This window comes from Salegentibacter mishustinae, from assembly GCF_002900095.1.
Taxonomy (GTDB): domain Bacteria; phylum Bacteroidota; class Bacteroidia; order Flavobacteriales; family Flavobacteriaceae; genus Salegentibacter; species Salegentibacter mishustinae.
In genome coordinates, this window is sequence record NZ_LLKN01000002.1 from 1 (window position 1) to 230,686 (window position 230,686).

The 230,686-nt window shown below is 37.7% G+C and carries 205 protein-coding genes, 1 tRNA gene and 5 pseudogenes (1 of these 211 cut by a window edge); 73 read left to right on the forward strand and 138 right to left on the reverse strand.

Translation table 11 applies throughout. The features are described 5' to 3' along the window. The 5 genes from mobB to APB85_RS02910 form a co-directional block, all read right to left on the reverse strand. A partial coding sequence (gene mobB, locus APB85_RS02885) for a MobB family relaxase (protein WP_103294409.1) occupies positions 1 to 899 on the reverse strand: 899 nt, incomplete at its 3' end. A gap of 11 nt (positions 900 to 910) precedes the next feature. Continuing rightward, positions 911 to 1,312 carry a BfmA/BtgA family mobilization protein gene (locus tag APB85_RS02890; RefSeq protein ID WP_013073397.1) on the reverse strand — a complete coding sequence of 134 codons (402 nt, stop codon included), beginning with the start codon at positions 1,310 to 1,312 and terminating at the stop codon, positions 911 to 913. Positions 1,313 to 2,124: 812 nt separating this feature from the next. Further along, positions 2,125 to 2,574, reverse strand: a complete 450-nt coding sequence (locus APB85_RS02900; RefSeq protein ID WP_013073400.1) for a JAB domain-containing protein — start codon at positions 2,572 to 2,574, stop codon at positions 2,125 to 2,127. A 75-nt stretch (positions 2,575 to 2,649) separates the two neighbouring features. Next, complete coding sequence (locus APB85_RS02905; RefSeq protein ID WP_013073401.1) at positions 2,650 to 3,000, reverse strand: single-stranded DNA-binding protein; 351 nt, start codon at positions 2,998 to 3,000, stop codon at positions 2,650 to 2,652. Positions 3,001 to 3,037: 37 nt separating this feature from the next. Then, the gene (locus tag APB85_RS02910) at positions 3,038 to 3,304 is read right to left on the reverse strand and encodes a hypothetical protein (protein WP_013073402.1); all 267 of its coding nucleotides are present in this window, start codon (positions 3,302 to 3,304) and stop codon (positions 3,038 to 3,040) included. 53 nt (positions 3,305 to 3,357) lie between these two features. On the opposite strand from APB85_RS02910, the gene APB85_RS17195 reads away from it, so the two are divergent. Then, complete coding sequence (locus APB85_RS17195; RefSeq protein ID WP_013073403.1) at positions 3,358 to 3,588, forward strand: hypothetical protein; 231 nt, start codon at positions 3,358 to 3,360, stop codon at positions 3,586 to 3,588. A 67-nt stretch (positions 3,589 to 3,655) separates the two neighbouring features. Here the strand turns inward: APB85_RS17195 and APB85_RS17715 are convergent. Further along, positions 3,656 to 3,793, reverse strand: a pseudogene (locus APB85_RS17715) (IS110 family transposase); the annotation flags it as partial. A gap of 194 nt (positions 3,794 to 3,987) precedes the next feature. Between APB85_RS17715 and APB85_RS02920 the strand changes: the two are divergent. From APB85_RS02920 to APB85_RS03025, 20 genes are all read left to right on the forward strand, one after another. Further along, a complete protein-coding gene (locus tag APB85_RS02920) occupies positions 3,988 to 4,503 on the forward strand; it encodes a DUF1440 domain-containing protein (protein WP_013073404.1) in 516 nt (171 codons plus the stop codon). 162 nt (positions 4,504 to 4,665) lie between these two features. Then, positions 4,666 to 5,037 (forward strand): ArsR/SmtB family transcription factor, encoded by a 372-nt coding sequence (locus APB85_RS02925; RefSeq protein ID WP_037314308.1) that lies wholly within the window; start codon positions 4,666 to 4,668, stop codon positions 5,035 to 5,037. A gap of 42 nt (positions 5,038 to 5,079) precedes the next feature. Beyond that, entirely contained in the window at positions 5,080 to 5,703 is a 624-nt protein-coding gene (merTP, locus tag APB85_RS02930) for a mercuric transport protein MerTP (protein WP_037314311.1), read from the forward strand. Between the two features lie 16 nt (positions 5,704 to 5,719). After that, positions 5,720 to 6,082, forward strand: a complete 363-nt coding sequence (locus tag APB85_RS02935; protein ID WP_229792233.1) for a heavy-metal-associated domain-containing protein — start codon at positions 5,720 to 5,722, stop codon at positions 6,080 to 6,082. Between the two features lie 221 nt (positions 6,083 to 6,303). Beyond that, positions 6,304 to 7,026 (forward strand): hypothetical protein, encoded by a 723-nt coding sequence (locus APB85_RS02940; RefSeq protein WP_013073410.1) that lies wholly within the window; start codon positions 6,304 to 6,306, stop codon positions 7,024 to 7,026. 50 nt (positions 7,027 to 7,076) lie between these two features. Continuing rightward, positions 7,077 to 8,720, forward strand: coding sequence for a mercury(II) reductase (merA, locus tag APB85_RS02945; RefSeq protein WP_013073411.1), 1,644 nt, complete (start codon positions 7,077 to 7,079; stop codon positions 8,718 to 8,720). Continuing rightward, positions 8,710 to 9,327, forward strand: coding sequence for a DUF2652 domain-containing protein (locus tag APB85_RS02950; protein WP_075325754.1), 618 nt, complete (start codon positions 8,710 to 8,712; stop codon positions 9,325 to 9,327). The genes merA and APB85_RS02950 overlap by 11 nt, the downstream gene beginning before the upstream one ends. Positions 9,328 to 9,346: 19 nt before the next feature. Further along, positions 9,347 to 9,958, forward strand: a complete 612-nt coding sequence (gene merB, locus APB85_RS02955) for an organomercurial lyase (protein WP_013073413.1) — start codon at positions 9,347 to 9,349, stop codon at positions 9,956 to 9,958. Positions 9,959 to 10,064: 106 nt separating this feature from the next. Then, entirely contained in the window at positions 10,065 to 11,411 is a 1,347-nt protein-coding gene (locus tag APB85_RS02960) for a dihydrolipoyl dehydrogenase family protein (protein WP_013073414.1), read from the forward strand. A gap of 13 nt (positions 11,412 to 11,424) precedes the next feature. Then, on the forward strand, positions 11,425 to 11,631 hold the full coding sequence (locus APB85_RS17460) for a GDCCVxC domain-containing (seleno)protein (protein ID WP_075325753.1): 207 nt from the start codon (positions 11,425 to 11,427) through the stop codon (positions 11,629 to 11,631). A 62-nt stretch (positions 11,632 to 11,693) separates the two neighbouring features. Then, a complete protein-coding gene (locus APB85_RS02970) occupies positions 11,694 to 12,068 on the forward strand; it encodes a metal-sensitive transcriptional regulator (RefSeq protein WP_011709211.1) in 375 nt (124 codons plus the stop codon). A gap of 158 nt (positions 12,069 to 12,226) precedes the next feature. Continuing rightward, entirely contained in the window at positions 12,227 to 12,499 is a 273-nt protein-coding gene (locus APB85_RS02975; protein WP_013073416.1) for a thioredoxin family protein, read from the forward strand. Positions 12,500 to 12,846: 347 nt separating this feature from the next. After that, positions 12,847 to 13,059, forward strand: coding sequence for a hypothetical protein (locus APB85_RS17260; RefSeq protein WP_156858131.1), 213 nt, complete (start codon positions 12,847 to 12,849; stop codon positions 13,057 to 13,059). Between the two features lie 172 nt (positions 13,060 to 13,231). After that, a complete protein-coding gene (locus APB85_RS02985; RefSeq protein ID WP_013073418.1) occupies positions 13,232 to 14,431 on the forward strand; it encodes an MFS transporter in 1,200 nt (399 codons plus the stop codon). A 506-nt stretch (positions 14,432 to 14,937) separates the two neighbouring features. After that, on the forward strand, positions 14,938 to 15,285 hold the full coding sequence (locus tag APB85_RS03000) for a nuclear transport factor 2-like protein (protein ID WP_013073421.1): 348 nt from the start codon (positions 14,938 to 14,940) through the stop codon (positions 15,283 to 15,285). 134 nt (positions 15,286 to 15,419) lie between these two features. Continuing rightward, positions 15,420 to 15,797 carry a heavy-metal-associated domain-containing protein gene (locus tag APB85_RS03005; protein ID WP_197055441.1) on the forward strand — a complete coding sequence of 126 codons (378 nt, stop codon included), beginning with the start codon at positions 15,420 to 15,422 and terminating at the stop codon, positions 15,795 to 15,797. Between the two features lie 25 nt (positions 15,798 to 15,822). Beyond that, positions 15,823 to 16,221, forward strand: a complete 399-nt coding sequence (locus APB85_RS03010; protein ID WP_013073423.1) for a hypothetical protein — start codon at positions 15,823 to 15,825, stop codon at positions 16,219 to 16,221. A gap of 11 nt (positions 16,222 to 16,232) precedes the next feature. Next, complete coding sequence (locus APB85_RS03015) at positions 16,233 to 17,072, forward strand: hypothetical protein (RefSeq protein WP_013073424.1); 840 nt, start codon at positions 16,233 to 16,235, stop codon at positions 17,070 to 17,072. Between the two features lie 41 nt (positions 17,073 to 17,113). Beyond that, positions 17,114 to 17,599: a heavy-metal-associated domain-containing protein gene (locus APB85_RS03020; protein ID WP_041579141.1), complete on the forward strand. Its 486-nt coding sequence runs from the start codon at positions 17,114 to 17,116 to the stop codon at positions 17,597 to 17,599. 306 nt (positions 17,600 to 17,905) lie between these two features. Next, positions 17,906 to 18,436, forward strand: a complete 531-nt coding sequence (locus APB85_RS03025; RefSeq protein ID WP_013073426.1) for a hypothetical protein — start codon at positions 17,906 to 17,908, stop codon at positions 18,434 to 18,436. On the opposite strand, the pseudogene APB85_RS17650 reads toward APB85_RS03025, so the two are convergent. From APB85_RS17650 to APB85_RS03040, 4 genes and pseudogenes are all read right to left on the reverse strand, one after another. Beyond that, a pseudogene (locus APB85_RS17650) lies at positions 18,385 to 18,600 on the reverse strand (hypothetical protein); the annotation flags it as partial. The gene APB85_RS03025 and the pseudogene APB85_RS17650 overlap by 52 nt on opposite strands. Positions 18,601 to 18,773: 173 nt before the next feature. After that, a complete protein-coding gene (locus APB85_RS03035; protein WP_013073427.1) occupies positions 18,774 to 19,424 on the reverse strand; it encodes an arsenic resistance protein in 651 nt (216 codons plus the stop codon). 12 nt (positions 19,425 to 19,436) lie between these two features. Beyond that, entirely contained in the window at positions 19,437 to 19,724 is a 288-nt protein-coding gene (locus tag APB85_RS17395; RefSeq protein ID WP_013073428.1) for a sodium/bile acid symporter family protein, read from the reverse strand. Continuing rightward, positions 19,725 to 21,632: a cytochrome c/FTR1 family iron permease gene (locus APB85_RS03040; RefSeq protein WP_057482991.1), complete on the reverse strand. Its 1,908-nt coding sequence runs from the start codon at positions 21,630 to 21,632 to the stop codon at positions 19,725 to 19,727. It abuts the gene before it with no gap. A 268-nt stretch (positions 21,633 to 21,900) separates the two neighbouring features. Between APB85_RS03040 and APB85_RS03045 the strand changes: the two genes are divergently transcribed. Further along, positions 21,901 to 22,152 (forward strand): hypothetical protein, encoded by a 252-nt coding sequence (locus APB85_RS03045; protein ID WP_133546766.1) that lies wholly within the window; start codon positions 21,901 to 21,903, stop codon positions 22,150 to 22,152. Between the two features lie 98 nt (positions 22,153 to 22,250). Then, the gene (locus tag APB85_RS17465; protein ID WP_229792205.1) at positions 22,251 to 22,478 is read left to right on the forward strand and encodes a heavy-metal-associated domain-containing protein; all 228 of its coding nucleotides are present in this window, start codon (positions 22,251 to 22,253) and stop codon (positions 22,476 to 22,478) included. A 437-nt stretch (positions 22,479 to 22,915) separates the two neighbouring features. Here APB85_RS17465 and APB85_RS03055 read toward each other — a convergent pair whose 3' ends face one another. The 33 genes and pseudogenes from APB85_RS03055 to APB85_RS03210 all read right to left on the reverse strand — a co-directional run bounded on the left by APB85_RS03055 (position 22,916) and on the right by APB85_RS03210 (position 61,482). After that, the gene (locus APB85_RS03055; protein WP_198036139.1) at positions 22,916 to 24,079 is read right to left on the reverse strand and encodes a PQQ-dependent sugar dehydrogenase; all 1,164 of its coding nucleotides are present in this window, start codon (positions 24,077 to 24,079) and stop codon (positions 22,916 to 22,918) included. 249 nt (positions 24,080 to 24,328) lie between these two features. Beyond that, positions 24,329 to 25,396, reverse strand: a complete 1,068-nt coding sequence (locus APB85_RS03060; RefSeq protein WP_013073433.1) for a PepSY-associated TM helix domain-containing protein — start codon at positions 25,394 to 25,396, stop codon at positions 24,329 to 24,331. Between the two features lie 72 nt (positions 25,397 to 25,468). Further along, positions 25,469 to 27,853 carry a TonB-dependent receptor gene (locus tag APB85_RS03065; RefSeq protein WP_041579150.1) on the reverse strand — a complete coding sequence of 795 codons (2,385 nt, stop codon included), beginning with the start codon at positions 27,851 to 27,853 and terminating at the stop codon, positions 25,469 to 25,471. 331 nt (positions 27,854 to 28,184) lie between these two features. Then, positions 28,185 to 28,709 carry a sigma-70 family RNA polymerase sigma factor gene (locus APB85_RS03070; protein ID WP_013073435.1) on the reverse strand — a complete coding sequence of 175 codons (525 nt, stop codon included), beginning with the start codon at positions 28,707 to 28,709 and terminating at the stop codon, positions 28,185 to 28,187. A 426-nt stretch (positions 28,710 to 29,135) separates the two neighbouring features. Next, the gene (locus APB85_RS03075) at positions 29,136 to 30,389 is read right to left on the reverse strand and encodes a hypothetical protein (protein ID WP_037317188.1); all 1,254 of its coding nucleotides are present in this window, start codon (positions 30,387 to 30,389) and stop codon (positions 29,136 to 29,138) included. After that, positions 30,361 to 30,798: a QcrA and Rieske domain-containing protein gene (locus tag APB85_RS03080; protein WP_013073437.1), complete on the reverse strand. Its 438-nt coding sequence runs from the start codon at positions 30,796 to 30,798 to the stop codon at positions 30,361 to 30,363. The genes APB85_RS03075 and APB85_RS03080 overlap by 29 nt, the downstream gene beginning before the upstream one ends. Then, positions 30,795 to 32,003, reverse strand: coding sequence for a di-heme oxidoredictase family protein (locus tag APB85_RS03085; protein WP_013073438.1), 1,209 nt, complete (start codon positions 32,001 to 32,003; stop codon positions 30,795 to 30,797). The genes APB85_RS03080 and APB85_RS03085 overlap by 4 nt, the downstream gene beginning before the upstream one ends. An 886-nt stretch (positions 32,004 to 32,889) precedes the next feature. Further along, positions 32,890 to 33,711 carry a universal stress protein gene (locus tag APB85_RS03090; RefSeq protein WP_013073440.1) on the reverse strand — a complete coding sequence of 274 codons (822 nt, stop codon included), beginning with the start codon at positions 33,709 to 33,711 and terminating at the stop codon, positions 32,890 to 32,892. Between the two features lie 57 nt (positions 33,712 to 33,768). Then, positions 33,769 to 34,125, reverse strand: a complete 357-nt coding sequence (locus APB85_RS03095; protein ID WP_008615606.1) for a SpoIIAA family protein — start codon at positions 34,123 to 34,125, stop codon at positions 33,769 to 33,771. An 18-nt stretch (positions 34,126 to 34,143) separates the two neighbouring features. Continuing rightward, positions 34,144 to 34,320, reverse strand: coding sequence for a hypothetical protein (locus tag APB85_RS17265; RefSeq protein WP_013073441.1), 177 nt, complete (start codon positions 34,318 to 34,320; stop codon positions 34,144 to 34,146). Positions 34,321 to 34,329: 9 nt separating this feature from the next. After that, positions 34,330 to 35,646 carry an APC family permease gene (locus tag APB85_RS03100; RefSeq protein ID WP_013073442.1) on the reverse strand — a complete coding sequence of 439 codons (1,317 nt, stop codon included), beginning with the start codon at positions 35,644 to 35,646 and terminating at the stop codon, positions 34,330 to 34,332. An 18-nt stretch (positions 35,647 to 35,664) separates the two neighbouring features. Further along, entirely contained in the window at positions 35,665 to 35,850 is a 186-nt protein-coding gene (locus APB85_RS03105) for a hypothetical protein (protein WP_013073443.1), read from the reverse strand. 3 nt (positions 35,851 to 35,853) lie between these two features. Continuing rightward, entirely contained in the window at positions 35,854 to 36,852 is a 999-nt protein-coding gene (locus APB85_RS03110) for a sodium:calcium antiporter (protein WP_013073444.1), read from the reverse strand. Between the two features lie 2 nt (positions 36,853 to 36,854). Further along, a complete protein-coding gene (locus tag APB85_RS03115) occupies positions 36,855 to 37,535 on the reverse strand; it encodes a lipoprotein signal peptidase (protein ID WP_041579156.1) in 681 nt (226 codons plus the stop codon). Between the two features lie 45 nt (positions 37,536 to 37,580). Continuing rightward, positions 37,581 to 38,372, reverse strand: a complete 792-nt coding sequence (locus APB85_RS03120) for a cation transporter (protein WP_217806691.1) — start codon at positions 38,370 to 38,372, stop codon at positions 37,581 to 37,583. A gap of 10 nt (positions 38,373 to 38,382) precedes the next feature. After that, a complete protein-coding gene (gene nhaA, locus APB85_RS03125) occupies positions 38,383 to 39,732 on the reverse strand; it encodes a Na+/H+ antiporter NhaA (protein WP_057482990.1) in 1,350 nt (449 codons plus the stop codon). 97 nt (positions 39,733 to 39,829) lie between these two features. Next, the gene (gene lpdA, locus APB85_RS03130) at positions 39,830 to 41,233 is read right to left on the reverse strand and encodes a dihydrolipoyl dehydrogenase (RefSeq protein WP_057482989.1); all 1,404 of its coding nucleotides are present in this window, start codon (positions 41,231 to 41,233) and stop codon (positions 39,830 to 39,832) included. 89 nt (positions 41,234 to 41,322) lie between these two features. Next, on the reverse strand, positions 41,323 to 41,751 hold the full coding sequence (locus tag APB85_RS03135; RefSeq protein WP_057482988.1) for a Fur family transcriptional regulator: 429 nt from the start codon (positions 41,749 to 41,751) through the stop codon (positions 41,323 to 41,325). Positions 41,752 to 41,786: 35 nt separating this feature from the next. After that, positions 41,787 to 44,339 carry a heavy metal translocating P-type ATPase gene (locus APB85_RS03140; protein WP_057482987.1) on the reverse strand — a complete coding sequence of 851 codons (2,553 nt, stop codon included), beginning with the start codon at positions 44,337 to 44,339 and terminating at the stop codon, positions 41,787 to 41,789. A gap of 277 nt (positions 44,340 to 44,616) precedes the next feature. Beyond that, the gene (locus tag APB85_RS03145; protein ID WP_057482986.1) at positions 44,617 to 45,378 is read right to left on the reverse strand and encodes an AlbA family DNA-binding domain-containing protein; all 762 of its coding nucleotides are present in this window, start codon (positions 45,376 to 45,378) and stop codon (positions 44,617 to 44,619) included. A 57-nt stretch (positions 45,379 to 45,435) separates the two neighbouring features. Beyond that, on the reverse strand, positions 45,436 to 45,654 hold the full coding sequence (locus APB85_RS03150) for an SHOCT domain-containing protein (RefSeq protein ID WP_008615618.1): 219 nt from the start codon (positions 45,652 to 45,654) through the stop codon (positions 45,436 to 45,438). A 30-nt stretch (positions 45,655 to 45,684) separates the two neighbouring features. Then, positions 45,685 to 46,044, reverse strand: coding sequence for a SpoIIAA family protein (locus tag APB85_RS03155; RefSeq protein WP_057482985.1), 360 nt, complete (start codon positions 46,042 to 46,044; stop codon positions 45,685 to 45,687). 26 nt (positions 46,045 to 46,070) lie between these two features. Further along, entirely contained in the window at positions 46,071 to 46,493 is a 423-nt protein-coding gene (locus APB85_RS03160) for a Fur family transcriptional regulator (RefSeq protein WP_057482984.1), read from the reverse strand. 24 nt (positions 46,494 to 46,517) lie between these two features. Then, positions 46,518 to 46,847 carry a P-II family nitrogen regulator gene (locus APB85_RS03165; protein ID WP_057482983.1) on the reverse strand — a complete coding sequence of 110 codons (330 nt, stop codon included), beginning with the start codon at positions 46,845 to 46,847 and terminating at the stop codon, positions 46,518 to 46,520. Between the two features lie 95 nt (positions 46,848 to 46,942). Beyond that, a complete protein-coding gene (locus tag APB85_RS03170) occupies positions 46,943 to 48,193 on the reverse strand; it encodes an efflux RND transporter periplasmic adaptor subunit (protein WP_173636774.1) in 1,251 nt (416 codons plus the stop codon). Positions 48,194 to 48,215: 22 nt separating this feature from the next. After that, positions 48,216 to 52,649: a CusA/CzcA family heavy metal efflux RND transporter gene (locus APB85_RS03175; RefSeq protein ID WP_057482981.1), complete on the reverse strand. Its 4,434-nt coding sequence runs from the start codon at positions 52,647 to 52,649 to the stop codon at positions 48,216 to 48,218. 138 nt (positions 52,650 to 52,787) lie between these two features. Next, complete coding sequence (locus APB85_RS03180; protein ID WP_225573949.1) at positions 52,788 to 53,114, reverse strand: DUF6660 family protein; 327 nt, start codon at positions 53,112 to 53,114, stop codon at positions 52,788 to 52,790. A 347-nt stretch (positions 53,115 to 53,461) separates the two neighbouring features. Continuing rightward, positions 53,462 to 53,534 (reverse strand) — tRNA-Met (locus APB85_RS03185). A gap of 118 nt (positions 53,535 to 53,652) precedes the next feature. After that, a complete protein-coding gene (locus APB85_RS03190) occupies positions 53,653 to 53,835 on the reverse strand; it encodes a CPXCG motif-containing cysteine-rich protein (RefSeq protein ID WP_083482230.1) in 183 nt (60 codons plus the stop codon). 3 nt (positions 53,836 to 53,838) lie between these two features. Further along, positions 53,839 to 55,176, reverse strand: coding sequence for a TolC family protein (locus tag APB85_RS03195; RefSeq protein ID WP_057482980.1), 1,338 nt, complete (start codon positions 55,174 to 55,176; stop codon positions 53,839 to 53,841). Beyond that, positions 55,160 to 58,365: pseudogene (locus tag APB85_RS03200) on the reverse strand (efflux RND transporter permease subunit). The gene APB85_RS03195 and the pseudogene APB85_RS03200 overlap by 17 nt, the downstream one beginning before the upstream one ends. Beyond that, entirely contained in the window at positions 58,362 to 59,504 is a 1,143-nt protein-coding gene (locus APB85_RS03205; protein ID WP_057482979.1) for an efflux RND transporter periplasmic adaptor subunit, read from the reverse strand. The pseudogene APB85_RS03200 and the gene APB85_RS03205 overlap by 4 nt, the downstream one beginning before the upstream one ends. 58 nt (positions 59,505 to 59,562) lie before the next feature. Further along, positions 59,563 to 61,482, reverse strand: a complete 1,920-nt coding sequence (locus APB85_RS03210) for an ABC-F family ATP-binding cassette domain-containing protein (RefSeq protein ID WP_057482978.1) — start codon at positions 61,480 to 61,482, stop codon at positions 59,563 to 59,565. 107 nt (positions 61,483 to 61,589) lie between these two features. Here APB85_RS03210 and APB85_RS03215 point away from each other — a divergent pair, with 107 nt between their 5' ends. Continuing rightward, positions 61,590 to 61,976, forward strand: coding sequence for a DUF983 domain-containing protein (locus APB85_RS03215; protein WP_057482977.1), 387 nt, complete (start codon positions 61,590 to 61,592; stop codon positions 61,974 to 61,976). 74 nt (positions 61,977 to 62,050) lie between these two features. Here the strand turns inward: APB85_RS03215 and APB85_RS03220 are convergent, their stop codons facing one another. From APB85_RS03220 to APB85_RS03255, 8 genes are all read right to left on the reverse strand, one after another. Continuing rightward, positions 62,051 to 63,121: an NAD(P)/FAD-dependent oxidoreductase gene (locus APB85_RS03220; RefSeq protein ID WP_057482976.1), complete on the reverse strand. Its 1,071-nt coding sequence runs from the start codon at positions 63,119 to 63,121 to the stop codon at positions 62,051 to 62,053. Between the two features lie 150 nt (positions 63,122 to 63,271). After that, positions 63,272 to 64,165, reverse strand: coding sequence for a type IX secretion system ring subunit PorN/GldN (gene porN / locus APB85_RS03225; protein ID WP_057482975.1), 894 nt, complete (start codon positions 64,163 to 64,165; stop codon positions 63,272 to 63,274). Between the two features lie 13 nt (positions 64,166 to 64,178). Next, complete coding sequence (gene porM, locus APB85_RS03230; RefSeq protein ID WP_057482974.1) at positions 64,179 to 65,723, reverse strand: type IX secretion system motor protein PorM/GldM; 1,545 nt, start codon at positions 65,721 to 65,723, stop codon at positions 64,179 to 64,181. 53 nt (positions 65,724 to 65,776) lie between these two features. Further along, a complete protein-coding gene (gene porL, locus APB85_RS03235) occupies positions 65,777 to 66,436 on the reverse strand; it encodes a type IX secretion system motor protein PorL/GldL (RefSeq protein ID WP_057482973.1) in 660 nt (219 codons plus the stop codon). 47 nt (positions 66,437 to 66,483) lie between these two features. Then, entirely contained in the window at positions 66,484 to 67,848 is a 1,365-nt protein-coding gene (gene porK, locus APB85_RS03240; protein WP_057482972.1) for a T9SS ring complex lipoprotein PorK/GldK, read from the reverse strand. A 115-nt stretch (positions 67,849 to 67,963) separates the two neighbouring features. Beyond that, positions 67,964 to 69,124, reverse strand: a complete 1,161-nt coding sequence (locus tag APB85_RS03245; RefSeq protein ID WP_057482971.1) for a formimidoylglutamase — start codon at positions 69,122 to 69,124, stop codon at positions 67,964 to 67,966. Between the two features lie 3 nt (positions 69,125 to 69,127). Beyond that, positions 69,128 to 71,680, reverse strand: coding sequence for a type I DNA topoisomerase (gene topA / locus APB85_RS03250; protein ID WP_057482970.1), 2,553 nt, complete (start codon positions 71,678 to 71,680; stop codon positions 69,128 to 69,130). A gap of 191 nt (positions 71,681 to 71,871) precedes the next feature. Next, positions 71,872 to 73,119 carry an LVIVD repeat-containing protein gene (locus APB85_RS03255; protein WP_057482969.1) on the reverse strand — a complete coding sequence of 416 codons (1,248 nt, stop codon included), beginning with the start codon at positions 73,117 to 73,119 and terminating at the stop codon, positions 71,872 to 71,874. A 142-nt stretch (positions 73,120 to 73,261) separates the two neighbouring features. Between APB85_RS03255 and miaB the strand changes: the two genes are divergently transcribed. The 7 genes from miaB (at position 73,262) to groL (ending at position 79,949) form a co-directional block, all read left to right on the forward strand. Next, positions 73,262 to 74,707, forward strand: a complete 1,446-nt coding sequence (gene miaB / locus APB85_RS03260; protein WP_057482968.1) for a tRNA (N6-isopentenyl adenosine(37)-C2)-methylthiotransferase MiaB — start codon at positions 73,262 to 73,264, stop codon at positions 74,705 to 74,707. 61 nt (positions 74,708 to 74,768) lie between these two features. Further along, positions 74,769 to 76,049: a sigma-54 interaction domain-containing protein gene (locus tag APB85_RS03265; protein WP_057482967.1), complete on the forward strand. Its 1,281-nt coding sequence runs from the start codon at positions 74,769 to 74,771 to the stop codon at positions 76,047 to 76,049. Between the two features lie 17 nt (positions 76,050 to 76,066). Continuing rightward, on the forward strand, positions 76,067 to 76,570 hold the full coding sequence (locus APB85_RS03270) for an LptE family protein (RefSeq protein WP_057482966.1): 504 nt from the start codon (positions 76,067 to 76,069) through the stop codon (positions 76,568 to 76,570). Between the two features lie 2 nt (positions 76,571 to 76,572). Beyond that, positions 76,573 to 77,448, forward strand: a complete 876-nt coding sequence (locus APB85_RS03275) for a hypothetical protein (RefSeq protein ID WP_057482965.1) — start codon at positions 76,573 to 76,575, stop codon at positions 77,446 to 77,448. Next, positions 77,445 to 77,789 carry a preprotein translocase subunit SecG gene (gene secG, locus APB85_RS03280; protein WP_103294411.1) on the forward strand — a complete coding sequence of 115 codons (345 nt, stop codon included), beginning with the start codon at positions 77,445 to 77,447 and terminating at the stop codon, positions 77,787 to 77,789. The genes APB85_RS03275 and secG overlap by 4 nt, the downstream gene beginning before the upstream one ends. A 152-nt stretch (positions 77,790 to 77,941) precedes the next feature. Beyond that, positions 77,942 to 78,217 (forward strand): co-chaperone GroES, encoded by a 276-nt coding sequence (locus tag APB85_RS03285; RefSeq protein ID WP_057482963.1) that lies wholly within the window; start codon positions 77,942 to 77,944, stop codon positions 78,215 to 78,217. 91 nt (positions 78,218 to 78,308) lie between these two features. Further along, complete coding sequence (groL, locus tag APB85_RS03290) at positions 78,309 to 79,949, forward strand: chaperonin GroEL (RefSeq protein WP_057482962.1); 1,641 nt, start codon at positions 78,309 to 78,311, stop codon at positions 79,947 to 79,949. Positions 79,950 to 80,056: 107 nt separating this feature from the next. Here the strand turns inward: groL and APB85_RS03295 are convergent, their stop codons facing one another. The 9 genes and pseudogenes from APB85_RS03295 to APB85_RS03335 form a co-directional block, all read right to left on the reverse strand. Continuing rightward, positions 80,057 to 80,683, reverse strand: a complete 627-nt coding sequence (locus APB85_RS03295) for a copper homeostasis protein CutC (RefSeq protein WP_057482961.1) — start codon at positions 80,681 to 80,683, stop codon at positions 80,057 to 80,059. A 9-nt stretch (positions 80,684 to 80,692) separates the two neighbouring features. Next, positions 80,693 to 81,148 carry an SRPBCC domain-containing protein gene (locus tag APB85_RS03300; protein ID WP_057482960.1) on the reverse strand — a complete coding sequence of 152 codons (456 nt, stop codon included), beginning with the start codon at positions 81,146 to 81,148 and terminating at the stop codon, positions 80,693 to 80,695. Between the two features lie 247 nt (positions 81,149 to 81,395). Then, positions 81,396 to 81,890 (reverse strand): hypothetical protein, encoded by a 495-nt coding sequence (locus APB85_RS03305; RefSeq protein WP_057482959.1) that lies wholly within the window; start codon positions 81,888 to 81,890, stop codon positions 81,396 to 81,398. A 233-nt stretch (positions 81,891 to 82,123) separates the two neighbouring features. After that, positions 82,124 to 84,769 (reverse strand): carboxypeptidase-like regulatory domain-containing protein, encoded by a 2,646-nt coding sequence (locus APB85_RS03310; RefSeq protein ID WP_063870606.1) that lies wholly within the window; start codon positions 84,767 to 84,769, stop codon positions 82,124 to 82,126. A 37-nt stretch (positions 84,770 to 84,806) separates the two neighbouring features. Then, a pseudogene (locus APB85_RS03315) lies at positions 84,807 to 85,601 on the reverse strand (GLPGLI family protein). Then, entirely contained in the window at positions 85,598 to 86,398 is an 801-nt protein-coding gene (locus APB85_RS03320) for a GLPGLI family protein (RefSeq protein ID WP_057482958.1), read from the reverse strand. Before APB85_RS03320 ends, APB85_RS03315 begins: the two are co-directional and overlap by 4 nt. A gap of 8 nt (positions 86,399 to 86,406) precedes the next feature. Further along, the gene (locus APB85_RS03325) at positions 86,407 to 87,204 is read right to left on the reverse strand and encodes a GLPGLI family protein (protein ID WP_057482957.1); all 798 of its coding nucleotides are present in this window, start codon (positions 87,202 to 87,204) and stop codon (positions 86,407 to 86,409) included. Between the two features lie 8 nt (positions 87,205 to 87,212). Further along, the gene (locus tag APB85_RS03330) at positions 87,213 to 88,040 is read right to left on the reverse strand and encodes a GLPGLI family protein (RefSeq protein ID WP_057482956.1); all 828 of its coding nucleotides are present in this window, start codon (positions 88,038 to 88,040) and stop codon (positions 87,213 to 87,215) included. 10 nt (positions 88,041 to 88,050) lie between these two features. Beyond that, on the reverse strand, positions 88,051 to 88,893 hold the full coding sequence (locus APB85_RS03335) for a GLPGLI family protein (protein ID WP_057482955.1): 843 nt from the start codon (positions 88,891 to 88,893) through the stop codon (positions 88,051 to 88,053). Positions 88,894 to 89,083: 190 nt separating this feature from the next. Here APB85_RS03335 and APB85_RS03340 point away from each other — a divergent pair. Continuing rightward, positions 89,084 to 90,553 (forward strand): annotated as a pseudogene (locus APB85_RS03340) (SLC13 family permease). Between the two features lie 50 nt (positions 90,554 to 90,603). Here the strand turns inward: APB85_RS03340 and APB85_RS03345 are convergent. From APB85_RS03345 to APB85_RS03395, 11 genes are all read right to left on the reverse strand, one after another. Continuing rightward, positions 90,604 to 92,304, reverse strand: coding sequence for a SusD/RagB family nutrient-binding outer membrane lipoprotein (locus APB85_RS03345; protein WP_057482954.1), 1,701 nt, complete (start codon positions 92,302 to 92,304; stop codon positions 90,604 to 90,606). Positions 92,305 to 92,315: 11 nt separating this feature from the next. After that, complete coding sequence (locus APB85_RS03350; RefSeq protein WP_057482953.1) at positions 92,316 to 95,405, reverse strand: SusC/RagA family TonB-linked outer membrane protein; 3,090 nt, start codon at positions 95,403 to 95,405, stop codon at positions 92,316 to 92,318. Between the two features lie 196 nt (positions 95,406 to 95,601). Then, complete coding sequence (locus APB85_RS03355) at positions 95,602 to 97,839, reverse strand: GH92 family glycosyl hydrolase (RefSeq protein ID WP_057482952.1); 2,238 nt, start codon at positions 97,837 to 97,839, stop codon at positions 95,602 to 95,604. A gap of 8 nt (positions 97,840 to 97,847) precedes the next feature. After that, a complete protein-coding gene (locus tag APB85_RS03360; protein WP_057483003.1) occupies positions 97,848 to 100,148 on the reverse strand; it encodes a GH92 family glycosyl hydrolase in 2,301 nt (766 codons plus the stop codon). 31 nt (positions 100,149 to 100,179) lie between these two features. Next, the gene (locus APB85_RS03365; RefSeq protein ID WP_057482951.1) at positions 100,180 to 102,504 is read right to left on the reverse strand and encodes a beta-N-acetylhexosaminidase; all 2,325 of its coding nucleotides are present in this window, start codon (positions 102,502 to 102,504) and stop codon (positions 100,180 to 100,182) included. Further along, positions 102,504 to 104,741 (reverse strand): GH92 family glycosyl hydrolase, encoded by a 2,238-nt coding sequence (locus APB85_RS03370; protein WP_057482950.1) that lies wholly within the window; start codon positions 104,739 to 104,741, stop codon positions 102,504 to 102,506. The genes APB85_RS03365 and APB85_RS03370 overlap by 1 nt, the downstream gene beginning before the upstream one ends. Next, positions 104,742 to 105,848, reverse strand: coding sequence for a family 10 glycosylhydrolase (locus tag APB85_RS03375; RefSeq protein WP_057482949.1), 1,107 nt, complete (start codon positions 105,846 to 105,848; stop codon positions 104,742 to 104,744). A 5-nt stretch (positions 105,849 to 105,853) separates the two neighbouring features. After that, positions 105,854 to 106,915, reverse strand: coding sequence for a carbohydrate-binding family 9-like protein (locus tag APB85_RS03380; protein ID WP_057482948.1), 1,062 nt, complete (start codon positions 106,913 to 106,915; stop codon positions 105,854 to 105,856). A 2-nt stretch (positions 106,916 to 106,917) separates the two neighbouring features. Further along, positions 106,918 to 107,898, reverse strand: a complete 981-nt coding sequence (locus APB85_RS03385) for a glycoside hydrolase family 130 protein (protein WP_057482947.1) — start codon at positions 107,896 to 107,898, stop codon at positions 106,918 to 106,920. Continuing rightward, positions 107,888 to 109,765 carry a sodium:solute symporter family protein gene (locus APB85_RS03390; protein ID WP_057482946.1) on the reverse strand — a complete coding sequence of 626 codons (1,878 nt, stop codon included), beginning with the start codon at positions 109,763 to 109,765 and terminating at the stop codon, positions 107,888 to 107,890. The genes APB85_RS03385 and APB85_RS03390 overlap by 11 nt, the downstream gene beginning before the upstream one ends. Further along, complete coding sequence (locus APB85_RS03395) at positions 109,765 to 112,026, reverse strand: GH92 family glycosyl hydrolase (protein ID WP_057482945.1); 2,262 nt, start codon at positions 112,024 to 112,026, stop codon at positions 109,765 to 109,767. Before APB85_RS03395 ends, APB85_RS03390 begins: the two co-directional genes overlap by 1 nt. A gap of 212 nt (positions 112,027 to 112,238) precedes the next feature. Between APB85_RS03395 and APB85_RS03400 the strand changes: the two genes are divergently transcribed. Next, entirely contained in the window at positions 112,239 to 113,273 is a 1,035-nt protein-coding gene (locus tag APB85_RS03400; RefSeq protein WP_308430014.1) for a sensor histidine kinase, read from the forward strand. Beyond that, positions 113,270 to 113,971 carry a LytR/AlgR family response regulator transcription factor gene (locus tag APB85_RS03405; protein WP_057482943.1) on the forward strand — a complete coding sequence of 234 codons (702 nt, stop codon included), beginning with the start codon at positions 113,270 to 113,272 and terminating at the stop codon, positions 113,969 to 113,971. Before APB85_RS03400 ends, APB85_RS03405 begins: the two co-directional genes overlap by 4 nt. Here APB85_RS03405 and APB85_RS03410 read toward each other — a convergent pair. Further along, positions 113,968 to 114,990 (reverse strand): helix-turn-helix domain-containing protein, encoded by a 1,023-nt coding sequence (locus APB85_RS03410; protein ID WP_057482942.1) that lies wholly within the window; start codon positions 114,988 to 114,990, stop codon positions 113,968 to 113,970. The two genes, APB85_RS03405 and APB85_RS03410, sit on opposite strands and share 4 nt — an antisense overlap. A gap of 617 nt (positions 114,991 to 115,607) precedes the next feature. On the opposite strand from APB85_RS03410, the gene APB85_RS03415 reads away from it, so the two are divergent. From APB85_RS03415 to APB85_RS03455, 9 genes are all read left to right on the forward strand, one after another. Beyond that, positions 115,608 to 115,943 (forward strand): arsenosugar biosynthesis-associated peroxidase-like protein, encoded by a 336-nt coding sequence (locus APB85_RS03415; RefSeq protein ID WP_057482941.1) that lies wholly within the window; start codon positions 115,608 to 115,610, stop codon positions 115,941 to 115,943. A gap of 65 nt (positions 115,944 to 116,008) precedes the next feature. Next, a complete protein-coding gene (arsS, locus tag APB85_RS03420; RefSeq protein ID WP_057482940.1) occupies positions 116,009 to 117,067 on the forward strand; it encodes an arsenosugar biosynthesis radical SAM (seleno)protein ArsS in 1,059 nt (352 codons plus the stop codon). 25 nt (positions 117,068 to 117,092) lie between these two features. Beyond that, positions 117,093 to 117,710: a TIGR04282 family arsenosugar biosynthesis glycosyltransferase gene (locus APB85_RS03425; RefSeq protein ID WP_057482939.1), complete on the forward strand. Its 618-nt coding sequence runs from the start codon at positions 117,093 to 117,095 to the stop codon at positions 117,708 to 117,710. A gap of 3 nt (positions 117,711 to 117,713) precedes the next feature. Further along, positions 117,714 to 118,526 carry a purine-nucleoside phosphorylase gene (locus APB85_RS03430; RefSeq protein ID WP_057482938.1) on the forward strand — a complete coding sequence of 271 codons (813 nt, stop codon included), beginning with the start codon at positions 117,714 to 117,716 and terminating at the stop codon, positions 118,524 to 118,526. A 99-nt stretch (positions 118,527 to 118,625) separates the two neighbouring features. Continuing rightward, on the forward strand, positions 118,626 to 119,912 hold the full coding sequence (locus APB85_RS03435) for an NAD(P)/FAD-dependent oxidoreductase (protein WP_057482937.1): 1,287 nt from the start codon (positions 118,626 to 118,628) through the stop codon (positions 119,910 to 119,912). Next, a complete protein-coding gene (locus APB85_RS03440) occupies positions 119,909 to 121,492 on the forward strand; it encodes a 4Fe-4S binding protein (RefSeq protein ID WP_057482936.1) in 1,584 nt (527 codons plus the stop codon). The genes APB85_RS03435 and APB85_RS03440 overlap by 4 nt, the downstream gene beginning before the upstream one ends. Further along, positions 121,493 to 122,293, forward strand: coding sequence for a glycosyltransferase family 2 protein (locus APB85_RS03445; protein ID WP_083482229.1), 801 nt, complete (start codon positions 121,493 to 121,495; stop codon positions 122,291 to 122,293). Continuing rightward, on the forward strand, positions 122,293 to 123,759 hold the full coding sequence (locus APB85_RS03450) for a cellulose synthase family protein (RefSeq protein ID WP_057482935.1): 1,467 nt from the start codon (positions 122,293 to 122,295) through the stop codon (positions 123,757 to 123,759). Before APB85_RS03445 ends, APB85_RS03450 begins: the two co-directional genes overlap by 1 nt. Positions 123,760 to 123,839: 80 nt before the next feature. Continuing rightward, positions 123,840 to 125,225, forward strand: a complete 1,386-nt coding sequence (locus tag APB85_RS03455) for a glycosyltransferase 87 family protein (RefSeq protein WP_057482934.1) — start codon at positions 123,840 to 123,842, stop codon at positions 125,223 to 125,225. Here the strand turns inward: APB85_RS03455 and APB85_RS03460 are convergent. From APB85_RS03460 to APB85_RS03500, 9 genes are all read right to left on the reverse strand, one after another. Further along, positions 125,196 to 125,822, reverse strand: a complete 627-nt coding sequence (locus APB85_RS03460) for a lipid-A-disaccharide synthase N-terminal domain-containing protein (protein WP_057482933.1) — start codon at positions 125,820 to 125,822, stop codon at positions 125,196 to 125,198. The two genes, APB85_RS03455 and APB85_RS03460, sit on opposite strands and share 30 nt — an antisense overlap. A gap of 101 nt (positions 125,823 to 125,923) precedes the next feature. Next, the gene (locus APB85_RS03465) at positions 125,924 to 126,895 is read right to left on the reverse strand and encodes a deoxyhypusine synthase family protein (protein WP_057482932.1); all 972 of its coding nucleotides are present in this window, start codon (positions 126,893 to 126,895) and stop codon (positions 125,924 to 125,926) included. Beyond that, the gene (speB, locus tag APB85_RS03470; RefSeq protein ID WP_057482931.1) at positions 126,888 to 127,763 is read right to left on the reverse strand and encodes an agmatinase; all 876 of its coding nucleotides are present in this window, start codon (positions 127,761 to 127,763) and stop codon (positions 126,888 to 126,890) included. The genes APB85_RS03465 and speB overlap by 8 nt, the downstream gene beginning before the upstream one ends. 45 nt (positions 127,764 to 127,808) lie before the next feature. Next, on the reverse strand, positions 127,809 to 129,212 hold the full coding sequence (locus APB85_RS03475; protein ID WP_057482930.1) for an arginine decarboxylase: 1,404 nt from the start codon (positions 129,210 to 129,212) through the stop codon (positions 127,809 to 127,811). Positions 129,213 to 129,494: 282 nt separating this feature from the next. Beyond that, positions 129,495 to 130,337, reverse strand: coding sequence for a pseudouridine synthase (locus tag APB85_RS03480; protein WP_057482929.1), 843 nt, complete (start codon positions 130,335 to 130,337; stop codon positions 129,495 to 129,497). Between the two features lie 93 nt (positions 130,338 to 130,430). Beyond that, on the reverse strand, positions 130,431 to 130,907 hold the full coding sequence (locus APB85_RS03485) for a nucleoside deaminase (protein ID WP_057482928.1): 477 nt from the start codon (positions 130,905 to 130,907) through the stop codon (positions 130,431 to 130,433). 22 nt (positions 130,908 to 130,929) lie between these two features. After that, the gene (locus tag APB85_RS03490; protein WP_057482927.1) at positions 130,930 to 131,835 is read right to left on the reverse strand and encodes a geranylgeranylglycerol-phosphate geranylgeranyltransferase; all 906 of its coding nucleotides are present in this window, start codon (positions 131,833 to 131,835) and stop codon (positions 130,930 to 130,932) included. An 11-nt stretch (positions 131,836 to 131,846) separates the two neighbouring features. After that, positions 131,847 to 132,785, reverse strand: a complete 939-nt coding sequence (locus APB85_RS03495) for a mevalonate kinase family protein (RefSeq protein WP_057482926.1) — start codon at positions 132,783 to 132,785, stop codon at positions 131,847 to 131,849. Positions 132,786 to 132,836: 51 nt separating this feature from the next. Beyond that, entirely contained in the window at positions 132,837 to 133,922 is a 1,086-nt protein-coding gene (locus APB85_RS03500) for a diphosphomevalonate/mevalonate 3,5-bisphosphate decarboxylase family protein (protein ID WP_057482925.1), read from the reverse strand. Between the two features lie 188 nt (positions 133,923 to 134,110). On the opposite strand from APB85_RS03500, the gene APB85_RS03505 reads away from it, so the two are divergent. Beyond that, positions 134,111 to 134,587, forward strand: coding sequence for a TspO/MBR family protein (locus APB85_RS03505; protein WP_057482924.1), 477 nt, complete (start codon positions 134,111 to 134,113; stop codon positions 134,585 to 134,587). Here APB85_RS03505 and APB85_RS03510 read toward each other — a convergent pair. Continuing rightward, a complete protein-coding gene (locus APB85_RS03510) occupies positions 134,584 to 135,804 on the reverse strand; it encodes a BaiN/RdsA family NAD(P)/FAD-dependent oxidoreductase (RefSeq protein WP_057482923.1) in 1,221 nt (406 codons plus the stop codon). The two genes, APB85_RS03505 and APB85_RS03510, sit on opposite strands and share 4 nt — an antisense overlap. 59 nt (positions 135,805 to 135,863) lie before the next feature. Continuing rightward, complete coding sequence (locus tag APB85_RS03515; protein WP_057482922.1) at positions 135,864 to 136,550, reverse strand: glycerophosphodiester phosphodiesterase; 687 nt, start codon at positions 136,548 to 136,550, stop codon at positions 135,864 to 135,866. Between the two features lie 193 nt (positions 136,551 to 136,743). Here APB85_RS03515 and APB85_RS03520 point away from each other — a divergent pair, with 193 nt between their 5' ends. From APB85_RS03520 to APB85_RS03535, 4 genes are all read left to right on the forward strand, one after another. Then, positions 136,744 to 137,265, forward strand: a complete 522-nt coding sequence (locus APB85_RS03520) for a DUF421 domain-containing protein (protein ID WP_057482921.1) — start codon at positions 136,744 to 136,746, stop codon at positions 137,263 to 137,265. Between the two features lie 125 nt (positions 137,266 to 137,390). Then, complete coding sequence (gene gntA, locus APB85_RS03525) at positions 137,391 to 138,086, forward strand: guanitoxin biosynthesis heme-dependent pre-guanitoxin N-hydroxylase GntA (RefSeq protein ID WP_057482920.1); 696 nt, start codon at positions 137,391 to 137,393, stop codon at positions 138,084 to 138,086. A gap of 2 nt (positions 138,087 to 138,088) precedes the next feature. After that, positions 138,089 to 138,706: an FMN-binding negative transcriptional regulator gene (locus APB85_RS03530; protein ID WP_057482919.1), complete on the forward strand. Its 618-nt coding sequence runs from the start codon at positions 138,089 to 138,091 to the stop codon at positions 138,704 to 138,706. Continuing rightward, the gene (locus tag APB85_RS03535; RefSeq protein ID WP_057482918.1) at positions 138,697 to 139,275 is read left to right on the forward strand and encodes a DUF1989 domain-containing protein; all 579 of its coding nucleotides are present in this window, start codon (positions 138,697 to 138,699) and stop codon (positions 139,273 to 139,275) included. The genes APB85_RS03530 and APB85_RS03535 overlap by 10 nt, the downstream gene beginning before the upstream one ends. A 96-nt stretch (positions 139,276 to 139,371) precedes the next feature. Here the strand turns inward: APB85_RS03535 and clpX are convergent, their stop codons facing one another. From clpX to APB85_RS03575, 8 genes are all read right to left on the reverse strand, one after another. Further along, entirely contained in the window at positions 139,372 to 140,604 is a 1,233-nt protein-coding gene (gene clpX, locus APB85_RS03540) for an ATP-dependent Clp protease ATP-binding subunit ClpX (RefSeq protein WP_057482917.1), read from the reverse strand. 52 nt (positions 140,605 to 140,656) lie between these two features. Then, entirely contained in the window at positions 140,657 to 141,334 is a 678-nt protein-coding gene (gene clpP, locus APB85_RS03545; protein WP_057482916.1) for an ATP-dependent Clp endopeptidase proteolytic subunit ClpP, read from the reverse strand. Positions 141,335 to 141,438: 104 nt separating this feature from the next. Continuing rightward, the gene (tig, locus tag APB85_RS03550) at positions 141,439 to 142,761 is read right to left on the reverse strand and encodes a trigger factor (RefSeq protein WP_057482915.1); all 1,323 of its coding nucleotides are present in this window, start codon (positions 142,759 to 142,761) and stop codon (positions 141,439 to 141,441) included. A gap of 87 nt (positions 142,762 to 142,848) precedes the next feature. Further along, complete coding sequence (locus tag APB85_RS03555; protein WP_057482914.1) at positions 142,849 to 143,190, reverse strand: phage holin family protein; 342 nt, start codon at positions 143,188 to 143,190, stop codon at positions 142,849 to 142,851. 86 nt (positions 143,191 to 143,276) lie between these two features. Next, positions 143,277 to 144,842 (reverse strand): SGNH/GDSL hydrolase family protein, encoded by a 1,566-nt coding sequence (locus APB85_RS03560; RefSeq protein ID WP_057482913.1) that lies wholly within the window; start codon positions 144,840 to 144,842, stop codon positions 143,277 to 143,279. Between the two features lie 9 nt (positions 144,843 to 144,851). After that, positions 144,852 to 146,111: an OmpP1/FadL family transporter gene (locus tag APB85_RS03565; RefSeq protein ID WP_057482912.1), complete on the reverse strand. Its 1,260-nt coding sequence runs from the start codon at positions 146,109 to 146,111 to the stop codon at positions 144,852 to 144,854. A gap of 119 nt (positions 146,112 to 146,230) precedes the next feature. Then, positions 146,231 to 146,995, reverse strand: a complete 765-nt coding sequence (locus APB85_RS03570; protein WP_057482911.1) for an alpha/beta fold hydrolase — start codon at positions 146,993 to 146,995, stop codon at positions 146,231 to 146,233. A gap of 24 nt (positions 146,996 to 147,019) precedes the next feature. Then, complete coding sequence (locus APB85_RS03575; protein ID WP_057482910.1) at positions 147,020 to 147,733, reverse strand: pyridoxine 5'-phosphate synthase; 714 nt, start codon at positions 147,731 to 147,733, stop codon at positions 147,020 to 147,022. Between the two features lie 90 nt (positions 147,734 to 147,823). Between APB85_RS03575 and APB85_RS03580 the strand changes: the two genes are divergently transcribed. The 8 genes from APB85_RS03580 (at position 147,824) to murI (ending at position 155,794) form a co-directional block, all read left to right on the forward strand. After that, positions 147,824 to 148,480: a CBS domain-containing protein gene (locus APB85_RS03580; protein ID WP_057482909.1), complete on the forward strand. Its 657-nt coding sequence runs from the start codon at positions 147,824 to 147,826 to the stop codon at positions 148,478 to 148,480. After that, entirely contained in the window at positions 148,477 to 149,361 is an 885-nt protein-coding gene (locus APB85_RS03585) for an NAD kinase (RefSeq protein ID WP_057482908.1), read from the forward strand. Before APB85_RS03580 ends, APB85_RS03585 begins: the two co-directional genes overlap by 4 nt. Positions 149,362 to 149,461: 100 nt before the next feature. Continuing rightward, positions 149,462 to 150,166 (forward strand): type IX secretion system protein PorG, encoded by a 705-nt coding sequence (porG, locus tag APB85_RS03590; RefSeq protein ID WP_057482907.1) that lies wholly within the window; start codon positions 149,462 to 149,464, stop codon positions 150,164 to 150,166. A 1-nt stretch (position 150,167) separates the two neighbouring features. After that, on the forward strand, positions 150,168 to 150,908 hold the full coding sequence (locus tag APB85_RS03595; RefSeq protein ID WP_057482906.1) for an isoprenyl transferase: 741 nt from the start codon (positions 150,168 to 150,170) through the stop codon (positions 150,906 to 150,908). A gap of 7 nt (positions 150,909 to 150,915) precedes the next feature. Continuing rightward, positions 150,916 to 153,534, forward strand: coding sequence for a BamA/OMP85 family outer membrane protein (locus APB85_RS03600; protein WP_173636773.1), 2,619 nt, complete (start codon positions 150,916 to 150,918; stop codon positions 153,532 to 153,534). A gap of 33 nt (positions 153,535 to 153,567) precedes the next feature. Beyond that, positions 153,568 to 154,371 (forward strand): OmpH family outer membrane protein, encoded by an 804-nt coding sequence (locus APB85_RS03605; protein WP_057482904.1) that lies wholly within the window; start codon positions 153,568 to 153,570, stop codon positions 154,369 to 154,371. Positions 154,372 to 154,414: 43 nt separating this feature from the next. Then, the gene (locus APB85_RS03610; protein WP_057482903.1) at positions 154,415 to 154,924 is read left to right on the forward strand and encodes an OmpH family outer membrane protein; all 510 of its coding nucleotides are present in this window, start codon (positions 154,415 to 154,417) and stop codon (positions 154,922 to 154,924) included. A 72-nt stretch (positions 154,925 to 154,996) separates the two neighbouring features. After that, positions 154,997 to 155,794 (forward strand): glutamate racemase, encoded by a 798-nt coding sequence (gene murI / locus APB85_RS03615; protein WP_057482902.1) that lies wholly within the window; start codon positions 154,997 to 154,999, stop codon positions 155,792 to 155,794. On the opposite strand, the gene APB85_RS03620 is transcribed toward murI, so the two are convergent. Continuing rightward, complete coding sequence (locus APB85_RS03620; RefSeq protein WP_057482901.1) at positions 155,791 to 156,786, reverse strand: PorP/SprF family type IX secretion system membrane protein; 996 nt, start codon at positions 156,784 to 156,786, stop codon at positions 155,791 to 155,793. The two genes, murI and APB85_RS03620, sit on opposite strands and share 4 nt — an antisense overlap. A gap of 111 nt (positions 156,787 to 156,897) precedes the next feature. On the opposite strand from APB85_RS03620, the gene APB85_RS03625 reads away from it, so the two are divergent. Beyond that, positions 156,898 to 157,821: a NifU family protein gene (locus tag APB85_RS03625; RefSeq protein WP_057482900.1), complete on the forward strand. Its 924-nt coding sequence runs from the start codon at positions 156,898 to 156,900 to the stop codon at positions 157,819 to 157,821. A gap of 12 nt (positions 157,822 to 157,833) precedes the next feature. Here the strand turns inward: APB85_RS03625 and APB85_RS03630 are convergent, their stop codons facing one another. Continuing rightward, positions 157,834 to 160,086: an inorganic phosphate transporter gene (locus tag APB85_RS03630; RefSeq protein WP_057482899.1), complete on the reverse strand. Its 2,253-nt coding sequence runs from the start codon at positions 160,084 to 160,086 to the stop codon at positions 157,834 to 157,836. A gap of 293 nt (positions 160,087 to 160,379) precedes the next feature. On the opposite strand from APB85_RS03630, the gene APB85_RS03635 reads away from it, so the two are divergent. The 3 genes from APB85_RS03635 (at position 160,380) to APB85_RS03645 (ending at position 163,647) form a co-directional block, all read left to right on the forward strand. Beyond that, a complete protein-coding gene (locus APB85_RS03635; protein ID WP_057482898.1) occupies positions 160,380 to 160,580 on the forward strand; it encodes a dodecin family protein in 201 nt (66 codons plus the stop codon). Positions 160,581 to 160,647: 67 nt separating this feature from the next. Next, the gene (locus APB85_RS03640) at positions 160,648 to 162,690 is read left to right on the forward strand and encodes a thioredoxin domain-containing protein (RefSeq protein ID WP_057482897.1); all 2,043 of its coding nucleotides are present in this window, start codon (positions 160,648 to 160,650) and stop codon (positions 162,688 to 162,690) included. Between the two features lie 72 nt (positions 162,691 to 162,762). Beyond that, positions 162,763 to 163,647, forward strand: coding sequence for a mechanosensitive ion channel family protein (locus tag APB85_RS03645; RefSeq protein WP_057482896.1), 885 nt, complete (start codon positions 162,763 to 162,765; stop codon positions 163,645 to 163,647). Here APB85_RS03645 and tsaB read toward each other — a convergent pair. From tsaB to APB85_RS03815, 34 genes are all read right to left on the reverse strand, one after another. Next, entirely contained in the window at positions 163,644 to 164,303 is a 660-nt protein-coding gene (gene tsaB, locus APB85_RS03650; RefSeq protein ID WP_057482895.1) for a tRNA (adenosine(37)-N6)-threonylcarbamoyltransferase complex dimerization subunit type 1 TsaB, read from the reverse strand. The genes APB85_RS03645 and tsaB overlap by 4 nt on opposite strands. Positions 164,304 to 164,321: 18 nt before the next feature. Further along, positions 164,322 to 165,554 (reverse strand): efflux RND transporter periplasmic adaptor subunit, encoded by a 1,233-nt coding sequence (locus tag APB85_RS03655; RefSeq protein ID WP_057482894.1) that lies wholly within the window; start codon positions 165,552 to 165,554, stop codon positions 164,322 to 164,324. 3 nt (positions 165,555 to 165,557) lie between these two features. After that, positions 165,558 to 166,997: a TolC family protein gene (locus tag APB85_RS03660; RefSeq protein ID WP_057482893.1), complete on the reverse strand. Its 1,440-nt coding sequence runs from the start codon at positions 166,995 to 166,997 to the stop codon at positions 165,558 to 165,560. A gap of 62 nt (positions 166,998 to 167,059) precedes the next feature. Continuing rightward, positions 167,060 to 168,178, reverse strand: a complete 1,119-nt coding sequence (locus APB85_RS03665; RefSeq protein WP_103294413.1) for an efflux RND transporter periplasmic adaptor subunit — start codon at positions 168,176 to 168,178, stop codon at positions 167,060 to 167,062. A 132-nt stretch (positions 168,179 to 168,310) separates the two neighbouring features. Beyond that, entirely contained in the window at positions 168,311 to 169,576 is a 1,266-nt protein-coding gene (locus APB85_RS03670; protein WP_057482891.1) for an ABC transporter permease, read from the reverse strand. A gap of 1 nt (position 169,577) precedes the next feature. After that, positions 169,578 to 170,825 (reverse strand): ABC transporter permease, encoded by a 1,248-nt coding sequence (locus APB85_RS03675; RefSeq protein ID WP_057482890.1) that lies wholly within the window; start codon positions 170,823 to 170,825, stop codon positions 169,578 to 169,580. Next, complete coding sequence (locus APB85_RS03680; RefSeq protein WP_057482889.1) at positions 170,818 to 171,519, reverse strand: ABC transporter ATP-binding protein; 702 nt, start codon at positions 171,517 to 171,519, stop codon at positions 170,818 to 170,820. Before APB85_RS03680 ends, APB85_RS03675 begins: the two co-directional genes overlap by 8 nt. 106 nt (positions 171,520 to 171,625) lie before the next feature. After that, on the reverse strand, positions 171,626 to 171,880 hold the full coding sequence (locus APB85_RS03685) for a hypothetical protein (protein ID WP_373295152.1): 255 nt from the start codon (positions 171,878 to 171,880) through the stop codon (positions 171,626 to 171,628). A 160-nt stretch (positions 171,881 to 172,040) separates the two neighbouring features. Beyond that, positions 172,041 to 172,580 carry a DUF420 domain-containing protein gene (locus APB85_RS03690; RefSeq protein ID WP_057482887.1) on the reverse strand — a complete coding sequence of 180 codons (540 nt, stop codon included), beginning with the start codon at positions 172,578 to 172,580 and terminating at the stop codon, positions 172,041 to 172,043. Beyond that, positions 172,577 to 173,314: an SCO family protein gene (locus APB85_RS03695; RefSeq protein ID WP_057482886.1), complete on the reverse strand. Its 738-nt coding sequence runs from the start codon at positions 173,312 to 173,314 to the stop codon at positions 172,577 to 172,579. Before APB85_RS03695 ends, APB85_RS03690 begins: the two co-directional genes overlap by 4 nt. A 1-nt stretch (position 173,315) precedes the next feature. Then, entirely contained in the window at positions 173,316 to 173,960 is a 645-nt protein-coding gene (locus APB85_RS03700; RefSeq protein ID WP_057482885.1) for a hypothetical protein, read from the reverse strand. An 86-nt stretch (positions 173,961 to 174,046) separates the two neighbouring features. After that, a complete protein-coding gene (locus tag APB85_RS03705; protein ID WP_057482884.1) occupies positions 174,047 to 174,409 on the reverse strand; it encodes a cytochrome C oxidase subunit IV family protein in 363 nt (120 codons plus the stop codon). 18 nt (positions 174,410 to 174,427) lie between these two features. Continuing rightward, on the reverse strand, positions 174,428 to 175,408 hold the full coding sequence (locus tag APB85_RS03710) for a cytochrome c oxidase subunit 3 (RefSeq protein WP_057482883.1): 981 nt from the start codon (positions 175,406 to 175,408) through the stop codon (positions 174,428 to 174,430). A gap of 47 nt (positions 175,409 to 175,455) precedes the next feature. After that, positions 175,456 to 176,037: a cytochrome c oxidase subunit 3 gene (locus APB85_RS03715; protein ID WP_057482882.1), complete on the reverse strand. Its 582-nt coding sequence runs from the start codon at positions 176,035 to 176,037 to the stop codon at positions 175,456 to 175,458. Then, positions 176,028 to 176,930: a heme o synthase gene (gene cyoE, locus APB85_RS03720; RefSeq protein WP_057482881.1), complete on the reverse strand. Its 903-nt coding sequence runs from the start codon at positions 176,928 to 176,930 to the stop codon at positions 176,028 to 176,030. The genes APB85_RS03715 and cyoE overlap by 10 nt, the downstream gene beginning before the upstream one ends. Before the next feature lie 127 nt (positions 176,931 to 177,057). Beyond that, on the reverse strand, positions 177,058 to 179,175 hold the full coding sequence (locus APB85_RS03725; RefSeq protein WP_057482880.1) for a hypothetical protein: 2,118 nt from the start codon (positions 179,173 to 179,175) through the stop codon (positions 177,058 to 177,060). A gap of 121 nt (positions 179,176 to 179,296) precedes the next feature. Beyond that, on the reverse strand, positions 179,297 to 180,019 hold the full coding sequence (locus tag APB85_RS03730) for an energy transducer TonB (RefSeq protein ID WP_057482879.1): 723 nt from the start codon (positions 180,017 to 180,019) through the stop codon (positions 179,297 to 179,299). A 44-nt stretch (positions 180,020 to 180,063) separates the two neighbouring features. Beyond that, positions 180,064 to 180,468 (reverse strand): VanZ family protein, encoded by a 405-nt coding sequence (locus tag APB85_RS03735; protein WP_229792207.1) that lies wholly within the window; start codon positions 180,466 to 180,468, stop codon positions 180,064 to 180,066. Continuing rightward, positions 180,458 to 180,838, reverse strand: a complete 381-nt coding sequence (gene gcvH / locus APB85_RS03740; RefSeq protein ID WP_057482878.1) for a glycine cleavage system protein GcvH — start codon at positions 180,836 to 180,838, stop codon at positions 180,458 to 180,460. The genes APB85_RS03735 and gcvH overlap by 11 nt, the downstream gene beginning before the upstream one ends. A gap of 62 nt (positions 180,839 to 180,900) precedes the next feature. Then, positions 180,901 to 188,043, reverse strand: coding sequence for a T9SS outer membrane translocon Sov/SprA (gene sov, locus APB85_RS03745; RefSeq protein ID WP_444544509.1), 7,143 nt, complete (start codon positions 188,041 to 188,043; stop codon positions 180,901 to 180,903). A 25-nt stretch (positions 188,044 to 188,068) separates the two neighbouring features. Then, on the reverse strand, positions 188,069 to 188,650 hold the full coding sequence (gene ruvA, locus APB85_RS03750; protein WP_057482876.1) for a Holliday junction branch migration protein RuvA: 582 nt from the start codon (positions 188,648 to 188,650) through the stop codon (positions 188,069 to 188,071). Positions 188,651 to 188,740: 90 nt separating this feature from the next. Continuing rightward, positions 188,741 to 191,026, reverse strand: coding sequence for an NADP-dependent malic enzyme (locus APB85_RS03755; RefSeq protein WP_057482875.1), 2,286 nt, complete (start codon positions 191,024 to 191,026; stop codon positions 188,741 to 188,743). Positions 191,027 to 191,236: 210 nt separating this feature from the next. Continuing rightward, on the reverse strand, positions 191,237 to 192,166 hold the full coding sequence (gene queG, locus APB85_RS03760) for a tRNA epoxyqueuosine(34) reductase QueG (RefSeq protein WP_057482874.1): 930 nt from the start codon (positions 192,164 to 192,166) through the stop codon (positions 191,237 to 191,239). Positions 192,167 to 192,267: 101 nt separating this feature from the next. Beyond that, on the reverse strand, positions 192,268 to 192,753 hold the full coding sequence (locus APB85_RS03765) for a nuclear transport factor 2 family protein (RefSeq protein ID WP_057482873.1): 486 nt from the start codon (positions 192,751 to 192,753) through the stop codon (positions 192,268 to 192,270). A gap of 255 nt (positions 192,754 to 193,008) precedes the next feature. Then, a complete protein-coding gene (locus APB85_RS03770; RefSeq protein WP_057482872.1) occupies positions 193,009 to 194,343 on the reverse strand; it encodes a cytochrome P450 in 1,335 nt (444 codons plus the stop codon). A 3-nt stretch (positions 194,344 to 194,346) separates the two neighbouring features. Beyond that, the gene (gene ruvB / locus APB85_RS03775) at positions 194,347 to 195,375 is read right to left on the reverse strand and encodes a Holliday junction branch migration DNA helicase RuvB (RefSeq protein WP_057482871.1); all 1,029 of its coding nucleotides are present in this window, start codon (positions 195,373 to 195,375) and stop codon (positions 194,347 to 194,349) included. A 160-nt stretch (positions 195,376 to 195,535) separates the two neighbouring features. After that, positions 195,536 to 197,362: a cytochrome c oxidase subunit I gene (locus tag APB85_RS03780; RefSeq protein ID WP_057482870.1), complete on the reverse strand. Its 1,827-nt coding sequence runs from the start codon at positions 197,360 to 197,362 to the stop codon at positions 195,536 to 195,538. A 27-nt stretch (positions 197,363 to 197,389) separates the two neighbouring features. Continuing rightward, a complete protein-coding gene (locus APB85_RS03785) occupies positions 197,390 to 198,457 on the reverse strand; it encodes a cytochrome c oxidase subunit II (protein ID WP_057482869.1) in 1,068 nt (355 codons plus the stop codon). 30 nt (positions 198,458 to 198,487) lie between these two features. Next, positions 198,488 to 199,870, reverse strand: coding sequence for a hypothetical protein (locus APB85_RS03790; RefSeq protein ID WP_057482868.1), 1,383 nt, complete (start codon positions 199,868 to 199,870; stop codon positions 198,488 to 198,490). 25 nt (positions 199,871 to 199,895) lie between these two features. Continuing rightward, on the reverse strand, positions 199,896 to 200,597 hold the full coding sequence (locus tag APB85_RS03795; RefSeq protein ID WP_057482867.1) for a c-type cytochrome: 702 nt from the start codon (positions 200,595 to 200,597) through the stop codon (positions 199,896 to 199,898). Positions 200,598 to 200,602: 5 nt separating this feature from the next. After that, on the reverse strand, positions 200,603 to 201,130 hold the full coding sequence (locus tag APB85_RS03800) for a DUF3341 domain-containing protein (protein ID WP_057482866.1): 528 nt from the start codon (positions 201,128 to 201,130) through the stop codon (positions 200,603 to 200,605). Positions 201,131 to 201,135: 5 nt separating this feature from the next. After that, entirely contained in the window at positions 201,136 to 202,944 is a 1,809-nt protein-coding gene (nrfD, locus tag APB85_RS03805; protein ID WP_083482227.1) for an NrfD/PsrC family molybdoenzyme membrane anchor subunit, read from the reverse strand. 32 nt (positions 202,945 to 202,976) lie between these two features. Beyond that, on the reverse strand, positions 202,977 to 206,045 hold the full coding sequence (locus APB85_RS03810) for a TAT-variant-translocated molybdopterin oxidoreductase (protein ID WP_057482865.1): 3,069 nt from the start codon (positions 206,043 to 206,045) through the stop codon (positions 202,977 to 202,979). A 53-nt stretch (positions 206,046 to 206,098) separates the two neighbouring features. Then, positions 206,099 to 207,469 carry a cytochrome c3 family protein gene (locus APB85_RS03815; protein WP_057482864.1) on the reverse strand — a complete coding sequence of 457 codons (1,371 nt, stop codon included), beginning with the start codon at positions 207,467 to 207,469 and terminating at the stop codon, positions 206,099 to 206,101. A 222-nt stretch (positions 207,470 to 207,691) separates the two neighbouring features. On the opposite strand from APB85_RS03815, the gene APB85_RS03820 reads away from it, so the two are divergent. Further along, positions 207,692 to 208,081, forward strand: a complete 390-nt coding sequence (locus APB85_RS03820; protein WP_057482863.1) for an SPOR domain-containing protein — start codon at positions 207,692 to 207,694, stop codon at positions 208,079 to 208,081. 142 nt (positions 208,082 to 208,223) lie between these two features. Here the strand turns inward: APB85_RS03820 and infB are convergent, their stop codons facing one another. Genes infB through rimP form a run of 3 tightly spaced genes read right to left on the reverse strand, consistent with a single transcriptional unit; the run spans position 208,224 to position 212,766 of the window. Beyond that, positions 208,224 to 211,004 (reverse strand): translation initiation factor IF-2, encoded by a 2,781-nt coding sequence (gene infB / locus APB85_RS03825; protein WP_057482862.1) that lies wholly within the window; start codon positions 211,002 to 211,004, stop codon positions 208,224 to 208,226. Positions 211,005 to 211,059: 55 nt separating this feature from the next. Next, positions 211,060 to 212,292, reverse strand: coding sequence for a transcription termination factor NusA (gene nusA, locus APB85_RS03830; RefSeq protein ID WP_057482861.1), 1,233 nt, complete (start codon positions 212,290 to 212,292; stop codon positions 211,060 to 211,062). A 12-nt stretch (positions 212,293 to 212,304) separates the two neighbouring features. Next, complete coding sequence (rimP, locus tag APB85_RS03835) at positions 212,305 to 212,766, reverse strand: ribosome assembly cofactor RimP (RefSeq protein WP_057482860.1); 462 nt, start codon at positions 212,764 to 212,766, stop codon at positions 212,305 to 212,307. 159 nt (positions 212,767 to 212,925) lie between these two features. Between rimP and APB85_RS03840 the strand changes: the two genes are divergently transcribed. Further along, positions 212,926 to 213,759 carry a universal stress protein gene (locus APB85_RS03840; protein ID WP_057482859.1) on the forward strand — a complete coding sequence of 278 codons (834 nt, stop codon included), beginning with the start codon at positions 212,926 to 212,928 and terminating at the stop codon, positions 213,757 to 213,759. Here APB85_RS03840 and APB85_RS03845 read toward each other — a convergent pair. Beyond that, positions 213,756 to 215,279 carry an AsmA family protein gene (locus APB85_RS03845; protein WP_057482858.1) on the reverse strand — a complete coding sequence of 508 codons (1,524 nt, stop codon included), beginning with the start codon at positions 215,277 to 215,279 and terminating at the stop codon, positions 213,756 to 213,758. The genes APB85_RS03840 and APB85_RS03845 overlap by 4 nt on opposite strands. Before the next feature lie 183 nt (positions 215,280 to 215,462). Between APB85_RS03845 and APB85_RS03850 the strand changes: the two genes are divergently transcribed. From APB85_RS03850 to APB85_RS03885, 8 genes are all read left to right on the forward strand, one after another. Continuing rightward, the gene (locus tag APB85_RS03850) at positions 215,463 to 215,675 is read left to right on the forward strand and encodes a hypothetical protein (protein ID WP_057482857.1); all 213 of its coding nucleotides are present in this window, start codon (positions 215,463 to 215,465) and stop codon (positions 215,673 to 215,675) included. Positions 215,676 to 215,745: 70 nt separating this feature from the next. Beyond that, positions 215,746 to 216,375 carry a metallophosphatase domain-containing protein gene (locus APB85_RS03855; protein WP_057482856.1) on the forward strand — a complete coding sequence of 210 codons (630 nt, stop codon included), beginning with the start codon at positions 215,746 to 215,748 and terminating at the stop codon, positions 216,373 to 216,375. A 216-nt stretch (positions 216,376 to 216,591) separates the two neighbouring features. Further along, positions 216,592 to 216,927, forward strand: a complete 336-nt coding sequence (locus tag APB85_RS03860) for a hypothetical protein (protein ID WP_057482855.1) — start codon at positions 216,592 to 216,594, stop codon at positions 216,925 to 216,927. 167 nt (positions 216,928 to 217,094) lie between these two features. Further along, positions 217,095 to 217,346 carry a DUF3098 domain-containing protein gene (locus tag APB85_RS03865; RefSeq protein WP_057482854.1) on the forward strand — a complete coding sequence of 84 codons (252 nt, stop codon included), beginning with the start codon at positions 217,095 to 217,097 and terminating at the stop codon, positions 217,344 to 217,346. Positions 217,347 to 217,352: 6 nt separating this feature from the next. Further along, positions 217,353 to 218,147 carry an undecaprenyl-diphosphate phosphatase gene (locus APB85_RS03870; protein WP_057482853.1) on the forward strand — a complete coding sequence of 265 codons (795 nt, stop codon included), beginning with the start codon at positions 217,353 to 217,355 and terminating at the stop codon, positions 218,145 to 218,147. A gap of 16 nt (positions 218,148 to 218,163) precedes the next feature. Continuing rightward, positions 218,164 to 218,877 (forward strand): tRNA pseudouridine(55) synthase TruB, encoded by a 714-nt coding sequence (truB, locus tag APB85_RS03875; RefSeq protein ID WP_057483000.1) that lies wholly within the window; start codon positions 218,164 to 218,166, stop codon positions 218,875 to 218,877. A 30-nt stretch (positions 218,878 to 218,907) separates the two neighbouring features. Next, entirely contained in the window at positions 218,908 to 219,621 is a 714-nt protein-coding gene (locus APB85_RS03880) for an energy transducer TonB family protein (protein WP_057482852.1), read from the forward strand. Between the two features lie 2 nt (positions 219,622 to 219,623). Next, positions 219,624 to 220,205: a DNA-3-methyladenine glycosylase I gene (locus APB85_RS03885; protein ID WP_057482851.1), complete on the forward strand. Its 582-nt coding sequence runs from the start codon at positions 219,624 to 219,626 to the stop codon at positions 220,203 to 220,205. A 37-nt stretch (positions 220,206 to 220,242) separates the two neighbouring features. Here the strand turns inward: APB85_RS03885 and aat are convergent, their stop codons facing one another. From aat to APB85_RS03900, 3 genes are all read right to left on the reverse strand, one after another. Beyond that, positions 220,243 to 220,890: a leucyl/phenylalanyl-tRNA--protein transferase gene (gene aat, locus APB85_RS03890; protein WP_057482850.1), complete on the reverse strand. Its 648-nt coding sequence runs from the start codon at positions 220,888 to 220,890 to the stop codon at positions 220,243 to 220,245. 169 nt (positions 220,891 to 221,059) lie between these two features. After that, positions 221,060 to 221,434 carry a DUF3127 domain-containing protein gene (locus tag APB85_RS03895; RefSeq protein WP_057482849.1) on the reverse strand — a complete coding sequence of 125 codons (375 nt, stop codon included), beginning with the start codon at positions 221,432 to 221,434 and terminating at the stop codon, positions 221,060 to 221,062. Between the two features lies 1 nt (position 221,435). Continuing rightward, positions 221,436 to 222,314: a flavin reductase family protein gene (locus tag APB85_RS03900; RefSeq protein WP_057482848.1), complete on the reverse strand. Its 879-nt coding sequence runs from the start codon at positions 222,312 to 222,314 to the stop codon at positions 221,436 to 221,438. 112 nt (positions 222,315 to 222,426) lie between these two features. On the opposite strand from APB85_RS03900, the gene APB85_RS03905 reads away from it, so the two are divergent. Next, complete coding sequence (locus APB85_RS03905) at positions 222,427 to 223,581, forward strand: sensor histidine kinase (RefSeq protein ID WP_057482847.1); 1,155 nt, start codon at positions 222,427 to 222,429, stop codon at positions 223,579 to 223,581. On the opposite strand, the gene APB85_RS03910 is transcribed toward APB85_RS03905, so the two are convergent. The 3 genes from APB85_RS03910 to greA all read right to left on the reverse strand — a co-directional run bounded on the left by APB85_RS03910 (position 223,578) and on the right by greA (position 224,958). After that, positions 223,578 to 223,988 (reverse strand): acyl-CoA thioesterase, encoded by a 411-nt coding sequence (locus APB85_RS03910; protein ID WP_057482846.1) that lies wholly within the window; start codon positions 223,986 to 223,988, stop codon positions 223,578 to 223,580. The two genes, APB85_RS03905 and APB85_RS03910, sit on opposite strands and share 4 nt — an antisense overlap. Then, positions 223,988 to 224,377, reverse strand: coding sequence for an HIT family protein (locus APB85_RS03915; RefSeq protein ID WP_057482845.1), 390 nt, complete (start codon positions 224,375 to 224,377; stop codon positions 223,988 to 223,990). The genes APB85_RS03910 and APB85_RS03915 overlap by 1 nt, the downstream gene beginning before the upstream one ends. Before the next feature lie 104 nt (positions 224,378 to 224,481). Then, on the reverse strand, positions 224,482 to 224,958 hold the full coding sequence (greA, locus tag APB85_RS03920; protein ID WP_057482999.1) for a transcription elongation factor GreA: 477 nt from the start codon (positions 224,956 to 224,958) through the stop codon (positions 224,482 to 224,484). Positions 224,959 to 225,074: 116 nt separating this feature from the next. Between greA and APB85_RS03925 the strand changes: the two genes are divergently transcribed. After that, on the forward strand, positions 225,075 to 225,509 hold the full coding sequence (locus APB85_RS03925) for a Rieske (2Fe-2S) protein (protein ID WP_057482844.1): 435 nt from the start codon (positions 225,075 to 225,077) through the stop codon (positions 225,507 to 225,509). Between the two features lie 47 nt (positions 225,510 to 225,556). Here APB85_RS03925 and APB85_RS03930 read toward each other — a convergent pair whose 3' ends face one another. Next, positions 225,557 to 227,938 (reverse strand): TonB-dependent receptor, encoded by a 2,382-nt coding sequence (locus tag APB85_RS03930; protein WP_057482843.1) that lies wholly within the window; start codon positions 227,936 to 227,938, stop codon positions 225,557 to 225,559. Between the two features lie 384 nt (positions 227,939 to 228,322). Between APB85_RS03930 and APB85_RS03935 the strand changes: the two genes are divergently transcribed. Then, positions 228,323 to 230,686, forward strand: partial view of a hybrid sensor histidine kinase/response regulator gene (locus tag APB85_RS03935; RefSeq protein ID WP_057482842.1) — the 5' portion only. 54 nt of this gene lie beyond the right edge of the window; only the first 2,364 of its 2,418 coding nucleotides appear in the window; the start codon lies at positions 228,323 to 228,325; its stop codon lies beyond the right edge, outside the window.

Genomic DNA, 230,686 nt, shown 5'->3' on the forward strand with positions numbered 1-230,686 from the left:
TTAAAAGCAAGTGCTTTTTCGTTAGCCGGTAATCCCATTAGCGCGGTAAAATAGTGGTTCGGGTTTTTAATAAATTCCTTTCGAGCCGTATAGGTTTCCACAAAATTGCGCTGATAGCCGAAGGTTTTATCAAAGGTCTTTTCTGCTTTTTCAAAAAAGCGGTCCCGGTCAAATCCGCGTTTAACGGTCTTACCATTAAAATTAACTTCCGAAGCTTTGTATTTACTTCCCGGGGATAAGCTAACCGAATTGGAAGCATCTTTTCTACTTACGATAATATGAATATGGCTTTGGTTTCCTGCTTTGGGCATCCCCTGTACAATTCGCTTACCATCTTGCCGGTGTGGTGCCCTGGTTTCCAGTTTCTCAATTTCCTTTTCCCGTTTTTGAATACTTCCCTGCATCAGCTCGGTTTCTATTTTTCGGATTTCACTTTTGAGTTGAAGGATTTTAGTGGCATAAGGTTGGTTTTCGCGAACCTGGCGATCTGTACCTTTAAAACTCCGGCTATGTTCAATTTTAGCGTAATATTTAATATCATTGACATTAATTGGCCTTCCGTCTATTTCACGGTTAAAGCAGGCCACATAATCCTTCATCAATTCCCGGGTGTACTTTTTTAGATCCTTACTACTGCTTTGTAGGCGTTTTAATTCATATTTGGAAGGGCTAACGGTAATGGAATAGAACTTGGGTTCTTTCTTTTTGAGCTTGGAGGTATTATTATCAATTTCTTTGACGACTTTCTCAGGGGTAATGGCATCCTCATATTGATTAAAGAAATGTTCCTTTACCCCTTCTTCTATCCCTTCATTTTCTTTTTCCAGGTAGCTAACAAAACCGGCCGAACTTTGGGAGTAATTCCCACCTAATTTTTGGGGAGTGATCGTGATATACATAGCAGGAAATTTTAAAGGTTATTATCAGAAAAATTCTTTTCACCCCTACCATCTTGTTCCTGTTTGGGAATACCATCTTTTTTCTCCCGGAGGATTTTCTTTTCCAGGATGAGGGGTTTCTTTGGAGGTGCTTCGGTTTGGAAAAGTGAGGCGATCATCGCCGCGGTAGGTTTGGTTTGGGTTTTTTCCATATCACGCATAATGGCAATAACCGCATTGATACGTTTCTTAAAAGAAGCTTCGATAGTCCTGCCGGTTGGCCCTAATTTTTCGTGGGGGGAAATTTCATTATAGAAAAAAAACTCCAGCATTGTTTCCAGGGCTTCGGTGTGTGATTTGAAGTGTGTTCTTGAAAATTCCTGGAAACGTTTTGCTGTTTCTTTTTTAAACCTGATGCCAATAAATGAGTCCATAATTCGCCGATTTGTCGCAAATTCTTCCCTAGAAATGGGCGTTGGCAGGCCATTTGTCGCAAATTGCTTAAACACAGGAATTCAAACAAACATTAAATAACTGATTTACAGTTATTTAAAAACGAAAAGGAGTACTTAACATCGCGTAGCGTGTTACCCTCTTGCTACTCCTTTTCGTCCCGCAGCGCGGGACAAAAATTCCGTACAATTTGGCCTATTGCCTGTCTTGATAGACAGTCAAAAGCCCCTTGCCATTTTTCAGGAAAAAATTTCCGTTGTTAATTATTTGATTGCAGGTTTATCGGCGAAAGTCAAAAATGGATACGCCTGCGTAAATTTGAATGCTGAAAGTCAGCGAAATAAATATAAGGATTTTTTTAGTACCAGGTTGTAATAAACAAATATTTCCTATTCAACAGGGTGAGCAAATTCAGGAATTTTTTTATCTTTATTGAATAGGTTTCAATGACCTAAAAAGAAAGGGGAAATTCAGGTAACAGCGAATTTTCCCTTTTTGTTTTCAAGGAATTGGTTTATATAAAAAACTGCCGAATACATTTTAGAATAAAATACTTGGGAGCTTCTTGAATGATTAACCTATTCAGATATTAAAAATATAGGTATAGGAATATAAGTTTTTTAAGCCTTCCTCCTCGATTATTTTCTTAAAATCGGATTGGTGTTCCCTTGCATACCTTTGGATCGATTTCCCGTATTTTTGGGGTTACTTCTTCCCGGGAAATTTTGATTAGCCGTTTTTGGGGTTTTTTGTTCAAATCGTTAAAATTCAGATAAACCATGACTTTCGGGTTTTAAAGCATGCCATTATCGGCAAAACTATAGTAATCTCCACCGGGCGTTAAAATCAAATGATCCAACACTTTGATATCAAATAACCCAGCGGCATTTTTAATTTTACGGGTAAGGTCTTTGTCGGGGTTACTTGGTAGTAGCGTTCCCGAGGGGTGATTATGGCAAAGGATAACCGCTGTACTAAGGCTCTTTAGGATAACTCCGAAAATAAGGCGCAGATCCACAAGGGTATAGGTAATCCCGCCTCTGGACACTTCAAAAATCCCTTTTACACGGTTATTGTTGTTGAGCAGAAGGAGTTTAAAACTCTCGCTCACTTCTATTTCATCTTTATCCCAATTGGAATAAAGGACATCGGCAGCGGTAGCGGAAGATTTTATTTTTGGTGCTTCACTAAGTTTTACCCTGCTGCGATAGGCTATTTTTATTTCACTAACTTTGGTTTTCATAATTATTGATTTTCTTAGATTAATAATTAAAAGAGGGCGCAACTTTGGAGATAGGCGCCCTCTTAGTTTTAAAAATTACTGGTCTGCGTTTTCCTTGTTTCCAAGGAATAGGATTTCATTCACCAAAATTTCGGTAACATATCGTTTCTCCCCGCTTTGGGTTTCATAGGACCTGGAAGTTAGTTTGCCACGGATGGCCACTTCTTTACCTTTATCAACATATTTCTCGATAAGCTCCGCCTGTTTTCCCCATGTCACAACATTGTGCCATTGCGTATCCTGTACTTTTTCTCCTTTTGAATTTTTATAGAATTCATTGGTTGCAATTGAAAAGCTGGCTACTTTTTTACCACTTTCAAGATTTCTGATTTCCGGGGTTTGTCCCACATTTCCGATTAACTGAACTTTGTTTCTAAGCGTACTCATAATTAAAAGATTTAAAAATTAATAATTGATTTACTTATTATATCCGGGGCGTTTTCCTGTTTTTGATTTTTTTTACTTCGCTTCCGGGTATGTTGTTTTGAAATGATTTCATGAGATTTTTATTTGATTTACTTCCTATAGAGTATCCTATGATAAATCCAAATTTCCTTTCATAATTTTCTTCTATAGTTCTGCTTTTTATCCACAAAGCCTTTTTGATCGACATACTTTTTATATCCAGAGCATTTTCCTTTTTTTGATTCTTTTGTGCCGTTGCGATATTTTGTGGTGGATTTGATTTCATCTTTTTTTGTTTTCGACTTACTTCCCATAGAGCCTTTACATTACCTTTTTTTGATGCAAATAATTTTACAATATCCAGACCTGCATAGGGCGTATAAAAAGCGAAGCGGCTTTATGCCGCCCGCAGGAATGGATGTTGTTATTTCGCCACCAAAAAAAGTTAATGTGCTATGTGGACGGCCAGGAAGTCGAAGGCCTGAAGATGAAGAGAAGCTACCTTCAACGCTAAGGCATAAAATGAGGTATGAAGGAATTCTATGCAGAATTTGGAAAATAAGTTTCTAACCGCTAAAAATGTTCACTTGGATTGAACCTTCTTGCAGTACATATGAAGAATAACTGGAGCGGTGAATTAGGAAAAGTAGCCCATTGTATTCACATAAGGTGTCCCTCGCGCAATCACCGCAAATGCCCGGGCCACCAACTTATTTCTTATTATATTGATTGTACTCATTTTGCTCTTACCCATTTCAAGCCTCCTCTCATTGTATATATTATGACAATATCCCGTTGTCCCTACAGTAAAACCTAAAAACTTAATCATGAAATAAGTAGGGAAATCTTCAGAATATCCATGAGAACTAATTGAAATTTAAACTTTCTTACCAATACTTTAAAACCTATTTAACTAATTGCGTAAATAATTATATATAATTTGAAGTTCTAATAATAAAAATTAGAGCTATGAAAATATCTAATATTTTATTTGCATTCGCAGGCAGTATGGGAAGTGGGTATTTAGCCACTAAAGTGATGGAGAAAGTGTCCATGAAGCTGTTTGAGTTAGGACCTCAAAAAGATCAAGAGAAAGAAGAAGAGGTAAGGCCAGGTCCTCCCTTTAAAATCGCGGCAAAAAAAACTCTTAAAAATTTGGGATTTGAATTAAATGAGGATCAGGAAAAAATGATGGGACAGGTTTTCCATTTTGGTCTGGGTATGGGATGGGCAGGTCTATATCCTATTTTAAAATACACCAATTCCTTCTCGACTACTTCTAATGGCTTGATTACGGGTGCTTCCCTTTCTCTAATTGTAGATGAAGGGATTACCCCTGCACTAGGTTTTAGTGCTCCAAACAAAAAATATCCTACATCTACCCATATACGCGGTTTTCTTGCACATTTGGTTTATGGTGTGGCAGTGGCGGTGATTTATGAGGGGATTTCCGGTATAGTGAGTAAAATTGATGAAAGGAGATAATTCAGCAGTATAGGACCTTTTCGGTTGGAAAATTAAGCAGTCTCATCTAACATTCAAATTAAACCAAAAGGGAGGCTAGAGAATTTGCTAATTTTTATATTTAAGTTTTTGCTTAAATAATATATTAATGATACATTTGTTTCGTAATTAAAAATACTATTTATGAGTTTAGAAATAACCTGTACCAGAAATGAAGCTGATCATAAGCAAATATTACGCTGTAAGAACACTATTGACAAATCTTCTTCCAGCTTTCAAACAATGAGTAAAATTTTAACGCTTGCGGGAAATGAGGTACGTTTAAAAATCCTTTTCCTGTTAGATATGGAAAATGAACTTTGTCCTTGTGATATCGCTGATATTTTGGAAATGAGCGTGCCGGCAGTTTCCCAGCATATCCGGAAAATCAAAGATGCCGGTATCATTTCGTCACGACGGGAAGGTCAAACCCTATTTTATTCTTTAAACGATGGAGGGGAAAAAATCCTTTCTTATATATTTCAAGGAATAAAACAATCTAAAATAGCCGTTTAAATAGTTTAATAAATAAATCACAAAAATAAAATAGCTTAAATAATGAAAACGAATTCTAAATCACCTAAAAAAAATGAATCCAGCGGACTTTTAGGAGCTGGATTGCTTACAGCGGCGGCGGCCTCACTTTGCTGTATCACACCGATATTGGCCTTGATTTCAGGCAGCGCCGGCATCGCCTCCTCTTTTTCCTGGATGGAACCCTTCAGACCATATCTTATTGGTATTACCATCTTAGTACTGGCTTTTGCCTGGTATCAAAAATTAAAACCAAAAACCCAGGAGGAGATAGACTGTGCCTGTGATGAAGACGAAAAGCCTTCTTTCTTTAAATCCAAAGCTTTTCTGGGTATAGTTACTATTTTCTCCGTGTTAATGTTGGCTTTTCCTTACTATTCTGAAATCTTTTATCCTGATAATAAAAAAGATATTGTAGTGGTGAGCCAGTCAGATATTCAAACTATAAAGTTTGATGTTGAGGGAATGACTTGTGCTGGTTGTGAAGAAAGCGTAAAACACGCAGTAAATCAATTGGATGGGATTTTAGATGTAATCCCTTCTTATGAAAATAAAAACACCGAGGTTAAATTTGATAATACAAAAACTTCTAAAGAAGATATTGAAAAAGCGATTAATTCTACCGGATATAAAGTGGTACATAAGTAAATTCAAACAAAATATTATGAAAAATCTATTAGTAATAACAGTTCTAGTTTTATCATTAACCTCATTCCAGGTTAAAGCGCAACAATGTTGCCCTACATCAAAAAGCCAAACAATAATGGAAGCAAGTATCAACCAGCAAACAACAAACACAGTTAAGTTTAAAATTGACGGAATTACCTGCGCGGGTTGTTCTAATGCTATTTACAATGCGCTTAAAGAAGTAGAAGGTGTTGTGGAACATTCGGTTGAATATCCCGGGGATATTGCCATTATTAAATTCGAAAACTCTAAAACAAATATCGAGACCTTAAAAAAGATTATAGAAAAGAAAGGCTATAAAGTTGAAAAGGTAATAGAGACTACCCAAAACGAGTCATAATTTTTTATTTACTCATATACTTAAGAAGTTACTTATATAATTAAGGAACAATTTACCTTTTTACATATTCAAAAAAAACAAAATTAAAATGGAGTGGTGAATCGTTATTTTATGCCTTCTACAATTTTAAAACAATATAAAGGAACTGAAGCTGTTGCAGGTGAACTTGATGGGTTAGTTAGTAATATTATTGCAGAAGTAACAAAATAAATCTATAAGCTATGTTGAATAAAAAATCTTTTTTATCCTTATTAGCCTTGTTTACAGGAGGATTTGTGCCTATAAACTTAATTGTGCTTTCTTTTGGCTATGCCCAATATTTCAAGGGAATCACAATGGGACCGAAAGTCATTAAAACAGCCCATGAATTTGGTGAGCCATATATGCTATTTGTATATATCCCTTCTATGCTCATCTTAACATGGATTATTTTTTACAGCAAGAAAAATTTCCCTGATCTATATAAACGAATTGTCGTGGGCCTCTTAGCAGGGGCAATAGCTACTATAGGTCTGGACTGGCTTCGTCAGATGGGGGTGATAGCCAGCTGGTTACCGGGAGATACTCCGGAAATGTTCGGGAAGATGGTAACGGGTAGTTCCGACTTTAATTCGTATTACTGGATAGGTCAATTGATCCATTTTATGAACGGTGCAAGTTTTGGATTGATATTTACCCTGGTATTTGGAAACTTTATCTCATATAATAAAACGGTTTTATGGGCAATAGGCTGGATGCTGATTATGGAGTTAGGCATGATGACCGGCCCTCCTATGGGACCGATGGTTGGGCTTTTTGGCATCAAATATATGTGGCCTCAATTATTTTTGATCACCCTTGCGGCCCATATTGTCCACGGTACCATTTTAGGATTGTTGGTACACCACTGGCTGGGGATTAACCATACCAAATGGCTAATTCCATTTTTAAAAGATAAATCATAATCAAAAATAAATTGGGTAGTAATTACCCTCAATATAAAAATAAAATAAATATGCAGAAAGAGATCACTTTGCCCATTCAGGGTATGACCTGTACCGGTTGTGCTACAGGCATCGAAAAAAAAGTAAAGCAATTAGAAGGAGTTATAGCATTAGATGTATCTTATCCTAAAGGCGAAGGAAAATTCATCTTTGATTCCAGCACCACATCTCAGCAAGATATTATTGATAACATAGAAATGTCTGGCCAATATAAAGCTAGTAACGGCCAACAGGTTTCAGATAAAAATAATTTTGACCTTATCATTGTTGGTGGAGGGTCAGCCGCATTTTCAGCAGCCATAAAAGCTGAAAGTTTAGGTCTTAAAACCCTTATGGTAAACGCGGGCTTGAATTTTGGCGGCACTTGTGTTAATGTAGGCTGTGTTCCTTCAAAAAACTTAATAAGAGCTGCCGAAACGGCATATCACGCAACCCATTCTAATTTTCAAGGGATCAGGCCTAAAGGTGTAGATATAGATTTTAGCCAGGTTATTAAAGATAAAAAAGACCTGGTAGCGGCCCTGCAGCAACAGAAATATATGGATGTGGTAAAAGATTTTAAGAACCTGGCCATGTTAACAGGATGGGCTGAGTTTGTGGATAAAGGTACCATTATTGTTGATGGGAAAGATACTTACACAGCCACAAACATTCTTATTGCGACCGGAGCTACCACCTACATCCCTAATATTGAAGGATTAAATGAGGTTGGCTATCTAACCAATGTATCCTTATTCGATTTAGAAGAAAAACCGCAAAGCCTGACCATTATGGGTGCGGGCTATATCGGGTTAGAAATTGCCATGGCATACAATAGATTGGGCGTAAAAGTGCGTATCATAGAATTCACCGACAGGCCTTTAAGAAGCCAGACCAAGGACATAACAGATGTGCTCGAAGCACAAATGAAGAAGGAAGGAATAGAAATCCTGCCTAATTTTCGAGCCTTTAAATTTGAAAAACAGGGAGCGGATACTATTATTCATTGTAACTGTCCCGACGGTACTACCACACAAATTATTGAAAAAGGCAAAATAGTGGTTGCCACAGGAACAAAACCTAATACTTCTAAACTAGGACTGGATAAGATCAAAATGAACCTTTCAGCGGTGGGACATGTTTTGGTGAACGAAAAGATGGAAACCAATATATCCAATATTTTTGCTGCCGGGGATGTTACCCAGACCCCTCCTTTTGTTTATACTGCAGCCACTGAAGGAAGTACTGCTGTAAGCAATGCGTTCTCACTTTCAAAAACCGGTATCGATTATTCTTCATTGCCTTGGGTAGTATTTACGGACCCTCAAGTTGCTGGGGCAGGTATGGACGAAATAGTAGCCGAAGAAGCCGGCCTTCCCTTCGAAGTGTCTAAATTAGACCTTAGCCATGTTCCCAGGGCTTTGGCCGCACAGGATACCAGAGGGTTTATTAAACTCATACGTAATACTGAAACCGATAAATTAATTGGCGCCAGAGTAATCGCACCCGAAGGAGGTGAATTGATACAACAATTAAGTATGGCCATAAAGTTTGGTATAACCGTAAAAGATTTGGCAGAAAGCTTTTATCCTTATTTAACCTTAGGAGAAGGGATAAAACTGGCAGCTATTACTTTTGGAAAGGATGTTTCTAAATTAAGCTGTTGTGCCAGCTAATAGTATGGGAGTTTCACGATGTATTCAATTGAAGAAAGGGATCATGCCGGGATTATTGCTAATCCCGGATATTACTGGCTTTACTAAATATATTAACGAGGCAGATCTACAATACAGTCAGATTACTATCGCACTCTTGCTGGAGGCAATACTTAAAAACAACAAATTAGGGCTTCAGGTTTCAGAAATAGAAGGTGATGCCATACTGTTTTATAGTTTCAAAAAAGATTATACTGTAGATGAAATTATAGAACAATGTTTTTTAATGCATCGAGCGTTTCACCATCAATTAAAGCAAATAATTGAAACAGATTGTTCGTGTGGGGCATGTACGCTTTTAGGAGAGCTTAGTTTAAAGTTCATTCTCCATTATGGAGAATTGGGATCTGTTATGATCAATGATTTTTGCAAACTCTATGGTAAGGAAGTAATTATAGCCCATAGATTATTGAAAAATGATTTGGCACTCAAAGAGTATATCCTTGCTACGGAAGATTTCTTTACCCAGTACGGAACTAATTATATAAGAAATTTACAATTTGAAAAAACATCTCAGGTTATTGATGAAGTCGGGATTATAAATTATCGATTTCTAAAATTTTATTAATTGTAATTATTAAAAGCATATGAAGAAACAGGAAATAATATTTGACGGTCATCAATTTGTGAATGGTTTTGAAAAGATGCTCAAGGAAATGAACCTTCCCAATAGTGATAAAGTGTATTGGGAATTACTTAAGGGAAGACCCCTGCCTCGAGGTCGCTTTTCTGAAGTGATGGATGTCCCTATAGATAAAGCACATCAAATAATACAGCAATACGGAGAGGTCAATAAAGAAGGTGAAATTGTGGGTTATTTAGGACTTTCTTTAAATAAAACTGTACATCAACTAAACTTTGACAATAAAACTTTGTATGCCTGGTGTGCAATGGATAGTATTTTATTACCCCGGTATCTAATGCATAGATGGGAAATAATATCAATAGATCCTATAACCGACATTCCTGTAAAATTGTCTATTTCAGATAATCTTCTAGAATGGACCAGGCCTGTTCCCCTCTTTATTTCATGGGTCGAAAAGGCCGATAGTTGTGATATCAAATCAAGTTTCTGCCGGCACTCCTTCTTTTTTGGTTCAGAGGATGCCGCAAACAAATGGTTAGAAAAAAATCCATTAGGAAAAATTTCAAAAGTAGAAGATTTTTTTTCCAATTCTAGCGGGTTTAAATGTTGTTAATTCTATTTGTATGTATATCATAAAGTTATTCTAAACCTTCTTTGGTTTTTAGGAAAGAAAACGAGATTTATATAAATTAAAAACTAACCAATCTAAAATTTAAATTATGAAAAAGTACGATGTATTTGTAATAGGTTCTGGTATGTCAGGTATGACCGCTGCCAATAAATGTGCCTCCAAAGGCCTTAAGGTAGGCATTACCGATGAACTTCCCTATGGTGGAACCTGTGCCCTAAGAGGCTGTGATCCCAAAAAGGTGATTATAGGCGCAACGGAAGTACGTGATTTTGCAGAAAGGCTTAAAGGAAATGGAATAGATACAGTGCCTAAAGTCAATTGGGAAGATATTATGGCATTTAAACAATCTTTTGTGGATGCCATGCCTCCTAAAATTGAAAAAGGATATAAGAATAAAGACATAGACACCTATCATACTTCAGCTAAATTTTTATCTGATAACACCTTAGAGTTAGGTGATGAAGTTATTGAAGCCGATAAATTTGTGATCGCAACCGGAGCAAAACCCCGGGTACTGGATTTTGAGGGTGGAAATTTGGCTCTTTCAAGTACAGATTTCCTTAACCTGAAAAAACTACCTGAATCGCTTTTATTTATTGGAGGTGGCTACATTGCCTTTGAATTTGCTCATATCGCTGCACGGGCTGGTGCCGATGTTACCATATTGCATCGTGGTGATCACCCATTAGAAAACTTTGATCATGACATTGTACAACATCTTGTGAATGCAACCCGAAACCTGGGAATTAAACTTGTTTTGGAAACTGAAGTCTCTAAAATTGAAAAGAAAGAAGATCATTATGTAGTTACAGGAAAATCAAATGGAAAAGAGGCCACTTATAAGACTGACTCTGTCTTTAACTCGGCCGGTCGTCCTCCCGCCATATTTGATTTAGATTTGGAAAAAGCAGGGATATCTTTTTCAAAAAAAGGAATTGCGGTAAATGAATACCTTCAAAGTACCTCTAACGCCAATATTTATGCAGCGGGAGATTCGGCAGATTCAAGAGGATTACCCCTTACCCCTGTTGCAGTAATGGAAGGGCATGTTGTGGCATCAAATATCATCAAAGGGAACAAGAAAAAAGTTAATTATCCACCAATGCCTTCCGTAGTTTTTACTTTGCCTACCCTGGCATCAGTAGGATTAACCGAAGCAGAAGCCAAATCAAAACAGATAGAATATCAGGTCAATTATAACCATGCGGAAAGCTGGTTCAATGCAAAAAGACTGAATGTTAAGGAATATGCCTACAAAACTATCATTGATAAAGAGAATCAGACTATTCTTGGCGCACATTTAATAGGACCTAACACGGAGGAAACCATCAATTTATTTGCCATGGCGATAAAGACCAAAATGAAAATCAATGAGTTAAGAACGATGATCTTTACGTATCCAACTTTGTCATCAGATATCCCTCATATGCTTTAAAAATAAATAGATTATGGAAATAGAACTAGTTTCTACCATTACATGTCCTGGTTGCGGACACACAAAAGAAGAGGAAATGCCCACAACAGCCTGTCAGTTTTTTTACCAATGTGATAATTGCAAGCATTTATTAAAACCAAAAGAAGGTGATTGCTGTGTTTATTGTTCTTATGGTAATGTTGCCTGTCCACCCATTCAGGAAGGAACAAATTGCTGCTAAAAATTTAAAATACTTTTGGTGACCTCCCCCACTCCAGATGTATCTTGCTGAAAATTAAAAGTATGATTCCTAGAGATCTAAGTAAAGATATAAAAACTCGCTTGCAGAGCATCAGCGGCCAGCTTAACGGACTTATAAAAATGCTGGATGAAAATAAAGATCCAGAAAAGATTCTGATCCAGTTCAAAGCGGCGCAAAAAGGACTTGATAAGGCGCATTTTCTTCTTTTAGATGAAGTGTACCGCAAAGCGCTGGCGATCACAATTTCAGAAACTGTGGAAGCCTGTCCCGGTAATTGCGGTAATGAAGAGCGAATTGAATTTATTCGCAAACAATTTCCCGACCTTGAGCTTAACAGCCTTACCGATAAAATGAAGGAGATTGATGAACTTAAACGAAGGCTGGAATCTTACATTTCCGAAAATAGATCAGAGTAAAACATTCAAAAATTTTCCATTTAATTTTAATACTAATAAAAATCTGTCGTAAAAAAGCAGGTTTTTTTATTTGGAGACCACCCCGGTTCCGCTCTTATCTTTGGATTGTTCTTTAATAAGAAGGATAAAACTGATTGTTAATTTAAATTCAAAAAAAAATGAAAAGACAAATAGAAATATTTACGGCAAATTGTCCGGTTTGTGATCCGGTTGTAAAAATGGTGAAAGAGTTGTCCTGCGATAGTTGCGAGATTACCACCTATAACCTGGTGGAACAATGTGAGGATAAGACCTGTATAGACAAAGTGCAGGAGTACGGTGTAAAGAGAATTCCCGCGGTGGCGGTTGATGGAAAATTGCTTGAGTGCTGTACAAACAATGGTATAAGCAAAGAAAAACTTATCGAAGCAGGAATAGGAAAAGCCAGTTAGCAAAACCATCGTACTGAAATTAAAATCTGAAACTTTTTATGGCAGCCATTTTTGGCTGCCTTTTTTTTTAATCAAATTAAAATGTTAAATCTTTATTAATCGGCTTGCCTACCCCCCGGGCTATGAGTCGATATTTGAAAAGAGGTTCGGCTCTTAATCTTTTATTTCTGATTTCCGAGCAAATCAGGAAGTAACTAAAACCATTTAAATTATGAAACCATTAAGTTCAGAAATGCAAAAATGTATCGATGATTGCAACGCCTGCATTACTGCGGCGAGAATTTGCCTTGACCAACATTTGGGGGAACCAGACATGAAAGAATGCCACAAATTTTGTCTGGATTGTATTGCTTTATGCACAGCCTGTGTTCAACTACTTGCAAGCCAGTCTGATTATTCAAAACGCCTATGTGCCATTTGTGCCGACTTATGTAAAGCCTGTGCTGATGAATGTGCAAAGTTTGACAGTGAAGTTTGCCAGCAATGCGCAGAAAAATGTCGAACCTGTGCCGAAAGCTGTAAAGAAATGGCAGCTTAAAAAAAATGTAAAAAAATTTTAAAAGGAGCGGCTAAAAAGTTGCTCCTTTTTTTTAATAAAGAAAGCTAACATTAGGATACCACCCCAGGTTAGATTTTATGTTTGACATCTTTATAACTGTGAGATGGCAGTTTATTCAAGAAGCCAAATAAATATAACAGCTTTAAAATTCCCAGTAAAAATAATACAGAGTAATGGAAAATCCCAATTCAAATAAACCCTTAAAAACCATTTTTGCTCCCCTGGCCATGGCAGCGGGCTTAATATTTTTTCAGGCGTATATGATAGCGCCACTTATTCCTAAACTGGCAACTATTTTTAATGTATCAGAACAGCGGATTGGTCTTATAGTACCAGCTTATATGCTGGCTTACGGAGTTTCAGTCCTGTTTTATGGTTTCATATCCGATAAATTTGGAAGAAAACGCATACTTCAAATATCCCTACTGGCTTTTATTGTATTAACAGCGATAACCGCCCTGGTGCAATCTGCTTCACAACTCATCCTGTTACGATTGCTAACGGGTTTAGGGGCAAGCGGTGTGGTGCCAATGTCCCTGGCACTTGTAGGAGATATGTTCAAACCTTCAGAGAGAGGGAGACCCCTGGGACTTTTATTTGCCGCTATGGAAGGGGGAATGGCTTTAGGTTCTACCGCCGGGGTAATGTTGGAACCTTATACAGGCTGGCGTATGTTATTTTTGGCAACTGCCCTCTTGGCCGCTTTGGCTTTGTGGATACAAGTAGCCCGAATGGGCTGGAAACAGGAACCTCATAAATCCAATCGTACTTCATTCAAAAAAATGGTAGGTGGGTTTTACAGGCTACTTGCTTTCCCACGCGGGTTAAGGACCTATTTATTTGTATTCTGGAATGGGATCTTCCATTCAGGTATTTATACCTGGTTAGGGGTCTATTTTGTACAAAAGTATGATCTGGGGCCAATAGAAATTGGTTTGGCCATTCTGGGTTATGGCCTGCCAGGATTTTTCTTTGGTTCCCTTATAGGGCGCGCAGCCGATCGCAGGGGGCGATATCCTATTATTTTAACAGGCTTGGCAACAGCGGCCATAGCAACAGCCAGTCTCGCCCTGGAAATACCCGTTCTTGTCGCGGCCCTTGCAGTCACCTTGATCTCTTTGGGATACGACCTCACTCAACCTCTATTTGCAGGTATAGTAACCGAATTGGGTGGTAAAACAAAGGGAGGCCAGGCCATGGGACTGAATGTTTTTGCATTGTTTACCGGCTTTGGCCTTGGGAGCTTATTGTTTGGGGAATTATTGAAATTAGGATTAGATCAGGCGTTAATTATTTTTGCGGTTGTACAGGCAGTATTTACGATTGTAGCCGCAAAACTTTTGCAGACAGAAATGAAATTATCAATAAAATGATAAGCTATAACATCCATTTAGATTCTGGTAAGGCCATAACTTTTTTAAGGTGGAGCATTGGCATAATTTTCATCTGGTTTGGGATGGTTAAATTTTTTATTGGTCTGAGCCCGGCAGAAGATTTGGCTTCCTCAACCATTTGTACCCTGAGCGGCCATTTCCTTCCACAAGGAAGTTGTATGCCTATATTGGCTATTTTTCAAAGCCTTATTGGCATATCCTTGTAATTGGGGAAGTTTTTGAAATGGGCTTTAGGCTTATTTTTCCTGCATATGTTAGGAACTTTTTCAACCTTCTTCATTTTTCCCGAACAAATGTTCTCCCATTTCCCATTTGTATTAACTATGAAAGGTCAATATGTAATGAAAAATATAATCATACTGGCAGCAGTGACCAGTATTTGGGCCTCAACAAGAAAAATGGTGTCAATAAGGGATGATCCCAAAAAATAGAATGTGCTGCAAACAATTTTTTAAAGCCTATTTTAAATATAAAATTTTTAGCCTATGAGAACTACAGAAGAAGTATTAAAAGATCATCTGGAACTTTCTAAAAAGGGATCTATAGAAGAGGACCTGCATAGAAACTTTTCCAAAAATTTGATCCTTCTTACTACGCATGGTATTGATAAAGGACATGAAGGACTAAGGGAATTAAATAAAATGCTGATAAAGGATTTCCCCGAAGCGGAGTTTAACTATATCAATTTTCTTTTTGAAGATGAAATAGCTTTTCTGGAATGGACTGCATATTCAGACAGTTCACAAATAGATGACGGAGCAGATTCCTACATAGTGCGCGAGGGGCTGATAATTGCCCAGACCATTCATTATACTATCCGAAAGAAAAAATGAAAAAAGAATATTTCAGATTTTTAGAAGATTAAGCAGTAGGATTTTTTTAAAGAAAAAAATAAAATCTAATTTGGTTACCACCCCCCTGCTGCCCCTAATTTTGACATAGTTAATTTTTAAAAATCAATTATAAGATGATAGGTTTACATAAAGAATTATTCGCGGTATTGTTAACCGGAACGACCCTTGCGTTTTCTGGAAATACCGCTAGCGCTATGGATCAGAAAAATGAAAATCAAATTGAATTTAAAATCCAAAAGGAGATGACGGAAAAAATCTTACACTTAAAAATTAAAGGCATGCATTGCCAGTCCGGTTGTGCTAATGGTATCGATTCAATGTTGAAGGAGCAAAAAGGCATTATTAAAAGTGAAACAAGCTTTGATAAAAGCTCCTCGATAATTGAATATGATCCAAAGCAGATTTCAGAAGAAAAGATACTCTCCCTTATCAAAGACCGTGGGTTTGAAGTGGAAGTTGTAACCGAAAAGGGGGCTTCTGTAAACGGATAGAGATACCTGTATAAAAACAATAAAGATGTTTGCTAAAATAAAAGAAGACTTCGTAAGTATAGGATCCCTTTTTACCTCGGTTTCCACCTTACTGTGTTGCGCCCTGCCTTCGCTACTGGTTGCCCTGGGAATGGGAGCTGTGGTTGCGGGATTGGCTTCTGACCTGCCCTGGCTCATTACCATGAGCAAATATAAAGACTGGACCTTCCTGATTGCCGGGATTATGATAGGCTTTAATTTCTGGTTGTTCTACGGAAGAAAAAGAAACCAAACCTGCGAGATCGATGAAAACGGAAATGAGACCGCATGTGATACAGCAACAAGATGGAGCAAAGCCATTCTTTGGTTTTCCTTTGGCCTTTATGTCCTTGGATTGTTTGCTGCTTATTTACTATTGCCCATTCAAAGATTTTTAGAAGTTTAAATTTACAAAACATGAAAAATTATTTTTTGATCCTATTCATAGGGTTATCGACACTGTATAAAGTAGAAGCCCAGGGGCATGGCCCAATTTATGGATTACAAACCCCCACCCTGGCAAAAGGCGGTATAAACATGAACGCTTCCGGAATGAGTATAGCGACCGAAGACGAGGCCTCTTATATGCTTCGGTATACATTTTTCTATGGCATTACGGAAGATTTACAGGTTACCCTTACCACTCCTACTGTGATTGAGCGTCTGGAAAATGCTCCACGAACCCGTGGAAATAGCATGATGCCTTCCAATGGAGATATCGAGGCTGCTTTGTGGTATCGTTTTTTTTCAAATGCTTTTGGGGTAGGAAAGAGGTTTGAATCCACAGCAATTTTAGGTGTATCTGCCCCTACTGAGGATGTTCGCGGACAGGTGAATGTAGGGAACTCTATCCATGGGGCCATTTCTACGGGATATGCCTCACGTACCTGGTACGCCTGGTTAGGTGGCGGTTACCAATATTATTTTGAAAAGGACAACGAGCAATTAGGCGATTTACCCTATGCAAGCATGGTGATAGGTTATCGTCCCGATGTTTTTATGGGGGATTATCCTAAACCCGACTGGCGGATATTTGTAGAATCACTGGCCGAATTTCCCGGAGATAATAAAGTTAACGGACAATTTTTTTCTACAGATGAACGGAGTAAAAAAGTATTGGTTGGTCCTTCAATTTTAGGACTTACCGGTCCCTGGGGAATTTCCTTCGGGGCATTGTTCCCGGTATACCAGGATCTTATTCCGAATACGCCCCGTGAAAAATATAGGGTCTCACTGAACATAAGTTATTGGTTATAACAGATATTAAAGAAGAATTTTAAACATAAAAAAAGAGTAAAATGAAAAGAATAGCATTAATTATCGTAGTGACAGTGTTTGGAATCATAAGTTCCAACGCCCAAATCACCAAAGTAGATCAGGAAGTTTTTGGAATGGATTGCGCACCTTGTGCCTATGGCCTTGAACGCGGACTCAAAAAAATGGATGGTATAGAAAAGGTACAAGTAAGTCTGAATGAAGGCAAAGCTTATTTAGATCTGACTGCAAACAATAATTTAAGCTTGAAACAAATTCAGGAAGAAGTGAAAGTGAATGGTTTTTCAGCTAAGAATGCCGAAATAGTTATAAAGGGCAACTTCGTTGAGCAGGATGGCACTTATGCAATACAAACCGGGAAAGAAACTTTTAAGATAGCTGAAGCAACTTCTACCAACTTACGTTCCAGGTTAAAACCCGGAGTCCTTACAGTTAAAGGGATAGTTCAGGATGAAGAAGACGGGGAGCTAACCACTAAGTGGGAAATTGAGCTTACTGAAATCCTTTAATTAAATGAAGATTAAAAAATACAGCTTATTGGGCGCAAGTTTTCTTAGTGCAGGGGTTCCATTTTTATGTTGCTGGACCCCTGCTATATTAACTGGAGTAGCGGGAGTCACCGGTATTTCCTCTGGTTTTGAATGGTTACATCCAGTAAGACCGTATATGTATAGCATGTCTTTCTTATTCTTAGGTGTCGCTCATTATAGGGTGTATAAGGATACCAAATTCTCGACTTTAGAAAATAACAAAGATGAAAACGAATGTGGATGTAGTCAAAATCCTGAAAATTCAACAAAAAACAAATCGATATTATGGCTAACCACTTTTTTGGTCTTTTTTATGATGATAATAAACTACTTTCTGGAATGGTGAAGATTTCCGGGAAGAATATTATTATTACCTGCTTAATATTCATATTGGGTTTTAATATGAATGCTCAGGGCCCGCCTATTTTTACGGATACACCTATCATATTAGGTGTGCAGGGACGTGGAGTGCGTACTTTTGGCAATATAACTTCTAAGGAAAATGCCAAGGCTTACGCGCAGGTACTTATTGTTCCTTATAACATTACCAGTAAATGGCAGGTAGATGCGGTAATACCCTATGTCTCAATTTCGCCCGATGGCTTGGATTCCCAGTCGGGATTTGGAGATTTAAAAGTATTTACAAAATATCAACTCTTTCAAAAGGATGATAAAGGAGAGGCCTTAAGAAGTTTAATTAAATTAACCGAAACTTTTCCTACGGGAAATTCCAGTCAAATGCCTGCCCTGGGTGCCAGTGCTTTTCAAACTACCATAAGCCTTGTATTGACGCACAACCTTCCCGTTCCCCTGTAAAACCTTCCTAAAAGTTCGATTAACCACGATCTGATCACCGGGACATGATTCCAGGTATCCAGTATACCTTGTATATCAAGCTTTTCGCGGAACTGTGAAAGCAAATCTGTATCTTCGTCGATAGCCTGTAGCATACCAAATTCAATCCCATTGTGCACCAGCTTAGTAAAGTGACCTGCCGATGGAGGACCGGCATGTACATAACTCTACCAGTAGCAACAGAATAGCTGCCTTACGATAATCTTTCGCACATATTGTTCATTGAATCTCGAATGGTTTGTAATACTTCATGTGTATAGAATATGGTTATCCTTAAATGGGTATAATCCAAATCCCGCTAAATTACTTTCTTTCTTATTTTCAACAACAGTTGCGAGGTTAAAGCCAAAATTGGCAATTCAATTAAAGGACCTATAACTAATGACAATGCAACCAATGGTTCATAAGCAAATGCGGAAACTGCAATGGCCAATGAAATAGGTGAATTTCTTGCCATTGTTGTCAATGTGAGGCTTACCCTGTTTTGATAACTGAATTTAAAAAACCTGCTGACCAGCTGTGCCAGTAAAAAAGTAATGATAAAAAATATAATCACGGGAAATAGCAATTTGTAAATAACATCAGGATTTTCCAGTAGATTTCTTCCTTCTGAAGCAAACATTGCGACTACTGCCAATGATAAAAACAACACCTGGGATTTTACAAAAAAGCCGGTAAAAGACGTCCCTGAAGTATTGCTTCGGCTAACTATTTTTTTGGTAACTAATACTAATAAAAAAGGAATCAGGAGCACCAGAAGAATACTTTCAACCAGTGACCTGAATTCAACATTTCCTGATCTTCCAAAGAATAGTAACAAAAATATTGGAAGTAAAAGAATCTGCAATATCAGGTTGATTGGAAGAATAGAAGTAGATAGCGGCACATTTCCTTTTGCAACACCGGTAAACACCAGGTACCAATCTGTACAGGGAGTTACCATAAGCATCACAAACCCTATCTAGATGGCCAGCTCGTTATCCAGAAACAAGTATCCCAGCAAATAAGCAAACAGGGGAGTCCAGATAAAATTAATAACAAGGCTGCTAACTGAAAATTTGAGATTGAAGAAAGCACTTTTAAGCTCGCCGATGTTTATACTTAAGAATAAGCCGTAAAGCATTACCATAAGCAAGAGTACAATAAAGCTCGATGCATATCTCTCCAAAATAGCCAAATTCCCCAATAATAATCCCAGTACAACTGCCAATAAAATGACACCTGTTTGGTATTTATTGATTTTTTCCATTTACTCTTCTGTAACCAATTCTTGTGAGGACTTGTCTGCTTTTTGATTCAGATTCCTCCATTGGAAAAAAACTATAATACCAAGTACGAGGAGCTGCGCCAGGATAGACTGTAAATTCGGGTAAATCCCCAATAGTTCTATACGGGGAGCAAAATCTATGGGTGAAATGGGGATGTAACCTGCTTCCTGAAAGGCCATAATTCCTTTGCCTGTTAAAACAATTGCCAGGGCTGCTACCATATAGGAAGCCAATTTGAAGAATTTTCCTACAGGTAGTTCTTTAGTAAATTTCAGAAACACGATTGTTATAATGGCTATTATAATAACGGAAGTCAATAAGGCCCAGTTAATAGCAGAATTTGCGACATCGGGATTGCTCAGTTTCAGTGATGAAAGAAACAGAACCACTTCAAAAGCTTCCCTAAACACCACGATGAACGAGAAAATCAACAAACCTATCATATTTCCGGTTTCAGAAATGCGGTTTATTTTATTTTTTATGAAGTGTTTCCACTTCGATATCTCAGAATGGGAATGAAGCCAAATACCTGCAAAGAGCAATACCAGTACAGCCAGAATAGCTCCAACACCTTCCATCAATTCTCTTGACGCACCGCTTAAATTGATAAGTTTATCTACAAAAAACCAACTCACCACACCAGTTAGTACTGCGAAAATCCATCCGGAATGGACGGCTATCACTGCGCGTTTGATTTTCATAGGTCTTAGAACACGGAGAATAATGAGGATAATAAGCAACGCTTCCAAGGCCTCCCTGATAAGGATTGATAATGCAGCACCATATATAAATGCAAAGGAATAATCCTTTTCTGCTAAAACAGTTTTGGCAGAGGTTATTTTTTCTTTAAGGGCATTATAATAATTTTCCGCACCTATTTTGTTGTTGTTTTGAAGTGCTTTTCGGTAAGCAATCATATCCCGCTCAATACCCCTCACTAATGAAGGCGCAGATGCACCCAATATATTCTCCACCAGCTCAACGCCTTCAAGGTAGGATGTCAAGGCATATTTTTCGGCAATTTTATTATTGCCTTTTTGAAATTCCTGATATGAAAGATCAAGGTTGGTCATAGCAACATTTAGAGGTTCAGGCCTTTCAGGTTCATAATTCCGCACCTGGCCAACTGTTATATTGCTGAAAGATTTATTCAAAAAATGTTGCAATTCTTCATCGTTCCATTTGCTGATGCTGTCAAGATGCAAATTGGAAGGCAATGGAGCTCTTGAAATTTCTTCATTGTGCTTTAGTGACAGCACGTAAAAAGATAAGTCCCAAAGCTCTTCTTCTGTAAGACGGTTGTAAGAAGCCATCCCCGTGCCCTCAATCCCCAATTTGATGACATTGTAAGCCTGAAGTGGGGACAACTGGGCTTCGTGGAAATTGGTCGGTGCAGGATTTAAATTTCCGGCTAAAGCTCCGTTCCCATATCCTTTGCCTCCGTGGCAGGATACGCAATTATTCTGGTACAGGGTGGCTCCATTCTTTAACGAGGGATAACGATTAGGTGTAATTTTTAAAATTCCAAGATCGAGAATTTTGTTTTTGATATTTAAAGCAATTGTAGAAATCGCTTCTGGATTTTTTTTGTCCGCAACAGCTTGTTGCAATTCCCGCAGGGGTTCATCAAGCTTTTCAAACCTGGTATTATTAATTGTCGGCAATAGATCCTGCTGAAGTGCAATGGATTTTTTTGCAAACTCGCTCATTTCGGCGAATTCAAACTCATTGATTATTTCGCCATTCTCCACCGCTACTGGATAATCCTTGGAAATGTAATCCAGGAGAGTCACCAAAGTGCGCAAATCTGTGTCATTAGCCGTATTTTGCGAAAACGTATTTATTGAAATGAAAATGACAAAGAAGAAGAATACCCTATATTTATTCATACTAAATCTAAATAAGGGCAAATATACAGTTCTGTGATTTTATAAAAAAATTTATAATCACTAATACAGATTTTTTTTTTCGTTTAGCTCCAAAAGGATAATGGGATTCCTTTCGGTGCCTTAATCCGGTGGTACAAGATTTAATCCCTGGGGTTGTTAAAGAAAACTATCGGGTATTTCTTAATTTAAGTTATTGGTTATAGTATAAACAAACTTTAAAAAATTAACAGATGAAACATCCATGACAAGGGACTTGACACAAAGAAGAATGATTATTAACTTTGAGACAATTCCAAAGGGCGATTTTTACTGGAGGTTGAAATATCTTATTCAGGCCTTGAGCCATAGAAACCCCGAAGATGAAACTGCCCTCACACAGCTAAACACAAAGAAGTATTGCCTTGAGAAGGAACCTGAAATTTTCAAATTCTTAGCTGTATTTTTCTTACCAATTAGAGTTCCTGCTTTAGTGGGTAAGGGTACTTTTGTGATGGTTCCAGTTAGTAAAAATCCTACTTAATTGAAAAACTTCCGGATGGGAGTGTAATAATAGTTATTGTATTTGGAAGTTTTAGTTCCAATGCTCAGATTCAGAAAGTAGATCAGGAAGCGTTTGGAATGGACTGTGCCCCCTGTGCCTATGGTCTGGAACGCGGACTTAAAAATATGGAAGGTCTGGAAAGTGTAAAAGTGAGTCTTAATGACGGTAAAGCTTATTTAGATTTGGCAAAAAATAATGATTTGAGCCTTAGGCAGATCCAGGAAGAAGTGAATAAGAATGATTTTTCTGCTAAAAAAGCCGAAATTGTTATAAAAGGTACTCTCGTTGAACAGGATGGTAATTAAGCCAATTCAAACCGGGAAAGAAACTTTTACAATAGCTGAAGGAACTTCTACCAGCTTAAAACCCGGAATTGTAAAAGTGAAAGGAACAGTTCAGATGAAGAAGATGATAATTTGACTAATGAGTGGAAATTAAATATCATCCAGATTTATTAGCCACTAAAAACGTAGTAATAATGAACACTAATTAATGGCGGACTCCACATCGAGTCCGCCATATTTTTTTAAATTTTAGAAGTAGAATATTCTTTTCTGGTAACAATCTGATACACATAAAAGGAAAATATGTTTGGAAACTATAAAAACTAACGGATTACTAATCATTTACTTTATATGGCTATTTGTTATCATTTCTGAAAGTTAATTTAAATCATTAACCTAAATCTACCTGCCGGCTGGACAGGCTGGCTTTACTATTTCAGAGTTCAGTAAATCGATTATTAGTTATACGATACTCGGTAAATTACGCCATTGGTATCATCACTAACTAAAAGCGATCCATCGGGCAATTCTACCAAACCGGCTAACCTGGCGAATCGGGAAGTACCTTCCTCCATTAAAAAACCTTTTACAAAATCTTCAGCCTTTACAGGCTTCCCATTTTCGAAAGTTACTTTCATTATTTTGTGTCCGGAAGCTGGCCGTCTATTCCAGGATCCCCGAAAAGTTACCAGGGCAGTATTTTTATATTCCGAGGGAAACATTTTCCCTCTGTAAAACTTTAAATTCATTGGAGCGCTATGGGCTGTAAATAACATCTCCGGTTCTGTAGCTTTCTGCGCGTATTCTTTCCAGGTCATTTTTGGCGGTTCATCTGCCTTATTATATTTACCATCGTCGTAGATATACGGCCACCCATAATCAGCTCCCTCAGTGATACGATTTAATTCTTCTTTTTGTTCATCATCTCCCAGCCAGTCAATTCCGCTATCCATCCCAAAAAGTTCCCCCGTCTCAGGATGCCAGTCAAAACCAATGGTATTTCGCAGTCCCGATGCAAATATGGTTCTATTGCTCCCATCAGCATTAGTCCGTACTATAGTGGCATTTTCTTCCCGTGTTTCATCACAGGCGTTGCAGGTGCTTCCAATCGATATATATAGCATCCCATCTGGGCCAAAACCAATCGTGCGGTTGGGGTGCTGACCACCATCTGGTAGGTTCCCTATAATCTTTTCCAGTTCTCCAATAGTACCATCTTCTTTTAACTGTGCCCTGAAAACATCATTTACCGTAACAAGGTAAAACATATCTTCATGAAAAGCTACCCCATGCGCTCCTTCTTTAGTTACTACCGTTTGTTGATGGTCAGGTTTCCCGTCATCATTAGTATCCTTAAGCATCACTACGTCTCCCTCCCTTCGAGAAACATATATATTTCCCTGGGGGCTTACAGCCATCATTCTGGGTTCTCCCAGATTATCTGCGAATTTTTCTATTTTAAACCCCTGCGGTAATTGAAGTTGCGATATCCTCTCTTCGGTGGCCCCAACCATCTTAGGTTTATAAATATGTCCCGTAATATTTTCTGAAATAAGGCTATCCTTCTTTTGTGCCATGATTATACTCGTTGAAAGAAGGAGAAACAGTAAAGCTTTTTTCATAAGTGATTGATTTTCAAAATTTAAACTCATTAAAAATATAACATATGGTTTCGATGGATTGTTAATACATGGTTAAATGAAACTTATTTTTTTCATCATATAAGATTCTAATTGAGCTGTTCGACAGAGGAAAAAAAAATTTAAAACCAACTATATCCGCCTGTCCGGCTAGCAGTACCGTGGCGAAGCTATCGGGGAATTTTTAAGATTAAAAGTTTAAAAAAATTGAAACTAAACACCTGTTCGACGTTATCTTACCGTTCTAAAATAATAAAATCTGAGACCGGTAATAAATAATATTAGGGGGACAAACCCGGAGATAAAAACTAAAATTCTCCCCAGCATGCCTGCCATTTCTCCAATATGAATCGGATAAAATTGTGCTGCTATCTGTTCGCTAACCGGGTCGTCGTTAAAGGATGAGGAATAAATGGTATTACTATTATTATCTAATTTTAATTCCCTGGTTTTTCTTAGACCGGGGTTTATAAATCGGTTTTTGATATATCTAAATTGATACACTTCATTTCCATCTTGAGGAAAATAAATTGCCCGGAGTGCATATTGGTTGTCTGGAGTCTCCAATAAGTGCAGTATATCGATCCCGGTACCTGCTTCAATCTTTTTTTCAGGTTGTTTATTGCCTATAAAACCATCTATTAACTTCAAACCATCCTTATAGTAGCTGTTATAAGTAAAATATCCACCAGAAAAGGCCATTACAGCCAAAGGAAGGGAAAAAAATATTCCAAGTGACTTATGTACATCGTAGTTAAATCTTTTTCTATTTCGTTTCCATTTAATTTTAATTCCCTTTTTAAAATTTGATTTATACTTTTTCCACCATAGAAATAAACCGGAGGTAAGAAGAAACAAGAAAAATATAATAGCACTACTACCTACAATGTATTTGCCAATCTTAGGAATTCCAAGGCTTCGATGGATCTTCAACAAATCTTCAAACAATTTTATGGAAGCTGATTTTTTTCCTAAAGGTACTCCCGTCTCCGGGTGATAATAAAGGGTTTGACCATTCTTATAAATAATGGAAACCGTCTCCTGCTCTCGATAAGGTAGGAATATCTTTGCTATAGTATCTTTCTGACTCCTATAAAGTTCTGAGGAAGTTTTTAATAATGTCTTTTCCGAAAGAGTATTAGTAGATTCCCTTTGTAGTAAGCGTTGATTTAAGGCCGACGTTATTTCCGGCTGCCATACATACATGGAACCAGTAAGACCTGAAATGGATGCCAAAACCCCACATGTTATTCCTAAAAAAAGATGTACTTTCTTAACTATGTTTGAAAATGCTTTCAAGCAATAAATTTTAGTGTAAAATGGTAGTCGTTACTTCTGAATATCAATTCTTAATAACGACTACCACCCCTTTTAAAAATTATAAGTTACACCAAGACGGGCATTCGCTCCCTCCCCAGCTGTAGTAAAAGACCTTAATGGCGCCGCCCATTGAGATCTTGCCGGTAAATAATACTCATTAAGAAGGTTATTGATACCCAAGAAAACATCAATATTACTCTTAATTTGGTAGGTGGCCGTTAGATTTACCAGGGTATATCCATTTACAGGAAATTCCGTATGCCTAAAAGCATAATTTCCTTCCCCATCCTGAAAAGGAGAAAACCTGTTTCGATCTCCTAAACTCATAACATTCAATGAAGTATTAAACTGTTCTGTTGGCTTCCAGGTAACATAAGCCGTTAATTTTGGAGCAGAAATGACATCACCACCAACATAACTTAAATTATTTTCATCATCGTTTGGGTTTTTAAGCCCTTCCACATACGAATAAGAAGTCCCAATAAGTAGTTTATTGCTTGGGAGAGCATAATCTATTGCTACCTCTCCACCGAATATTTTCTGAGGTTGTTCAGAAGGTATAAACGAGTTTAGTTCATCACTAAATACAACACCAGTACCTAAATTAGAGGTACTGTAGTATCCTACAGCCTCTAAACGAAAATTATTAAATTTTGAAATAAACCCGAATTCATAGTTATTGGTAACTGCGGGCTCCAGTTGAATGTTGTCTATACTTTCAGCTCTTGCAGATCTTAAAATAGAACCTAAATCAGCTATGGAGAAACCCTGGGAATAACTAATGTAGGGAATGAATTCCTGATGTTCAATATACCGGACTCCCATATTAAATGCCAGATTATCGAACGCCAACTCTCCGCCCTGAACGGAGACCGAAGGATTAAAGTTACCATCTCCTTTAGGTGAATAGGGAAGTGTATTATAATTGGCAATATCCATTTTTAAATCATCGTATCGTAATCCAGCTTTAAAGGCCCATTTTTTATCTAGTTTTAAAGTGGTTTGTAAATACGGTGCTACGCTCATCAGTTCGATATTCGGCACCCAAAGCCTTCCATCTAACAGCCCCTGATTAGTCTTATCCCTTAAAAGATCCAGTCCATAGATCAGAGATATATTCATATCGCCATACAAATTGAACTGAGTATTAAAATTAGGTCTTAAGCCATACTTTTCTGAATTGATCACGGATTGCCCTCCGTCTTCGAATTTATCAGAATAAAAGAAAATACTTTTGGCTTTGGAATAATATAGATCGGTTTCAAAATCTGTGGTACCGGAGAAAATATTATTTAAATTGTATTTTAACCTCCCATTTATCAATTCGGAACCAGTTGGTTCCTGTCCAGGAATTGATCCTTCGATACCATAACCCGGTTCTAAAGAGTAATCCCCTTGGTCATTAAACACCTGAATATTTGCAAAAACCGGAATAAAAGGAGAATCCTGAAGTGATTTATAAAGATTCCCGTTAATGGTTATTTTTTGATTAGAAGAAAGGAGATATTCCAGTTTTCCATACGTGCTGTAAATATCGGTATTATCTAATCCATAAGTAGGAAGTAAGGGAATCCCTTCAGCATCGTATTTATTCCCGGTATGTTCTATACTTCCGCTTATATAGTAACTAAACTTATTAAATTGTCCGGAAAAGGATTGATATACCCCATATCCCAAGGCATCTTGGCTATTGGAAAGTTGGGAGGTTCCCCAAATATCAGTAGTGCCGCTCAATTTTTCTGAAGTGGTTGGATTTTTGGTGATATAATTGATAAAGCCTCCACTACCACCATTTCCAAATATTGAAGTAGCTCCTTTGATTACTTCAACTCTGCTTATATCGTTAGGATTAATACTTTTAATTCCCAATTGTCCATTACGTAGCGGGGTGGATTGAGGGATTCCATCTACCATAACGAGTAATGACCTACCTCTTAATGTTTGTCCCCAATTGGAAAATGTTCCTGTGCTTACAGCAAGACCGGGCACTGTATATGCTAGAATCTCGTTAATATTGGAGGAGATTTTAGTAAATTCCCGCAGCTTTTCTGAGTTCACCACAGTAACAGAAGCTGGAATTTCTGAAAGATATTCCGGGTTCCTGCTTGCAGAAATCACCACTTCATCCAAACTTCCATACGTATCCTGAAGGTTCACACTATAGGTTGTTAAGGAATCTCGTCCAATTTCTATAATTTGCTCTATAGTTTGATAACCCAACATTTTGACCGTTACCTTCCAGTTTCCAGGGGGAACCTCCTGGAGTTTATAAAACCCGTCAAAATTTGTAGTAGTTCCTTTTTGTAATTCCTCGATATAAATAGAGGCACCGGCAATAGGTTCATTTGTTTCATTTTTTATTTCCCCTTTTAATCCTGATTGGGAGAAAGCAGAGAGGCTTAAGGCCATTAAGGCGAGAAAAGTAATGTGTTTCATTATTCTTATTTAGATTTATTAAAAATAAATGCAAATATAGAAGCCTCTTTTAATTACACCAAGAAAATTTGATTTTTTTCAATGGAGTGGAGTGGAGTGATCACAGCCCTCTTGAAGATAATTGGTAGATTATTTTTTGATTTAATATAATGATTAAAAGCAATTTTTTACTCAAAAAGGATTGGCATAAAAAATATGATATTGGGAAACAACTAAAGTTACCATTCTATCCCTTTCTCAGTTTTTAATCGTTTCATTATGAAATGCTAAAATCCTATTATTTAACAATACCTGTTATCTGCGATGGATTTGTGGGCGGATGTATTTTTAATTATGATTTACAAATAGAGCAATTGGATTCTCCAATTAATTTGCCATCTTTATCAAACTCGTATTTACAACATTCATTGAATTTTTGTTTTAAAATATCTTTAGCTCTTCGTGTTCTAGCCTTGACATTTGTAAGACTTATTTCTAAGATTTCAGCCGCTTCCTTTTGTTTTAGTCCTTTGATATAAATCAATTCAATTATCTTTTTATAAATATCTGGTAGTTCATATACGAATTTATCAAAACAGCATATTGACTGATATTTTTCTAAAGCAGTTTCATTCTGTAAATTAACACTCGGTAAATAAACAGATTCTTTATTGAAGTAGTTTGCTATCTCGTTTCGAGCAATTTGAAAAATCCAGGCTCTTACTTTTTCATCATTCTCAAGTTGATGTAATTTTTTATGGATTTTTAAAAATGTATTTTGAAAAATATCATTTGTAGCACTTTCATTTTTTACTTTTTTGAGAATAAAGAAGAATAACTCTTCATTGAAATTGTGCCAAACTTTTTGAGTCTCCATAGTTCAAAAATAAATAAAGGTTAGCTTTTAAACCAACCTTTATTCAATTCAGCAACAATCGCATTTACCACATTCACATTTTGTACAAGGGCAATTGTTATCTAAACAATTTATGCAATTACATTTAGTGCAATCACAATTAGTACATTTACAATCATTCATACTTATAAATTTTATTGTTTACTACGGAGACCTTTAATTTTCTAAAAAGATACATTTAAATTGAATTTTCTTTTAAAATATGGCTGCAGACTCATGTTAAGCATTTTATTGACTAAGCTTTGCGCCTGGAACATTTTCTCCAACTTCTCTAAAAAACTGAGAAATTTTAAGCCTTCTGCTTCGTAATATTGTAATTATCCGAAAGATAAACTAATCATGCTACCCCGAGCAGCCCACTCCATTAGTTAAAAAAGCATATCATTCTTAAAAATAGGTGCTAAAACCTAGGTACCAGGTGGCCGTTTTTGTGGCTGGATTATTTAAAATGTCATTCTGCCACTGATAACGATAATTCAACCTTAAAACCGTTGCAGGTGACGGTCTAAAACTTATGGAAGGAGTAACCGCAATTAAATCATCCCCTATATTTGTATTAGTTTGAGTGAAGTTACCAATATTAAAATCAACATAATCTGTCCGAGCGGAGACGTTTAAGGATGCATTTTCCCAACCGAACATTTTCTTTTGCAACACTGGTTGAACTACATCCAGAAAAAATCCTGCTTGTTTATTTCCAAACTGTTGCGTAAATGTTTTTGGCACATCCACCCACACATAAGCGCCTTCTCCAACAATATAAGTGCCGGTTGATTCAATAGTAGTGCTAAGATCAATAGCGAAGACATCCACCCTCCTATTCTTTTCATCTATCTGTAGTCCATCTTCCATTACACGATTGTATGTACCGCCCATATAAGAAAAACCAACCTCACCTATATTTCTATTTCCTATAGCGAGTTTTGTAGTAATTAAAGGGTCACCGCTGAAATTTTCTTCAAAACGCTCTTCATTTTCTTTAACGGATGAAAGAGAGGTTCGATCTTTTGAATTATTAATTATACTATTGTCAAATCCATTTGAGAGGTATGCTTCATATCCGATAATCCAATCTCCAGTATTTGTTTTACCATACATTCCAAAACCTGCATTAGAAAAAGTGGCGGGTAGTAATTTTACTGCCACATCAGGTCTTTCTACAAACTCCCATTTAGGACCATCGTGATTTTGATTAAAAGCACCGATTGGATTCAAGATTATTCCACCTCGTAAATTGAGAAGAGGATCAAAGGAGATATCCATAGCAGCAAATTCTATGGCAATCTCTTTACCTCCCTCTTCAAACTCTACTTCCGTTAAAAATTTAATTCTTTTGTTAATTGAGGCAGACAGAAATAATGTTAAACGTCGTGCTTGAAAAGATAATCCTTCTGTCAATCCATCTTCCACTGCATATATCGAATTGGCTTCAAGATATCCCCCAATAGATACCGGAGCTTTATTTATTGTTAGAGCTGGTCGATTGTATACCGCATCCATGTTAAGTTGAGTATCTGTTGTATCTGACTTCGTTCTTTTAAGTATATCATCCTCGTTTTGGGCTATTAAATTTCCACTGAGGGTGAACAATATTAAGGTAATGATCAAATAATTAGGAGAATAAAATATAGATGTTTTCATCGTCTGTTTTCGTTGGAAATGTTTTTAGTTTTTGTTCAGCAGGTCCTTGTAATACGGTTCCTTCATTGGAAAATTGGCTTCCATGGCAAGGACAACTATAGATACCCCCACCAACATTAAGCTCGCACCCTCGATGAGTGCATTTTAGTAAGGAAGCTATATAGTCTTCACCAACTTTATATAGACAAATAGGGAATCTGTATTTGTTATTTTGTATAAGGACAAACTCTCTTTTAGACACCTTGTTATTTTTTTCAAGAATAAACTCATGCTTCGCTATGGTTAACTTATCTACCTCTTCCTTTGCTGTAGCATAGTAAATTCCACTGCATGAATGTAAAAAACCTAAACTTGGTATTGTTATAGCAACAGAGGAAAGGGTTTGGATAAATTTTTTTCTTTTCATCATAATGAATTTATAAATTCAAGTAGTTGCTTTTTTTCCTGATTCGATAGGGCATTGAACTCATCCCTTGAATTTTTGGCTTCACCGCCATGCATCAAAATGGCTTCCTCAATACTTCTTGCCCTGCCATCATGTAAAAGAAACAAACCTCCTCCTTGTGAGTTTTCAGAAAGGCCAATTCCCCATAGCGGAGGGGTTCTCCATTCGGATGTTTCAGCAAAACCTTCGGTATATCCATCGTCCAGACCAGGACCCATATCATGAAGTAGTAAATCTGTATAGGGATGAAATCCTTTATTAGATAGTGCTTCGATAGGCGAATATCCCGTTTTCATGCTTGGGGTATGGCAGGCAGCACATTGAATTCGGGAAAAAATTTGTTTGCCAGATACAACATCAGGATCATTTTGATTTCGAGGTATCGGAGCTTTTAAGGTTTTTAAATAAAAAACCACCTCGTTAACTACCTGAGTACTGATTTCCGGGTCCTCTTCCAGCCCGCTATAAGGATCTATAGGTTCAAATAATGATGTAATACCTATATCTTGATTATACGCACCTACTGTTTGATGCAATAAGTCATAACTAATTGCCTTTTTACCAAACCTAAAAATATATTTACCTCCACGTGAAATACTATTTGGCCGAATTTGAACATATTCAGGAGGATATGCGAAATGAGCTCTACCACTTATTCCGTCGCCATTCTCATCATAAGGATCGGCTAGAGAAAGTATACTTTCATCTGGAACAGCATCCAAAAAACCTAATCCTGTGACCGCAGGCGCAACCAAGGTTGTGAAGGGTGCTCCTGGAGGTAGCTTTTCAGGCTGAAACCCCTGAATTGCTTTATTCTGTAATTGATTTTTACCATCCCCAAAGTCTGCAAAAGGATTTCCTAAAGTATCACTTTGACCGAATCTTATAAATTGATTAAACGGGTGACCTTTACCATCCCCAGAATGACAACTAACACAGCTAGTACCTACGAAAACGGGGCCGAGTCCAGTTTCTGCGGTAAATACTTCATCATTGAACGCTATATCCCCATTCAAGAACTGAATCTGCTCTTCAACTGATAATCCTTCTACAGGGCCATCAAGAAGTTCATTTTCCTTTGGAGGAACAGGACCATATTCATCAGCTAATTTTTCACAGGATGTAAAAAAAGCGATAAAAATAATTAGACTTAACCATTCTATTTTCATTACCTAAAATATTATTTAGACAAATCTAAAATTTATTTTTTAATAATCTAAATATTGAAAGTTATTATCTTAAGAATATATTTTTAAAGTTGTAGGAATATATAGTATTAAGCTTCTTAAAAGATTTACCAACGGCGAAAACCTCGTTTGTACGTTTAAAGTTTCTAACTTGGAAGCTTTGTATTTACTCCTATGAGACAGCCTACCTATTAGGAGTATTATGAAGGTTCTCAATAATATGAGTATAATTCTGGTCGCCCCTCCTTTAGAAGTACTTGAATTGAAATACCAGAGAACTCCCGATTCCTTATATTACAGGGAATCGGTTTTTAATTGAAGTATTTTGTTTACAAAAGGTCAATTTTCTACGCCTCTTAAAACTTCAACTTTTAAAAAGAAAAATAATGAATTCCATAGAATCATTAGATTAAGAAAAAGTTGGTAGGTAAACATTTTTAAATAATCAGGGCTTATGAATAAAGTCTTTTAAGACAAAAAAATACAATAAAAATGATGCAATGACCAAAAGGATTAATGAAAAAATTCCAAAAAGCTTTTCTTTTTTAGTTATTTTATTCCGGGAAGATTTTTGACCCTTCTTCTTTCTTCTATTTCTCCTATATTTTGACATTTTTCTTCTACACTTTCTTTTGGGTAAATTGCAAACTTATCGCTTTAAAAAGGGTTTATTCCCTCTAATTAGATAAAAATTCATTGTACTGTAGTCTTACAATTGCCTTAATTTAGGGCACCTAGGATACCATAGGAATATTTCACAAATAATTCTGTGGTCTTACTGAAGGTATGAAGCTCAGGAATTCAGTTAATTTCTAAAAAATAGTGACTTCATAAACTTAAAAATGCAGATTTGTTTTCAATCCTACTATCATTTTAAAATAAGTACAGGAACTTCTGATTTGAAAATCATTTTCCGTCTCAGCCCCAGTTCAGTTAGTTTTTCTATAAAGGCATGTTTCCTGTAAAGTAGCGCCAAAATATCTATGGCATTATCTTTCAAAAAACCGGTTATTTTATCTTCAGTTTTCCCTTCGGAAAAAAGGTGAACAGAAATATTCTGTAGATTAAAAAACTCCTCATAATAGTTTTTTATCTCCTGTTCTTTAATAACTTCATCTTTACTTTTAGCAAAATGAAATATAAAAAGGCGCGCGTTAAATGCCTTTAATAGATCAGCCAGAACCTTTAGTTCCCTATCAGGTTTCAGATTATCTGAATCCAGCGCCAGACAAATTCTTTTTAAACCAAAAGTTTCTAAATCTTCAGGTACAACCAGCACAGGGCAGGGTACATCCTTGCTCACTTTTTCACTGGTAGTTCCTGCAAGGTAACCTTCTACCTCACCTGCACCTTCTGTCCCCATAATTATCAAACCTGCTTTTTCTTCTGTTGCTAATTGATAAATTATATCTGAAGGTCTTCCTGGGGCTACCATACTCTTATATTTTATTGTCGCCAGACGTGGAAAATTTTCGAGAAATTCCAGCATTTTTTCTTTGTACAATTTCTGATAAGAACTAAAGTTGTCGGGAACCGGATAAACTATAGCCCCGTATCCGGCATATTGATAACCTTCAGAATAGGCATGAACAAAGATAATTTCTGAATTTAAAGATTCGGCCACCTTTATGGCATACTCAACTCCAATTTTGGAACTTTGACTAAAATCAATCGGAACTATTATTTTCATGGTTTTTTAATTTTAATTATACATTCAGTTTTTCAATTAATTGTTTAAATAAAAGCTTTATTGTTTAATCCACTTTTTGGCAATCTCCTTTTCCTCTAAGTCAAAATATTTTACTTCAGCATTGGTAAAAGGTTTCATGAACTTTGTAATCCAGTCCTGCCATTTTTTATCACCTACCATGGCGATTTTTTCATAATCTTTTGCGTGGGCAGTATCCATTTTTAGATCTTCCCACAGGCCTGGAAAATCCCAGCCGGTAAAATTCTCCATTTCAAAATACCAGCGTACGTTTAATCCTTTGTCCAAAATAGCATGAATAATGGGATGTACCTTCTCAATATCCATTTCGGATAAATCTCCCGATGCTCTGGTTGCAATAATATTATCTCCTGAAATCTCTATAATTTGTAACATATCTATTTTTATTAATTATTAACCGCCTAAATCGTAAAACCATTCTTCAGCTTTCATAATTCCTTCTTTTATGGCATTTCCCTTAGTATAATTCTTTTCTATAACCAGACTTTTAGCAATTTCCAGGGCTTTTTGCTTCACTGCAGGATGGAGGCCATCCAAACTGGTTTTAAATTCTTCAAAGGTCCATTCCATAGCTTCATTTTAATGGTTGAACAGTTCTTTTTCTTTTTCGGGATCCATCTCATTCTTTGACTTTTTGTCCAAAAAATAATCCAGCACGATGCCCACTATAATTGCTCCCACAAAAGCAACATACACCTGCCAGTTAAACTGAACTACCAGAGACAGGCTAATAATTATGGCCAAAATGGGTAGGATAGGTACTTTCCCTATGGAAAGGGGAACTTTAAAAGGTCTTTCTTTGTCAGGTGCTTTATAACGCAAAACGATGAGTGCAATATTCACAGCTACAAAAACGAGTAACGCCCCTAAAGAGGACATTCCTGCGACAATTTTAATATCTCCCAATAACAAAAATGCCGCTACCGCAGCCATAACCACCAGTGTAGTTACCCAGGGTACTTTCTGTGCATTGGTCTTGGTCATAAATTTTGGAAGCTCGCCCACGCTTGCCATACCGAAAAGCAACCTGCTAATGGAAATAATGCCACTAAAAGCCGCATTAGCCGTAGCAAAAAGTGCCGCAACTGCCAGGGCTACGGGCAACCAGGAATTTAAATTTGAAGCGGCCAGCGACAATGGGGAATTTACCTTTGCTATTTCTGCGGGGTCACTTATATTGAGTACCGTAAAAGATATTAGTAGGTATATAATTGTGGTAAACACCATTGTCAATAAAAATGCCCTCGGAATCGTCTTGCCCGGATTTTTTACCTCGGAACCCAATGCTGCCATATGCTCAAAGCCGGTATAAACAAAAAATAAGGTAGCAGTCGCTGCCAGGGTGCCGGAAAAGGACTCCACTTTAAAAAATTCTGATTTTGGTGGTCCTGTTTCCAAAAGTCCGACCGCAATAAGAATAAACAATCCCAATAGCTGAATACTGACCATAATGATATTGGCGGTAGATGATTTTTTGATGCCCGTAATGCTTATAAATGCAAGAATCAGTAGCACAGCATAGCTAACCAGTAAGGAAGGGATGTTAAAAAACGTATTGAAATACCCTGAAAAAGCAAGTAGCACCGCGGCGATGGTGGCCGAACTGTGAAATGCAATCGTCCAACCTGTTAGAAAAGATGGAATGTCGATTTTTGGAAAAGCTTTCCGTACAAAAATGAATTCTGCACCGGCATTAGGATAGGTAGAGGACAGCTCTGCATACGACATTGCCGAGACACTGGCCGCAATGGCGGCAAAAATAAAACTCAACCAAAGGTCTGTTCCCGCCTGTCCAGCGGCTGCACCAATTACAGTATATATTCCAGCACCAACAATGGTACCTACACCATAAAAAGTAAGGCGAAGAGTACCCAGAGATTTTTTTAATTCTGCCATAATACTATTAGTAATATATTATCCATTTCTATCTAAATTCCTTTTTTCCATCTCTGCCTTTACGATGCCACGCTCAATAGCCTCTTCTTTTGAACAATTTTTGTTCAAATAGAAATCCCTTGCATATTTTAATGCTACTGCTCTAATATTTTCATCCAGCACATTAAGCCTCTCCTGGTAATCCTTAAATAAATCCTCCTTCATTTTTTAAAATAGTTTTAGAACAAAAAACACCATAGTTAAAAGATATACAATATACGCTGCATCGAAAACGAATATCTGCCATCTGCTGAACCCGTGAAGTTCCTTGCTTTGATGGACAAATACTGAATATAAAAGCGGCATCAGTCCTACAAAAGCCAGGTTGACCCAAAACAACTGGAAATCTTCGATTGGGGTCGTTACCAGTGCCAGGGGGAAAAATGCCACTGTCATGGTAACGGCATTATCTGCAATCACACTGGTGGTACCCGCAGTCACTTCACCTCCCTTTACCACACTCCATGTTTTGAATATTTCAGGGGCGGTAGTCATAATTCCGGTGATAAACAACCCTCCAACAATTTCGGAAATATTCAGTGCCGAAACAATATTTTCGGTAGCTTTTACAATAAAAAAAGCCCCCACGGCTATGGCCAGGGCCCCTGCAACCGAAAGCCATATTTTCTTTTTATCCCATTCTACCTTCTGACCCTTTTCCCTGCCTTTTATAATGGCATGCGTTAAAAAAGCCGCATAGGCAGCCAGCATGATCCACCCATCAATGGGTTGTAATCCACGCCAGGCTTTGGGAAGCGTTAATATAGCCACCAACCCGATAATTACCAGATAGGGGATAGATAATACCGAGACGGAACGTTTGTTCAGGGCCAGCAGGTTGGCATCCAAATGTTTTTGATGCTCCTTATTGTTTTTAAACTTTCTTCTGGAAGCAAAGTATGCAATGGTTACCATGAGCGGAATGGAAATGATATTGGAACCAAGCAAATTCCCCAACCCGATATCAGATACCCCACGGGCGGCGCTCGTAATATTTATCGCCACTTCAGGGCTCGCTGTTACAATAGCCAGGAAAGCTGCCCCTGCAGAAGCAGTAAGCCCCCATTGTTTGCGCAGCATCTTTAAAGGGGTAAGGAGTTGATCAGCACCCCAATGGGCAGCCCAAGCTGCCAATCCCAATACTACTACCCAAAGCCAAGCGTTCATAACTAATCGATTTTTATAATTGTCCTGTTACTTTCAGTATATTTCAACTTTTTCTTATCCGATATTTTCTGGTCTTTTTTTTGTTGGCTTTGAAAGATCAGGAGTAAAATCACTCCCGTGCTAATCCAAACATCTGCGGTATTGAATACAGGGTCGAAAAAAGTAAATTCATTACCTCCCCATAATGGCAGCCATTCCGGAAGCCTTGTATCAATAATAGGGAAGTACCACATATCCACCACATTGCCATTTAAAAATCCGGCATAACCACCGCCTGAGGAGAATATTTCTGCAATATTGCGAAGTGCGGGATCACTTTTTTCAAAAATCAGTCCGTAAAATGCACCGTCAATCAAATTGCCCAATGCACCTGCGTATATAAATGCGGCACAGATTATAAAGACTTTTGCATATCCTTCACGTATCATCTTTTTGATATAAAAGGTCCCCCAAATAACGGCTACGAAGCGAAATAGTATTAAAACAAATTTGGCCAGATAACCTTCGCCAAATTTAAAGCCCCAGGCCATGCCGGCATTCTCCAAAAAATGTAAGCGAAACCAATCCAGGCCAAACACAAAATATTCCTCGCCATAATAAAAATGGGTCTTCACATAAATCTTTATGGCCTGGTCTATTACCAACAACAGTAAAATTAATAATGCTACACTACTTTTATTCATAATTTCCTTATTCTTGCCCAACGTCTTGTGCAACATATATTTGCATTATTTAGATAATTTTAAAATTCTTATGGCGCCCCGCATTACAAACGTGAAAACGATGCCGCCAATTACCAAATCGGGCCATTTGCTATCCAGAAAATAGACCAGCACCCCGGCCAGTATCACCCCGCCGTTTACGATGATATCATTGGACGTAAAAATAGCACTGGCCTGCATATGCGCCTCCTTACTTTTGGCCTTATTTATCAACCAGAGCGAAATAAGGTTCCCCAGTAAGGCTAAAATGGAAACTATGATCATCCATTCGAACATTGGTGTTTCACTACTTGTAAAAAACCTTCTTAATACCTCTGCAAAACCAAGTGTTGCCAATGCAATTTGAAAGTAGCCGCTGAATTTTGCCACCTTCTTTTTTCTGGAAATGGCACCACCTACTGCAAATAAACTTAGCGCATATACTATCGAATCTGCCAGCATATCCAAAGAATCTGCAATTAGGCCCATAGAAGAAGAAATCCACCCCGTGGTCATTTCGATAATGAAAAAGCCGAAATTTATCCCCAGGACCCACCAAAGGATTGTTTTCTGTTTGGATTGGTCTTCTATTACGGGAGGCTCGGCTTCTTCGGTCCCCATAAATTTATCACCTAATTTTAATTCTGAAATCGAGGCTTTGATTTCCTCATTCCCTTCAAGGTGATATACTTCAAGTTTTCGATTGGGTATATCAAAATCCAAATATTTCACTTGAGCATAAGATTCCAATTTCATCCGGATCATCTGTTCTTCTGAAGGACAGTCCATTTGACTTACTATAAAAGTACTTTTGTTCATTTCTCCCATATCACTTAACTATATTTTTCCTTCCTTTATTGGAAGTTAATAAGAGAATTACCGCACCGCCAATAGCTGCAAGTAATGAAGCTATCAAAATGCTTATTTTCGAAATTTTAATCAATTCCTGATCATTAAATGCGAGATTGGTAATAAAAAGGGACATGGTAAAGCCAATTCCCGCGATCATACCAATTCCAATTATATGTTTCCAGTTTAGTGTAATATGTAATTCGGAAACTCCAAGTTTTTGCCCGATCAATGTAAAAATACCAATCCCTGTTACTTTCCCAATAGCTAATCCCAAAAGGATCCCCAGCCCTAAAGAACCGGAAACAACCTCAATTAAATTTACATCGAGCTTTACTCCCGCATTCGCGACTGCAAAAATTGGAATGATAAAGAAAGCATTGAAATCAACAAGGGAATTTTCCAGTTTGAGCAAAGGAGGCCTTGAATTCTCAGTATCTGTTTTAATAGCTTTTAAAATTATTTGTTGTTTTTTATCCTGAAGAGGATTTAATTTTTCCAGCTCTGTTTTCTCAAGATTAGTAACGTTTGTGGCGGTCCTTTCTTTTAATATTTTACTGTCTAATTTGGGCACTATTGGAATGGTAATGGCAAAAAGTACTCCCGCAATAGTTGGATGGATCCCCGAATTAAGGAAGCAATACCATAAGATGATCCCAATAATAATATACCAAATCAAATTTTTGATCCCAGTCCAATTCATTAATAATAATAACCCAAATGCCCCCATGCCCGATCCAAGGTATATCCAGCTCAACTCGTTGCTATAAAACAATGCTATCACCAATATGGCACCTATATCGTCAGCAATAGCGAGGGCTATTAAAAATGTTTTTAACTGCCTGGGGACATTTTTTCCCAGTAGGCCAATAATCCCTAGTGAATATGCGATATCGGTAGCCATAGGGATGCCCCAACCCTTTATATTTTCAGTGCCTAAATTTAGGCTAATAAAAATGAGGGCCGGAACTGCCATGCCACCTAAAGCTGCCAACAATGGGGCTGAGGCTTTTTTAATTGAAGATAATTCCCCCACCATAACCTCCCTCTTCAATTCAAGGCCGGCAACCAAAAAGAAAATTGCCATTAGGCCATCATTGATCCATTCTTCAATTGTTAGCCCAAAACTAAGATGCTCGGAAAATTCAAAAAGCAATTCATCGCCAAGAAAATGATGATAGGCACCTGCCCACTTTGAATTAGCTAAAAGAAGGGCAACTATAGTAGCAATTATTAAAAAAATCCCCCCAGCTGTTTCCCTGTCGAGGAACTTTGTTGCCGTTTCCCTGATATACCCAATAGTGGATTGATTTCGAACTGATTGCCCCATTTTATCTTATCTGTTTTTTGAGTTCATTACTTAAACCTTAATATTTCAAAAAGCTCAGTAGCGTCTTAATTTTTAAGAACTTACTGTTAGGTCAACTTTAAATATGCAACGCCCTGTCTTCGGTAGCTGCCAGACAGGCCTCCTTAAAGGTCTCGGAAAATGTGGGGTGACCGTGTGACATTCTTGCAATATCCTCGGCAGCCGCCCTAAATTCCATCGCTACCACCGCTTCGGTATAACTGTCTGCTATGCGAGGGCCTATCATATGCACGCCCAATATCTCATCGGTTTCCTTATCTGCGATTACCTTGATAAAACCATCCGTATCCATACTTATCTTCGCCCGTGCGTTTGCCTTATAGGGAAAAGAGCCCGTTTTTATACTTCTATTGGTCTTCTTCAGTTCTTCTTCCGTCAAGCCTACACCGGCGACCTCAGGCTGGGTGTACACGATATTTGGGATAAGGGAATAATTGATATGTGGCTTTTGACCTGCTATGCTTTCGGCTACAAAAACGCCTTCTTCACTGGCTTTATGGGCAAGCATTGCCCCCCGGATTACATCCCCAATGGCATACACACCCTTGACATTGGTTTCAAGGTTTTTATCTACCGTTATCTGTCCTTTCTCATTGGTTTCCACTCCTATATTTTCAAGCCCTAAACTGGCGGTGTATGGTTTTCGGCCAATGGCCATAAGACAGTAATCGCCATCTAAACTCATTTCTTCTTTATCGGAAAGATTTTCCGCTTTCAATTCTACTTTATCCTCAGTTGCCGTTGCGTTTGTCACCTTATGTTCCAAATAAAAATCAATTCCCTGTTTTCTAAGGGAACGGTGCAATTGATGTCCCAGTGCGCCGTCCATAGTGGCGATAAGGCTATCAAAATATTCTACTATGGAAACCTTTGAACCCAGGCGGGCGAATACGGAACCTATCTCAACACCGATAACGCCACCCCCAACGACCATTAAGTGCTTGGGGATTTCCTGTAGGGCAAGGGCTTCGGTGGAAGAGATGATACGCTTTTTGTCTATTTTAATATTGGGCAGTGAAGCGGGTTTGGACCCTGTGGCAATGATGATTTTATCGGTTGTTATGGTTTCCGTTTTGTCCCCGCCCTTAATCTCAATCGTGTTTTTGTCCTTGATGGTGCCGTGGCCTTGATAGACGGCAACCTTGTTCTTTTTCATCAGATAATCAACACCATTGATGATTTCCTGTACCACATCCTGAACCCTTTGGTTCATTTTCAGGATATCGACATTGGCCTCTTTAACATCAATCCCAAAATTTTCGAATTGATGCTTGAGTTTGTAATAATGCTCAGAGGCTTCCAACCAGGCTTTTGACGGGATACAGCCCACGTTAAGGCAGGTGCCGCCAAGCGTGTTGTACCTTTCAATAATGGCTACTTTTAATCCTAATTGGGCGCAACGGATCGCACTTACATACCCGCCCGGGCCAGATCCTATTATAGTTACATCAAATTTTTCCATATTCACATTTTTTTAAGTTAGTTACGGTGGAAAAAACCTTAAGCTTGACCATTGGGGGCTGGGATTCAGGCTTAAGGCACTCCCACCTATTATTTTTTACTACAGTTTTTACATATCCCTTTTAAAACTAGGTTCACATCGTTCACCTCATACTGGTTTGGCAAACTCTCTTCCGATATTTTATTTGGTAAACAGATTGTTTTCTTACAATTGGTACAATGAAAGTGCATATGTAAATCTGTACTGTGTTTACCTTTGGCGTTTTCATCGGAAATCGCATATTTTGCAAAAGCAGTTCCATCGTCAATTTGGTGCACCATGCTTTTTTTCTCAAAGAGCTTTATCGCCCTGTAGAAAGTGGTCTTATTGGCTGTTTTGATATTTTTATTGATAAAGACTTTTTGCATTTCATTTAAACTTACTGCATAAGTTTTCCTTTTGAGGTATTTGTAAATTTTCAACCTCATTTCAGTGGGACGTATCCCTTTTGACGATAATTTTTTTTCCGTTTTTGTCATTTTATATTCTTTCGAAAAACAGTCTAAGTCCGGATCTAATCTTTTTTATAAGCCAAAAGCCTTAACGCATTAAAAACCACCAGAAGCGTCGAACCTTCATGGATTACTACCGCCACTCCAATATTTGCCAAGCCGAATATGGTTGAAGGTATAAGCAGGGCCACAATACCAAGGCTAACCCAAAGGTTTTGCCTGATAATCGCCTTTGCCTTCCTGCTTAAACCTATGGCAAAGGGCAGGGTTTCCAACTTATCGGCCATTAGCGCAATATCCGCCGTTTCCAGGGCTACATCACTTCCCGCAGCACCCATAGCTATTCCTACAGTGCTGTTTGCCATGGCAGGGGCATCATTAACGCCATCGCCCACCATTGCCACCTTGGATTCCTTTTCTTTTAATTCTTTTATAGCATCCACTTTTTCTTCCGGTAATAAACTACCCCAGGCATCGGTCAATCCTATTTCTTCTGCTACTGCGTCTGCTACCTTCTGGTTATCACCAGTAAGCATGATCATTCGTTTAATTCCTATTTCTTTTAATTTTTTAAGGGTTCCCTTGGCGGCTTCACGAGGGGTATCCATTAATGCAATGATGCCTATATATTCTTCATTTTTTCGTATAAGCATTGTTGTATTTCCACCACCTTCAAGACCACGCACTTTCGTAGCTATTTTTTCGGAAGGTGTACTCTCATCAAGCCCTTCGTACAGGTCGAGGTTACCTATATAGATTTTATCATTGCCAAATGATGCTTTAATCCCTTTACCCAGAACTGCCTCTAAATTAGAGGCATTTGGGATTTCCTCGCCTTCCAGACGCTCTTTTCCATCACGAACTACAGCTTTGGCCAGGGGGTGATCACTAAGACCTTCCACGGCTACTGCTATTTTGAGAAGTTCATTGTCTGAAATATCCCCAAGTGGCACCACTTGGGTAAGTTTTGGCTTTCCTTCCGTTAGAGTTCCGGTTTTATCAAAGGCTAGGGCGGTAATAACCCCCAGGTCCTCCAGAGGGCGCCCTCCTTTAATTAATACCCCGCCACGGGCAGCTCTGGCCACTCCACTTAATACAGCACTTGGGGTCGAGATTGCCAACGCACAGGGACTTGCAGCTACTAATACGGCCATCGCCCTGTAAAAGCTGGCGCTAAAGGGTTCGTCAATAACTAAAAAAGCAAACAAAAGAATCCCGACCAAAATAAGGACGGACGGCACAAAATATTTTTCAAATTTATCGGTGAGCAACTGGGTAGGCGATTTTTGAGTCTGAGCTTCGTTAACCAGTTTCACCAATCGGGAAAGCGTTGAATCTTTGGCTGCTTTGATAACTTTAATCTCCAAAGTATTGTTCCCATTGATCGTTCCGGCAAAAACGCGGTTTTCATCTTTAATATCATCTACCTCTGAGTAATCCTTCTCAACATCTTCTACGGGAACTTTATCTACCGGTACACTCTCCCCGGTTATTGGAGCCTGGTTAACACTACTCTGCCCATCTACCACTACGCCATCTGCAGATATTTTACTATTTGGTTTCACCACAATGATATCCCCAATATTGAGTTTTTCGATACCAACTTCTTCCGTTTTACCATTTTTCTTAACCAAAGCTGTTTTTGGCGCCAGTTCTGCCAGTGCAGCTATAGATTTTCGTGCTTTGTTCATTGCATAATGCTCCAAGGCATGCCCCAGGCTAAAGAGAAATAATAACAAAGCTCCTTCAGCCCATTCCCCAAGAATAGCTGCTCCTATAGCTGCGACCAACATGAGAAAATCAATTTCAAATCCACCTTTGGCTACGGTCTGTATGGCTTCTTTTGCTGTAAAGTAACCTCCAAAAAAGTAGGCACCTATGTATAGGGATAAGCTGACCCATTCCGGTATTGATGTTACGTAGGACAAACCAAAACCAATACCCAAAAGAGCACCACAAATAATAGCAAAAATAAGTTCGGTGTTTTTCCCAAAAATACCTCCGTGGGCGTGGGAATGTTCTTCCCCGGCCCCGTGGCTATCCGCTTCTCTATGATTCTGGAGATCAGTATCTTTATGCTTTTGTTCTTCTATATCCCTTACCTTTTCTTTATTTAAATTTTGAGGATTCTTTTCGGCAGATTTAAAGCCCTTATTCTCAGCAGAGGAGCTTTTTTTAACTTGTAGGTTTTCTTTTTCGAGCTTTGTAGTTATCTCATCAAAACTTGTTTCCCGTTTATCATATTCTAAACGGATCATTCCTCCGGCATTGGCGGAAGCTTCCAAAACACCATTGATATTCAACAGACTCTTTTCTATAGTCCTTGCATGCCGGGTATGTCTAATCCCCTCAACCTCTATAAGCAAATGTCCATATTTCGCGGTAATTTCAGCCCCGGTTCTTTCTGCCAATGATTGAATGCGGTCAATAGAAATTATATCCGGATCGTAATGAAAGCACAATTGTGGCACCGTATCTTCCTGATCATCCGCTATGTGGACTTTTTCAAGGCCATTTTCGGCTTCCAGTTCCTTAATTAGCCTTTCCACACAAGCGTCTTTTTCATTAGGTACCTGTGGAAGGATTACGGGAATTTTGATTTTTAGTTTTTTCATATCCTTAGTTATTTGTATCCAGTTTTTTGCTTGTTCCTTATCCTGAAGGTCAAAATATTTGACTTCTGAACCGGTAAAGAAATGAGTAGCTTTAACGACCCATTCCTGCTATTTTTTTCGCCTACAAATTTTATGACTTTTTTCGATGATATTGTGGATTAGCGGATGGGTTTTTTATATCCTTCTTCGTGATTCTACCATTGATTTTAGCAGCAATCAAGTTTTCTTTTTCTATGTCCAATACCTATATCATTTTTTCAATTTTATAGGGTTTATATTAATTTAAGTGTATCTCCAAATACTCCAGAGCCTCAGGCATATCCAACTCGCGGGTTCCGTTCCCGGTTCTGATAAAGAAATGCGAACGATCGCCCAAATTCAAATACACAGGTTTTTGTGATTTGTGAACCCTTACATAACAGATATCCTTTTCTTCGAATTGGTAAAAGGCCACTTTAACCAAAGGGCAAAAATGAGTGCCGAACTTGAGGGACACCAATTGCATTATATATTGCTCAAACCCGTCCTTGCCAGGTTTTTTTAAAGTACCGCAATCCTGTTCCAGCCCCAGAATACTACCTTCATCATCAATTCCGATAATTAAATGCCCTTCTTGGGTGTTCATAAACCCGGCAATTGTTTTTGCTATTACGTCCTCCAAAGCCTTATTCGGTTTAAACTGCCTCAAATCCCATCTCAAGGTAGATTTAAATTCTACTTGCTGGTTTTCTCCTGCCGCAATCAGCTCCCTGATCTCCTCCAGCTTATCTCTTCTTCCGGTCAATTGAAATATTCTTTGCCTGACCATAAACATAAGCGACAAGGCAATGCCCAGCAGTCCAAATAGCAATTTGATGATGGCTTGATCCAAATCCCATGAACTAACTTCCTGCTGATATGAAGCAAGCAGAGATTTCCACCATTCGCCATTACCTCCCTGCATGTCATACATGTGGAGTGAAATAACCAGGGGCTGTATTATAAATAAGCCAAGGGCTAATCCAATGAATATAAAAACAAATACTTTGCGTTTTTTCATTTTTACCTTCTTTTATAAGCCATAGGTGCCATCGCTTTCGATGCCTGTGCCTTATAACTACTTCTTCTTATCCTGAAGGACTTTCTTCTTTTGTTCAAATTCCTCATCGCTTATCTCGCCCCGGGCGTATCGTTCTCTCAGGGCTTCCATAGCCTTATCCTTCCGTCTATTTTGTCCCGGGGTGGGATAAGGAATTAAGAATATCCAAAAGATGAGGATTATCCAAAGCCCCCACCATATCCAGTGCATTCCCCCAAAATTCCAGTTGTCCATCATAATCTTTCTGTTTAAATTTATTTAACTTTTTTAATGATTTCCTTTCTCCATCCATTCCTTGGCCAAATGTTTTTCTTCAAGGCTAAAGAATTTAATATGTGCCTTTGTAAAGGGTATCAAAACTTCGGTAAACTGTTCCTGCCATTTTGTAATTCCCACCAATGCAACCTTTTTAACGCGTTCTTCATTCGGAAGTTTCAGTTCAATGCCCTTCCAATACGCACTTGCAGTCCACCCCTCAAAATTTTCCATTTCAATATACCAGTATACTTTATGGTTTGCCTGTATATGGTTTTTTAATTGAGATATCAAATTGTCATAATCGGTAGCATCCAATCTATTTTGAGCTACCATATATACCTTGTTTTCTTTTTTATAAATTTTCATCATTGTTCCAATTTTTTAAATCAAAAAACTTAATCCAAGTCATTGCTACATTTCTCACAGACTCCCTTAGCCACCAGATTAATATCCTCTGCCACGTAACCTTCGGGCAGATTTATCTGAGGGATTTTATGTTCTGTAAGGCACACGGTTTCCCCGCAACTATTGCAATGAAAATGTAAGTGAAGGTCGTTACCCACCTCGCATTCACAATTGTCTTCACACAGGGCATATTTAATGATGCCGGTGCCATCCTCAATTTGATGCACAATTCCTTTTTCTTCAAATGTCTTCATAGTACGGAAAAGCGTACTCCTTTCCGAGCTTTCGAAATCTTTCCCAAGGTCGCCTAAACTAATGGCCACATTCAATTGTGCCAACCGTTTATAGGTCATCAGGCGCATTGCCGTAGGGCGGATGCCTTTGCTTTCTAACTTTTTTACTATTTTTTCCATTGGGCGTAAAAGGGTTTAGAAAATTTAACGCTTTAAGGATTCCCCGGTTTTTATCTTGAAAGCATCTTCAATGTCAGACAAATAAATGATGCCATCACCTGGATCCGGTGTTTTCCCGTTTTCCAGGATGATATTGATAGCCGATTGTGCTTCTTCATTTTGACATACCAGTTCTAACTTTACCACCGGGCTGTCGGTTACACGGAAATCTAAAGAAGGTGATGCGCCTTTTGCTTTAAATGCTCCGGTACCTTCCCCCTGAGACAGCGTCATACTTTTGAATCCGCTTTCGCTAAGGGATTCTATCACTATTTGAACCCGTTTTGGCTTTATAAATGCTTTTATTTCTTTCATTACTGTGGTTTTAATTTAGTATTAAGGATGAACCCTCTGGAATTTTAATCAAGACAAACATTTAACAGAGAGTCCATCCATCTATTTTTTTTAATTTAATGACCATGGGAAGTCTGGCTTTTCTGCATTTCAGAGACCAGATAATAGGCATTATTATAAGCAACCAAAGTACCTTCAGGCAGAGGCTCCAGCAGTTTAATTTCAACCCAACCATCTTCAGTTATTCCCGTTCTTACCTGCACCGGTTTCAATTCCCACTCGGTTTCACCATCTTCCTGGTGTTTTTGGGCCGTAAAGATGTAGGGATTTCCTTCTTCTTCAATTATTGCTTCTTCCGGTAAGGCAGGAACAGCTTCTTCACCCGTCCTGATTTTTCCGTTTATATACATCCCCGGAATTAGAAAATCTTCTTTATTATCGATTTCTGCATGCACATGTACCGCTTTGGGGTTTTGTTCAAATTGTTTCCCCACTGAATAAATTTCCCCGGTTAAATTACTGCCTGGAACCGATTCCAGTGTAAACGCAATCTTTTGGCCTTCTTTCACCTTATAAATATCTTTTTCAAAAACCATTAGATCGGCATGAACATGTTCATTATCAACTACCATAAACATGCTGGTTTGCGGCTCCACATACTGTCCTATCTGCACCAGTACTTTTTCTATATAACCTCCAATTGGGCTTACTACCGGAATATATTCATATAATTCACCGTCTCTAACCTGGGAAGCATTTAGGTTTAACTGGCGTAATTGTGATTCGTACCCCCGTACTTCACCTTGTACAGACTGGTAATCGGATTGGGTCTGTTGAAAAGTTTTTCCAGATCCTACCTCTGCTTCATATAAACGTTTCTGTCTTTCAAATTCCTTTTCCAAAAATTGCATCCTACTATATGCATTAATATAATCAGACTGCATTCTGGTTAAATTTGGGTGAGAAAGATAAGCCAACACCTGACCTTTATTTACCTTATCCCCCTCAATAACCTTTATAGAAGTTATATTACCGCCTAAAATTGCCGTAACGGTAGCTTCATATTGTGGCGGCACTTCTAACTGGCCATTGGCTTCCACAATACCGGACAAAGCTTTTTTAGGTAAGGTATCTACTTTGATGCCCAAACTATTGAATTTCATCTCTGAAAGATGTACTGAACGCATCCCGCCTTCTTCTTCACCGTGTTCTTCATCTCCTTCCTCACCGTGATTTTCACCTTCTTCGGTATTAGTAGTTGCAGTTTCACTGGAAGCGTCATCCCCTTCCTCAGGATTTTCTTTACATCCAAAGAATATGCTGAGCGTTAAGGCAAGCATTAAAATATTTATTGATCTTGTATTCATATCGATTTTCTTATTTTAATTTTTAATTTGAATTCTTAAGGTAATATTCCAGTTGGTAACGGCTGTCGAGATAATCGTTAAAAGCACTCCAGGCATTTACTTCGATTCTAATGGCATCTCTTATATTTTGAAGGAAGGTTACGTAATCTATAGCACCTTCCTTAAATGCTAATACCGACCCATCCTGTTGTTCCTGTGCTAAAGGAAGCGCTTCATCCCTATAATAATTCCATGAGTTTCTCCATTTGATGTAGTCTTCCCGCATATTTTTATAGGCGATTTCCAGTTCGAGTTTATCCTGGTAAAAGTTTTGCTCTGCAATCTTTCGATTCACTTGTGCTTCCTGGGTACGGCCTAATTCCGGCCCAAAAAACAGTGGAATTTGAATTCCTATTTGATATTGAAAGAAACCCGATTGCCCGGCTATTTCCTGCCTACCGTATTGACCCTGAAATTTGGGCAAAAATTCAGATTTTCGTTCTCTGGTAACCGCTTTTGCCACGTCAATTCTTTGTTCTGAAACCTGTAGTAAGGGATGATTTTCAAGAGACTCTACCAGAAAGTTTAAAGGTTCATCCAATGCTTCAGCAGGCAAATCTGGTACATCGTAAATTGTGTCACTAACAAACCATAGGTTTAAGCGCTGTATTGATTTCAGATAATCTCGATAAGCTTGTTCTAACTGTATTTTCACCTCATTCCCCTGATTTGAGGTGGCAAGATATTCCAGTTTAGAGGTAGCTTCTGTCTCATACCTGATTCTAGCCGCCCTTTCAATATCTTCGAAAATAGAATCCATTTTCTTATATACCTGATACCTCTTTTTACTTGTATAAACAGATGTCCAGGCCCTGCTTACTTCACGTTCAATTTCAATAGTAGATAGCTCTAAGGCATTTTCAGCAAGTGCCACCCTTTCTTTCTGTAGTTTTAACCGGGGCACTATTCCGAAAATATCGATGCCTTGTTGTTGGACGCCAATTTGGGTATAGATCCCATCAGAGCCATTTCCTACTTCTTCTTTTCCTGTAAAGATTTGGGTGTTTCCAAAATCAAAGGCGGTTTTGCGCAATACTTCCTCACTTTCAATTTCGAGCTGGGCAGCTTGGAGCTGTGGAAAATTTTTGATTGCCATTTCTTTTGCATCCTCCAAACTAATTGTTTGTAAAGAATCCTGTTGTGAATATTCAGATGACATTGCATCAGATTGTGCATTTACAGAAAAGGTTCCGCCTAAAACTAAGCCAATTATCAAAATCGTAGCTAAAGATCGCGAATTGGAAGAACCTAGTTTATTCTGTTCTTTTTTCTCTCGTTTTCTTTCTACAAGGGTATATAGTACTGGTAATACAACCAGCGTAAGCAGTGTAGCTGTAAGCATCCCACCTATAACCACCGTAGCAAGTGGTTGTTGAACTTCTGCACCGGCTGATGTGGAAAATGCCATTGGTAAAAAACCGAAAATATCTGTTGTTGCTGTTAACATAATAGGTCGTATTCGTTCTTTGGTTCCTGTAAAAATTCTATCTCTTATACTGGTTACTCCTTCTTCTTTTAAAGAATTGAATCTATTTATTAGTACCAGCCCGTTTAAAACTGCAACCCCGAATAATACAATAAAACCTACCCCAGCAGAAATACTGAATGGCATTCCCCGCAACCAAAGGGCAAAAACACCTCCAATGGCAGCGAGGGGTATGGCTATATAGATCATGACAGATTGGGAAAACGATTTTAGGGCAAAATATAGAAGAACAAATATCAAGAAAAGGGCAATGGGTACAACAATTATCAAGCGGTCCTTAGCACTCTGAAGATTTTCGAATTCCCCCCCATAAGTTATATAATACCCGGGAGGTAATTCTAATTCTTCATCTAATCTTTGCTGAATATCATTAACGACGGACTCTACATCCCTTCCCCGGGCATTTACACCCACATAGGTTCTTCTGTAGGTATCATCTCTCGAAATTTGCATAGGGCCCGGAACATATTCGATATCTGCTATTTCTTTTATCGGTACCTGAGTTCCGTCGGGAAGATCGATATACATTCCACGCAAGTCATCAATATTCTTTCTATGTTCTTCATCAAATCTTACTACTAAATCGAATCGCTTTTCTCCTTCAAAAATGACTCCTGCGGTTCCTCCCGCAAAAGCAGTACTTATATAATCATTTGCTTTTTGGATATCCAGGCCATATTGAGCAATTTTATCACGGTTAAATTTCACGGTCATTTGTGGCAGCCCAGATGTTCGTTCAGGATTAACATCTCCTGCTCCAGGTACGGTCTGGATAATATTAGCCATTTCCTGTACCTTTTCCGACAACACCCCCAGGTCCTCTCCATATAGTTTAACCGCAATATCTTCTCTAACCCCCTCTAATAATTCGTTGAACCTTAATTCTACAGGTTGCGTAAACACAAGGTTTACCCCAGTAAGTTCTTTATTGAGTTTTTCCTTGATTTGCGCTATAAGTCCTTCTTTAGTTTCAGCGGTTGTCCAATTATCCTTATCTTTTTCAAGAATCAGGTACATATCTGCGATATCCATCGGCATTGGATCTGTTGGGATGTCCGCTACTCCAATTCTTGCTGTTGCTGTTTTAATTTCAGGAAAATTTTCTAGAAGGATATTTTCTATTTTTTTGGAAACTTCAATAGACTCTGTTAATGAACTTCCTGGTCTGATTAAAGCCTGCATTGCAATATCCCCTTCATCCAGTTGAGGCACAAATTCTCCTCCCATTCTGGAAAAAAGGAAACCGGCTAATACAAGTAGAACAGCAGCAGCACCTACAACAATGAGCTTCAGTTTTAATGCCCCTTTCAGTAAAGGCATATATACCCTTTGTATTCCACCAATTATCTTATCACTTATCCTTTCCAGCCAGCGTTCAAACCTTCCAAACCAGTTCTTTTTATTCTGAATGGGTTTCATAAATAGGGCAGACATCATAGGGACATAGGTAAGGCATAAGAAAATAGCACCTATCATGGCAAAACCGAAAGTGTACGCCATCGGCTTAAACATTTTACCTTCTACCCCCGTAAGAAAAAGTATAGGCGTGAATACAATAAGAATTATAATCTGTCCAAAAAATGCGGAACTCATCATCGTGCTCCCAGCATCATAGGCTACTTCATCCATTTTAGCCTGATTGAATTTCACCTTGCCAGATCTTATCCGTTTTTGTATTTCATACACGGTTCCCTCGATGATAATCACTGCACCGTCTATAATGATTCCAAAGTCAATAGCGCCCAAACTCATTAGATTGGCCCAGACATTGAATTGTTTCATTAAAATAAAAGCAAAAAGCAGTGATAAGGGAATAGTGGTAGCAGTAATAAGTCCACCTCTTAGACTACCTAATAACAATACCAGGGCAAAAATCACTATCAATGCACCTTCCAGTAAATTTGTTTTAACAGTATCGGTTGTTCGTGCTATTAATTCACTCCGATCAATAATTGGCTCTATGGTCAAACCTTCAGGAAGTGACTTTTCAACTTCTGCCATCCTATCTTTAACATCCTGAATTACGGCATTGGGATTGGCGCCTTTTAACATCATTATTATCCCGCCTACGGCTTCCTCTCCGTCTTGAGTGAAAGCTCCGTAGCGTACCTGATTTCCAAACTGAACATCTTCCGCAACATCTCCAATAGTTATCGGAATAGAATTTTCGGTAGTAATAGCAATTTTCCTTATATCCTCCAGTGAACGGATTAAACCTTCACCTCTAATAAAATTTGACATTTTATTTTTCTCAATATAAGCTCCACCGGTATTCACATTGTTTCGGGCCAGCGCCTCATAAACCTCAGAGATACTTATACCCATACTGTTTAATTTCTCAGGATTGATTGCTACCTCATATTGTTTTATGGAGCCTCCAAAAGAATTTACTTCCACCACACCTTCCAGCAAGGTAAGTTGTCGCTTGATTATCCAGTCCTGAATAGTTCGTAGTTCCATGGGAGAATATTCAGTTTCGTATCCCTCCTTTGGCTTTATGGTATACTCATAAATTTGACCCAATCCGGTTGAAATAGGTCCCATAGCAGGACTTCCAAATTTATCGGGAATGGTTTCTCCCAATTCATTAAGTTTTTCCTGTACTAGTTGACGAGGGAGATAAGTTCCCATATCATCTTTAAAAACAATAGTAACTACCGAAAGTCCAAACCGTGAAATAGAGCGAATCTCTGTAACTCCAGGTAAATTACCCATCGAAAGTTCTACGGGATAGGTTACAAATTGTTCAATATCTTCTGTGGCAAGATTTGGCGACTGGGTGATCACCTGAACCTGATTGTTAGTAATATCTGGCACCGATCCCAGGTTGACGGTCATCATGGACCAAATACCCGTCCCTATCAGCGCTAAGGTAAGTAGTCCAATAATAAATTTATTATTAATGGAAAATGCGATTATCTTATTAATCATATAAATAAAAATTTAATTCAGTTAAAATTCTTGATAATAATTTTGTGCCTAACAAAATCTATCAATAGGACCAAGGATCTAGTATGAGAACCAGGATTTGGTCAAAAAAGGATATAATTATCCTTTAAAAAAACTGAATTAAACTTTTGGAGGATCTAAAAAGGAAAGAATAGGTTCTTCCACTGAGCTGTCAAAATGGACAAAGGCTTTTGATGGAATTTCAATAATCAAAGCCTTGAAATTTGAAGAACCGAAATCTACTGTATGCACATGGCAGCAATGGCAACTACAAAAAGGAGGGCATAAATCTGCTACTTTATCATGTGAATAGTCGATATCTAAATTCTGCGTAGCAACCACTGTTACTTCTGAATCAGAAATCACTTGTGAAGTGTCACTATCATTACAGGCTAATAAGTTAAGCCCGAATATATATAGAGATAATATGACAGCGATAATTTTCACACTACAAAGATAAAAAAAAATCAATGCACAGATTGTGCAAAAAGAATAGGAACAGATTTCAAAAGGTTTATCACATAATTTGATAATAATTTCAATTAAAAAATTACCAAGATCTTATACTGAAGAATTAGAACATTGTTTTTTAATAAGCTATTTAATGAAATAGAGAATTATACAAATCCTTCAAATTACTAAGTTACACTTCGAATGAGATAGGAAATATCCCCAAATAATGTTAATTAACATTATTTTCTATTCAAATTTGGCTTTCCAAAAATGTTGTACCTATGTTGTACCCAGTCCATAAAAAAAGGCCTTACATTTCTGTAAAGCCTTGTCATTGCTAGTAGCGGGAACTGGACTCGAACCAGTGACCTTCGGGTTATGAGCCCGACGAGCTACCTACTGCTCTATCCCGCGATATCGACTGCAAATATAAGACACTTTTTAAGTTTCAACAAGGGTTTTTCAATAAAAATTTAAAGAAAAAATAAGAAGGTTAATGGGAAGCTGAATATCAGTAAATTAAAACTGAAAATTATTGTTCTATACTATTCGCCTCGAAAGATTGAAGCTCATTATCACTGAAAAAAACCGTAAATTCAATAGGATTACAGCAATTCTCACAGTCCTCAATATAAGTTTGCCGGTTTACAGAAGGATCCAGTAAGACAGAAATCTCTTCCCAGCAATATGGGCATTGAAAAAAATGTTCAAACATAAGCTATAATTCAATATTCAACAATTGGCCGGTGAGTTGTAACAACTCTAATTCGGCGATCTTGGCATCATATTTTGCAAGATTTAAACTAGTCCTGGCGTCTAATAAGTTAACCTGCGCCTGTCTAAATTCAATAGAAGTAATTCTTCCAAGATTAAACTGTTCCTGGGAACGTTCAAAATTATCCTGATTGGTAGCTACGTTCTCTTCCTGGACTTTATAGATATACAACCTGTTTTCATAATTCCCAAGCGCATTGGCAATGTCTCTTCTAATTCCAAGGGCCACCTGCTTTTTTCGTAATTCCTGGTTTTCGTAGTTTATTTTTGCATTCTGAACCTGTACGCTGGTAGTTCCGCCATCAAAAAGGTTCCAGTTTAAACTAACTCCGCCTGAAATCCCATCGGTAGTTTGTCTACTTCCCGGAAAGAATGCTGTTGCAGCACTTCTATTATAATTCCAGCCATAAGAACCGCTAAGATCTATAGTGGGTAAATACCCCGATTTACTTATTTTAATATCATAAGCTGTAATTGCCATGTTTCTATCAAGCTGAAGTAAAGATACATTATTCGTTTCAGCCTCCATAATAAAGGCTTCTAACTGTAATTTTGGAATAAAATTCACCGTAGTATCTACCGTAAAATCTTTAGCGGTAATTTGGCGATCCAGCAAAACGTTTAAATCCCTTTTGGTATTGTTAAGTTGCTGTCTTGTTTGCAGCAGGTTAACACTATCATTATTCACATCTACCCTGGCATTAAGAACTACCAGATTATTAGTCTGACCGTAATCGAATTGATATTGCGCCCTGGTTACACGATCTTTTGAAGTTTCTAAAACATCTTCTAATACTTCTACATTTTCGGTAAGTCGTGCTATTTCATAATACACCGTCATTAACTGCAGCATCGTATTTTCTATGGTTTCCCTGGCCTGTAATTTAGAAAGATCGTATTGTTCCTTTAAGCTTTTATAATTATAAAACCTTCCCAAGCCATCAAATAGCGTATAGTTTAAATTCACCGAAGCATTATAAGAGTTACTCTCTATGCCTTGTTGATCCAAAGCCTCCCCGTTTTCGGGTTCGGTTAACCTATCGTTTAGATCGTAGTTTGCTCCTGCTCTTCCTGTGACCGATGGTAAATAGCCGGAATTAAGAATTCCCTGGTTATTTTCGGCGATTTCAACTTCATTTTCGGCTATTTCAATTCCGTAATTACGTTCTAAAGCAAGCGCTATGGCTTCTTCCTTGGTTATTACTTCTTCCTCTTCCTGGGCAAAAACATTACCCATAAAAAAAATAGCGATCACAAGTATTAACTTACCCGATCTCTCCATGTGCTTTTTCTTCTTTTTGTTCCTTTATAGCTCTTTCTACCTCTTCATTTGACACCCTGTTTCCGCTGGCAAGCCATTTACTACCTACTTTAATATTATTACTAATAGATAGCAGTAAGGGCAATAGAAGTAGGGTTAAAACAGTAGCAATGGCGATTCCGTAAGAAATAGAGATTGCCATGGGTTTTAAAAATTGTGCCTGCCTGCTTTTTTCTAAAAGCAAAGGAGCCATTCCTGCTATAGTGGTAAGGGAAGTAAGAAAAATAGCTCTAAATCTCGCACGGCCGGCTTCATAAAGTGCATTTTCAAACTTCATCCCATCTCGTAAATTTCCGTTGAATTTACTAATGAGTACCAAACCATCATTTACCATAATTCCCACCAGGGCAATAATTCCCAATGCTGAAAGCACATTAACCGGAAAGTCGTGAATCCAGTGACCCCAGGCGACTCCTATAATACTGAAAGGAATCATAATCATTAACAATAACGGCTGACTATAACTTCTAAAAGTAAAGGCGATTACCGCATAAATTAGAAATAAAACAACCGGTAAAACTCCTTCTGCGGAATTGGTTAATTTATTCGCCTCCCGGTTTTGTCCTTCATAAGAAACCGACAAACTGGGATATTTTGATAATAGTTCTGGCATAACGTTGCTCCTGATGTCTGCAAGAATTTCGGTGGAACTTCCGTTAGGATCTTCCATATCTGCACTCACCCTAATTTCCCGAAGTCCGTTTAGGTGACTTATAGATTCGGTACCTCTAACAATTTCATAATTAGCAATTTCATCGAATGGTACCCGATCGCCAGCTGGTGTGGTTAATCGCATATCATCTAAATCGTTAATAGAAGACCGGTTTTCGAGATCGTAACGCACCCAAACCCTAATTTCATCCTGGCCACGCTGAAAACGCTGTACCGGAGTTCCAAAAAATCCATTTCTTACCTGGCGCATTACTTCGCTAAGATCTAGACCCAGGGCATAAGCACTCTCTTTTAGTTGGATATTGATCTCTTTTATACCCTGCGGATCATTATCTGTTACATCCTTTAAAAGCGGATTATTTTCAAAATTTTCTTTTAATTCCTCTTTCGCGGCCTCCAGTTCCTGGAGGTTATTCCCCAACAAAGACACCGAAACTGGTGCACCGCCAAAATTACCTCCAGAGCCAAAGGTGAGATTCTCTACCCCATAAACAGGACCTACTTCATCTCTAATAGCATTGGTAATTTCAGGCGAACCAAAATCTCTTTCTTCCCCCGGAAGTAAATTTACCTGCAATGAGGCCTTGTTGTTTCCGGGACCAACTCGTTTAATAATATTCTCAACAACATCTTTATCTCCACTCTGTCGCTTACTAAAATCTTCATTTACCCGCCAGGTCGCATCTTCTACCATGGAAATAATAGAATCTGTTCGCTCTGGGTTCACTCCTTCGGCCATTAAAAGATCTATACTTACACGATCACTGGCAATACTCGGGAATAAGGTTACCCTTATCCAGTTTCCGCCTATCGCACCAACAGTCAGAATTAAAACTGCCATCAAAATACCTAAAGAGAGCATTTGCTGTCTTAATACAAATCTTAATATTGGGCTGTAAAATTTATCTCTTAAAAAGCTCATAGCCTTATCCCCGGCACGGTTTACCACTCGCATTTTAATGAAGAGCTTTGCTAAACCTTTTTTCTTTTTATCTTCTTCCGGATTTCTTGCCTGCAACGCCTTAGAATGCGCAATATGGGCCGGCAGAATTATAAGTGCCTCTACCAAAGAAACCACTAATGTTAAGATGACCACCGTAGATACTTCCCCAAAGAATTCTCCTATTCTACTATCTAAAAACAAAAAGGTAGAAAATGCTAAAACCGTGGTTAGAATTGCAGAAATAATTGGTGGAATTACTTCCATAGTGCCATCTAAAGCAGCCTGAACCGGAGATTTCCCCATTTCATAATGCTGATAGATATTTTCCCCTATTACAATTCCATCATCTACCAGGATACCAATTACAATGATCATCCCGAATAAAGAAAGTACATTTATAGTTACCCCAAACTGTCCGGCAAATATGAACATCCCCAAAAATGCAATTGGTAGTCCAAAAGCCACCCAGAATGCCAGTCTTGTATTAAGGAATATCGATAGGAACAGTAAAACAAGAACGATTCCCATTGCTCCATTTTCAAGTAGCAATTGAGTTCGCTGACTTAAAGTAATCGAGGAATCTGAAACAACGTTTAGCTGAATATTACTACTTTCTGCATTGTAATCTTCTATATACTCCTTTACCTTCTTTGCCGCCGATAAAAGATCTTCATTATTAGTATTGCTTATGGCAACATTTACCGCAATATTTCCGTTGAAATAAGAGGAATTGGAGGTTTCCCCAAATTGATCCCGACTTCGGCAATATCGTTTAAACGCGTAGTTTGACCTGTGGCCGAAGACCTTATCACAAGGTCGTTTAAAGCATCTGCGTAGTAACTTCTGCTATTTGCCCGTATCAGGTAATCTTCGGCTTCTGTTTTAATAGTTCCACCTGTACTTAAAATATTTGCCGCCCCAACAGTTCTGGCTACTTCTTCAAAAGTTAGATTATAGGCTAAAAGATCGTCCTGGCTAACGGCTATTTCTATTTCTTCCTCGGGGAACCCAGAAATCTCAATTTGCGAAATACCATCCAGCTGTCTTAGATCATTTTCAATTTGCTCGCTAATACGTTTAAGAGTAACTAATGGAACACCATCTCCGCTAATAGCAAAACTTATAGACGGTCGCACTCTTTCTTGTTTTGAAACTACAAGCGGTTCCATCCCACCGGGAAAAGTAGGCACACGATCTACTGCGTTTTTCACCTCGGTGAGCATTACATCTATATTCTCGTCCTGCTCAATTTCTACAGTAATAGAACCACCGCTTTCCCGGGCTGTTGAGGTTACCCGGTCTATCCCTACCAGACCTTTTAGGTTATCTTCTATTTTAAGAATAATCCCTTCCTCAATCTCCTCTGGAGCCGAACCAGGATAGTTTACATTTATATTTATAATACGGGAGTCTTCGAGAGGAAAGAAAGAAGAATTTAAACTGAAAACCCCTACGATACCAAAAATTACAAACGCGAGGATCACTACATTTACGGCAACCTCATATTTTATAAAATAACTGATTAATTTTCTCAAAGTTCCTCGGCTTTAGCAGTGTCTTTTTTGTTTTGAATCTGCACTTTCATTCCAGGGTAAGCACCGGGAACAGGAGCAGAAACCATCTTCTCACCTTCTTCCAGGCCTTTTATCACCACTTTATTGCTCGAAAAATAAACAGGATCAATCTCTTCTAAAACCAGGGTGCTATCTTTTACAATATACACTTTAGAACGATCTATTAGAAGTTCTCTGGGAATTTCTATCGCATTCTCTTCATCCCGGGCATCTAATTTTGCTTCCAGGTACATTCCTTCCCTAATCTCTGGATTTTCAATCCTAATAAAAACCTGAATGGTTTGTGAAGCACGATCTACCCTGGCGTTTATTCGGCTTACCTTACCTGTGTAAGTTTGATTGCCATCAAGATCTTGCAAAGCAACATCTTCCCCAATTTTTAATAGATCTGAAAACTTTTTTGCCACGGCAACTTCGAGTTCATATACCGAAGGGTCTATAAATTCTCCAAGTTTCTGGCCCGGCCTAACTAGGGTACCTAAATTCACAGCAGCTTCGGTCAAAACTCCATCAAAGGGTGCTACGATATTAAACTTTCGAAGGCGTTCTTCCAGGTTTTTGATTTCGTAATAAGCCGATTGGATTCCGCGGCCGGTAATAAAATATTTTTCTTTATCTGAATCCGGTTCCGGTAATGGTTTTACGGTACTATTTACATCGAAATCATTCAGGTAGTCCTGCCATTTCTGAAATGAATCTGGATAATCTAATCGAAGATCTGGCATAATGGAAGTGATATTATTGAATAATTCACTTTTAGCCGAACGCACACTGGCTGCGTATTCTTCTGAATTTATACTTAAAAGTACCTGCCCCCGTTTATAACGTTGCCCCGGTCTAAAATCTTTACTGCTTCGCTGAAAAATCCCCTGTACTTCAGAAAAAAGCTCCAGTTTTTTGAGTGCCGTTACATTCCCATTAGCGGGCACAACAATAGGCACATTGCGATTTTCTACCGTTTCTACAAATACATTTTTTACAACTTTGCTCTTTTCCGGTACTTCTTTTACATTACTATCAATAATGGCCTTTGCACCAAAAGCAGCCAAAACAATGAGTAATACTCCAATAAAAGAAAGAATGATTTTGCGTTTATCCATGCTTGTAGGACACCTTTATGGCGATTTGGTTTAATCTGAAATTAAAATTTTATAATATCTATTCTAAACCATCTAAACGCTCCTGGATATCTTCCCATTCCTGCATCAGGGAATTCAGTTCTTTCTTTTTGGTTTTATACTTATCTAAATACCCTGGTTTCGCCACAACTTCATCATAACTCGTAGCTAATTCCATATCACGTGCTTCCAGATCTTTCTCCAGCTTGGTGATTTTAGATTCAGTATTACTAAGTTTATTTTTTAAAGATTTCACCTTCTTTTGGTCTTTGTAGGCTTTTTTATTGGTAGAGCCGGCAGCGTCTTTTTGTACTTTAGCCGCTTTTTCCTTTTTCTCTATACTACGCATATCTTCCAGCTTGCGCTGCTCTAAGAAGTAATTAATATCTCCCAGATATTCCTTGATCTTCGTATCCTTAAATTCGTAAACCTTATTGGTTAGATTTTGCAAGAAATCTCTATCGTGAGAAACAATAATTAAAGTACCTTCAAACCTATTTAATGCTTCCTTTAAGACGTTCTTAGATTTAATGTCAAGGTGATTGGTAGGCTCATCCATAATAAGCACGTTAAAGGGCTGTAACATTAGTTTACAGAGCGCTAACCGGTTTCTTTCACCACCCGATAGGACTTTTACCTTTTTATCTACTTCATCTCCTCTAAAAAGGAAAGAACCCAACATATCCCGAACCTTGCTCCGGTTCTTTTCGTTGGCAGCATCGATCATAATCTCGTGCACGGTTTTTTCACCATCCAGGTAATCTGCCTGGTTTTGCGCAAAATAACCCAGCTGCACATTATGGCCCAGCTTTAAATTCCCTTCATGAGAAATTTCATCAATTATAATCTTCGCTAGCGTGGTTTTACCCTGTCCGTTTTGACCTACAAAAGCAATTTTACTACCCCGTTCTATTAAAAGATCAATTCCTTTTAAAACCTGGTTATCCCCATAGGCCTTGCCAATATTTTCGGCTTCAATTACTACTTTTCCGGGTTGAATGGAAAGCGGAAAACTCACATTCATCACCGCGTTATCGTCTTCATCTACCTCTATGCGATTTATCTTATCCAGTTTTTTGATAAGCGATTGCGCCATAGAAGCTTTTGAAGCTTTTGCACGGAACTTTTCAATAAGCTTTTCAGTAGTTTCAATTTCCTTTTGCTGATTCTTCTGCGCGGCGAGTTGTTGTTCTCTTAATTCCTCTCTAAGCACCAGGTACTTTGAATAAGGTTTATTGAAATCATAAATCTGCCCAAGTGAAATTTCTATGGTTCTATTGGTCACATTATCCAGGAACATTTTATCGTGAGAAACAATTACCACGCAGCCCGAATAATTATTAAGGAAGTTCTCCAGCCAGATAATACTTTCAATATCCAGGTGGTTGGTAGGCTCATCCAGCAAAAGAATATCATTATCTTGAAGTAAAAGTTTTGCGAGTTCTATTCTCATTCTCCAACCTCCCGAGAAAGTTTCGGTAAGTTTATCAAATTGCTCTCGCTGAAAACCAAGTCCTATTAATACTTTTTCGGTATCGCCTTCATAATTATAACCTCCAATTATCTCGTAGGTATGTGTAATCTCACTTAAATCCTGAATAAGCTGAGTATACGATTCACTTTCGTAATCGGTTCTTGTAGCTAATTGATGGTTAATATCATCTATTTGCTTTTCAAGTTTTTTTATTTCCTCAAAGGCCTGTTGCGCTTCTTCTAAAACAGTTCGGCCCTGTTCAAAATCAATATCCTGCTTTAAAAAACCAATATTCAGTTCTTTATCTCTGGCGATTTGGCCTTCGTCATACTCTTGTTCTCTGGCAAGTATTTTAAGCATTGTAGATTTACCGGCACCATTCTTTCCAATTAAACCCACACGATCTCCCGCTCCAAGTCTAAAGGTTATTTCTTCAAAAAGATATTCTCCGCCAAAAGAAACAGAGAGGTTATGAATATTAAGCATTTGTATATTTTATTTTTGCAAATATGCCTAAATTTACAATGTGAAAAAAATATGTTCACGCTCAATCTACAGACTTACAAAAACTTATAACTTCCTGAAAACCAATTATGAATTTTTTAAAAGGAACTAAACTTTATAGTATTCTTACTGGAACCTGCCCGGTGTGCCACGAAGAAAGTATGTATAAGGAAAGCAATCCCTATATATTGAACCGCGTTTTTGATATGCACGAGCACTGTTCTAACTGCGGCACTAAGTATAAAATAGAACCTTCGTTCTTTTTTGGAGCTATGTATGTAAGTTATGCCGTTGGAATTGCTTTTGCCGTTGCCGCCTTTGTAATCGCCTATTTTTTTCTTGGCGGTGGCTTAATGACCTCATTTTGGGTTATTATAGGAACCCTTGTTGTATTTATGCCACTAATTATAAGATTATCGCGTAATATTTGGATCAATTTCTTTCTACACTATAAACCAAGTGCCGGTAAGAATTAAGCAGAAAAGTGCTTTTTACTCGATAATCGAGATTTAATGCTTCAAGGCTCGTCTCGAAATTAAAAATATTATTCCTATGAGTGCTTTGGGTGCTTGCTTCGAGTTAGTTTACTGAATCTTTGCAAATCTATTTCAGACGCAAGCTGAACATCGTTTTCTGCTAACTCAATGAGTTGTTCTGAAACCGAAGGTGAAATAAGTACGCCTCTACTTCCAAAACCATTACAGCAGTAAAGATTTTTATATTCCGGATGCCTTCCCAGCATTGGTTTTCTATCCTTACTGGCAGGCCTAATTCCGGCTGACTGATCTACTATTTCAAACTTGCAATTTATCAATTTTGCTAATTTGTTTTCAAGTTCTTCCCTGGCCTCTTCGCTGGGCTGAGGATCTTTATCCTGGTTATTATAAGTTGCCCCCACTTTATATAAATTATTCCCTAGCGGAATAATAAAAACCGATGATTTTACGGCTTCTTCAAGCTGCAATTCTTCCGAATAAATGGTGAGGTACTCCCCTTTATTTCCGCGCAGCGGAAGATAATTAAAGAAAGGATTATGTTGCATTCCAAAACCTTCGCAAAAGATAATTTTCCTTGCTGAAATACCTTTATAGCTTACCCAATCCTCACTATTTTGAAGTTCATTGTAATCAAATCTTTCAAATTTGATTTTATCCTCATTTTTTAAATAATTCCGGTATTCACTTATTAAAACATCGGTATCAATAACGCCGGTTTGACGCACTCTTCCAAATGAGAATTCCGAGGGAATACAGGCATTAATTTCTTTAACCAGATCGGTATCTAAATATTCTGAAAGTAATGGTTTGTCTGCCGCTTCAAACCAGTTATTTTGTTCTTCAGCAGAAAAGAATTTTCTATAGATATCTATTGGATAAACGATCTTGGTCTGTAATTTTGCTTCCAATTCCTTATAAAAAGGAATCGCAACCTTCATATGCTCATTCGCATTCCAGGCTAACGTAAACCGTTTAAGAATTACAGGATTGAACAATCCTCCTGCAACAAGAGAAGACTTTTGAGAACTGTCTTCAAAAACTACAAATTGCCTGTTCCTTCTCTCAAGGTTACGGCTTATTGCAATCCCACTTAAACCTAATCCAACTACTATATAATCTAACATAGCCCAAAAATATAAAATTATAGACAAATAAACTTTTGCAATGAATCTTCGGGAATAGTTTAGATTTCCACCTAAAACCTGTCCACCCCTTTAAAAGAAAAAAGCGTCCTAAATAGGACGCTTTTCTAAATCTTTTCAAACCTTCAGGAATTAGTAATTCCACATATCAAGTTCAAAATTTCGTATTTGTTCTTTGATGCGTTGGGCTTCAAGAAGCTCCATAAAAGCATTATCTACAATATATTCATCTACTTCACGATCTCCATAAACGTTGTCTTCTTTATAGATCATCGCATCAAACCTTCTTGAATTCAGTAAATGATCAAAAGTGACAGTCTGCGCAGAGCTGCTTCCGGTAAAGGCTTTGTTTTCGTGTAAAACTTCCCTTGCATCAGGGAACCAGATCCAAAAAAGCTCAACTAGATCTGTTTGACCAGAATCGATAAAGTTAACATCTGGAGCAACGGGTGCTATTCCCAAAAGACGATATTTCATCTCTGCCTGGCGTTTATCAAAATACCACATTCCACGAATATGATATTCAGCGATATCAGCAGCACCAAGATCTCTACGATCAATAAATTGAGCATCTACTTCCTCTCCGGCATTATACTGCTCGATACCAAGATCTGTAGTATCTACTTTAGATATGGTAGCCTGAATATCTTTTAAAGTACGTTTTTCAGTAAAATAAGAATCGGCATAGATATTTTTGATCTTTCCACTTTTAATAGCAGAAACTAAAACATCATAAAGTGCACGGCGATTATTCCCAATATTATTGGTATCTATTGGATAATACAATGGGAAATTTACTCTTTCATCAAGATCAATTTTTTCCCATACGTTTTTAGACCATAACACATCGCGATCTTCAATGTATCCATATTCAAGTGGCTTATCATTAATGTCACTTTGAATCTGGGCTTCGGTTTTTTTACCAATCTCCTCGGGGCTATTGGCATTTAAAATATTTGCCTGCCCATAAGATGCTACCGTAAAAACCAACACCGAAGCATTCAATAAAAATCCTCTCCAACTCATCTTCTAAATTTTATTAGTTTGTCAACTCGACAATAACAGGAGAGACCTTTTTAAGCTTGTAACTTGAGTTACCAGCGATCCCAGCCTGAATATCGAAAATCTGTACAGTTTCACCTCTACCGGCTCTTCTTAGAGCTGCTTTGGCACTGCTATCTAATTTATTACCATTAACCCTTATAGTAGGTTGCCCCATTACTTTAAAACTAAATCCAGACACATTAAGATCAAGATTAAAGTCAAAGTCTGGAAGGTTTGCACTAATAGTAGAGATTTCTAAACTATTACGTTGCATTTTAACCGTACCGTCTTCTCCTCTTACGGTTCCTACCGGGGTTGGAATATCTTTTATTCTAAAGGTTTTACTATCTGAAACAGTTTCTCCACCTGGAAGTTTACCGCTTACATTAATAGCAACCTCTCTAGCCTGCAAGCTTGTAACGTTCATTACATATTGCCCAGCTCCACCTGCAGGTGAAAGACCGGGAGCCTGCGCGCTAATACTACCAACTCCAGGAATAGAAATTGTCATTGGGTTTTGAACCCCACGATAAAGCACATTCATTTTATCAGCTGAAATAACTGCTGAATTCGGTTTTGGAATAACTGCGTAAGAACTATTAATCGGAATTCTTACAATAGAATCTCCTTCTTTAAACTGAAGCTCACCATTGATCTCCTTTTCTCCTACATTTCCAGCAGGGAAATCTAACATTACCTGGCCAGCCTGAGTACTTTCTACATTATTACCGTTAATAGTAACGTTTTCGAATTTTAAAGTAGGATCTACACGACCTAAAACAACTTTACCTTTAAAGTTCTCTCCACTAAAGAAAGCCGTCTTTTCTGGTACTACGATCGCCTGGTAGTTCGTTAAAGAAACATCACTTTGCAGCTGCCCTTCAAGCATTGCAGACAAAATATCGTTTTCGGTTGTTCTAATATCAGATTGTATCTGCGTTAATTTTGTAAGCGAAGCAATTAACGGAAACCCCTGATAGTTGTACATCAACCATGGTTTAGTTACATTTTCGTTATTAGTTACTTCTTCCGTAGAAAAATCGTTAGCTACTTTACTTCTAATTTGTGGAAATCTATCTCCTAAAACAGCAAGTACTTCATTTCTATAATTATCTATTGCAGCCACAAATTCTTCTCCTCTTGGAGTTACTCTACCACTTGCAAAAAACAAGTTATCAAGTTTATCGGCGCGATCCATAGACTCATAATTGGTCTTTTCCTCACCTTCAAAATCGGCTAATAATTCGTCTTTAAGATTACCTACAGTAGTATACAAATTATCAGAAAGCGTACTAATTTGTTCCGCTTTAGCTTTTAATTCTTCGTATTTTGCAGGTTGTTCTTCGGCTTTAGCGGCTAAACCGGCCATTGCCATATCGTTACGTTGAGATGTGGTCGCATTAGATTCCTCAAGGTCTTCATTCATTTGACCAAAGGCTGTTAATACTTCCTTAGACATATTTAGTGCCATCATCGCGATGAATACCAAATACATCAGGTTAATCATCTTCTGTCTTGGTGTTTGTTTTCCAGACGCCATGTGCTAATTAGTTTTGTTCTTTAATAATTTAGGTTTTCAGGGTAATGCAGTAACTAATTAGTCGCCATGCTAGGCTTACCATTCATAGCAGTAAGCATACCACCATAAACTCCATTTAAAGAGGAAAGGTTAGCAGCAAGTGATCCCATTTCCTGGTTTAACTTCCCGGCATTCTTTGCAACTTCCTGGTTGATTTCTGCCTGGCGAGAAACCGATTCTACCTGAGCCTTATAAATATTATTTAAAGTCTCCATTTGAGTCGCAGCGGTAGTAAGTTCTTCGCTGTATTTCTTTTGAGAAGCCATTGCATCTACGGTTGGAGCAATTCCTTTTGCTGCTCCTTCAAAATTACGAATGCTATCTCCAAGACTATGCATTAAATTTGCATCTATCTTAGCTTCCTTAAGCATTTCATCTAATTTCTTAGAAAGTTGGCCCTGAGTTTCTTTGTTTTCTTCAATTACTGTTGCGCTACGCCGAGTTCCCTGTCCACCGGCCAATTCAGGATAAACTAAAGACCAGTCAAGATCGTCATCTGTTGGTTCAAAAGCAGAGTATGCGAATACAAAAGCTTCTACTACAAGACCTGCAATAAGCATAGGGTTTGCAAATGGCCAGTGCATAATTTTAAAAAGTGCACCTAATATTACAACTGATGCACCTAAACCGTACACCATGTTAGTTATTCTCTTAGTTGAATTTGATTTTGCCATAATAATAAAATAGATTTAGATTTTCTACTGGTTAAATAGGTTGTTAATTATCTGTTAGGTTGATTTAGGGTAACATCTGTTCCGAGGTAATCCTGAACTGTTCTAAAGCCAATGTAGCTTCTAGCTGAATCTGCATATTCGTAATCTCTTGAGCTCACCTGAAGGAAATAAGCAACATCCTTCCAGGAACCTCCACGAACTACTTTTCGCATATCGTCAGGATTATTTACGGTTGGGTTCATTGAAGACATATATTCGTAAGATGCTGGATCGTAAGAAGAATTCACCCACTCCCCAACATTTCCGGCCATATTGTATAAGCCATAATCGTTAGGATCGTAAGATTTTGCTTCTACCGTGTATAAAGCCTGATCTGCCGCATAATCACCTCTTAAAGGTTTAAAGTTAGCCATAAAGCATCCACGATCATTTTTAGCATAAGGACCACCCCAAGGGTATGTAGCTCCTTCTAAACCACCACGGGCAGCATATTCCCATTCCCCCTCGGTTGGCAAACGGTAAGAAGGCACATTGTGATCTCCTTTTTCTCTTCGGTAGTAATTATGATATAAGGTTCTCCATTGCGCAAAAGCTCTTGCCTGCCTCCAGGTAACACCTACTACCGGATAATCATCAAAAGCACTATGCCAAAAATAATCGTTGTGCATAGGCTCGTTATAGGAATAATTAAAATCCCTAATCCAAACAGTTGTATCTGGATAAACCGGAATTTCTTCTCTCTTTATAAAATTACTTCTATTGCCCTGCTCTTTAGCAGCACCCTGAACATCCATCCAGGTATAAGTGAATTTTAATTTTTCAACATCAATGGTACGTTGCCCGTTATACACCTCTTCCATCGGGATATACATCATATCCATTACTTCGGCGTAATATACATCTGGATAATCTTCGGTATCCCAAATAATATCGATGTCTTTGTTTAGGCGACGATTTTCGTAAGTATCTGAAGCTCCACCCTGGCCATAAGTATTCAGCATGTATTCTTCATACGGTGTCATATCGGCTTCATCGGTGTCTAAAAATGCGTACTCACCAATTCCGTCAGAACCCTCTGTTTCACCCATATTTTCGGCCATAATAGCCAATTCAGTTCTAACAATAGAATCTTTCACATAATTAACAAACTGGCGATATTCGGCATTGGTAATTTCGGTTTCGTCCATATAAAAAGAACGCACGGTCACCGTTTTTGGGGGCGCATTACGTTGGCCTGCGATATCATCGTCAGACTTACCCATAATAAAAGCACCTCCGGGAATTAATGTCATCCCTAAAGGTTTCTCCGGATTCCACTTCTCCCCTTTCGCACCAACCAGCTGTCCACGATCTCCACGCCCACAGCTTGAAAGCAAGGCTAGAACAGCTATTAGCGAAATAAATTTCTTCATAGTATTTCTTAGGTTAAGACATCTCAATTTACGGCAGTAAACCTATCTAATTATTTTTTAAAAAACAATAATTTGGGTAAAAATACAGTAAATCAAATTAATGCATGAATTTATTTTAAACTTCGTTTTTTCTTTTTGCTTTGTACCATCTTTCAGGAATTACCTGATTGCAGGCCTCTAAATAATCTTCTTCGCTGCAAGGTAATAACGTACTTCTTTTCAATTTAGTATCTACGTGCGCAAGAAACGGAATTTCTATCCACCACCTACCACTTACGGGACTTTTGTAGAACACTAAAATCTCATCGTCTATGGGCACCTGATACTTTATAAACTCTTTTTTTGCCGAAATAATATTTTCATTAGTACGGTAATTTATACCTTCTGCAAAATACCACATCATTTGTGCCATTAACATAGCTCCTAAATTCCCGAATTTAAGGTTATCATATTCGTAAATCCCGAAAGAGCTCACTTTGTCACTAATCCCGGCGTAGCGAGCAAGAGCGCAAATTTCTTTACCGTCAAATCCGTTAGGCGAAGCAATATCTCTTGAGCCGGAAGAGGGCGCACTAACCGCAGATAAATCTATAGCTACCATATTTGCATCACGCATTACCGGCTCTACCAATTTGAAATTATTACTCACCTCACCTAAACGATATGCATCGAAAAAGAGACGTTCCATCAGCTCTATTTCGTCTTGCGAGTTAAAATAAGTTTGATAACCAATATTCGAATAATTAAACAAATTATAGGGTTGATTCACCACTATTTTACTAATGTAAGACCTGTTACTAATTGGGCTTTCAGCATCTCCCAAATCAAAACGGCTATCTATATTTACAAGATTTACCATTTGGTCTAAAGTGTCGTAAGCACGGTATTGTGCGTAAACCAAATCCTGACTTCCGCCCAAAAGCACGGGAATCACATCTTTTTTCACTAATTGCGCCACCAGGGTTTGCACCGCAAAATAAGTATCTTCTACGGTTTCTCCTTTTTCAATATCCCCGAGATCGGCAATATTAACGTGCCAGTTTCCGGGAAATAAACTATAAAAAGCCTTTCTCACATCAACAAAATCAAGAAAGTCTATTTCTTCACCAAGTCGGTTTTCTTTAATACCAACAATGGCCATTTGTACACCTTCCAGGTCTGGCAAACCTTGAGCAATAGTATGTTTCTTAACTGAATTTCCAAGGGAATGTTCACCAAAACCGGCAATTTCTCTTAGCAAATCTTCAGAAAGGGGACTCAGAAAATCTAAATCCATATATTATTTCTTCTTTTTGGTAGTGGTTTTCTTTTTCGCAGTCGCCTTCTTAGCTGCAGTTTTCTTTTTAGCCGGAGCTTTCTTTTTGGTGGTTTTTTTCTTCTTTTTAGACTTTTCCTCTAAAATCTCCTGCACCGCCTGTAAAGTTAAATTCTCGGCATCTGTGGTTTTTGGCAATTCAATTTTAGTCTTGCCTTTTATGATATTAAATCTACCCCAACGTGCTTTTTCAACTCTAATTCCTTCTTCTTCCCAATTGTGGATTAATTTCTCACGCTCTTTACGCTTTTTATCCTCAATTAGGGTTTCAATATCTTCAATAGAAAGATTATCAAAATCGTATTTCTTATTTACGTTGATGAAAATACCATTCCATTTTAGGAAAGGACCAAAACGACCTACACCCTTCTGTACCGGCATATCTTCGTAATGATGAATTGGCGCATCTGCCTTTTCCTTTTCCTTTATCAACTCCATTGCACGTTCAAAATCTACGTTTAATGGATCTTCTCCTTTTTCAAGAGAAACATATTTTTTACCAAATTTCACATAAGGACCAAAACGGCCATTATTCACCTCAACTTTTTCATCCTTATACTCTCCTAATTCCTTCGGAAGCTGGAAAAGATCCATCGCTTCTTCATAAGTAACCGAATCTAAAGTTTGGTCTGGACCAAGGCTGGCGAATTTTGGTTTCTCATCGTCCTCTACAGAACCAATTTGAACCATAGGTCCAAATTTCCCTAAACGAACACTTACAGGTTTACCAGTTTCCGGATCTTCACCTAAAATTCTTTCCCCAACTTCCCGGTCGGCATTTTTGGCAACATCTACAACCTGCGGATGAAAGTCTTCGTAGAATTCTTTCATCATATGCGTCCACTCTTCATTTCCTTCCGCGATATCATCAAAACTTTGTTCAACCCTAGCGGTAAAATTATAATCAAGAATGTTTGAAAAATGATTTACAAGAAAATCGTTCACCACCATACCTACGGCAGTTGGCACTAATTTCCCTTTATCACTTCCAACGGTTTCAGTTAATTTATTCTCTTTAATATCAGAGCCCTTCAATACAAATTGCAAATATTCACGCTCTGTACCATCTACCGACCCTTTTTCGATATAATTCCTGTTCTGAATAGTAGAAATTGTAGGCGCATAGGTAGATGGACGACCAATTCCCAATTCTTCCAGTTTCTTCACTAAAGAAGCTTCTGTATATCTATAAGGCGGCCTGGTAAATCGTTCGGTTGCGGTAATATATTTGTTGCTAAGCGGCTGATTTTCCTTTAAAGCCGGTAACATACCGTTTTGCTCTTCTGCATCTTCATCGTCGTCTGTACCTTCTAAATAAACTTTTAAGAAACCATCAAACTTCAAAACCTCCCCATTTGCAGTAAACTGCTTATCGTGTTTAGAAGCTTCAATTTTCACATTGGTACGCTCTAATTGCGCTTCACTCATTTGCGAAGCGATAGCCCGCTTCCAGATCAACTCATATAAGCGTTGTTCGTCACGATCTGCTCTTACCGAATGATTGGCAAAATTAGTTGGCCTAATCGCCTCGTGAGCTTCTTGTGCACCTTTAGTCTTTCCTTTGAACTGCCTTGATTTAGCGTATTTATCTCCGTAAGCTTTTAAAATTTCTTCTTTAGCACCTTTTCTTGCATCTTCTGAAAGGTTAACAGAATCTGTTCTCATATAAGTAATATGACCGGCTTCGTATAAACGCTGCGCCATCGTCATGGTCTTACTTACTGAAAAATACAACTTCCTCGCAGCTTCCTGTTGTAAAGTTGAAGTGGTAAACGGTGGTGCCGGCGATTTTTTTGCAGGCTTGGTAGTAAGTTCTGCTACTTTAAAATCTGCCCCCAGGTTTTGTTGAAGAAATGCTTCAGCCTCTTTTCGTGAATCGAAGTTCTTTGGAATTTTAGCTTTAAAAGATTTACCATCTTCTGTAGCAAATTCAGCGTCTATTCTAAAGGAAGCTTCCGCAGTAAAATTTTGAATTTCTCGTTCTCTTTCTACAATAAGTCTCACTGAAACAGATTGTACTCTTCCGGCAGAAAGACCTCCTTTTACTTTTCGCCATAAAACCGGTGAAAGCTCGTATCCCACCAACCTGTCTAAAACCCTACGCGCTTGTTGGGCATTTACCAGGTTATAATTAATTCCTCTTGGATTATCAATTGCTTTAAGAATAGCCGATTTAGTGATCTCGTGAAAAACAATTCTTTTTGTTTTTTCATCTTTAAGATTTAGCTCCTCTGCAAGGTGCCAGGCAATAGCTTCTCCCTCCCGGTCTTCATCACTTGCCAACCAAACCATTTCTGCATCTTTGGCGAAACCTTTTAGTTTTCTAACTACATCTTTTTTGTCTTTAGAAACTATATATTTTGGTTTAAAATCGCCATCGGTATCTACACCTAATTCTTTTGTAGGCAAATCGGCTATATGTCCAAAACTGGACGCTACCTTATAATCTTTTCCTAAAAATTTCTCGATGGTTTTTGCCTTGGCAGGGGACTCTACAATCACTAAATTCTTTGCCATAACTCTATTTTTCTAGCTGCAAAAGTATATCAATTTTTTTTTAACAGCCTACAAGATTTTACAAAACAACTACAAATACCTTGTAAAACAGCCGCATTCAAGCCTTCCCGAATAAAAATTATTTTATCTGGAATTTATAAAAAAGCCCCGCGATCTTGCGGGGCATCCTTAAAAAACCAAACAAAATAAAATCAATTGAGGCTAAAAGAACTTAGTAAATTGATCTCATTACCCTTATAAGTATATTGGAAAAGTGTATTATCCCCAACCATTAAGAGCACTTCCTCTAAAGGTATGACGTCATAGGTGTTAATGTCCTGAAAGTGATCTGTTAGTTCCAGGTTGGGGGTATTTTTTGTATCATATATTTTTAAACCGGCGGTACCGTCGCAAACAAACAACCAATCGTCTTTCACGCCCAATCCGTATGGATTTTCCATATCATAAGATTTCATTAATTGTGGATTAGACTTATCGGCTACATCTATTACATCAAGTTGGCTCCACTCCTGCCCGCAAGCATTTCCACCACGAATGGTTACATAAGCGATATCATCTTTCACCACCACGGGATCACAACCTAAAATATGGCTAAACATAGATTTAAATTGTGGTGCAGCCGGATCTTCTAAACTATAGATATACATTCCGGTAGAACTTCCAAGGTACAAATGGTTCTCTTTATAAAAAATGGTTTCTATATCTCTTCCCACCCATTCGCTTTTTATCAACTCCGGATTTCTTAAGCCGGCAATATTGAAAACCGATAATTGATTTTCATCTACTATATATAAATAATCCTCGTTAATATTAAAACGTGCCAAAGAACCTCCGGTTCCCGAGCCACCAGCCGAGTTTGCGTCTGAATTACTAAAGAATGCATCTCCCCAAACTGCTTCATTGGCCATTTCAATCTTTCGGGTTTCCATCAGATAACCCATCACAACATCGGTTTCACTATTAAAATTATCGCTATCTACAAAAGTTGCATTTGCAGGAATACGGCTGTTATGATTTGGAAAAACGTTTTTCATTCTCCCTTCCTCCTTAATATTATTCATATCGCTAAGATCGAAAACCACGAGATCCATAGCCGAATTTGCGAACAGCATATTATCTTTTACCGCGATATCTGTATTCAGCGGAATTTCAAGAAATTTAATTTTCACAGGATTTCTATGATCGGTATTGTCTATAATATGAACTCCTTTCTGATCATCATTTATAAAAACATAGTCTCCATAGGTGTAGATCTTCCCTGCTTCTGTAATGGCTCTTGGTTCAGATATCTTCACCATGGCCCTAAATTCTTCAATAGGCTTTACAATAGGAACCGCCACATTATAAAATTCTCCTCCAGCATCATCTTTTTCGCAAGAAGTAAATAGAGCCATTAAAGCCAGAAGCAGCAGCGTAATAATACAGTAGAAAAATCTCATAATAATCGGGTTGGTTTCTATATAGATGCAGCAAAGACGAAAAGGTTGCGTAAGAAAATTAAAAAAATTGCTGTCACTTTGTCAGAAGTTCGTTTTACCCTTATCTTTGCATTTCTTAATCCTGAAAAGGAAACTTTGAATTATGGAGAAGACAATAGACGAGAAAAAACAGGGAAACACTCTGGTAATGGAACCTAAGCAGGAAAACAACCGTAAACTTTTTATTGAAAGTTACGGGTGTGCGATGAATTTTAGCGACAGTGAAATTGTTGCTTCAATCCTTGCTAAAGAAGGTTTTAATACCACGCAAAAACTTGAAGAAGCAGATCTTGTTTTAGTAAACACCTGTTCTATTAGAGAAAAAGCCGAACAAACCGTTCGTAAAAGACTTGAAAAATACAATGCAGTAAAAAAAATAAACCCGGGAATGAAGGTGGGCGTTTTAGGTTGCATGGCCGAGCGTTTAAAAGAGAAATTTCTGGAAGAAGAAAAAATAGTAGATCTTGTAGTTGGGCCAGATGCCTATAAAGATCTACCTAATCTTATAAACGAAGTTGAAGCAGGTCGGGATGCTATAAATGTGCTTCTTTCTAAAGAAGAAACCTATGGTGATGTTTCTCCCGTGCGCCTACAAACCAATGGAGTTTCAGCCTTTGTTTCTATAACCCGTGGTTGCGATAATATGTGCACCTTTTGCGTGGTGCCTTTTACTCGAGGAAGAGAAAGAAGTCGCGATCCACAAAGTATTGTAGAAGAAGTAAACGAACTTTGGGAAAAAGGATTTAAGGAAATTACACTTTTAGGCCAAAACGTAGATAGTTATTTATGGTATGGCGGCGGACTCAAAAAAGATTTTAAAAATGCCTCTGAAATCCAAAAGGCTACGGCTACCGATTTCTCCTCACTTTTAAAACTTGTTGCTGAAGCACAACCTAAAATGAGAATTAGGTTCTCTACTTCAAACCCTCAGGACATGACTTTAGAGGTAATTGAAGTTGTGGCCGCTTATCCCAATATCTGCAAGCATATTCATTTACCAGTTCAAAGCGGGAGCGACAGGATCTTAAAAGAGATGAACAGGCTGCATACCCGGGAAGAATATTTTAAACTTATAGACTATATAAGAGAATTAATGCCCGAATGCTCTATCTCCCAGGATTTGATAGTTGGTTTTCCAACTGAAACCGAAGAAGATCACAAGGATACTTTATCATTAATGGAATATGTGAAGTATGACTTTGGCTATATGTATGCATATTCTGAAAGGCCCGGCACCATGGCTGCACGTAAACTGGAAGATGATGTTCCTGCAGAAACAAAACAACGTAGGTTGGCTGAAATAGTAAAACTGCAACGGGAACATAACCACTTTAGAACACAACGATTCCTTGGCGATACCGTAGAGGTCTTAATAGAACGAGAATCAAAAAAATCAAGCGAACACTGGAGCGGCCGTACTACACAAAATACGGTAGCTGTTTTTCCTAAGGAAAATTATAAAGTTGGGGATTTTGTAAACGTAAAAATAAACGATTGTACCAGTGCTACCCTAATAGGCGAAGCGGTTGGCTATAGTGAAAATAACTAAAAATATCAGTTATTTCCAGACAAGTATAAATTTAGCCTCACGGAAATAACAGCATTTATATATGGAATCAATTCAGGCAGTAAAACAGCGGTTTGGAATAATTGGCGACGATCAACGCCTTAACCGCGCTATAGAAAAAGCAATCCAGGTTGCGCCTACAGATATTTCGGTATTGGTAACCGGGGAAAGTGGGGTTGGTAAAGAAAGTATTCCAAAAATAATCCACTCACTTTCTCATAGAAAACACGGAAAATACATCGCAGTTAACTGTGGTGCAATTCCCGAAGGAACTATAGATTCTGAACTTTTTGGTCACGAGAAGGGCGCCTTTACCGGCGCTACCCAAACCCGTAGCGGTTATTTTGAAGTTGCCGATGGCGGGACTATTTTTTTAGATGAAGTTGGAGAATTACCGCTTCCCACACAGGTTAGATTACTGCGTGTTTTGGAAAACGGGGAATTTATAAAAGTAGGTTCTTCTAAAGTGCAAAAATCTGATGTTCGCATTATCGCAGCTACCAACATTAATATGCAGGAATCTATTAAAAAGGAGCGCTTCCGCGAAGATCTTTATTATAGATTAAGCACGGTAGAAATCAACCTTCCACCTTTGCGCGATCGTAAAGACGATATTCATTTATTATTTAGAAAATTTGCATCAGATTTCGCGCTGAAATATAAAATGCCCACCATTAAGCTTCAGGACGATGCGGTTAGTTTATTACAAAAATACCGTTGGGGCGGGAATATTCGGCAGTTAAGAAATATTGCCGAACAAATTTCGGTCTTAGAGCAGGAACGCATCATAGGCCCGGAACGTTTAAAAGAGTATTTACCCGATATTGGTAGTAATTTACCCGCTGTAATCGCCGATAAAAAGAAAGAAAGCGATTTTAGTAATGAGCGTGAAATTCTCTATAAGGTGCTTTTTGATATGAAAAGCGATCTTACCGATCTAAAGAAACTCACCCTAAAGTTAATGGAAAGCGGGAACACGCAGAAGGTTCAGGATGAGAATGAAAGTCTTATTCAAAAAATTTATGGTGACAATGAAGATGGCGAAGACGTAGACGCTGAAGAATTGGATGCACTTAGCAACGAAAACCTGGAGGTGCTTCAAATTCCACAAAACAGTCCGAAATCTGAACTTAACAGGGAAAAAGATAAATATTATTTTGCTGAAGAGATCGAAGAAGAGGAAACCCTTTCTTTACAGGATAAAGAATTAGAGCTTATCAAGAAATCTTTAGAAAGGCATAGTGGAAAACGCAAAGCTGCTGCCGAAGAATTAGGCATAAGTGAACGCACACTTTATAGAAAAATAAAACAATACAACCTGTAATTTTAGTCCCCTACTTTATGAAAAAATCTGCTTTTCTTTTATCCCTTGTACTTATGTTATGCACACAATCTTGCGGGATTTATTCTTTTACCGGTGCCGATACCGGAGAGGCTGAATCATTTCAGGTAAATTTCTTTCAAAACCAGGCCGATTTGGTTGAACCTGGGATAGATAGAACTTTCACCCTGCAATTACAGGATCTTATTCAAAATCAAACCAGTTTAAGCCTGGCAAACAATAACGCCGATCTAATTTTTGAAGGAGAGATCATCGACTTTTACGTAGCTCCAATTACCGCAACCTCCGAGAATACCGCTGCACAAAACCGACTCACTATTGCGGTAAATGTTAGGTATTACAATACCCTGGAACCGGAAAAAGATTTTGAAAGACGATTTTCTTTTTATTACGATTATCCTGCCAACGCACAGCTGGTTGGAGGCACCCTGGAAACCGCGGTAAATGAAATTTACGATCGTCTTACTCAAGATATTTTTAATGCCGCTTTAACCGATTGGTAATTATGGAAGCAACCGAATTCATAAAATTGCTAAAACAACCGGCCGGAATTACCGCCAGCCAAACCACTGCATTAGAAAAGATAATTCAGGAGGCTCCGTATTTTCAAGCGGCTCGAGCAGTTAGGCTTAAAGGTTTAAAGGAGCACCAGGAATTCAGTTACAACAGCGCACTCAAGAAAACCGCTGCCTATACCACAAATAGAAGCGTACTCTTCGATTTTATAACTTCTGAAGAGTTTAATCAGAACAAGATTGCAAGACAAATCCAGGATCAGGAAGAGCAATTGCGAAATATTACCGTTTTTGAACCCGAAGAGGTTTTTGCCAAACGAAGTATGGCTATAGACGAAGCCATTAAAATGCAGCAATCGGAATCGGAACAGGTGATGGATCCTGAGCTGTTTTCAGAAAAACAAAAGGAAGCCGAAGTTCAAAAAGAACCTGGTACAGAAAAAGACGATTTGAAGTTAGGAGAACCTTTAGAATTTGATGCTTCAGAATCACATTCTTTTTCAGAATGGTTAAGACTTACATCGGCCCAACCTATAAAAAGAGAAAATCAGGAAGAGAAAGAATCTCAAAAAGATGAGCTTCAGCATAAAAAGTTTGAACTTATTGATAAGTTTATATCCAAAAGCCCTAAAATAAAACCCGGTAAACCCAGCAATAAATCCAACCTGGCAGAAGTAAGCACAACCCCGCCGGAGTCGTTAATGACAGAGACTTTAGCCCGTGTTTATTTGGAACAAAAAAATTATAAAAAAGCTATTCAGGCATATAAAATATTAATTTTGAAAAATCCCGAAAAAAGTGGTTTCTTTGCTGACCAAATTCGGGCAATCGAAAAATTACAAGAAAATAATACAAAGCAAGAATGAGCACATTCACGATTTTTTTAGCATTAATAGTTATTGTAGCCTTTTTACTGGTAGTAGTAATTATGGTACAGAATCCTAAAGGCGGTGGTTTATCTTCCTCTTTTGGTGGTAGCGGACAACAAGTAGGTGGAGTTAAGAAGACCGGAGACTTTTTAGATAAAAGTACCTGGACCTTAGCAACGCTTTTATTAGTCCTTATTTTACTTTCTAATGTAACAATTATGGATGATGCTGGTTACGGCGAATCAAGGGTTTTTGACGAAGAAGCAATGCCTGAGAACACCGCTACTCCACCAGCACAAATGCTAGGACAAACATCAGAATCTGACAGCGCTCAATAAACGCTTCATTCTTTATAAAATATACAAATGCCAGCTTATGACAAGCTGGCATTTTTTGTTGGTAATTGGCAGTAAAAACGGGGTGGCATAATTTTAGAAATAAGTCTAACCGCTTATTTAAAGATTAATTAACCTAAATAAATTTATAAAAAATGGGACTAAACATTAAACCGCTCTCAGACAGAGTTCTTATTGAACCTGAAGCTGCCGAAACCAAAACGGCATCTGGAATTTACATTCCCGAAACAGCTAAAGAAAAACCACAACGAGGAAAAGTTGTAGCTGTAGGTAAAGGAAATAAAGACCACGATATGACTGTGAAAGTTGGTGATACTGTACTTTACGGAAAATACTCCGGTACAGAACTAAAACTTGAGGGCACAGACTATCTAATGATGAGAGAAGACGATATTCTTGCAATAGTATAAGACTTCTTTTCCCCGTTCCCGGGGAAATTTTCAAAATAAAATATTAATAATACAATTTCCGCATTCGCGGAAATGACAAAATTAACTAACAATGGCAAAAGATATAAAGTTTGACATTCAAGCCCGTGACGGAATTAAGCGCGGTGTAGATGCATTGGCAAATGCCGTAAAAGTAACTTTAGGTCCTAAAGGACGTAATGTAGTAATAAGCAAATCTTTTGGTGCACCAACCGTAACTAAAGATGGTGTTACTGTAGCAAAAGAGATCGAACTTGAAGACCCACTAGAAAATATGGGTGCTCAAATGGTTAAGGAAGTTGCTTCTAAAACCAACGATCTTGCGGGAGACGGTACTACTACCGCCACTGTACTTGCCCAGGCAATCGTAAAAGAAGGCCTTAAAAACGTTGCAGCTGGCGCAAGCCCAATGGACCTTAAAAGAGGTATAGATAAAGCTGTAACTGCAATCACTAAAGATTTAGAGAAACAAACTAAAGAAGTTGGTGATTCTTCAGAAAAAATAAAGCAGGTTGCTTCTATTTCGGCCAATAACGATGAGCACATTGGTGATCTTATCGCCAAGGCTTTCGGTAAAGTTGGAAAAGAAGGTGTAATTACCGTAGAAGAAGCTAAAGGTACCGAGACTCACGTTGAAGTCGTTGAAGGTATGCAATTTGACCGTGGTTATCTTTCTCCATATTTCGTAACGAATTCAGAGAAAATGACTGCAGATCTTGAAGATCCGTACATTTTATTGTTCGACAAAAAGATCTCTTCTATGAAAGATTTGCTTCCTGTTCTTGAGCCGGTAGCACAATCTGGAAAGCCACTTTTAATTATTGCTGAAGATGTAGACGGCGAAGCCCTTGCTACATTAGTGGTAAACAAACTACGTGGTTCTCTTAAAATCGCTGCTGTTAAAGCTCCAGGATTTGGAGATCGTAGAAAAGCAATGTTAGAAGATATCGCTATCCTAACCGGTGGTACTGTTATTTCTGAAGAAAGAGGATTCTCATTAGAAAACGCCACTATCGATATGTTAGGTACCGCTGAAAAAGTAGCTATCGATAAAGATAATACTACTATCGTAAATGGTGCTGGTGATAACAAGCAGATCGAAGAACGTGTAAACCAGATCAAAGCTCAGATCGAAACCACTACTTCAGATTATGATAAAGAAAAACTTCAGGAGCGTTTGGCTAAGTTAGCTGGCGGTGTTGCCGTACTTTATGTAGGTGCAGCTTCAGAAGTTGAAATGAAAGAGAAGAAAGACCGTGTAGATGATGCCCTTCATGCAACCCGTGCGGCTGTAGAAGAAGGAATTGTTGCCGGTGGTGGTGTTGCTCTTGTAAGAGCTCAAGCCGTTCTTGCTAAATTAAAAGCTGAAAATGACGATGAGGCTACAGGAATTCAGATAGTGGTTAGAGCTATTGAATCTCCACTTAGAACTATCGTAGAAAATGCTGGTGGTGAAGCTTCTGTAGTAATCAATAAAGTTCTTGAAGGCAAGAAAGAATTTGGTTACGATGCGAAAACCGACACATTTGTAGATATGATGAAAGCCGGAATTATAGATCCTAAGAAGGTAACAAGAGTTGCGCTTGAAAACGCTGCTTCTGTTGCCGGAATGATCTTAACTACCGAATGTGCCCTTGTTGATCTTCCAGAAGACGACAAAGGTGGCGGAGGTATGCCAGGCGGAATGGGCGGCGGAATGCCCGGAATGATGTAATGGCCCGGCCATAACAAATATTAAAAACCCGTTTCTTTATTGAAACGGGTTTTTCTTTTTCCAGAAACTTAAAAAGCCGGATTTATTAATTTCTTGTAGAAAAATAATTATTCTAATCCCGAAACAATTCTTTTGCCGTGGTACGCCTTAGCATTGATTTCCCTGTGTAATTCTTCTAGATTTGTTGTGGTGATTTTTCCAGCACAAATCACTTCCATATCACCGGCCAGAGCTATTATATTTTTAAGCTTCTGAATACCTTCAGAGGCGGTATTTTCACCTCCTGAAGTAAGAATTCCATTTACAACACCTAAGTCTCTTAAAGATTTCACAGATTCTAAAATAGCCGGAGTTTCATCAATGGCTTTATGAAAGACAAATTTCATAGGTTTTCCTATTTCCGCAAGTTTTTCAACGGCATCAATATTTATTGTTTTATCTTCTTTTAAAATTCCTAATACCACGCCATTTACACCGGCTTCTTTACAAAAGGCTATATCACTAGCCATCTGCTTAATTTCAGCATTATTATACACGAAATCACCAGCCCGGGGTCTAATCATAACGCGGATCGGAATATTTAAATGGGATTTAGCCGAAAGGATCAATTCTCTGGAAGGTGTTAAACCTTCTGCATCTAAATCTGCACAGAGCTCGATGCGATCAGCTCCATTTTCTTCAGCAACCAAAGCTTGTTCTATGCTTTCTACGCAGGCTTCTCTTATATAAGTCATTACATTATATTAGCTTTTCTTCATAAAATCAAAGCCACCTTTCCTAAGATTGATCCCAAATTCCAAATAAGCCTTTAAACAGGCAAGGAAATTTGCCCAACCTTCGGTATTTCCACCAAACCATTGGATGCCCATCTCATCTGCTTTCATCTTGCCTTCTTGTATCCTTACTAGCGTACTGGTTTTAGAAACTTCGGTAAGGCTAATTTCAACCAGTAAGATTTTATCTTTCGCTCCTTCCCATTCAAAAGAAATGAATTCACCAGGAACTAGTTTTAGAACATTTACCGGCGCATATTCTTCAAATTCCGGAAATTTCCAGCTTATAGATTTCCCCTCTTCCATCATTCCGGAGCTTTCGGCAATAAAATAATTTTTCATTTGCTCAGAATCTATAATCGCTTCATAAACTTCAGCTTTCGATTTTGCGATTTGCAGGGCCGTTTTAATTTCTAACATCTTCATAAGTTGAAATTTACTTAAATCTAAAACAGAAATTCCAAACCTCACAGGTTTTTGAAACCTGTGAGGAGAGCGATAGATAGCTTAAGAATTATTCTCCTTCTATTTCAATTAATTTTTTCGGAATAAATAACACGAATTTAAAGTCAAACCAAGATTACTAAAAAATAAAATTTTTCATATCTATAACTAACTAATTCTACTTGTCTTACTTAATATACACCCGTTAAGAATGATTATTTAGAGTTAATTATATCTCTAAAATAACCAAAAAATTAAGCTCTGATGATACTTCACTTATTTCTAAAGTTTCTTTCTTATAGCTAGCGACAACAGGTGTATAATAATCTGTACCACATATTGTTCTTGATTGTTCTGTTTCAAATTGAACATTAATTGTTTCTTCTATATCATCTAAATAAATAGTGTATTCGTATGTTGATCTATGTGGCACCGTAAACATAAGCGAGTTATCCAGCACTCTAATTTCAGCATCAGGGTTTGCAAATTCATTTCCTGGAATAAATTGAAAAGTAATAAGTTCTTCTGAATAATCAGCTTCTACCCTGATATTATCTGGATCAATAGTCCCATTTTCAAATAGATTAGTGCCTGCGGTATCAACTATCCTGAGATGCAAAGAAGCTACCGCCATATCTAAAATACAGTCATCTCCTTCATCGTCGTTATTCGAACAACTGGAAAATAAGAGACCAATTAAAATAAGCGTAATGATTTTTTTCATAATTCAGTATTTATAAAAAATTAATATTATTGGTTCTATTTATTAGATGCACTTTCTCTAAATGGTTGCGTCAAATGGCATACAATTTTATTATACTACTCCTTTCAAGTAGCATTTAAAGTATAACAGTTATTTTGTGGTAATTAAAAACTAAACCATAAACTACTAAAGAAATACAAAACTTATAATTCGCTCAGGCTTAGATTTTGAAATATATCCAGAAGGATGCTTAGTTAAAGACTGAATTTTAGCGTTGCTAAAACCTGCGAAGGCCGCAACTGATAACTGCTCTGCACATAATAATATTGACTGTTATATGCATTTATAAAAGTATCTGTATTCAAAATATTTCGCCAGCTTAAATTCAAGTCCATTTTGGGCTTTTTAAAAGTAAACTGATAGCCCAGGTTTACAAAATAATTATCCCCATTTTTAGAAAGTGAATTCCCATAATATTCTCCACTCAAACTCAAATATTGATTATCCTTAGGATAAAAATAAAGCTCCATAATATGCTGATGGGTTTCTATTTTTTGAAAATTGTTCCCTTCAAAACCCGAAGTATAAGTTGAGAAATTACCTGAATAATTCGCAATTAGCCAACTCCAAATATCGGTTTCCAAACTTCCTCGTAGATTCAAATTTTGCGTATTTACCTCGGCCAGCGTATTATTTAAAAGCTGTTGCCGCTTTGATAAATTATATGAAGCATTTAGTTTAAGTGTTGTTTTTAGTTCCCTAAAGTATTTGCTTCCGCCGGCTTTGAAACTATGATTATCAAAACTATTATTGCGAGCCACAGCTTCTAAAATTGTTGTTCCATTTTCACCAATATTAGAACTGTACAATAGGTTATTTTCAGAATACGCATACGAGTAAGACGCATTTAAAAATAATTGCTTTAACGGATTTCGATAACGTACGCCTCCGCTATAATTTTGTTTTTGTTCTTCGGAAATTGGTGCATTATAGCGATTTAAATTCCGGTAGCCTTTCAGTAAAAATCCGTAATATAATTGCTGAATTTCACCAAAATTATAACTAAATCTTGCTGAAGCATTTGCTTCCCAAAAAGCTGAAATTTTCTTTCTTACATAAAAATTAGGTTCAAAAATCAAACGATCCAGATTTCTGCTATCCTCAAAATTATCATCTTCAAGGTTAAAGCTTTTAAATTCAAGTGGTGTACTTAAACGCAAATTCCAGGTTTCATCCTTACTTTCAAACCTGAAAGCGTTTTTAAAATACACCGAAGATTGTAGAAATTCGGTTCGGTTTTTAAAATTCACATCCAAAACTTCGTCATCTTCATTAAGAAAAACATCGCTATCTAGCTGCTGATGCTGAAATGAAAATCCAAATTTTGGAGTGATAGTGAATTTCCCCAGTGCTTTTGTGAATCCAGCAGAATTATCGGTATAAATTTTTCTGGTTGATACCAATTGCTGAATTTCCCCATATGGATCGCCATCATTAAAAATAGCTTCAAAATGTCCCGGCTGCACCATAAGATCCTGATTATTTTCTGTAAAACCAGTATTCGAATTAAAAGTGATTAATTGTTTACCCACGGTCCTAAGCAAACGCAGATCGTTTTTAATTCCGAAGAAAGGATTATCCAGCTGCTGCTTTATTTTTGTATCAGGACGATCTATAACACCTCGTGCAGCATTCCAAAATCCGTTAAATTCCAATTGATTTTTCAGGTAATTTTTATCTGCATTATTTTCCAGGGTTAGTTTCCCCTGAAGTGTACTCACATAAAGATGGTTGTTTGTATTCTCGATCACATCAATCGTATCTGTAGGTGTAAAATAGCGGGTTTGTGTACTCCCATCCTGTTGCTGGTAATCATTTAGATAAGAGATATTCAGTTTTAGATCTATATTCTCTTTTATACGCTGTAAAATATTTGCAGAACCCAAATGCACATTATTATCCAACCAGCGTTCCTGAGAAAAAGGCGGCTCTGAAATGTTCTGAATCGAAAGCCAATCGGTTTTATCGATCGTAAACTGATCGCCCAAAAAATTAATCGAAAAATCACGAATCTCCCGGGAAACATCACTACCGGTATTATTACTTTGATAAGTAAAGATCGCCTGTTGTTTTTTAGTAAAAATCATGGGCGTTACATTTGCTTGCCAAAGCAGAGGCGCTGCACCAATCCCGGCGGTGGCCGTTCCGCTATACGTAATATCTTTTTTAAGCTTGATATTTATGGAAGCGCGCTCTGAAAATTCCAAACTATCCAAAACTTTTACCGGCTGGTGATTTTCCAGGATCTCTACTTTAGAAACCGCCTCGGCAGACAGGTTATCATTCGCCAGATTATAACGCCCTTCCAACAAATCTAAACCTTCGATATAATATTTCTGAATAGGCTCATCTCTATAAAAAATCTGTCCGTTTGGCCGAATATCGATACCCGGTATTTTTTTTAGAACATCAGCGATCACACGGTCATTTTTTCCTTTAAAGGCTGCTACTGAAAAACTAAGCGTATCGCCACGTTGCTGCAAAATTTCAGATTTTACGAGCACCTCTTTTAAAGATTCTGAAGAAGGTGAAAGCTTAACTTCAAGTGTCTGTGATTTATTCTGAATCGTTTTTTTAAACGTACCAAAACCTATATATGAAACTTTTAAAAATAGGGAATCACTCTCATTTTTGACAGCTATTTTGAATTTTCCATTCGCATCTGAAATACCATAAGCTAGTATTGGAGAAACAGAATCTTTACTCACCATCACCGTTGCCCCACTCAGTTTCTCATCTTGATCGTCTAGAACCTGTCCCGAGATTTCTTTTTGAGAATAACCTACAGAAATGATAAATATCGATATGAGGAATAGGAAAATCTGTCTAAAATGATCCAATTGATTATTTTTTTTGATTGATGATGATTTATTATGGCTAAAGCTCGATTGGATTATTTCGTCTTTTATATTTTTCGCTTAGTTCTTTTCTTGTTTTAGTTTCATCTTCTTCGCTCCATCCGAATTTTATGCCTGCCTTTTGCATGGTGCCAATAGGATCGCGATTATAATCGTCCCGAACCTGATCAAGTTCTTGCTGAGAAACAGTTTTGTAATTGTCTAGATTCAATAGTTTATCTACCGGATTTGCTAATTCCTGAAATGCCGTTAAACTAAAATGATAATGATTTTTTAGGTCTGAAATCTCTAAAATGAGTCCCGGCAAACCACTAAATTTATAAGGCCCATCAGAGAATGGTAATTCTGGCGCAAACCACGCGATATAATTTCTACCTGCAAAATTACCTGTGGCTTTCTGAACGCTAAAGCCTAAAATTTCTTTATTCTATGGCTGAATTTCCCATTCAATCTGTTTTAGATCCTGTTTATATTTTAATTCATATTGAAAAACCTTTTCGGCTAAAATAAGTTCGTTCTCCTGATAATCTTTATAGATGGTATATTTAAAATCGGTCATTTGATTATACTCATCCATTCTCATGACTACAGGATTTGTCATATTTTCTAAAGAATCTTTAATTGCTTTACCCAGGCTGGAATATCGTGATTGCTCCTCACTTAAATAAAGTACACCCGTTTCATATTTTAGGGAGTTTTCATCTGTTGAATCCTCCTGGAATTCGAGTTGGTAGGTAGCTTTATAGGAATATTGATCCTGTGCCTGCAAATTTCCTAAACTAAGGAAAAGCATAGCGATTATAAGACTTCTCATTTTTGTAGTTCTATTTGGTTATTCCTTTTCGCAAAACTTTCTTTAAACGCTTCGGCATATTTTTTCTTGGTTTCTGCAGAGATGGTTATATTATCGGGGATTGGAGCATATCCCCATGGATCCTCCATATATCGTTTCCAAACTTTATATAATTCAGTTTTATTGGTTTCAGCGTATTGGTTGAGATTGATCTTGTATTTAAGTTTTGGACTGAGTTTTTCCAGACCGAAAAATTCAAATACATAATGCTGCTGGGTATCTTCCAGCTCCAAAATTAAACCCGGCAAACCACTAAACTTATAAGGCCCGTCTGAAATTGGAATTTCTGAAGTAAACCAGGCTATATAATCCCTTCCGGCAAAAGAAGTTTTAGCTTTCTGAACCTCAAAATCTTTAATTTTCTTTTTCTCCGGTAGAATCTCCCATTCAAATTGATTCATTTCCTGGGTGTAGTAAAATTGATCACGTGAAATAGTTCTCGTGAAAAACAGCTTATTTTCAAGCCTATGCTTTAAAATAACATATTGAAAATCTGTAACTGCTTCCCGGGAAGTATGAGCAGTATTTCCTTTTCTAACAATAGGATTAGCCAGGGTTTTTGCCCGACTGGAAAACTTTGAAAGATCATCTCCTGTAAATAAGAGCATATATTCAGATTTGGATTCATCCAGGTTGGTAGAATCCAATTTATAAGTGAGTTTGTAAATTACTTTGTACTCAAATTTATCGCTGAGTTTTTGAGCACTACAAATTGATGTAAACAAAATAAGTAGAAATATCAAGTAGGCTTGTTTCATAGTTTAAATTATTTCAGTTCGAGTCGATTATTCTTGCTTTCTTCTATTTCGGTAAAAATGCGCTTGTATTCTTTATGCACCTCGGAATTCATGTCTGCTGCCTGACCAGCGTAAGTCATAGGATCGCTTTTATATTGTTTCCATAGGTCCTGTAATTCATTTCTTTCGGTTTCAGCATACATTTTAAGGTTCGTTTTATAGGAAATCTTTGGTGATAATTCCTCTAAACCGAAAAACTCAAAGTTCCAGTGTTTTTCTGTATCAGCAATTTCCAAAATAAGTCCGGGTAAGCCGTTAAATTTATAAGGGCCTTCTGAAATCGGTATCTCTGGAGTAAACCACGCAATATAATCTCGCCCTTTAAATGAAGTTTTAGCTTTCTGAACTTTATAATCTTTGATCGACTTAGTTACGGGCAAGATTTCCCATTCAAATTGATCTAATTTTTCTGAATAATAGAAACGATCGTTCATTTTTGGAATTTTGAGGGTATAAAAAATCTTCCCAGTTTCTGGCTCTTTTATAATTTGATAATGAAATTCACTTACCACCTGGGGAGATGTACTACCACTATTCCCACTAATTTCGTAAGTTTTTGAAAGGGTCACCGCCCGACTGGAAAATTTGGAAAGCTCGTCTCCGGCAAACAGGATCATATACTCCGATTTCGATTCATCCAGATTGGTAGAGTCTAACTTATAAGTGAGTTTGTAAGTTACCTTATATTCAAATTTATCGCTGAGTTTTTGGGCACTGCAGATTGCTGTAAACAATATAAGTAGAAATGTCAAGCAGGCTTGTTGCATAATTTAGGCTACTCTAATTCTATAGGGTTGTTTTCTTTTTTTAATTCTTCGCGATGTTCCCTTAATAATTTCTCTTTTTGACCGGGCTGAAAACCCATTGTAATTCCAGAATTTTCCATTTTTATAAAGGGATTTTCAGCATACTCCTGTTTTATTTGCAGGAATCGTTCTCTACTAACCTCCAAATAATCTTCTGGATCAAACTCTATAAAAATTTCATCGTTCAATTCTTTGAAACCGTTGAGTTTAAAAGTGTAATAATCGTCATTATCTGAAATTTCCAGGATTAGGCCCGGTAAGCCACGAAATTTATATGGCCCTTCTGAAATAGGTATCTCAGTAGTAAACCAAGCTGTATAATCCCTTCCCGAAAAACTTGCTTTTGCCCTTTGTGCCACAAAACCGGCTACTTCTTTAGTCTCGTGCAAAATTTCCCAATTCAAATCATCAATATCCTGTGTATACCGGTAATTATCCTTAATAATTTTCTCTGTAAAAGAAACCTGTGCTGAGTTCTGTCTCTTGAAAACATAAAAATTTAATGCCGACATTGGCATTTTGGATCTCATTTCATTAAAACTTTGTTGGGTTCGTTCGCGATCTTTATAAGCCTCTTTTATAGAATCTGCTATGTATTGACCTTCGCTAGAAAATCGCGAAATCTTATCACCAATAAACAATACCATAGTTTCATTCTGGATAGACTCAGAATTTGTTGAATCTATTTGCCAGGTAAGGTCGTAGGTAGCTTTATATTTAAATTTATCTGTTAATTCCTGGGCAGGAACTAGCGAGCTTATTAATAGAAATATAAAGGGAATATAAAATTGTTTCATAAATTGAATGTTATTCCAGCTCTATGGGGTTGTTTCTCTTTTCAAGCTTTTCTTTGTTTTCGCGCAAAAGTTTTTCTTTTTCGCCGGGTTGAAATCCAAAAGTTATATTTTTTTCGGGAGTATTATTTCGTTCTACAACTGCGAATGGATCTAACTTATATTCCTTAATACTTTCTAAAATTTCCTTTTTATCACTTTTTATAAAATGAGAAACTTTAAGCTCCACGCTAGCAGGATTTTTGAACTTTTCGAAACTTTTTAGTTTATAATTATAATGATTTTGAACGTCGCTAATTTCAAGAATAAGGCCCGGCAATCCGTTAAACTTGTAAGGTCCTTCTGAAATAGGAATTTCTGAAGTAAACCAGGCAATATAATTTCTTCCGGCAAAAGTGGTAGTCGCCTTTTGTGACTGATAGCCTTCTATCAGCTTATTCTCCGGCAAAATCTCCCAACTAAATTGGTTCAGGTCTTCTTCGTACCTCAGGTTATCCCTAAGAATTTTATAAGAATAAGATATTTTTTCTTCCGGAAAACCTTTATAAATCACCGATTCAAACTCGGTTTTCGTTCTTTTAGCACGCTCTTCAAAATCCATACTTCCAATATCTCTTCCCTGTAAATTCATTTTCAAAGAATCACTCATCGTACGCCCCCGGCTGGCAAAAATTGAAACCTTATTGCCCAGAAATAAGTTAAAATCTTCGGTTTTTAATTCATTAATATCCGTAGAATCGGGAGCATAAGTTAACTCGTAAATAGCTTTGTATTTAATTTGATCTTCGATCTCTTTGTTCTGTGCAAAAGCGGAAGAAAAAACAAGGCTAAAAATAATCAAAAGGAAAGTTTGCATTAGTGATGATATATTAAGAATTAGATTGAAATGATGAATAATTCTTCAATATTAAGAATATATTTATCCTAATAAAAATTTTAACTAAATAAATAGTAGCCTAACTATAAAAAAAGTTGTTTCTATATTTAAAGAATTACCGGGCTTTATTAAATTTGATATCTTGGTAGCTCCTTGAGAACCTTATCTAATGAATAAATTTTTAAGAGCTTTAATTTTAATAGCGGGGCCATTATTATTTTTTATACTTCAAATACTGGGCGCGCCAAAATCTATGCCCCCGGCAGCTTTTGATATTCTTTGTATTACCATTTGGATGGCGCTCTGGTGGGTGACCGAGGTAATCCCAATTTCGGTTACCGCTTTATTGCCCATTGTTATGTTTCCCTTAACCGGCGCTTTAGATATTGAAGCCACCACCGCTGCTTTTGGTCATAAATACGTGTTTTTATACCTGGGCGGATTCGTTCTAGCCGTAGCTATAGAAAAATGGGATTTACACCGAAGAATTGCGCTAAACATCATTAACCTCATTGGAAGCAAGATAAAATTCATCATCCTTGGTTTTATGATTGCCACCGCATTCCTTTCTATGTGGATCTCAAATACCGCAACATCGGTTATGATGCTTCCTATTGGCACCGCGATAATAAGTCAGTTAAAAAACAATCCATTTAGCAACGAAAATGAACCTATGGTCTTTGGGAAAGCATTAATGCTCGCTATAGCCTATAGTGCTTCAATTGGTGGAATTGGAACGTTAATAGGAACACCGCCAAACCTGGTTTTTGCCGGAATAGTTGAAGAATTATACGGCATCGAGATCAGTTTTTTGAAATGGGCAATGTTAGGGATTCCGATCTCGGTTTTCCTGTTGTTTATTTGTTGGAAATACCTTACCAGTTTTGCTTTTAAATTTGATAAAGCTGAATTCCCCGGCGGGAAAGCCGAAATTAATAAACTACTGAAGTCTTTAGGAAAAATAAGCATGCAGGAAAAGAGGGTGCTCGTTATCTTCGGTTGCACCGCTTTTCTTTGGATCACAAGATCTTTTTTAATTCAGCCTTTTCTTCCTTTTATAGATGATACTATAATAGCTATTGTTGCGGCGATCGCACTCTTTATTGTCCCATCGGGAAAAGAAACGAAACCTTTATTAAACTGGGAAGAAGCCGTGAAAATTCCCTGTTGAATCATCTTACTTTTTGGCGGCGGAATGGCTCTTGCAAAAGGTTTTAGTGAAACAGGTTTAGCGGTTTGGATAGGCGAACAACTCACTTACTTACAAAACCTGCCTTTATTCCTATTAATATTAATTCTTGTCGCTGCCGTTAATTTTCTAACCGAAGTAACCTCTAATCTCGCCACCACGGCAATGCTACTTCCAATTTTAGCGCCTATGGCTTTGGCAATGGGCCTTCACCCTTATTTATTATTAATAAGCGCTACACTGGCCGCATCCTGCGCTTTTATGTTGCCGGTAGCAACGCCACCAAACGCGGTGGTTTTTGGTTCGGGTTATTTAAAAATACCAGATATGATAAAAACGGGCTTATGGATGAACCTTTTTTCTATTCTTTTAATAAGTATTTTGGTGTATTTCTTTTTACCCAGCATCTGGGGTTTTAAGGTGAATGAGATTCCAGAACTTTTCGCATAAAAAAAGAGGGAAGTTATTTCCCTCTTTTTTCATTCAATTAAATATTCAGGCTAATTCTGTGCCCACCATAATTCAGTTCCCTGTTCGTCTGGTCCCTGTTCCTGTATGGCCGCTTCAACATTTGCTCCGTTTGTATTGTACTCCTGGTTTCCATACCTCATTCGTTGAGGATATTCACCGTTAAGAGTTCCTGCTGCGTAGATATCGTAATCTGATACTCCATTAGCTAATTCAACAGGATATCCTGTATCTCTTACTACGGCCCATGCTTCAAAACCATCTGTATAAGATACAATCCATCTTTGGATAGCGATTTTCTCTAAATTTTCTTCATCGGTTCCGTTTAGTTGAGCCATTTCTTCATTAGCAATAAAGGCTTCAATCTCACTGTCCTCAACTCTCCAAATTTTCATCGCCTGTCTTATTCCTTCCTGGTATAATGCCTGAGCGTCACCAGAACTAAGACCTTTTACGATAGCCTCAGCTTGTAAAAAGTTTCCTTCGGCTGCAGTGAAAACCACTTCGGGGAAAATTTCCAGTCCCTGGTTTTTTGGATTATTAACCCAATCTGCAGGTTCAGAAAACAAGTCGTTCTTAACGTGAGGATAAATTTCTGGATTCAGCCTTGAAGGTTGCCCAACATAGTAATCCTGGTCCTGCGGTACAGAAATTGTAAATTCATCTCCAGAACCGTTTCTTGTATACGGCACTCCAGCATTATCAAGTTCTCCTAAAATAAATTCTACGTGCTTATCAAAGAGGCTTGCTCCAGACCCTTCAGCTGGTTTTGTAAAGGTGAATTCCCCACCAATAATAGGTTTGGCGTAACGTGATAATCGTGGATCATTATTATCTCTAAGATAGTCAATAAGGGTTTTCCCAACATTCCAGTGAGATCCTATTCCACCGAAGTTATGCCAAACATCTCCATAAGCTGCATTTCCAAATTGGTCTATTTCGGTATCTTTCTCCATTAATGCATTATCCATCTCTGTGCTTAAAAGCGGAGCCTGCAAAGCTTCAGAAATAGCTGTTTCAGCAAAATCTGCTCCTGGTGCACCTTGCGCTCTTAGAGCCATTCTTAACTTCAATGTGTTTGCCAGTTTTTTCCATTGCTGAAGATCTCCGTTAAAGAACAAATCGTTTTCAGCGAGAAGCTCAATACCATCACCAGTTACGGTTTGATCTCCAATAATCTCCATCGCCTGGTCTAACTCAGCAATTACTCCGCGATAAATTTCAGATTGACTATCTAATTTAGGTGTAATAATGTCTGGATCCAAAGCTTCTGAATAAGGTACCATTCCAAAAGTATCTGTATACATTTGATAGTATAGACCTTTCATTACCAGACCAAGTGCGTAAAAATTCTGATTTTCTAAGTCTCCGCCTTCACCTACAAAGTTCTGGTAAACACTTAAGTTACTAACATACCCGGCTATCCAATCGTAAGTGGCATCAGTATATCCAGCACTGTAAGCATAACCAAGAGAACCGGTCCACCAGCATCCATTATAACCAAAAGTGAATTGACCTGCATACCTATCGGCATGAATTAAATGCGCTCTCCAATATGGAAAACGATTAGGTGCATAAAGTTCTATTTGAATTCCAGTAAGAAAGTATTTTGCACTCACTTCTTCAGATCCAAATGCATCGGGTCTTGTGTTGATCTCCTCGAAATCGGAACATCCGGCAAGTAAAAAAACCAACAACAAGCTTGTGCCAATTGTCTTTAAAATTCCTTTCATAATTATTTTTATTAAAATTTAATATTAATATTTAAACCAAGACTACGAATAGTTGGTGCATTGTTTAGAGAAATTCCCTGTCCTGAAAGTCCTGTTCCAATAGAAGCATCAGGATCAATATCATCGGCTTCTTTATAGATAAAGAATAAATTTCTACCAATTAAACCAACTGAGGCAGAAGTTAAACCTATATTGCTTATAGACTCCCCTGGTAACCTGTAAGTTAACGCAAATTCTCTTAATCTCACGTTGGTTTGATCATAAACATAGTTAGAGGTGATATTTGAATAACTACCCCAGTATTGCTGTGCCGTTATTTGAACATCGTTTTGTTGTCCTGTTTCTTCATTAATAGCGTCTACGGTGATACCGCCATCTCTGTACTGAAGACTTCTTTCTGAAACACCGGCTCCATCAAGATAAGAAGAGGTTGCAGAATATATTTCTCCGCCAAATCTTCCATCTACAAGGAATCTTAAGTTCCAGTTCTTATAAGTAAAAGTATTAGTTAAGCCTCCAATAAAATCTGGTTGAGCATTTCCTAGTTTTTCTCTTTCATTAGAAGCTACCGGAAAGCCTTCGGCTGTCACAACTCGCTCTCCATTTTCGTTAGTTTTCCAGGTGGTACCATAAATATCACCAATTCCGCCACCTACTTCTGCTCTTACGGAAAGATCTCCCAAACTATTTAGAACGGTGTAATCTAAACCATCAATCAGCTCTACCAATTTGTTGTTATTTCTTGACATGTTGGCTGAAATATCCCATCTAAAGTTTTCATTTTGTACAGGTACACCACCAATCATAAGTTCAAATCCGTTGTTTTTCACCTCTCCAACATTCTCTTTAAAAAAGCTGTATCCAGTTGAAAAAGGCACAGGCACGTTAAAAATCATATCATTAGTTACGATCTCATAAATTGAAAAATCTCCATATAATCTGTTTTTGAACATATTAAATTCAACACCAAATTCAGTAGATTTTACACTCTCTGGTTTTAGGTCTGGATTTAGTTTCACGCTAGGACCTTCCAAAACAGTTAATCCTAAGTAACCCTGTTGTGGCACACTAAAGGTTTGGTATAACTGATACACTCCAGTATCGTTACCAACTTCTGCCCAACTAGCTCTTAGTTTAAGCATATCCAGAAAATTCTTATCTGGATCTATAAAACGGTTTACCAACAGGGAATAACTTACAGAAGGATAAAAGAAAGATCTATTATCTTCACTAAGGGTTGATGACCAGTCGTTTCTGGCAGTTAAATCTAAATACATGAAATCATCATAGGAAAAACTAAAAGATCCATATAATGAATTGATTTTTTTAACTCCTAATGGTGTATGTGTACTGGTTTGAACATTAGTATTATTTAAAAATGCTCGGGAAGGCAACCTAAATTGACTTCCTCTAACACTCATACCTTCAAAAGTACGTTTAGACAAACTACCTCCAACATTGGCCACCAGGTTTAGCTTTTCAGTAAGGTCTTTATTAGCTGTAAATAAGAAATCACTATTTATTTCTACGTTTTTACGACTGGTAAAATTCAAGCGGCCATCGTAAAAGAAATGATGTCCATAATCCTGAATATCCTCTGTTCTAACGTTGGTAACATCTCCCCCTATTCTAATAAAAGCAGAAAGCCAATCATTAAACTCATAATTTAATTTTGTGAAACCTAGAAAACGATCTCTACGCTCATCATTGGTATCCTGGTTTAGCATCCAGTATGGATTACCAAGACTTTTGTTCTGTCCTGCATAACTTATTGCCCCATATTCATCTGGAAACATTTCTGGATTAGACCATAAAGAAGGTTTATATCTTTTAAGGTCATCTATAGCAACATTTCTGGGCATCCTATAAACAAAAGCCAGCACACCCTCTGTACCTACATTCACTCTATTCTCAAGTTCCTGAGTAAAATAGGTGGCCTTACTATCTAATGTTAATTTATCAGATAAATCTATAACGCCTCTTAGGTTAAAGTTATGGCTATGAAGTTCAGAATTAGGAATAACCGAAGTTGTTTGGTTATTAGTATAAGAGAATCTTACACTATGGTTTTCACCACCCTGATCCATCGAGATGGTATTGATACTTTTAATTCCGTTTTCAAAGAAATTTTCTACATTATCTGGCTGTGCAGTATATGCTCTTTCTTCTCCCGTATAGTATAATTGTTGAGAACCATCTAAAAGTGGCCCCCAGGAACTAGAGCCAAAGTTTTCTAAATCTGCATAAACAGCACCATTAACGCCCTGCCCGTATTGATTTTGAAAATCTGGAAGAAACATGGTTTCTTCTATGGATACATTCGAATTGACCGAAATACCCAGGCCGGCACCTCTTGTACCTTTTTTAGTAGTAATTAAAATCACCCCACTCGCTGCTCTAGAACCATAAAGTGCAGCCGCGTTTGGACCCTTTAATACCGAAATTGATTCGATATCAGCAGGATTAATATCTGTAATCCCACCACCGGTAACGGTACTATTATAAATACTACCACCAGATTCATTTCCTGAAGCATCAATTGGAATACCATCTACCACAATCAAAGCCTGGTTGTTTCCGGTTAAGGTGTTATTACCACGAATAGTAATACGAGAACCAGAACCTACTCCACTGGCTTGATTAACTACCAAACCGGCAACTTTACCTACAAGCGAATTGGCAACATTATAATCTTTAACTGTATTTACTTCTTCAGAATCTAACTCGGTTACGGCATAACCAAGTGATTTTTTCTCCCTGGTTAAGCCCAGAGAAGTAACTACAACCTCATCTAAAGCTTCTGTATCTGGAGAGAGCTCTAAGTTTATTGTAGTTTGACCGTTTACAGGAACTTCCTGTTTCATAAATCCTACCATAGAAAAAACTAAAGTAGCATCCTCTTCAACCTCCAGGGAGTAATTTCCGTCAAAATCTGTAGAGGTTCCATTACTGGTTCCTTTTTCCAGTACAGTAACTCCCGGTAAAGGCATTCCGTTTTCAGAATCTGTTACTGTTCCGGTTACTGTTTGCTCCTGCGCAATCACGTTTTGATTAAATGAAAAAAACATTAATCCAAGCAGGAATAATAATTTTTTACCCATGTGTAATTAGTTTTGGTTAGAATTTTACGCCCTAATAGCGCATTTCGATTATAAATTTAAATAAATGTTAGAAATGTGTTAACCATTTCAGAAAGTTTTCGACAGATAACAAATTTGAACAGCTAAACAACTAACATAAACGAAAACGTTTAAGCTAAATTAACACTAAGTAACTGCGCTTAACTAAATTTTTTAATTAATTATCAACAGTAATTAAATTAATTTCTTTAGATTTTAGGAAATCATTATGATTTATAAAGAAATCTTCAAGGAGGAATGCCGGTGATTTATCGCTATTGCTAGTTTGCTCTGAAGATTGATAATTTATCATAACAGACTCATTATCATAGTACTTATTATTGAGATTAATCTTTATTTGTTCAAAAGTTGGTTTTGTAAATGTGTAAGTAGGTTGAGCAGGAGTTACAGGATAGAAACCCATCATTGAATATACTAACCATGCGCTCATAGTACCTGTATCATCGTTCCCTGGAAGACCCGCCGGGCTGTTCTTATAATATTGTTTAATAAGTTCGGTAACTTTTGCGGAAGTTTTATGTTCACTACCTTCGATATAATTATACAAATAAGGATAAAGAATATCGGGTTCATTGGCCATATCGTATTGATCTTCTTCAAATACTTTATCCAGTTTATTTTCAAAAATTTGGGAACCTCCCATAAGCTTCATTAAACCTTTAATATCGTGAGGTACCATAAATAAATACTGCCAGGCATTACCTTCTATATAACCAACATTCTTTTCAAAATTGGCTCCCGCAAGTGGATCAAAAGGTTTATACCATTTTCCATCACTGTATTTTGGCTGTAAAAATCCTGTTTCTGGGTTATAAAGTTCTTTATAAGATGTAGCACGCTTAGAAAAGGTTTTATAATCCTGCTTTTTCCCTAAACTTTTTGCTAATTGTGCTATAGCATAATCGGCAATATTATATTCCAGGGTTGTGGACACAGGCCCGGGAACTCCACTATCAACGCCTACATACCCGTTATCAATATACTGTTTAAGGCCAGGCCGTAAGGGATTGTTGACTGTATCAAGCGCACTTTTTAGCATGGCTTCATAAGCTTTTTCTACATCAAAACCGGTTAAACCACGTAAATATGTATCAGCTAAAACAACCGCTGCAGGGTCTCCAACCATGGTAAATGTTTCGGTTGAATTTAATTCCCATTTAGGCAACCAACCATTTTCATCATACATAGCTAACATAGACTTTACCATTTCCAATTGCTCATCCGGATACAACAAACTCATTAATTGATGGTAGTTTCTATAGGTATCCCAAAGTGAAAAAGTGGTATATCGCGTTCCTTCGGTTCTACCAATTTTACCAGTGGCTATTTCCGGATATTCTCCATTAAAATCATTTAGGATATTAGGGTGAATTTGGGTATGATATAATGCCGTGTAGAAAATAGTTTTATGGTCTTTACTTCCGCCTTCAACCTCTACAACTTTAAGCTTCTTATTCCAGGCTTCTTTTGTTTGTTCATAAACTTCTTTAAAAGATAAATCTCCAACCTCTTTTTCTAAATTTTCACGGGCATTTTCAATACTCACGTAAGAAATACCAATTTTGACTTCAACTTCCCGGGGCTCTTTGAAATCGTAAGCCATATAAGCTCCAATACTATCACCTATAACTTCCCGGGTAAAACCTTCTTTTACTCGAGTCTTTCCATTATAAGTCATCCACTTTGCTTCCTCGCCTTTATATTCATAAGGAGTTTTCCATATTCCAAACTCTTCTGCAGGTTCTGAAAATTTCACCACAAAATAAACAGGATAGGCTGCTTCCGCATTATTATAGCAAAAAGAACCCACAGTGCGCATTCCCTCAATTTCGGTAGGGGAAACAACATGAACCATGGACCCCTGCTCATTGGTAAGCCCTAAGCCTAAATTAAGTAAAATATTAGCTTTCCCTGCCGGAAAAGAATACCTGGAAACACCAACTCTTGTACTCGCAGTGGCTTCTGCTTTCACCTTATATTTATCGAGTTCAACTGAATAGTAACCGGCTTTTGCTGTTTCCTCAGAATAAGTACTTCCATATTTTAAATGATCTGTTTCCAATTCCCCGGTAGTGGGCATCGCAATGATTACTCCAAGATCTGGGCAACCTACCCCACTCATATTCACATGTGAAAAACCGGTTAGGAATTTATTTTCATATACATACGGGTTAGACAACCACTGACTATCCTTTTCTAAAGGATTAAGATCTATTCTTCCGGCAACATTAAACGGGGAAATACTTGCCATCCCTCGTGGAGCAATTGCTCCCGGATTAGTAGCTCCATAATTGGAGGTCCCTATAAATGGATTTACGTAATCTACCGGAGCTTTTTGTGCTGATATAAACCCAAAAACTAAAAAAGCCAGCAAAGGTAAATAAACATTTTTCATAAGTTAAACTATTTATTATCTGAACTCATAGAAAATGGAACTGCTTCCTTGGTCACCCCTCTTTCCATGTTAGGAGTGTCAATCATTTCAAGTTGAAGTGTACCACCTTGCATAACATCTTCATAATTCAGGTAATTTTTGTTCCATTCCTTTCCATTTAGAGAAGCAGATTCTATGTAAAAGTTTTCTTCGGAATTATCTTTAGCTATAATATTAAATTCATTTCCGTTTTGAAGCTTTAAGCTGGCTTTATCAAATAGTGGGCTACCAATAACATATTGACTTGCTCCCGGTGTAACTGGATAAAATCCTAATGAACTAAAAACATACCAGGCAGAAGTTTGCCCGTTATCTTCATCTCCCGGATATCCATCTGGAGTTGGAGCATAAAGTTTGGTAAGCACTTCCCTGATTCTTTGCTGAGTTTTCCAGGGCTTCCCGGCATAATTGTATAAATATATCATATGCTGAATAGGCTGATTGCCGTGGGCATAATTTCCCATATTCACTATTTGCATTTCCCTAATCTCGTGAATAGTAAATCCATAATATGAATCATCAAATTCGGGCGGCATTTCAAAAACTTCATCCAATTTTCCTGTAAATTCCTCTTCATCGCCCATGAGATCAATAAGTCCTTCAACATCCTGGAACACACTCCAGGTATAATGCAAACTATTCCCTTCTGTAAAGGCATCGCCCCATTTCAAAGGATTAAAAGGTTCCTGGAAAGTTCCGTCTTCATTCTTACCACGCATAAGATTAGTAGAAGAATCAAATAGTTTTTTATAATTATACGCCTGCTTATAAAAGCGTTTTGCTATTTTTTCTTTACCAAGATCTTTGGCCATTTTTGCTATGGTCCAGTCGGCATAAGCGTATTCCAGGGTTCTGGCAGCGTTTTCGTTTATATCTACATCGTACGGAACATAGCCCAGTTCGTTGTAATAACCTAGTCCTTCACGTCCAACTGATTCTACCGGTCTTCCTTCTTCAATATTCGCATTTTTAAGAATTGCTTCAAAAAGCACCTCCACATCTTCAGGATATACATTCCCTTTTAAGTAGGCATCAGCAATTATAGGCGCCGAATTAGAACCTATCATCACATTTCTATGCCCGGGACTTGCCCACTCGGGAAGCCAACCTGATTCTTTATAAGTATTAGCCAAACCGGCCATTATTTTTTTGTTCAGCTCGGGATACATCATATTAAAAAAAGGAAAAACCGCTCTAAAGGTGTCCCAGAATCCATTATCGGTAAACATATAGCCGGGCAAAACCTCACCATTATACGGGCTGTAATGCACACATTTTCCTTCTTTATTTATTTCATAAAACTTTCGCGGAAATAATAAAACCCTGTAAAGACTGGAATAAAAAGTTTCAATATGATCTGTATTATCACCTTCTACCTGAATTCTACCAAGCTCTTTATTCCATATTTCTTTAGCATTATCCTTTACCTCCTCAAAACTACTTTCCCCAATTTCTGAATCCAAATTAAGCTGTGCCTGCTCTGCACTAATAAAAGATGAAGCCACTTTTACATTTACTTCCTCACCCTTTTTGGTTTTAAAACCAATAATAGCTCCTACATGATCGGCCTCTGCATTTTTAGAGTTTTGCTGAAGTTCCCAACCATCTTTCCAGGTATGGTTAACTTCAAAATCCTTATCAAATTCGGCTACAAAATAATTATGAAAATTTTCCGGCACACCGCCGTGGTTGTTCCTCGCATATCCAATAATTTTACGTTCTTCAGGAATAATTTTCACCATAGAACCTTTGTTAAAAGCATCCAGCACTATATAAGAACTATCAGATTCCGGAAAAGTAAATTTAAAATGTGCGGCTCGCTCGGTTGGCGCTACCTCTGCTGTCACATCATAATCGGCAAGGTAGACGCTATAATGATGTGGCTTTGCAGTTTCGGCTTTATGAGAAAACCAGGAGGCCCTTTCTTCTTCCTCGAATTTCAACTGTCCGGTTACCGCCATAAGGGAAAAGGCTGCGTAATCATTTAACCACGGACTGGGTTGATGGGTTTGTTTTATGCCCCGAATCTTATAATCATCATATTTATAAGCCCAGCCATCACCCATTTCGGCGGTTTGTGGGGTCCAGAAATTCATTCCCCAGGGAAGTGCTATCGCAGGATATGTATTCCCATTAGACAAATCGAAAGTTGAATCTGTTCCCATCAGGGTATTTACATAATCTACATAAGAGATCTCGCTTTCCTGCGCATAAATATTTGCTGAAAAAATAAGCGTAAACAGCGCACCGAATAATACATTTAATTTCATTCCCATATTTTTAATTTAATTCCACGGCATTTTATTCTATCATTATTTCATCAACAAAAAGCCAGGCTTTACCATTTCCCGGTAATCCTTTATAAGTATCTATCTTTACTTTGATGCATTTAACCTCCTGAAGCTTCACATTTATTTCAAAATCTTTTAAACTAACAGCGCCATTGGTCTTAAAATCCCTGCTTACTTCTCCTATCTTGCTGTATTCCTCTCCATTCTTAGAAGCAAAAGCAGAAATCTTTACCGGGAAGTAAATCCCTGAGCCCTGGTTTTCCATAGTTCCGACTTTCAAACTTTCTACTTGAACAGATTTCTCAAGGTCTATTATAACTTCTACATCTTCGCCCAGCCAACCAAGCCATTGACCATCGTGAAAATTTTTGGTTGCCCTAATCACATTTACCGTGGTACTTTTACCAACACCGGTATAGTTATCGTTATATTTTGGCTTATAACTAACCTTCTTACCCACGGCTTTATGAAAATGAAAATCCTTAACCAAAGTATCGCCTTTAGGTTTTCCATTCTCATAAACGGCAGCTCTTAAAACACTGCTCTTATCAACAGCAACAGGTTCTTTGTATAGAGGAGAAGATGCATTTAGATTCTTATCATTTAATGTGTATCGAATTTCTGAATTTGGAAATTCATTCTTTAAAGCAATTTTAATTTTACCGGAGGTTGAATCTACTACACTCTCTGCAGTTACTGAGTAAGCACTGGTCGCATAATTTATATCCATAAGGTCTAAACGCTTAAACATAGCATGCAACCTTCGGGAGAAATCTGCCCAGTCTTTTTTGTCTTCTGGAATCCAGAGCACTTCAGATAATGCGACTAACCTGGGAAAAAGCATATATTCTGAAAGCTCTGGTGTATCGATAAATTCAGACCATAGATTTGCTTGTCCGCCCAATACGTATTTTTTCTGCGCAGTATTCATGCTGTCTACCACCGGATCAAATTCGTAAACTTTATTTAACGGAGTAAAACCGGAAAATGCCATTGGTTCTGTATTGAAATCACCCTGGTAAAAATTGAAATAAACGTGACTTCCGGGAGTCATAATTACATCGTGTCCTTCTTCGGAAGCTTCCCAACCTCCTTCGGTGCCTCTCCAGCTCATAACCTTAGCTCCGGGAGCAAGACCACCTTCTAAAATCTCATCCCAACCAATTAAAACCCGATCATGAGAACTTAAAAATTCTTCCATTCGGCGAATAAAGTAGCTTTGTAATTCATCCACACCCGCCAGGCCTTCTTCTCTTATTCTACGCTGACAATCCTCGCATTTTTCCCATTCTGTTTTGGTAGCCTCATCCCCACCAACGTGAATATATTTTGAAGGAAACAACTTTATCACTTCTAACAACACATTTTCTAAAAACTCAAAAGTTTCCTCTTTTCCTGCACAGTAAATATCGGTTATTGGCCAAACACCCCCGGAAGGCACAGCTACCGGTTTCCCGGTACAGGAAAGTTCTGGATATGCAGCAATTGCACTGGTTACGTGAGCCGGCATTTCAATTTCAGGAACTACCTTTATCCCGTGTTTCGCAGCGTAGGCAACAATTTGTTTAATATCTTTCTGTGTATAAAAACCTCCATAAGAAGCTTCTTCTCCAGGTTTATTATCACTGCGAGCATCCCAATGCTTATCTTCCTGGTCTACTCTAAAAGCACCAACTTCAGTAAGCTTTGGGTATTTCTTGATTTCAATTCTCCAGCCCTGATCGTCTACCAAATGTAAATGAAGGGTGTTCATTTTCAGGAAAGCAAGCCTGTCTATAGTTTTAAAAATATATTCTTTCTCAAAAAAATGCCTGGAAACATCTAACATTAATCCCCGCCATTCAAACCTGGGCTCATCGCTTATTTCAATCTGCGGAATTTGCCAATTTATAACGTTTACTTTTTCTGTACTTTCAATTTCTACAGGAAGCAATTGACGCAAGGTTTCTATAGCATAAATAAACCCGGAAGACGATGCAGCTTCAATAATAATCTTTTCATCCTCTACTAAAAGCTTATAAGCTTCCTCATTCAAATCCTTATTTTCTTTAAACTGAATAAAATTAGTTTGAGGCTTTTCTTCCAATATTGCCATCTCCCAGCCAGCGGCAGCACTAAATTTAGAATTTAACAACTCCGCAATTTCCTTTTGTTGAGTTCCTTCTACCACAAAGCTGGTTTCTTTTGTGAAGTTAAAACTACCTTCATTCAACTTCAATTCTTTAGGAAAGGGAATAAGGTTGAGCTCGTTTTCTGAAAAGGTCTTTTCTTTACTCCCGGAACAGGCCGAAAAGACTAAAATTGGAAAATATAAGAGGTAGTATAAATATTTCATTAATGGTAAATTTTATCAGGCTGTGGTGTTTTAATCGATCTCTTTCCAGATTCTTGATTCTGAGTCATATTACTCATAATAAAGGTTAATTCCCCGCCCGAAATTATTTCTTTGTGGGTTATAAATGCACGATCTAGCTTTTCACCATTAAGGAAAACACTTTCTACGAAAATATTCTTGGGTGAAAAATTTTCTGTTTTTATGCTAAAAGACTTGTTTCCAGGTAATTTTATTTCAGCACTTTCAAAAAGTGGAGCTCCAAGCATATAGGTGCCTTGTGCAGGATTTACAGGATAAAATCCTAGAGAACTGAAAATGTACCAGGAAGACATTTGGCCGCAATCTTCATTTCCACAATGTCCTGCAGGTTCGTTTTTATATTGAGTTGTGAGAATTTCTCTTACCAGCTTCTGAGTTTCAGATGGTTTATCTACGTAATTATATAAATAGGCAACGTGATGGCTGGGCTCATTACCATGAGCATACTGGCCAATCATTCCGGTGCTGAAAATTGGCAGCTTATCTGTGGCTTTAGGATAATAGGAAAACATAGAATCCAGTTTTTGCTCAAACCTCTGCTCTCCTCCCACTTTTTTAATCAGCTGCGGAATATCCTGCGGTACAAACCAGAAATATTGCCAGGCATTACTTTCACTAAAATACTTAGTGTATTCCTTAGCTATAAAATCTTTGACGAATTCACCATCTTCAGTTTTCGGACGGAAAAAGCTGCTTTTTTCATCATAGAGATTTACCCAATTTTTAGAACGTATCAGGAAATTTTTATAGTCGGCCGTTTTACCGAGATCTTTTGCAAACATCGCTACACACCAATCATCGTAAGCATACTCCAGGGTTTTTGAAACACTCCAATCTTCATTTTCATCCCCGGCAGGCACATAACCCAATTCCTGGTAAAAATCAATTTCCCTGTCATTAGCCATTGCACTTTCTTTACAAGCTTTATAAGCTAATTCAGTATCAAATTCAAAACCTTTAAAATAAGCATCTACTACTACCGGCACGGCGTGGTATCCTAACATCATATTGGTTTCATTTCCCTGCATAGACCAAACCGGGAGCAATCCGGTTTCTTCATAATGAGCTAACATCGATTTTATAAAATCGGATACTCTTTCCTGCTGAATAATTGTATAAATTGGATGCGCCGCCCTAAAAGTATCCCATAGCGAGAAAGTATCATAACGTTCAAAACCATCTGCAGTCTCCACTTCCCCATTTGCGCCCTTATAGTTTCCATTAGGATCGCTAAATAAGGTTGGCGCCAACATAGATTGATACATCATCGTATAGAAAACCGATTTTTGATCTTCATTGGCAGTCTTAATTTTTATTTTTTCCAGTTCTTGCTGCCAGACCTCATCCGCATCTTTCCTAAAATCATCAAAATTGAAACCTGGTGCTTCGGCTTTTAAACTGGCATAAGCTCCGGCAATATTTGCCGAAGAAACACCAGTTTTTAAAACTATTTGCTCTTGAGAAGTTGTTTTATAATTCAGAATTATTTTGGTATTCGTCCCGGTAATTTCTCTTCCTGAAATCTCTTTTGCATCATTGAAAAGCTGAAAATCATCAAATGGTTTAGAAAACTTCATCACAAAATACACTCGCTGATCTTTAGCCCAGCCGGTAGACTTTCTATAGCCTTCAATAACCGAATCGTTTACCACGCTAATATGAGTTTCAGTTGGGCGATCCCAGTTCATCGCATAACCTAAATCCACATGAATCTGAGAAAGCGAATCTTTAGGAAAAGTATATCGATGAATCCCGGTTCTTTTAGTTGCGGTAAGTTCAGCTTTAATATCATAATCCAGAAGCTGCACAGAATAATACCCGGGAGAAGCTTCTTCTTTCTCGTGGCTAAATTTTGAAAAAGGTTTATTGTTATTCTCCGGAATTCGTTTAGAAAAACGACTATTGGTGGGCATCACCAAAATATCATAAAGATCACCCGCACCGGTGCCGGAAAGATGCATATGAGAGAAACCACTAATTATGGAGTCCTGGTAAAAATAACCAGAAATGCGATCCCAGCCTCCAATCCCAATATCGGGACTTAATTGCACCATCCCATTAGGAACGGTGGCGCCGGGATACGTATTTCCCGGGCCATCGGTTCCAATAAAAGGGTTTACATATTCCGTAAGCCTATGCTTTTGGGCAAAAGCGGAAACAGTAAACAGCATTAATAAAAACAAACCTAAATTCTTCATCTATTTACTCGCTTCTTTTATCGCCTTGAGTTGTTCTTTGGTAAGCGCATTCCCATCGAAAAACGAGATACCTTTGGCTCCATTTTCCTTAGCAAGATTAATTGCCTTTGTAACATCTTCTGCACTCATAGGCGGCAGATAAATTCCGGTGTGTAAATCGGTGTTTTTTCCTTTTAGGTCTTCCACACCTTGTTTTGTAGCAAATCCTATCCAGTCTACTTCTTCATTGTAAAAGTTATGATAGATCATAGGTAAAACAGCATCTACTTTCCATTTATCCCAACGTTGTCGCACCATATGATCGGCCATTTCTGGATATGGAAAAACAGCTGCGGTCAGGTCTTTATTGTTTTCGTGTGCAATTTCATAAGCGTCATCAACTACCGCCTTGATCTTGTTTAAGCGGAATTGTTTCCATTCCATATCTATCGCGGGATTTTCAAAATCTCTAGGATTTTTATGGTGAATTTTCTCAAATTCAGCTACACACACATCGCAGTAACAAAAATCAAATTCAGCAAGCTCTTCTTCCTGTTCCAGGTCATACTTTGGTAATAAGCCTATTGGTAAAAAGATATCAGAAAACCTTATATAATCCAGGTGAACGCTGGCAACACCCTCAACTTTCGCAAGACCTTCTACCAGGCCTAAAACGTGATTTCTAGATTCTTCTCTTGTAGGGCATAGCCATTGGTAATAATCTACATAAGGCCGGGTATCGTGGGTAGAATTTCCTTCTCTACTTACGGTATACCATTCTGGGTGTTGCAGGGCTACGCTATCTCCCGGACGATTCATAGCCATAATCCAGGCGTGAACTTCTAGGCCTTCTTTTTTAGCCAGGGGTGTTATACGAGAAAGTAACTCAGGATCGGTATTCGTATTTATAAGCACCGCTTCAATTCCATTTTCACTATATTTTTTAAATTCTGAAGTATAAGAAGAATCTGCTCTTTTTGCATCGGCAGTGGTCCAGACCCAAAACTTGAAATCTTCATTTTTTTCTTCAGCAATATTGTCCTGGTTCTTTTTTGAGGCGGCTACATTATCCAGGCATGAAGTGAACCCGAAAGCTAACAAGGCAATTAATAAAAGTTTAGTTTTCATATGATTTAGATTTTGGAGGTTAAAATTTTACCATCTTCTTTAATGATATAATGGTTCCCGGTAAATGGACTTTCTATAGAAATATTCCATCCGGTTAGATGATTTTCAAGTTTAGGCTGAAGTATCTTTCCGTTGAGCTTGATAGTACCTTTTTGAATTTCTTTTAAACTTGAAGCCCACTCGTCCTTTCTGCTGAAATACTCCTTCTGCTTTCGATAGATTTCATAAAGCTTCCATTTAATTTTTTCATCCTCAGGAATTTCAAATTCGTCATTTTCTCCTGCATTTTCTGCAGAAAAATATACATAGCCCCAATGTTCGGGTTCATGCATATTGATAACGCCCTGAGGAGACCATACCCAGTTATATTCAGGCAAATATTCTCCTTCTTCAGTTTTCTTTCGGGAATAGGTACCTTCATTCAGATCAAAATCCCAGTTTACACGTGAAAAATTAATTCTCCAGAATTCGTCTTCAGGAATTTCGTTATGTGAATTTGCTTCTTTTAAAACATCCCAGGGAATTGCTACCTCAACACTCCAAAATTCATCTTCATCTGACGCATCATTTAAAGTACCCGAAATATGAACAGCCGATTTTAAACCCTGAATATCCCAGCTATCTATTACCGGTGCGGGTTCACGATAAGGTTTTACAATAAATAGATCCCAAACTGTGTTAAGAGCATTCATTTCAAACTCCATATAATTATGGGTATCTCCATCTGGGTCGATAAAAATCTCAAAATCGTTGTTATAGAAAATCACGGTATCGCGTTGCTTTAGGGTAGCCCAAACATGAGGCTCTTCCATTTTAGCATAGAAATACAGATACTCCTCATCGTATAACATCTTCATATTTGTTTGGTATTTTGGAGTTTTTTCACCTTCAATATCTATGAAATCTTCACTTTTTGGAGCTTCTTTCCAGGACGCTTCCTCAGCCTTCCCGTCTATTTGAATCTCATCAATAGCTTTATAGGCTATATAAGACCTTGGAGGATTTTGTGCATAGATAAAATTGGCAGCAAGAACACTAATAAAAATCAGGAGCAATTTATAGTTCATAACTACAGGGTATTATTTTTCACAAAATCTATAATTTCACTAAGGTGGCCGAAAGCTACCGAGGTCACGGTATCTGCTGCACCATAATAGAGCGCTAGTTTATCTTCCTTTTCTGAATGTAATGCTGCGCAGGGAAAAATCACATTGGGCACATCTCCTGTCATTTCATAAAGTTCTGCAGGAGCCAGCAAATAAGGCTGAGAACGGTATTTCACCTTATCCGGTTCGTTTTCATCCAAAATCGCTGCACCTATAGAATATCGGAAACCGTTGCAGGTATTAATCACCCCGTGATAAAAAAGCAACCAACCTTCATTGGTTAAAATAGGAACAGGGCCGGCTCCAATTTTAGTACACTGCCAGGCACTTTCTTCAAAAGGAGCTACCTTCATCACGCAACGGTGTTCTCCCCAATATTTCATATCGGGACTATAGCTAATGTAAATATCACCAAAAGGAGTGTGACCATTATCGCTGGGCCGGCTTAACATGGCGTATTTCCCATTAATTTTCTTCGGAAATAAAACCCCGTTTCGGTTAAAAGGAAGGAAAGCATTTTCACACTGATAAAACTCTTTAAAATCGAAGGTATATCCAATCCCAATAGTGGGCCCGTGGTATCCATTACACCAGGTAATCCAGTAACGGTCTTCGATAAAAGTAACCCGCGGGTCATATTTATAATCTGAATCGATCATTTCGGTATTCCCGGGGCTAAAATCTATAGGGTGATGCTCTATTTCCCAATCGATTCCATTTTTACTAAAACCTGCAAAAATATTCATTTGCACCGCTTTATTATCGCATCTAAACACCCCTGCATACCCATCTTTAAAAGGAACAACCGCTGAGTTAAAAATACTGTTTGAAGAGGGTATAGCGTAACGATCTATAATAGGGTTTTGATCGTAACGCCATAGCACCTCTTTTGAGTTAGCCGGCCTTTCCTGCCAGGGTATATTATTCGTCAATTCAGTTTTCATATTTTCTAATTTTGTCTAACCAGGTAAATTTCAGAATAAGAGAACTTAAAAGGAAGATCAAAAAGGTTAATCCCATTTTATGGTAGTCCCGCACTACCAAAAATATTGGTAAAAGTATCATACTGGATTGCCATATCACTCCTATAAGGCAATTTAGCATATCTATCCCAAAATCTTTATTCCTTTCTATCCTGGTATTTTCTAATTGCAATTCTTTTAAAACCGGTTTCCACCATCCCCAGGGTCTTACATTCTTATAAAAACTTTTTAAGGTTTCTATATTCGTTGGCGCGGTAAAATAGGTGCCTAAAAAAGACCCCAACAGAGAAAAAATAAAAATAGCCGGAAAAAGGTATATCGCGGGAATGTGCGCAGTTTCATATAAAAATGAATCTGGAACAAAATTTCCTTTATTTTGATCCATAAAAAATTGAAAGGTGGCGATTAACAAACCGGAGAGCATTCCCCAAAAATACCCCCAGCCATTAAAACGCCACCAAACCCATTTTAGGAAATTGGCTGCCACATATCCGCCATATAATGCGCTGGTGATCCATAAAGTTATTGAGTTAATGGAATCGGCAAAGAAGCCCATAATTACTCCCAACAAAACCACTATAAAAGAAGTAATATGACTCGCTTTAATATAATGACGATCTGTTGCTTTAGGCTTAAAGTATTTTTTATAAATATCATTAACAATATAGGCCGGCCCTGCATTTACAAAAGCAGAAAAAGTTGACATAAATGCTGCTAAAAGCCCTGCAAGCAATAAGCCTTTCACTCCCACGGGCACATGATTGTTAATTACTTTTGGTAAAACTACCTCTAAATCATTTCCCGTCAAACTGCCTGAAGCTGCCATCTCGGGCGCTACGAAAATCAAACCTAATAATACCACGGCAGCAATTAAAAGATATCGTGGTACAAATAGCACGAGGTTGGTAAAACCACTCATATACGCGGCTTCTTTTACTGTTCTGGTAGAAAGGATCCGTTGCATGTCGTAACTGGGAGTAGGCCCGGCAATACTGGCAAAAAAACCTTTGAATAAGGTCATTCCAATAAAAGCCCCAAACATTTTATAGCCCTGCGAATCTATAAGCGCATTAAATGGTTCTTTTTTTTCATCCCAAAACCCCTGAAGTTCGCTCCCAAATGAAATACTTTTCCAGGCTTCAGGAATAAGATTATTCACCTCTGCATCAGTAAAACTTACAAAGGTATATCCTGCCACCAGGACTCCGGCTAAAACCATAATTCCATATTGCAAAACTTCAGTAGTCACCACCGAAAACATCCCTCCTTTTATAGTGTAGATTGTAGTAAAGAAAATTATAAGCAAGGCATAGGATTGTTCAGAATTCAACAGACTTATTTCTGCAATATTGAGCGAAAGATCCCAGGGCAGGATTACCGTCATAAATTTCCCAACACCTTCAAAAAAATAAGCTATAAAACCAATAGAGGCAATCACGGCAAAGATAGCAACAATAAGATGCGAAGCCCTGCCGGCTTTATCGTCACCAAAGCGGGTAAGGATCCACTCAGATCCCGTCATCACTCCAGATCGTCTAATCCATACCGCCAGGAACATCATCACAAAAATTTGATTCCAAATGGGCCACATCCACATAAACATAAAACTCTTCACCCCGTATAGAAAGAGAATTCCTACCATCCAGGCAGTACCTGAAACATCAAACATACCCGAACCGTTGCTAAGACCTAAGTAATACCATTTGATGCTTTTACCCCCCAGAAAGTAAGAATCTAAACCTTTAGAAGCCTTCTTTGAAACCCAAATTCCAATAGAAAGTGTAAGGATGAGGTATAGCGCAATAATTAGAACATCTATTAGTTCCATTAATTTTCATTTACGTTTACACCCCAGTTTTTATTAGGCGCACTGCCCATCTCAAATACTAACTCTCCACCCGCTAAAAGTTCTTTATGGGAAATAGTAGTTCGATTGAAATTTTTACCATTTAAAGTTGCGGACTGGATATAGATATTTTCTTCGGAAACATTCTTAGCCACAATTTTAAAACTCTTCCCATTTTCTAAGTTAATAGTAGAAGTCTCGAATATAGGGCTGCCAATTTCGTATTCAGCTGAAGCTGGATTAAAAGGATATAATCCCATAGAACTAAACACATACCAGGCAGACATTTGACCGGCATCTTCATTACCACTCAAACCATCTGGCTTAGTACTGTATTGAGTTTTTAGTATCTCACGTACCCAATATTGTGTTCGCCAAGGTTGCCCGGCTTTATTAAATAAATATGCGATATGGTGGCTGGGCTCATTCCCGTGGGCATATTGCCCAATTAAACCTGAAATATCTGCCGAAGTATGATCTCCGGTAATCTCTGAACTTTCATTAAATAATTGCTCCAATTTCTTAGTAAAAGGCTCCGCTCCTCCATGAAGCTCGATTAAACCCTGAGGCTCATGCAGTACGAACCAACTATGTTGCCAGGCATTACCTTCAGTATAATCTGTATTTACTCTATGCTGTGAATGTTTGGGATCAAATGGTGTATTCCATTTTCCTTCCGAAGATTTCCCTCTCATAAACCCGGTTTCAGGATCAAAAAGTTCTTTATAGGCTTTAGCTCTTTCTGAGAAATAGTCATAATCTTCCTCTTTTCCCAAAGCTTTCGCCATCTGCGCCACACACCAATCGTTATAAGCATATTCCAAAGTTTTGGTCACTGATTCGTTCCCTAAATTATAAGGAATGTATCCGTACTCTTTTAACTCTTTTAAACTTCGCTGGTCTTGCATCATGGTAGTTTTCAGAGCTTCATAAGCTTTTTCAACATCAAAACCTTCAATTCCTTTAAAATAGGCTTCCACAATTACAGGAACCGAATGGTAGCCGGTCATAGTATTGGTTTCATTCCCATAAAGCGTCCATACCGGCAAGCTGCCACTTTCATCGTAATAGGCTAACATACTATTTATAATGTCTGAAGTTATTCCAGGGTTAGTTATTGTTAACAGAGGATTCTGTGCTCTAAAGGTGTCCCAAAGCGATAAAGTTGAATATGCCGTGCCATCAGTTTTTGCGATGCTATCATTTTGTAATCGAAATTCTCCGTTCTTATCACTGAATGTAACCGGCGCTAATTTTGTATGATAAAGTGCTGAATAGAAAATGGTTTTCAAAGAATCTGTAGGAGATTCCACAACTATATCAGACAATGCCATTTCCCAGGTTTTGCTAGATTCCTTCTTAATTTCATCAAAATTGAAATTGGCATCGCTATCCAGGTTCTGTTTGGCGTTTGCCAGACTTACCGAAGAAAGTGACACTGCTACCTGAAGCTGCTTGCTTTCCTTATCAAAATAAAGCTGCGCTGAAGTTTTCTTATTGCTTACTTCAGAGGTTGAAACAGCTTCTCCTCCTGAGAATAATTCAGATTTAACGATTGGTTTTGAGAATTTAGCTACAAAAAATACTTTTTGATTATTTGCCCAACCGGTACTGTGACGGTAACCTGTAATCGTATTTTCATCTTCTAATTTAATAGAAGTTTCTGTAGGTTCATCCCAGTTTATAGCAAATCCAAGGTCTATTACAACCGATTTCTCTTCGCCCTGTCCAAATGTATATTTGTGATAAGCCGTTCTATTGGTTGAACTAAGCTCTACATTAATATTAAAATCTTCCAGGTAGAGTTGGTAATAACCCGGGCTGGCCGATTCGTCTATATGAGAATATTTTGAGAGGTATGGAATATCTTTTCTCGCTTCCACCTTTTTTGTAAGATCAATCTTTTTATTTACCGGCATAAATAAAATATCGGCCAGGTCGCCAATTCCGGTTCCTGATAGATGCAAATGACTAAAGCCCGCCACTAAGGAATCTGAATAATGGTAACCGGAACACCAGTCCCAACCACTAGTACCGTTATCTGGACTTACCTGTACCATTCCAAATGGTCGGCTCACCCCGGGATAGGTATGCCCGTGACCACCTGTTCCAATAAAAGTGTCTACATAAGATGTTAAACTATCAGCTGATTTTTGCGAATCAATATCCTTTTCCACTTGTTCTTCACAAGCAGCTAATGTTAACAATAAAACAAGTAAGAGGGTGGGGTATCTTTTAAACATTTTCTTTGTTAGGTTATGGCGCATTAAAAATAATACGGGTAGATATTTCATAAATATTTATATATTCAGCAACGAAAAAAATAATATTAGACAAACAACATTTAAGAAAAGCCGAATAGCTAAAATCTATCTTTTTCCATTCCATGTCACTACGAAAACGTTTTAAAAGAAGCTTTTTTTTAAATGAAAGATGGGGTTACCAAATCTCCACTTTGCATCATATAATTTTCTGGTCTGTCTATTTTATTTTTAATGCACTTAGATGGGGAAGTTATTATGGCGATTATCTCTATTCGCTTAAAGCAAACTTGTTGGGTTTCCCTATTCACATGGCGCTATGCTATTTCACTATTTACCTGCTTATTCCTAAGTTTATTTATACCAGAAAGTTCTTTTGGTTTATCTCGATTTTAATATTATCTATTTTTTTAATGGTGTTTCTCAAATTTGAACTCACCTATCTTCTTATAAGCAATAATGTTTGGCCCGAGGGCCCCGAAGAAACATCTACTTTCAGTTTTAATTATGTGCTGGTTATGATGCTGGGCGAGTTGTATGTAATTTCTTTTGTTACCGCAATAAAGATCACCATAGACTGGATGAGTGAAAATAAAAGAGCGGCTAAACTTGAGAAAACTCAGCTAGAAACCGAATTAAGGTTTTTACGATCACAAATCTCACCACATTTCTTTTTCAATACTTTAAATAATATTTATTCGCTTAGTCTTAGCAAATCGAATAAAACTCCTGAAACGATTTTAAAACTTTCAGAATTAATGCGGTATTTACTTTATGAGACAAAACCGAATCTTCAATGTTTAGAAAAAGAAATTAAATGCATTAAAAATTACCTGGACCTTGAAAGAATCAGGTATGGCGAGAAGTTAAGTATACAGCTAAAAATTGAAGGAAGCACAGAAAACAAGAAGTTACCGCCAATGCTCCTTATTCCATTTATTGAAAATGCTTTTAAGCACGGAGCGAACAGAAGTACTAAAGAAGTTGTTATCAAAATAGAACTGATCATTAAAAATGATATTTTGTACTTTAGAACCTGCAACAGCCTTCCAGATGAAGAAGAAATTAAAACCTATCATTCTCAAAATATTGAAAAACAACCGGGAGGTATCGGGATCTTAAATGTAAAAAAACGTCTCAATCTTGGGTATAATAGAGAAGATTACGACCTAAAAATTACTAAAAAAGAAACCGAGTTTTTGGTTGACCTAAAGTTAAAATTGAAATGATGCTGAAATGTGTAATTATAGATGATGAGCCTTTAGCGGTAGATGTAATTAAAAACTATATCTCCCAAATAAAAGGCCTGGAAATAATGGCAAGCTTTAATAGCGCTTTAGACAGCCTGGAATTTTTGCAGGAAAATGAAGTAGATCTTATGTTTTTAGACATAAACATGCCTGTTTTAGACGGTTACAGTTTCCTAAAAAGTTTAAGCAATAAACCCCAGGTAATTATTACCACGGCGCACGAAGAATATGCCGTTAAAGGCTATGAACTTGAAATCCTGGATTATCTTGTAAAACCCATACCGTTTCCCCGGTTTTTAAAAGCAGTAAATAAGGCGATAAAGAATTGCGAAGAAAACAAAGCCGAAAACGATTCCTGGAAAAACAAACATCTTTTTTTAAAAATCAATAAGAAAAAGATGAAAAAGGTTTACCTAAATGACATTCTGTTGGTAGAAAGTCTAAAAGATTATATCAAAGTTATTACGCCTAACAAGAATTATATTATTCATCAAACCTTAAGCAGTTTTACCGAAAGTTTGCCTTCAAATAGGTTTATTAGGATACATAGATCTTATACGGTTTCTCTCGATAAGATTGAAGCTTTAGAAGGCAATAGCCTAGAGATTAATGGCAAAAGATATGTTATTGGCCGAAGCTATTTATCGCAGGTTAAGGATATTATTCTGGAAGATTAATCGTCTAACGTTTTCCTTGTTTTCAAAAAATATTTGGGATTAACACCATATTTTTCTTTAAAGATCTTCGAGAAATAACTGCGATTATTCAAACCAATTGAAGTAACAATTTCAGAAATATTCTTTTCGGTGGTCATCAGCATTTCTTTGGCTGCCTCCAGCTTTTTATGCTGCATATATTTATTCACGGTAAGATCGTAAACATACTTAAAGCCTTCCTGAAGTTTATTTACATTAGTGCCTGCCTCTTTAGCCAGGGCTTCTACCGTTAAATTGCTTCCCAAATCACCCTGAATGCGTTTTACCACATAATCTACTTTTTCAATATCTGACTGTCGCAAAATCTGCGGAAGTTTATCTCCAGATTCATCATCTTCGTATTGAGAGATCTGTATCACCAGCATTTGAAAGGCCTTTGCCTCCAGATATAACGAACGAAGAAATCCAGTAAAATCTTTAGTATTAATTTCGTTCATGATATCGGCAGCTTTAATACTATAATTCCCCTGGTAGAAAAATTGTTTTTCTGATACTGCATCCTGAAACAGCTCTTTTAAAGTTGGATCAAGATCTTTGAAATCATAATTTCTGCGATGGGCAAAGACCGACCTAATTATTTCTAAACTTGAAACGTGTGTGGCCTCATTAGCTTTAAAATAAAGCACGTGACCATTGTAACCACTACTGGAAACAATAATGTTTTGGTAAGTTTTTATATCATTAACCTTTTCGGTATCCTGAAATGAGTGGCCGGCAGACCCGGCTGAACAAAATATAAATTTAAGCGGATGAACCGTATTAAGTGCAAAATATATTTTTACATCTTCATAAAACTTACAATTGTAAGTGATAAACCCCATACCCGAATCAAAACTGATTCCTCTAATATATCCTTCCCCTATATGTTCCGGCAGCTCTATAGTATGCTCTCCGCTCCCATTTTCAACCGGTGCCCCCAAACTTTCAGAAATATCTTGAATGATTTCTTCTACCGGTAAAGTTTTAACATCTATTCTCATAAATCTAATTCTAGGGGAAGCCCCTGTAAATCAATTTCTTATTTCTTAATACTTCTGTTAATTCACTCATTATTAATAGAATTAACCTTTAAAAATTAATGTAAAGATAAAACACTTGGCAAACATACCATTAAAAGTCATTAACATTTTAATTTTAGACCAGGCTTAGTGGTGATACTGCAAATTTTCAGCAGGCTATTTTGGTAGGGTTAAAATACGTAATTGTAGCCTAATGTAAATTATAAACAGTAACTTTTATTCGAATAGCGGCAAGCAAAACAAATTAAGAATCAGATATTTACATCTTAACAACAATGCCCTCGCCTTCAAAGGTTAGGTCCTAAACACCAACCAACTATGGATCTTATTTATATATTTTTGGGCTTAGAAATTCTGGCTATTCTCGCAGTCTCTGTGTTTTTTGTGAAAAAAATTATCAAAACGGTTAGGAGAAAGTAACTTCCATTTCTACCATTTTACGATTCTCTTTTAAAGAAATTTTCAGCTTTAGAATTTTCAAAACAAGATCGAATACCTGCCATTTCGCTTAAAATTCATTGGCTACGTAAGTATTAATAGATATTTTAGACCAAAATAACTAAAACCTATTAACTGCTATGGCTAAGACTTATTACAATCCCGATGATCTGAGAAAATTTGGTAAAATAACCGAGTGGAGCGAAGACTTAGGAAATAAATTTTTTGATTACTACGGAAAAGTTTTTGAAGAAGGAGCTCTTTCCGCCAGGGAAAAATCTCTGATAGCTCTTGCCGTTTCTCACGTGGTAAAATGTCCTTACTGTATTGATGCCTATACTAAAGACGGTTTACAAAGAGGAATCACCAAAGAGGAAATGATGGAAGCCGTGCATGCTGGTGCCGCGATTGAAAGTGGAGCTACCCTTGTACACGGCGTACAGATGATGAATAAATATGATAAATTGAGCATGTAAGCTTTTATCTTACCCTCAAGCTCTACAAATCATTTTCTTCAAATAGCATTAACTGTAACATTTACATGGCTTTACTAAAATCCTTATCGGCTAGAAAAAACGATCTTTCTAAACCAGAGAACCAGCTTGAATTTTTAAGCAACGGAATTTTTAAAGAAGGAGAACTTCCCTTTTTCAAAGATAAAATTGCCAAAACCGATAATTACCCCTTGAAACCTAAAAAACTGGAAATCCTTCAGCTTAATTTAGGATATATGTGTAACCAGGTTTGTTCGCATTGTCACGTAGACGCTGGCCCCGATCGAAAGGAAATTATGACCAAAGAAATCATGCAGCAATGCCTGGAGGTTATTAAAACCACTAAAGCCCATACCTTAGATCTTACCGGCGGTGCTCCTGAAATGAACCCGAATTTTAGGTGGTTTGTAGAAGAAGCTTCTAAAGCAGGGATCAAAGATTTTATTGTTCGGTCTAACCTTACTATAATTCTGGCGAACAAAAAATACCATGATTTGCCAGAGTTCTTCAAAAAATATAATGTTCACGTAGTTTCCTCACTTCCCTTTTATAAAAAGGAAAAAACAGATAAGCAGCGCGGAAATGGCGTTTTTGATAAATCTATTAAAGCTCTACAAATGCTTAACGCTGTGGGCTATGCACAGCCAGAAACAGATTTAAAACTGGACCTGGTTTATAATCCCGCCGGCGCCTTTTTACCAACCAACCAGCAAGCCCTGGAACAGGATTTTAAAACCGCACTTAAAGAAGATTTCAATATAGATTTCGATAATCTTTTTGCTATTACAAACCTTCCTATAAGCAGGTTTCTGGAATTTTTGATCGCTTCAGAGAATTATGAAGATTATATGTATGCACTGGTTGAAGCCTACAACCCCGCCGCGGTAGAAAGCGTGATGTGCACCAATACCATTTCGGTGAGTTGGGATGGCTGGTTATACGACTGCGATTTTAACCAGATGTTAGAATTAAAAGTAGACAGCAAAGTGCAGCATATTAGCGATTATAATGAAGATTTGCTCAATAACCGGGAAATAAGAATTTCACAACATTGCTACGGCTGTACTGCCGGCGCTGGAAGTAGCTGCCAGGGAACAGTCGCATAATTTTCACTTCTTAAATTTTTAAACTTTGAGCCTTAAACCTACCGAAGCTTTATTAATTATCTTTACCAGGAATCCAGAACCGGGAAAAGTAAAAACCAGGATTGCCAAAGATGTTGGCGATATAACTGCATTTAAAATTTATAATTTCTTACTGAAACACACTGTTTCGGTTACTAGAAACCTGGCGGTTAGCAAAGAAGTATATTATTCTGAAGCAATTCCCAAAAACGATATTTGGGAAAAAGAGATTTATTCTAAAAATCTTCAGAAAGGGAAAGGCCTGGGAGAAAGAATGAAAAACGCCTTTCAAGAAGGTTTTAAAAATGGCTACCAAAATATTATAATTATTGGCAGCGATCTTTACGATTTACAGCAGGAAGACCTGGAAAAAGCCTTTCAATTACTTCAGGAAAAAGATGCGGTAATTGGCCCCGCTACAGATGGCGGCTATTATTTATTGGGAATGAATCAATTGTTTCCGGAAGTATTTGAAGATAAAAAATGGGGAACCTCATCGGTTTTGGAAGATACTTTAAATGATTTAAAAGGAAAAAATATCGCTTTGCTTGAAGCCAGAAACGATGTAGATTATTATTCAGATATTAAAGATCATAAAGATTTTCAGCAATTTTTTAAATATTAAAAAATGATTAAAGAAATACAGGAAACTACTAAATACCTGAAAGAAAAAGGATTTAAAAACCCTGAAATTGGAATAATCCTGGGCACCGGTTTAGGCCAGCTCTTAGACGAGATAAAAATAGAAATCGAAGTTAGTTACAATCATATTCCGCATTTCCCAACTGCAACGGTAGAATTCCATAAAGGAAAATTGATTTTTGGTGAACTGGAAGGAAAGAAAGTGATGGTTATGCAGGGACGTTTTCATATGTATGAAGGCTACACGATGCAAGATCTTACTTTTCCTGTGCGCATAATGCACCAGCTGGGTATAAAAAAACTCCTGGTTTCTAATGCTTCCGGCTCGGTAAATTTGAAGTTCAAAAAAGGAGAACTTATGCTAATTGACGATCATATTAATTTGCTGGGAGATTCCCCTTTAGCCTTTAAAGGAGTTTCACAAATGGGCGAACGCTTTGTAGACATGAGCGCACCGTATGATGCCGAAATGAACAAAACATTTGAAACTATCGCTAAAAAAGAAAGAATTACACTGCACAAAGGAGTCTACGCAGCACTTTTAGGTCCGCAATTAGAAACCCGTGCCGAATATAGAATGCTGCAGGTCTTGGGAGCAGATGCTGTGGGAATGAGTACCGTACCCGAAATTATTGTGGCCAATCATCTAAAACTACCGGTTTCGGCAATTTCTGTAATTACAGATGAAGGCGATCCCGATAACCTAAAACCGGTAAATATTGAAGAAATTATCGCAATGGCCGAAAAAGCAGAACCAAATATGATAAAGCTTTTTAAGGAAGTAATAAAATCTGTTTAAGAACAGTTGCTTTGAACAAATTCAAAAGAATAAATAAGAAATAATAACTTAATTTCGAAGCAGGCCCTGGAGCTTTTAAATCTCGATTATCGAGCACGTATGGAAAATATTGTAATTATAGGAAATGGGATCGCAGGAATTACCTGTGCGCGGCATATCAGGAAGAATTCCGGCGCAAAAATTACCGTGATTTCTGCGGAAAGCGATTATTTCTTTTCCCGCACCGCCCTAATGTATGTTTATATGGGCCATATGAAATGGAATCACTTAAAACCTTATGAAGACTGGTTTTGGGAAAAAAATAGGATTGAATTAAAAAATGCCTGGGTTGAGACCATAAATTTTGAAGAAAAAACATTGCACTTTTCTTCGGAAGAAACACTGAAATACGATAAGCTGGTTCTGGCAACAGGTTCGGTTTATAATAAATTCGGTTGGGAAGGTCAGGATTTAAAAGGTGTGCAGGGATTGGTTTCTAAACAGGATCTAGAGCTGTTGGAAGAAAACACCAAAAACTGTAAAAAAGCAGTAATAATTGGCGGCGGACTTATTGGCGTAGAACTCGCCGAAATGCTCAAAACCCGAAATATCGAAGTTACTTTCCTGATTCGGGAAGAAGCTTTTTGGCATAATGTCTTGCCCATCCAGGATGCTAAAATGATTTCTAAACATATCCAATCCCACGGCGTAGATCTTAGAGAGAAAACAGAACTGGATAAGATTGTTGCTAATGAAAATGGAAGAGTTAAATCTATAATAACAAATTCCGGAGAAAAAATCGAATGCCAGTTGGTGGGCCTTTGCACGGGCGTTAGACCAAATATAGATTTTCTTAAAAATACACCTCTGGAAACCGATAAAGGAATTCTGGTAGATGAATTCTTACAAACCAATATCAAAGATGTATACGCTATTGGCGATTGTGTGCAATTAAAGCAGCCTTTATCCCATCGTAAACCCATTGAAGCAGTTTGGTATGCCGGCCGTATGATGGGTGAAACCCTGGCGCAAACTTTAACCGGAAACGCTATGAAATACAAACCCGGAAACTGGTTTAATTCGGCTAAATTCTTCGATATTGAATATCAAACTTACGGCAATGTTTCAGCAAAACCGGGCGAAAATGAAATGCATTTTCACTGGCAGCATACAGATAATACCAAGGCATTAACCATCGCTTTTGATGCTAAGTCCAATAAATTCCTTGGAATAAACACTTTTGGAATTAGGATGCGCCACCAGGTTTTCGATCAATGGTTGAATGAAAACAGAAAAATAGATCACGTGTTGGCCAATCTAAAACAAGCCAATTTTGATCCCGAATTTTACACTCGTTACGAGAAAGACATTTTTAAAAGTTTTAAAGAGAATCTAGAGAAAGCATGAGCAAAATAGAACATAACATGTCTCTTACGGCAGAAGCACCGGCAAAACTTTCTACCACTCAAAGACTGGCAAGCGGCATAGGTTTAGTTGGCCTTTTTATCCTGTTGCTTGCAGTTGCCAATGTGAATTTTCCGAATAAAACTTTATTCCTAAGTTTATCCTTAGGGCTTATCGCAGTTGGCACCATAATTTTTGCAAACGATCTCTATCTAGGGAAACACCAAGGCATAAAAAATGATGGCGTTTGGTTTAAATCCCTTAGCGGGCGCGGATTTTGGGCCTGGATCCTGGGCATTAGCCTTACGCTTTTTTACGTGGTGTTATATTGGTATCCGCAATATTTAGGTTTAAAAGCTGACGGAGCAAATACCGGAATCATCTCACTTTTTGATCCGTTAAGCCAATTCATTAGCGGAAATCCTGCCAGTCAATGGTTTGTTTATGGCACGCTTTATACGCTGGCTATTCTAATTTTCGGCTATAAATTTATTCTCAAATATCGCAATAATCGCTACGAAGTAATTCGCACCTTTTCGGTGATGTTTTTTCAGTTAGGTTTCGCATTTCTAATTCCTGAAATTTTAATTCGGTTAAATCAGCCTTACTATAATCCAGCTAATATCTGGCCGCTTAATTACGATCTGTTTACCGATTATAAGATCAACGAATTTCTTTCGGCAGGCAATGTTGGTGTAATTATGCTAGCTTTTGGTTTGATTTCCATTTTTGTAATCACCCCAATTTTAACTTATAAATATGGCAAACGATGGTATTGCAGCTGGGTTTGTGGCTGTGGTGGGCTCGCCGAGACCGCCGGTGATCCTTTTCGCCAGCTTTCGAATAAATCTCAATATGCGTGGAAAATTGAACGCTGGGTGATCCATAGTGTTTTGGTTTTTGTTACCGTAATGACCATCGCGGTGTTATATTCATTTTTAGGCGACAGCGCCAATGATTTCTGGCTTACCAAAGACGTTTTCCTTTGGGGTTCGGCCGGATTTCTTACTTTGCTTTTTGCCGTAATTATGATCTTTAAACGCAAAGAATTAGCGAAAGATGCTAAATATGGTGCTATTGGTTATTTAGTGGTGATCTTGTCAATAATAAGCCTCAATTATTTCAGCGGAAATGGGAATATCTTTTTCTTCGGTGGTTATCAACTTAGAGAATGGTACGGCTTCTTAATTGGCGCTGCATTTTCTGGTGTAATTGGCGTAGGCTTTTATCCGATATTTGGAAGCCGGGTTTGGTGCCGTTACGGTTGCCCAATGGCGGCAATCTTAGGAATGCAGCAACGTCTTTTTTCACGGTTTAGAATTACTACCAACGGTGGCCAATGTATTTCCTGCGGAAATTGCTCTACCTATTGCGAAATGGGAATTGATGTTCGTGCTTATGCTCAAAAAGGAGAAAATATTGTGCGTTCCAGCTGTGTAGGTTGCGGAATTTGCTCGGAAGTTTGCCCGCGTGGCGTTTTAAAACTTGAAAATGACGATATGGACGGACGTATAAATTCTGAAGAAGTGCTGTTAGGAAATGATGTAGATCTAATGGATTTGGTAAACCAGAAATCGAAATAAATGCCGCAAGAAAATCTAGAACCTAAGCATAATCAACCGAAATATAAACCAGATAACACTTCCTTTAAAAAAGTTAAAGCTGAAAAAATCAAGTCTTCTGAAGTTATTAAAGTAATTATTCCGGCTTATAACGAAGAAGAGTCCATAGCTAAAGTCATTGCCGAAATTCCCGAAATTGTTCAGGAAATCATTGTGGTAAGCAACAATTCTACCGATGCTACCGAAGAAAATGCAAAAAACGCCGGCGCCACGGTGCTACAGGAAAACCGCAAGGGTTACGGCTACGCCTGTTTAAAGGGAATGGATTATATATCAAAACAATCCTTCGACAAGCTCAGGACTAAACCAGATATTATTGTTTTCCTCGACGGGGATTACAGTGATTTCCCGGCCGAATTAACTAAGATTATCGCTCCAATTATTAAGGAAAATAAAGATCTGGTTATTGGCTCCAGGGTTAAAAGATGGCGCGAAAAAGGCTCGATGACCTTTCCGCAGATATTTGGAAACTGGTTGGCCACTTCACTAATGAAATTATTTTTTAATGCGAGGTTTACCGATCTGGGGCCATTTCGTGCGATTAAATACGATAAGTTGCTAGAACTCGAAATGCAGGACAAAACTTACGGCTGGACGGTAGAGATGCAATTAAAAGCCATAAAAAAAGGATTTTCATACACTGAAGTTCCCGTACATTACAAAAACAGGATTGGCACTTCAAAGGTTTCGGGAACCGTGAAAGGTGCTATCTTTGCAGGAGTAAAAATCTTGGGTTGGATCTTTAAATACAGTTTTAAGTAATGGATTTAGCCATTATCATTATATACACGCTTGCTCTGCTGCTTATTTTTTTCTACAGTATTTCGCAGCTGCAATTATTGTTGAATTATCTAAAAGCTAAAAAACAGGTAGATGCTTCGGAAAAATTTAACCTGAAAGATCCTTCTGAAACTCCTTTCGTCACTATTCAGCTTCCACTTTACAACGAACTTTATGTCGTGGAACGTCTGCTGAAAAATATAGCTAAAATTGATTATCCTCGTGAAAAATTAGAAATCCAGGTTTTAGACGATTCCACCGATGAATCTGTTGCGAAAATTAAAAGCCTGGTAAATCAAATTCAAACAACCGGTCTAGACATCCAACATATCACCCGAAAAGACCGCAGCGGTTTTAAAGCAGGTGCTCTAAAAGAAGGTTTAAAAATCGCCAAAGGAGAGTTTATCGCGATTTTTGATTCCGATTTTTTACCGAAAAAAGATTGGTTGTTACAAACAGTGCCCTATTTTAAAGATCCTGAAATTGGGGTGGTGCAAACACGTTGGGGACATATTAATCGAGATTATTCCCTGCTCACTAAAATTCAAGCATTCGCTTTAGATTTTCATTTTATCCTGGAACAAACCGGCCGTAATTTTGGGAGACATTTTATCAACTTTAACGGCACTGCAGGAATATGGCGGAAGGAATGCATTTTAGATGCGGGAAATTGGAGCGGAGACACCTTAACCGAAGACCTGGACCTTAGCTACCGTGCTCAACTAAAGCACTGGAAATTTAAATACCTGGAATATGTAGAAACTCCCGCCGAATTGCCGGTGGCAATAAGCGCGGCACGTTCGCAACAATTTAGATGGAATAAAGGTGCTGCAGAGAATTTTAAAAAGAACTTCAAGAAATTACTTAAAGACAAATCGGTTCCGTTTGGCACAAAATTTCACGCATTCTTTCATCTTCTAAATTCCAGTATGTTTTTAATCATCCTGGTCCTGGCGGTTTTAAGTATTCCGGTTTTATTTATTAAAAACAATAATCCGCAGTTTGGCTGGTATTTTAATTTGGTGGCTTTCTTTTTACTGAGCACAGTAATATTCTTTTTGTGTTATTATGCGGCTTACGCGAAAATTCACGGGAAGAGTTTTAAAAGCTTTTTGAAGTTTATAGGAATGTTTTTTACGTTCTTTTCGGTAGCGATGGGGTTTTCGGTCCACAATTCCCTGGCGGTTTTGGAAGGACATTTTGGGAAAAAATCGGCTTTTATTAGAACTCCAAAATTCAATGTAAGTTCTCTAAATGATTCCTGGAAAAAGAATATTTATATTCAACAGAAATTTTCTTTAAGCATTGGGGTTGAATTCGCTTTATGGCTATATTTTGGTTTCGGACTCTATAGCGCTTTTATGCTGAACGATTTTAGCCTGGCTATTTTTCACCTGATGCTTTTTATAGGTTTTGGGTTTGTGGTTTTTAGATCGGTTAGAATTTAAAAGCCTACATAGGTTAACTTCAAAGTTGCTGTCATCGTCATCCTGAACTCATTTCAGGATGACGTATTAAGAAAAGTAAAATGCAAGATTTCTTTAAAAATCATAAATTCTCTATTCTCCTAATCTTAACAGGAATTGCTTTTTATTGGTCTTTCGCTTACGACCTAAACCGCGCTGATTTTATAAAACTGATCAGTCTTTATACCGGTTTATTTTTTATCAGTTTTAAGCTTATTCAGTTAAAAAAAAGCAATTTTTGGTTCCTGGCAGGAGTTGCAGTTTTATTCCGGTTCGTTTTTATTGCAGCCACGCCAAATCTTTCGCAAGATTTTTACCGTTTTATCTGGGACGGACAATTGATCCTGGACGGAATAAATCCTTATTTGTCCGTTCCAAATGATTTAAAAGAGTTCTCGACTGCGCTCGAACTGACAAATCAAAAATTAATAAATGGAATGGGTAGTTTGAGTGCAGGCAATTTCACCAGCTACCCACCGGCAAACCAACTCTTGTTTGCGATTTCAACATTTTTAGGAGGGAAAAGTGTTTTGGGTTCTGTGGTCGCAATGCGATTTTTCATCATCCTGGCCGATTTGGGAACGCTATATTTCGGCAGAAAATTATTACTAAAATTAAATCTGCCTGGGCATCAAATCTTCTGGTTTATTCTAAATCCTTTTATCATTATAGAACTCACCGGAAATCTTCATTTTGAAGGTGTAATGCTATTCTTCTTAACCTGGTCAATCTATTTATTACATCAAAAAAAATGGATTTGGAGCGCAATTTTATTAGGAATATCAGTATCGGTAAAATTGCTACCGCTTCTATTTTTACCGCTTTTATGGAATTATTTTATAAAAAACAGAAAAATTGAAAATTCAGATATTCCCGGCCTGAATTTTAAAAAGCTGCTGGGTTATTATCTAATAGTTGGAGTTGCAGTTATAGTAAGTTTTCTGCCTTTTATTTCTTCGGAATTCATCTCTAATTTTTCAGCAAGTATCGCGCTTTGGTTTCAGAAATTCGAGTTTAATGCGAGTGTTTATTATGTGATTAGATGGATTGGATTTCAACTGAAAGGTTACAATATTATCGCAACCGCAGGTAAAATCCTTCCCTTAATGGTAATTTTAATTCTTTGCGGACTCGCCTTTTTCCGAAGAAATAATTCTTCCCAAAAGCTAATTGAAACTATGCTGCTGGGAGTTTCAGCGTATTTTCTTCTAGCTACCACAGTGCATCCCTGGTATATTGCCACGCCGCTTTTGCTTTCGGTTTTCGCTAGATTCAGGTTTGCTTTGGTATGGTCTTTTCTGGTAATGCTAAGTTATTCGGCCTATACAAAGAATGGATTTCAGGAAAATTACTGGTTAATTGCAATTGAATATGTTCTTGTTATAGGAATTTTTCTCATAGAGATCTTTAAACCAAAATTACTCACCAGAATTCCGTATTATAAATAGATTTCGGATATAAACGATACCTCCAAAGAAATGTGCCGCAATTAAAACCGGGTCATTTCTAAAGATTCCATAGGTTAAAATAAGACTGGAGCCTACCAGGCTAATAATCCAAAACTTTTTCGGCAAATCTGATTCTTGGTTTCTCTCTGCATGAATCCATTGGTAAATAAAACGAGCCGTATAAACGAGTTGACCAACTATCCCGAGAACAATAAGCCAGGTAGAAATATTATCGCCTTTTATAAGATCTGACCAATTTAATTCTCCAAAAAAGAAAAGATAAAGTGCAATTAATATAGGTAGTGTAATTACATAAATCTTAAACATGATTCCAGATCTACCCCATTCTCCCTGAAGCTGAAGATTTCTAAAATAGCCACCATAAACTAAGAATTGGCCTAGCATAATTGCCATATCATCCCGCAAATAACCATAAATAAACAGCAATACAGCGCCTTGTAAACTAAGTTTCCAGAAGAGCGTTGGTGTTTCAATCTTATTGGTCTTTTCAGATTTAATCCATTGCATTATTAGCCTTGCGGAAAATAAAAGCTGGGCTAAAAAGCCAATCGCATACACAAACCAACTGCTACTCATATTTCGTATTGAGGATTTTAAAAAAGACCATAAAAAAAGCTGTTCAATAGTACATAAAAAGTCTTATTGAACAGCTTTAACCTCTAATAATTCTTTGTTAATTACATATCCAGAAGATAAGCAAAAACTAGTGGTGCTACAATGGTAGCGTCACTTTCTATTATATGCTTTGGAGTATCTATATCTAGTTTTCCCCAGGTAATTTTCTCATTAGGAACCGCTCCCGAATAAGAACCATAACTGGTAGTAGAATCTGATATTTGACAGAAATAACTCCAAAAAGGAGTATCTGTACGCTCCATATCCTGATAAAGCATAGGCACAACGCAAATTGGGAAATCGCCGGCAATTCCGCCACCAATTTGGAAGAATCCAATTCCGTCCTTAGAATTATCGGTATACCAATCGGCAAGGAACGTCATATATTCAATTCCCGATTTCATGGTACTGGCTTTTAGTTCACCTTTAAGCACATAGGAAGCAAAAATATTCCCCAAAGTACTATCTTCCCAACCGGGAACTACGATCGGCAAATTCTTTTCGGCTGCGGCATACATCCAGGAATCTTTTAAATCTATTTCGTAGTGTTCTTCCAATACCCCGGAAAGCAATAATTTATACAGAAATTCATGCGGAAAATAGCGTTCGCCATTAGCTTCGGCATCTTTCCAAATCTTTACAATATGCTTCTGAATTCTTCTAAAAGCTTCTTCTTCCGGAATACAGGTATCGGTAACCCTATTAAGGCCTTTTTCCAATAGATCCCATTCTTCCTGCGGAGTTAGATCGCGATAATTCGGCACACGCTTATAATGTGAGTGCGCCACAAGGTTCATCACATCTTCCTCTAAATTGGCACCGGTACAGGAAATGATTTGCACTTTATCTTTGCGTATCATTTCGGCAAAAATCTTACCGAGCTCTGCTGTACTCATAGCACCGGCAAGTGAAACTAACATCTTAGAACCGCCCTGAAGTTGCTTTTCGTAATCTTTGGCCGCATCTACAAGAGCTGCCGAATTAAAATGTAAATAATATTTTTCTATAAATTGGGAAATAGCTCCTTTACTCATCTTCGTCTTCTTCGTTATAATTTTGATATTTAAATTTGTAGCTCAACATTTTATAATACAACTTGGCCGCAAGAAAATCTGATGATCTTTCATTTTTATTTGGGCAAAGTTCTACAATGTCAAAACCTACTACGTTTTTCTTTTTGAACATCATTTTAAGAAATTCCAGGGTCTCATACCAGAAAAGTCCACCTGGTTCAGGCGTACCTGTAGATGGCAAGATAGAAGGATCAAAGGCATCTAAATCTATAGTGATAAATACATTTGGCGTCATTTGTCCAATGGCATCATCCTGCCAGTCTTCGTAAAGATCGTGAGCGAAATATACCTGGTTCTCGTCCATATGTTCTACTTCTGAAACATCCATAGAACGAATTCCTACCTGAACCAAATTTGTTTTCTTACTGGCTTCGTGAACCGCGCAAGCGTGATTACAACTAGAACCTTCGTACTCTGGTCTTAAATCGGCGTGAGCATCTAATTGCACAACGGTAAGGTCTTCAAAACTTTCATTAAACGCACGAATAGTCCCAATAGAAACAGAATGTTCTCCGCCAAAAATGGTAACGAATTTCTCCTGTTTTAAATAGTTTTTAGTGGTTTTATAAACTGCTTCCACCATTTTCTCTGGAGAAGAATTTTCAGTTACCGGTGGTGCAAGATAAATTCCCTTTTTATAGACTTCGCTACGGGTTTCTATATCATAAAGTTCCATGTTTTCTGAAGCTTCTAAAAAAGCTTCAGGTCCTTTATCAGATCCTTTTTGCCAGGTGCTGGTACCATCGTAAGGAACCGGGATCAATACCACTTTCGCATCATCTATGCGCGAATATTTATCTGGTATTCCGGCGTAATTCTTTTTGTTCATTGTAAATGCTTAATTGGTTGTTGGTTATATAAAGTTATTGATTTTTTAATTGTGACCATTATAGCCTAATATTTTCAGCATATCATCGGCATCCTGCTGCTCGCTGAAAAGTTTAGTGCTAATATTACCATTTTCATCTTTATCTATTAATAAATGCTTTGGCTGCGGAATTAAACAGTGGTGTAAACCACCATAGCCACCAATAGTTTCCTGGTAAGCTCCTGTATTAAAAAAGCCAATATATAATGGTTTCTCCTTTTTATACTTAGGAAGATAAATAGCGTTTACGTTCTGCTCTGAATTATAATAATCATCACTATCGCAGGTTAAACCTCCAAGTAACACCCGCTCATACTCATCGTTCCAACGGTTTATTGGCAACATCACGAATTTCTTGCTTATTGCCCAGGTATCAGGTAGGGTGGTGATAAATGAAGAATTGATCATATTCCATTTCTCACGATCGTTTTGCTGTTTTTGATACAAAATCTCGTAGATGGCGCCACCGCTTTCTCCCACGGTAAAACTGCCAAATTCAGTAAAAATATTGGGCACATCAACTTCGGCTTCTTCACAATATAATTTTATCTGATTGATGATCTCATCTACCATATAAGCATAATCGTACTCAAAATGAAGTGAATTTTTTACCGGAAATCCTCCGCCAATGTTCAAACTATCAAGCTCGGGACACACTTTTTTTAAGCTTACATAAACCCGTAAACATTTTTGCAATTCGTTCCAGTAATAAGCTGTATCTCTAATCCCGGTATTGATAAAGAAATGCAACATCTTTAGTTCTACCTGCTCGTTTTCCTTTATCTTTTTATTGAAAAATGGAACAATGTTCTTATAACCAATTCCAAGCCTGGATGTATAGAATTCAAATTTTGGCTCTTCCTCTGAAGCAATCCTTATTCCAATAGGAAATTTCCCTTCTATCTTTTCTGAAAGTAGATCTATCTCTTCATAATTGTCTATAATGGGCATACAGTTCTTATGACCATTATTAAGCAAGCGCGCAATGTTTTCTATATACTGGTCGCGTTTAAAGCCATTACAAAGCACATAAGTATCATCGGTAATTTTCCCAGATGCTTTTAATTCTTCCACAATATTAATATCAAAGGCAGAAGAAGTTTCAATATGGATATCGTTCTTTAAAGCTTCATTTAAAACGTGTTGAAAGTGCGAACTTTTGGTACAATAACAATAATTATAATTCCCTTTATAATCGTGTTTTTCCATAGCATCGGCAAACCACTTTTTGGCTCTATGAATGTTTTGGGAGATCTTAGGCAAATAGGTGAATTTTAATGGAGCTCCATATTCTTTGATCAACTCCATTAGATCTATGTCGTGAAACTTTAACTCGGTTCCTTCCAGGGTAAATTCCTCCTGCGGAAAGTAATAGGTCTGGTCTATTAAATCGCTGTATTTAGTATTCAATTGTTTGGTTTATATGTTATAAGGATAAAAATTAGGCATTAATTTTTCGGGTCAAAAAGAATGACTGGTAAATTAATGTTAAGAAAAAATGGTAAGAGCTTAAAGTCAAGCTCTGATAAGGCTTAAGACAAAGAATTTTAGCAGACGAAAACCGCCCAGCGCTTAGGTAATCAATTCCTGTCAATTAAATAGGTGCATTATAAATTCAAAATAAAAAACCGGAGAAGGAATATCCTAATCCGGTTCAAAAATATTAAAAAACTTAATACGGAATCACTTTTTTTAGAGCATTCCTAAATTTATAACCTCCTGATCTGTAAGCCTTCTAAAACGACCTCTTGGCAGATCCTTTTTTGTAAGTCCGCCAAAAACTACACGATCCAGTTTTTCAACTTCAAAGCCCATACTTTTAAACATTCTTTGAATTACGTGGTTTTTGGTACTTTTAGTTTCTATTCCAATTTCGTTCTTAGGTCTATCGGCAATAAAACTAACGTCTTGTATATTTACTTTCCCATCTTCAAGAAAAATACCATTTCTAATTTTCTCTAAATGTTCTACTGAAAGCGGTTTTGTTAAATTTACCTGGTAAATTTGTCTAATTCCATTCTTCGGTTTACCAAGTTTTTTAGCCAGGGTACCATCGTTGGTAAAAAGTAAGAGTCCCATTGCCTGGGTATCTAATTTCCCAACAGGATCCAGTTTAGCTTTGGTGGCTTTCGCCATAATATCCATAACTGTCTTCCCCCCTTTTTCGGTACTTCCGGTTACGTAGATCCCTTTTGGTTTGTTCAACACAAAATATTCGGGCTTATCTGGATTAACGCTTCTTCCGTCAAATTTTACCTCATCGGTTGGAGCTACTTTAAAGCCCATTTCGGTTACCACATTCCCATTAACGGTCACATTTCCGGCAGAAATAAAGATATCGGCATCACGACGGGAACAAATCCCGGCATTGGCAATATATTTATTTAAACGAATTCCATCGGTCTTAGAAGGGGTTTTAGGAGCTGACTGCTGCTTTTTAATAGGCGCATTACCGCGTGCAAAAGACTTCTTGGTCTTACCGCCACCTTGTCTTCCACTAAATTTTCCACCTTTAGATTTATCGTCTCTACTCATATCGCTAATTTTTTGCAAAGGTACTCTATTGATTTAGAGTGGCATTCTATTTATTTAAAGTTTTTATACTTATTTATACTAAAAATAGTGTATCTAATAATCAATTTTATCTCCTTTTGCTTCCCATTTTTGAAAAATTGGTAGGCCTTCTTCGCGCATCATATTAATAAACGGGATCTTACGCTCGTCCATATCTAGAGCAATTTCATCATAAACAAACTGATCGTCGAAACCTATCCTGGCAGCATCTTCCCTACTTAAAGCATAATACACTTTACTGGGCCTCGCCCAGTAAATAGCACCCAAACACATGGGGCAGGGCTCACAGGAGGTATAAAGAATACAATCTTCTAACTGGAAATCTCCCAGTTTTTCACAGGCTTGTCTAATTGCAGCCACCTCGGCATGGGCGGTAGGATCGTTGGTAGAAGTTACTTTATTACTGGATTCGGCAATAATTTCTCCATTCTTTACAATTACGGCACCAAATGGGCCACCGGAACCTTTATCCATTCCTTCTTCTGCTAACTGAATAGCTCTTTTTAAAAAATAGCTATGATCTTTTTCCATAAATTATTTTTGAATTTGAATCTTAAAAAACGCGGTTTAGTACCTCCTTAATATCAATAAGTAAAATACTAAAAACCCCGGCAACAATAATAAGTTTTAATATATTATGAAGCAGTAAAAACTGCCATTTCACTTTGCTGAAATATAGGAACAGTACAAAGAAAACCAGTAAAACCAGGGATACATAAAAGTAATAGTTCATATACCCCGTATCAAAACGGGTAATAAGCAGCATAGTTGGGATTACGGCTAAAATACTCAATATTGACAGGAAAAATTTACTGAGCTTCTCTCCATAAACTATGGGAATAGTATGATAATTTTGAATTAAATCTCCCTGCATATTCTCCAGGTCTTTCACCAGTTCACGCATTACAATCATTAAATAAAGGAAAGTTGCGTGTATAAAAATGACCGTTTCAAAATTTTTATAATAAATAAATATCACGAAAAACGGAGTAAGGGTAAGTATGGAAGCCACCAAATTTCCCAAAAATAAAATCCGTTTTAAACGATGCGAATACAACCAAATCGCAAAAATATAGATGGAAAAGAAAACTACCGCTTTAAACGAAACATAACTGGCAAAGAAAATAGCCAATAAATTGAGAATAAAATAAACCGAAAGTTTGGTTCGCTGACTCACAAACCGGTCTAACATTGTTTTCTTTGGCCTGTTGATTAAATCTTTCTCGCTATCGTAAAAATTATTGATAATATACCCAGATGCGATCACCGTAGCAGAAGAAAGTATTAGAAAGAATAAATTATCGTCAAAAAAAATTTCCCTTAAAGGAAGTTCTGGCGCTAAAATAAAGGCTGATGTAAGGTATTGTGCTAAAATAAGCACCAAAATATTATAGCCACGAACCACCGAAAACAAACTAAACATTTTCAGCAATAAGCGCTTGTTAGAAATAGACGCCATGTAAGGGTTGTTTAGAAGTTGTAAACCACTTCTAATTTGTAATCTTTAAGAGATTTTCTGGCTTTATCAATGTCTTCGGTAAAACCTAAGATATAACCACCACCTCCAGAACCGCAAAGTTTAAGGTAATAATCGTTAGTATCTATACCGTGTTTCCAAAGTTTATGAAATTGAGCGGGGATCATTGGCTTAAAGTTATCCAATACCACGTGAGAAAGACGTTTTACATTAGAAAACAACGACTTCACATCTCCTTTAAGAAAATCGTCTACACAGGCATCGGTATGTTTTACAAATTGCTCTTTAAGCATTTGCCTAAAGCCTTCCTGCTTCATATTTTCCATAAAAATATTCACCATTGGGCCTGTTTCACCGGTACTGCCACTATCTAATAGAAATACGGCGCCCAGACCATTTTCGGTTTGCGAAGGTATTCCTGCGGGCTCAATATTATCTTTAGAATTAATTAAAATCGGGATGCTTAAATAACTATTTAAAGGATCTAAACCTGAAGATTTTCCGTGGAAAAAAGATTCCATTTCTCCGAAAATCTTTTTCAGTTTTAATAATTTATCACGGGTAAGATTTTCTAGAACCGTGATCTTTCCGGTTGCATATTTATCGTAAATAGCCGCAACCAAAGCACCACTACTTCCTACACCATATCCCTGCGGAATAGTAGAATCGAAATACATGCCTTTTTCAATATCAGCTTTAAGCTTTGCCAGATCAAACTGCACAAGCTCCGGATTATTTTCCTGAAGTTCGTGTAAGTAATCGGCAAATCGGTTTAAACTTCTATTAGAGGCAATCGCAGCTTCAGAAGGATCTTCATCTACTTTTAAAGCTCCATTATAAAAATTATAAGGAATGGATAAACCTTTGGAATCTTTAATGATTCCGTACTCTCCAAAGAGTAAGATTTTTGAATAAAATAAAGGTCCTTTCATAAGCTTTCGAATAATCTTTTTTCAGAACAAAAAAGAGCAATGTAAGTAAATTTACAATTTTTCTGCTCCCTTTCCAACCTGGTCGCAAATATACTGCCCTTTTTCACAATAGGCAACAAGCTCATTCTTAATGAATTCTAAAACTTTTTCTTTATGCATCTCTGGATAAAGTAGATGTACATTGGCGCCGGCATCCAGAGTGAAACAAATTGGAGTTTTGGTGTTTTCCCTAAACTCCCATATTTTATTAATAATTTCAAGCGTATTAGGCTTCATTAGAATAAAATAAGGATTGCTGCTCATCATCATCGCGTGCAAAGTAAGTGCCTCACTTTCTACGATAGCAATAAATTCTTCCAAATTTCCGGAAGTAAAAATTTGCTTCAATTTGTCTAAATTAGAATGTGCCTGGGCAAAACGCTCTTCAGCAAATGGATGGCCGTGCATTAAATTATGACCAACGCTACTGCTTACCTGCTTTTGCCCTTTGTCTACCAACAAAATGGTATCCTGGTAACTTTTAAACACCTCATCAATTTCAAACGGGTATTTTATTCCGAATAAATCACTGCTTTCCGGAATATTCTGGTGTTCGCCCCATTCGATTAATTCACCTTCTAAACTACGGCAAGCACTCCCTGAACCTAACCTGGCTAAAAAAGAAGCTTTTTTATAGAAAAACTCATCATTAACAACCTCAGGATTCAATTCTTTTTCCAGACTCATGACGCAAAGCGCAAGAGCGCTCATCCCGCTTGCGGAAGATGCTATTCCGCTGCTATGAGGAAAGGAATTTTCAGTATGAATAAAAAACTTATAGTCTTTTAAAAACGGTGCATATTGCTCAATACGTTTAAAAAACTGCTGAATTTTCGGTTTAAAATCTTCCTTCCTTTTTCCTTCAAAATAAAGTTCAAAATCAAAAGTCGCAGATGGTTCTGGCTTCTTCTGAAACTCCATTTTCGTAGTGGTTTTACAATTTTTCAAGGTAAAACTCACTGAAGGATTCGCCGGAATCTGATTCTCCTTTTTACCCCAATATTTTACCAGGGCAATATTGCTGGGAGACTTCCAGGTAACTTCTCCTTTTTCGATGTTGCCTGAAAATTGCTTTGGAATAAAATCCTGTTCGCGCATAGCAAAATTTTAGTAAAACGCCTGTTGCAAAAGCTTAAGGCATTAGATTGAAAATTGAAATCTTACTTAGGCCGCAAAGATATGTTTTATGTTTTGGGAATTTTCTTTCCCTATCAAAATAAATTTTTATTTTAGTAAGGACAAACTTCTTCGTTTTAACCGGGAAGTTACCCGAAACCAACCTTAAAATGACCAAAAAACTCTTTTTACGAAGTTCTGTGGCCATTGGCATTTGTTTGCTTTTCGGGTTTATGGGCGCTATTGCCACCCAGGCAGGCACCGCAGATTGGTATCCCGACTTGAATAAACCCTGGTTTAATCCGCCTGACGCCTTTTTTGGCCCTATTTGGTTAATTATGTATGTTTTAATGGGGATTGCCGCAGGAATTGTATGGAGCAAAGGTTTCTACCACAAATGGGTGAAAACCGCTTTATATCATTTTGGCTTTCAACTTTTAATTAACGGTTCCTGGTCTTTACTTTTCTTCGGAATACAAAAACCATTTTTAGCTTTACTAAGCATCATTTTATTATTTATACTAATATTAATCACTATAAAATGGTTTAGAGTGGTAAGCAATACCGCGGCGTATTTAATGATACCCTATGCAGTTTGGGTATTGTTTGCTATGATCTTAAATTTTGAGATCTGGCGACTTAATTAATCTTCACTCATAGCCTGCGCCGCAAGAAAACCGCCTGTCCAGGCATTTTGAAAGTTAAATCCGCCGGTTATGGCATCTATATTTAAAACCTCTCCAGCCAAAAACAGGTTTTTATGAAGTTTACTCTCAAAAGTTTTAAAATTAACTTCTTTTAAATTAACTCCTCCCGCAGTAACAAATTCTTCTTTAAAGGTACTTTTTCCATTTACTTTAAAAGTCGCTGCAGTAAGTTGTACGCTTAAATTTTGAAGCTGATTTTTATTTAAATCGGCCCAGGTAGTGCCTTCTGCAATTCCAGATGCTATTACCAGGTTTTTCCATAAGCGTTTAGGCAAATCGAATTGCGCATTTTTCATCACCTGTTGTTTAGCTAATTTTGATTTTAGATCTTTTAAACTAGACAAAATATCTTCTGAATTAAACCCGGGCAACCAGTTTACCAGTATTTCAAATTGATAATTTAATTTCTCCAAGTCTCTTGCTCCCCAGGCTGATAGTTTTAAAATTCCCGGCCCACTCATTCCCCAATGAGTAATTAGCAAAGGTCCTTTACTTTCTAAATTGACATTTTTAGAATTTATTTTAACCTCGGCTTCGGTAGCGATTCCGGGTAGATCTTTAATTCGGGCATCTTGAATATTGAAAGTAAAAAGAGAAGGAACAGGTTCTATAATTTCATGACCCAGCTTCTTGAGTATATTCCACATTTTAGGATTGCTCCCGGTGGCGAGCATAATTTTATCTGCAGAAAAATATCCTTTACTGGTTTTAACCATCCAGCACTTTTCTTCCTTTTGAAAATTTTGAACTGCGTGGCTCTTAAATACCTGAATCTTTAATCTTTCGGTTTCCTGTAAAAAGCAATTAATAATACTTTGCGAATCATCTGAAACAGGAAAAATTCGGCCGTCATCTTCGATCTTTAATTCAATCCCTTTTTTCTCAAACCATTCCATGGTATCTCCGGTCATAAATCCGTGAAAAGGCCCAAGCAATTCTTTTTCTCCACGGGGATAATTGAGGCTAAGTTCCTTCGGAATAAATTCGGCGTGTGTTACATTACACCTTCCCCCACCCGAAATTTTCACTTTGGTTAGCACTTCTTTCCCACGTTCAAAAATGGCAATTTTTAGATTGGGGTTAAATTCAGCTGCATTTATCGCGGTAAAAAAGCCTGCTGCTCCCCCGCCTATAATTATAATATCGAAATGCTGCATTTTTCTGGTTTCTAATTTTAAGTTGAAGATTTCCAGTTCAGGTTCTCTAATTCCATTATTTATAAAAGTCGGTCGGGAAAATCTGAAATAATTCCGTCTACGCCAAATTCACGCATCCGCTGAATGTCTTCCGGTTCGTTAACCGTCCAGACGTTTACGTTGAAACCGGCCTCGTGAGATGCCTTTACATTATCCCGGGTAATTATTCCTAAAGACGGGTGAATTGCCGAGGCCTTAAGGAGTTTCCCCAGTTCTATAGCTTCGGTCACACTGGCTTTACTCAAAATTCCCAGCGCCACCTTTTCGTCCAATTTTCGCATCTGAAACAGCTCATTTTTCTGAAAACTGGAAACGATAAAATCTTTATAGGTCCAGTTTTTTTCTGCTATATATTTTTTAATGATTCCGGCAGTAGACGTAGCGGTGTTTAAACCTTTTAATTCAATATTTATAGTACATTTTCCCTGAATAAAATCCAGGACTTCGGTAAGTAGCGGTATCTCAAATTCATCCTCTACTTTTAAGACTTTTATTTCGGTTAAAGACTTTTTAGCAACTTCACCACTTCCATTGGTAGTTCGATCTAAAGTAAAATCGTGAATCACCACCAATTCACCGGTTTCACATCTATGCACATCAATCTCTATAGCATCAACGCCAAAATTCAATGCCTTTTGGATGCTTTCTAAAGTATTTTCGGCCAAATGTCCTTCGGCGCCACGATGACCAATTTTCAATAAATTCATTTTGCAAAGGTATTCAATTAACTCAAATGCGTGTTTCTTTAACGATATCTGGTTTTTTAATGAACATTTAGAAACTCTTATAAATTCTTAACATTTTATTGTAACCTATGCTTCTTAATTTTATAATATAATGTTCTGAAACCCCGTATAAAATATCAACACTTAGGGTTGCCGCACTAATTAAAACTTTATTATGGAGAAATGGTTTGAAGCGTCCTGGACGTCTATAATAGCAATTTTGCTAACCGCTTTAGGAATTTACGTGGCAATTATACTTTTTACACGAATTGCGGGAAAACGTAGTTTTTCTAAAATGTCAAGTTTTGACTTTGCGATGACGGTTGCAGTAGGTTCTATTATAGCTTCAACCATTTTATCTAAATCTGTGAGTCTGGTACAGGGAATTGTTGGTCTTGCCGCAGTATATATTTTACAAATCTCGGCTGCGTTCTTAAGACGCTGGACCTGGGTTCAAAAAGCAATAGACAATTCACCCTTACTACTTATGGATAAGCAAACTATATTATACGAGAACCTAAAAAAGGCCAGGGTAACCGAAGGTGACTTGCGTTCCAAATTAAGGGAAGCTAATGTTTTAGACCTTTCCCAGGTACGTGCAGTAGTATTTGAAACCACAGGAGATATTTCAGTTTTACATACCTCGGAAGAGGATCGGGAACTGGAAGACTGGCTTACCAAAGATGTAATGAGATAAATCTACCTAAAAAAATAGATTATCGGGCTGCCTGTTAATCTTATTAAATTTTGAATTAATTTATTCTTAAACCGTATGGAACGCCAGCTTATAGATGGTAGTTTTATAAAAAACCATTCGATATTATGAATTCTTCTGGAGTAAAACCTAAAGTGAAAAAATGGAAAGTTAATGCAGATGAAGCTGCAGAATTAGCGTTTAAAGATTTTGTTTTGACTAAAGACCATCCCTGTATGATGGCACAAACCGTGGTAAGCCAGAATCATTTAGACCTGCATACCTACGGTGAATTTCCCAGCCGAAAAACAGCCAAAGAAATCTATAAGGATTTACAGAACTATATAGAAAAGTACGATTTTGAGTCTAATGAATTCTATACTTTTATGGCCGTTTTTAAAGACCAGGATTCATTTTCTGAAACACAATTTGAAACTGCACTTTGGAAACAACTGGAGTTCTTACATGATATAGACAATGAAGACTGGGATTCTGAAGTTAGCGATAATCCTGAAGAGAAAAATTTTAGCTTTAGCATTGCCGGAAAAGCCTTTTATATGGTGGGCATGCATCCAAACAGCAGTCGCAAGGCAAGGCAGAGTCCTTATCCCGCAATTGCTTTTAATTTACACTGGCAATTTGAAAAGTTAAGAGAAATGGGAGCATTTAATACCGTTCGCGATAAGATTAGAGAACGTGATATAGAATTTCAGGGGAATATAAACCCTATGCTGGAAGACTTTGGAGAAAATAGCGAGGCCAGGCAGTATAGCGGCCGTAAAGTTGAGGAGGAATGGAAATGCCCATTCCACAGAAAAAATTAAATATGTATCAGCCCAAAAAATACAAAAAAGACGATCCTGAATTTCTTTTTAAATTTATACAGCAGCATCCTTTTGCAACTTTTATACTTAATGGTAAAAAAATTTTAGCTACTCATATTCCGGTGCTCACAAAAGGCACTGCAAAAGATTTTCTTCTCTTTTCACATATAGCCAACCATAATGAGCAGTTTAAATACTTAAAAGACGATACAGAAGCTTTATTGATTTTTCAGGGCGCACACGGCTATATTTCTTCTTCCTGGTATAAAGAAAAAGACATTAGCACCTGGGACTATTCTGCGGTACACGTAAATGTAAAACTGAAAATACAATCCCGGCAGGAACTTGAAGACTCGCTAAAAGAACTGGTTGCAACTTTTGAAAAGCCGCAGGAAGATCCTTTGTATTATAAAGACATTCCAAAAAAAATGCTGGATGAACATTTGCCTTTAATTACAGGATTTTGGTGTGAAGTAGAAGAAATTAAAGGTATTGCAAAACTGCACCAGGGTTATGATAAGGAAGATATTGATTCGGTCACCGCAAATTTGGAAAAACAGCAAAATAATTTAAATTCCGCGTTAAGCGAAAACATTAAAAAAGAGCATAAATGCAAGTAATAAAAAAACAATCTGGAGCCGCCTTTAAATTAAAAAAAGGACAGAAATTGAAAGTGATAGATGCCGAAGGTGAACAGGTTAGCGATATGGTTTTATTTAATGCAAAAGACAGAAGGGAAAAACTATCTTCAGGAAAAACCCTGGATTTCGAAGAATCTATTTTAATAAGTTCAGGAAACTTTCTTTGGAGCAATCGCAGTAATAAAATGGCAGAAATCCTTGAAGATACGAACGGGAGAAACGATTTTTTGCTTGCTCCATGCAGCCCCGAAACTTTTGAAGTGATGTATGATTACGATGGTTACCATCCCAGCTGTTTTGAAAACCTATATACCAGCCTGGAAAAATATGAAATTCAGCCAGACGATATTCCTACGGCTTTCAACATTTTTATGAACGTTCAGTTTGATGAGAAGGGAAAAATTAGTGTTGACCCGCCACTTAGTAAAGCGGGAGACTATGTGCTATTTGAAGCAAAAATGGATCTTATTGTTGCTTTAACTGCCTGCTCTGCCGAAGACAGCAACAACGGTAGTTTTAAACCCATACATTACGAGATATTAACTTAAAACTTCTAGAAAATACAAACCGAATATAAAAAAACTGCCCGGAAATGGTTTGAAGCCTATTTCCGGGCAGTTTTTATAATATACTAAGGTCTAGGTTTAAGAAACTGCTTTAAGCTTGCTTATAGTAGACTTATTTAATTTTTCTTCGGCATAAGCGCGAGATACTTTTAGCTTGCTTTTGCCGCTTTCGGGCATTTCAAACATCGCATCGGTAAGCACTGCTTCACATAAAGATCTTAATCCTCTTGCTCCCAGTTTATATTCTACCGCTTTCTCAACTATATAATCCAAAGCGTCATCGGTCATTTCAAACTCGATATCGTCCATTTCAAACAACTTCTTATATTGTTTTATAATGGCGTTTTTAGGCTCGGTTAAAATAGAACGAAGCGTACTTTCGTCAAGCGGATTCATATAAGTAAGTGCCGGTAATCTTCCTATTATTTCAGGAATAAGTCCGAAATCCTTTAAATCCTTCGGAATAATATATTTTAACAAGTTGGTTCTTTCTATATTATCCTCGCTTTTTGAAGCGCTGAAACCAACTGCCTGCATATTTAATCGCTTACTAATGTTGCGCTCAATACCATCAAAAGCTCCTCCTGCAATGAAAAGGATATTTTCGGTATCTACCTCAACAAATTTTTGATCGGGGTGTTTACGACCTCCTTTTGGCGGCACGTTAACGGTGGTTCCTTCCAGTAATTTTAATAATGCCTGCTGAACACCTTCCCCAGAAACATCTCTGGTAATTGAAGGATTATCACTTTTACGGGCAATTTTATCTATTTCATCAATAAATACAATTCCGCGTTGTGCTTTTTCAACATTATAATCGGCTGCCTGAAGCAATCTTGTTAAAATACCTTCTACATCTTCACCCACGTAACCTGCTTCGGTAAGAACCGTAGCATCTACAATAGCCAAAGGCACATTAAGCATTTTTGCAATAGTTTTTGCGATAAGGGTTTTCCCTGTACCGGTTTCCCCAACCATTACGATGTTAGATTTTTGAATCTCAACATCATCACCGCTTGCCGGTTGCAAGAGCCTTTTGTAGTGGTTATAAACCGCTACCGACATCACTTTTTTGGTTGCTTCCTGCCCAATTACATACTGATCCAAAAATTCTTTAATCACTTTTGGTTTACTCAGCATTAAGTCTGAAGACAATTCTTTAGCTTCCCCCTGTTTGAGTTCTTCTAAAACAATGCCGTGAGCCTGCTCTATACATTTGTCACATATATGCGCATCCAGCCCAGCTATAAGTAAGTTGGTTTCAGGTTTTTTTCTACCGCAAAACGAACATTCTAATTCTTCTTTCGCCATTTCGTCAAATTTCAATTTCCAGTATATAAAATAATAAACTGGTAATTAATTCTTATCCTTCTCTCGTTAAAATTTCATCGATCATACCGTATTCTTTGGCTTTATCGGCCTTCATCCAGTAATCACGATCACTATCTTCCTCTATCTTCTCGTAAGTTTGTCCGGAATGCTTAGCAATAATCTCGTATAATTCCTTTTTAAGGGTTAAGATTTCCCTTGCGGTGATCTCTATATCACTAGCCTGCCCCTGGGCACCACCAAGAGGTTGGTGAATCATTACCCTGGAATGTGGCAAACCGCTTCTTTTTCCTTTTTCACCGGCACAAAGTAATACTGCGCCCATAGAAGCTGCCATACCTGTACAAATTGTAGCCACATCTGGTTTTATGAACTGCATAGTATCATAAATTCCCAAACCTGCATAAACACTTCCTCCCGGAGAATTAATGTAGATCTGGATATCTTTAGAAGCATCTGTACTTTCTAAAAATAACATCTGTGCTTGTATAATATTTGCAACCTGATCGTTAATTGCAGTACCCATAAAGATAATTCTATCCATCATCAACCTGGAAAAAACATCCATAGCAACCGCGTTCATTTGTCGCTCTTCAATAATATTAGGGGTCATCCCCGTAGGAGTCATACTGCTCACTATTTTTTGGTAATAGTTACTATTTATACCGTGATGCTTAGTGGCGTATTTTTCAAATTCTTTTCCGTAATCCATCAATCTTTTTTTTAAGCTTTTTCTCTTAGCTGCCTTTTAAGTGAAAAGGCGTTAACCCGAATGGTTTAACGCCTTAAATATAAGTATAAATTTATAGAAAAAGCCTACTCGTAAATCTCTTTCACAAATTCGTCGTAAGTCACTTCTTTTTCTTCAAAAGACATTTTCTCTTTGTAGAAACCAAGCAATTTCTCGTTCATTAATTGCTCTGACATTCTTTTAACTTCGTCCTGATTAGAAAGAATTCTTGCCGCGATATCGTCAAGTTCTTTATCTCCAGGATTCATTTGGCCGAATTGAGCCATTTGTTCTTTGATCTTTTCTTTAGCAAAAGCTTTAAGATCTTCAAACTCTACTGTAAGGTTATTTTCGTTTACTATTTTACCTTCAATTAACTGGTAACGTAAACCTTCTTCGCTCTTTTCGTATTCTTCTTTGGCCTCTTCTTCGGTCATTGGCTTTTCACCAACGGTCTGAATCCATTTTTGAAGAAATTCTTTAGGAAGTTCAAATTTAGTTTGCTCAATAAGCTGCTTGGTCACATCGTTCATTAACTGCTGATCGCTTTGCTGCTTAAATTGCTTTGCTGCATCTTCCTTGATCTTTTCTTTAAGCTCATCTTCACTGGTTACTTTCCCTTCACCAAAAAGCTTATCGAATAATTCCTGGTTAAGCTCAGCCAATTCTCTATGGTTGATCTCTTTTACCGTAAATTCAACTTCAATATCAAGATCGTGCGCTTTATCGTGCTCAATTCCTAAATGCTGAATTAGCTCGTGATCGTCTTCAAAAAGATTTTTAGTTTTTAAAGTAAAAGAATCACCAACTTTAGCACCTACAAACTTATTAAGGTTTCTTTTCCCCTTAAGTTTTTCTAATTCTATTGAAGTTTCTTTTTCAATTCCTTCTTCTTCATTCTTGAAGGTACCGGCAACGATATCACCTTCTTCAGCTTCATCTTTAGAGATCAGTTTCCCATATTGTTTTCTTATAGATTCGATTTGGTTATTCACCATTTTCTCATCTGCCACAATATTGTAATGGGTTACCGGCTTTTCAAGTTCAAGGTTTACATCAAATTCTGGAGCCAAACCAAGTTCGAACTCAAAAGTATATTCTTCTTTATTCCAATCGAAGTTTTCCTGCTCTTTAGGAATAGGATTTCCAAGAACATCCAGTTTTTCTTCGGTAAGATATTTATTTAGTGAATCCTGTAGAAGTTTGTTTACCTCATCTACCAAAACAGCCTGACCGTATTGTTTTTTCACCATTCCCATAGGCACGTGCCCTTTTCTAAAGCCGGGAATATTGGCATTTTTACGGTAATCTTTTAAGATTTTTTCAACTTTACCGGCATAGTCTTCTTTGGCGATATCTACTTTTACCACCGCATTCAATTCATCAATATTCTCTCTGGTAATATTCATCTTGACTTGTTATAAAAATTGGAGTGCAAAATTACACTTTTTTCCCAAGCCAACAAAGTTTCAAATTATTGAATTCCAGTATAGTTCCTAATCTTTTCCCAATAAAGAAAAAAGTAGGGATTGAAACAGGGATAAAAGCAAGCTAAAAAGCAGGGCGATAAAAAAGCCGCTAACTCCAAATCCTGCTACAAAAGCATCTGCCAGTAAAATGATTATTGCGTTAATAACCAGTAAAAACAAGCCTAGCGTCAAGATAGTTACCGGTAAGGTAAGAATTACCAAAAGAGGTTTTACTAACAGGTTTAAGATAGCAAGAACCAGTGCCACTATTATAGCTGTTAAGTAACCGGCTACCTCAACGCCTGGTAGAAATTTAGCCAGGATCACCACAGCTAACGCGGTAAGTAGTATTCTTAATATAAAATTCATAATTTTAAGATTAGTTAGTTTCTGAAAAATACAAAAAACGCCGGAAAAATCCGGCGTTTCTATTTTTGTAATAAAAGGTGATGGTTTTACTGCACTTCGTTACTTAAAGTTACAGTACCATAAGTACCAACATTTACTTTTGGAACACTAGCGCTATAAGTTGAGTTAATAACATCAATAATTTCGTTAGCCATAACTGCATTTCCACGAGGAGTTAAATGAATTCCATCAAGAGAAAAAGCACCACCTGTTACAAATTCTGAAGTTATGGTTCCCCCATCAAAAGAGATTCCTCCTTCTGCCAATTGATTTAGTAAGCCCTGAGCATCTACATACCCCAATCCATTAGCATCAGCGATAGCTTGTATAGAAGCATTATAAGCTGCAGTTGCCTGCTCTATATTAGCTAATTCGGCTTCGTCTAAAGCATCAGCATCGTCAATCCCATTTACCGCTCCAAAAAGTGCATTAGCCTCTTCCTGAGTTGGAGTTTGACCTTGTTGTAAAGCTCCAAGAATTTGCATTACCTGTGGCGAAAGACTAACCGCACCATAACCTTGCGCTAAAGCAGCCTGGTCTATGGTTAAAACTAATTTTTCTTCTGCGGTCATCTGTCGAAATCCTAATGGATTTGCCTCTGAAGGCTCCACATCAATTAAGAACCTGTTTGCACCTTCACTAAAGGTGATCGCATATTGCGAGGCTAAAGCCTGGGCTTGTTCAGCAGGAACTCCCTGTTGCATTAATCCGCCAGCAAAAACCTGTGAAACCGCCTGGAAATAACCAGTTAAATTAGCTGCTGTTTCAGCATCTAATGCAAGTGCATTATTTGGCACTGTATTAAAGAATGGTACCGCAGCAACATCTGGAATATTAACTAAAACTCCACCACTGGCTGAAGCCGCTAGAGCCTGAACCATTTGCCCGTAAATACCGGCAAAGGCATTAGGGTCTGTAATATCGTTTTCACCATAAGTAGAAGGATCTAAATTGTTTAACTGAAATTCTCCCGTTCCTCCAGAAGTAGCATAACCCAACACATCGTTATTTCCTATCCATAAAGAGAAAAAAGTTGGATTTTGAGCAAGTGCATCTTCTAAAACTGTAGCTTCTGGTGAAGAAGCAAAACGAACAAAGTATGGGTTGGCAGATTGTGTAGCCAGGTTTTGAACATTTCCATAACCAGAAAAACCAAGGTGGTAAGATTTTGCTCCCGGCACACCCATATTACTAAACGGGCCCTGCAACACATTCCCAACTTCGGTAGTAGGTTGCATTCCAGTATAAACCTGAGGTCCAGGCGTGCCATCCTGTCCTACAGCCAAAACAAGACGGTTTTGCGTGATTTGGTTTCCGCCTAATAAAAGTCCGCCGGCATTATCATTCATAAAAGGAATGGTAAATTCCTCAATATCCTGAGTTTTTTCAAATTGTTGGGAAAGAATGTTCGGATAAGCGTTTTCCTGCCCGGTAATATAAAGGGCGTTGTCTGCATAACCCGCGGTAAGGGAATTACCCAGGGCTACATACCGGGAAAAATCTGCTTCTCCATTGGTATAAGCACCGGCTTCGTCTACCGGATTATCAAATTCTGGCTCACAGGAAACAATTCCCAGCGCCAATACTGCTATATATTTAAAATAATGTTTCATCTTCTAATTTTATAATTTGTAGGTTACACCAAGTCCAGGAATAAAAGCTGAAGTTTTATAAGTTCCTTCAAAAGGAGCTCCTTCATAATCCGGAAAGTCATTAGGATTTGGAGCATAAGATTCATCTACCTCTTCATACCTGTTATAAAGGAAGGCAGCATCTATAGAGAATTTGTCACTCACATTTACAGAAAGACCACCGGTAAACCCGTGAGCATCGTTTCTTGGAGTTTCAGGCGCAAAATAACCAGACTGTACTGGAGATTCATCAAAGTAATATCCAACTCTCAAAGTAATAGTTTCGTTGGCAAGATATTGCAACCCAAACCTGTAAGTTGAGGAGTTTTTATAATTACGTGGATTTTCAGAATCAGGAATTTGTGCATTTGCAAAGTCCAGGTCTAAAGACTTATACACATCCCAGTAAGTCATATTATAATCGAAAGCAAGAAGCCATTTGTCTAAAAGTTCGTAAGAAACTCCTACAGAAAGCTCAGCTGGCATTGGTAAAGACGCATCAAATTCTGTATTCTGGAAAGGAGTTAATGGGGAATTTGGAATATTTTCAAAAGTAGCATCTCCACCTTCGGCTTCCACCATTATTTCACTTCGGTAATTAATACCAAAACGCAAATCTTCAGTAGCATTAAACATCGCACTGGCTGACCATCCAAAAGCACTTACGCCGCTGGCATCTACAGTTACGTTAGAGCGATTTCCGTCAATATCGGTCAAAGTACGATCCAGGTTTCGGTTAAAATTCACCGATCCATTTACATAGATTGGTCCACCACCAACACTTAATTTATCTGAAATTTTTACTGCAGCTAAAGCCTGAATATATATCGCCTGAAGATCTATAGTATTCACTAAATGAGATCCAGCCCAATCTGTTGGCCATTCTACGCTACTTCCATAAGGAGTATAAGCAGCAAGACCTAAAGTTAGCCAGTCGTTTACTCTATAAGACCCATAAGCATAAAAAGGAGTTCCCACAGGACTGTCAGTTTCAGAACTAAGTCCGAATTCTGAATTTTGGTATTTCACACTGGAAAATACGGCACTGGCACCAGCAGCTACATTTATCTTATTTTCAAGATAAACAAGCCCAGCCGGGTTAAAAAAAGCAAGTTCGGCATTGTTAACTACCGCTACACCCGTGTGACCCATAGCAAGCGATCGTTGTCCCTGAAGACTCACCCTATACCCACCGGCATAAGTTACCGCAGCCATTAGACCAAAAAGGCCCAGGAAAAGTAATTTTTTCATAATTGATTTGGATTTTATAGTATTCTAATAATTTCTTGGTATCAAATTTAGCATAAATTACATATTACTCAAGAAAATTGGATTATTTATTATGCACACATAATAAATTTAGAAAGATTTTAAAGAAAGTCAACAACAGCTACATAGAAATCATCCATTTTCTCAGCGTGAACCCAATGCCCTGCGTTTGCAATTTCTTTGAATTCTACTTCCGAAAATTGGTTTTTAATTGCCGCCCGGTCTTCTTTTTTAATATAAATTGAATTAGCTCCTTTTATAAATAATGTAGGGCCGCTATAGGATTTATCCTGTGGAAGCGCCCGCCCTACTTCTTCAATATTATCTTTTAAAGTTTGAAGATTAACTTTTAAACAGTAATCGCCTTTAGAGGTACGATTAAGGTTTTTCAGCAGAAAAAGTCGCACCGGTTTTTCTGAAATAAATTCTGAAAGTAATTTATCGGCATCTTTCCTAGATTCCAGCTTAGCATCTTCCAAAGCGGTTAGGCCTTCTAATATTTGCTGATGATGTGGCTCATAGTATTTTGGAGCAATATCTACCACGATAAGCTTTTTTACTAGATCGGGATAATTTGCAGCAGTTAGCATCGCAGTTTTACCACCCATTGAATGCCCCATTAAAATGATATTTGATAAAGAATGCTGCTCGCAATAGGCTGCAACATCTTCAGCCATTAGTTCATAACTGTGATTATCTGTATGCGGGCTTTTACCGTGGTTTCGCTGATCTACAAGGTGAACCTGGAAATTCTTTTCTTCAGCAAGTTTGCTACCAATGGTTTTCCAGTTATCGCTCATCCCCAAAAATCCGTGAAGAATTAAAAGCGGTGTCCCCTCTCCTATTATTATAGAGTTTAATTTCATAGTTTTTTTGTTTCTAAAAATGAATTATTTCAGAAGTTCAAGATATTTTTTAATCGTTGTTTCTAATCCCATATATAAGGCTTCAGCGATTAGTGCGTGGCCAATGGAAACTTCATCAAGATGTGGAACTTGCTCATTAAAAAACTTAATATTATTTAAGGAAAGGTCATGCCCAGCATTAATTCCTAAACCTAATTGATGCGCTAATTCTGCACATTTCGTATACGGCTCTACTCCAGTTTTATCGCCTTTTGAAAATTTCACCGCAAAATCTTCGGTATATAATTCAATTCTGTCTGTTCCTGTTTCTGCAGCTCCTTCTATCATTTTTTCATCTGGATCTACAAAAATTGAAGTTCTAATACCATTATCTTTAAACTCCTGAATCACTTCCTGGAGAAATTTCTTATTTTTAATGGTATCCCAACCAGCGTTAGAAGTAATTGCATCTTCAGCATCGGGCACCAAAGTAACCTGCGCTGGTTTAGCTTCCATCACCAGATTAATAAATTTCGCTACCGGATTTCCTTCTATATTAAATTCGGTTTTCACAATAGGAGAAAGATCCCGAACATCTTGATAAGTAATATGGCGTTCATCTGGTCTTGGGTGCACGGTGATTCCCTGCCCGCCAAAAGACTCTATTTTCTTAGCTGCTTCAACTACATTAGGAATGTTGCCTCCACGAGCATTTCGCAAAGTGGCAATTTTATTGATATTTACACTTAATTTCGTCATTTTATAAGCTTTTGTTTAACAAAAATACAAACTTGGAAATGCCCTAATGAATTTTATTTTAATTAATTTGCATAAAAACGAAGCGACATCATGAAGATGGATGATTTTATAATTAACGATGTTTCCATAAGGCATTTTTCTGATAAAATTGGGGAAGTCCAGGACTTGTTCAATCAGTTAACCTATTCGCATTTGCCGGTAGAAAACAACGGTATTTATATGGGCTGCATTTCAGAAAATGATATTCGTTGCTTTGAAGCCGAAAAGTCTTTAGAAGATTATCAATATGCCTTAGAAGGTTTTTTTGTGAGAAATACAGATTTTTGGCTGGATATTTTAGAACGTTTTGCGCAAAACAACACCAATATTTTACCGGTTTTAGATGAAGAAAACCATTATCTAGGTTATGTTGAACTAAACGAGATTATTTCCCTTTTTAACGAAACTCCGTTTTTAAGCGAAGCGGGAAATATTATCGTAATCCAAAAAGGAATTAAGGATTATTCCTTTAGTGAGATCGTGCAGATTGTAGAATCTAATAGCGCAAATATTCTTGGTTCATTTATTTCGAAATTGGAAAACGACATAGTTCAAATCACCATAAAATTAAGCCCTTCTGGAATAAATGAGATCATTCAATCTTTCCGTAGGTATGGCTATAAAATTATTTCTGAACACCGGGAAGATAATTTCAACAAAAATCTCAGAGACCGCTCTAAGTATTTAGATAAATATATGAATATATGAAAGTAGGCATCTACGGTCAGTTTTATCACACCAATGCCGGGACTTATATAGCACAGCTTCTGGAATTACTGAAGCGTAAAAACATCAATGTAATTATTGAAAAAGATTTCCTGGAACTTATTCATTTGAATAAGACTATTAATGAAGATTATTCTTACTTCAGCACTTTTGAAGAACTGGATAACAGCTTCGATTTATTCTTTTGCATTGGCGGTGATGGTACTATTCTAAAATCTATTAATTACATCCGGAATTTAGACATCCCAATTGTTGGGATTAACACAGGAAGGTTAGGTTTTTTGGCGACCATTCAAAAGGAAGAAATTAAAGATAGCCTGGAAACTATTTTGCAAAAAGATTACAGTATTTCTTCCCGAAGTGTACTAAATATTAGCACCAACCCTCCCAGTCACGATCCTGTCTTTAAAAATATCGCTTTAAACGAGATTGCCGTAAGCCGAAAAAACACCACCTCTATGATCACGGTAGACACCTGGCTAAACGATCAATATCTAAACTCCTACTGGGCAGATGGCTTAATTGTTTCTACACCAACGGGATCTACGGGCTATTCTCTTAGCTGCGGCGGCCCGGTAATTACACCAGATGCGGCATCTATTATTATCACACCCATTGCGCCGCATAATTTAAATGCCCGTCCTTTAGTAATTAAAGACGACACCAAAATAACACTTCGGGTTTCAGGAAGAGAAGATTCTCACCTGGTGTCCATGGACTCCCGAATTGCCACCCTTGAAAATGACACCGAGATCATTATTCAAAAAGCACCCTACGCGATAAATCTTGTTGAACTTAATGAAGATAGTTTTCTTCAAACCCTCAGAAAAAAGCTCATGTGGGGAGAAGATAAACGCAATTAAGCAATAAATGATTTTAAAAACTGTTTAAGAACATGTACAAATTTGCTCAAATTATTGTAGAGCAAACATTATTGTTATATTTGCAAACTTTTGAAAACCTATGAGGTACATATTAGTTGTAGTAATCTTGCTTGTTTTTGCCCCAAAAACAAATTCACAAACATTTGAAGTAGGACCATATATTGGTGGCGCTAATTACATTGGTGATGTAGGCCGAACCAATTTTGTACTTCCAAATAGCCTGGTTGGCGGCGCCCTCCTAAAATGGAATCGCAGCCCACGTCACGCTTTTCGATTTTCGCTTTTATATGCTGAAATAAATGCCGATGATGCCGATTCTAATGATCCCAGAAGAGCGAGCAGAGGCTATTCTTTTAGCAATACTATCGCAGAAGCTTCCCTTGGCATAGAATTTAATTTCTGGAGTTTTGATCTTCACGAAGGTCACCCGCAAAGTACTCCTTATCTTTATACCGGAATAACATATTTTAGAGCCGACCACTTATTACTAAGTGCCGATTTCCCTAACGGGGAATTGGAGAACCAGGGAGCCAACTGGGATTTTGCGATTCCGGTGGTTTTTGGCTACAAAGAAAGTATTACACGCCATATTGTTGGTGCATTGGAAGTGGGCGTACGCTATACGTTTACCGATAATTTAGACGGAAGCTGGCCAGAAGAAATTTTTGGAAATAGAATGCCCAGAAGGGAATTCGGAAATAGAAACACCAACGATTGGTATGTATTCACAGGGGTGAATTTTACCTTTTCGTGGGGAAGAGAACCTTGCTATAGCCGATTTTAATATGAATTACAAAGACAACATAGACCTTAAAAAACTACCAAAACATATTGCCATAATTATGGATGGCAATGGACGGTGGGCGCGAAAAAAAGGCTTTTTAAGGGCCGCGGGGCACGAAGAAGGCACTACCGCTGTTCGCGATGTTGTAGAAGCTTCAGCCGAAATTGGTATTGAACATTTAACCCTTTATGCTTTTTCTACTGAAAATTGGAATCGCCCAAAATTAGAAGTAGATACTTTAATGCGCTTACTGGTTTCCTCTTTAAAAAAGGAAATAAAGACACTTCAGAAAAATAATATTCGGCTAAACGCGATAGGGAATTTAAAAACCCTTCCGAAGAAAGTATTTCGGGAACTCAACGAGGTTATAGAGAAAACCAGGACTAACGATCGCATGGTGCTTAACCTTGCGCTTAGCTACGGTTCACGGGAAGAATTAACTTCTGCAATACGTGAAATTAGCCTGAAAGTTAAAAATAATGAAATAACCGCCGATGCTATTGATGAATCGGTTATAAATCAGCATCTTTACACCCGAAATTTTCCGGAGGTAGATTTATTAATCAGAACCAGCGGAGAACAACGCATTAGCAATTTCCTATTATGGCAAATTGCTTACGCAGAATTATATTTTACAAAAACTTTATGGCCAGATTTTAGAAAAGAAAATCTTTTTGAAGCCATTTACAATTATCAAAATAGAGAAAGACGATTTGGAAAAACCAGTGAGCAACTTAGTTAGCGCATTCATGACGAAGAAAGTATTTAGCCTTCTGGCAGTAGCATGTAGTTTAATTTTTAGCATTTCTTCACAAGCTCAGGGCTTACCATTAGCAGATGGCAAAAAATATATAATTGGAGATATTAAAGTTACGGGGACCGTTAGTTTTAACGAACAAACTGTAATTGCTTATACCGGTTTAAAAAAAGGGGAAGAAATATATATTCCCGGAGATAAAATTAGTAACGTGATCAATAAACTTTGGGATATTGATCAATTTAGCGACATCAATTTTTACATTACCAATGTAAGCGATGGCAATGTTGCAGACCTGGAAATTGAAATCCAGGAAGTTCCAAAACTAAATAAAGTTAAAGTTACCGGCCTTAAAAAGCGGGAACAGGAAGAAATTATTAAGGAAAATAAACTGAGAACCGGCGCTAAGGTTTCAGAAAACCTTATTACTACCACCAAGAATTATATTGAAAGCAAATATCGTAAAGAAGGATATTTTAATGCTAATGCAAAAATAAGCACCAGCGAAGTTACCGATACTACGGCTAACACCAACCTGGTCAACATGCTTATAGATATAGACCAGGGCGATCGTGTAAAGATTGCTGATATCAATTTTACAGGCAACGAAAAATTTTCTGACGCCAAGCTTAGAAGGTCTATGAAAAACACCAAACAGAAGAACATTATTCGCTTCTGGAAAAGATCTAAATTTGTTAGAGCAGACTACCAGGAAGACAAAGAAAACCTAATAGATAAATATAAGGAAAGCGGTTATCGCGATGCAAGGATCGTAACAGATTCTCTAGTTGAAATTGATGATGAAACAATTGCTTTAAACCTTAAAATTGAAGAAGGAGATCAATATTATATTGGAGATATTGATTACCTGGGGAATTCAGTTTATACAGATGCTCAACTAGAACGTGTTCTGGGAATAAAAAAGGGTGATGTTTATAATGGGGTTCTTCTAGACAAAAGAATCGCCGATCAAACTAAACCAGATGGAGAAGATCTTTCTAACCTATACAAAAACAACGGTTACTTATTTTCTACTATCAACCTTGTAGAAACCAATGTTTACAACGACACCATAGACTTTGAAATTAGAATTGTTGAAGGTAAAGAAGCCTATTTCAATAACATTAGAGTAACCGGAAACGATAAAACCAAAGATCACGTTATTTACCGGGAATTAAGAACTAAACCGGGACAAAAATATAGCCAGGAAGATGTTGTAAATACGGTAAGAGAACTTGGGCAGCTTGGCTTTTTCGATGCAGAACAGCTAGAACCAAAATTCGTAGATCCAGATCCACAATCGGGTACTTTAGATCTTGAATACTCTGTTGTAGAAGCTGGTGCCAGCCAAATAGAACTACAAGGTGGTTATGGCGGTGGAGGCTTTATTGGTACTTTAGGGCTTTCTTTTAACAACTTCTCGTTATCGGGAATTTTTGACAAAGAAGCTTACAAACCGGTACCTATGGGAGATGGGCAAACTCTTTCTCTTAGAGCCCAGGCCAGTACTTTTTACCAAACCTACAGCCTTTCATTTATGGAACCCTGGTTAGGCGGTAAAAAGCCGGTAAGTCTTCAAACTTCATTCTCTTATACGAGACAATTTTTATTCGATTATATAAACAGAGAAGCAGATAGAAGCAGAAGTTTTGATATTCTTGGGGTAAATGTTGGTTTGGCTAAACGTTTAACCGTGCCAGACCCTTATATCACAGTATCTCACTCTTTAGGCTTTCAACGTTATAACCTAAATAATTATAACACAGGTTTATTTACTTTTGGTGATGGTCACTCTAACAACTTCACCTATACTTTAGGACTTACAAGAGATAACACTTATGTAAATCCAATTTTCCCAACGGGAGGTTCTAAGTTTAAGATCACTGCTAAATTCACGCCTCCATACTCTCTTTGGAATGGTGTAGATTACGCTAATTTAGCCGAAGATAGAGAATACCAGTTAGAAGATGAAAACGGTAATCTTATCAATCAACAGGGCGACAGGGTAACTCCTGAGAATGCTGTTGGGGATCAACGTAAAATAGACCAGAAGAAATTTAACTGGCTGGAATTCTATAAAGTTAAGTTTAGTGGAGAATGGTATACCCAAATTTACGATAAGCTTGTACTAAGAACCAACGCAGAATACGGATTCCTTGGAGCATACAACAACGATCGTGGAGTTCCTCCTTTTGAAAGATTCTTTCTTGGTGGTGACGGTCTTGGAGCATTTAGTTTAGATGGTAGAGAAACTATTCAGTTAAGAGGTTATCCAAACCAATCTGTAGTACCTTTAGATCGCCCTACAGGGGTAAATGATGATGGTGCTACTATCTACAACAAATATTCTTTAGAGCTTAGATATCCTATAACGCTTAAACCTTCAGCATCTATTTACGCCCTAACCTTTTTAGAAGGTGGTGCATCTTACGATAACTTCAGGGATTTCAACCCTTTCCAACTTAACAGGTCGGCCGGTGCAGGTTTAAGAATCTTTATGCCAGCCTTTGGTTTACTTGGTATAGACTTTGGATATGGATTCGATTCTATCCAGGGAATACCGGGAGCCAATGGATGGGAAACACATTTCATAATTGGACAGCAATTTTAATTTGGCACGATATTTTCTATATTCGATTTAAGTATGCTTAAAAGAACATTTTTATTCACACTTTTTATCTTGATTGGTTTCGGCGCAAATGCCCAAAAACCAATAAACATAGGTTATGTGGATATGGAGTATATCCTGGAAAATGTTCCCGAATATCAGCAAGCTTCAACTCAATTAGACCAGAGAGTTAAGGAATGGCAAAATGAAATTGAGCAGAAGCGGAAAGAAATTAATGAAATGAAAACCAGCCTGCAAAATGAACGTGCGCTACTTACTCCTGAACTTATTGAGGAACGGGAAGAAGAGATCGCATATCAGCAGGAACAGGCAACAGATTATGAGCAGAAGCGTTTTGGTCCAAAAGGTGACTATATGATTCAGAAGCGACAATTAATAAAGCCCATTCAGGATCAGGTTTTCACAGCGGTTCAGGAAATAGCCGAAACAAGGGATTTCGATTTTATATTTGATAGAAATTCTGAATCTGGAATGCTTTTCGCAAAAAACCGTTTTGACTTGAGTGACCAGGTTTTAAGAAGCATCAATAGAGCTTCTAACCGAAGACAAATTGAGACAAAACAGGAAGAACGGGAGCTGGAAAGAGCAGAAGCGCGCACAGCAGAAGAAGACGAAGAACTAAGTGCGAGAGAACAGGCCTTTGAGGATCGCAAAAGTGAGCGCCAGGCCTTAATAGAAGAAAGAAGGAGAAAACAGGATTCTATTAAAGAAGCAAGACAAAGAGCATTTGAAGAACGCAGAGAAAGAATTTTAAAAGAAAGACAACAAAAAAGAGATTCTATTGAAGCGGCACGAGCAAGAAAAGACACGATAAACTAAATAATTTTAAACCTTAATACTTAAACAATTAATATCAATTAAAATGAAACAATTCAAAACACTTTTTATAGCCCTTGCATTAACCTTAGGAGCTACTACATTTGCAAACGCACAGAGTAAAGTTGCCCACATCGCTACCCAGGAATTGGTAGAAACTATGCCTGCTTATAAAGATGCAATGTCTCAACTTGAAAAGTTAGAGAAAACTTACGATGCTGAGATTAAAGATATGCTTACCGAAGCTCAAAACACAATGCAACGTTACCAATCTGAAGCTGAAACAGTAACAGAAGAGGAAAACGCAAAAAGAGCAAGTGAACTTCAGGCAACTGAAAGAAGAATTCAGGAACATAGCCAGAGAGCAAGACAGGAGCTTCAAAAGAAAGAAAACGATCTAATTAGACCGGTGATTGAAAAAGCTCGTGAAGCTATCCAGAAAGTAGCCAGAGAACAAGGTTTTGACTATGTATTAGATTCTACTACAGGAACAGGAGTAATCCTTGCCGATGGTAAAGATCTTATGGCTGATGTAAAAGCTGAATTGGGAATGTAATTTTCACCCAATACATATAAATAAAGAGTAAAAACTGCGCCCCATTAAGGCGCAGTTTTTATTTTTGTACTAATGAGCAATTCGCAACCTATAGGTATATTTGATTCTGGTGTTGGAGGAACTTCTATTTGGAAGGAAATTCACGAGTTACTTCCTTTTGAAAAGACTATTTACCTGGCCGATAGCAAGAATGCACCCTACGGAGAAAAGCCTATTGAAGAGATTAAAAATCTTAGCCGGAAAAACACGGAGAAGTTGCTGGATATGGGCGCCAAGATTATTGTTGTTGCCTGTAATACTGCCACTACCAATGCTATTAAGGATTTAAGAAATGAATATTCCATTCCTTTTATAGGCATTGAACCGGCAATTAAACCGGCTGCTTTAAAATCAAAATCAAAAACCATAGGCATACTCGCCACCCGCGGGACGCTAACCAGCACTCTTTTTTCCCAGACTTCAGATTTTTATGCAAGAAATATCAATGTGGTAGAAATTGAAGGTCGTGGCCTGGTAGAGCTTATTGAAGCAGGAGAACTGGATTCCCCTCAGATGAAAAGTCTTTTGCTTAAATTACTGGAACCATTTTTTGTAAATAAAATAGACTACCTGGTGCTGGGTTGCAGTCACTATCCATACCTTATTCCTATACTCAAAGAATTGCTGCCTAAGGAAGTAATTATTATAGATTCGGGAGAGGCCGTGGCAAGACAAACAAAATCTATTCTTGAATTAAATAATTTATTGCTGAAGGAAGAACCAGGAGAAAGACCTATCCCAGAATTTTTCAGCAACACTAATCCGAAGGTGCTTGAAAATTTAACTGAAGCCGTAAAATATGATTATAAAGTAAGCTATTTGGATTTCTAATAATTAACTGCCGGGACATTTTTCTCCCATCGCCATCTACTCTTTCCAAAATTATATCCTATAGTGATTTGGTGGAAGCCATTATTGCTTAATACTACCGAGTTGAACTGGTAGCTAAAAGTATAACCAAACATAAAATTATTATAATCTAAACCTATAAATGGAGTAATGTACTGCAACTTTTGACTTTCAATTGCATTACCTTCAGCAGTGTACTCGGCTCCTTCGAAACTATTTCTATAAGAAAGTCCGCCCCATAGTTGCCCGAAATCAACTTCCCGATACACTTTCATATTTAAATCAATATTCATTTCATTGGTGGCTTCTCGTAGCTGAAATAAAATTGAAGGCTCATAACTCCAATCATTATTATTATCAAAAACATAACCCGTAGAGAATAAATATTTACGCTGATTGCTCGGCACTGCGTCAGAATAGAAAAGTTCGCGTCTTACAGAAATTATATTCTTAGCCGCCAAGTGCGCAAAAAAATCCAGATAATAATAAGACATACCAATATCCATATTTCCGAAGATGTCAGAAACATTACTCCCGCTTACAATAGGATCAAATTCGGTAAACCCACTTTGATCTAATCTATGCTGAATAATCCCGGCGCTAATTCCAAAGGAAAGCTGATTTAGAAATTCATTTCTGGCGAAATGTAAATGATAAGCCACCGTTCCATAAGCCCCAATCTTAGAGAAATTACCATTTTGGTCATTAAAAACAATTCCTCCAACACCAAGCTTGTCTCCCAGTCTGCCATTTACAGCCAGTGTCTGTAAGCTGGGAGCATTCTCAACGTCAAACCATTGCTGTCTGGCCGTAAGTCTTATTTGATTTCTATCGGCCGCACCAGCCATGGAAGGATGAATAAGATAAAGGTTATCGGTTAGGTAATCTGAATAAATGGGAATTACTTCCTGTGCTTTTGCTGAGGAATTCAGTAAAAAACCAAATAGTATTATAAAAATGATTTTTGCAGCCATCGAAATTTGGCTAGCTTTAAAACACCTGATAAATAAAGTTCTAATCCCCATAAGAAAGGTAAAGATATAGATTAACTAAGTTTTCTTTAGTACTTTTGCAAAAAAATTGATATGAGCAATTTCACTATAAATATACAAGGCACAAATAAACCGGGAATCATAAAATTTGAAACCAACAAATTTTTAACCCGTCACGAAAATTACGAGTTTAATAATATAGATGAAGCAGCTAAATCTCCATTAGCACAGCAATTGTTTTACCTACCGTTTGTAAAAACGGTTTACATCGCTCAAAATTTCATCGCGATAGAAAAATATGATATCGTAGAATGGGATGATGTGCAGGAAGAAGTTGCCGCCCAAATAGAAGATTTTCTAAATAAAGATGGTGTGGTGATTAAGGAAGATGCAGATCAAACAAAAAATGTTCCGGTTACGGTGTATGCTGAAAGCACTCCAAACCCGGGCGTAATGAAGTTTGTAGCTAATAAAAAACTGGTTTTAAAAACTGCCGAGTTTAAAAATATTGATGAAGCTAAAGATGCGCCACTTGCGCAACAACTTTTTCATTTCCCTTTTGTAAAAGCAGTATTTATAGATTCTAATTACGTTTCTATCCACAAATATGATGTTGCTCAATGGGAAGAAATCACCCTGGAGTTAAGAGAATTCATCACTAATTACCTGCAGGATGGGAAAGAGGTTTTAAAAGCCGAAGCTTCAGTACCTCAACAAACAGAAGCATCAACCCACCCGGCAAATCCAGAGGTAAGCCAGGAAATTAAAGACCTGGATGATACGTCAAAACAGGTTATCGCGATTTTGGATGAATACATTAAACCCGCTGTTGCCAGTGATGGTGGAAATATCCTTTTTGATTCCTACAATTCTGAAAACAAAACCGTAAAAGTTATTCTTCAGGGAGCCTGCAGTGGCTGCCCTTCTTCAACCATGACGCTTAAAAGCGGAATTGAAACGATGCTAAGGGATATGCTTCGCGGAAAAGTAGATTACGTAGAAGCAGTAAACGGATAATTTCTGAAGCTGCTAAAGCGTAGATTTCGCTTCAACATAGAATTCCCTAAATAACTGAACTAAATTAAGCGTAGACGAAATAAGGTCTTTAGATTCCAGTAAAAGCCCAAAGTAAAGTTTGGTGTTTTTAGGACTGCTTTCTGAAGTCCTTATGCGTTTAATTTGTTTCTCTATCATTTCTGAAACCATATCGAGCAATTGTTGCTTTTCAGCAAGAATATCATCTAAACGCTCAAAATCGTGCTCATCAAAAGTGTACTTTATTTCCGAAAATAATTCCTGAAGCTTTTTGTCTATCTTTTTCAGATCCCTGATCTGATTAAATTTCAGGTTTTTATGGTTATTATTTACGTGCTCAAAAGAGTTTCGGGTAATATATCGGGTAGAGTTTACCATTTCCTGTAAATAATTCAGCAAATGAATATAAAACCTGCTCGCTTCCACCGAATCTTCATCCAGCGATTTTATAAAATAATAAATATTACCTTTTAGATCGTCTACCTCACTTTCAAGCTCACCAACTTTTTTATTATTCTTCTTAAGTTTACCAAGATCGTGATATCCTAAATTATCTACAGTTTTGGTGTAGCGCTTTTTAATTCCCGAAATCACCTGCGAGATATTCACCGAACTTTCGGCGGTAATCTCATTAATGGTTATAATATCGGTACGTTTATATCTTTTCTGCAGTTTATTTGCTTTAGACTTTTTCGCGTGAGATAGCGTATTTCTTATAATAACAAAGGCGGTAATACAAACAAGGACAGCAATAGCTATAAGTCCGCCAAAATAAATAATCACAGCGAAAAGCGCTGCTCCAAGAAATGCTACAAAAGCGGTTACAAACCAACCTCCAATAACATTAAGAACACCGGCAACCCTATAAACAGCACTTTCCTGGTTCCAGGCCCTATCTGCCAAAGAAGTACCCATCGCAACCATAAAAGTCACATAAGTAGTAGAAAGCGGAAGCTGCAAATTAGTTCCCATTGAAATCAAGATACTGGCCACCACCAAATTCACAGATGCCCGTACCAAATCGAACGCTGGCGGTGCAATTTCTCTCCCCGTAGTTTTAGTCTTTGGAGTTTCAAATTGTGCATCAATTCTTTTTCTAATCTTTTTAGGAATTACCTCTGAAACAGCACTTCCAAACATCATAGAATACCTAACGATTGTTCGGGATAAATAATTAGCGCCAAATCGTTCTGAACCTTCATTCTGCCGGGATAACTTTACACCGGTATCTACTACTGATTTAGCTTTATCAGAAAACCAAATGGTAAGAACCATAACTCCTCCAGCAAAAATTAAAACAATTTCAGGGGTGGGAACACTACCGGCCAGATCGCTCATTAATAGTTCTGAAGCGGCCACCCCAGAGGCACTCCATATTTCATAAGATTGCCAGGCAGCAATGGGTACACCAATAAAATTAACAAGATCGTTCCCTGCAAAAGCCAGTGCTAGCGCAAAGGTGCCCACCATAACAATGAGTTTAAGAATATTCACCCTAAAAAAACTTATTAAGAGCTTAGAGAGAATTGTGAAGCCTATTAGACTAAAAATAATGATCTGTATGCGATTATTGTGTACATCTTCCACAAAATGATCTGATACAAAAGCCAGGCTATTTAGCCCTTTAATAAGAATAAAATAGAAAATTGCCGCAAGGGAGACTCCGCCAAAAATGGCCCCGGTATATTTCAGCTTTCTTTCATATTTAAAAGAAAGCACCAGGCGTGAAAAATACTGAACAACCGCGCCGGCTACGAATGCGATAACAATAGCCAGTAAAATGCCAAAAATAACTTCAGAAGCTTTGTCAACATTTATAAAATCTACCAAGCTAGAAACATCGTTAGTAGTTTTAAAGATCTTTATAAGCGCAATACTAACGGCCGCTCCCAGCAGCTCGAACATAATTGATACCGTGGTCGAAGTTGGCAGCCCTAGGGAATTGAAAAAATCCAGTAGTAAAACATCGGTAAGCATTACAGCCATAAAGATGACCATGATCTCTTCAAAATAGAATTCCTGCGGAAGAAAAATTCCTTTCCGGGCTACTTCCATTAATCCGCTGGAAAATATGGCGCCTACTGCCACTCCCAAACTTGCAATAATGAGAATAGAACGAAGGGAAACCGCTTTGGAACCTACTGCAGAATTTAGAAAATTAATGGCATCGTTACTCACTCCAACCACCAAATCTGTAATGGCCAGAAGAAATAAAAGTCCCAGAATTATTAAGTAAACATCTTGCATGTAAATAAAGTCCTTTCAACCTGCAAAATTCAGCGAATTTTTCCTATAAATATCTTTTCGTAGGTTATTAAAACTTTAATTAAATGCAGCTTATTAGCATATAGATTTTTCAATTATCCTAAAAAATGTAATGCAAAAATTAAGAACAAATTACCCAGAACGAATTTTATGAATAAAAATTTAAAGATGCCAACTAGTGAAATCCCCTACTTTTAAAACCACCTCTATTTCCGAAGAATTTCTCGGTATTTTTAAAAGAGAATTGATTTGTAACATTCTAAAACCAACACGTTATGTCTATAATAAAGGTAATTGAGATTTTGGCGAATTCTACAGAGAGCTGGGAAGATGCCACAAAAAAAGCAGTAAAACATGCAGCTAAAACCGTGAAAAATATAAAATCGGTTTATGTTAAAGAACAAAGTGCACTTGTAAATGGAGAAAACATTACCGAATTTAGGGTTAATGTAAAAATCTCTTTTGAAATCAATTAATTTTCATTTATAAAATTAGTAACGCTCCCTGAGATTCCGAGGAGCGTTTTTCATTTAAAAAATAATCATGCCCAAAACAATATTCACCAATAACCTAATTAACGAAACCAGTCCCTACCTTTTACAACATGCTCATAATCCCGTTAACTGGGAGGCCTGGAACACAAAAAGCCTGGAAAAAGCACGCGAAGAAGATAAACTTTTACTTATAAGTGTTGGTTATTCTGCCTGCCACTGGTGCCACGTCATGGAGCACGAAAGTTTTGAAGATGAAGCAGTAGCTGAAATTATGAATCAGCATTTTATAAATATAAAAGTTGACCGGGAAGAACGCCCCGACGTTGACCAGGTTTATATGAATGCTATCCAGGTAATGACCGGAGCGGGTGGCTGGCCCATGAATATCGTAGCATTACCAGACGGGCGACCGGTTTGGGGTGGCACCTATTTTAGAAAAGAGCAGTGGAAAGATGCTTTAAAACAACTCTCTGGGTTATACCAAACCAAACCAGACGAAATGAAATCGTACGCTTCTAAACTGGAAGAAGGACTACAGCAATTACAACTTATTGAAACTCCCCAGGAAGAAACTCCTTTCACTACAGCTTTTCTAGATAAAATGCTTGAAAAGTGGAAAAAAGCATTTGATAGGAAAAATGGTGGTTCTCAAGGAGCACCAAAATTTATGCTTCCGGTAAATCAGTCTTTTTTATTCAGGTATGCTGTGCAGAAAGACGACAAAGAGATCTTTGAGCAATCATTGCTAAGCCTTAATAAAATCTCTTATGGTGGAGTTTATGACCATATTGGCGGTGGATTCTCAAGATACTCGGTAGACGAACGCTGGCATGTGCCTCACTTTGAAAAAATGCTTTATGATAATGGGCAATTGGTGAGTCTTTACAGCAAGGCCTTTGCTTCTACGAAAGATAAATGGTACAAAGAAGTGGTTTATAAAACCCTGGATTTTGTAAAAGAGGAACTTACCGATAGTACCGGAGCGTTTTATTCGGCCTTAGATGCCGATAGTGAAGATGAAACCGGGAATAAAACCGAAGGCGCCTATTACGTGTGGAAAAAAGACCAATTGCAAGATTTAATAACCAAAGATTTTTCAATTTTCGAAGCTTATTATAATATTAATTCCTTCGGAAAATGGGAGGACAACAATTATGTTCTTATTCGATCTAAAAGTGACGAAGCGATTTCTGAAGAATTCAATCTTAGTTTACCTGAATTAAAAGAAAAGAAGAAACACTGGATAAAAATTCTAAAACAAGAACGTGATAAAAGAACAAAACCGGGACTGGATGATAAAAGTCTGACTTCCTGGAACGCCCTAATGCTAAATGGATATGTAGAAGCCTATAAAGCTTTTGGGGAACCAGAATTCCTTGAAAAAGCATTAGAAAATGCGGCATTTCTTCAAAAATATCAGTTCAAGAAAGATCATCGGCTTTGGCATAATTTCAAAAATGGGAAAAGTTCTATAAATGCTTACCTGGAAGATTACGTTTTGTGCACCGAAGCCTTTATAAATTTATATGAAGCTACTTTTGAAGAGAAATGGTTGGAAATTTCAGAGCAATTAATTTCGGTTTGCATGGAAGACTTCCAGGATAAAAAAACCGGATTATTCTATTTCACTTCTTCAAGAGATGAAGCTTTAATTACCAGGAATTACGAATTAAACGATAATGTGTTGCCGGCCTCGAATTCGGTTATGGCTAAAAATCTATTTAAAGTTTCTAAAATCACTGGAAACAGGGAATATTATGATTTAGCAAATAAAATGCTTAAAACAGTCCAGCCACAAATAAAAACCTATCCGCAATCTTATGCTAACTGGCTGGATTTGATGCTTAATTTTACTGACCCTTTTTATGAAGTGGCGATTACGGGTAAAAATGCTATTTCCATAAAAAAAGAATTAGAACAGCAGTTCTTACCAAATACCATATTTGCCGGTAGTGTAAAGGCTTCAGAAATATCAATTCTAAGGAATAGGTTTAAAAACGATAAAGATCTAATTTACATCTGCAGTAATGGAAAATGTGATCTCCCCTCAAATTCTGTGGAAGAATCTATCAAAAGACTAAAACAGTTTTAACAAAAATTAAACAGGGAAATTTATTATAAATAAAAAAAATATGGTCAATTTGTTTTTAAAACAAATTAAATTATGGATAAACTAAACGACTGGGGCGCCATTGCTAAAGAATACGCAGAAAAATTTATTGATTACTTACCTACTTTGATAGGAGCAATAGTACTACTAATTGTTGGCCTATGGGTAATTGGCATTATTGTTAAATACGTAGATAAATTATTCCAGAAAAAAGATTACGATAAGACTTTAGAAGTTTTCACTCTAAATGCGATTAGGTGGGGATTACGTATTATACTTTTTGTATTGGTCATCACCCAGCTAGGCGTTGAGAGCGCTTCTCTGGTAGCTGCAATTGGTGCCGCAGGTTTGGCAATTGGTTTGGCCATGCAGGGATCACTTTCTAATCTTGCCGGAGGTGTTTTAATAATTGTTTTAAAGCCTTTTAAAGTTGGAGACTGGATAGAAGCTCAAGGCATTTCTGGTACTGTAGTAGAAGTTACTTTATTTTACACCAAATTAGATACTTTTGGAAACCAACGAGCAGTAATTCCAAATGGTGAATTGAGTAACGACAATATTATTAATTACAGTTACAACGGCACCAGGAAGGAGAACCTAAGTTTCGGGATTTCTTATGATGATGATTTAAAAAAGGCTAAAGAAGTACTTAGAAACCTGGTAGAAGAGCAGGACGACGTGCTAAAAGATCCGGCACCACAAATTATTGTTTCTGAACTTGGAGCCGATTCGGTGAACTTTTCAGTGAGATATTTTGCTGAAAACAGTAAATTCTGGGACCTTCACTGGTATATGATTGAAGAAGGAAAAATAAGACTGGAAGAAGCCGGTATGACCATTCCATATCCTCAACGTGATGTTTATCTTTATGATCAAACAAAGATGAATGGAACTATTGAAAAGAGATCGAAAAATAACGGTACTAATTCCGCCGATTAACCAGCAATAAAATCTTTTAAATAATAAGGTTCAAAATAAGCGACATCTTCGGTGTCGCTTATTTTGTATTTGGATTCTGCCAAACTGCACATTTCCCTTGCAGATGGTAATTTATCTAAAATAAATTCAGCGTTGAAATGTGTACAAATAGCTTTAAATTTTTCCACTCCATTTCCTATAAATACTGTTTTATCTTTTTCAAGATAATCTATAAAAGAATTTTCATCTAAAACTTGAGCTTTAGTTTCTCTTATTTCATTCAGCTCTTTATCAAAAACAGTAGAATAAACTTCCATTCTACGCGCATCTAGCATCGGAATAACAAATCCTTTTTGCAGTTTAACCTGCGCGGCTAAAGAGGCCAGGGTGGCTATAGATATTAAAGGAATATTCAATGAAAAACATAGACCTTTTGCGGTAGAAACTCCTATTCTTAAGCCTGTATAAGATCCAGGGCCTTTACTCACCGCAATGGCATCTAGATCATCTACCGCTAAGTTGTTTTCTTTTAGAATTTCATCTATAAAAACGTGCAACTTCTCGGCGTGCGAATAATTATTGCTCTTGTCTTCTTTTAATGCTAAGAGGGCACCATCTTTTGAAAGTGCAACAGAGCAATTTGTGGTAGCGGTTTCTAAGCAAAGTATGAGTGCCAAATCCCTGGGTTTTTCTATTTATTTATTAGTTACCTCAACGTCATCGCCTTCTTTAAGGCTTTTGGTGACGGTATTATATGGTCCTGTGATCACGGTTTCCCCTTCGGTTAAACCTTCAGTAATTTCAATATTGCTATCATCCTGAATTCCGGTAGTAACTCTTCTAAGCTCGGCTTTTGTTCCTTCCATTAGGAAAACGGCTTCGTATTTTTGATCTGTACTTTCGGTTGCTGTGGTATCGTTTTTAATCACAATTGCACTAATAGGAACCCCAATTATATTATCTTTTCTATTGGTGATTATATCTACCGTAGCGGTCATACCTGGTCTAAACGGAGAATAATTATCTGCTTTCCCTTCTAATAGATCTTTGTATGATTCCTCTAAAATACGAACTTTCACTTTAAAGTTAGTCACCTGATCTGTGGTAAGCGCAGCATCAGCCGAATTGGAAATTTCGGTAACAATTCCTCTAAATTCTTTTCCCAAGTAAGCATCAACCTCAACAATTGTAGAATCTCCAACCTGGACCTTTACAATATCATTTTCATTCACATCTACTTCTACTTCCATATTGGTAAGATTAGCCACCCTAAGAATTTCGGTACCGGCCATTTGTTGAGTTCCAACAACCCTTTCTCCCAATTCGGCATCCAATTTTGAAATGGTACCGCTCATAGGTGCATAAATATTGGTACGTCCAAGGTTATCTGTCGCTTCTTTTACCGTAGCCGCTGTACTCTGCATATTGTAGTAAGCTGATTCCTTATTGGCCTGCGCTACTTCATACTCTGAAACCACCCGGTCCCATTCAGCTTTAGAGATCACTCCTTTTTCAAAAAGACTTTTGTTTCGGTTATAGTTTGCTTCAGCTTGTTTTAAACTTGCCTGGGCCTGTGCATAATTTGCCCGTGAAGTTTCTAAACCGGCCTGGGCTCTATTCACATTAGACTGGTAAATATCTGGATTTACCCTAACCAGTAAATCACCTTTTTCTACAGCCTGGCCTTCTACAACAGGAAGTTCAATAATTTCTCCTGAAACTTCTGAAGAAAGTTTTACTTCGATCTCCGGCTGAATTTTCCCGGTAGCCGAAACAGTTTCTACGATATCAATAGGTTCAATTTTGGTGATTTCTACTTCTTTAAAATTACCGGTTTTTCCAAACCAACCGGCTTTCTTACCTACTATAAGCAAAAGGATAAGCGCAAGAGCAATTCCAATAATTATAAATAGAGTCTTTTTCTTCATAATTTAAAATTTAAGATCGGTAACCGGTACTCCAAAATATAATTCAAGTACTTTTAATTTAAAAATGTAATCGTATTTGGTTCTCAGCACTTCGCTTTGTGCGTTTTCGTATCGTAATTTTGCCTGGCTAAATTCAAAAGCATTAGAAATTCCCACATCAAAACGTTGCGTAGCATATTCATAAGCCTGCTCTTGTGCATTTGCGGCCACTAGCGCAGCTTCGTAAGCCTCAAAAGCTCCTTCAGCATCTACATAAGCCTGATAAACATTGGCCTCAAGATCTAACTCTGCCTGTTCCAATTCATACTCGGCTCTCCTGGCGTTCACCTGGCTTCTTCTCACCTGGTTCCTGGTAGCCAAACCATTGAAAATTGGCACACTAACCTGCACGCCATAAGTTATACCATCATTACGCTGTAATTGTTCAAAAAACGGCAATGGACTTCCAATAGTAGTTAAAACATTAGGAGCAACTACTATTTCGCCTGTACTTTCTACCACTCCAATTTCACGAGTTGGATCGTTAGGATCTGGCTCTGCACCCACAATTCTTCCCTGGCCAGATTCCCTTGTATTATAATTAAAGAAAGCTCCCACGCTTGGGTAATAAGCTCCTTTCGCTATTTCTACGTCTTTTTCGGCAATCTGTTTGTTAGCTTCAGCAATTTTAATTTCAGATCTTTCTTCTCTTGCTTGTGCTACGATATCCTCTACCGGATTATCTAAAATTTCGGTGCCAAAAATATCATAACCTGTTTCTACGATATCGAAGTTCTCATAATCTTTTATAAGCAGGGTTTGTGCTAAACTAATAAGCGAAATTCTAATGTTATTTTGAGCAACGATTATTCGCTGTTGCTCATCAGCATATGTAGCTTGAATTTCCAGAAGGTCGCCTTGCGGAAGGGAACCGGCTTCTACCAACTCCTCTGTTCTTTCCATTTGCTCCCCGGTAACTTCATTTTGCATTTTAAGAATTTCCAGGTTTTGCTTATTAAAGAGCACTTGTAAATAAGAATCGGCTACAAAGAGCGTGATATCATCCTTCATTTTATCAAGTGCATACTGGCTGGCAAGTTTTGATATTTTTGCGCGCTGTAACTGCTTAAAATTCCTAAGCCCGTCAAAAAGATTTACGCTGGCAGTAACGCCTGCAGAAAAGTTTCGGGTAGTTTGTGTTTGCAGCACCCCGGTAGTTACATTCTGGGTAAGACCGGTATTCCAGGAGTTGGTTGCAGAAGCATTTACATTTGGTAAGAAATTACCAATTGCATCCCTTTTTCCTAACTCGGCAAGTTCTACATCGAGCTCGCTTTGTTTTACTGAAATATTATTCTCTATTGCGTAGTTCACACATTCCTGAAGTGTCCAGGCCTTATTTTCCTGGGCTTTTACGAATAAAGCAGAAAATAAAAATATGGTTAGTAAGCTGTATTTTTTCATAATCGGAATTGTAGTTGATGAGTCTGTGAAATTCTAAACTTGTTACATTTTGAAATAAAAATCTATCTGCCGGCGAATTCCGGACTAGGTTGTACTTTGTTCCAAACCTTAATTTTATCGTCTTTAGAAATACCATTTTTCACTTCAACCTGAATTCCATCGCTAATTCCTAATTCCAAATTCCTTCTTTCAAATTGCTGATCTCCGGTTTCTACTTCTACAAATGGCTCTTGCGTTTTAGGATCAAATTGTACTAAAGCTTCTTTAATTGCCAGAACCTCTTCTGCCCTATCTAAAATAATAGAGGCGTTCGCGCTTAAACCGGCACGAATAAAAGTTGTATCTGCTTTATCTAAAGTTCCTTTAATCTCAAATTGAATAGCTCCATTTTCATCAACCCCTTTTGGAGCGATATAATCTAAAACTGCATTAAAAGTTTTATTCTCTATAGCGCCTACCGTTACTTCTAGCGGTAAATCTTCTTTAATTTTCCCCACTTCACTTTCATCAACTTTTCCTTCAAAAATCATTTCGTTTACATCGGCTAGAGTTGCTAAAGTTGTACCGTCATTAAAGTTATTGCTTTCAATCACCTGGTTTCCTACCTTAACGGGAACATCCAGCACCATCCCATCTACTGTAGAGCGAATAAGCGTATTGGCAGCACTACCAATACCACTAGTGGTTCCTGTTTGGACAATTTCGAAATTCTGTTCTGCAGAACGAAAGTTTTGCTGCATCCTTTTATAATTGGCTTCTGCATTGTCAAAATCGTTTTGAGAGATCACTCCTTTTTCAAACAAAGATTTTTGTCTTTCAAAGGTTTTTTTCTCATTATCTAAATTGATCTTAGCAGTAGCTACGGCATCTTTCGCGCTTTGCAATGAATTTACATTTGGGATTACGCGTATTTTTGCGATAAGATCTCCAGCCTTCACTTTCTCGCCGGCTTCAATATATATTTCGTCTATAATTCCTGAAATATTAGGCTTAATAAGCACCTCTTCTTTCGGAACAATATTTCCCGTAGCCACAGTTTTTTTAACGATGGTTTCTACTGAAGCCTGCTCGGTTTCATAAACCGTGGGATCCTCCTGGTTTTTCTGAAACAAATAGTATAACGCACCTACAAAAACGACGGCGATTAGAACTAAAATTGAAATGGTAACTATTTTTTTCATCTGGTTATTTTTTGACTCATAATTGGAAAATTATCACAGGTTTAAAATCATTTCCCTGTTTTACTCATTATTGTGTCCAGCATCATGCTGGTTTCATTTTTTGATTGTATTTGTCTTCTTTACTTTTTCTTTTTATTCGGTTCTAAGGGCATCTACAGGCTTTATTTTAATCGCATTTTGCGCCGGAATAAGCCCTGCCAATAAACCTGAGCATACTAAAATTACCAGTGCGGTAAGCACTACACCCAAATCTACACTTGGGTTAGCAAACATCATTTCTGAGGTATCCATTCCGCTTAAAGCATAATTTACTGCTGCAATTATTCCAGTTGCGAAAATGATCCCGGCCATTCCCGAAATAATAGTCAGGAAAATAGATTCCATTAATATTTGTCCCCTAATAGACCAGGGCGTAGCCCCAAGAGCTCGTCTTACCCCAATCTCGTTGGTTCTTTCTTTTACCACGATAAGCATAATATTACTAATCCCAATAATACCGGAAAGCAAAACAAGAATACCTACAAAATAGGCGACTGCTTTTAGCGCCACGAACAAACCGTTTATTTTGTTGAATTCCTCATATAAATCAAAATTCCCAACAGCACGGTCATCTTCGGGATGAATAGAATGCCTGCTTTTTATAAGATCCAGAATACGTGATTTTAAACTGGTGATAGAATTTTCATCGTTAGCGGTAATCGCCATCCAACCTACGGTATCGCCCATATTAAATGCCTGGGAAAACGCAGTAAATGGCACATAGATTTCTTTTTGAGCTTCTTCTGCATTTCCTCCGCCACCGCCTTTTTTCTTATAAGTGCCTATTACCATAAAATTGACACCATTTATTTTAAGATAGGTCCCCAAAACCTCTTCATCTTTTTCATAAAGTTCGCGTCTAACCCCTTCTCCAATTATGGCAACTTTACGTTTTTCCTCGATATCGAGATAATTGATAAACCTTCCGGCAGTCACATCCATAGGTTCCTGCTGAATGATCTCGGGATAATCGCCATAAACGTTGAAAGCCCCGGTTTGAAGCCCCCGCACCACATTATTATTTCCGCCAAAACCTCCTAATTGGTTTCTTGGAGAAATAAACCGAAGTCCCGGTACATTTTCTCTAAGCGCTTCAACATCTCCTGTTTTAAAATTATAGTTTCGACCTTTAGGCAAGCCTTTATATGGTTTAGACGGAGTTTGCGTCCACATGAACATGGTATTGGTCGCAATACCTCCAAATCCTTTTTTTACGCCATTTTCAAGGCCTTTTCCGGCAGCAAGTAGGATTACAAGGATAAAGATTCCCCACATCACCCCAAAAGCAGTTAGTAGAGTTCTAAACCAGTTAGAACTTAGTGCTTCAATTATTTCGCTCCATTTATCCCTGCTAAACATATTATTCGTCTCTTAATGCTACAATAGGTTTAATTCTCGCAGCCCTCCAGGCAGGAAAAAATCCGGCAATAGCACCGGCAATAACTAAAATAAAAACGGTAGTAAGCGCTACATTAAAATTAACTGCAGGATTAGCAATATACTGGGTTTCTATAAGCGGCCCCACGAATTCCAGCAACAGTAAGCTGGCAATTAAGCCAATAAACCCGGCAATTGCAGTTACAAAAATAGATTCGTGCAATACCATTCCAATGATAGAAAGTGGCTCTGCCCCCAGTGCTTTTCGAATTCCTATTTCCCGGGTTCTTTCTTTTACGATAATGAGCATAATGTTACTGACACCCACAACCCCGGCGATAATGGTACAAATACCCACACCCCAAAAGAAGAATTTTATCATATCCATAAGATCGTAGAAACGCTTCGCATTTTCCAGGGAATTATTAATGCTTACCGCACTTTCATCATCTGGAGCTATAGTATGTGTTTCTTTAAGTTGATTTTCAACATCGGTGGTAAACCGATTAGAAGCAGCGAGAGCAGCTTGAAAATTGTCTTCGGGCTCTAAGGTAAACGCCATATTGGCAATATTGTTACCACCACCAAAAACACGTTGAGCGGTAGAAATTGGCATAAAAACCCTACTTTCTTCCCGTTCGCCTCCCGGATCGGTATAAACGCCAATTACTTTAAAATTTATTCCGGAAATTTGAACGTATTTCCCAATTGGATCTTTACTATCTTTAAAAAGGTCGTTTCGAACTTTATTCCCTACCACCACAACTTTTTCAAAATTGTCGTGATCTTTATAATTTACAAATCGGCCTTCTATCATCCCGCTATTTTCAAGAAATTGATAATCGGGATAAACACCTTCTACACGGTAAGAACCAGATTCTTTACCGTAGTTTACTATCCCATTCCAAATTCTAAAAATAGAAGATCTAAATTCTAAGTCGTCCTGGTGTTTTAGAGCGGTGTAGTCAAAATCTTCATTCTTCAATTGAATCCTCCTACCCGGGTTTAAGCCTTTGTATTCTTTAGAAGTTACACCGGTATAAACATAAATAATATTGGCGGCATCTCTTTCAAACTCCTGTGAAATACCATTACGCATCCCTTCACCAATCCCCAAGAGAACTACTAAAATAAAGATCCCCGAAGCTACAGAAAGCCCGGTTAAAAAGGTTCGTAATTTATTTTTACGAATCGTATCAAAGATCTCTTCCCAACGTTCTAAATCAAACATTTTCCAGCGCTCTTACTTGATTAACCTTGGTATCCTGAATTATCTTACCGTCTTTTAAATTGACGATTCTCTTTGTCATTGCAGCAATATCGGGTTCGTGAGTTACTACAAGTATTGTTCTACCTTCATCATTGATCTCCTGAATTAGATTCATCACTTCGTAAGATGTTTTTGAATCTAATGCTCCGGTAGGTTCATCGGCAAGAAGAACTTTTGGATCACTGGCTAGCGCTCTTGCAATCGCAACTCGCTGTTTTTGCCCTCCGGAAAGTTCATTTGGCAAATGTCCCGCCCAGTCGGAAAGACCAACTTTTTCCAGATATGCCATGGCTTTATCTACGCGTTCGCCACGTTTAATTCCCTGGTAATACAACGGAAGCGCTACATTATCCAAGGCATTTTTATAAGAAATAAGATTGAAAGACTGAAAAATGAAACCCAAAAACTTATTACGGTAGCGAGCGGCTATTTTTTCATTTAGATTTTTAATGGGAACGCCATCCAGGGTATAAGAGCCTAAATCTGCTTCATCAAGCATTCCAAGAATGTTCAAAAGGGTAGATTTACCTGATCCAGAAGACCCCATAATAGAAACGAGTTCTCCTTCGGCTACGCTAAAATTAATTCCTTTTAAAACGTGTAGTGAGTTACTACCCATTTTATAGGATTTATGAAGATCTTTAATTTCTATCATCGCAATGAAATTACAGGTTGCTAACTTTTTATTGAAAAGCGTCACCCATAAGACTCTGCGAAAGAGAAAAAGTTACAGTTTAATTAAGAAAATATTTTGAAGTTGTTTAAGCTTCCCCAGATTTTTTGGCTTTTTTACGGGTGCGATATATATAATAGCCTAAGCCGCCAACCAAAAGATAAGGAAAGGCCATAAGGTAAAGAATCCCGTCATTAATACCTTTTGCGGCGCTTTGATCGGTATCACTTTCCAGGACTGCCCGACACATGGAGCATTGCGCTTCTGCTATCTCAGGAAGCAAAAGTAAGAGGAAAATAAGAAATAAAAACCTGATTTTCATAGCGATAATTTCTGAATGCAAAGTTAAGAAATTTTACTCGATAATCGAGATTAAATGCCACGAGGCCGGCCTCCAAATCAAGCTATATTCTTCAATAATGATGTTTTGTACGCTTACTCCTAAGATGTTTACATTCAGCAATTAGAGCTGTTATGACTTGATCTTCTCAGAAACAATTATTTTAATAATATGGCCACATAAAAATATAAACCAAAACCCCGGTAATTGCCACATATAGCCAAATAGGAAACGTCCAGCGAGCTATTTTTGCGTGCTTTTTATATTCGCCGGTCAAACCGCGATACATCGTGAAAAGAACTAAAGGCACAATAATAGCCGAAAGCACAATATGAGTAATAAGGATAAAGAAATAAACAGGTCGCAGAATACCTTCCCCGCCATAAGGCACAGGATCGTTACTGATTTTTGAGATCACATAGCTCACTAAAAATATAGCCGAAAGCCCAAAGGCAGTAATCATGGTGTTTCGGTGCAATTTATATTCCTTGATGCTCATAAAGAAATAACCAAGCATCAAAAGAATGGCAGTGGAGCCATTTAAAACGGCGTGAAAGAACGGAAAGGTTCCGGTTTGAGTGCCAAAAATATTATAGCGCTCAGGCAAATACATTAAAATTAGCACTATAATAGGCACCAATACAGATAGCGCAATTATTACGGGCACCGCAACTTTATCAATTTTCGTCAATGTTCTTTTCACAGTAATTTTTTAATATCCTCGATTAAAATATCAATTTGTGGTTCCTCTTCACCTTCCACTACAGATTTGTTTCTCTCTACCGAACCGCGGTAGTATATTATTGGGTTTCCAAATCTATCCAGGCGAGACCTAATATAACCTTCTTTATCTACAAGTGCGAACAAGCCCTGGTGTGCAAAACCACCGGGAACATCGCTATCTTCTCCCGCATATATATTAAAGCCTCCATTGGCCAGTCCGTAAATAGAGTCTTTTTCACCGGTAAGTAAATTCCAGTTAGGATGATCTATTCCATAATTTTCAGCATACGATTTTAAAACCTCTGGCGTATCATGCTTTGGATCTATAGAAAATGAAACAATTCCAAAATCTTCTTTATCCTTAAATTCTTCCTGAACCTCCACCAAATTCTGATTCATTATTGGGCAAATTGTAGGACAGGTCGTAAAAAAGAATTCGGCGACATATACTTTCCCGAGGTAATCTTTATTAGAAACGCTATCACCATCCTGATTTACCAATTGAAAATCTGGAGCTTTTTTCTTTCTACCATTAATTTCTATATAGGCTAGTTTCTTATTGGTATTAGATCTCTTTTCAGCGCCTTTCACATTCAATCTATCAGCCTTTACTACCTCATCACTAGTAATAGTTTTCACAATTTTGGGAATAAAAATAATTCCAAAAACCAAAATGATTAGGGAGAGACCTATGTATGAATACTTTCTTTTCATTTCAATTATTTTTTCTTTCGGCGTTATTCTTTTTTAAAGCTAACCGGTATTCGGCAAGAATTACTTTTACGTCATCATTCATTTTATCGCTCAATTCTGCCACCGAGCGAGAGTCATAACCGTAAACTTTTCCAAAATCCTCATCATCATCCCTACCTCTTAAATTAAGATCTTTGTCTACAATAAAAACATAGGGAGTATAAGTTCTTTCCAAAGTATGAGGTGTATCGAAGCTTTTAAAGGTTTCTTTTATTTCTGCGGGAGAACCAAAAATGAATTTCCATTTTTCGGTTTCAGAAATACCACTAAATTCATCCTTAAATTTTTTGGCCTCTTCCCGGGCTTCGCTGGGAAGCACTACCACAAACTGAAAATCATTGAATTCGTAATATTTCTCCAGGATTTTTTGATCAAGATTAAAGGTATTGCCTTTGAGATCATCAAGATTTTCCCCAAAGAAAGCCACAATGCTAATTTTATCTTCCAAACTAACTGAATTCCCCTCTAGATCTTCAAATTCAGAAACATCCTTAACATTTTCGGTTAAAACAGGTAATTTGGCGAAATTATTTTGCCCCGAAGCAAAAAACATATAAGCGATAATGGGCAGTGCAAAGAGCACCAAAAGCACAAAAAACTTTTTCATATCCTGTATATAAAAGTGGTGCAAAAATAAAAAGACGGTTTAACAAAACCGCCTTTCTATACATTTTTAACTTTTAAAGCCTTTCCTTAAAAATCCCAGGCAACGTGGTTAGTTTTATAAACCTCGTAGATATAACCACCTTCGGTTAGCAGGATAAAAATAAGGTAACTAATAAGGAAAATTGACGTCCAAACTATTGCACGTCGCAAGCCTTTAGTTTCTCCTTCCAGGTGCATAAACGCCCAGGCGATATAATAGGCTTTGTAAATTGTTAATATGATGAAGATCCAGTTAAGGAGCGACATACTTAAAAAAGAAGTATCTGTAAGAAAATGAGGCTTTATAATTCCTAAAATAACTTCAACTATGGTTATAACGGAAAGGATTACAAATACCGTCCAGATCCTCTTTGTATTAGATTCGTGATGATGTGCTGTATCGTGTGCCATTTTTATTTATTTCTAAAATTAAACCAGGTAAAAGAATGTAAAAACAAATACCCAAACTAAATCTACAAAGTGCCAGTAAAGACCAACTTTCTCTACCATCTCATAATTACCTCTACGCTCATAAGTTCCAAGGATTACGTTAAAGAAAATAATGATGTTGATCACTACTCCTGAAAAAACGTGGAAACCGTGGAAACCAGTAATAAAGAAAAAGAAATCGGCAAACAATGGCGGGCCGTATTCGTTACGCGTAAGATTAGCTCCTTCTACCACGCCAACGGCTTCACTATTTAATTTAGCAATAGACTCTTCGCGAGAAAGAATGGTTTTTTCACCTTCTTCGTTCACCATTTGAGTTCTTATTAAGAGGTCTGAATTTTCACCGAAACCTGCCTTTACTTCTTCTATAGAATAAGATGGTAAAGATTTTTCGCTTTCAAACCAGATTCCATTACTGGCTTCATGCTCTACTCGAACTGAAGCTTCCGGAACAGCGATATCTGAAAGAGCTACTCGATGACCATCGCCATCAATAAATTGCAAAATATTACCCCCTTTAGTATAAACAGCGCCATAAGTACCATTAATGAAATTTTTCCATTCCCAGGCTTGAGAACCAAGGAAAATAATCCCACCAATTATGGTAAGAAACATATAAAAAGTAACTTTTCCTTTCTTTAACTGGTGGCCGGCATCTACTGCCAATACCATCGTCACAGAAGAAAAGATAAGTATAAAGGTCATCAAGGCCACATAATACATTGGTGCATCTACACCGTGTAAAAATGGAAAGTGATTAAACACTTCGTCGGCAATTGGCCAGGAGTCTATAAATTTAAAGCGGGAGAACCCATAAGCTGCAAGAAAACCAGAGAAGGTAAGTGCATCGGAAGTGATAAAAAACCACATCATCAATTTGCCGTAACTGGCCTTTAAAGGTTCATTTCCACCACCCCAGGTTTTACCTTCGGTGCCTGTTCTAACAACAGTAGCTTCCATAGAAGAGTATTTAAATTTTAAGTATTGCGCAAAAATACGCAATTTTATTATCTAAAGAAATATAAAAATACAAACAGGTATATCCACATAAGATCAACAAAATGCCAAAAAGTCGCACCTAGCTCAATACCAAGCATTTGACCTTTTTTATAACGTTGTTTAAAATGGTTATAAATTACTACTAAAAGCGTGATTATACCTGCCAGCAGGTGCACCATATGCACCAAAACCAACACATAAATAAAAGAAGTAGTAATACTACTTTCGCTTCCGGTAAAGTAATATCCGTTAGCTATAATTTCTGAAAAACCATTAAACTGAAAGACCACAAACAGCACAGCAAGCACCAGTGTGCCAATTAACATAGCTGAAGCATTTCTGCGATTTCCAGATAAAATACTTTGTTTAGCAAGAATAAAAGTCACACTACTCAATACTATAACAAGTGTACTCCAAAAGAAAGCATTTGGCAGTTCAAATTCCGTTAGCCAGTCTGGTCTTGTTTTACTCACAACATAAGCACTGGTTAAACCACCAAAGGTCATAATCATGCTAATTATCCCAAACCAGAGCATCATCTTTTTGGCCCGGTCGTATTTGTGCTTTTCAGCACCCTGAGTTAAATCCATTGTCTTATAAATTTATCTAAAACATATACTATTTGTAGCAGCGTAATATAAGATACACTCGCAAACATTAATTTTTTAGCTGCCTGGGCAGTTTTCTCTTTATACAATTTGAATGCATAATAAAGCATTCCCAGACCCAACAAAAGAATAATTGCACCTGCAACAGGAGTTAGAAAAAGTTTCCCTGTAACCCCAAACACCGGAATTAATGATACTAAAACAGTCCAAACAGAATAAAGAATAATTTGAATTGCGGTTCCTCTATCCCGTTTTCCGGTAGGCAACATAAAGAATCCACCTTTCTTATAATCGTCATACAACCACCAGCCAATAGCCCAAAAATGCGGGAATTGCCAGAAGAATTGAATCATAAATAAAGTGCCGGGTTCTATACTAAAATTTCCAGTGGCTGCTACCCAACCCAACATAAAAGGGATTGCTCCCGGAATAGCCCCCACAAATACCGATAACGGGGTTTTAGTCTTTAGCGGAGTATATACACTTACATATATAAATATACTTATAGCCCCAAACATCGCGGTTTTAGGGTTAATAATATATAGTACTATAAGTCCTGAAATTGTAAAAACGCTGGCGATTAAAAACGCGGTACTCACCGACATTCTTCCATCGGGAATTGGCCGGTTTTTGGTGCGATCCATAAGCGCATCCAAATTACGTTCTATAACCTGGTTGTATGCATTTGAAGCGCCAACCATAAAGTAACCGCCAATAGCTAACAAAAAGACAGTAACAAAATCTATATTATCGGCGCCCAAAAAATAACCCGCAACCGAGGAAAACACCACGCTTACAGCAAGCCGTACCTTGGTAATTTCTTTAAAGTCTGTTAGGATAGAAGCCGAGGAAGTATGTACACCGGTGCTGCTCAAAAATAGGTTTTTTCAATTGGCGCAAAGATACTCCTTAATTGGGTTTTGGCAAGGGGGCAAAAATGTTAATTTTCAGCACTTAGCGATTTGATATAATATTCAGAAAAAAATTGAAGAAATGAAGTATTTAATAATCATAATACCAATTAAAAATATCTGTCCTAATTCCGAAATTTAGCCAGCTTGTAGTATTTTCAAAAGTTTGGGCAGTTTTTATATCAGGATCAAAAGATCGATAAATAAAACTTCCGTACAACTTAAGATTGGTCGCCGGGTTCACAATATAACCAGCCTCAATACTGGAAAATAAAGAAATAGTGGTATTCCCCTGGCCTATTTCTACACCCGTATCAAAAGGTCGCTGACGCTCACTGGTATAAATATCTCCGCCATAAGCAGCCTGATTGGTTGCCATATTATAATCAAAACCTCTTTTGCCGTAAATCACCTTAGCATTTCCATACCACCGATCTTTTTTATAACGTGCAATAGCAAGAATTTCTCTAAAATTAGCACCCCATAAATGAGCCATAGACTGATTATTATGCCCATAATTTAAAACTCCTGTATTATGGGAATATGTATAAGGCCTCACCTGGTTATATTCTACCTGTAGAAATAAGCCGGGAATTTTGAAAGCATCAAAATATTTTACTCCTAATTGATATCCAAGTTTGTTTTTCCAGCTTTGGTTCCCACCGAACACATCAGAGGTAGAGAATTCATCTATAATCATTTGACCATACACGTTAATTTCATCTGAAAACTTATATTTTGAAGTAAGACCAATTATTGCATTTCCGCCGCGGGCCCCGGTAGAAAATTCTATGGCCCGGTAAAATATAATCGGGTTCAAATAATTTAAATCGAAACCACGATTATTATCATTTTCCCAAACTACAGATTCAAACAAACCAATATTAAGTCTTTTAGTAACATTATAACTTAAATAATGGTTGGCCATATATTTTGTTCTAAAGGAACCATTTTCTGTAACTGCCGGTCTCACATCGCGCAAAGACATCCAGGTATTGGTGTATTTTAACTTCCAAAACGTGGTATTGAGTTTAAAATAAGGATATGGGGAAGCATTATCACTCATTAAAAGCGAGCGATAGCCGTCTCCAATAAAATTTTTACCGTGACCAAATTGCAGGTTGAAGAATTTATTTGGAGTGTAAGACAAATAACCTTCGGCCACTGGATAATCGTAGCCCTCGTCCATAAATGGTTTTGCAATTCCTCTTCCAGGGATTATGGCCGGATCGCCGCCATCTGGCCTTAAAGACTCTGCAAAGCGGTTATAATAATCGGCAAACCTGCCCTGGTTTTCATAGGCTACCGTATAGAAATTAAAGTTTCTTCCTAAACCACCCTGGAAAATTAGCGCCCGGGTATTATTATAAGTAAAGTCGAATTCTGTTTGCTGAAAATCCTTACCCAACTGAAGATCTAATGCAAAATCAAGGGTAAACCAGTAATCTTCCGTTTGATATTGAACCAGGTGTTCGTTTAAGAGTTTACGCCCAAACCAGGAATTCACATCTTTAAGCATTTTATTTTCTTCAGCCTTAAAATCGTAATATTTTGAAACTTCAGAAAATAACAAGGGTTTTGACGCCGCGTGGGTGTTTACCCCTATTTTATTGAATTCGGCATCAAACCGGCTATAATATTCGTGGGAAAGCGGAATGTTTATCTGACTTTCATAACGTGGCCGTGTAAATTCTCCCGATTGAATTTCATCATATTCATTGGTGAGATCATTTTCTTTTTCAAGTTGAACAATTTCAGTTTCCACTTTATAATTACTTCTGGAAGTTTGCTCTAATTGTCCAGTATTTAATGATAACGGAATTTTTACCGGCATTTTAAATTGAACAAAAACAGGCCTGGCGTTATAGGTAGCTGGCTTAATTTGGGGAAGCAAATCAAAAACACGCTGCATTTCTTCTTTTAACTCGGTATACCCTGCCTCAGTATAAATAATTGCAAAATCCCCATTTTCATCAACTTCAAAAATCACAGTAATTTCTCCCCGGTAATCCTCTTTAATAACTTCTGAAGGAACCTTATAATTATCGAGAATAAACTCCCTCAAGGTATTTTTAAAACACACCGATTTATTTTCGAAATCTACATTTTCACATTGAGGAAACTCCGGAAAGCGTTGGGTATCACCCTGAGCCTGAGAATTTAAATTAATACAGAATAATAAAATCAGAAGAAACAGGTAGCTCTTCATACTTAAATTGGGGAAAGATTGGTTACACCCTGGAAATATACATTTTTTGAATAGAGTAAACCAGCTAAAAATAAAAAATCCCGGGGCGAGCCCGGGATTTAAATCTATATAAGAACTTTTATTAGTCCTGCACCTGGAATACAATTGGTAAAGAGTACATAACTCCTACTGCTTTACCTCTTTGTTTACCTGGTTGCATTTTAGGCAATTTATTAATTACTCTTGCTGCTTCCTGCTCTAACCTTGGGTGAGGAGCACGAGACATTACATTGGTAATATTTCCTTTTTCATCAATTTTAAACTGAACGATTACCCTGTTTACACCAGAAAGACCAAGCTCTGCACCAAGATCGGTGTCAAAGTTACGGTTTACAAACTGACTGATCTTTTGGCTCATACATTGCTTACGCTCTTCGTTGTTGCTTAGGTTTTCGCAACCTGGGAAAATTGGCACATCTTCAATAACAGCAAAAGGTACATCTTCGACCTCTTCTTCTGTAGGCGCCTCAACAACTTCCTCTACTTCTACAATCTCATCAAGATTTGTTTCTGTAGACTCAATCTCATCCTCTTCTACCTCTTCCTCATCTTCTACAACTTCAATAACCTCTGGTGCCGGAGGCGGAGGTGGTGGCGGTGGAGGCGTATTCTGCATCTCTGTAATTGGGATTTCTTCATCGTCTAGATCGTCCATATCTAACTGACCGGTATCAATGGCTTCCTTGTCGTAAGTCTTCCATTCAATAGCACGCCAGGTAATTAACAGGACCAGGACAAGCCCCAACTGGAGAAACAGCACGCTCTTTCTCTTTAAATCGGCTTTTGGATTTTTCTTTGGTTCCATAATAGGTTATTGATTAATAAGGATTGCTAAATTAAATATTTTTTCTAAAAAATTAAATTAATCTTACTATTTAACCTTTTTAGACTCTTTTCAAAGAAAAGAAAGATAACAACAGCAAGTAAAATTCCAGCGGTATTAGCCAGGATATCGAACCAATCTGGCTCGCGATAACTGGTGAGCACACCTTGTAAAACCTCAATTAACATACCAAACAGTACTGCGAGGCCCGCTATTTTAAATAGATTGTTTTTATAAGTACTTTTAGGCTTATTTTTCAACATAAAATATACCTTCCACAATACCAACAACCCAAAATAAGCTCCAAGATGTAAAAGTTTATCTGTAGGACTAAAACTTCCAACGCTAATTTTACCAAGTTTCACTAAAGAGGAAACCGTAAGTAAGATAGTATAGAAAACGGCTACAAATAAGGCTATTCTAGCTACCAAGAATTTCTTTATAGGCATCTGCACTTAAAAGCTCTTCCAACTGAGATTCATCAGAAAATTTCACTTTAATCATCCAACCTTCTCCGTAAGGATCTGAATTTACCTTTTCCGGTTCGTCTTCAAGGCTTTCATTAAACTCAATTATCTTTCCTGATATTGGCAAATAAAGGTCTGAAACAGTTTTTACAGCTTCTACAGTACCAAAAACCTCTTCTTTATCCAAGATTTCATCCAGAGTTTCTACCTCTACATAAACGATATCTCCCAATTCGCTTTGAGCGAAATCTGTAATACCGATGGTAACTGTATCACCTTCTACCCTAATCCATTCGTGGTCTTTAGTGTACTTTAATTCTTGTGGAATATTCATTAGTTCTATTTTATATTAGAGCAAAGTTAATTTTTTAAAGCAATACTTCAAACAAGGCTCAATTAATTTCCGAAATTATATCTAAGGGTTATTCCAGATCTTATTGTTGTTTGCGGAAAAGCAGTAGAAACAGCATATTCAGAGAAGTTATGCTCGTAGTAGAATATGGCTGTTAAATTACTGGAAATAGCATAATCTGTTGTGAAATTTAGACGCCAAATATCCTGCCCGGCAATCACCTGGCTGGTTTCTAAATCTAAATACCTGATGATACTTTTATTCCTCCTAAAAGAAACATCAGCTTTAAAATTAAGATCGCTACTTAAAATTCTATTTCTTCCCCCCAGACCGGTGGCAATTTTTAAATCTTTAATTCTGTACCCGGCACCAACTATGTATTCATTTCCGGTAGTTTCAGTCAATAAATTATTATCAAAACTCAGGGAAAGCATTCGGTCTTTTCTTACCTCTGCCAATAATTGAATGGCGTTCTTTGTTTCCAGGTCTAAACGGAATAACGGAGTGAATAATTCGGTTAAAACAATGTTGGAATAGAGGATTGGATTCTTAAAATCTCCGGCCTGGTTAGTATCAAATTCGTTATCGGGATCATAATCCAGGTTTGTTTGAAACTGGTTGATGGTATAGTTAGATTGATAACCGTGGTTTATAGAAAATCTTCTAAATTTATCTCTAAACCAACCAATACGCATCAACCCGGTATATTTCATATTCCAATTAGGCAAAGGCATATCTCTAAATGCTCCTAACTTCACATCTTCTGGATCTTTCCCTGCGTAAGCCGAAACAAATGCAGGAAGTAATACAGCCTGGTTTGTTTTCCCTATTCCTACCGGGTAACCGTCTTCATCTACATCATTAGGATCTAAACCACGCTCCCGGGCTAATCTTTGGGCTATTTCTAAACGATTCTCCCTAAAACTTTCAAAAGTTTCTGAAGATTGCTCGTTAGATTGATTAAAGGCTGTTTTTATAAGAATAGTAGAAATGTTGAAGTTTCCGTAGTTATATGGCGTCAATGGAATATACTCCAGGGTAGTTGGGTTTACTCTATAATTTTCTGAATAATTCTCTGAATAATTTCTATTAGCACTTATATCTACAGTGAGATCTGGAATAATATCCAGGGAAGCCTGCAAATCTAATTGCTCGTTCTTTAAAGTAGAATATTGCTGATTGAAATTTTGAAATAACGTTAACCAGCCTCTCCTGGCTGCCTGGTACCTTACCTCATCCTGCCACCCAAAAGTAAAGCTTGTACTTGGCTGCAGAGTTCCCATAAAACCAACACTCGGAGTATAACCGGGCAGAAAAGTTCCTTCATTTTGCCGGTAGTTTATTTGCAACCTGCTTAAAACAGTTACAAAATCTACAAAAGTATTATAGCCCTTACTGGTTTTTTCAACAACTTCAGCATTCTGTGTTCGCTGCTCATCTCGAGGCGTTCCGTCTAGCGTGGGCACACCCGCACTACGCTGTTTTATTGTTTGACCGCCTCTACCATCTTTCTTTTCCAGCCCCAAATAAGAATACAATGCTTCCATATCAAGATTAGCATTTATCTGGTGAGAACTTGAATTCTGAACGCTATTTCCAATATCGGGAATGCCTTCCAGGTTTTCGTAGATCCTGGAACCGCGTTGCCATTGGAAATCGCCGGTATAAGAATAAGTTGCATTTATAAAATCCAGCACCGGGATTTTATCAAAAGGGAGATCGTAATTCACCTGCAAATTCTGGTAATGCAAATCTGGAGTACCAATACTGAAAAAATTATCCCAAACTCCAATAGAGTTATCGGCAAAACCATCTTCATCTATGTAGTTTCTAACAATTCTATTATTTGAAGCGTTAAAAGCAAAGCTTAGGGAATTTGTAAGATTATAATTTATGCCATATTCCCAATTGAACAAATAGTTACGCTGGTAAAGGGTAGGAATCCCTAAATCTTCGTCTGAAAGTTCCAGTGATCTAAATTTCTGCTCATTATATTGTCTTAGAATAGTAGAACTCGCATTTATATTAGAAGGTAATAAGTTCACATTAAAATCTCTAACAAGCGAATAATAATCACTACTATCTAAGGCCGAAACATTCTTAAAAGGCTCTACTTGCTTCGGCTCGAAATTAAACTCGTATGTAGCACCCGCCCGCACATTTTGATTCAGAGATTCTTCAATTTCAAAATCCCGATGATCTACCTGGTTATAAGAAGTGGTAAAAGCAAAATTCTCAATATCGTAAGGCATGGGCTTTGCTTCGCCCGTACGTTCTTTTCGCAAACCAATTATATTCACGCTTTGCCGCTTGGTGTAAGATTGAGATTGCCGTTTAACCTGTTCTCTTTCGGCAGGATCAACAATATCTGCAAGTCGCGTTTCTAGTTCTAAATCTAAAAATTCCTGGTCGTATTTTGGAGTAATTAATTCTTCTCCCCTACTATAATTAAAAGGAATCTTTACACCCCATTTTTCCGGAAGTAACTGGCCGGCATTAATATTAGTAACTACGTCGTATTGCTGGGAATTTTCCCTGCTTCGCTGATTTGGTCCCTGTTCTATAGTTCCAAATCCTACCGTGCTTTTTCTACCGGTGGCGGCTACGGTAGCAAAATCGGCCAGGTTGGTATCCATATTAATGATGGTTGCCCAACCACCTTCATTATCCAGGTCTGAAAGTCTTAGTTCGTTAAACCAAACTTCTCCACATAGATCCTGGACGCCGTTGGTTGGCGTTCCGTTCTTTAAACCTAGCATTAGCACTCTAACATTACCAAAACTTGGATTACCCTTAATTCCCAGGCGTAGTTGATCCATTTCATAGGATTCTTCTTCATCTACTAAATCTAAATTCTCGGTAAAGAAATTTAACTCTCCTGCATTTAAGGCTGGATCACCTAATACACTTGTTTTTACACGTTGTAATAAATCTAACGGTAACTCCATTCTATTTCCCGCCGGCCAAATTTCTTCAGCGGTCATTGCGCCAAAAGCGGTAGGACTTAAGGGCACTTCAATTTGATAGTAATTATCGGTAAAATCGGTTCCCATTCTAATAAAAGCAACCAACTGGCCGTCTTTTAACGGAGTTCTATTCGGTAGAGATTCAGCGTGTAAAAACATTTCCAGTTTCTTATACTGTCGCATATCTAACTGAAAATTCTTATAAACCGCTCTGGCATCCTGCGGTTCTAAATCACAAACCCTAAGTGAAAGCGATTGTTCATTTTGCCTGATATTAGTATTGTTTTCGAAAAGCTCTTCCCTAATAACTCCCGGAGGCAACACATAAGGCACCGGCTCTCTATTTTCATTTTCCTCGATATTTACCGCTGAAACTTCAAAAAGTGTATTCTGATTTTCAGGAAGAATATTTCTGTCTCTTAATCCGCGATTATATCTTCGGTAATCTCCCCTTACCAATTCCATAGTCCCAAAGCGCAATAAAGTTCTTTCCTGAAATCCGCTAAGAAACATCCTCATAAAACGTATAGACCTGTAATCTGCTATACCGCCTTTTGCATCTGTGGGTTCGTAAATAGGAATTTTGAACTGAAGCCAACGCACCGGAAGTTCGTTGCCGTTTCTGAGCGTGGTAACAAGTTCTTTTTCGTCGGTAATATATTGGTTGTTTTCAATACCCATACCCGGAAAAAAAGGTATTTCGTATTCAAAATAACTATCTATGGTATTCATCGTGTTGTCACGATTCACATCTTCTGTAGTAGGTAAAGTGGTATTTCCCCTATTGGTATCTCCAACTTCCGGAGGCGAATTTCCATCGGGGCCATTATAGTTTTTATAACGAGTAACAATGTCTCCTGTAGTATTAAGAAAATACTCGTAATTATCTGCCGCAGGATCGGGAAAATTGCTGAATTCCGGGAATTTTAAAGCTTCCTGCGCATCTGAAAATCCATCGTAACCTACATCCTGATTGGTACGTTGTTCCCCTTCAGTATCAAAAGCATAAATCAGGGATTGATCTGCCGGAACTTTAGCAACCTCTGTTTCTATAGTATTTTCTGTACCGCCACTTGGTGGCAGACCATTTTCAAACTGCTTACGCCCATCTTTTAGGACATCTTCAGAAATATTTCCCAAATTAAAATTAATAGTCCCGGCTGAATTCCCACTATTTTCGGAGTAGATATAAGGATCCATCACCCAAAACTCTATAAACTCCACATTACTTTGCTCAAAATTCGTGGTATTTATACCGCGCATAATTCCTCCAAAATTTTGAGAAGGATTTGGCAAAGCACCTTGGGTAGCCAGGGGATTAAAATTATAAGGACCACGTTCTGTAGGGAAATAAGCCACATCCATCGTATAAACTACCTGCGGCTGCCCCTGCACTACATCGGTATTTGGGAATATCTCACTAAGTGCCACTCTTCTTGTAGCATAGTTTGAAATATTATTATCTGTAATTCCATCGGGGCGATTACTGCTATAAAAAATTGGATCTATAGTGTACCAGGATAAACCTGCACGTTTGTACCCTACCCTATTATCACCATTCGCCAATTCACCACCAAAACCTAAAGGCACACTACTTAATTCCCAACTAAGCGGGGAACTAATATCTATGGTAGTTTGCGCTGCTTCAAAATCATCTATATATGTTGTTGCCTCTCCCTGAAAATCATTAATTGCAGGCGCTCCCGGTTGTAAATAAGCAAACTCCCCGGTTACAGAGAAATTAGAAGGCACATCGGTATCAATATTTGGCAGTTTATTTACCATCCTGGTAAACAAAGGAACTTCGGTAGAATAGTTTACATTAAATCCGAATATAGAGTTGTTTATAGGCTCGTAACTATAATTCGCTTTTTGAGTAAGCGGACGTTCCTTAAGATTTAGAAAAGTAGCACCTACTAAAAAGTTTTCATTAAACTGGTGCTCTACATTAATCCCGGTAAAACGCTTGGTTTGCTGCCCAAACAAGGCATTATTTTCAGTATTAACCTGGATTGGAATATCTGAAGCCAGTAAAGCTTCATCAAGAATCTGCACTCTCCCAAGTTCATAATTCACCACATAATCTACACCTTCCTGCAAAACTCTTCCTCCAGCGGTTACGGTAACAGATCCCGGCGGAAGGTTAAAACCAATTGGAATTCCTTCAACTTCTCCAGATTTATATCTTCCCTTTAACTGAAATTTATTTTTATCGGCATCTTCCTGTTCTGCCTGGGTTTTTGTAGTTCGGTATAAAGACCTAAAAACATATTTTTGCTGGTTGGCATTCCAGGTTTCAGGATTATTATAATCTTCTGTCCCGGTATTTGGAGAATTATCCAACTCATCAAATAAATGCTGCCCGAAAGGTTCTACCGTGGTGAAAATAATATTTCCGGTTTGCGGATCTATAGTGAGGCCGGGGACATAATCAAAGAAACCATCTCCGCCATTTATGGGATCATTATTATTATTCAGTTTATCTAAATTAAAAACACGAAGCAGCGGAGTTTCGCTAACATCTTCCGGAAGAGGAACAGAGCCATCTCCAGCCGGTTTTATATAATTTAGAGGTTGTGGATCTGTATATAGAATATTTAACCTGAAATCTTCGCGCTCCAATTGATAAGCTCCAAGACTATAAATATTCTTCATCATTAAATCCCAAACCGGTTCATCTACATTGGTAATGGTGCTTTTAAGCATTTTAACTACCAGGTTTCGGTTTACCCGTTGGTTAGAGCTAGGCTCCATTGGGTCTTGACCAACAATATTATCTCCCGTAGCATTTACACCATCATTGGCGAACTCTCCCACCTGGTAAACTTCCCCATTCACCGTATATTGAAAAGCAACCGCAAGAATTTCGTCGTTACTTAAGCGTTGATTTAAGGAGATATATCCTAATTGGGTATTTAAGCTGTATTCATTAGGCTGTAATTGGCGGGCATTCTCCAATTTCACATAATCCAGACCCTCAGAAACCTGCACCCCGCCAAAACCATTATCTACGGTAGCCACGTCACGAATAGCAGGTGTTAAAACAGATTCTGTGGAACCATCTATTCCGAAGGGATTAAAATCGTTATTGGCATTATCTGGAAAACTTCCAGCGGGCTGGTTGAAGAAACCGGCGGGAATATTATCAAGACCTATATTGCCGGGCTCGTTTGTTTCTCCTAGATCCTGAATCCCGACTATATTACGGGTATCTGTAAGATTCTGCACATTATTGGTACGATTGGTCACCCAAACCTGAACCCTTTTTATTTGAATATTTGCGTTGATAAAAGGATAATCTTCAAGAGCCTCATCATAATGATCCCTAAAATAATGCGAAAGAAAAAAGTGACGATCCTGATCGTAATCCAGCGCAAATTTCTCAAAATCTTCTACCGCGGCACCACCTTCAACATTTACGGTACGACGCTCTGATTTTTGTTCAGAAAACACGCCGGTAATTCGGGTTTTCCCAAATTGCAATTCAGTTTTAAATCCAAATAAACTTTGCGCTCCCTGCATTAACGCATTGTTAAGCGGCATATTCACATTACCCACTTCAATTTTTCGAACTATGTCATCTTCAGTTGGCGTATACTCAAGCTTTAATTGATTCTGAAAATCGAAAGTTGACTGAGTATCGTAATTGGCGGTAATTTGCAGACGCTTTCCAATTTGTCCTAGTAAACTAAGACTTATACGCTGGTCAAAATCAAAAGTGAGATTACTGCGGTTTCGTGGGGAGAAAGCCGGATTATCCTGTTTTGTATACAGCAACCCCAGATCCATCTCTACCGTCCCCTGCGGAACGATATTAATTTCTGAACCTCCAAAAACACTTTCAAAAAAATTATTATTTACGTAAAAATCTGGCAGTAGATCTCGCTGAATTTCCTCTGAACCTTCTTTTCGGCCGGCTTGCGCATCAATCTTCCGCTTAAAATAATTCCGCATTTCTTCATCTAAAACAAGATCTTCATATTCTTGAGGAGTTAAAATTAATGGAATAGAAAGATCTAAATCCCCTAATTTTTCGCGGTAAATATAGCGGTCCAGGATAGGATCGTATTCATAGAAAGAAGAAATAAGCTCAGAATCTGGCAGGGCAATTTCACCCAAAGTATACCCCGTATCAGTAGTGTCCTGTGGGGTTTCCTGCGCAGTGGAACTCAATGAAATTATCAATGACAACAACAAGCTGAGTCTAACTGAAGTTGACAGCTTCAAATAATTGTGCCTCAATTCTTTACAGATTTTTAAGAGCCATTTTTATAATAGATTCTACGGTAGGGCTGGTTGAATCTTTCATGATTTTATCTACTACCCTGGTAGCCTGCTTTCTGGCAAAGCCCAGAGTCTCTAATGCAGATAACGCTTCTTCTTTTATTGTATTGTCTTGAGGAACAAAAACTTCGTCTTCCCCATAGACTTTTAATATCTTGTCTTTTAAGTCTAAAATTACCCGTTGGGCGGTTTTAGCTCCAATTCCCTTAACGCTTTGTATAGTAGGCACATCGCCATTAGCAATAGCTTCTTTTACCTGGTTAGGTTCTAAAGAAGACAGCATGGTTCTCGCTGTACTGGTTCCCACTCCCGAAACCGAGATCAATAATCTAAAAATATCCCGCTCTGATTTTTGATAAAATCCGTACAGCGTATGGGAATCTTCCTTTACGTGCAAATGGGTATAAACACTTATATTTTCTGAATCTGGAATGAGGGAGAAAGTGTGCAGGGAAATATTGACCATATACCCAACACCATTACAGGCGATTACTAAGTAGGTAGGATTCTTCTCTATTAATTGCCCCTTGAGATGATGAATCATAAAATTTCAACTTAAAGAGCCAAATGTAGTAAATAAAAATTAAGCCCGAAACCTTTGTCCCGGGCTTAACTACTGTATTTCCGCTTAATATTACTTCTTTTGCTTCTTTTCTTTTTCCTGAGCATCTACAACAGTCACTGCCGTCATATTTACAATTTCCTCTACGCTTGCTCCAAGCTGGAGAATATGCACCGGCCTGCGCATTCCCATCATAATCGGGCCAATAGAATCTACATTATTAAGTTCTTTTATAAGCTTGTAGGTACTGTTAGCTGAATCCAGGTTAGGGTAAATTAAAGTATTAACTTTTTTCCCTGCCAGTTTTGAAAATGGAAATTTATCCTGAAGCATTTCACGGTTTAGTGCAAAATCTGCCTGCAACTCTCCGTCTACATTTAAATCGGGGTGATAACGGTGCAGGTAAGAAACAGCGTCTTTCACTTTTGTAGCGTGAGGGTCTTTAGAAGACCCAAAGTTCGCATAAGACATCATGGCAATTACTGGTTCCAAACCAAACAGCTTAACCGTTCTCGCCGTCATTTGTGCAATTTTAGCAAGATCTTTTGCCGGCGGATCAATATTGATAGAGGTATCACTAATAAAAAGCGGACCCCGTGAAGTATTCATAATATTAGTAGCTGCAACACGACTTACCCCGGGAGCCATTCCAATAAGTTCCAGCATTGGTTTTACCACCGCTGGATATGCTCTGGAATAACCAGAAAGCAAGCCATCGGCATCACCTTCGTTAACCATCATAGCTGCGAAATAATTGCGTTCACGCATTAATTTTTCGGCATCATAAAGCGTTACTCCACTTCGGCTCCTGGTTTTCCAATAAACCTGCGCGTAAGCCTTTCTATGTTCTTCTTTTTCATCAGATTTTGGATCGATGATAAGCACATCTTCATTAAAATCTATTTCCTGCATCAATTCCTCAATCACACCACGGCGACCAAGTAAAATAGGAATTGCTACGCCTTCATCGTGAACAATCTGCGCAGCTTTAAGTACATCAAGGTGATCGGCTTCAGCAAAAACAATTGTTTTAGGATTCATTTTTGCACGGTTAAGCAACAACCTGGTAATCTTATTATCGCTGCCCATTCTTTCAAGCAGTTCTTCTTCGTATCTATCCCAGTCCTGGATTGGCTGCCTTGCCACACCACTTTCCATCGCAGCTTTAGCTACGGCCGGAGGCACTTTAGCTATTAAGCGAGGATCAAAAGGTTTTGGAATAATATAATCTGTACCAAAATTTAGCCTGGTTTCTCCATAAGCGATGTTCACTTGCTCCGGCACGGGTTCTTTAGCAAGTTCGGCCAGGGCTTTTACCGCAGCCATCTTCATTTCTTCATTAATTTTAGTAGCTCTAACATCTAAAGCTCCCCTAAAAATAAATGGAAAACCAAGTACATTATTTACCTGGTTAGGATGGTCACTTCTACCGGTTGCCATAATCACATCTTTACGAGTATCCATTGCCAGTTGATAATCAATCTCTGGATTTGGATTTGCCATTGCGAATACAATAGGTCGCTTAGACATACTTTTAAGCATCTCAGGCGATACAATATCTGCAATAGAAAGGCCCACAAAAACATCGGCATCTTTCATAGCCTCCTCCAGGGTATCAATCTTTCTTGAAGTAGCAAATTCCACTTTCTCCCCAGAAAGGTTTGGACGGTCTTTTCTAATCACACCCTTACTATCTGTCATCACGATGTTTTCAGCCTTTGCACCAAAAGCTTTATAGAGTTTGGTACAGGAAACTGCAGCGGCCCCTGCACCGCTAATCACTATTTTGGCTTTAGAGATTTTCTTTTTAGCCAACTCTAAAGCATTTAATAAAGCCGCAGCAGAAATAATTGCTGTCCCATGCTGATCGTCATGCATTACTGGGATATCCAGTTCAGCCTTTAGTCTTTGTTCAATTTCAAAAGCTTCAGGAGCTTTAATATCTTCCAGGTTGATTCCGCCAAAGGTAGGCGCGATGTTTTTTACCGTTTCAATGAATTTATCTACATCTTTGGTGTCAACTTCAATATCAAAAACATCTATATCTGCAAATATCTTGAAAAGAAGACCTTTTCCTTCCATCACCGGTTTAGAGGCCTCAGGACCAATATCACCAAGACCTAAAACTGCGGTCCCGTTAGATATCACTGCTACAAGGTTTCCCTTTGTGGTATATTTATAAGCATTTTCTTTATCCTTTTCTATCTCGAGACAGGGCTCTGCTACCCCGGGGGAATACGCGAGGGAAAGATCCCTTTGCGTAGCGTATTTTTTGGTTGGTTTAACCTCTATTTTTCCTGGTTTTGGCTTAGCGTGATACACCAGGGCCTCTCTTCTTTTTCTAGGATTATTACTCATAATTTATTTTTTCTGCTAATTACAAAGGTAGCAAGCTTAGCTGCAAAATTGTCTTTCTTTAGGCAAAAGAAAATTTAAATTTCAATAAATTAGAAGAATATTTTCCTGCGGATTTTTTTATGAAAAATCAACAACAGAAAGCTGATTTATTCTGAATTATTTGCAAAAAACAGAAATCTTTAGCTCCAACCTGAAGCCTGAAACAATTGGTTAGTCATTTAAAAACTGGATATTTCTCTTCAAACCTTCGAATTTGGTTCTCTTTACAGCCGATTTTCTAAAGATCTCATTAAAAGTTTCTTTGGTAAGTTCTTCCCAGCCTTTTTTATCTTTTTCAAGCAATTCTGGATGCGGATTAAATAAAGGCTCGTTATGCGGTTTTGAAAATCTATTCCAGGGACAAACATCCTGGCAAATGTCACAACCAAACATCCAGTCTTCAAACTGATTTTTATAAGAATTGGGCAATTCGTCTTTAAGCTCTATGGTAAAATAGGAAATACATTTACTGCCATCTACCTTATAAGGATCTACAATCGCATCAGTAGGACAGGCGTCTATGCAGGCGGTACAACTTCCGCAGTGATCGGTAACCGGTGTATCATATTCCAATTCGAGATCTACAATCAATTCAGCTATAAAATAGAAAGAACCGGTTTGTTTGGAAAGTAAATTAGAGTGTTTCCCAATCCAGCCGAGTCCGCTTTTTGCAGCCCAGACTTTATCCATAACCGGTGCCGAATCTACAAAAGCACGCCCATCAATTTCCCCAATTTCATCTTGCATAAACTGCAATAATTGCTTCAGTTTATCTTTAATTACAAAATGATAATCCCGGCCATAGGCGTATTTGCTAATTTTATAAGAATCTTCCCTCTGGGTTTCTCCGGGGTAATAGTTCAGCAACAGGGAAATCACACTTTTAGAACCTTCTACCAGTTTTGTGGGATCAAGACGTTTATCAAAGTTATTCTCCATCCAGCGCATTTCGCCGTGCCGGTTTTTCTTGAGAAACTCCTCTAAACGCGGCGCTTCTTCCTCCAGGAACTCTGCTTTCGAGATGCCACAAGATAAAAATCCGAGGCGTTCGGCTTCGGATTTTATCATATTCGTGTAAGCTTCCTTGAGAGTATCCTTCATAGTTTTACAAAGATGCAATTTTTAAAACATTTGAAAGTTTTAAAATCATAGATGTAGAAACACTTTTATGACCTGGCTTCATAAACTTACGGTATACCTGCCTATGGTGTATTTTCTGCTAGTGGAGCCATATGCTCATGGGTTATTTTCCAGCCATCACTGGTTTTAATAAAGAGCAAAGTTCCCTGCATCTTAAGATCATAAGCTTCTTCGCCCCTGTCAAATTTAAAATTGGAGTGAAAAGTCACATTAGCTACGTCACCACCATATATGTGGATTTCCAGATCTTCCCAATCCCACTTTTCAACTTCAGTAATGCTACCAAGGAAATTTCGTTCGAATTCTTCATTTTCCTTAGACCCCTGTCTTTTTCCACCATCCTGGAATTCGGTAAATTTTGGGCCGTAGGCGTGCATAGAAATTAATTTATCTGTCTCGTTATTTCTTATACTTTGCTCAATCTCCTTAAGAGCCTCCTTCACTTCCTCTTTTTCTTGCGCGTATTCCTTACTCAGATCAATTTGGCAGTAAGCCGAGCTCAATCCAAAAAGTAAGGCGATTAGAATAAAAATTTTAGCTTTCATCATACTTAGTTTTAAGATTACTTTTTTTTTCAAAAACGTGAATACTTAATATACAACTAACTGATTTTTAATTCAATAAGGGTTTTCAATAGGTTTTAAAATGACTCCTGAGAAATCCTTAAGAAGGATCGCCTTTTTAGAAAACTTAAATATGTTCAGCAATAATTAAAAGGAAAAAAACATTTGTTTATTGACCTAAAGGCACAGCAATATTGTGCCCATCGGCAATAAAATAGATGACATAAGCAGAATATAAAATCAGGGTCTCGATTGAAATTTTAGAATAGCATTTTTTGGTTTAAGCGTAATAAGTGGCTTAATATCGATCTCATCAAAACCTGGCAGTATTTTATATTGACTTACCAATTCGGTAACTGCAATGATCATCTCGAACATAGCGAAGTTATTGCCTATACATTTCCTGGGACCGGCGCCAAACGGAAAATACTGCGATGAATATTTTCTACCGCCTTCAGCGAAGCGTTCCGGTTTAAAGGCATCGGGATCTTTCCATAGATCAGGATGACGATGAACCTCATGAATGGAGAACAATAAATTGGATCCAGGCTCAAAATATTTTCCTTCGAATTCATCTTCTTCCAGGTTAACCCGATCTATGAAATATGTCGGCGGATATAGTCTCATAGACTCTTCAATTACCTGCTGGGTAATCTGGCATTTGGTCACATAGCTCATTAAGTCCAGCTCCTCTTCCTTTAGGGCGGAAATTTCTTCATAGATCTTCTCCTGCCATTCGGGATTTAGAGCCAGCAATTGAGCCGTAAAGGTTAGTGAGTTGGAAGTAGTCTCGTGGCCAGCTGTAAAAAGAATCAGGATCTCATCAATAAGCTGCTCTTCATCCATAAAATTTCCGTCATCATACTTCGCATCCAGTAGCATATCTAAAAGGTCATCATATCTTTCATATGAGTCCCTTCTTTCCTGAACCATCTTTCTTAGAATGCCCCGGGCTTCGGCGGTTAGCTTAAGGTAGCTGTCAATCTTACCACTTGCTTTAAACCACCAACCCAGATAGGGCTGCCGAAGTTCCTTAACAAGCATTTTTTGGGTCTCTTCTGTAATATATTGCAACCTGTTGATCTCCTCCTGATTCGCAGCACTGCTAAACAAAGATTTCACCACGGTTTGAAAGGCCAGATCATTATAAATAGGAAAAATATCCAGTTCTTCATTTACGGTGATCTTTTTATATTCCAATAAAATTGCCTGCTTTATGGAATCAAGCAGATTGGCTAGTTGTTTTTTATGGAATGCAGGCTGAATTAGCTTTCGCTGTTTTTTCCAATGTTCGCCCTCTGAAGTAAGCAATCCTTTTCCAACATATTTCATCAGGTCTTTAGTCTGGATCTCAGATTTTACGAAATTCTTCTGATTCTTTTGAAGTACATATTCCACCAAGCCCGCATCCCTGGAAAATATCACCGATTTATTAAATCCAATATTTAACCGAAATGTATCTCCTTTTTTCTGAAAATTATCATGATGAAAAGGCAGAGGATTCTTTAAGATATTAGCAGAGTGCTTTAGGAATTTAAGTAAAGATACTTCAGGTATTTTGCCAGATTCAGCCATAAATTATTGATTAAAAAGTCCGCCCTGAATATCTCCTTTAACCCTGCCCAAATGTTTGTAAGCAGCCTCGGTAACTTCCCTTCCTCTTGGAGTTCTATAGATAAAGCCTTGTTGGATTAGAAAAGGTTCGTAAACCTCTTCAATAGTTTCGGCACTTTCACTTACTGCGGTAGACAAGGTAGTTAATCCTACCGGGCCACCTTTAAATTTATCTATTATGGTTTTCAGGATCTTATTATCCATTTCATCTAAACCGTGGGCATCTACATTTAATGCTTTAAGTCCGTATTTAGCGATCTCCATATCTATTTTTCCATTCCCTTTAATTTGGGCAAAATCGCGCACTCTACGCAGTAAAGCATTGGCAATTCTGGGTGTTCCGCGGCTTCTACCCGCAACTTCTATGGCAGCATCCAGGCAAATAGGAACACGAAGTATCTCTGCACTACGCTGCACGATGTCTGAAAGCAATTCGGTTGAATAATATTGTAAGCGACTGGAAATACCAAAACGTGCCCGCATAGGCGCCGTAAGCAATCCTGAGCGCGTTGTAGCTCCAATAAGTGTAAACGGATTTAAATTGATTTGAACTGTTCTTGCATTTGGCCCAGATTCAATCATAATATCTATACGATAATCTTCCATTGCCGAATACAGATATTCTTCAACAACGGGACTCAACCTATGAATTTCGTCTATAAATAAGATATCACGTTCTTCGAGATTGGTAAGTAAACCGGCAAGATCACCGGGTTTATCCAAAACAGGACCTGAAGTTACTTTTATTCCAACGCCCAACTCATTAGCCAGGATATGGGCTAAAGTAGTCTTACCTAATCCGGGAGGGCCGTGAAATAGGGTATGATCTAAAGCTTCTTCCCTTTGGTTGGCGGCTTCAACAAATACCTTAAGATTCTCCAAAACCTGATCCTGGCCGGCAAAATCATCAAAACTTAAGGGGCGTAACGCCCTTTCGATATCAAATTCTTCTGGGGAGAAATTTTCTCCTGAAGGATCAAGATTTTCATTCATAAAACATCAAAATTATGGAGCTGTGTATAAGCAAAGATAAGTAAAATCCTTTGGGGCAAGTCTGTAAGAATTTAGCGAATTAATTATCGCTAAAAATAAGTCTAAAAGCAAAAAACCTCTCCGTTTCTGGAGAGGTTTTTATATATTCTATTTATCAAGCTTAATGATTTAACTCTTCTTCGTGATCCTGAAGCGGAACGTTCTGCGGAACAAAATCCTGACCAGGAATTACGTAATCTGTTCCATCAAGGTTCATCTTACTATAATCGTAAGACCAACGGTAAACTGAAGGGATTGCTCCAGGCCAGTTTCCGTGAATGTGTTCTACCGGAGTAGTCCATTCTAAGGTAGTAGCATTCCAAGGGTTTTGAGTAGCCTTTTTTCCGTAGAAAATAGAGCTAAAGAAATTATAAAGGAAAACTACCTGAACACCAGCGGTAATAAGTGCGAATACTGTAATAATCACGTTTACATTCGCAAGATCATCAAAATAAGGGAATGCAGTGTTTGTATAATAACGTCTTGGCAAACCGGCCAGACCTATAAAGTGCATTGGGAAGAATACCCCGTAAGCTCCTACAGCAGTGATCCAGAAGTGAACATAACCAAGGTTCTTGTTCATCATTCGACCAAACATTTTTGGGAACCAGTGATACACACCGGCTAAAAGCCCGTAGATCGCAGATATACCCATTACCAAGTGGAAGTGCGCAATCACGAAATAAGTATCGTGAACATTAATATCTAATGTTGAATCTCCAAGGATAATTCCTGTTAGACCACCGGTAATGAATGTTGAAACAAAACCAATGGAAAATAACATCGCAGGGTTCATTTGCAGATTACCTTTCCAGAGCGTTGTGATCCAGTTAAAGGCTTTTACTGCAGAAGGAATTGCAATTAGTAATGTTGTAAATGTAAATACAGAACCTAAGAAAGGATTCATCCCTGAAACGAACATATGGTGACCCCATACGATTGTAGAAAGAAAGGCAATTGCAAGAATTGAAGCAACCATCGCACGGTAACCAAAGATCGGTTTACGTGAATTTGTAGCTAAAACTTCAGATACAATACCCATTGCAGGTAGAATTACAATATAAACTTCTGGGTGCCCAAGGAACCAGAACAAGTGCTCAAATAAAACCGGAGAACCACCCTGGTGACTTAATACTTCACCCTGTATATAAATATCACTAAGGAAGAAAGAAGTTCCAAAACTTCTATCCATTATAAGCAAAAGTGCTGCAGATAACAGAACCGGGAAAGAAACCACACCAATAACGGCAGTAATAAAAAATGCCCATATGGTAAGTGGAAGTCTCATCATAGACATTCCCGTAGTTCTAAGGTTAAGTACAGTAACAATATAGTTAAGTGATCCTAAAAGTGACGAAGCGATAAAGATAGCCATGGAAATTAACCAAAGCGTCATCCCCATACCAGAACCTCCAATAGCCTGTGGCAATGCACTAAGTGGTGGATAAATTGTCCAACCCGCAGAAGCAGGACCAGACTCTATAAACAGTGAGCTTAGCATTATACAGCAAGAGATAAAGAATAACCAGTAAGAAAGCATATTCATAAACCCAGATGCCATATCCCGTGCTCCAATTTGAAGTGGAATAAGCAGGTTACTAAAGGTACCACTCAAGCCGGCAGTTAATACAAAGAACACCATTATAGTACCGTGTATGGTAACTAACGCAAGGTAGATTGACGGTGTCATTACACCTTCCGGAGCCCATTTATCTCCTAAAAGCCATTCGAAGATCATAAAAGATTCTTCTGGCCAGGCTAATTGTAAACGGAAAAGTACGGACATCATAATCCCTACAATACCCATTAAAATACCTGTAATAAGATATTGCTTGGCAATCATCTTATGATCTGTACTAAATATGTATTTAGTAATAAAAGTTTGTTTATGATGATGTCCGTGATCCTCGTGGTGATCGTGAGCCGGTGCTGTTGCTATTGCTGACATATCTAAAGTATATTCTTTTTAGTTCTGTTATTCTTGTGATTCCATAACGGTAGCAAACTCGTCTTGTTCGCTTAACCATTGGTTGTATTCTTCTTCGCTTTCTACTACAATCTTCATCTGCATATTATAGTGTGCATCTCCACAAATCTTGTTACAAAGCAAGAAGTAATCAAATTCGTACGAATCTAATGGAGCTTCTCCTTCAGCCATTAAGGCCTTACTATTCTCTTTTCTTATTTCATTAATGGTTTTTACTTTATCTACCATATATTCTGAATCCCGCATCTCTGCTGTAGTAACATCTGGAGTAAAGGCAAATTGAGTTACCATACCAGGTACTACGTTCATTTGAGCTCTAAAATGGGGAAAGTAAGCAGAGTGAAGTACATCCTGAGATCTGAATTTAAACAGAACCTGCTTTCCAACCGGTAGGTGAAGTTCTGTAGTGATTTTATCATCATCTGCATACGTATCGTTCACGTTAAGCCCTACGGTGTTTACACCTTCTATAAAACGAACGTTGGCTTCACCAAGGGTATTGTCCTCGCCGGCATATCTTGCCTGCCAGCTAAACTGCTTAGCGTAGATCTCAATTACAATTGGATCATCATCTTCGCTGATATTCATAATATCACTCCAGGTAAATAATCCATAGATAATTAAACCTGCAAGAGTAATTACCGGAATAATTGTCCAGATAAATTCTAATTTATCATTATCTGCAAAGAAAAGAGCTCTGTTACCCTTTTTCCCCTGATACTTATATGCGAACCAGTGAAGCAATGCCTGTGTAATAACCTGCACTACCATAATAAGTCCGATAGAAATAAACATTAATGTATCTACTTCGTTCCCGTGCTCTGAAGCAGCTTGGGGAAGGTATAATTTACTCCAATGCCAAAAGCTGTAAGCCATCCCCACGTAAAGGAAGATCATAAACCAAAGCATAAGCTTGGCTTGTTGCCTATTATCATTATCGTTAGCTATCTCAGCACTTTCGGCACCAGGGCCTTTAGAAAGCTGAAAAATCTTAGACATTTGCCAACCGGTAACGGCCAATAGGGCTAGTACAATTATTACTAAAAATACGGTCATTTTATAATTTCTTCTTTAAACAATCTTTTATTAATAGTGGAAATGTTCACTTTCCTTAATATACGGGTTGCGTTTAGCAAGCAATGGAGCTTTAGTAAGCGCGTTAAAGATTACAAAAGTAAACAATCCTCCAAAGAAAAATACTGCACTTATCTCAGGAATTCCTATAAACCAGGACTCTCCCACAGTTGAAGGCATAACCATTGTAAATATATCTAAATAATGCCCAACAAGGATAATAACTCCCGTCATCACCACAAACCAATTAATTCTTTTGTAATCGCTATTCATTAAAACTAATAGTGGGAAAACAAAATTCAATACTACCATACCGAAAAATGGTAAACTGTAATTCTCTATACGGCTAATAAAGTACACTACTTCTTCAGGAATGTTAGAATACCAGATAAGCATAAATTGTGAGAACCAAAGGTAAGTCCAGAAAATACTAATTCCGAACATAAACTTTGCTAAATCGTGTATATGGCTGTTATTCACAAAAGGTAAGTGACCTCTGGATTTTAGATAAATACTTACCAAGGCAATAACTGTAATTCCTGAAACAAACATACTTGAGAATACATACCATCCAAACAAAGTACTAAACCAGTGCGGATCTAAACTCATAATCCAGTCCCAGCTCATCATAGATTCTGAAACAAGGAAGAATACTAAAAATCCTGCCGCAAGTTTAAAGTTCTTTTTAAAGTAATGAAGATCTGTAGCTTCATCAAGTTTTCTTGAATTTCTAACCAGAAAATGTCTAAAAACAAACCAACCTCCTAAAAATATAGCTGCTCTTATCAAGAAGAAAGGCACATTTAAATAAGCGGTTTTATTCTGAATAATTTCATCGTGAGCTACAACTTCTGGATCCATCCATATAAATAGGTGATTTAAATGAAAACCAGAAAGCGCCAATAATACGAACATAATGATCCCGCCAGGAACAATATATGCCGAAATAGCTTCCATAACTCTAAACAACACTGGAGACCATCCTGCTTGTGAAGCATATTGTAGCGCATAAAATGCTAAAACTCCCAGTGAAATCATAAAGAAAAAGAATGCAGCAACATAAACTGCAGCCCAGGGCTTATTTTGTAATTGATGTAATTTATGCTCAAGGTGCTCATTGTCATGCGCTCCAGCTTCAGCAGCATGAGCTTCATCCTCGTCAGCATTTCTGCCAGGTTCATCATCTAATAAAACCCCGTGCTCGGCTTCTGCAAAGTTAGCATCAGCTTCCTCTTCTGCATGGGATGTTTCACCGTGATGTTCTTCCGCAGCCATCATTTCCCTAACATCATCCAAATCTGATGGCGCTTGTAGAAACCCAATTACGAGCCCAATAGCACCAACAATCATAAAAATAATTGCTGTTAATTTTAATTTACTGGATAGCGTATACATATTTATAGATCTAAATGCTTTGTTCTTAATTATTGTTTTCTTCATCTAGGGTTTGCGCTGCACCTTCACCCTGAGATTCCTCAGCATTTTGCTGAGCTCTTTCTACTTCTACAGGATTGGTTTCAGCGATAGAGGCTTCTTTTTCTTCCTCAAAAGGTATTTCTTCACCGCCTTCCAGCTCATTCTTAAGATTCATTACATAATGGGTAATTTTCCAACGCTCTTCTTCACTGGTTTGTGCAGCATAAGAACCCATTGAATTTAACCCGTAATAAACTACGTGATAAACACTTCCTTCGGTAATAGCACGCCCGGCATCATCGTAAGAAGGAATACCAAGAATCTTTTCTCTTTCAGCAAGAATGCCTTTACCATCTCCATTATCTCCGTGGCAAACTGCACAGTAAATAGTATACAGTTGTTTTCCTTCATTAAGGTTATCTTCTGTGTATGGAAGTGGATTGTTAAGATTGGCTTTAGCATTCGCCATACCTTCTGGTGTATTTTCATAATCGTAAGGCATCCATCCTCTTGGGATAGTTCCCTCTACCGGAAGTTTAGCCTCCTGACCATTTACAAAAATATCGTATTCCCCGTAAGTCTCATAGCCTATTGGCTTATACATATCTGGCATGTACTGGTAATTGGGCTCGTCACTATCTGCACAAGACATTACAACGCCCCCAATCAGGAACAATACTATCGTTTTATAGAACAAATTTTTCATTCTGTCTATTTATTATCTATTAATTTAATTTCAGCAGCTCCGGTATCGTAAAGGAATTTTGTTAATTCATCTACGTTATGATTCGCAACGTCAACTTCCATAAGGAACATATCATCAGTTGTTCTAACATCTGGATTTTCTGCTTTTTTAAAAGGCCATAACTTACTTCTCATATAAAAAGTAATTACCATAAGGTGAGCTGCGAAAAATACGGTAAGCTCAAACATAATAGGTACAAATGCAGGTAAATTCTCAAGGAAACTAAAACTTGGTTTTCCCCCAATATCCTGCGGCCAGTCTTCTATCATAATGAAATTCATCATTGCAACTGCCACTGCAAAACCAACAACCCCATACATAAAAGAAGTGATTGCCAATCTAGTAGGCGCAAGACCCATCGCTTTATCCAAACCGTGAACAGGCATTGGTGTATAAATCTCACCAATATGATAACGAGCCTCTCTCACTTGCTTTACGCCCTGCAAAAGCAGATCGTCATCATTATAAATAGCGTGTATAACTTTTGATGCCATCTTAATTACTTATTTTTTAGTTCAGTTGCCTGTGCCACCCAATCTTCACGTTGTGCAGAGTTAGGGAAGTTTTCTATCACTTCATCAAGCAATTCAAAATCATCCTGCGTAAGTTTACTTACCTGAACATAGGTATAAAGACCTACCTGGTGTAAACGCTGTTCAAGGAAAGGACCTACTGCTTTAAGCTTTTGTAGATTATCTGCTGTTTGATTTTCCGGGTTATAAGATCCGGTTCTTTCTAGCATTGTATCTATTCTATCCTTTTGAACTTCGGTAAGCACTAATCCATCTGCATTTACAGTTTCATTATGCCCATCATCTCCTTCAGCTTTATAAGCATCGTCATCACCCATCTTCTTATCAACCTTCGTATCGATATTTTTCTTTGGCTCCCCTACGTTTACTGGAGTGTAATGTTTTACATCATCTCCGTGCTCAGCTCTAAGCTTTTTATACTTCGCTCCAGAGGATTTAAGTATTGTTTTTACTTCAGCCTGTGCAATTACAGGGAAAGACCTTGCATATAATAAGAATAGTACAAAGAAGAACCCAAGAGTTCCAATAAATATTCCAATATCTACAAATGTTGGCGAGAACATTGTCCATGAAGATGGAAGGTAATCACGGTGAAGCGATGTTACAATAATCACAAAACGCTCAAACCACATCCCGATGTTTACCACAATAGAAATAAAGAACGAGAACATAATACTTGTACGTAACTTCTTAAACCACATAAACTGCGGAGAGAATACGTTACACGTCATCATTGCCCAATATGCCCAGGCGTAAGGCCCGGTAGCCCTGTTAAGGAATGCATATTGCTCATACTCTACTCCAGAGTACCAGGCAATAACTAACTCAGTAATATAAGCTACCCCAACAATAGAACCGGTGATCATAATTACTATGTTCATTAATTCTATATGCTGTACAGTAATATAATTTTCAAGATTAGATACCTTTCTCATAATTATAAGAAGGGTGTTTACCATAGCAAAACCAGAAAATACCGCTCCTGCAACAAAGTAAGGAGGGAAGATCGTGGTATGCCAACCCGGTATAACCGATGTAGCAAAGTCAAAAGATACAATGGTGTGTACAGAAAGTACCAAAGGTGTTGCCAAACCGGCAAGTACCAAAGAAACCTCCTCAAAACGTTGCCAGTCTTTTGCACGCCCACTCCATCCAAAACTTAAAATTCCGTAGATTTTTTTATTAAAAGGAGTAATTGCACGGTCACGAATCATTGCAAAATCGGGAAGTAATCCTGTCCACCAGAATACCAATGAAACAGAAAGATAAGTTGAAATTGCAAATACATCCCAAAGCAATGGCGAGTTAAAGTTTACCCATAACGAACCAAATTGGTTTGGTATAGGAAGTACCCAATAAGCTAACCATGGACGTCCCATGTGAATTAATGGGAACAAACCAGCCTGCATTACAGAGAAGATGGTCATCGCCTCTGCTGAACGGTTAATTGCCATTCTCCATTTTTGCCTGAATAATAAAAGTACGGCTGAAATTAAGGTACCGGCGTGACCAATACCTACCCACCAAACAAAGTTGGTAATATCCCAGGCCCAGCCTACGGTTTTATTAAGTCCCCAGGTTCCAATACCTGTAGAGATAGTATAAATTATACAACCTACACCCCAAAGAAAGGCAATAAGGGCAATTGAAAAGACAATCCACCAGGATTTATTAGCCCTTCCCTCTACCGGCGCAGCTACATCCACGGTAACATCGTGGTAGCTTTTATCCCCGGTAACTAAAGGCTTTCGTATAGGTGCTTCGTAATGAGACATATCCTTTTTTAATTGATTTCTTTATTAATTTATTAAGCTTCTGTTGTGTTCCTAATTTTGGTCTGGTACATAACGTTTGGTTTAGTACCCACATATTCCAATAAATGATACATCCTGTCATCTTCCTTCTTATCTCTAATCACAGCACCTTCATTGTTAATATCACCAAATGTCATGGCTCCTTTATCACAAGCTGCAGAACAAGCTGTCTGGAATTCACCATCTTCAATAACTCTTCCTTCACGCTTGGCATCAAGAATGGTTTTTTGAGTCTTCTGAATACACATAGAACACTTCTCCATAACCCCTCTTGAACGCACAGTTACATCAGGATTAATAACCATTCTTCCAAGGTCATTATTCATATGGTAATCAAACTCTTCGTTTTCAGAATAGTTGAACCAGTTGAAACGACGTACTTTGTAAGGACAGTTGTTAGCACAGTATCTTGTACCAACACAACGGTTATAGATCATTTGGTTTTGCCCCTGTCTTCCGTGAGAAGTTGCAGCAACCGGACACACAGTCTCACAAGGAGCGTGGTTACAGTGCTGACACATTACAGGCTGGAAAACTACCATAGGATTATCTGCCGGCTCTTCCAATTCTCCAAATTCAGAAAGAGAACTTCCTAAACCAGAAATATTTTCTTTCTTATCAAGATCATCTATAAAGCTATCTTCCGAAGAATAATATCTATCAATACGCAACCAGTGCATATCACGAGATCGTCTCACTTCACTTTTCCCTACTACAGGAACATTATTCTCTGCGTGACAGGCAATAACACAGGCACCACAACCGGTACAGGCGTTAAGATCTATAGAAAGATTAAAATGGTGACCAATACTACGATCAAATCCATCCCACATATCAACTTCAGGAGAAGTTACCGGTTTTTCAACGTGATCTAAAGATACTTCAGGAACTGAATTCCATTCGTGTACATCTTTAGTATTGAAAACCTCTAATGTAGTTTCTTTAATAATATCTCCACGACCCATTAGGGTATTATGAAGCTGAACGCAAGCAAATTCGTGAACTCCCGGAGCTTTCTCGATAGTTACTGATTGTACTGCGTTTAAGTTTTTATATAATGGGTAAGCATTTACACCTACCTGCATTTCTTCCTGAATCCCTTCTTTCTTACCATAACCTAGCGCAAGTCCTACCGTACCTTTGGCCTGTCCCGGCTGAATAAGCACAGGAACATTTTTAACTACAGTACCGTCTAATGTAACATTAGCGTAACTTCCGTTTAGGCCGCCGTTAGAAACATTTTCGTTCTCAAGACCCATAGATTCAGCATCGGCTTTGGAAATGGTAAGGTAATTATCCCATGACGCTCTTGTTAATGGATCTGGCATTTCCTGCAACCAAGGGTTATTGGCCTGCTGACCATCCCCCATAGAAGGTTTGGTATAAAGCGTTAGCTCCATCCCATTATTTTCTGAAGGTCGAGCCAACTCACTAGCAGCTGTTGCAACATTTATAGATTCTGAAGCTTCAGATGCTCCAACTTCTACCGGAGAAGTGGCTTTAAAAACACCATCGTGAAGTGCAGTATTCCAGGAAGGAATACTACCACTCCAGGTTTCTTTAATATACTCGTGATAAGATTTCTCATTATCAGTCCATTTTAATAAGCAGTCCTGAAACTGTCTTGTATCAAATAATGGTCTAATTGTAGGTTGCATCAAACTAAAGTCTGAAGCTGTGTATTGAATATCACCCCAGCTCTCTAAGTAATGTGGAGTTGCAGCTACAAACTTACATAACTGAGCTGTTTCATCAGGTTTCATACTAAAAGCTAAAGAAACTTCAACCTTCGCTAAAGCTTCAGCAAACTCTTTCCCGTTTGGCAAAGAATAAGCAGGATTCACCCCAGCCATTAATACAGCACCAACAGAACCAGATTTCATATCCTCAACCGCCTGCATAACTTCTTCAGCATTTCCCTGACGGATCATACGAGGATTATCGGCATCCATAACAGTGCTTCCCAGAGCTTCATTAATTTCAAGCACTAAAGCCTGAGCGTTAGCATCTGGAATTCCAGAAACAACTACTGCACCACTTCCAGCTTTTCTTAGCTGGCGCGCTGCTTTCACAACTGCATCATCTATTTTAGCAGGTAAATCACTGGTAGAAGAACCACCGGCAACATAACCATACAACGCAGCCAGCACGGCTTTTTGCTGAGATGGAGTTACAGGGTAACGCTTATCAGCATTCGCTCCTGTTAAACTCATATTAGATTCAAACTGAACGTGACGAGACATTTTGCCATTCTTAGGTACGCGACCCTTAGCATAGCCAGCATCATAACCACCGCCCTGCCAATCGCCAAGGAAATCGGCTCCTACAGAAACAATAGTTTCAGCTTTAGAAAAATCGTAATTTGGTAATGCACGCTTTCCAAATTTAGACTGGAAAGCATTTAAAGCATCGTTTTCAGAAACCGTATCGTAAACTACGTGACGTACATTAGGGTACTTTTCTGAAAATTCATTGATTAATTTTGTAGTTGAAGGACTGGCAAATGTTTGAGTTAACAAAATCATATCACCAGAAACATTCTCAAGGGCACTTCCAACCTCACGGTCAAACTCTTCCCAGGAAACATTTCTTCCTTCAATCATTGGGCGTTTCACCCTATTAGCGTCATACATTGACAATACCGAAGCGTGTACACGAGAGTTAACCCCGCCTTTAGACTTCGATAATTCATTATTTTCAATCTTAATAGGTCTTCCTTCCCTGGTTTTTACCAATACGCTGGCAAAATCAAAACCATCTGCAATGGTAGAGGCATAGTAATTAGCTACACCAGGAACAATACGCTCCGGTTGCACCACGTAAGGAATAGATTTAATAACAGGCCCTTCACAAGCAGCCAATGAGGCCGCTGCTGTACTAAACCCAACATATTTTAAGAAATCCCTTCTTGAGGTTTTTGAACTTTCAAGGGAATTTTTATCCCCAAGAAATTCATCAACCGGAATTTCTTCAGCAAATTCTTTTTGTTGGAGCGTCTCAACAACAGAGCTGTTTTCATTTAGCTCTTCAACACTTTTCCAGTATTTTTTGTTTGATGACATATATATCTAGATATTAACTTCTTAATTAACCCCGAACTACCGGGAAAAAAATTTTAGTAATGGCATTTGGCACATTCAAGGCCTCCCATTTGAGCAATTGTAAGCTCTTCTACACCGTATTTCTTAGATAATTCTTCGTGAATTTTCTCGTAATACTCATTCCCTTCCATTCTAACATTGGTTTCTCGGTGACAGTTGATACACCAACCCATAGTTAACGGTGCGTCCTGATAAACCACTTCCATTTCCTGGATTGGTCCGTGACATTTTTGACACTGAATTCCAGCAACTGTTACGTGCTGCGAGTGATTAAAGTATGCAAAATCTGGAAGGTTATGAATCCTAACCCACTTAACAGGCTTTTCTTCCCCTGTATAATCTTGCTCTGCAGGATTCCAGCCTACCGCATCGTATAACTTAGCGATCTCACCGTCATAAAATTCTTTAGAATAATCTTCGGTAGCAGTTTCTGGTGCAACTTCAGATATCGTTTTGTGACAATTCATACAAACATTAAGCGAAGGAATACCTGAGTGCTTAGAAGTTCTAGCTGAAGAGTGACAGTATTTACAATCTATCTCGTTATCGCCGGCGTGAATTCTGTGCGAATAATGAATTGGTTGAATTGGCTGATAACCCTGATCAATCCCAACTTGCATAAAGAAACCGTAAGCGAACCAACCAATTACCAGCAAGCCAAAAACAGCGCTTACCAAAACAAGGAATTGATTTTCAACAAAAGATTTCCAAATTGGCTTTCTTTTTGGTTTTTCAGGAATTACAACACCGCTAGCCTGAGCGAAATTTCTTAAAGTTTTGTTCACTAAGAACAACACCACAAGTAGCATCGCCAGAACGAAAAGCAAAATCCCCAGAATAACATTTACCGAAACACCTCCACCTGAAGATTCACCTCCAGCAGATTCACCACCGGTTTGCGCCGCTTGCGGTTCTGGCTTTGGTTGTTCTACGTAAGCAAGGATATCATCAATATCAGTATTTGATAATTGAGGAAAAGCCGGCATAGCAGTTTGATTATACTCTTCGTATATCGCTACAGCCTCATTATCTCCAGAGGCAATTAACTCCTGACTATTCTTGATCCAGCTGTACAACCAATCCATATCACGTCTCTCGGTCACCCCGTGAAGGGCAGGACCAATAGAAGCTGAATACGGTTTGTGGCAGGCAGCACATAGCGAATTAAACAAGGATTTTCCATTCGCCGGATCTCCAAGATCTGACGTAGCTGCAGAATCTCCTGAAGATTCATCCGATGATTCATCGGTTTGCTCCTGGCCTTCGGCTGCGGCATCTTGCGAAGCCTCCTCCTGTGCAATTCCCAAAACGCTAAATGAGATAAAAAATGCTACACTTAATAGCAATAGTCGCGAAGTTGAGTGGCGGTATTTCACCTTTTTCATATTATAAGTTGAATTAACGTCTTAACTTTGGTACGGTTTTTAAAGCCTTAAGCCTTAGTAATATTAACATTTCGCACCCTTAAATTCGGCAACAAAAGTAATACTTAAAGTCGATTTTAGGAATGTTAGATAAGTGTTAATCGGTAATTTATACTAGTTCTAAATAATAAAACACATCTTGTTTAAGTTATTAAATTATACTTTTGCCTTAAATAAATAACTATGAGAAAATTAAGCTTAAACAAACTTCTGTTAAGTTGTTTTATCTCAGGAATTTCTTTTCTGAATTTAACAGCCCAAGAAGGTCAGGTCAATATCAGTGAAAACGACAAGATCACTAAACTACTAGAATTAAAAGCTGAAATGAGAAAGGATAATGAAATTGGGGACCGTTATAAAATTCAGCTTTTTTACGGAAATAATGGGGAAGCCAATGAAGTTATTAAGGATTACCGAAGTAAGTTCGAATACCCCTCTCTAATCGCCTACGAAGCCCCTAATTACAAAGTATGGGTAGGAAACTTTAGAAATCGCCTGGAAGCCGATAGAGCTCTTCTAAAGATTAAAGAAAGTTTTCCTTCAGCATTTATCCCTAAACCACGACGCAAATAGATTATCAGCATAACTATTAAAACCTACTTTAGCATTTCAACTGAAAGCAAGTTCTTGAAACATTAAATCTCGATTATCGAGTAAAAACAAAACATAAAAAAAGCGGCCTAAAGCCGCTTTTTTTATTCATTAGTAAACCTAATTATTTAAGTTTCTTTTTAACTTCTACTTCACGGAAAGATTCAACTACATCACCTTCCTTAATATCATTGTAGTTCTTAACCTGAAGACCACAGTCATATCCTTTTGCAACTTCCTTCACATCGTCTTTAAAACGTTTTAATGAAGCAAGCTCTCCGGTATAAACCACAACTCCGTCGCGAATTAAACGAATTCCAGCATTTCTGTAAATCTTACCAGAAGTTACCATACAACCTGCAATGGTTCCAACTTTAGAGATCTTAAAGGTTTCCCTGATCTCTGCAGTACCGGTAATCTCTTCTTTAAGCTCTGGAGATAACATTCCTTCCATCGCATCTTTAAGATCATTGATAGCGTCGTATATAATTGAGTAAGTTCTAATATCAATTTCTTCCTTATCGGCTACCTGTCTTGCATTTCCAGCAGGACGAACATTAAACCCGATAATTACCGCATCTGATGCCGAAGCAAGTAACACATCACTTTCAGTAATGGCACCTACGCCTTTATGAATAATATTCACCTGAATTTCTTCAGTAGACAATTTCAGAAAGCTATCGGTCAAGGCTTCTACAGAACCATCCACATCACCTTTAAGGATAATATTAAGCTCTTTAAAGTCACCTAAAGCAATTCTACGTCCAATCTCATCAAGGGTAATGTGACGCTGAGTTCTAACACTCTGCTCACGCTGCAACTGAGTACGCTTAGCGGCGATATCCTTAGCTTCACGCTCATCAGTCATCACCTTGAACTTATCACCCGCTTGCGGCGCACCATCAAGTCCTAGAATAGAAACCGGCGTTGCGGGACCTGCTTCTTTAACTTCGTGCCCACGCTCATCGTGCATTGCTTTCACCTTACCACTATGGCGACCTGCTAATACATAGTCCCCAATTTTTAAGGTTCCCGCCTGCACAAGGATAGTAGCAACATAACCTCTACCTTTATCAAGGAAAGCCTCTACTACTGTACCTGTTGCAGTCTTAGATGGGTTAGCTTTTAATTCAAGAATTTCAGATTCCAGTAAAACTTTCTCAAGAAGCTCTTCCACTCCCATTCCTGTTTTAGCTGATATATCGTGAGACTGAACTTTACCACCCCAGTCTTCAACAAGCAAGTTCATACCTGCCAGTTTTTCCTTAATTTTCTCTGGATTCGCCGTTGGCAAATCAGATTTATTGATCGCAAATACAATAGGAACACCGGCAGCCTGGGCGTGAGAAATAGCCTCTTTGGTTTGCGGCATTACATCATCATCTGCAGCGATTACAATAATCGCAATATCTGTTACCTGTGCACCACGAGCACGCATCGCCGTAAAGGCTTCGTGACCGGGAGTATCCAGGAAGGTCATTCTTTGACCGTTTTTAAGCTCTACTCCGTAGGCTCCAATATGCTGTGTAATACCACCACTTTCCCCGGCAATAACATTTTCTTTACGAATATAATCCAGCAAAGATGTTTTACCGTGGTCAACGTGACCCATCACAGTCACAATTGGCGCTCTATCTTCAAGATCTTCTGGATTTTCAGGAACTTCTTCTACTGTTTCCTCGATATCTGCAGTTACAAAATCTACTTCGTAACCAAATTCATCTGCAACAATAGAAAGTGTCTCAGCATCTAATCGCTGATTCATTGTTACCATCATTCCAAGAGACATACAGGCCGAAATCACTTTCGTTACCGGCACATCCATCATCGTAGCAACTTCACTTACCGTTACAAATTCTGTAACTTTTAATGTCTTGCTGTCAGTTTCCTGTTGTGCAAGATCGTCTTCTGAACGTTGACGGTGTTGATCTCTTTTATCTCTTCTATATTTAGCTCCTTTACCTTTACCAGATTTACCCTGAAGTTTTTCAAGGGTTTCACGAACCTGCTTTTGAACTTCTTCTTCGCTAGGCTCTTCTTTTGTAATAGGTTTAGCTCTTTTTCTAGGAGCTCCTTTTTTACCACCACCTTGATTTGAAGCTCCTGGCTTCACATCTTTACTAATTCTACGTCGACGCTTTTTACGCTTCTCTTTCTCCTTCTTCTCCTCAGCAGCTTTCTTTTCGTCTTTTTTCTTTTCCGGTTTTTTAAATTGAGAAAGGTCAATCTTTTTCCCGGTAAAGTTAGGGCCGTTAAGCTTGGTATAATTAGTTTTATGAGTCATAGACTCAGGATCTTTTGTCTCTTCTTCTTTAGCAGAAGCTTCCTCCTCTTTCTTGGAAGGCGTTTCAGCTTTTTGATCCTCTTTAGAAGGTGCTTCTTCTTTAGGTTTTGGAGATTCAGTCTTTTCAGGCTTTTGCTCCTTAGCTTCAGGCTTTTCGGCTTCAGGCTTCTTGGCTTCCTCGGGCTGTTCAGGTTGCGCTGGCGCTGGCTTTTCCTCTTCTTTTTCGGCTTTCTTCTCCGGCCTTTTATCCAGATCAATTTTACCTACTTTTTTAGGACCGGCCAATTTTGCTCTAGAAGAAACTGTTTCTTCGTCCTTACGATGCTCAGTCTCTTTCTTCTCCTCGGCTTTGCGTTTCTCTTCCTGCTCTTTCTCTCTTGCTAAACGCAATTCTTCCTTCTCCTTTCTTTTTTCTTCACCTACTTCTTTAGACTCGACTTTTTTAGACTTGTCGGTCTCAAATTCATCAGAAAGCACCTGATAAACTTCGGGTGAGATTTTGGTAGTAGGACGTGCCTCAATATCGTGACCCTTAGAATTTAAAAATTCTACAGCCCGGTCTAACGAAATATTGAATTCACGTAATACTTTGTTTAGTCGCATTGTTTTTGCTTCAGCCATAAATTGCCCTCTAAATTAACCTCTTTTAATTATTTATATTCTAATGAGTTTTTTACTACTCTTCAAATTCTTCTTTTAAAACCTTCACTACTTCGCGAATGGTTTCTTCTTCTAAATCGGTAAGTCTAATAAGATCCTCCAATTCCTGTTCCAAAACACTTTTTGCAGTGTCCAGTCCAACTCTTGAAAATTCTTTGATTACCCAATCTTCAATTTCATCAGAGAATTCCTTCAATTCTACATCTTCTTCCACTCCTTCTCTGAAAACGTCTATTTCATAACCGGTTAACTGCCCGGCAAGCCTAATATTATGACCTCCACGGCCAATAGCTTTAGAAACTTCTTCCGGCTTAAGCATTACCTCAGCCGTTTTATTTTCCTCATCTAATTTAATAGATGTGATTTTTGCAGGACTCAACGCCCTGGTAATATATAATTGATCGTTATTGGTGAAATTGATCACATCTATATTTTCATTCCCCAACTCACGAACAATACTATGTATTCTAGACCCTTTCATACCTACACAAGCACCAACGGGATCAATTCTATCATCGTAAGTATCTACCGCTACTTTTGCTTTTTCTCCGGGAACACGAACCACGTTCTGGATAGTAATTAAACCATCAAAAACTTCAGGAATCTCCTGTTCAAATAGTTTTTCAAGGAAAACCGGCGCAGTACGAGAAAGTATAATAGTAGGCTTATTTCCTTTAAGCTCTACACTTTCTATTATTCCTTTTACGTTATCTCCTTTTCTGAAGAAATCTGAAGGAATTTGGCGATCTTTTGGCAAAACGATTTCGTTACCTTCATCGTCTAACAAAATAATTGCCCTGTGCCTAATATGATGAACTTCTGCGGTGTAAATTTCGCCTTCAAGCTCTTTAAAGTGCTTGAAAATATTAGTGTTATCGTGTTCGTGAATTTTAGATATAAGGTTTTGCCTTAAAGCCAAAATAGCACGACGACCCAAATCTACAAGTTTTACTTCTTCTGATACATCTTCACCAACTTCAAAATCGGGCTCAATTTTTCTAGCTTCAGCAAGAGAGATCTCCTGGTTAGGATCTTCCACCTCTCCATCGGCAACCACAACCCTGTTTCTCCAAATCTCGAGATCTCCTTTATCTGGGTTTACAATAATATCAAAATTATCGTCTTCACCATACTTTTTCTTTAACGCACTCCTAAACACATCTTCCAGGATGGCCATTAGCGTTACACGATCTATCAATTTGTCATCCTTAAACTCTGAAAATGACTCAATCAAGGCGATATTTTCCATATCAATTTGAGGTTAAAATGTTATCATAACTTTAGCATCGGTAATCTCAGAATATGGTAATACCGCTTCCTTTTGCACGGTATGCTTTCCTTTTCCTACGGGTTTTGGCTCTCTGGCTTTCCAGTTTAGCTTAATCCCGTTCTGATCTACTTCAGTTAAAGTCGCTTCAATTTTTTCGTTATTGGTAGTCACCTGCAGTTTTCTACCCAGGTTTTTCCGGTATTGCCGTTCCAGGCGCAAAGGTTCAGAAACTCCTGCCGAGCTAACTTCCAAAGAAAAATCCTCTTCTTCCCTGTCTAGATTGTGTTCAACTTTGCGGCTTACCGCGATACAATCGTTAACAGAAACCCCATTATCACCGTCTATTACGACAGAAATCTTGTTGTCTTTCGTGATATTAAGGTCTATTAAAAATAGTGAATTATTTTCCTGGAAAGCTTCCTTCAACAAATTTTCTACTTTATCCTGCAACATAGCTTATAAAAAGAGGGGACTTTATGTCCCCTCGCTGTACTTTTTTAGTTTCAACGCTGCAAATATAATAATAATTTCAGAGAAAGAAAACCAGACCTTAAATGAAATTTTATTCTTAACTTTAATAAAGCAATCATTTTTAATCTCTTAGAAGAATCTATGAAAAAGATACTCGTTCCAACCGACTTTTCTGATACGGCCGAACACGCCCTAAAAATAGCTGCTCAATTAGCAAAAAAACACGATAGCGAGATCTACCTTTTGCATATGTTAGAACTACCTTTGCAGCTTATAGATCCTGTAGGTGGTGGCAGCAGTCAAAATTTACCGGAATCTATTTTCTTTATGAAATTAGCTCACCAGCGTTTTGCAAAACTTATGGCCAGGCCTTTTCTAAAAGACATTAAAGTTCACGAAACCGTTATGTTCCACCAGGCTTTTGAAGGAATTATGGAGGTAAGCCAGGAATACAAATGTGATATGATTGTAATGGGATCACACGGCGCCAGCGGTTTCAAAGAAATGTTTATTGGCAGTAATACCGAAAAAGTAGTACGCACCTCAACTATTCCTGTACTCGTAATTAAAAACGAGCATGAAAACTTTGAGGTTGAGAACTTTATTTTTGCTACAGATGCTGATATTAATAGCAAAAAAACACTGGAAGCCGCTTACGAATTCTCTAAACTAACAGAATCTAAATTTCATATTCTTTTCATAAACACTCCTAATAACTTTATTACCAGCAACGAAGTTAGGAAGCGTATAGAAAATTTTGTTCTAGACACCTCTGTTAAAGATTATACCATACATATTTACAACGATGTAAGTGTAGAAAAAGGGATTTTAAATTTCGCTTTAAAAAAGCAGAAAACCTTAATTGGAATTGGCACTCACGGGCATAAAGGTTTAGCTCATTTCTTTAATGGCAGCATAAGCGAAGACCTGGTGAACCACGCAAAAATGCCGGTGGTAACTTTTAAGATCGTTTAGAGAAAAGATTTTAAAGCTCCATTTCTAATATTTTTCCATAAATAGTTCCAAAACGACTTAGTTTGGGTGCGTTTGGTTTTGATATTTTTTTGCTCTTTTTCTGCAGAAGTAGCCTCGTTATTCACTATTAGATTTGCCAGGGCCGAGAGAAGCTTATTCTTTTCTTCCCCATCTTCTTTAAGTACTTCTACTTTAAAATTATCATAAATCAGTTTCATATCTCCGGTAGAGTTTTGATTATTCCCGGCAAAATTGAATCGCATATCTCTAATTCCGCCTTCAGATTTCACATTTAACGCAGGCTTCAAAAATTCATTAATTCCCTCACTGGAAATCCTGTCCATTTGTCCTGAAATAGTAAATGCATCTGCTTTATTAGAAATATCAAAATTCCAATTTACATTAAGACTAGCCTCCCCCATAAACTGAGTTTGCACATCAATATCTGTAGAGGGAAAATCCTTTTTAGACATTCCCACATTCGTAATATTATAAATACTGGCATCAAGATTTTTAAAAGTAACCTTACCCGCTCCTCTTTTAGCCTTCACCAATTCTTCATATTGTATAGCTAGATTTTTCACCCTAATAGTATCCAACTTTAGTTTAATAGGTAACTCCCTAATCATTTTACTATACATTGGCTTTTGGCGCGTATCGTCTTTTACGCGCTTATCACGGTAAATCTTTATATCGCCATTCGCAATTTTCATATTTTCACTTAAGAGGCTAAGCGAATCATTTTTTAGATTCCAGTTAAAAGAATTAAGCGCCAGTTCCTCGATACTTAGATCGAACCTATCTTTCTCATACGGAATATGCTGCTGAAATTCCTGCTTATCATACAAAGGTTTAATATTGATCTTATTGAACGTAAGGGAAATACCGTCCATTTTCATCTTCTCTAGAAACAAATCATGTTGATCATTAAAATTGAAAAATAAACTATCTGAAGTCATTTGAAGCTGTTCATATTTAAACGGAAGCCCATTTTTCAAAGATTCATTATCTGCAGTTACATCTTTCATATTCAACGACGGAATGCTGGCAAAAAGTTGGTTTTTAACCGAATCGTTTTTAGCCATTTTAAAACTTGCATTAGCAACCTCTATAGATTTGATCAGCAGGTCTAATTTTGTTGAATTTCCATTTTTAGAGCTATCTTTTTTCTTTTCCTTTTGGGCTTCGGTATAAATTGCTACTTCCGGTTTGACAAGTTTAAGGCTAGAAATTTCAATTTTCTTATTGCTTAGGTATGCCAGAATATCAATACCATCAAGTTCTATCTCTTCCGCATTAATTTGTATTCCATTTTTCCTATAAACCGCCTTACTTAAGGAAGCACTCCTTCCTAAAATACTGGCATTAAGATTTTCATATTTAAATTCAGCCTTGCTTAAATTTTCCTGAAGTGCGGTTGCCATTTTATTTTCTATAAATAGATTGCCGCCAATAATAGCAACCACCAACACTATTAGAACAACAATAAAACCGAGAATTATTTTAGATCTTTTCTTCAAATCTTTATTTTTTTACCATTGAAATTTACAATTTCAAAACACTAAGTATCCTTGTTTAAGAGTTTTTAACTTAAAAAATTAACCCCGAAGTTTTCTTTGCGTTAAATTTTAGCAAAAGGCTATAAACATCAAATTTTCAATGGTTTTTGATTGTATATTTGTCCAAACAACCTAACAGAAATCATGATTTTTAAATTAAGCATCAAAGTAATATTCATAACCGTAGAAATCTTTTTAGCGGTTTATAGCTTTGCGCTTAGTGATAGTCTATTGATCAAATTTTTGTTCTTTGCGGTAACAGCGGTAATAATTGCTTTTTCCTTAACCAGGATAACAAACAAATTACTACCTATAGATAAAGACTATATTTCTTCGGAAGAAGAAGACGAGGATTAGAAATTTTTAAATTATCATCATATTAAAAATCCGAAGACATGAATCTTCGGATTTTTTTATATTCCTTACCATGAAGCTCATTTGTATTTCAGATACTCATAATAAACACCATCAAATCCCAATTCCTGATGGTGATGTCTTAATTCACGCAGGAGATATTACCGAAGGTGGCACTAAAAGAGAAGTGTTAGATTTTCTGGAATGGTTTTCTTCACAGCCACATCAACACAAAATATTTATTGCCGGTAACCACGATTTCTATTTTGAAAAAAACGAGGATAAAAATATCCAGAAGATCATTCCGCAAAATATATGTTATCTAAAGAACGATGGCATTACCATCAATAATATAAAATTTTGGGGTTCCCCGATAACACCCGGAAACGGCACATGGGCTTTCAATGAAATACTAACCCAGGAAATAAGTAAACACTGGGAGCAAATCCCCGAAGACACCCAGGTTCTTATTACCCATACTCCACCTTACAAGATTAAAGATGTATTAAATAATGGCAGGCACGCTGGCTGCGCTTCTTTATTAAAAACCTTGCAAAATCGACAAATAGAATTCCATATTTTTGGTCACGTACACGATTCTTACGGAATTACTTCTATTTCGGGAACAAAATTTATTAACGCCTCCTGTTTAGATAACAAGGATAGATATCTGCATAAACCGCTAGAAGTAATTATTAAGTAGATACAAAAAACTTCTTTTTATCGTTATAAGGGAATACCCTTAAATAATCTGTAAGATAATTCATTCAATCTCAAGCATTAAAGTTTAATAAAAATCAAAAAAGATGCTTTAGTCGTTAAATATTTGCTAATCATAGGATTATTAAAAGTTTTTTAACAGAGATAAAGAAATCTAAGTGTAATTTAGCAAACGCTAACACCTATAATACCAACACCTATGGAATTTAATACTAACCCTAATGCTACGCTAGATGAGTTTAAAAGCTTGATCTCGTATAGCATCTTTCACTTAAACTCAGGAGAAGATTCAAATTACACTATTTTGCATCGCGCTATTATCAAAAAATATTTTGATGCCAAGAATGTAAGAATTAACTATAAAGAGCATACGGTAGATTTACAGATACCAGTAGGAAAGAGGAAGTACACAGGAATTACTTTTGAATGCCAGGACTTAGAACGTTTTCTAAAATCCTGTTTAAAGAAAGATGAAAAAAGCATGGGTTTTTACCAGGAAGCTTTAAATCATTACAGCATTTTTCACGCTGCTTAATACTATAAGCCGCTAAAGATTAAAGCCATACGCCCTACCGTATGGCTTTTTTATTATTCAATAATTAAGCATATACCTTACTCTTGTTTTAACTTAAATTGGTTAATTTTGAACTTTTTGAGCGAAATGTTACAATTCAAATATTTTTGCAGCGTTAACGAGACACTATGAGTAAAAATCAGCAACCTACAGATCACAAAAAATATTTCATTTTTGAAAAGAAGAACTACCAGTTTATGTTTATTGGGCTGGCAGTAATTGCACTGGGTTTTATCCTTATGGCCGGTGGCGGAAGTGACGATCCAAATACTTTTAACCCAGATATCTATAATTTTCAGCGCATTCGTTTGGCACCAACTTTAATACTACTTGGTTTCGCCATAGAAGTATATGCTATTCTTTTAAATCCCAAAAAGTAAATTACATTGAACGAATTAGATGCTGCCATTCTGGGAATTATCCAGGGGCTAACCGAATTTCTACCCGTTTCTTCCAGCGGTCACCTGGAACTTGGCAAGGCATTATTAGGCGATAACAGTATCCCTAGTGAATCCTTACTCTTTACCGTTATTCTTCACGCCGCAACCGCATTGAGCACCGTAGTGGTGTTTAGAAAAGACGTCGCAGAGATTTTTAAAGGACTTTTCCAGTTTAAATGGAATGAAGAATTTAAATTTTCTCTAAAAATTGTGCTGTCTATGATTCCCGCAGCGCTAATCGGTCTATTCTTTGAAGAACAATTAGAAAGCCTGTTTGGTGGAAACATCATATTTGTTGGGTTTATGCTTATTGTGACGGCACTCTTGTTGTGGCTGGCAGATAAGGCAAAAAACACTAATAAACCGGTAAGTTACAGTAATGCTTTTGTAATAGGTGTTGCTCAAGCTATCGCAATTTTACCAGGAATCTCCAGAAGTGGGGCTACAATTTCTACTTCGGTATTATTAGGAAACGATAAAACCAAAGCCGCAAGATTTTCGTTTTTAATGGTAGTACCATTAATATTAGGGAAAATTGCAAAAGACCTATTAGACGGGAATTTAATGGAAAGCTCTACTTCTTTCTCTGTGCTTGCAATAGGTTTTGCCACTTCCTTTATCGCCGGGCTTGCAGCATGCACGTGGATGATTAGTATTGTTAGAAAAAGTAAACTCTCCTATTTTGCTATTTACTGCTTTATTGCAGGAATTGTCTCTATAGCCGTTGCATATTATAATTAGAAATAGAAGAATTTTTATGACTACAGAAATTGAAAAATTTACTCCTGAAGATTTCAAAAACGGCCAAATTCTGGTCTTTGATAAACCCCTGGAGTGGACTTCTTTTCAGTTAGTTAATAAAGTGCGTTGGCTAATTAGAAAGAGCTCCGGAATAAAAAAGATAAAAGTAGGTCATGCCGGCACTTTAGATCCTTTAGCAACCGGCGTTTTGGTTATCTGCACTGGTAAATTCACCAAAAGAATACCCGAACTTCAGGGAACAGAGAAAGAATACACCGGCACCTTTACCCTGGGCGCCACCACTCCTTCTTTTGATATGGAAACCAAAGTTGACAAAACTTTTGAAACAAGCCATATTTCTAAAGAAAATCTAGAAGAAGCAGCCCAGAAATTCACAGGAGAAATAGAGCAAATACCTCCGGTTTTTTCAGCTTTAAAAAAAGATGGCAAAAGACTTTATGAGTATGCCCGAAAGGGAGAAGAAGTGAAAGTAGAAAGCAGACCTGTGACCATAAAAGAGTTTGAGGTTGATGCACCCCGATTCCCTGAAGTGGATTTTAGAATAGTTTGCAGCAAAGGCACCTATATAAGGAGTATGGCTAACGACTTTGGCCTGGCGCTAAATTCCGGCGCTTATCTTTCCTCCCTCAAGCGCACCCGTGTTGGAGAATTCGGCATAGAGAATGCTCTAGACCTTGAGTCTTTTGAAAAATTACTACCTTCAGCATAAAATAAACCAGCTTAGGTTTTGTTTTATAGCATGGATTTTTTCGAAAAACATAAAGCCCTTATTATTACCGTACTTTTTTGTTCGGTATTAATTCTTGGACTTTATAATTTCAACTTATCACAGAAGAAAAAAATAGAACAGCAAATGCTGGTAGATTTAGAAGAATATACCGAAGCTGAGGAGACAGAAGAGGAGAAACCAGAAGAAGAACTTAAGCCAAAAACCACCCGAAATTCACCAAAAACGCATAAAGCATTCAACGAAAATCAGGAAGCACGGGAAGAGAATTTTAACCGGGAACTCGACGAAATTCTGGAGAGAAACAGTGCCCGGCAGGAACAAAGTTCAGACAGTGACAATAGCGCTTCTACAATCGGAACTTTTGCTACCGGAAAAAAATCGAAGAACAAAAAAAGATCTGATGGTGATAACACTTCAGAAGATGTTTCAACCCAATCTGGGAGTTTGCGAAATAGCTCTATTTCATTTTCGCTTCGCGGTAGAAATGCCGTTTCCATTCCAAATCCCATTTACACCTGTGACCTTCCGGGAAAAATTGTAGTAAACATTACGGTAGATGCTGAAGGACGGGTTATAGATACTAATATTAACAAAGCTAGTTCAAACTCAGACAACGAATGCTTAACCGAAAAAGCGCTCGAATACGCTTTAAATGCAAGGTTTTCACGCTTAGCAGGAAGAAATGAGCAACCTGGCACAATCACTTACAATTTTAAACCTTAAAAATGAAAAAACTAAACCGCTGCGGATGGTGTGAAGGTGATGCACTCTACGAAGCTTATCACGATAATGAATGGGGTGTACCCGTGTATGATGATGATACTATTTTTGAATTTCTTATTCTAGAAACCTTTCAGGCAGGTTTAAGCTGGATTACCGTGTTACGAAAACGCGAGAACTTCAGGGAAGCTTTTGATGATTTTGATTATAAAAAAATCGCTAATTATTCCGAAGAAAAAATTCAGGAATTACTTCAAAATCCGGGAATTATCAGAAATAAATTGAAGATTCGAGCCACAGTAACTAATGCTAAGGCCTTTATGGAAGTTCAGAAAGAATTCAGCAGTTTTAGTAAATACATTTGGGACTTCGTGGATGGTGATCCTATTCAAAATGAAGTTGAAGACTATAAGAATGCGCCGGCAACTACTGCTATTAGTGATAAATTAAGCAAAGACCTTAAAAAGAAGGGCTTCAAATTTGTTGGTTCTACGGTATTGTACGCCCATATGCAGGCTACAGGAATGGTGAACGATCACGAAATATCTTGTTTTAGACATTCAGAAGTAAAAGAGCTGGGAAAATAAATAGTAGTTTTTATTTAAAATACGTTTTGGTTAAAATTTAAGCAGGGGATTCTAAATAGCTAAGAAATTCGTCACGTGAAATTTCCTCTGCCCCCAAGCTTTCCAAATGCTGTGTATACACCTGGCAGTCTATAAGCTTTACTCCTTCCTTTTTTAATTTTCTTACCAGGGTTATAAATCCATATTTAGAAGCGTTACTTGCCCTGGTAAACATACTTTCCCCACAGAAAACTTTCTTATCCTCCAGGTAAATTCCATAAAGACCACCAACTAAATTATCGTCTTCCCAAACTTCTACAGAATGCGCTATATTAAGCTCGTGTAAATCGCCAAAGCAATCTATCATTTCCTGGGTAATCCAGGTGCCGTGCTGGCCTTCACGTCTTATGTCGGCACAGGCTTCTATTACTGCCCTAAAATCTTTATTAAAAGTTACTTTAAACTTCTCTTTTCTGAGCAACTGTTTCATACTCTTAGAGACTTTTAAGTTCTTCGGAAAAAGCACCATTCTTGGGTCTGGACTCCACCAAAGTAAAGGCTGGGAAGCATCATACCAGGGAAAAATCCCGTGGTTATAGGCATAGATTAATCGCGGAATACTCAATTCACCACCAATAGCCAGAAGCCCGTGTTCATCGGTATCAGAAACGGGTGGGAATTTTTCGTTATGTTGTAAATAATGCAATTAACCAGTATTATTGGGTGAGTAGGAAATGTACAAAAAGAAAAAGCTTAGCAATCTTAATAGGATGCTAAGCTTTTTATAATTTGAATCCAATTTTTCTCACTTTATGAGACTTGGATAAACGTACTAGTTTAATATGATCTTACTTAATTTTCTATTCAGAAAACTACTAGAATGGAAGATCGTCGTAATCTTCTTCATTAAGATTATTTGCAGGCTCAAAATTATCAGGTGGTGGCACATTCTGCCCGCCTGAAGGTTGTTCTGCCTGTAAGTTTTCTATTCTCCATCCCTGGATAGAATTAAAATATTTGGTTTCCCCCTGTGGGCTTACCCATTCTCTACCTCTTAGGTTAATCCCTATTTTTACGGGTTGTCCCACCTGAAAATTATTAAGCAAGTCTGTTTTATCCTGTACAAACTCAACCATAATATGTTGCGGATATTGCTCCTCGGTAGTCACTACCATTTCTCTCTTTCTAAAACCGTTATTTCCAAAGGTCTTGGTTTCTCCTATCAATTTAATCTTACCTTGTACTTCCATCTTAATCTGTTTTTGCTAATAATAATTTCCAGGCAGCATCGGTATCGTTTTTCTCCAAAAACAACTGTGCCTGGTTATGAATATCTTTTTTGTTATTGGCTTTCACCAGGTCTGCCAAATCTTTATTTTCGGCTATAAAGCTATCTACTTCATCTTTTTTGGGAAGTGCTTCTACGTTTCCTAACTTACCCAAATCATTTCCGGTTAGGGTTTTACTTTCCCTAATTTCAGCAGGAATAGCATCAATACCAATTCCAAGAGAAGAGAGAGGTTTTGGCACCTCAAACATTCCAAGATTGGCGCGGCTATACCAATTGCCTCCCATCCTGGCTACAAGATCTATTTTATGCTGATCTATAAATCCGTCTTCATCCAGAATGTTTTCGTTAATATGCATTTTCAGGACTTCGCAAATTACAAGATTTCCTGCGCCACCTTCCTGACCGGTTTCAATGACTTGCTTTACCTTACATTCAAATTGTACCGGAGATTCCGCTACACGAAATGGTCTTACAAGTTCCGATTTCAGCATTGAAAATCCTGCTTTTTCAAACTCATTTACGCCTTCGGCATATTCGGTACTGGAAAGAGACATTTGCTGAACAATATCATAATTCACAATATTGATCACCACCTCATCTATATTTTTCACATTATTGTAAGTATGCTTCACCGTATTATCACGACCTCTCCTGGCCGGCGAAAAAATTAGAGTGGGTGGGTTAGATCCAAAAACATTAAAAAAGCTGAAAGGTGATAAATTTGGTCGGCCTTCAGCATCTATGGTACTGGCAAAAGCAATAGGCCTTGGCCCAATGGCACCAAGCAAATAGCGGTGAAGTTTACCCGTGCTAACCTCTTTTGGATCTATTGTAAGCATATTTATTTTTTGGCAAAGGTAACGAAACCAACAGGGAATGAAAAGCCAGAGCGTGCAATAAAATTCGTATAAAAACGCTTATCTTTAAATCTTTTAAAGCTTAAAGGCCTGTATGAACTTCACAGACGAACGCACTTTTAATCGCTGGTTTATTATTATTTCGTGCCTTATCGTAGTAGGCCTGGTATTATGGAATACCAGCATCTTTTTTCAACGTTTAAAAGAAGACGAAAGAGCAAAAATGAGCGTTTGGGCCAAAGCACAGGAAGCGTTGGATAGAGATCCCGCCCCGGAGGATGCCGACCTGGATCTTATCCTGGAAATTTTAAATAACAATACTACGATCCCTATTATTCATACCGACACCGATGGAGAAATTGCATACACGACGAATATAGATCCCGGTAAATTAGAAGATCCTGAACGCGCAGAAAAATTGTTAGCCAGTTTAAAGGATGAAAATGAACCTATTATCATCAACCTGGGAAATGGAGAAAAACAATATATCTATTATGGAAATTCACCGGTCTTAAACAGCCTTAAGTATTACCCAATAGGACTGGTGCTAATTGGCTTTCTCTTTATTGGGGTGGTTTATTTCTTTTATACCACAACTAAAAATAGCGAACAGAACAAACTTTGGGCCGGAATGGCTAAAGAAACTGCACACCAGATCGGGACTCCTTTATCTTCTCTTATTGGCTGGACCGAAATTCTGAAACAGGAAAATGTAAACGAGTCCTATATCACCGAAATGGAAAAAGATATTACGCGACTGGAAACAATTACAGAGCGGTTTTCTAAAATAGGTTCTTCTCCAATCCTGGAAAAAACGAATATCATTGAAGCGACTCAAAATAGCTATGATTATTTAAAAACCAGAAGTTCCAGGCTTATAGAATTTTCAATAGATACCCCAGAAGGAAATATCCCGGTGATGTTAAACCGCCAACTCTATAGCTGGACCATAGAAAACCTGGTAAAAAACGCCATAGATGCTATGCGAGGAAAAGGGAAACTAAATATTAGTATTCAGGAGGAACAAAAATGGGCTCATATCTTTATTAAAGATACCGGCAAAGGCCTGGAAAAAAATAAGTTCAAACTCATTTTTGAACCGGGGCATACCAGCAAGAAAAGAGGTTGGGGACTCGGATTATCTTTAGCGAAAAGAATTATTGAAGGTTATCATCACGGAAGGATCAAAGTAGCCGAAAGCGAAATAAATAAAGGCACAACCTTTAAAATCTCTCTTAGGAAAGTTTAAAATTCAGAAAGTTTTTCTCTTAGATCTTCAGGAATTCTGAAGGTTTTATCTTTTTCGAAATCATAACAAACCACTACATCTTTTCCTTCGGCACAAATCTTATTGGCTTCATCCAAAATTAAATGCTTTAAACCGAAACTACTATTTTTAATAAAATCTAGTTTGGTTTTTACTATGGCTTTTCCGGGATAGTAAAGGGATTTTTTGAAATCACAATGTGTAGAAACCAGCATGGTTCCCATATTGCTATTTTCATACATTTCATAGATTCCTGAAGCTTCCCAAAAATTCACGCGACCCGATTGCATATAGCGCATAAACGAGATATTATTCACGTGTTTATACATATCTAAATCACTCCAGTCTATTCTTAGCTGAAGTTCTAACTTATACGTTTCAGCCTCCATTAAAGATTTACGTGAATAGATTCCGCTAACTTTTTGAATTCTTCATCCTCCATTTTGACGCTATTTGAAAAGTCCATATCACTCATAGAATTAAGTGGAATGAGATGAACGTGGGCGTGCGGGACTTCAAGTCCTACAACTGCCATTCCTACCCTTTTGCAATCAACGGTTTTTTTTAGGGCCAGGGCTACTTTTCGAGAAAATCGCATCAATTCTTGGTAGACTTCCTCCTCAAGGTCAAAAATATAATCTACTTCTTTTTTGGGAATACAGAGCACGTGACCCCTGGCATTGGGATTTATATCTAAAAAAGCTAAAAACTGACTATCCTCGGCGATCTTGTAAGCAGGCACTTCGCCTTTTACAATTTTGGTGAATAAACTAGACATAATAATTATTGAATTGGTTAGTACTCTAAAAGTAAAATCCTTTTCACAGAACCTTAGTTAAAGGTATTGGAAAAGGATTTTACAAAGTGTTAAAAACCGGGAACTTATTCTCTCCAGATCTTTAATATTTCAAATTTCATCGTTCCGCTAGGAACATTAATTTCTGCGGTATCACCAACTTTTTTACCCAGTAAACCTTTACCAATTGGAGAATCTACAGATATTTTACCTGTTTTTAGATCGGCTTCACTTTGGGCTACCAGTTTATATTCTACTTCAGCACCATTAGTTTGGTTCTTTATTTTTACGTGAGAGTGCACTAAAACTTTATCGGTATCTAATTGAGATTCGTCTATCACTCTTGCGTTAGCAACCACTTCTTCTAATTTAGAAATCTTCATTTCTAAAAGTCCCTGTGCTTCCTTAGCAGCATCATACTCGGCGTTCTCACTTAAATCTCCTTTATCCCGGGCTTCGGCAATAGCTTCAGAAGCTCTTGGCCGTTCTACATCACGTAATTGATTTAGCTCATCTTTCAATTTTTTTAGCCCCTCTTCAGTATAATAAGATACTTTGCTCATAACTTCATCGTTTATATAAATAGAAAAAATCCCATAGCGCGACGGGATTTGTTTAACAAATATAATAAATTTACGCCTTGAAAACAATAATAATATTTAGCGAAAAATTTGCCAATATGATGAAAAAAACTCTTGTTTTACTTCTATTTTCAGCAATTTTTAGCGCGTGCTCCACAAATGATGATAATTCGCTTAATAACCCCAACCTTATTAATTTGAATTTCAGGCTGCAACTAAATCTAGATTTCCCTGAATATAATGATCTTCAATTCCCAGGCAATAGCTTTGCAACCTATAACGAAGGTATACGTGGGGTTGTTGTATATAACATCAATAATTCACAATACACCGCTTTTGAATTAAGCGACCCTAATCATCCACCAAGTAATTGTTCTGCAATGACCGTTGAAGGCGTAGTTGCTACCTGTAATTGTGAAGATGGAAATTCTTATAATATTATTACAGGTGAATTACTGGAAGGTGAAGGCCAGTACTCTATGAAGCCATACCGCATTGAACGTCGCGGAAATACGATTGAGGTATATAATTAAAAACCTCTCCCCTCCCATTAAAAAGGAGGAGAAAGGTGACAAACAAATTAAAACTTCAAAGTAATTCCGGCTAAAAAGTTGGTAGTTGCTTGAGGATAGTAACCTGCTCCATCTAAAGTTTGTAAACCCGTTGAAGTATCTGGGTTTTCTACATCAAAAGTGTAGTAATAGCCATTAGATACATATTCTTCGCCAAATATATTATTGACCAAACCTGTAAATACCACTTCTTTAAATAAAGGCGCGTTTCTCCAGGTATACTGAACATTAAAATCGTTTACGAAATATGCATCTAACTTAGAGGTTTCGGCTTCAATATTGCTCATATATTGCTCTCCCACATATTTTGAAAGTAGGCTTAATTCCAAACCATTTACAGGCAGATAACTAATTCTATTACCACCCACTATTGAAGGAGAAAAAGAAATATCGGTATTCCCAAAATCAACCAGTTCACCATCCCAGGTAGCTACAAAATCGATATTCTTATTTTGGCTTAAAGCCAGGTTTGGCCTTAGCACTACTTTTTCTGAAAGTCTAATTATCGCATCTATTTCCAGACCTAAGCGATAACTATTTCCACTGTTTTCACGAATAAAAGAACCAACATCATCAATACCACCGGTGAGTACCAGCTGATTTTGATAATCCATATAATATAAATTGGTATTTAGCTGAACAGCTGTTGTATTAAGCCTCCAGCCCAATTCATAATCGTTTAGTTCTTCGTGTTCAGGATCACCGTTTTCATAATCACTTCTTCTTGGCTCTCTATTGGCGCGAGCATAAGAGAAATAAAATTGATTTTGATCGTTCAACACATAGGTTAATCCGGCTTTTGGATTGAAAAATGTGAAAGAATCATTTACCAGGAATTCATTACCTTCAGATAAAACTCCTTCGGTCTCATAATCTATAGTTCTGACTTGCATATCTAAATAACCGGCCAGTTTGTCTGAAATCGCATAAGTCGCTTTTCCGTATAGGTTAAAGTCAGTTTTTCTACCTACATTTTCATAGTATGGCTCATAAGGATCATTATTTCTAGCAAAACGGGTGTAAATAACTTCACCAAAATGATCACCAATGTATCGATTCCAGGCACCGCCAAAATTCACATCCCAATCTGCATCCTGATAATTTAAACCGAAAGTAGTTCCGTAGAAATCATTATCCAGCCATTTAGTGCCTACCAAATCTGAAGTAGAAACTTCTTCCCCATCAGCCTGAAAATTTTCCAATCCGAATTCATTTAAAGCAGCATCCTCTTCATATTCCTCGTAATAACCGCGGCCATAGGTATAATGAAAAGCAAGATTAGAAGACCAGTTTTTATTATACTCCTGGTTCCACAGTAATTGATAGTGATCTTGCTTGTAATTATCGGTTTGGTTTTCATAGAATTTAGTGTTTCCAGCCTCATCGGTATATACTCCCGCAGGGTTATAGGTTCGATCGTTTTCCAGGGTTTCTGCATCTATCCCGTACCAGGCCTGGTAAGTAGTTTCACTACCTCCAAATGTTATGGCCTTAACGAGTGTATTTTCGTCTACATAGGTTCCTTGTAGAAAGTAAGATTTTAAATCACTACTGGCCCTATCTATATAGCCATCACTTTTAATTTGCGAAGCACGGCCGGCAAATTCCCAATGATTGTCTATAAGTCCAGTACTGAATTTCACGGTATGCTTGTGCGTGTTAAAAGAACCGTAGCTATTGCCAATTTCTGCGTTTGCTTCTTCGCTGTAACCGTCGGTTAAGATATTTATACTGGCTCCAAAAGCACCGGCGCCATTTGTGGAAGTTCCCACCCCACGTTGCAACTGTAAATTTTCTACAGAAGATGCAAAGTCACCCAGGTTCACCCAAAAGGTTCCAAGGCTTTCAGCATCGTTATAGGGAATACCATTTATTGTTACATTGGTACTGGTGGGACCGCTTCCTCTCACCCTAATCCCGGTGTAACCCACGCCGGCACCGGCATCACTGGTAGTTACCACATTAGGCATATAATTCATTAACACAGGAATATCCTGGCCCAGGTTACGATCTTCAATTTCCTCATTACCAAGGTTACTATAAGTAATAGGAGATTTTGCGGTAACTCTTACCGAAGAAAGAAAAACCTCATCTAAAACTTCTTCAACATTAGCAAGGTCTACATTTAAGGTTTTGTCCTGATCAAGCTCTACCTCTAAACTTTTTTGATTCCCATAAGAAAATACAAGCTTATAAGTTCCTTCTTTAAGCTGGAGGCTATACCTCCCATTTTCATCGGTAGCTGTGCCCTCTCCAGATTCTACGGCATAAACTGCCACGCCTTCTACCGGCTTTTCGCCACGGGTTACTTTTCCCTGTACAATGTGTGTTTGAGCAACGGCTTGCAGTGAAATAAGGCAGAGGCCGATAAAAAATAATAAAGATTTCATTCGTAAGAAATTATTTACGAATAAAAGGGGCTATTATTCCTTGGTTAAAAATTAGATAAAAAAAAATCCTGAAATTGCCCACCGGTGTTTTGGCATTTTCAGGAGTACATACGTTGCGCATTTTGCGCGTGTCCCTTGGCAGCATTACCTGCCCAGGTTCTTTGGGTATGATCTCAGCCACAATTAAGTGGCACCCCTTTGAGATTTGCGGCAAATGTATAAGACTTTTATGAAAAAGCAATAATTTTTACGCCTATAATTTAGCCCCTCCAATTATTAGCTCGCCTCAGGCCTACAACCATTTCTCTTGCATAAAAATTCTAAGATCCGGGATAATGCGGTTTCATTTCGTTTAAATGGTGTAATTTTGGTGGTAATAATTTTATGCGAAACACAAAGCGCTCCATAACCTATAAAGTAATTGGCGGATATCTCCTGATAGCCGCACTGGCCGCTGTTGCCGTTTGGCTGGTATGGAACCAGGTTGTTGCTTTTAGTAAGGTTTCAGAGAACAACAATAACAATAACGAACAGCTTTTTATGCTGAGCGATATTACTACCAGCCTTTATGAAACTGAAAACTTAAGCAGGCAGCTTATTCAAACCGGAAATGAAGCTGATCTCGAGAAATACCAAAATCAAATAGATAGCATTCAGCTTGATATTCAGAGATTAAAAACCGGTTATGCAGATAGTTCAATGAAAAATGAACTGGATAGCATTAAAGAATTGCTATCTGAAAAGTCTACCAATCTCCAGGAACTATACGAACTAAGAGAACAACAACGTAATCAAAATTACTATTCCCAGGTTTTAAATGAATTAAAAAAAATAGATCCATCTTTTGAAGATTATAATTACCGCCAACGTTTTTCCAACCTGGAACCTCATCAACGTAGATTATTAATTAGATGGCTGGAATATTCACGAGAAGACAATGCTGAAAAACTCACCAACCGAACTGCAGACTCTATAATAGGTTCGGTTAGAAATGTATTAAGCGAGCTAGAAATTGCTAACCGACGGTTTCAAAATACCGTAGATAAAAAGGAGCAGGAATTCCTGGAAAATGATATGATTATTAACCAGCAATTAAGACGCTTGCTGGGGAAAATTGAACTGGAAGAACGGGAAGCCTCCATACAGCGAGCTAAAGTGTCCCAAAATATGATAGAAGAGAGCTCGCAAATATTCCTGATTGCAGGTATTGTGAGTTTCCTAATTATATTATTATCGCTAATTTTTATTATTAAAGATATCACTAAAAGTCAGCAATACAGGAGAGAATTAGAAGAAGCCAAAGATTTTGCTGAAACCCTGTTAAAAAGGCGGGAACAATTTATGGCCGCGATTACCCACGATTTAAGATCGCCATTAAATACGCTTATTGGCTATACAGATCTAATTGAAAAATCTTCCCTCAATACCAAGCAGTCTCATTATATGGACCAGGTAAAAAAATCGTCTAACTTCATTCTGCATTTAGTTAACGATCTCCTGGATCTTTCTAAACTGGAAGCCGGAAAAATGACGGTTAAAAAGCTACCGTTTAATCCTGCGAAACTTATAAAAGATACTGTTTACAACGCTTTACCGGCAACCAGAAATGAAAATGTAGCGATTGTTTTTGAAGCTTCAAAAGATGCAGACACACAAGTTCTTAGCGACCCTTTCAGGATCAAGCAAATAATTGCCAACCTCATCACCAATGCCTGTAAGTTTACTAAAGAAGGTGAAATTAAAGTCAATATTTACCTTAAGAAAGAAATTGAAGATAGTTACTGCCTTATTATTTCGGTAAAAGATACCGGAATTGGAATTTCTGAAGAAAAGCAAGAAGAGATTTTTGAGGAATTTTCACAGGAGAATACAAAAATAGAAAAAGCTTACGGCGGAACAGGGCTAGGACTCACTATTACCAAGAGTTTGACCGAATTATTAAAAGGTGAATTGAAACTGAAAAGCAAACAGGGCGAAGGTAGCGAGTTTACGGTTTTTCTTCCCGTTAGAAAACTTACTACTGAAGCAGCTAAAGTACCTGAAGTAGAAGCTACACCTGAATTACCTGATCTTTCCGGGAAAACCGCTCTTATTGTAGACGATGAACCTTCTCAGCTTTCGCTCACGGGCGAATTGCTTAAATCTATGGGAATGCAGTGTGATAGCGCATTGAACGGAAGCGACGCTCTTAAGAAATTGGAAAACAGAAAATATTCGCTGGTTTTAACCGATATACAAATGCCAGAAATGGATGGTTTTGACCTGATTAAAAATATCAGGAAAAAGTATAAAATTGGGGAATTACCCGTTATCGCTTTATCGGGTAGAACAGATGTTGATGCTGAAACATATAAACTCGCTGGATTCAACAAAAGTCTTTTAAAGCCTTATAAGCCCGGAAAATTGCAACAAAGTATTGCAGCTATTTTTAAACTTGAACTTAAAGAGAAAGTAAATAACAACCTTCAACATTCTAAAAACAATCATTACGATCTTCAGGATATTTATGATTTTTCGGCAGGAGATCAGGAAGCTGTGCAAACTATTTTAGAGGCGTTTATAGAAAGTTCCAGATCACAAATAGAGCTTATTGCTATTGCGCGTAAGAATAATGATGAAAAAGAAGTCGCAAGACTAGCCCATAAAATGGTACCAATGTTAAAGCAGATCAATGCGAAACATCTGGCGAGGCAGTTAGAAAGGCTTGAACAAAATGAAGCTTTTACTGATAAAGAATTTAATCAATTG

What these genes read in the sequence shown, in the direction of transcription:
- APB85_RS03665 (WP_103294413.1), bottom strand. Translation starts at nt 168,178, where the DNA reads ATGAAAAAAATAGTTACCATTTCAATTTTAGTTCTAATCGCCGTCGTT.
- APB85_RS03595 (WP_057482906.1), top strand. Translation starts at nt 150,168, where the DNA reads ATGAATTACAAAGACAACATAGACCTTAAAAAACTACCAAAACATATT.
- APB85_RS03000 (WP_013073421.1), top strand. Translation starts at nt 14,938, where the DNA reads ATGAGAACTACAGAAGAAGTATTAAAAGATCATCTGGAACTTTCTAAA.
- APB85_RS03120 (WP_217806691.1), bottom strand. Translation starts at nt 38,372, where the DNA reads ATGAACAAAAGTACTTTTATAGTAAGTCAAATGGACTGTCCTTCAGAA.
- speB (WP_057482931.1), bottom strand. Translation starts at nt 127,763, where the DNA reads ATGAACAAAAAGAATTACGCCGGAATACCAGATAAATATTCGCGCATA.
- APB85_RS03095 (WP_008615606.1), bottom strand. Translation starts at nt 34,125, where the DNA reads ATGTTACAAATTATAGAGATTTCAGGAGATAATATTATTGCAACCAGA.
- ruvA (WP_057482876.1), bottom strand. Translation starts at nt 188,650, where the DNA reads ATGATTCATCATCTCAAGGGGCAATTAATAGAGAAGAATCCTACCTAC.
- rimP (WP_057482860.1), bottom strand. Translation starts at nt 212,766, where the DNA reads ATGTTGCAGGATAAAGTAGAAAATTTGTTGAAGGAAGCTTTCCAGGAA.
- APB85_RS03575 (WP_057482910.1), bottom strand. Translation starts at nt 147,733, where the DNA reads ATGACGAAATTAAGTGTAAATATCAATAAAATTGCCACTTTGCGAAAT.
- APB85_RS03800 (WP_057482866.1), bottom strand. Translation starts at nt 201,130, where the DNA reads ATGGCATCAAAAGTTATACACGCTATTTATAATGATGACGATCTGCTT.
- APB85_RS03020 (WP_041579141.1), top strand. Translation starts at nt 17,114, where the DNA reads ATGAAAAGAATAGCATTAATTATCGTAGTGACAGTGTTTGGAATCATA.
- APB85_RS03255 (WP_057482969.1), bottom strand. Translation starts at nt 73,119, where the DNA reads ATGAGATTTTTCTACTGTATTATTACGCTGCTGCTTCTGGCTTTAATG.
- lpdA (WP_057482989.1), bottom strand. Translation starts at nt 41,233, where the DNA reads ATGGAAAAATTTGATGTAACTATAATAGGATCTGGCCCGGGCGGGTAT.
- APB85_RS03910 (WP_057482846.1), bottom strand. Translation starts at nt 223,988, where the DNA reads ATGGAGGCTGAAACGTATAAGTTAGAACTTCAGCTAAGAATAGACTGG.
- APB85_RS03610 (WP_057482903.1), top strand. Translation starts at nt 154,415, where the DNA reads ATGAAACAATTCAAAACACTTTTTATAGCCCTTGCATTAACCTTAGGA.
- APB85_RS03700 (WP_057482885.1), bottom strand. Translation starts at nt 173,960, where the DNA reads ATGAAAAAGTTTTTTGTGCTTTTGGTGCTCTTTGCACTGCCCATTATC.
- APB85_RS03730 (WP_057482879.1), bottom strand. Translation starts at nt 180,019, where the DNA reads ATGGAACCAAAGAAAAATCCAAAAGCCGATTTAAAGAGAAAGAGCGTG.
- merTP (WP_037314311.1), top strand. Translation starts at nt 5,080, where the DNA reads ATGAAAACGAATTCTAAATCACCTAAAAAAAATGAATCCAGCGGACTT.
- APB85_RS03895 (WP_057482849.1), bottom strand. Translation starts at nt 221,434, where the DNA reads ATGGAAGTACAAGGTAAGATTAAATTGATAGGAGAAACCAAGACCTTT.
- APB85_RS03915 (WP_057482845.1), bottom strand. Translation starts at nt 224,377, where the DNA reads ATGTCTAGTTTATTCACCAAAATTGTAAAAGGCGAAGTGCCTGCTTAC.
- APB85_RS17460 (WP_075325753.1), top strand. Translation starts at nt 11,425, where the DNA reads ATGGAAATAGAACTAGTTTCTACCATTACATGTCCTGGTTGCGGACAC.
- APB85_RS03785 (WP_057482869.1), bottom strand. Translation starts at nt 198,457, where the DNA reads ATGACCGTATTTTTAGTAATAATTGTACTAGCCCTATTGGCCGTTACC.
- APB85_RS03625 (WP_057482900.1), top strand. Translation starts at nt 156,898, where the DNA reads ATGAGCAATTTCACTATAAATATACAAGGCACAAATAAACCGGGAATC.
- APB85_RS03320 (WP_057482958.1), bottom strand. Translation starts at nt 86,398, where the DNA reads ATGAAACAAGCCTACTTGATATTTCTACTTATTTTGTTTACATCAATT.
- APB85_RS02905 (WP_013073401.1), bottom strand. Translation starts at nt 3,000, where the DNA reads ATGAGTACGCTTAGAAACAAAGTTCAGTTAATCGGAAATGTGGGACAA.
- APB85_RS03530 (WP_057482919.1), top strand. Translation starts at nt 138,089, where the DNA reads ATGTATCAGCCCAAAAAATACAAAAAAGACGATCCTGAATTTCTTTTT.
- APB85_RS03110 (WP_013073444.1), bottom strand. Translation starts at nt 36,852, where the DNA reads ATGAACGCTTGGCTTTGGGTAGTAGTATTGGGATTGGCAGCTTGGGCT.
- APB85_RS02900 (WP_013073400.1), bottom strand. Translation starts at nt 2,574, where the DNA reads ATGAAAACCAAAGTTAGTGAAATAAAAATAGCCTATCGCAGCAGGGTA.
- tig (WP_057482915.1), bottom strand. Translation starts at nt 142,761, where the DNA reads ATGAATATTACCAGAGAGAATATTGATGAATTGAATGCGGTGGTAAAA.
- APB85_RS03780 (WP_057482870.1), bottom strand. Translation starts at nt 197,362, where the DNA reads ATGTCAGCAATAGCAACAGCACCGGCTCACGATCACCACGAGGATCAC.
- APB85_RS03565 (WP_057482912.1), bottom strand. Translation starts at nt 146,111, where the DNA reads ATGAAAAAATTACTTTTCCTGGGCCTTTTTGGTCTAATGGCTGCGGTA.
- APB85_RS03135 (WP_057482988.1), bottom strand. Translation starts at nt 41,751, where the DNA reads ATGACAAAAACGGAAAAAAAATTATCGTCAAAAGGGATACGTCCCACT.
- APB85_RS03715 (WP_057482882.1), bottom strand. Translation starts at nt 176,037, where the DNA reads ATGGATTTAACTCAGGGTGCTGAAAAGCACAAATACGACCGGGCCAAA.
- APB85_RS03245 (WP_057482971.1), bottom strand. Translation starts at nt 69,124, where the DNA reads ATGGATTTAGATTTTCTGAGTCCCCTTTCTGAAGATTTGCTAAGAGAA.
- secG (WP_103294411.1), top strand. Translation starts at nt 77,445, where the DNA reads ATGAGCACATTCACGATTTTTTTAGCATTAATAGTTATTGTAGCCTTT.
- APB85_RS03215 (WP_057482977.1), top strand. Translation starts at nt 61,590, where the DNA reads ATGAATTTTTTAAAAGGAACTAAACTTTATAGTATTCTTACTGGAACC.
- APB85_RS03675 (WP_057482890.1), bottom strand. Translation starts at nt 170,825, where the DNA reads ATGTTTGATTTAGAACGTTGGGAAGAGATCTTTGATACGATTCGTAAA.
- nhaA (WP_057482990.1), bottom strand. Translation starts at nt 39,732, where the DNA reads ATGGGGCAATCAGTTCGAAATCAATCCACTATTGGGTATATCAGGGAA.
- APB85_RS03365 (WP_057482951.1), bottom strand. Translation starts at nt 102,504, where the DNA reads ATGAAATATTTATACTACCTCTTATATTTTCCAATTTTAGTCTTTTCG.
- APB85_RS03445 (WP_083482229.1), top strand. Translation starts at nt 121,493, where the DNA reads ATGCCGCAAGAAAATCTAGAACCTAAGCATAATCAACCGAAATATAAA.
- APB85_RS03790 (WP_057482868.1), bottom strand. Translation starts at nt 199,870, where the DNA reads ATGTATACGCTATCCAGTAAATTAAAATTAACAGCAATTATTTTTATG.
- APB85_RS03460 (WP_057482933.1), bottom strand. Translation starts at nt 125,822, where the DNA reads ATGAGTAGCAGTTGGTTTGTGTATGCGATTGGCTTTTTAGCCCAGCTT.
- APB85_RS02975 (WP_013073416.1), top strand. Translation starts at nt 12,227, where the DNA reads ATGAAAAGACAAATAGAAATATTTACGGCAAATTGTCCGGTTTGTGAT.
- APB85_RS17395 (WP_013073428.1), bottom strand. Translation starts at nt 19,724, where the DNA reads ATGGAAAAAATCAATAAATACCAAACAGGTGTCATTTTATTGGCAGTT.
- APB85_RS03560 (WP_057482913.1), bottom strand. Translation starts at nt 144,842, where the DNA reads ATGAAACATTATTTTAAATATATAGCAGTATTGGCGCTGGGAATTGTT.
- APB85_RS03435 (WP_057482937.1), top strand. Translation starts at nt 118,626, where the DNA reads ATGGAAAATATTGTAATTATAGGAAATGGGATCGCAGGAATTACCTGT.
- APB85_RS03150 (WP_008615618.1), bottom strand. Translation starts at nt 45,654, where the DNA reads ATGATGGACAACTGGAATTTTGGGGGAATGCACTGGATATGGTGGGGG.
- arsS (WP_057482940.1), top strand. Translation starts at nt 116,009, where the DNA reads ATGGCTTTACTAAAATCCTTATCGGCTAGAAAAAACGATCTTTCTAAA.
- greA (WP_057482999.1), bottom strand. Translation starts at nt 224,958, where the DNA reads ATGAGCAAAGTATCTTATTATACTGAAGAGGGGCTAAAAAAATTGAAA.
- APB85_RS03100 (WP_013073442.1), bottom strand. Translation starts at nt 35,646, where the DNA reads ATGGCAGAATTAAAAAAATCTCTGGGTACTCTTCGCCTTACTTTTTAT.
- APB85_RS03795 (WP_057482867.1), bottom strand. Translation starts at nt 200,597, where the DNA reads ATGAAAAATTTGTTCTATAAAACGATAGTATTGTTCCTGATTGGGGGC.
- APB85_RS02960 (WP_013073414.1), top strand. Translation starts at nt 10,065, where the DNA reads ATGAAAAAGTACGATGTATTTGTAATAGGTTCTGGTATGTCAGGTATG.
- APB85_RS03210 (WP_057482978.1), bottom strand. Translation starts at nt 61,482, where the DNA reads ATGCTTAATATTCATAACCTCTCTGTTTCTTTTGGCGGAGAATATCTT.
- APB85_RS03520 (WP_057482921.1), top strand. Translation starts at nt 136,744, where the DNA reads ATGGAGAAATGGTTTGAAGCGTCCTGGACGTCTATAATAGCAATTTTG.
- APB85_RS02970 (WP_011709211.1), top strand. Translation starts at nt 11,694, where the DNA reads ATGATTCCTAGAGATCTAAGTAAAGATATAAAAACTCGCTTGCAGAGC.
- murI (WP_057482902.1), top strand. Translation starts at nt 154,997, where the DNA reads ATGAGCAATTCGCAACCTATAGGTATATTTGATTCTGGTGTTGGAGGA.
- APB85_RS03285 (WP_057482963.1), top strand. Translation starts at nt 77,942, where the DNA reads ATGGGACTAAACATTAAACCGCTCTCAGACAGAGTTCTTATTGAACCT.
- APB85_RS03635 (WP_057482898.1), top strand. Translation starts at nt 160,380, where the DNA reads ATGTCTATAATAAAGGTAATTGAGATTTTGGCGAATTCTACAGAGAGC.
- APB85_RS03195 (WP_057482980.1), bottom strand. Translation starts at nt 55,176, where the DNA reads ATGGAGAGATCGGGTAAGTTAATACTTGTGATCGCTATTTTTTTTATG.
- APB85_RS03035 (WP_013073427.1), bottom strand. Translation starts at nt 19,424, where the DNA reads ATGCTTATGGTAACTCCCTGTACAGATTGGTACCTGGTGTTTACCGGT.
- nusA (WP_057482861.1), bottom strand. Translation starts at nt 212,292, where the DNA reads ATGGAAAATATCGCCTTGATTGAGTCATTTTCAGAGTTTAAGGATGAC.
- APB85_RS03490 (WP_057482927.1), bottom strand. Translation starts at nt 131,835, where the DNA reads ATGGCGTCTATTTCTAACAAGCGCTTATTGCTGAAAATGTTTAGTTTG.
- APB85_RS03880 (WP_057482852.1), top strand. Translation starts at nt 218,908, where the DNA reads ATGGATTTTTTCGAAAAACATAAAGCCCTTATTATTACCGTACTTTTT.
- APB85_RS17195 (WP_013073403.1), top strand. Translation starts at nt 3,358, where the DNA reads ATGCAAATAATTTTACAATATCCAGACCTGCATAGGGCGTATAAAAAG.
- APB85_RS03455 (WP_057482934.1), top strand. Translation starts at nt 123,840, where the DNA reads ATGCAAGATTTCTTTAAAAATCATAAATTCTCTATTCTCCTAATCTTA.
- APB85_RS03820 (WP_057482863.1), top strand. Translation starts at nt 207,692, where the DNA reads ATGAGAAAATTAAGCTTAAACAAACTTCTGTTAAGTTGTTTTATCTCA.
- APB85_RS03275 (WP_057482965.1), top strand. Translation starts at nt 76,573, where the DNA reads ATGGAAGCAACCGAATTCATAAAATTGCTAAAACAACCGGCCGGAATT.
- APB85_RS03655 (WP_057482894.1), bottom strand. Translation starts at nt 165,554, where the DNA reads ATGAAGAAAAAGACTCTATTTATAATTATTGGAATTGCTCTTGCGCTT.
- APB85_RS03040 (WP_057482991.1), bottom strand. Translation starts at nt 21,632, where the DNA reads ATGAATAAATATAGGGTATTCTTCTTCTTTGTCATTTTCATTTCAATA.
- APB85_RS03355 (WP_057482952.1), bottom strand. Translation starts at nt 97,839, where the DNA reads ATGAAAAATGTTTATTTACCTTTGCTGGCTTTTTTAGTTTTTGGGTTT.
- APB85_RS03865 (WP_057482854.1), top strand. Translation starts at nt 217,095, where the DNA reads ATGAGTAAAAATCAGCAACCTACAGATCACAAAAAATATTTCATTTTT.
- porG (WP_057482907.1), top strand. Translation starts at nt 149,462, where the DNA reads ATGAGGTACATATTAGTTGTAGTAATCTTGCTTGTTTTTGCCCCAAAA.
- APB85_RS02935 (WP_229792233.1), top strand. Translation starts at nt 5,720, where the DNA reads ATGAAAAATCTATTAGTAATAACAGTTCTAGTTTTATCATTAACCTCA.
- APB85_RS03815 (WP_057482864.1), bottom strand. Translation starts at nt 207,469, where the DNA reads ATGAAAAAGGTGAAATACCGCCACTCAACTTCGCGACTATTGCTATTA.
- APB85_RS03085 (WP_013073438.1), bottom strand. Translation starts at nt 32,003, where the DNA reads ATGAAAATAGAATGGTTAAGTCTAATTATTTTTATCGCTTTTTTTACA.
- APB85_RS03265 (WP_057482967.1), top strand. Translation starts at nt 74,769, where the DNA reads ATGGAATCAATTCAGGCAGTAAAACAGCGGTTTGGAATAATTGGCGAC.
- APB85_RS03515 (WP_057482922.1), bottom strand. Translation starts at nt 136,550, where the DNA reads ATGAATTTATTGAAAATTGGTCATCGTGGCGCCGAAGGACATTTGGCC.
- APB85_RS03070 (WP_013073435.1), bottom strand. Translation starts at nt 28,709, where the DNA reads ATGGAGACTCAAAAAGTTTGGCACAATTTCAATGAAGAGTTATTCTTC.
- porL (WP_057482973.1), bottom strand. Translation starts at nt 66,436, where the DNA reads ATGGCAAAATCAAATTCAACTAAGAGAATAACTAACATGGTGTACGGT.
- APB85_RS03375 (WP_057482949.1), bottom strand. Translation starts at nt 105,848, where the DNA reads ATGAAAACTAAACTTTTATTAATTGCCTTGTTAGCTTTCGGGTTCACT.
- APB85_RS03045 (WP_133546766.1), top strand. Translation starts at nt 21,901, where the DNA reads ATGATTATTAACTTTGAGACAATTCCAAAGGGCGATTTTTACTGGAGG.
- APB85_RS03160 (WP_057482984.1), bottom strand. Translation starts at nt 46,493, where the DNA reads ATGGAAAAAATAGTAAAAAAGTTAGAAAGCAAAGGCATCCGCCCTACG.
- APB85_RS03885 (WP_057482851.1), top strand. Translation starts at nt 219,624, where the DNA reads ATGAAAAAACTAAACCGCTGCGGATGGTGTGAAGGTGATGCACTCTAC.
- APB85_RS03485 (WP_057482928.1), bottom strand. Translation starts at nt 130,907, where the DNA reads ATGGAAAAAGATCATAGCTATTTTTTAAAAAGAGCTATTCAGTTAGCA.
- APB85_RS03190 (WP_083482230.1), bottom strand. Translation starts at nt 53,835, where the DNA reads ATGTTTGAACATTTTTTTCAATGCCCATATTGCTGGGAAGAGATTTCT.
- APB85_RS03055 (WP_198036139.1), bottom strand. Translation starts at nt 24,079, where the DNA reads ATGAAAAAAGCTTTACTGTTTCTCCTTCTTTCAACGAGTATAATCATG.
- APB85_RS03850 (WP_057482857.1), top strand. Translation starts at nt 215,463, where the DNA reads ATGATTTTTAAATTAAGCATCAAAGTAATATTCATAACCGTAGAAATC.
- APB85_RS03380 (WP_057482948.1), bottom strand. Translation starts at nt 106,915, where the DNA reads ATGAACTATAAATTGCTCCTGATTTTTATTAGTGTTCTTGCTGCCAAT.
- APB85_RS03385 (WP_057482947.1), bottom strand. Translation starts at nt 107,898, where the DNA reads ATGAAAACTGAATTGACGAATAATATACCCTGGCAGGAAAGGCCGGCT.
- APB85_RS03905 (WP_057482847.1), top strand. Translation starts at nt 222,427, where the DNA reads ATGAACTTCACAGACGAACGCACTTTTAATCGCTGGTTTATTATTATT.
- APB85_RS03155 (WP_057482985.1), bottom strand. Translation starts at nt 46,044, where the DNA reads ATGATGAAAATTTATAAAAAAGAAAACAAGGTATATATGGTAGCTCAA.
- APB85_RS03840 (WP_057482859.1), top strand. Translation starts at nt 212,926, where the DNA reads ATGAAAAAGATACTCGTTCCAACCGACTTTTCTGATACGGCCGAACAC.
- porM (WP_057482974.1), bottom strand. Translation starts at nt 65,723, where the DNA reads ATGGCGTCTGGAAAACAAACACCAAGACAGAAGATGATTAACCTGATG.
- APB85_RS03480 (WP_057482929.1), bottom strand. Translation starts at nt 130,337, where the DNA reads ATGAGTAGAGACGATAAATCTAAAGGTGGAAAATTTAGTGGAAGACAA.
- APB85_RS03430 (WP_057482938.1), top strand. Translation starts at nt 117,714, where the DNA reads ATGATTAAAGAAATACAGGAAACTACTAAATACCTGAAAGAAAAAGGA.
- APB85_RS03510 (WP_057482923.1), bottom strand. Translation starts at nt 135,804, where the DNA reads ATGCAGCATTTCGATATTATAATTATAGGCGGGGGAGCAGCAGGCTTT.
- gntA (WP_057482920.1), top strand. Translation starts at nt 137,391, where the DNA reads ATGAATTCTTCTGGAGTAAAACCTAAAGTGAAAAAATGGAAAGTTAAT.
- APB85_RS03645 (WP_057482896.1), top strand. Translation starts at nt 162,763, where the DNA reads ATGGATAAACTAAACGACTGGGGCGCCATTGCTAAAGAATACGCAGAA.
- APB85_RS03640 (WP_057482897.1), top strand. Translation starts at nt 160,648, where the DNA reads ATGCCCAAAACAATATTCACCAATAACCTAATTAACGAAACCAGTCCC.
- APB85_RS03025 (WP_013073426.1), top strand. Translation starts at nt 17,906, where the DNA reads ATGGCTAACCACTTTTTTGGTCTTTTTTATGATGATAATAAACTACTT.
- APB85_RS03350 (WP_057482953.1), bottom strand. Translation starts at nt 95,405, where the DNA reads ATGGGTAAAAAATTATTATTCCTGCTTGGATTAATGTTTTTTTCATTT.
- clpP (WP_057482916.1), bottom strand. Translation starts at nt 141,334, where the DNA reads ATGGATTACGGAAAAGAATTTGAAAAATACGCCACTAAGCATCACGGT.
- APB85_RS03725 (WP_057482880.1), bottom strand. Translation starts at nt 179,175, where the DNA reads ATGAAGAGCTACCTGTTTCTTCTGATTTTATTATTCTGTATTAATTTA.
- APB85_RS03555 (WP_057482914.1), bottom strand. Translation starts at nt 143,190, where the DNA reads ATGAATTTTATATTAAGAATACTACTTACCGCGTTAGCTGTGGTGATC.
- merA (WP_013073411.1), top strand. Translation starts at nt 7,077, where the DNA reads ATGCAGAAAGAGATCACTTTGCCCATTCAGGGTATGACCTGTACCGGT.
- APB85_RS03115 (WP_041579156.1), bottom strand. Translation starts at nt 37,535, where the DNA reads ATGAATAAAAGTAGTGTAGCATTATTAATTTTACTGTTGTTGGTAATA.
- APB85_RS03755 (WP_057482875.1), bottom strand. Translation starts at nt 191,026, where the DNA reads ATGAGTAATAATCCTAGAAAAAGAAGAGAGGCCCTGGTGTATCACGCT.
- APB85_RS03165 (WP_057482983.1), bottom strand. Translation starts at nt 46,847, where the DNA reads ATGAAAGAAATAAAAGCATTTATAAAGCCAAAACGGGTTCAAATAGTG.
- APB85_RS03345 (WP_057482954.1), bottom strand. Translation starts at nt 92,304, where the DNA reads ATGAAAGGAATTTTAAAGACAATTGGCACAAGCTTGTTGTTGGTTTTT.
- APB85_RS03220 (WP_057482976.1), bottom strand. Translation starts at nt 63,121, where the DNA reads ATGTTAGATTATATAGTAGTTGGATTAGGTTTAAGTGGGATTGCAATA.
- queG (WP_057482874.1), bottom strand. Translation starts at nt 192,166, where the DNA reads ATGAAGGATACTCTCAAGGAAGCTTACACGAATATGATAAAATCCGAA.
- APB85_RS03620 (WP_057482901.1), bottom strand. Translation starts at nt 156,786, where the DNA reads ATGGCTGCAAAAATCATTTTTATAATACTATTTGGTTTTTTACTGAAT.
- APB85_RS03440 (WP_057482936.1), top strand. Translation starts at nt 119,909, where the DNA reads ATGAGCAAAATAGAACATAACATGTCTCTTACGGCAGAAGCACCGGCA.
- APB85_RS02940 (WP_013073410.1), top strand. Translation starts at nt 6,304, where the DNA reads ATGTTGAATAAAAAATCTTTTTTATCCTTATTAGCCTTGTTTACAGGA.
- APB85_RS03925 (WP_057482844.1), top strand. Translation starts at nt 225,075, where the DNA reads ATGATGAAAAAAACTCTTGTTTTACTTCTATTTTCAGCAATTTTTAGC.
- APB85_RS03505 (WP_057482924.1), top strand. Translation starts at nt 134,111, where the DNA reads ATGACCAAAAAACTCTTTTTACGAAGTTCTGTGGCCATTGGCATTTGT.
- APB85_RS03360 (WP_057483003.1), bottom strand. Translation starts at nt 100,148, where the DNA reads ATGAAATTAAATGTATTATTCGGTGCGCTGTTTACGCTTATTTTTTCA.
- APB85_RS17465 (WP_229792205.1), top strand. Translation starts at nt 22,251, where the DNA reads ATGGACTGTGCCCCCTGTGCCTATGGTCTGGAACGCGGACTTAAAAAT.
- APB85_RS03415 (WP_057482941.1), top strand. Translation starts at nt 115,608, where the DNA reads ATGGCTAAGACTTATTACAATCCCGATGATCTGAGAAAATTTGGTAAA.
- APB85_RS03330 (WP_057482956.1), bottom strand. Translation starts at nt 88,040, where the DNA reads ATGAAACAATTTTATATTCCCTTTATATTTCTATTAATAAGCTCGCTA.
- APB85_RS03465 (WP_057482932.1), bottom strand. Translation starts at nt 126,895, where the DNA reads ATGAGTAAAGGAGCTATTTCCCAATTTATAGAAAAATATTATTTACAT.
- infB (WP_057482862.1), bottom strand. Translation starts at nt 211,004, where the DNA reads ATGGCTGAAGCAAAAACAATGCGACTAAACAAAGTATTACGTGAATTC.
- topA (WP_057482970.1), bottom strand. Translation starts at nt 71,680, where the DNA reads ATGGCAAAGAATTTAGTGATTGTAGAGTCCCCTGCCAAGGCAAAAACC.
- APB85_RS03585 (WP_057482908.1), top strand. Translation starts at nt 148,477, where the DNA reads ATGAAAGTAGGCATCTACGGTCAGTTTTATCACACCAATGCCGGGACT.
- APB85_RS02985 (WP_013073418.1), top strand. Translation starts at nt 13,232, where the DNA reads ATGGAAAATCCCAATTCAAATAAACCCTTAAAAACCATTTTTGCTCCC.
- APB85_RS03145 (WP_057482986.1), bottom strand. Translation starts at nt 45,378, where the DNA reads ATGAAAAAACGCAAAGTATTTGTTTTTATATTCATTGGATTAGCCCTT.
- APB85_RS03570 (WP_057482911.1), bottom strand. Translation starts at nt 146,995, where the DNA reads ATGAAATTAAACTCTATAATAATAGGAGAGGGGACACCGCTTTTAATT.
- APB85_RS03405 (WP_057482943.1), top strand. Translation starts at nt 113,270, where the DNA reads ATGATGCTGAAATGTGTAATTATAGATGATGAGCCTTTAGCGGTAGAT.
- APB85_RS03765 (WP_057482873.1), bottom strand. Translation starts at nt 192,753, where the DNA reads ATGATGAAAGCTAAAATTTTTATTCTAATCGCCTTACTTTTTGGATTG.
- APB85_RS03810 (WP_057482865.1), bottom strand. Translation starts at nt 206,045, where the DNA reads ATGTCATCAAACAAAAAATACTGGAAAAGTGTTGAAGAGCTAAATGAA.
- APB85_RS03410 (WP_057482942.1), bottom strand. Translation starts at nt 114,990, where the DNA reads ATGAGAATAGATGTTAAAACTTTACCGGTAGAAGAAATCATTCAAGAT.
- APB85_RS03660 (WP_057482893.1), bottom strand. Translation starts at nt 166,997, where the DNA reads ATGAAAAAATACAGCTTACTAACCATATTTTTATTTTCTGCTTTATTC.
- APB85_RS03205 (WP_057482979.1), bottom strand. Translation starts at nt 59,504, where the DNA reads ATGGATAAACGCAAAATCATTCTTTCTTTTATTGGAGTATTACTCATT.
- APB85_RS03075 (WP_037317188.1), bottom strand. Translation starts at nt 30,389, where the DNA reads ATGAAAACATCTATATTTTATTCTCCTAATTATTTGATCATTACCTTA.
- APB85_RS03270 (WP_057482966.1), top strand. Translation starts at nt 76,067, where the DNA reads ATGAAAAAATCTGCTTTTCTTTTATCCCTTGTACTTATGTTATGCACA.
- APB85_RS02890 (WP_013073397.1), bottom strand. Translation starts at nt 1,312, where the DNA reads ATGGACTCATTTATTGGCATCAGGTTTAAAAAAGAAACAGCAAAACGT.
- APB85_RS03140 (WP_057482987.1), bottom strand. Translation starts at nt 44,339, where the DNA reads ATGAAAAAACTAAAAATCAAAATTCCCGTAATCCTTCCACAGGTACCT.
- groL (WP_057482962.1), top strand. Translation starts at nt 78,309, where the DNA reads ATGGCAAAAGATATAAAGTTTGACATTCAAGCCCGTGACGGAATTAAG.
- porN (WP_057482975.1), bottom strand. Translation starts at nt 64,165, where the DNA reads ATGAGTTGGAGAGGATTTTTATTGAATGCTTCGGTGTTGGTTTTTACG.
- APB85_RS03605 (WP_057482904.1), top strand. Translation starts at nt 153,568, where the DNA reads ATGCTTAAAAGAACATTTTTATTCACACTTTTTATCTTGATTGGTTTC.
- APB85_RS02925 (WP_037314308.1), top strand. Translation starts at nt 4,666, where the DNA reads ATGAGTTTAGAAATAACCTGTACCAGAAATGAAGCTGATCATAAGCAA.
- APB85_RS03670 (WP_057482891.1), bottom strand. Translation starts at nt 169,576, where the DNA reads ATGTTTAGCAGGGATAAATGGAGCGAAATAATTGAAGCACTAAGTTCT.
- APB85_RS03305 (WP_057482959.1), bottom strand. Translation starts at nt 81,890, where the DNA reads ATGAAAAAAATCATTACGCTTATTTTAATTGGTCTCTTATTTTCCAGT.
- APB85_RS03860 (WP_057482855.1), top strand. Translation starts at nt 216,592, where the DNA reads ATGGAATTTAATACTAACCCTAATGCTACGCTAGATGAGTTTAAAAGC.
- APB85_RS17265 (WP_013073441.1), bottom strand. Translation starts at nt 34,320, where the DNA reads ATGGAATGGACCTTTGAAGAATTTAAAACCAGTTTGGATGGCCTCCAT.
- APB85_RS03680 (WP_057482889.1), bottom strand. Translation starts at nt 171,519, where the DNA reads ATGATAGAAATTAAAGATCTTCATAAATCCTATAAAATGGGTAGTAAC.
- APB85_RS03450 (WP_057482935.1), top strand. Translation starts at nt 122,293, where the DNA reads ATGGATTTAGCCATTATCATTATATACACGCTTGCTCTGCTGCTTATT.
- APB85_RS03705 (WP_057482884.1), bottom strand. Translation starts at nt 174,409, where the DNA reads ATGGCACACGATACAGCACATCATCACGAATCTAATACAAAGAGGATC.
- APB85_RS03015 (WP_013073424.1), top strand. Translation starts at nt 16,233, where the DNA reads ATGAAAAATTATTTTTTGATCCTATTCATAGGGTTATCGACACTGTAT.
- nrfD (WP_083482227.1), bottom strand. Translation starts at nt 202,944, where the DNA reads ATGTCTCATTACGAAGCACCTATACGAAAGCCTTTAGTTACCGGGGAT.
- gcvH (WP_057482878.1), bottom strand. Translation starts at nt 180,838, where the DNA reads ATGAATATTCCACAAGAATTAAAGTACACTAAAGACCACGAATGGATT.
- APB85_RS03930 (WP_057482843.1), bottom strand. Translation starts at nt 227,938, where the DNA reads ATGAAATCTTTATTATTTTTTATCGGCCTCTGCCTTATTTCACTGCAA.
- APB85_RS03390 (WP_057482946.1), bottom strand. Translation starts at nt 109,765, where the DNA reads ATGGAACTAATAGATGTTCTAATTATTGCGCTATACCTCATCCTTACA.
- APB85_RS03500 (WP_057482925.1), bottom strand. Translation starts at nt 133,922, where the DNA reads ATGCGCGAACAGGATTTTATTCCAAAGCAATTTTCAGGCAACATCGAA.
- APB85_RS03770 (WP_057482872.1), bottom strand. Translation starts at nt 194,343, where the DNA reads ATGGCTGAATCTGGCAAAATACCTGAAGTATCTTTACTTAAATTCCTA.
- APB85_RS03105 (WP_013073443.1), bottom strand. Translation starts at nt 35,850, where the DNA reads ATGAAGGAGGATTTATTTAAGGATTACCAGGAGAGGCTTAATGTGCTG.
- APB85_RS03535 (WP_057482918.1), top strand. Translation starts at nt 138,697, where the DNA reads ATGCAAGTAATAAAAAAACAATCTGGAGCCGCCTTTAAATTAAAAAAA.
- APB85_RS02920 (WP_013073404.1), top strand. Translation starts at nt 3,988, where the DNA reads ATGAAAATATCTAATATTTTATTTGCATTCGCAGGCAGTATGGGAAGT.
- APB85_RS03900 (WP_057482848.1), bottom strand. Translation starts at nt 222,314, where the DNA reads ATGCTTACAATAGATCCAAAAGAGGTTAGCACGGGTAAACTTCACCGC.
- APB85_RS03300 (WP_057482960.1), bottom strand. Translation starts at nt 81,148, where the DNA reads ATGAAGATGTTAGAAATTAAAACGGCCCTGCAAATCGCAAAATCGAAA.
- APB85_RS03335 (WP_057482955.1), bottom strand. Translation starts at nt 88,893, where the DNA reads ATGCAAACTTTCCTTTTGATTATTTTTAGCCTTGTTTTTTCTTCCGCT.
- APB85_RS03495 (WP_057482926.1), bottom strand. Translation starts at nt 132,785, where the DNA reads ATGAAAGGACCTTTATTTTATTCAAAAATCTTACTCTTTGGAGAGTAC.
- APB85_RS03630 (WP_057482899.1), bottom strand. Translation starts at nt 160,086, where the DNA reads ATGCAAGATGTTTACTTAATAATTCTGGGACTTTTATTTCTTCTGGCC.
- APB85_RS03010 (WP_013073423.1), top strand. Translation starts at nt 15,823, where the DNA reads ATGTTTGCTAAAATAAAAGAAGACTTCGTAAGTATAGGATCCCTTTTT.
- APB85_RS03710 (WP_057482883.1), bottom strand. Translation starts at nt 175,408, where the DNA reads ATGGAAGCTACTGTTGTTAGAACAGGCACCGAAGGTAAAACCTGGGGT.
- clpX (WP_057482917.1), bottom strand. Translation starts at nt 140,604, where the DNA reads ATGGCGAAAGAAGAATTAGAATGTTCGTTTTGCGGTAGAAAAAAACCT.
- merB (WP_013073413.1), top strand. Translation starts at nt 9,347, where the DNA reads ATGAAGAAACAGGAAATAATATTTGACGGTCATCAATTTGTGAATGGT.
- APB85_RS03370 (WP_057482950.1), bottom strand. Translation starts at nt 104,741, where the DNA reads ATGAAGAATTTAGGTTTGTTTTTATTAATGCTGTTTACTGTTTCCGCT.
- APB85_RS03325 (WP_057482957.1), bottom strand. Translation starts at nt 87,204, where the DNA reads ATGCAACAAGCCTGCTTGACATTTCTACTTATATTGTTTACAGCAATC.
- APB85_RS03005 (WP_197055441.1), top strand. Translation starts at nt 15,420, where the DNA reads ATGATAGGTTTACATAAAGAATTATTCGCGGTATTGTTAACCGGAACG.
- miaB (WP_057482968.1), top strand. Translation starts at nt 73,262, where the DNA reads ATGGAGAAGACAATAGACGAGAAAAAACAGGGAAACACTCTGGTAATG.
- truB (WP_057483000.1), top strand. Translation starts at nt 218,164, where the DNA reads ATGACTACAGAAATTGAAAAATTTACTCCTGAAGATTTCAAAAACGGC.
- APB85_RS03580 (WP_057482909.1), top strand. Translation starts at nt 147,824, where the DNA reads ATGAAGATGGATGATTTTATAATTAACGATGTTTCCATAAGGCATTTT.
- APB85_RS03090 (WP_013073440.1), bottom strand. Translation starts at nt 33,711, where the DNA reads ATGAAAATAATAGTTCCGATTGATTTTAGTCAAAGTTCCAAAATTGGA.
- APB85_RS03295 (WP_057482961.1), bottom strand. Translation starts at nt 80,683, where the DNA reads ATGACTTATATAAGAGAAGCCTGCGTAGAAAGCATAGAACAAGCTTTG.
- APB85_RS03170 (WP_173636774.1), bottom strand. Translation starts at nt 48,193, where the DNA reads ATGAATACAAGATCAATAAATATTTTAATGCTTGCCTTAACGCTCAGC.
- APB85_RS03855 (WP_057482856.1), top strand. Translation starts at nt 215,746, where the DNA reads ATGAAGCTCATTTGTATTTCAGATACTCATAATAAACACCATCAAATC.
- APB85_RS03080 (WP_013073437.1), bottom strand. Translation starts at nt 30,798, where the DNA reads ATGATGAAAAGAAAAAAATTTATCCAAACCCTTTCCTCTGTTGCTATA.
- APB85_RS03395 (WP_057482945.1), bottom strand. Translation starts at nt 112,026, where the DNA reads ATGTTTAAAAGATACCCCACCCTCTTACTTGTTTTATTGTTAACATTA.
- APB85_RS03695 (WP_057482886.1), bottom strand. Translation starts at nt 173,314, where the DNA reads ATGAAAAGAAAGTATTCATACATAGGTCTCTCCCTAATCATTTTGGTT.
- ruvB (WP_057482871.1), bottom strand. Translation starts at nt 195,375, where the DNA reads ATGAATGAAAATCTTGATCCTTCAGGAGAAAATTTCTCCCCAGAAGAA.
- APB85_RS03065 (WP_041579150.1), bottom strand. Translation starts at nt 27,853, where the DNA reads ATGAAACACATTACTTTTCTCGCCTTAATGGCCTTAAGCCTCTCTGCT.
- APB85_RS02910 (WP_013073402.1), bottom strand. Translation starts at nt 3,304, where the DNA reads ATGAAATCAAATCCACCACAAAATATCGCAACGGCACAAAAGAATCAA.
- APB85_RS03175 (WP_057482981.1), bottom strand. Translation starts at nt 52,649, where the DNA reads ATGATTAATAAGATAATCGCATTTTCCATTAATAATAAATTTATTATT.
- porK (WP_057482972.1), bottom strand. Translation starts at nt 67,848, where the DNA reads ATGAAGAAATTTATTTCGCTAATAGCTGTTCTAGCCTTGCTTTCAAGC.
- APB85_RS03600 (WP_173636773.1), top strand. Translation starts at nt 150,916, where the DNA reads ATGACGAAGAAAGTATTTAGCCTTCTGGCAGTAGCATGTAGTTTAATT.